The sequence below is a fragment of the uncultured Gimesia sp. genome, assembly GCF_963976445.1.
In the GTDB taxonomy this organism is placed as follows: Bacteria; Planctomycetota; Planctomycetia; order Planctomycetales; family Planctomycetaceae; genus Gimesia.
On sequence record NZ_CAXBKP010000001.1, the window covers coordinates 172309 to 402994 of the forward strand.

A 230686-nucleotide genomic window follows, 5' to 3' on the forward strand; every position below is an offset into this window, starting at 1 on the left:
AACGATAAACAGCGACTGCGGCGGTAGCGTTTTGGGGTCCAGAGAGGAATCATCTGTGGCAGAGATGCGTCGTATTTTGATGTTCGGCAATTGCACTTCACCCGATTGTCCATTGAGTCGCGGCACATAAATCTGATGTTCTTTGATGAGACGGCGCGTTTTATCGATTTGATCTACTTGCGCACTACTGAATCCATGCAATAACAGTGCCTCCCGCTGTGCTTTTAAGACCGCTTCGAGTATTTCTTTCGCGTATTCACGCTCCAGCAATACCTTGCCGGCAATGACTCCTCGATTCGTAATATCCTGAATCCGGGCAATCTCTTTCCTTTCGACATCAAGCTGACCCAGTGTTTTCAGATAAGCAGCCTGAGCCTGTACGAGGTCTTCGTGTGTGAGGCGAATCTTGAATAGCTCACGGCCCGGATTGACTGCTTCTCCAGCAGTCACATTCACATTCGTCACAATTCCGGTCATCGGTGCGACGATGGTAATTCTGGTTTTCCCCGGACGTTCTACCACGATCGCCGGAATCGTAATCGTGCGCGTGAATGATTTTAGTTTCACCGGAATCAGTTTATCTGAGGTCAGTCCCACATTTTTTCGTGCCTGGGGAGACAATTCCAATGAGCTGGCTTCATCATGTCCAGCATGGTCATGCTGTTCCTCGTCGGCATGCGTGTCTGCCGTTCCCTTGCTCTCGGCCTGCTTGCCTTCGGTCCCCTTGTTTTGTGTCCAGCCCTGGACCACAGGCAGCCATTGTTCCTGGAGACTCCAGGCCAGCAACCCAGCCGAAATCAGGATGACCAGAGATAAAATCCATTTTCCGTTTTGTTTCAACATTAAATTATCCATCATGGGCCTCTATTCAGGCAGCACATGTGCTTATTAAAAGTGCGCAATGGGAATCGTGAATGAGCGATTTTCTGGATCAGAATTGATGCGTTTTCAAGCGCAGTCTCATCCCAAAGCGAAATCGTAGGACGATCAGAGAGCGGAGTTGCCTATAGCAACCAGACAGTGGTTTGCGCCTGCGCGCGCACTCCGGGCGCTGCAATCGATGACAGCGAGGCGCGTTGGAACATGTGCTCCACGTACTGTTTTTCCTGTGAAGAATGCAGTAGATCCCCGGCAGACAGCAAGCTGACGAACTGGGACGTTTCTTCAAGAACTTTCACCGACGCAGATACGAGATACGAACAGCGGCCTTCCTGACAAGGATCCGGTTCGGGACTGGCTGGCAGTTCTTCGGTGGCTGGTTCCGCATGCTGGTGATGGGCATGCTCATGATCGTGATGCGCGTGTTCTGCCTGATGTTTACACAGAGACACTGTCTGACAGGAATTGGTCTGTCCTGCGTGACAATCGTGCGCATGATGCCAGCCACAGCCCAGTAATGTGTGGGACAGCATCGAAAGCAGCATCAGAATGGCAACCAGCGACTGGTACATAAAAACCCTTGCAAAACATGAAAACTCTAGCGGAATCATGTCACTAAATAGCGAATCTGTCAAGATATCTCTTTTTCATGCAAAACCGGGACCACAAAACACGATCTATTGAATATCGTTCGCAAGTTGTTCATATCTCTTATTTTAGAGAGAATATTCGCAAACGGCATAAAACCACAGCCAGATAGGTGCTGTTGCAATTTTGAATGCACTGTCATCAACCTGACTCTATGGATTCGGTAATCAAGGCTCCTGGAAATTTTCAAGCGGGATAGACTTGTAAACCCGTGCAAAAACCACGATCCTGAGAGAATCAAGCGTAGCAATATTTTCACAAGGAAAGGGAGTGATTTGTGTCCGCGAAATTTCGTGTTTTAATTACTGATCGTGCCTGGCCGGATTGCGAGGTGGAACGCAAAGAATTAGCGCTCGTAGATGCCGAAGTGATTGAAGCCCCCCCTGGCGCCGATGAACAGACGCTCGTTGAATGTGCAACGGGCGTTGATGCGATTGCCACATGCTGGGCTCGGGTAACCGAAGCCGTGATCGCTGCTGCTCCTGATTGTAAGACCGTCGCCCGGTTGGGAATTGGCCTCGATAATATTGACGTCAAATATGCAACGTCCCGAAAGATTCCCGTAACCAACGTCCCCGATTACTGCATCCCGGAAGTGGCCGACCATACGATGGCGTTGATGCTGGCCAGTCTGCGAAACGTTGCTTTTTTTCATCACCAGACGAAACAGGGGATCTACAATCTATCTGCGGCTCCTCTGCCTCGGAGAGTCAGTGCGTTGACGATGGGTGTGTTCGGCTTTGGTTTGACCGGACAGGCAGTGGCAGAGCGGGCACTTGCCTTTGGCATGGACGTGATTGCAACCAATTCTTCCGGCAATGATTATGGTACCGGAATAAAAATGGTGCCGTTTACGGAGTTACTTCAGCAAAGCGACGTGATTTCCATTCACGCCCCCCTCACAGAAGCGACGCAACATCAATTCGATCAAAGTGCATTTGAACAAATGAAGTCAACTGCTTTGATTATCAATACTTCCCGCGGCGGCCTGATTGATTTTGCCGCATTGAAGTCTGCCATTCAAAACCAGGACATCGCCGGAGCCGCTTTGGACGTGTTTGATCCGGAACCACCGGATTTATCGGACCCTTTTTTCAAAGACGAACGGGTCATTGCGACGCCTCATGCGGCCTTCATATCGCAGGAATCACTGGACGAACTTCGACAACAGGCGGCCCGACAGGTGGCAGATGTACTGGTAGGGAGGGAAACCACTAATGTGGTAAACCCGTCAGTATTTGAATAACTGATACCATCCGCAAATAGATGTAGAAAAATGGCATCACTGGATCAGCGAAACCCATTAAGACTGCGTTAAAATGAACTAGGCTAAAGATAAGTATTCACTATTTTCAGCTTAAATACAGTCTGAAAGGTTATAGATTCAGGTAAGAATGGATGGACCCCAATAGTCACTCTCCCCCACCTGAGATGAAAGAGCAGACTCTCGAAACGCCGTCGCCAACCAGCGACTCGCATTCGATGAGCCGGGAAGAGCGTACGCCCACACCTCCAGCACCTGAAACACCACCTGTCGCTGAAACACCGCCGGCAACTGAAGCTCGATTGGAAACTGAACCAGTAACTGAAACACCCGTTGCTGAGAATGTTTCGGATAACTCTTCAGCCGATCACCTTCACGTTGAAGAACTGCAATCAGAACTTCAGGAAAAAGAACTACTGGTGACAACCCTCACCCAACAACTGGAACAGGTTGTCGAAAGACTGGATCACGACCAGCATTCCCTTCATGATGCAGCCACTGAGCATCTGCGGTTGAAGGAACTGGAAACCGAGCTGCAGGAAAAAGAGCAGTTGGTTGCTACCCTCAAGGAACGTCTGAGCGAAGTTGCAGAACAACTGGAACAGAGTCAGCGCGCGAATGAAGAGCTCACTGCGGCTGAAAACCAACGCGTCAAAGAGCTGGAAGCGGAACTACAGGAAAAAGAACAGCTGGTGGTGATCCTGACAGAACGTCTGGAGCAGGTCGCGGAACAACTGGATCGCAGACATCGCACGGGCGCTGACCGTGGTATGACCATCTCGGGTGGTGGCATCCCTCAGGAGGTCATTGAAGAGCAGCAAAAGCTTTCGCAGGATCTGCAAACGGTACTCCAACAATGGCAAGGGATAGAGACAGAATCACCCCTGGCCCGAATTGAACTACAGATCTCGGAACTCAAACGTCTTGTGGAAGACGGTTTCGAGAAAGGACCTGTAGCTCCCAAGCCAGCCAGTCTGGTTGAATATCTGGCCTCACCCACTCTGGAAAATCCGGAAGAAGAACCAGTCAGTGCTGAGCAGGAACAGGAGCAAACCTCTGAGGAGCCAGATACCAATTCCCCCGCTGATGATTCATCAGGTAGCGGCTGGGAAGCCATGAAAGAAAAACTGCTTTCTGGTCAGGGAGTGAATGTCAACACAGACCTCGCAAAGAAACAGACAGCTCCGACTGCTCCACCGCAGGCACTACAGCCTGTTGTCGGAAATGAAGGTACAGAGCCAGCTGGTTCAAGCGGACGCACACTAGCCAGCTATAAGCCCCCCTTGCCGGAAGCACCTGCTGAAATCAATTCTGATCAGGCATCGCAATCCCAGCTGATCGAGGCTATTACAGAGCGAGATCAATATATCAGCCTGTTGATCAAGCGGGTCCGTGAAGCCGAAACGGCACTGATCCCCGTCAACTGGGAACAACTCAATAACGCTCCTGAAGAACTGCTGGAACAGTTACAGTCTCTGCATCATGATCTCGAGCACAACCTGGGATTAGCCGAAGTCGAAATTTCAATCGAACGGGCCAGACTTTCCCGTACGGAATCAATGCTTCAGGGGCGCGAAGAACAGATTCGCAAAAAAGAGAAGCAGCTGGGTCTGAATCTGGAACGCAGCGAAGCGGAAGAAGTGCCCGCCGAAAGCAAGTTGAACGACGATCAAAAAAAACACTGGCTCGGTTTTCTTAACTAAAGCAAATCGCAAGAGACGATCAAGGTTCGCTTCACCCCGCCTCAGAGCGACTGCTTGCCACGCCGATGCTTCTGACCTGCGACGCCGTTTTGTCGGCCCGGTTCTGCCAGTCAACTTGACGCAGCAGAATCGAACTCATTTCTCACAGTCCCCGACGTCACTCAGATGCGCATCGGTAAACTGGATTCTACGATAAACGTCTGCGCGTCTTGACGTCAGCCCCTCCATGAGAGATCTGAGTAAGAAATCTGAACGATCAGATTCCACGTCTCAATCTTGGCAGGACTGTGGGAAGAATTGATTGAAGGGTGCATCAGGCCGGGCAGAAAAGCCTTGGATTCAAGAACCGTCCAGAATCGTATCCAGATAATTTGGAAGGGTTCAGAATCGACCATGATCCCTCCAAATCCGCTTTTCGTCAGATAGCAATTGACTTTTTTGCGCATTTCACTGTAGACTGAATTAATACATTAGTTCATTAATATACTATTGTATTAATCGCATTCTATCACATCGATTCATAATCAAAGACTATTTTGAGTCAGAGAGTTACAACCATTCTCTTATTCTGATTCATCGGCGATCACATAAATACACATTGATACTTCTGGAAAATGATTCCTCATTTTCTAGCATATTTTTTCTGCTGATACTGACTTTTCTCATTCTTATTACAAAGGAACAGGGATATGCACTTGACGCATTTACAGAAACGTGGATTTACACTAATTGAATTGCTGGTGGTGATCGCCATCATCGCCATCCTGATTGCCCTGCTCTTACCGGCCGTCCAACAGGCACGAGAAGCAGCCCGACGTTCCACCTGCAAGAATAACCTGAAACAGATCGGGCTGGGTCTGCATAACTACAATGAAACACACACGGTGTTCCCTTTTTCGACAGTGTGCCGGGTGAATGCCGCCTCCACGGCTCCCTCTGCAACTTCCAACACGCGACAAGGCTGGTTCCACATGCTGCTGCCGTTCGTCGATCAGGCCCCCCTCTACAATACCATTACACCTCGTATTCAAGGGAACCAGTTCCCCGGTGGCTGGCCTGAAGCAACGATCGTCGTTCCCCTCTTCAGTTGCCCCTCTGACCCCAAAGCCGGCAAAATTGCCCAACAGGGTTTTCACGGCAACTACCTGCTCTGTTCCGGCTCAGCATCGCAGGGCGCGGCAGGCACTTATCCGAAGTTGAACGGGATGTTCTATAACCTTTCCAAAACACGCATTCGTGATGTGGTTGACGGAACGACAAACACCATTATGGGCAGCGAAATCAATATTGCCGAAGATTCGATTGCCGCACTGGGCCCGGGTAACGTAGTCTGTGGTGGTACACATGACTTGCGCGGGCGTTATCACAACAGCTATCACAACGGCGGCCTGACCTTTACCACTATTCGTCCGCCCAATACGCCCACCGGCGACCTGGCCCAATACTGTAACGGTACCGAAGACGCCCCCTGCCGCGCCTGTTCCAGTACCGAGAATGAAATTCATGCCCGCAGCCGCCATGTAGGGGGCGTGCATACTCTCTTGGCCGATGGTTCTGTGCGATTCGTCTCTTCAAATATCGATACGAACACTTTCCAGGCACTGGGAACCCGTGAAGGTAAAGAAACGATCGGTGAATACTAAACTCACTTCCCATTCGAGACTTGCCTGTGGTCAGAGCACTCGGGACCACAGGCAGTTTCTGTTTCACAACTAGAGTCTGCATCAAACAACGCAGCTTGAGGTGCGCTCGCCTCGCTGATCAAAGGAGAGAAAATGAGAGGTTATTCTTATCGATTACAATTGGCCTGTTATGCGGCTTCACTGCTGTTTATCACAGGCTGTGGCGGTGTCTCAGATGCCCCGTCCACAGTGAAAGTAGAAGGAACCGTTACCTTCGATGGGGAACCGCTGTCTAAAGGCAGCATCGTCTTCGACCCGGCCGACGGTAAAGGGGGCTCTTCTGCCGGAGGCATTGAAAATGGAACATTCACATTTGACAGCCAGCTCGGCCAGAAAAAAGTGCTGATCTCAGCCTCACGCGAAACGGGCGAAAAAGACCAGTACGACGAGCCGATCACGGAATCCTACATCCCCGCCAAATACAACTCGCAAACCACACTCACCGCCGACGTAAAAGCCGACGGCGAAAACAAATACACTTTTGAACTGAAATCGAAATAAGAACCAATAAAATAGAAACAGCCCCCGATTACTCAGGTAACGGGGCTGTTTTTGTATCGCGAGCAGTACATCACCGGTATGCTTGCCAGTTCATATCTGCCAGTTCAAATCTGCCGACAGGTGATGCAATACTTCTGGAGTTCGAGAAACGATTCCTTGATTCCATTCACTAGTTGCTCTGCTGTCTCTGCTTCGGGCAGTTCGTTTCCGATAATCACATCGCAGTTAAAGGGAACCAGCAACGCCTCGCCACGGGGCAATGCGCGGCCCAAGCCGTGCATCATCACCGGCGTCACCCGGGTATCGGTCCGGTCGTGTACGATATGATAGATGCCGCGTTTGATTTCACTCAGTTCTTCCGGGTTCCCGCGACTCCCTTCCGGAAACAGTATCAGGATATCTCCCTGATCCAGCGCCTGATGGCAGCCGGCAAACAGTTCCGCTTTGCGCTGTCGACCGGTTCGATTGATGGGAATGATGCCGATGCAGCTGAGGGCAAACCAGGCGAGAAACCGGTTCTTGAGGAAATAGTCCGCGGCGGCAACGGGCCGCACTTTGTGTATTTTAGACAGAGGATACAGGCTCATCAGCACCAGCGTATCGAGGTGGCTGTTATGGTTTGCCGCTAGCATGGCGGGGCCTGTTTGCGGCAGATTCTGTTTCCCTCGCAGGTTCAGACCCAGCACGATAATGACGATCGGCCTGACGATGAATGCAAAAAACAGGATTTTGAGCAGACGATCCATGTTCTAATAATTCACATAATAGAGGAAGTGAAAAAACAGAGGCGCGGTGAAAATCAAGCTGTCACAACGATCCAAAATTCCGCCATGACCGGGAATCAGACTCCCGCTGTCTTTGATTTCCAGATCACGTTTGAGGGACGAGATCACCACATCCCCGATGAACCCAGAGACGCTAATCAGCAAACCCGCCAGCAGGCTGAAGCGAAACGTGAGCGGCGTTAAATAAGGGCCCAGAAAACCGGAGACGAGGGCAATCGTCAACACGCCGCCTAAGAAGCCTTCCCAGGTTTTATTGGGACTGACTTTGGGGATTATTTTGTGTTTGCCCAGCAGCTTGCCCCAGATGTATTGGCACACGTCATTGAACTGCGTCATGAACAGCAAAAAGATCACCAACCCGATACTGCCCGCTTCCGGATTTTTTACCGGCAACATCAGCAAATACGCGATATGGCTGATGCAGAAAACGGTGAGCATCACTGCCCAGTGGATGATGCCCGCAGAATGAATAAAGCCTTTGGTTTCGCCGATCAGGACCATTCGCATCGGCAATAATAAAAAGACATACACGGGAATGAAGACGATAAACATGCCATACCAGCCGATGCTGACCAAATAATATTGAATCGGAATGGAAACATAGGCCCAGAATAAGACGCGCCGGTCTGCCTGACGAGTGGGTACGATGGAGAAAAATTCTTTCAACGCTAAAAAGCTGATGAAAGCAAATAGGATGATGGCTGTCGTATGACTGACGATCAGGCAGACAAACAGGATACCAATCATCCACCACCAGGATTGAATCCGCTGTCGCAGCTCGGTGTAATCTTTCTCCGGTTTGATGCGGGCCAGAATTAATCGGCAGGTGGTCGCGGTCAGTAGCAGTCCCAGTACAACCAGCATGGCATAAAACGAATGCGGCGGGATATCCCACATAATCAGGCTTCCAAATATCAATAGGCAGTGATGGTACGGCGATTGAAGACATCCACACCAGAAAAGATCATGTCAAATGTCATACAAGCAATACGATATTGCCTCGCCTTCCCCCCCTTAAACGAACGCCGATCACTAGGTTCATTCATATCAGGGATTTCCCTGCCGCTGGAATAGTTTCAATAATTTGCAGGCGATAAAAATGCAGAATGAAACGGCGACAATCAGCACGGGAACGATCGTGGCGAACACCCGCGGGGTTCCCATCAGCGTATGCACACTCACCAGGAAGAATCCGGTAACACAGTTGACCAGGATGGCAGGCAAGATCACTTTCGCGATGGGCTTCTGAAAATGATGAAACAGAAACGTGACGGCGTGTACCATAAACAGCGTAATCAGAAAACTGGCCATCCCCTGTGTGAGGGCCGCAACGCCCCCCGATTGCGGCGAACTGGCAGAATTAATGTGGTAGGCCCAGCCCCCCCACAGCAAAAACGCCAGAAATGCAGAGATCAAATTAAACAACCACGACGTGCGAATACTCTGTTCCATGGATTCCCGGTTGCTTGTCTGGTGTTTGTTATAATTAGATCGGCTGGTACGAGTGCCCTGTTACGCTCATCATACTGCAGTCATTCTTAAAAACTCTTCTCTATGCGGTATTTTAATTCAACATAATAAAAAAAGTAGGCTAGATCCCTCTTAGCCGATTTGATTTAAAATAAATAAACACTTTTTCTAGCGACTGTGGATCAATAAACGGATAATCAAGGCTGGTTGCCACATTTCCTAATGAAACACCCCTGAAAGGTGAACACGTAAAAATGGACGTGAAACCCAAATCTAGATGGAGAATTTCTAAATGGCTGGTCCTCATCCTGATCGGGTTTCTCTCGTTTCACGCATATCACCGGTACCTCTTCGAAAAACGAACGGCCTTGGTCAAGAGGCTGCGAGACGCAGGAGCCACCGTTCGCTATACCTGGTTTGTACCAGGCAGTATGCCTGATTTTCTTAGACCACATCTGCCCTTCATAGACCTCCCTGTAAAACCCAGAGTCTTTGATATCGATGCGAATAATATCAAACTCTCAGATGAGACATTACGTGATCTTGAACTGATGACGTATCTCAGTTTTGTAAATCTGGAAAACTGTAACGTGTCTGATGTCACATTAGATCGGCTGCAGGATCTCGAAAGCCTTAAGAAACTCAACTTGAAAGGGACGCATATTACCAATCAGGGTCTGCGTCATCTGGAAAACAAACCCTATCTTTTCTCGATCAATCTGGAACAGACTGAAGTCACGCCTGAAGCCGTCAATCGACTAAGAACCAAACTGAATCAGCTCAAAGTAAACCCCCCTTCCGACAAGCAGAGACATAAAAAACTGGTGATCGCCGTTTCAAATAAACAGACTCTCCAAAAGCAGACACATTCACCGCCAGGAAAATCAGATTGAAAATTGCGATCTGACTCGATGAAACCCTTGCGACTTCACCCGACAAAAAATACACTTTAGTTCACCACTTTTCCTTTGAGCATTTTCTGTTCTGGATAACAAACGGGGAACTCTTCTCGCGGATTCGGTAAGCTTCTTTTCCGGAACGTCATGAGTTTTTAGACAACTGAAACGAACCACATTTGAAACGAACCACATTGACTTTTTTCCTGAGAGAAGCCCAATCATGACTATTGTGATACGCATCCTGTTTGTCCTTGGACTGGCTGGCACCATTTTTGGAGCGCGCGAAACCCTGTTGGTATTTCGTGGTACGGCTGAACCCGAACAGGTCACGCTGGCTGCCCTGGGACAGAAAGATGGCACTGATAATGTGCATCTTACGATTACAGATTTCGAATTCGGAGAAGGTGTGGTCTTTGAAGAAAAGAAAAATGGAGAATGGAAGCAGATCTGGATTCCCCTCGTCTTAGAGGGTGAAAAGTGGACCGATCGGCCTGTCATCGCCCGTACTAATGAGATCTCAAGAGAAGCTGATCTGATCTCCCTGATACTTAAACCCGAGCTAACCGGAGTGGTGAGTAACTTTCTCGGTGGACTGGGCTCTGACCAGAAAAAACAGTTTAAGGCCATGTATCCCAACGCCGCTCTGGACGGCGCGATTGTCTTTGATCTTAACAAAAAATTCCCCTCACCGATTTATGCGATTTCAATTCTGGTGGTAGGAGTCGTGTGTTTAATCGGTGCCATTGGCCTGTTCTTCGGACTGTTCCAGCGAAAAGAAACGGCACCAGTTCATGCAGATCACTCTGCTGCCGGCTCCGCCTGGGCCGAACCGCCGGAAGATCCCGCTGACAGACAGGAGTCCTGAAAAGACGTGCTGTCTCAAGAATGACAATCACTCATAATTCGAGACTTCAATCAGATTCCCATCAGGATCGCGAAAGTAAGCAGAAATGAGTTTCCCCATCGCGCCGGTCCGTTGTACGGGGCCGGCAATGATCTCCACGCCCTGACTTTGCAGATCTTCGATCGCCTCTTCCACCGGGGTTTTGATAATGAAGCAGAGATCCGCACTGCCGGCCTGCACGTGCGAGGCCTTGGGTTCGAATTCGTGACCCACTTCGTGCAGATTGATTTTCTGATTGCCAAACGTCAATGCAAATCGCCCTGCCCCGAACGAAACCCGCTGCATGCCCAGCACCGATTCGTAAAACGCAAGCGAGCGCGGGATGTCTTTCACGGTTAATACCAGATGATCCAGATGATCGACTTCCATAATGCTGCCTCAAGCCATTGGGAAAAACTGTACGCCTAATAGAACAATCACAAAGCCGGCGATGCCCATGAGAGCCGTCATGGGGGTGACGTACTTCAGGGTTTCGCCTTCGGTCATGCCGCTCATTTTTCCGATGACCCAGAAGCCGCTGTCGTTCATCCAGGAAATTGGTTTCGAACCGCAGCCGATGGCGAGTGCCAGATAAACCGGATGAAAGCCGAGCGTAGTGGATTCGGCGATGCCGCCTAGAATTCCGACCGTGGTGATCATGGCGACGGTCGATGAGCCCTGTGCACTGCGGATGGCGGTGGTAATCAGAAACGCCAGTGTGACCAGCATCAGCGGGGAGACATCGGGCAGTGATTCAATCAGAAAGCTGACGCCCGTCTGTTGTAACACACCACCAAAGGCACCGCCGGCTGCAGTGATCAAAATAATCACGCCCCCTGTTGAAAGAGCTGCCTGGATGGATGTCGAAAGTTCTGCCATGGAGGCTTTCTTCTGGCGGATCAGCGTTCCCAGTGCAATCACCGTGGCAATTCCGAGCGCCAGGTTTTTGTTTCCCAGTGTCTTGATCAACGATTGCACTTCGGGCGAACAGATATTTTTGATCGATTCAAATTTCAGCATCGTGGAGCCGGCGATTAACAACACGGGCAGAAGAATCGGCATGAGTGATAAACAGAGTCCGGGTAAGTCTTCCAGACGGCTGGAGGCCAGCTTGGTCAGGTCTTCTTTGGTCACATCAGCGGAATCACGGAACGGAAGGACGCAGCGTTTGTTGATCATGACGGCATATCCCAAGCCGAACATTGCCGCGATACTGCCGACGATCATACCGCCGATCATCATGGTAGCGATATCGACGCCCAGTTGCTCTGCGACAAACAGTGGGCCGGGTGTCGGTGGCACCAGCGAATGGGCCATCGTACCTCCGGTCACAATCGCCAGCACATACAACAGATAGTTTTTGCCGGTGCGGAAGCGCATGGCTTTGCCCAGTGGAATCAACAGATAAAACACCGTATCGAAGAAGACGGGAATGGCTAATAAAAATCCGCTGGCCATAAACGCCAGCGGTGCCAGTTTCTCGCCGACAAAATTGACAGACGAGCGGACAATGCGTTCGGCCGCACCACTTTCCAGGAGGCACATGCCGATGATGGCGGCGAGTGCAATCAGAATGCCGATTTTAGTGCAGGTGGAACCGAAGCCGGCTGCGACGCGTTCGCCGACCGATTTCTTGCCTTCCATGATGGCGGCCTGATAATTGGAGGGCGTAATTGCAAAGTCATCTAAGCCGATCTGACGGCTGGCACTGTCATCGCGGACACTCAGCTCGGCGATGATGATTTTTTTACTGCCTTCGGTAAACTTCGCTGTGACGCGCTGGACTTCCGTCTCGGCGATGGGAATCAAGGGAAACTTTGGCTGATTCGAGCCCAGTATCATCAGCATCATACCCGGCTGAATCGTGCCCGCTTTATTCACTTCGACGACGATCTGGCGATTGTCTTTGCTGACCTCGATGATTTTGAGCTTATTTTTTCGGAGTGCCGTTTCTTCAATCTGTTGCACGGGCGTCAAAATGCCTACACAAATGGCCCCTGCCAGCAAAGCCAGGAAGGCATGCAGTCGAAAAAACAGGACGCCACCAATCACGATGGCCACCCCTGACAAGATAACAACGATGACCCAAGCGCTCTGATCCATTGTTCTACCAGTCTGGTTTTCAGGTTCTGATTGTTTTATTTCGTGAAAATCACCATTTTAGCGACACATTCAGATCTAGAACGGGTTAAATCAACATCAGACACGCTTTCGCATCTGTCTGACTCCGGCATTATGCCGGTAGCCCATTTATCCTATTCAAATCAGGTGAAATGTCATGATGAGTTTTTCCGTGAAACGAACGACACAAATAGTTTGTCTTTTTCTATTTACAGTGTCGGTCCCATTATGCCAGTCTTCCACTTTCGCAGCAACAAAGAGTTCCCCCCAATCGTCGAAACGGCAGAGAGTCGACGAAACCACGCTGGCTGAAAAAATGGATCAACTGATTGAATCAGAGCTGAAGAAATCAAATATCGAGCCGGCACCGCTGGCCAACGATGAAGACTTTCTCCGCCGCGTGACGTTCGATCTGGCGGGCAGAATGCCGACCTCTTCGGAGGTGATCCTGTTTGGTCTGGATTCCAACCCCAACAAACGGCAAGCCGTGATTAATGAATTACTCAAATCAGAAGAGTACGGCGTCAACTGGGCGCGTTACTGGCGGGATGTCATCTATCTGCGCGCCACAGATGCGCGTTCTCGTTTGAATGAAGGTCAATTCGAAGAATGGATGACGTCGCAACTCAACAAGAATACAAGCTGGGACAAGATCACAACCGATCTGCTGACCGCTTCCGGTGATGTGCGTGAAAACGGCAACACAGCGTTGATCTTTGCGCATCAGGGTGATCCAGCCGAGCTGGCTGCGGAAACCTCGCGCATTTTCCTGGGAATTCAGATCCAGTGTGCCAACTGTCATGATCATCCAACGGACAAATGGAAGCGGAACAGTTTTCATGAACTGGCGGCATTCTTTCCTCGTGTGCGGGTACGACCAGTGCGAGATGCGATGCCGCGGACGTTTGAAGTGGTCTCGATGAATCAAGGCAACCAGATAGCACAGCGCATGAAGATGCTGCAAGATCCGACGATGCTGTTTCGGGCATATGACCGCAACAGGGATGGCAAACTGACGGAACGTGAAGTCCAACGAACACGGATGGCGCGCGGCTTTGAACGGCTTCTTTCGACTGCCGACAAAAACGGGGACAAAGCGTTAACCGCCGAAGAACTGAAAAGCATTCCTGTGCCCGACAATGCCCGCCGGTTCATGACCGAATATCACATGCCCGATTTGAACAACCCCACATCCGCCGGCACCGTCGTGCACCCGGTTCTGTTTGTCGATAAAAAATCTCCCGGTAAAGGTCTGGACGATCTGGATCGTCGGGAAACCCTGTCGAAGTTTCTCACTTCGAAATCCAATCCCTGGTTTGCCCGAGCGATTGTAAACCGTCTCTGGTCCGAAATGCTGGGTGAGGGATTCTACATGCCCATTGATGATATCGGCCCTGAACGGAGTGCCGTTTATCCTAAAGTGCTCGACGCGTTAGCCGATGGTTTCACCGCCAGCGGGTACGATCTAAAATGGCTCTGCCGCACGATTACGAATACACGAGCCTATCAGAGAGAAATGCAGAAGAAAACAGCGGGGCAACTCAATACACCGTTTGCCGCCCAGTCTCCGACCCGTCTGCGAGGCGATCAAATTTTCACAGCCATCACACAGGTGTTTGGCGTGGATGACCTGCAGGCCAATCCCGACCGCGGTGATCGACGTTTCCGCGCCAGCCGAACGGGCCGCGGACAGTTCAGCAGCCTGTTTACTTTTGATCCGTCGACATCACAGGAAGAAATTACCGGAGATGTTCCGCAGGCATTGTTCATGATGAATTCGACTGCCATCAATAGCATGCTGGGAACAAACCGCAATACGAAACTGGCGCAGATCGCCCGAGATTATCCGGACAACAAAGATGCTGTTCAGGAACTATATCTGCTGACGCTCTCCCGAGAGCCAAGTAAAAATGAGATGAAAGTCTGCCTGGATTATTTTCAGGAAACCAACAAACGTACGGAAGCGCTGGAGGATCTGATGTGGAGCCTCCTCAATTCCAGCGAATTTATTACCAAACGCTGATCGCCACACACACTGATACATCGTTCAGACTGAGTTCACGTCGCGTCCCTTTGAATCAATATCATCCCTCAGGCTGAGGAGTTTCTTATGAGTCTTTTTCATCACCAGCATGTTCAAACACACCGCGGTGGCTTTTCACGTCGCAGTTTTCTTCGCAATGTTTCGATGGGTGCTTTGGCTGCAGGAGGGCTGAGTTTTCACGACTTGATGAGTGTCTCGGCGGAAGAACTCCGTAAGCAGGGACGCGCGATGATTCTGCTCTGGATGGCAGGGGGGCCGAGCCAGTTTGAAACATTTGATCCCAAACCAAAAACGTCAAGTGCCAGCGACAAAGACGCGATTCAAACATCGGTCTCCGGGATCGAAGTTTCGGAAGACTGGAAAAACACGGCGAAGGTGATGTCGGATATCGCATTGATTCGATCAATGACGAACAAGGAAGGCAACCATCAACGCGCCAGCTATCAAATGCATACGGGTTATGCCCCTTCAGGGAGTGTCAAACATCCGAGTCTGGGTTCGAACATTACACGGGAAATCGGTAACCGTGAACTGGATATTCCCTCAATCGTTTCCGTTGGTTCCACCAATGGTGCGGGATTTCTGGGTGTGGACTACGAACCGTTTAACATCAACAATCCGGGAAATATCCCGAACAACGTGGCTGCCACCGTGCCCGATCCGCGCTATCAGAAACGACTGGGACTGTTAGGCCGCCTCGATTCCGAATTTGCCAGCCGCGGCGGTGAAGTCGTTGTGAAGAACCATAGCAAGATTTATAACAAAGCCTCTTCGATGGTCTTGAGCCCGCAGACGAAAGTGTTTGATCTTAGCCAGGAATCCGCGTCTCTGCGCGAACAATACGGTGAGAGCAACTTTGGAAAAGGCTGCCTGCTGGCACGCCGTCTGGTGGAAGCAGGTTCGACGTTTATCGAAGTTCGTTCGAATGGCTGGGACAACCACGCTAATATTTCCGAAGTCATCTCCCCCCGTTCACAGGAAGTCGATGCGGGGATGGCGGCACTGATTACCGACTTGAAACAACGTGGGATGCTCGATCGCACATTAGTGGTCTGGATGGGTGAATTCGGTCGCACGCCGAAGATCAATGCCCGATCCGGCCGAGATCATTATCCGCGTGTCTTCTCCGCCGCTGTCGCCGGTGGCGGCGTTAAAGGCGGACAGGTGATTGGATCTTCGACGGCCGACGGCTCGGCTGTTAAGGATCGCCCGGTGAACGTCACCGATCTCTTCAGCTCGATTTGCCATTCACTGCAGGTTGACCCGAAGAAGGAAAACATGAGTCCGCTGGGCCGCCCGATGAAAATCGTCGATGGCGGCGAAGTCGTGAACGAACTCTTTGCCTGAATCGGATTCAACCGCCAGAATACTCAACCAGAACACTCAGTAAGTATCACGCCCCAGATGTGGCTGCTTCCCTGAGTGCTTTGGCTTGCGCGGCTGACGTATCCAATGAGAGTGTAATTGTGACGGACCAGCGTCCTTGTTCGTCGGCGACAAACTCCCAGTGGGGAATGACCACCGAACTTTGATGCACGAGTTCATAGCCGCCTTCGGACTGGCTGATCGTTTCAATCGGAAAGGTCCAGATATTGGCGGGTGAGGATAAGTCCAGAGCGGCGTCCAGCCCCATCCATTCATCAACGAGACCGATGCGATCAATTTTTTCCAGATCGAGTTTCGATTCTAATTGTCCCAGCTGCGAGCCAAGATGATTATAGTAATAGCGGTCACTGGCACCGGCGGCGAGGCCTGCAAAATTGAATTCGACCCCAAAATGCAGGGGCACGTCTGCCGGCAGATGTGACAATTCATAGTGAAATTCCAATGTCCCCGCCGTATTCTTGGCTAAGGAAACGGTTTTGGTCAATTCCACCTCGTAAGGTCCCACCTGTCCTTTGCGAGTCATACGCACTTCACAGTAGTCATCGGTGCGACGCAGGGAGCTATGAAACACGCCCTGCACAAAGTCGCCCACTTCTCCACCGCCGTTGACCACGGTATCGAGATCTATGCCGGGTTGATAGAAATGATCGACCAGTGATTTTCGGGGAGTGTGATCGTATTGCAGCTTCTTTTCCAGGCCAGGTTGTTTGAAGCGGATGGCATTGTGAATCTTGCCAATGTCTTCACCATTCTGAGATCCCTCTGACCGTTCCTGTGCTGCTTCGCGAATGATGTCGTGATACGGTTCGGGACGACGATTCAACGTTGCCAGAATATTGTGTTTGGCACCGCGGACATCCAGTTCGTAAAGATGACCTCCCTGGGCGGGGGCCAGAAATCCGACAAGGCTGTTGCTGGCCAGTCGCACTTCTTTACGGGCATCCAGGTTGAAATCAGCGGCTTCGACTTCCAGCCAGTTGGCATCGCGATGCGTGATCTTTTCCAGTAACGTGTCTGCGGAAATCAGATTCTTATAGATGGCATTCCGCAGATGCGGGAGATAAAGCCCGCCAAAGGCACCATGCCAATAAGGGCAGTTACACTGTGCGCGATAGAGATCGGTTCGCGCTTCGTGCAGAATCGGCAGGTCGTCTGCTTCTACGCCGGTTGCTTCCAGACTTTGCAGGCGATTACTGACCAGTAACATCCGGGAATACATTTCATTGAGTTCTGAATATTTCACGCGGAAGTTGCGCCAGAATCCGCCGCGCAAATAGGGCTTTAACCGATCGAAGCCTTCGACGTCCTTAAATTTTTCTTTCAATTCGGCCAGTTCGATCTGGCGATCTGATGTGAGCGCCCATTCGGTCATCTCACGATAGCTGGCATCAGGTAGATAACAACTGCCGATGGGCGAGACGGTATCGACGGATTCGGACAGCGTAGTGACTTTTAACCAGTCGCTGTTTTCCTGGAGCAGATCCAGAAAACGCTTCAACCAGCCATCCCGATACACATGATCGAACGTGCCAGGCCAGGCGCCAAACTTTTCGCCGTCATCGCCAAACACCACGACGGAATGCGGATGATGGTCGGCAATTTCTTTGAGGTAGTGAATTGTTTCGACGGGGTCGGTAAACGGAATCTGATATCGCAGGGTTTCGTTATCAGGAAAGATTTTGAGCAGGCGGCCTTCATCTTCTGAGAGATAATACCCGTGCATTTTCTCAGCACGAATACCGGCGGCACTGAAATGGGAATCGTCCAGCAGCGTGTATTCCATGCCGGCGTCGACGAGATCGGAGACAAAGGATTGTTCCCAGACTCGTTCAGGAACCCACATCCCGCGAATCGGCGTGCCGAAGAGTTTCTTGAGGTAATCCGTATAAGCGGTGATCTGGCCGATGCGGTCACAGCGGGGAATCCCAGCGAGAATCGGTTCGTAAAATGGCCCCCCCAGAATCTCTACCTGTCCGGATTCCGCCAGCCCCCGTACTCGATCAATATACTCGGGATGTGCTTCGACCAGCCATTCCATCAGGCTGCCTGATGTATGGAGCGAAAAAGGGATATCAGGGTATTCTGACAAAACGTCCAGAAAGGGTTGATAGCTGTTTTGATAGGATTCTTCAAAAACGCCTTCAAAATTCCCGACTGGCTGATGGTTGTGAATGACTAATACGAGCCGAAGTCGACAGCCCATGGGCCGCATCCTTTCTCATCCGTGTAGAACACAGAAATATCGATTACGCTATGAAATAGAACTGTTTGATTATATGACAGGGGCGAGTCTGTCTCCCCCTTGCTTTAATCGCTGATCCCGAAGGACTTGTAACGATTCTGGCTTATAGTAAAGCCAATCTTTTATTAATCATAGAGGACTTTTTATGAGAATAAAATCCAAGTCCCCGTAAAATCGATACTCTTGAACCTGAAATACAGTCGAAGGAAGGTCAAATGTTAAAGCAGGCAAGATTTCACCAGTTTGATTAACTGGGACAACTCCGAATCCGGGTCTGAATTCTCTATTTTATCCCTGAGCCAAACACTGAGTAGAGATCAGGAATCAAGCTGTTTTTTGAGCTGTTCGACCGCCTGTTCGGGAAAGACCGGATTGATATACATGTTCGTCGCCAGCTCAAATCCGGCCAGATGCGCCAGACGGGGATAGACGCGCATGCTCCAGGTATAGCCGGCTTGATCATTGGTCGCGAAGGGAGGGGTTTGGATGACAAAATTGAAATCATGGCTGCCGAGAATTGCTTCCAGAGCCAGTAACAGACGCCGGCTGAGAGCGCCCAGATCTTCCAGCTCCTGATCACTGGATTGATCGAAGTGTGTTTTCAGCGTCTGGGGAACAATCCAGGTTTCAAAGGCGAAGCGGCTGGCATAGGGACAAACCAGATTGAAATGCGGGGTGGAGGCAACCAACCCCGAAAAGCCATTCGGCTGTTCCTGTAAAAACGTTTCAAACAGAGAGCCGCCCGTATTGGCCAGATGATTCTGTGTGGCCTGGAGTTCCTGCTGCATGGCTTGAGGCACCACCTGACTGGCGACGAGTTGGGAGTGTGCATGTCCCAATGAGGCTCCGCCGAGAATGCCCTGATTTTTGAAGATGATCACATAGTCCAGTTGAGGATCCTCGCGATGGGTCGCGACGCGCTGTCGATAGGCACGGAAGATCTCCTGAAACTGGGATGGTTCCAGACGCGTGATCTGTGTCTCAAACTGCGGGCATTCCACGATGACTTCATGCACGCCATATTGATTCGGCCCGCAGGCTGCTGTGGCATGGGGAGTCAGTGCGGGGTATTTATTATCCACAACCCGCAAACTCCAGCCAGACTGGTTTGGTTGGGTATCGGGAGGACGCACCGCGTACAACTCAGGAGTCGTTTCCGACTCTTTGCCTTCCGCAAACGGGTCAGACTCAATTTGTTCTTTTGTGATTTCGTAGGGAGTCGCATCACTGGAAAGCGCAATCGGACGCTGGGCGCGTTCCGGTGCGAAAATAGTGGTATAACCCGTGAGAGGATCGGTGCGGATCACAGACATAAAAACAGTTAAGCTATTGGGGACAGAGAAAAAAGGTCTTCACCGCTGGTCAATATCGTTGGTCAATGCGAGGCTGAAACCGATTCGGTATTATTTGCACGGAAGCCGCTGGCGCGTTGATAGACCGACAGATAATTTTGCGCACTCTGTTTCCAAGACCAGTCTTTGGTCATGCCTGTGTGCTGTATCTGGTTCCAGGTCGGTTTATCTGAATACATCTCGACCGCGCGGCGCATTTGTCGATACAACACGGTGGCGTCAAAATGCCAGAAGGAAAACCCGTTGGCTGTGCCATTTTCCAAGTTCTCTTCGGAGGCGTCGACCACCGAATCGGCGAGCCCGCCCACTTCATGCACGAGAGGCACGGTTCCATAAATCAGGCTATACATCTGGTTTAAACCGCAGGGTTCAAACTGGCTAGGCATCAGAAAGATATCCAGGCCGGCTTCGATCTGATGCGCTAGACTTTCATCAAAGCCGATGTAAGTGGCGACCTTGTCAGGAAAGCGTTTTGCCAGATCAGTAAAGGAGGCTTCGTGATAGGGATCTCCGGTTCCCAGAAATACCAATTGCACATCGGTCGCTAGCAGATTTTCCGCGGCGTCCAGAATCATTGAAAATCCTTTCTGGTCGGTCATTCGTGAAATGGTGCCAAGCAGCGGGACCTCTGGTTTCTGGGGCAGTCCCATGCGTTCCTGCAAAGCGGCTTTGCAGAGCGGTTTGCCTTGCGCGACGGTCTGTGCGTTATAGTTGGCGGCGATATTCGAATCGATCTCGGGATTCCATTCTGTCGGGTCGACTCCGTTCAGAATGCCGACCAGACGATCGGCGTGAGTATCAAGCACGCCGTGTAATCCGTAGCCGAAGCGTTCGGTGCGAATTTCTTTCGCATACGTCGGGCTGACAGTGGTAATCATGTCGGAAAATACGATGCCGGTTTTCAACAGGTTAAGCTGACCGAAGAATTCCATTTGATGTCGATTGAAATATTTCCAGTCGATGCCAGTCAGCAGCATATCCCAATGCCAGTATTGTCCCTGAAAGGCCATATTGTGAATGGTGAACACCGAGGCCGTTTTTTCAAAGCCGGGACGGTCCTGATATTCAATTTTCAACAACGCGGGAATCAAACCGGTCTGCCAGTCATTCGCGTGAATGATATCGGGGTTCAAATCCAGCTTGTCTGCGAACTCCAAAACAGAACGGCTGAAGAAAATGAAGCGTTCACAATTGTCTTGGTAATCGCGTCCATTCTCGTGATACAATTCGGGACGATCAAAATAGCGAGGCTGATCAACTAAATAAACGGTGACGTTGGAATCGGGAAAGCTGGCTTTGCGTAGTCCGGCCTCAATATCCTTGCTGCCGACAGCGACGTTGACCTTTTCCGGACAGACTTCAAAGTCATCCGGATTCAATCCCCGTTTTGTCGTTGATTGAGGGTAATATGGCATAAACAGACTGACTTCATGCCCTGCTTCTGCCAGTGCTTTTGACAGCGCCGACGCCACATCAGCCAGACCGCCTGTTTTTGCAAAAGGAATCGCTTCGGAACTCGCTAAAACGATTTTCATAAATTCCCGATCTATTTAGATTTCAGATCTCTGAAAGTGTCTACAATAATATATAGAGTATTATCGGTTGAAAGTAACGGATCTGTAAACACAAGTGGAGTCGAAAGCCGGAATTGAATCTGTCAATTCATAAAGATTTTTCAGAAATCACCGCTTCAAAAGAGTCTATTTTAAATGGCATCAAACGAAGGACTGCCACTCTCATAAGGACAGTGGTCTGATTTTACCTGTTTGTTCAGTAAAAATAGCGAACTTCTGTCGCAAAATAGCGATTGTGTAATTGCAGATCAATTTCAGATTGGAGATAGTATAGCCTGAGTTTTCCGCATCAATCCCAAAATCGGGCCCCGATTCGGGCCTCGGTTCGGGTGGAACGCGCCGGTCATGCAACCAGTCATTCAACGCGATACGCAGATAATAGTAGCATAATGGAACCTTCTTTTGCCGCCCTTCGAGAGTACGACTCTAAGTCTTAATTTCTGATATGAATGATCCTTCGATCCTGGAAAATCAACCGAATACGACAGACGCATCACAAAATGAGTCTACGCAGGTGCCTGCTTCGGCAGCGCCACCCAAAATTCATCACGATGCCTATACCTGGGAACTGCCGGCAGAAGAGATCACGCTGCGTATCCGCTGGTTTGGTCTCTGTGTGGGATACGTGCTGGTCAACTTTGTGGGTAAAGATTCGGCGATTCAGGTTCCCCAGTTAAACTGGATGCTGACACTAGGCGCGATTTATGCGCTGGCGGATACCTATTTCAGTTTTCGTGGCCGGGTATTTCTGGGCCAATGGCCGCTGATCATATCCGTGATGGAAGCGTTGTTTATCGGCCTGCTCTGTCACTATGACGCCGGCTTGAACAGCCCCTTCCGCTTTTATTATCTGCTATCGCTGATTGTCTGTTCGATCCGCCATTCGCCGTCGATCGCGTATATGACGTTGGGACTGCACCTGATCAGTTTTACAACGATTCTGTTTACAAGCCCTTCGATCCCCGAGGACTGGCTGACGCAATTACTGTTGATGATTGTCTGGATGGGCTGGGTGGCGTGGGCCAGTATTGCCTTTTCCAGTCTGGTCAAACGGACGAGTATGGAACTCTCGGATGCGAATGCAAAGCTGCAGCAGAATCAGGAACTGCTGGAAGAACGGATCGCCCGTCGTACCGACGACCTACAGGAATCGCAGGCGTTACTGGTGCAACAGGAAAAACATGCCGCCTTTGGTTTACTGGCAGCTGGAATTGCACATGAAGTCGGGAATCCGCTGGCGGGAATCAGTTCGCTCGTGCAACTGTTGAATCGGCATAACAACGACGACTACACGTGCAAACGTCTGCAGGAGGTCGATGGTCAGCTGCACCGGATTCAACGCATCCTGCGGGAGCTGATCGATTTCAGTCGACCTGCCACCACAGAGCGCAATCGCTGTCACATTAACGAGCTGATTACAGAGTCTTTGAATATTTCCAAATATTACAAACGCAAAAAGGGGAAGAAGATCATCACCCGGTTTGCTGAGAACCTGCCGGTGGTACAGGTGGTTCGGGATCAACTGGTGCAGGTATTCCTCAACCTGATTCTGAACGCGATGGACGCGACGGAAGAAGGCGAATCGATCGAAATCTCAACAGAAGCCCGCGATGGCCAGATTCTGATTTCCGTGCATGACAATGGTCAGGGAATTCGGGAAGAAGATAAACCGAAACTGTTCCAGCCTTACTTTACGACGAAAGCGAAAGGAACGGGGCTCGGTTTATTTGTGTGCAAAAACATTCTTGAGCATTCGAATTCCGGAACAATCGAAATCGATGAGAGTGTCAAAGCTGGTGCAAAATTTATTGTCGCCCTGAACTGTGACGAACTGCAAGGTCTGGCGGAGATTCCCCCTGGCCCGGCAAATGAAATCAAATTTGTAACGACATAAGCAGAAAACAGGATTAAACCCAACGTGCAACTGAATCGATCTGTACTCATCGTTGAAGATGAAGAAGTCATCCGAACTTCACTGTCGGAATTTCTGACCAGTGAAGGCTACGAGACCATGCAGGCCTCTACGGTCGCCAAAGCGCTGGAGTTGGCACGAGACCGGGATTTTAATGTCGCGATTTGTGACGTGCAATTACCAGACGGAGATGGCATTGAACTGCTCCGGCGGTTACAGAATATCAAGCCGAATATTTTCGTATTGATCATCACCGCGTATGCCACCGTGGAAAACACGATCTCGGCGTTTAAGGCGGGCGCCTTTGATTATCTGGTCAAGCCGGTGATTTTTGATGACTTGTCACACAAACTGAATCGTTTGTTTGAATATCAGAAAATCTTCTATGAAAACCAGATCTTAAGACGGGAACTGGCGCGCAGCCCCGGCATCGAAGAAATTGTGGGCAGCAGTAAAACTCTACAGCAACTGCAGAGCACGATTCGCAAGATTGCCGCCACCAATTCGAACGTGCTGCTGTTTGGCGAATCGGGTACAGGGAAAGAACTGTTTGCCCGTTCGATTCATTCGAATGGGCCGAACAAGGAACAGCGTTTTCTGGCTGTGAATTGCGGAATGCGTCCCATTGAATTGCTGGAGTCACAACTCTTTGGGTCTGCTGCCAGTTCGTTGCAGTACCCGCAGGCAGAACAGATGGGAGTTTTCAAAAATGCCGATGGCGGAACCGTCTATCTGGATGAAATCTCACAACTGCCTTTAGGCACACAGGGGAAGCTGCTGCGGGCGATTGAATATGGCGAGATCCTGCCGCTGGGTAGTGCTGAACCAGTGAAAGTGGATGTCCGCCTCATTGCTTCGACGACACAAGACCTGGCAGAGATGGTCAAACAAGGGGAGTTCGAAGAAGACTTATTCTACCGTCTGGATGGGATGAAAATTCACATTCCGGCATTACGCGAGCGCGTCGATGATATTCCGGAACTGATCGAATACTTTATCACGAAGCATTCACACAAAATGGGAAAACGGGTGACCGGCGCGACCAGCGAAACAATTCGGACGCTGATGTCGGCAGAATGGAAAGGCAATGTGCGGCAGCTGGATAATGCCATCGAACGAGCCGTTATGATGTGCGATGACACGCTGATCTGTCTGAATGACCTGCCGCCAGAGTTACATCAGGATGAGCCCCCGCTACCAGATGTGGATGACCTGCGACTGGCGCTGCGGCATTACGAACGGATGCATATTACGCGCGTGTTGAAAGATAGTACCGACAAGCGGGAAGCAGCCAAGCGGTTAAAGCTCGGTCTTTCCAGCCTGTATCGCAAAATTGAAGAGTTGGACATTGAGCTGGAGTAGATATTGAGCTGGAGTATTAGTGCGATATCTTAACTGGTGATCACCGGAACCGCGGGCTTCGTCTCTGGTTTCTGTGGCTTCGCCTCAAAATATTCCTGGTAGCCTTCGCCGGTCCCATAGTCATATTTTCCATAGCGGCCGGTGTAGATGCCGTTGGCCAGGATGCCGGTCACTTTAATGCCGTTTGTCTGAATGATCTGTTGCACTTTTCGAATCACCCCACGGCGGTTCTTATCAACGCGTACTACCAGCAGCACACCGTCAACCGTTGAGGCAATCACTGACGGATCACTGACGACGACCAGCGGTGGTGTATCGATCAGGACATAGTCATATTCATTACGCAGCTGTTTGACCAAATCGGTGAAACGGCGGGACATTAGCATTTCGGATGGATTCTCCGGAAGTGTTCCCGCGGTCATAATTGACAGATTACTGATTCTGGTTTCGCGAATGGCAGTCTGGGCATCGATCTCTTCAGCCATGACATCGCCTAAACCAATTGCGTTCGACAGGCCAAATAATTTGTGTACGGTGGGACGTCGCAAGTCAGCATCTACAATCAGAACCTTACGGCCTGTCTGCGCTATCGCCAGCGCCAGGTTGGAAATGGATGTCGTTTTTCCATCGCCGGGTTCCGCGCTGGTCATCTGCAATACTTTGGCGCCGCTGCGATCTGTTTTTAGTAGCAGAGACGTACGTAAAGAGCGAAACGCTTCGGCTTCCCGGGAGGCGGGGCGATAGTAATACCATAACGCCGGATCGAATTCACTGTCATCCATGGCCGCTTCACTCTCGGCGAATGTGGGAACTTCACCCAGAATTGGCAAGTGCAATTGATCTCTGATTTCATCGACCGACTTGACTGTTGTATCACGCATTTCTCTGAAGTAAGAAATGGCCAACACGAGCCCCAGTCCGACAGCACCGCCAGCCATCAGGAATTTCATCTGGCGTTTGATTACCAGTTCATCTCTGACCGGCGACAGCTGCGTCAATGTATAACCACTATCCCCCTGTGAAACTTTTTCTACCAACAGCTGTTTGAAAATTTCTTCACGTTGTGTTTTCAGTTGCGCGATTTCTTCATTGTATGACTGATCAATTACCTGAAAGTTTCCCACATTTTTGGCAAGTTCGATTTCCTGCTCAAACAGTTTGGTCAGTTCCGTTTCCCGGTTATTCAGTTCTTTGAGCTGCTGCTCCATTGATTTGAGGTAAATGTTGACAAAATCGACATCCTTAACTTTTGCGATTTTGAAGTCTCCCGATTCGAGATTCTCAGCCGAAATATCCAGCCCCTGTCGACGGTACAGATTAATCACAGTTTCAATACTGCGATTGACGGCATCGAGATCGGGATGATTCTTTTGAAAGTCCCGTTCCAGACGATGTTTCTGAATCAATAACGGCATCAAGTGTGTTTCGAGGGCAACACGCGCACGGTCTACCTGCGTCGTGTTAGGTACCGCAATTTGACCTTGATTTGCGTTGGCATTGCCGGCCTGTCCGCGGGTCTGGCCCATCAGGAACTGCTGTGCTAATAGTTCAAGTGTTTCTTTTGATTCCCCACTGGCGATCGCCGCTTTGAGGGAATCCACTTTGGATTTTAGTTCCGTCAGTTTCAGCAAATTGATGCGGCGTTCGTTATCGATGGCTTTGACACGTTCCTGATGCACGTTGGTGCTGCCGGCAACGCCCGCGTCGGAACCGGGTGTATTTTCCCAATACAGGGGGGCCTTTTCCCGAAATTGTTTATACTCTTTTTTCTTTTGTTCCAGATCAGACAGAATCTGCTGATTGGCCTCTTTCAATTGTTTCAGGATGTCTTCGGTATTTTCCTCGCGGACGTCGCTCAGGTATTTGCGATATGCATTGACGATGGCTTCTGTTACTGCTTTGGCATCCGCCGATCGCGGATTTTCATAGGTGATGCTCAGGATATTCAAGTACGCGCGGTCATTCCCCGAAATGCGTTTCACCTTTAAGGTATCGATAATATCTTGTGTCGGGTCTTTTTCCCCTGCCAGTGAGGGTAGATCATTCAGTTTTGCATCTTTCACCGCTTCGCCCACAATACGCGGGCTTTTAATCACATCAATGTGTGCCGTCAGCTCACCGAAAGTCTGAACCTCGCCCTGACTAATTGGAACCGGATTTTTCTGTGACACCTGGACCTTGGTACTGGCAGAAAAGATGGGGCCCAGCTTCATGTAGGCAACCTGCCCGAATAACAAACCCGCTATCAGGCCAGCGACCAGCAGAAACTTATGCCGAAACAACAGCCGTACGATATCGACTCCGGGGCCAGACGAATTAATGGGCGCATTCTCTTCCGCGCCATCGATGGCAAAATCGGATTGTTGATCCAGAGGTTGAAATTCGGTATTCACGACACCAGGTCCTGATCTATCTAAACGCTGAAATGATTCAGCAAGTATTCTAAGTTGGTCTCTACGAGATCTGTTGTCTCTGCTGCCGGGTTAGCAGCCGCCCAGACACGGTTTGGATTCCGATTTAACATAGTCGGCATACCACTCGATCGTCCTGCGTAAACCTTCATTGATCTCTACCACCGGTTCATAGCCCAGATCCCGCTGTGCAGCAGAGATATCAGCCCAGGAATGCAGCACATCTCCGGTCCGCCGCGGTTGGAAATCGGGATTGTATGGTTTTTCTAACTGCTCACAGATCGCCTTCAAGAGATCGATCAAATTCAAAGAACTTCCACAGGCGACGTTGTACACATTTCCGGAGACGATATTGGCATCGGCCTGTGAAGCCAGCAGATTTGCCTGTACGACATTATCGATATACGTAAAATCGCGAGACTGGGTACCATCGCCATAGATCACAGGTCGACGCCCTTCGAGCAACGCCGATGCAAACAACGGAATCACAGCGGAATACGGACTGTTGGGATCCTGACGCGGACCGAAGACATTGAAGTACCGGATGCGAACAGTTTCCAGGTCGTAGGAATTGGCAAACGCCTGACAGTAGAGTTCCCCCGCCAGCTTGGCAGCGGCATACGGCGAGAGCACTTCTGGTGCCTGGCCTTCATGCTTGGGCATTTCTTTCTGATTCCCATAAGCACTGCTGGAGCCGGCATAGACTACACGCTGTACGCCCAGTCTGCGGGCTGCATCCAGCACATGAATCGTTCCGGTCACACAAGCCTCGTGTGTATCAAGCGGGTGAACAATGCTCCGCGGTACTGAAGCCAGCGCGGCCTGATGAAAAACGATATCAATTCCTTTGGTTGCCTGTTCGACCGCTTTTAAATCTCGCAAATCGCCTTCAACGAACTCGACCTGATCCTGGAGGTGTGCCAGGTTTTTCAGTGCCCCGGTGCTGAGATTATCGAACACACGCACGGTGTGCCCTTCTTTGACCAGACGTGTTGCGATATGAGAACCAATAAACCCTGCACCGCCGGTTACTAAATAATTTGTCACGTGTTTTATTCCTGCATTGATAACGTTTTACTGGGTCTCACAATTAATCAGCAGAGACCCCAGCCTGTCAATCGGAGTTTCCCGAATCTATACCTTCAATGTAGCATGACTTTCGCGCGGAATAAGTGATGAATTCCGAGTATTCCTCTTAGAAATTATCGAACATCCGCAGCCCGCGGCCTTACCTCATATTATAGACAGGCATTTCCCATACAACCAAAACAATGCGCAGTTGTGTGGCAGGGGGCACCTGTGGATTTGGATGCAGGTGTAGAGAGATAACGGGAAAATCCGCTTTAATCGGTACTTGAAATGCGCGTTGTAACAATCATCGACATTTTGATGATTGTGTCCATTATCGGATGAATTTCGCGCGAAACCGGCCGACGCTATTTCACACCGGGACCAAAGGGAGAGAATCGGGCAATCATGATTCCGGCGGCAACGGACGCATTCAGCGAATCTACAATTCCGGTCGGCGTCAGGCGACAGACAACATCACACTGCTCCAGCGTCAGGCGTCTGAGTCCCTTTTCTTCGTTGCCGATGACGACCATCCAGGGGCGATCCTGATGAAACGCTGAGACATCATCTTCGGCGTGCTCGGAAGTCCCCATAATCCAAACGCCTAATTTTTTCGCATCGGTCATAGCTCTGCTTAAATTGGTTTCCACGGCAAACGGAATGGCTTCCATCCCGCCTGAAGCGACATCATAGACGGTGGCATTCAGTGGCGCAGAACGATCTTTCGTGAGCACAATGCCTCGCACACCAAAAAAAGCAGCCGTACGAAATATGGCGCCAATATTATGCGGGTCTTGAATACAATCCATCGCCAGCCAGAGTCCATTCAGTTCCGTCTCCCCTTCCGCGTTCGCAAAGAGTTCGCCCAGCGAGGAAGGAGTGCGCGGCTTGACCATGCCGACAGAACCTGCGGTGCGACGCCCCTGCTCTTCCGACTGCTTACGTTTCATCTTCTGCGGTGCGGACTTTTTAATGATGACCGGAATACGATGTTTGCGTGCTTCGTCTGCGACCTCACCCCAGTTCCCCTGTGCGGAGCCCGCTGAGAGACGAATCTCTGTGACATCGATGGGGCGCGACTGCAACGCAGCCAGAACACTATGAGGATTTTTTAGCTCCAGAGCCACAGATTCATATTCCTGAGTCAACAACGGGGACGAATAATGAGAACGACAATTGCCGGGTAGAAGGAAAAGGGTAGAGTCTCTCTACGACAGATTCAAGGAGTGCGCGTCTCAGAATGTTTGTTCTGTGCGAGTTTTCCCTGTGCATACTCAGCCAGATCCGAAGTCTTAATGCGATTCATACCTACAGCAGTATCATCCAAATTGGACAGCAGGTGGTTCTGGTCCAGACTCATCTTCACAGGTAACCTGACGGTAAATTTGCTGCCGCGACCAAATTCACTTTCCAGAAAGACTTCGCCATCCAGTAACTTCGAAAGTTCACGAATGATGGAAAGGCCTAACCCGGTGCCTTCGTAGGCGCGGGTCAACGCGTCTTTTGATTCGGGAGACGATTTTCCCTGACGGAATTTTTCGAAGATGTGCTCCTGCTCATCAAGGGGAATCCCGATCCCCGTATCTTCCACAAGCAGTTCCATCATCTCCGGATTATCAGCACAGAGTGTCGCCGCAACGTGAACGCGTCCCCCTTCGGGCGTAAACTTGATCGCGTTGGAAATCAGGTTGTTCAGAATCTGCTGAATCTTTATGGAATCCTGGAAGAGAATCGGAATTTTCGGGTCGATCTCTGAAGTCACTTCAATGTTTTTCTTATCGGCCAGAGGCAGCATCGTGCCGACCCGCCGTTCAATCAGATCGGCAATGACAATTTCAGAAAGCTGCAACTCCATCTTGCCACTTTCGATCTTGGCGAGATCCAGTACGTCATTGATCTGAGCCAATAAGTTTTTCCCGGACATCTGAATGTTGGCGACATAGCGTTTCTGTTTGTCGTCCAGATTTTTGGAATTCGCCAGCAGATCACTGAAACCGAGAATACTGTTGAGCGGCGTGCGCAGCTCATGGCTCATCGTCGCCAGAAACTCATCTTTCATTTTGTTCATTTCATACAGCCGCAGGTTGACCTGGGCCAACTCATCGACCTTGGTATCCAGGTCGGTATTCACGGTCCGTAATTCTTCCTGCACGGTCACCAGGTGACGCAACATGCGGTTGAAGGCATAGCTCAGTTCTTCGAATTCGTCTCCCGTGCGAATGTCGGCTCTTAAGTCGAGATTTCCCTGGGCAATCTGGTCACTGACATCCTTTAAGTGCAAGACCGGTTTCACGATCACGTATCGTACAATCGCATAGGCGGCCAGCATCGCGAGAAAAGCAGTCACGATGGCAGATGCCAGGTTGATCGCTTTATTCCAGTTCAGCGCCTGCTCTACCTTCTGTGAGGGAAACCGGATATTGACGATCCCGATCAGACCACCGAGTTCTAAATCCGGATCATCGTGCAATCGGTGACAGGAGATGCAGGACTCAGAGGCGTAGATTGCACTGTAATACTGAAATCGTCCCTCGGTCTCATCCTGATAAAATATTTCTGTCTCGCCTTCCTTGATCCGTTCCAGCGCTTCGTAACCGGCACTGTCGATCGGACGTTCTTTGGAATCAGCGTCAGAAGGACTAGGCTTAAAGACCGCCCAACTGTAATCGCCGAGATCTTTTGACTTTACAGACTGGACGATTTTCTCAATCAGGTCTTTGTAATTCTTATCGTTCTCAGACCACTTCCAATGCTTTTCCAGAATAATAGGGGCCACCAGTAATCGGGCCGACGTAATATTCTGGTCGTCGAGCACCTGATTATTCAACCAGGTATTCAATGAAAAACTGGCGGTAATCAGTACCATCAAACCGCCGCCGAACAGAAAACGGCATTTCCGTTCGAGGTTGGTTTCACCCAACAGTTTTTTGAAAGCACGGTACGACATGAAATTCCATCAACCAATGGATCAGAAGGAGGGCCAGGACTTGCGCCTTTTACCCTTTGATCTTAAGCCATATGCGTTGGAATAGAAAAGCAAGTTTCTGAGAATCTCACTGCAATTCATTGAAATTTGTCAGATTCCACTCTGGTACAGGTAACTTAACCAGAGCCTCCCCCATCTCCAGCTTACAGTGCCGAGGAAGAATTCGATTACTTTTTCGCCTGACAGCAGGGACAGTAAAAAGTAGAGCGCTGCGTCTGAACGATCCGCACAATTTCTGCTCCTTTGCAGGAACTGCAGACTTCTCCTTCGCGACTGTAGACCCGGTGTTGATTCTGATAGCTGCCGGATTGATTCAAAGCGTTCCGATAAGTGCCGTCTCCGAGTGTCGAGCCTTCATAGCGAATTGCGGTTTTCAAAATGCGTTTGATGGCTTTATGCATCGTCTGTATTTCTGAATCGGTTATTTGGTTTGCTGCGCGTTCTGGATGAATCCGGCTGACATGGAGGATTTCGCTGGCATAAAGATTTCCAATGCCGGCGACCAGTTTCTGATCCAATAATGCCACCTTGATCGCACGTTTGGTTGCCGCACAACGCTGCTTCAGCTCCTTCAGAGAGATCAAAAGTGCATCGGGGCCCAGTCTATCGGGTCCTAATGCGGTCTCTAATTCTGCTTTACGATAGAGCCGCACCGTTCCCAGCCCGCGCCGATCCCAGAACCAAAGTACGCTCTGGGAACGTCCTTTTTTCAGCTGCCACTCCAAACGCAAATGTTCTGCATCCGGCGGGTCAGACAAGAGCATCAGTCCAGTCATCCGCGGCTCGATCACGAATGAACTCTCATTCTCCAGATCCAGGATCACTCGTTTGGCGAAACGCCGGACCGCGATCACTGTTTGATTTAAAGCCCTTGTCCGCATGGTTTTAAAGCTGGGGGTCATCGTCAGAGGCTTGCAGGAGCAGGGGCATTTTCGAAATTCGGTGATCTGATGACCTTCGACCGCTTCACGGATGCCGCGAACCATCGTCTCGACTTCGGGTAGCTCTGGCACGAATATTCTCTCTGTATCAATTAATAGTTTTAAAGGGCGTAACAGATTTTGAACAATGTGTTTCTATTCTACTACTTGTGACTGTTCTTTGGATCTCAGAGCTGAGCTGAATTAGGAAGGCCAAGAAATTTAAGATTACGCTTGACGTTGGGGCGAAGTTGGACGATCCTAGACGGTAAAGTCTATAAGTTCCCCATCTTGCAAAAAGTGTACACACGAACCGCAAGATAGTCCGTTAGTCATAAGTGCCAATCGGAGAGCGTCCATGCGCCCTAAAAACCCTCGAGTAGGCTCCAGTGTTGTTTCAGTTCTGGCAACAGTCGCCTGTTTATCTATCGTTCTGGCAGTCACCTTTTTTCTGGTCCAACAACGACCGGCTGTGACTGTAGAGCAAACTCCGGAACAAATTCAAACTCCACAAGAATCGCCACTCGTGCTTGAAGAACAAGAGACTGTGGCTGTGGTTCCTGAAATCACGACCGAAACGATCGTCGAAACACCACGAGTCGCTCCTGAAGTACAGGTCGCCGCTCATTTAGAATCTGGTGAATTTGGCCAGGCCATTGAAACCGCTGAAACGGTTGCCAACCTGCATCAACGGACACAACTGTTGCGAATGGTTGTGCAGGCTCAACTGAAGTCGGGTGACTTTGTCGCCGCATTGGGAACCATCAACCGGATTCCACTGGCAGACGAACGCACCAAAGCCATGGGCGAACGCACCCAAGCGATGTCAATGGCCGGGGGATCACAGTTGGCTGACTTTACTCAGTTGATTGATTTGATTCAGACTCAGACTTCAGGACTTTGGGAAGACACCGGTGAAGGTGAAGGATCGATCCGGCAGTTCGACAGTGGTGTTCGCGTTGACCCCAACGGTCTGCTGCACCACATCAGCAAGCAGGAACTCAATGGTCGACTGGCTGCATTAGGAATGAAAGCCCGTCAAGCCGACCTGAATCAAAACGTGGCTCAGAACAGTCAACTGCGACTGATCTCGCTGACACGTCTGGAAAAAGAAGTCCAACAGTTGATTGAAGAAGGACGTTCTCCAGTCGAAACCATGAAGATGCTGGCAGGACTGACGAAAGTCGAATACGTATTTGTTTATCCAAAAGAAAACGAAGTTGTCATTGCGGGTCCTGCAGAAGCCTGGATCTACAACGAGCAGGGACTGGCTGTCGGCATTGAAAGCGGCCGCCCTGTCCTGCAACTGGACGACCTGGTCACAGTACTGCGTACGTTTTCCAATCAGGGTGAAAAAATCTTTGGTTGTTCTTTTGATCCCCGTGCGGAAGGACTGGCTCGTGTTAAAGAATTCGTCGCTCAGTCGAATGCACGCGGCCCACTTCGTGCCGGAGCCGGCGTTCAAAGCTGGACTCGACAACTGAAAGAGAAACTGGGCGTGCAGGACATTACACTGTACGGCGTTCCCGATACATCACGCGTTGCTCGCGTCCTGATCGAAGCCGATTACCGGATGAAGCTGATCGGCATCGGAAAAATGGATGCTGGCGAAAATATCCCCAGCTACTTTGATCTGCTGGCAGAGCAAGACGACAAAGGTACACAAAGCCTGGAAGCACTTCGCTGGTGGTTGACCATGAAGTACGATTCGGTACTGCACAATGCCGAGCGTTCCGCTTATCAGGTGGTTGGTTCTTCGGTTCTATGCCAGTCTGAAAATCAGATCGTCACCAACGATGGTCAGCGGCTGCAAACCGGTCAAGCCGAAAAGCTGAACCGGGATTTCGCGGCCAATTTCACAAAACACTATCAGGAACTGGCACAACAGGATCTGGTGTATGCCGACCTGCAGAACATTTTTGACCTGGCTCTGGTGGCTGCTCTGATGCGGAATGAACAACTGGCAGACCGTGCCGGCTGGGAAATGACCGCCTTCGCTGCCAACGGCGTTTATCACCCCGCAGAGTTCGAAGCGGCTCACACCGTTGACACGGTTGTGAACCATCGGGTCTTCAACGGCAAAGATGTTGTCGTTCAGGTCGCCGGCGGCGTTCGCGTCGATACTGGTTCTGTTGTCAAAAATCAGAACAACCTGAAAGTCTCTTCCGAAGTCGGAGCCGTCTCCACTCAATCGAAAGCTCCCGCATTGCCCGTGGGTCGCTGGTGGTGGGATCTGGCTAACTAATCCTGATTTCAAATCAGACGTCATAAAAAAACCGCGGCCCGTTATTCAGGCCGCGGTTTTTATTTTTGACTGCCAGTGACTGCGATTTCACATCGTCTTATTTCACTCAGCCTTTTTTCACTCAGCCTTTTTTCACTCAGCCTTTTTTCACTCAGCCTTATTTCACATAGCCTTGAATTCCGATTGGCTTCAAGCTTTGAGGAAAATCACGCGGCTCAGTATGCGCCTGCTGCATGACTTTGGTCATCTCGGTTACCTTTTCCGGATTCTGTTTGGCGAGATTTTTCGTTTCGCCGATATCCTTTCCGAGATCATACAGTTCGATCTTATTTTTCATGCGATTCTGGACGGCTTTCCAGTTTCCCATCCTCAGTGCCCGCGAGCGAATTTCGCCTTTGGTGTATTCCCAATACAGGTATTTGTGCTGCTGTTGTTTTCCTTTCCCCAGTAGAGTCGGCAGAAAAGAGATTCCGTCGACGTCGACTCCCTGAGGAACCTTCGTGCCTGCGACCTGGGCAAAAGTGGGTAGGATATCCCAGAATCCAATCTGCAGGTCGGACGTTGTACCGGGCGCAATTTTACCAGGCCAGCTGGCGACAAAAGGCACACGCAGCCCCCCTTCATACATTGATCCTTTGTGACCTTTGAGCGGTGCATTCCCATTGAAGAAATCGGTCATGTCCTTCCAGGTCCCCCCTTGACCGCCATTGTCGGAGGTAAAAATAATCAGCGTGTTGTCGCGAATTCCCAGTTCGTCGAGCATCGCCACAATTTCACCTACATGCGCATCAAGGCGTGAGACCATGCCGGCGAAGGTCGTCAGCCCATCTTCCGAACCAATATAACCGGGACGGGGATCCAGAATTTGTGTCTTAGGGAATTTTCCGCGATAGGGACGCTCCGACTCTTCAGGCACTACCAGTTCCACATGCGGAATAATATAGGGCAGATACGCAAAGAAAGGGCGCGATTGATTTTCGCGAATGAATTTTTTGGCATCTTCGTGAATCAAATCATGGATGTAGGTGCCACGCTGATTATTTTCGTTTTCAGGCAGCATGACTTTTTCGGCATTCCGCCAGATCCAGAACGGATAATAAAAGTGACCATGCACCTGCAGCAACTGGCCGGTAAACTCATCAAAGCCTTTCCGATTGGGATGGCCGGGAGATCCCTCATACCCCAAACCCCATTTACCAAAAGCGCCCGTCGCATACCCGGCATCTTTGAGAACTTCGGCAACCGTCTTGTCTTCTTCATACAGCAGTTGATTCAGATCATTGGCGCGAACGGCAGTGTGCCCGGTGTGTTGCCCGGTCATTAACACGCTGCGTGAAGGCTGGCAGACCATGGAGCCCGCGTAAGCTTGTGTGAACTTTATTCCCTCCGCAGCCAGTTTATCGATGTGGGGTGTTTTGATTTTTGTTTGACCATAGCACCCCAACTCGGCGTAGCCTAAATCATCTGCCATGATGAAAATGATATTGGGTTTATGTTCTGCCGCCTCTGAAACTGGGGAATATTCTCCAGTCAGATAACAGAACAGAGTCAGAAGAAAACAGAATCTCAGAAACATAATGCCAGAACCTTTCTCAATTTTAGTTTGAGTCGCTTTTTGAAATATTTACATGCAGATCATGCTTTCGAAAATCATTTTTTAAAAACGTTTTAGATTGGGGTTGACCAAATCGAATTGAGATTTTATTCTCCCCGCACCATTAGCAATCACGCTGATTTTTAAACTTCGAAAAAACAATTCCTGATAACATCACACCTCAGATTGACAGTTATCAACTCCTTTTTCAACCTTCAAGCAAATACCGGTGTCCGTTGAGCGATTTTATTCACTCAATGGAAAGATCGAATGCCCAAAGCATGGAAGCTGCGGCATCGATCTTTTTGAAGCTGTAAAAGTAATCTGTCTCGAATCAATCAAGAAACAGAAAATACAAAAGCGAACAATCGCCTCCCGGAAGTAGTACAAGTCCTTCCCCCCCCTGGGCTACTGCTTCCGGGAATTTTTATGCGCACTGCCTGACGGAAGCATCTCAGTTTAACGAGATGCTTCCGCGGCATACTTCTTTGATTTACTCTTCGCCGGGAAAACCATCCATCTTGCCGATGACCACGATGCCCGATTCCGAAACGGTAAATCCGCGGCGCTTGTCTTGTTCCAGGTCATAACCAATTTCGCAATTTTTGGGGATGGAAACTCCCTTATCAATAATGGCATTCCGAATTTTGGCATGACGTCCGACATTCACGCCGGAAAACAAAATCGAATTATCGATTTCTGCCCAACTGTTGACGCGCACGTTGGACGAAATAATCGATTGACTGACGCGGCCCCCCGAAATAATCGAACCCGAACAGACCATACTATCCACCGCCTGCCCCACACGAGGCTTGGAACCTTCACTCTGGGCAAAGACAAATTTGGGAGGTGGTTCGGGTGGCTGATACGATCGAATCGGCCAGGTGTTATCATACAGGTTCAATTGTGGGTGGACCGAAACAAGGTCCATATTCGCCTCATAATAGGAGTCGATAGTTCCCACATCTCTCCAGTAATACCCATCACCCGTATTCTTATCTTGAAAAGGATACGCGCGGACCAGATGATCATCGATGATGGAGGGAATAATATTCTTTCCAAAATCGTGCGAACTGTCTAACTGAGTGGCATCGTAACACAAGCGCTCAAACAGGAAATTCGTGTTAAAGACATAGATGCCCATCGACGCCAGACTTTTCTCGGGATGATTGGGCATCGGTGCGGGTGAAATCGGTTTTTCTTCAAACTTGACGACACGCATATCCTCGTCAACGCCCATCACACCGAACTGAGTTGCTTCGGTGCGATCGACGGGAATACAGCCGATGGTGACCTCGGCTCCGGATTCCTTATGATCCCGAATCAGCTTCGAATAATCCATTTTATAGATGTGATCACCCGAGAGAATCAGGATATGTTCCGAGCGGGCACGTTCGATGGTGTAAATATTTTGATAGACGGCGTCGGCGGTTCCCTGATACCACTGTTCGTCAATTCGCTGCTGCGGCGGTAGAACGTCAATAAATTCATTCAGTTCCCGGCAGAGAAACCGCCAGCCTAAATTAATATGCCGGTCCAGACTGGCAGCTTTATATTGCGTCAGAATCAGAATCCGACGTAAACCACTGTTAATACAATTGGAAAGCGTAAAATCGATAATTCGATATCCCCCTCCAAACGGAACCGCAGGCTTCGCTCGATCTCTGGTGAGAGGTTCCAGGCGTGATCCTTTACCGCCAGCCAGAACCAAAGCCAAAACATTACGCATAAGTATTCCCTCCTTATTTTTATGGAACAAGATCTTTAAGGACTCATTCCTTTATCCGTCAACAAGGTACGCAGCATCTATTTCTATGTTGTAGCATGCACCGTCTATGAAAGGAATTCAAAAAAATCTCCGATTTGATGAACTTGCCTTTTCTTATGAAAAAATCAGGATCCAAGCCAGAGTAATTTTACCCAAAGCGGGTTTTCATTTTTTCAAATTCATGAACTTCACATTGTTTTGATGCTTCCGGCTTCTCTCGGAGAATTGATCAATTTATAATTCGAGGTGTTACACTCTTACTTTTCTGTCTGGAGAACGCATTCATGAATTCCTCTGATGAAAAACTCACCAAATCATTTTATGACCGTATCAGTCATTCTTACGACTTAATCGCCGACTCCAACGAACATGTCGCCCGCGAAAAAGGGCTGGCAGCACTGGCGATTTCCGAAGGGGAAACCGTATTGGAAATTGGCTACGGAACCGGGCACTCTCTGGTGACTCTGGCAATTGCAGTCGGAGAATCGGGCAAGGTTTATGGGGTTGATATCTCAGACGGGATGAAAAAAGTCTCTGAAAAACGGGTCGCTGAAGCGAGTCTGGCTGATCGTGTGGAACTCTCCGTCGCCAATACGCCGCCCCTCCCGTTCGAGGATAACACGTTTGACGTGGTCAGCATGAGCTTCACCCTGGAACTGTTCCCACTGGAGATAATTCCGGAAATGCTCAAGGAAATCAGACGCGTATTGAAACCGGATGGACGGCTGGGTGTGGTTTCCATGGCTCTGCCCAAGGATGGGGACAAAGACAGCGTTCTGGAAAAAACCTACAAGTGGATGCACCAGCATTTCCCGCATATTGTGGACTGCCAGCCCATCAATGCCGTCGGCTTGCTGAAAGAGGCCGGCTTTGAAATCAAGTCAGAACAGACGCTGGATATCTGGACCATGCCTGTGGCGGCTTTGGTCGGGAAATCACCATCCTGATCCGGAGCAATTCTTCTTTTCCAATTCGGCCTTCTCGGGAACCTGACCAGCTATGCCTTCAGACCAACGTCAACCAGCGCAGGTTTCCGAATCGACAGAACGCTACCTGCAAAAGCTGAGTCTGTGGGACACGGTTAACATCATCATCGGGATCGTGATTGGCGTCTCGATCTTCAAAGTGCCCAGCCTGGTGTTCAACTTTGCCGGTTCCATCGAAGCCGGCTTTGTGGTCTGGGGGCTGGGAGGCATCCTGATGCTGGCCGGCGCGCTCTGTTATTCCGAGCTGGCGGCGGCACTCCCTGAAACGGGGGGAGACTACGTCTTTCTCTCGCGCACTTACGGAGGCGGAACCGGTTTTCTGTTCGGCTGGGCTCAATTCATTGTCATCAACCCGGCCAATATCGGCATCATGTCCTATGTCTTCGCGGACTACGCGGTTTCTTTTTTACACGGGTCGAATACCGAGGTTTCCAACAGTTGGACGGTTGCGCTGGCTTCGCTGTCGGTCTGCATCCTGATCTGCTTAAATCTGCTGGGACTCGTCGTTGGTAAATGGGCCCAAAATATTTTAACCCTCGCGAAAGTCATTGGACTGGCTGCGATCGCGATAACGGGAATTTATCTCGGCATGACAAACACCACACCGGCACTGGCACCCGAAGCAATCGTCGGCGAATCGAGCTCCGTTGCTAATTTGGGGCTGGCGATGGTTTTCGTGCTGTACGCGTTCGGCGGCTGGAACGATGCCGCGTTTGTCGCTGCGGAAGTCAAAGAGCCGGGCCGGAATATTCCACGAGCACTGATGATCGGCACGATTGGCATCCTGGTGATTTACCTGATCGTCAACGCCGCGTATCTTTACGGCCTGGGCTATCAGGAACTGCTGAACTCCCCCACGCCGGCGGCGACTCTGCTGGGAAATGCCTGGGGAATTCCGGGCCAGAAACTCATCAGCGTGATCATCATGATTTCATCTTTGGGAGCGATCAACGGATTGATCCTGACCGGTTCGCGGGTGAATGTGCGTCTGGGAATGGATCATCGATTCTTCGCAATGCTGGCGCGCTGGAATCATCGCGTGAACGCACCGATTTACTCCCTGCTCGCACAGGGTTTGATTTCGGTCTGCATGATTGTTTTGGTCGGCACGGGAGCCGGTCAGAACCTGCTCGAACTCCCATTTCAACTATTGAACTGGGACATCATCAATTGGGATCAATACGGCGGCGGCTTTGAAACCCTGCTGGCAGCGACCGCACCTCTGTTCTGGATATTTTTCCTGCTGACAGGTCTGAGTCTGATCCTGTTGCGGTTCAAACTCCCCGATCTGGAGCGCCCCTTTCGCGTGCCGCTCTACCCAGCCACGCCGCTGCTGTTTTGTGGCACCTCGATTTACATGCTCTATTCCAGCCTGATGTATGCCTGGGGACTAACACTGCTGGGACTGATCCCCATTCTGATCGGCGTACCACTCTACTGGCTGAGCCGTAGAAAAGACCAGCCTCACTCCGATTCAAAATCGACTCCTTAATGACTGATCGATTGACACGCTGGCATGGCATCGTCGATTTTCGTAACATGGATGTCCTACACTCATTCGAATCCCACCCCGGTCTGAGAACTTCTCATTTTTTACTGGATCAACACCATGAAATCACGCGCCGCTTTGATTACCCTCGCCGCCCTGTTCCTGATGCAGACGGTGGTCTTCTCCGTCTCTGCTGAAGAAACCAAAACGATTGCACCGCTGGAGCTGCCGAAAGTCGAGGCTTCGTTTCAGCCGCCCTATTATAGCACGACCTACGAACAGCCCACCGATCCGAAAGAGGGGCAACTGCAAATTGGTGTAACTTATACGCTCTGGATTCCAGAAGGGCTCAAAGAGGTTCGCGGGATCATCGTGCATCAGCATGGCTGCGGTTCGGGTTCGTGCACGGGAAGTGTGACGGCGGCCCACGATCTGCACTGGCAGGAACTGGCGCGAAAAAACAACTGTGCCCTGCTCGGCCCCAGCTTTCATCAGGCAAAAGAACAGAACTGCCGCCTGTGGTGTGATCCACGGAATGGTTCGAACAAAGTCTTTATCGAATCATTGAAGAAGCTGGCGAAACTCTCCGGACATCCCGAAGTCGCAACAGCGCCCTGGTGTCTCTGGGGACATTCGGGCGGCGGGTTCTGGTCGAGCCTGATGCAGATGGAATATCCCGAGCGGATTGTGGCGATCTGGTTTCAGTCGGGAACCGCCTATGGTTACTGGACCAGTGGAGATATTACCGCGCCCACCATTCCGGAAGCAGCGATGCAGATTCCGATGATGGCTAACCCAGGTATGAAAGAAAAAGTCACCAAACGTTTCAGCCGCGCCTGGACGGGCAGCCTGGCGATGTTTGAAGACTACCGCGCCAAAGGCGCTCCGATCGGCTTTGCCCCCGATCCCAAAACGGGACACGAAACCGGCGACTCGCGTTATCTGGCGATTCCCTTTTTTAATGCCTGTCTGCAGATGCGTCTACCTGAGAAAATTGGCGATCCTTTGAAAACGGTTGATGTCAACAAAGGCTGGCTGGCGCCGCTGAACAGCGAAGAGACGCCGGTTCCCTTTGCAGATTTCAAAGGAGACAAAGCAACCGCGGTCTGGCTGCCGAACAAAACCGTCGCGATGGCCTGGCTCGACTTCGTCAAAACGGGAGCCGTCAACGACAGCACGCCACCCCCTGCACCGACCAACGTCAAAGTCGATTCATCCACCGGCACGATCACCTGGACCGCGCCGACCGATTTCGAGAGCGGCGTTCTGAATTTTATCATCGAACGGGACGGCAAAAAGATCGGCCAACTTCCCGAGAAGCCAACCAACCGTTTCGGCCGACCCCTGTTTCAAGGCATGAGCTACGGCGATACCCCCGTGCTACCGCTATTGAAATTTCAGTTCATCGATAAGACGGCAGAAAACGGGAAGCAGTACCAGTATCGTGTGAAGGCGATGAACACAGCGGGCTTGCAATCGAAGTAGACTCAACCGGCGGATAAGAGACTGTTCCTGTCTTATATCTGCCGGTTTTTCTACCACGAAAGTCACGAAAACACACGAAAGTTTATCAGACTGGATAGCCCCCAATATAATTCGGGGTTGGCGAGCCAACAGGAAATGGTCAGAGAACGCGAGCAAATTCAAGAAACGAGATGCAGCTCTCTTTTTGTAGGGGCAGTGCCTCTGTGCCTGCCCGCCTGGCGGGGCTCAATCCTGAATCAATCCTGCAAAGGAGTCGGAGAACACGCCGTACGCCAATTCACAATCCACGTCAACACTGCGGGTCGACACTGCGGGTCGACACATGGGTCGACCCCTACATCATTCTGGCAATAGCGGAGCAAAAAGGACGGGCGATGTTTCTGAGAAAACATCAAGCTTGAATGGAACCCTGCTGTTGTTGCAGTGCGTCAATTTGGAGTTGTTGCTCACGTACTTTCCTTATCATGGTATGCATCGTATATGCATAGAACATGAAGCACCCCGGTAAAGAGAGACAAAACAACATCGACCAAACCGACAGCATTGCGTTCTCATTTCCCATGGTGAGGAAAGTCCCCATCATAAAAATCAGAGCTAACATGGCGCAGCTGACTGCCGGAGTATACGCTGAGAAAATAAAGTTTTTTGAGTTGAAATATTTCTCTTCTTCATTCTTCATTTTTTGTATCCGTTAAAACATTTTAAAAGGTCTGTTTTAAAAAAGGCATTCGTCACACACTTTTCATTATTCATTTTCTACCAAGAAAGTAAATGAAAAGCACGAACGTTTCTATTCGTGGTAGAAACTCTGAGGGCGTGCCCGGTGGGTGGCAACAGGAGATCTCAGAGAACGCCAACGATTTCATAACAACAGACTGAAGAAACATTCGTAGGGGTCGGCCCATGTGCCGACCCGCCTGGCGGGATTCAACTTTGTATCACGATTACAAAGGAAGCAGAGAAAACACCGCACATCAAATCATAAAGCACGTCGACACCGCGGGTAGCCACATAGGGCTACCCCTACATCAATCTGGCAATAGCGAAATAAATAATCGTTCACTCGCTTCTGATTTAATTCTTCCTCATTAAGTTTTTTTCGTGCCGTTAGTGCTTTTCGTGGTAGCAAATCAAAATCCAATTCCCAATGTTTCGGTGCTGGATGTTTATCTGGGGCCCTCCGGGGGATATCTGGTAGGATTTTCGAATGGCGGGCGGACACATGGGTACCGCCCCTACTCTACCTGGAACCAACGCTGGCTGATGAAGTCATCGTTTAGGATTGTTGTTCTACTCGCTGGATTTTCTTTAGAGGTGTGAGGGAGTCAAGGGAAAATGGAATTTTGCGACAGACGAACCGGTGATGATGTGTTGCGAAGTGAAGACGAGACCTGTCTGATGTTGTGCGATGGTGTGTCGAAGTGGGTTGATATACACAGTATGAAACGCTCGATATTTTCAAATCTGGCTGAAACCAGTCGGTTTTATGGTGCTCATGTTGTAAGCGATCACGCTCTTCACCTGAAACGATGGTGCTCACTCGCGCGCGACACACAACGGAGCAGTTTCGGTATGTGTGCGATCGCGTCAAGAGTGAGTTTATTCAGTGCGGGGACGTTGATGCACTGGTGGCGGATGTTGAGTGAGCGTAGAACCGTTGATCGCGAATCGCTTGCCGGTTCAAAAACGGCGGCTGGCGCCGTGCCGCTCATTTTGTTTTTACTCGCCGGGATATTTGTCCCAGCGGTAAGCGAGTTTTGAATTTTTCCAGAAGACTTTGTCGAGAGCCGGTTGGCCTTTATCTTGCAGATAATCGACGAGGATTTTCTGCAGCGTGACATAATCAGCGGCACGTTCGGAGACGGGCCAGTTACTGCCGAAGATCATGCGGTCGACGCCAATCTGTTTCCAGATCACGTCCAGCGTGGGACGGTAGTATTCGACATCGGCGGGAACGTCGTTCGGGCGATGGCGGGAGGCGCCTTCGACCAGTGCGGAAATTTTGATAAAAACCTGTTCCTGATCGGAGAGGGCTTCCATGTTTCGTTTCCATAGAGGGTCGATCTCCTCTCCCTTAATGACGACATTGCCGATGTGGTCGACGACGATGCGTAAATCGGGAACAAGTTCAGAGAGGCGACGGGCCCCGTCCAGTGTGACGGGGCCGCCATTCAAGTCGACTTGCAGTCCCATGTCGGCCATGAATTTTAAATCATCGACGAACTGTTTTTGTGATAAGCCGGGTTCAAGCAGATTATGATTAACACGGATGCCTTTATAGATCGGATTTTTGGCAAAGCGTTTGAGATGCGTGCGGAACATAGGATCGCCGGGCGTCAGACGTCCGACAAAGCCGATGATGACTGGGTTCTCTTTGGCAAGATCGAGAATCCACTGGTTGTCTTCAACCAGTTTGCTGGCTTCGACGATGACCGTCGCATTGACGGGCTGGTACTTTTTCAATTCGACAAAATCTTTGGGGAGCACGGTGCGATAGAGAGAAGAGCCTTTGCTCGGCCAGGGAACGCCTTCGGGACGACTGGGATCGTAGAAGTGCGTATGGGTATCGACGACTTTCGCGGGCAGCTTAACCTGAGGCTGTTTCTCGGCACTCAATTTCTCGGCACTCGAACTGACGCCGGTCTGAGCGGCAACCAGGCCTGCTGATGCGGTTTTCAGAAAGGTACGACGATCAATTTGATGCATAATGCTGTTCCTCTGTGCTGACAGCCTTCACTGTTGGCCTGTACTGTGACAATGTTGACTACTACAGGATACCAAATGCTTCACAGTCTGCGATAGCTATCTATTTTTACAATAAACTACCTGATTGGGGACGGAAATTGAATCGCACTTCCCTTTACCGGTTGTTTTTGCTAATTTTCACGCACTGCGTATCTTTACTTTGCTCGTTATGGGACAAGTGTTGCCAGGATCGGCAACAAACAAATTCAACGGATTTGATATTGTGATGCCCGAGTCAGATGACCTCAACTCGAGTTTGAATCGTCGTGAACTACTGTCTTCCAAATCGGAGACAGAGGAAATCATTCACAGCGAAATAGAAGAAACCGAGGTCGGATCGTCCCTGGAATCTGACTGGGATAATAATAATCTGGACGATGAGATCGATAATTTTGATCTGTCATTCAAATTTGAAGATTATGCCCCGGTCTGGATGCAAAAACTCAAATCGCTGTATGGAGCCGATCCCGAATGGTCATTCGCTTCGACTTTCGGTGCGGTTGCCATCATTCTTACGGTGCTACTATTACTAGCGATGCCGGAAGATAATGTCAAAAAAGTCGCTGATGCGATTATTCCCCCCGATTCGGAACTTGTTTCCAGCGTCCCTGAGTTTACCCCGATCGACACACGCATTGCCGTTGACCTGGAAGTCGCTTTGCCTGTCGTTGAACTGGGATCAGAGCCGCTGTATGTTTCGTTTGGGGATCTGACCGATTCCTTCTCAGGAATTGCGGCGCGTGAAGAACAACCAATGCGTCGTGAGTTCTCTCCCACTTTACCCGAGTTCAATTTAATACCGGAACCGACGGCGTCTGCTCCTGAACTTGTAATGGACGTAAAGAAAATTCGAATTATTGAACGGGAGATGCTGGACCCGGCAATTGATGATGCGTTTTTTGTGGAAGCGAAGCCGTTACAGACGGAAATCTTCAGTCAGCTAGAACCGTCAGAACGATTGCTGTTTGATCAAAGCTGGCGGCTAATTAATCTGGCCCGCGCCGAGACACAGATACAGCAAATCATCCGCCCAACACTATACCACGAACGATTTCCCGGCGGAGAACATCTGCAGGTGGGGCAAGAGCAGCCACTCGATCGGAACCACCTTGATCGGCTGACCCAGGTGATGGCTCCTCAAGCGGAGGAACAGCTCGATATCGAGATTCAAAAACAGGTGCCACTAAAAGGCACAGTGCAGAACCTGCTGACCTATTCCATTCTGGTCACCAACCGGGGGAGTTCTCCCGCGTATGATATCCATGTGGACGAGACGGTTTCTCCTGGAGCCAGTCTGGTCGATCTCTCCCCGCCGGCAGAAGTCAAACAGAATCATCTGCACTGGAAAATTGCGCGACTGGATCCTAATGAAGAACGTGAGCTGCAGGTAAAGGTCTTTCTAGATCAAACAGGGAGCGTGAAAACCAATTCGGAGATCACACTGGTTTCGAATGTGGCAAGCTCGACGGAAATCTTAACACCACAGCTTGATCTGCAAATTAAAGGGCCTGAAGTAATCAGCGAAGGCGATGTCTTCCCGCTCGATTTGATCGTCCGTAATCAGGGACGTCAGAACCAGGAACAGATCCTTTTGAATTTGGATCTACCTGAAGGTCTGGAACATCAAGCAGGCAATCAATTGACGCTGAGCATTGATCAACTGGCAGCCGGTGAATCGCGGACGCTGCGGGCACGCGTGAAAGCGGTCAAACCGGGGAACGTGAAATCGCAGGCGAAACTTGTTTCTCACGACCTTTCGCTGGGAGAGGCGGCATGGGAGCTGACGATTGTTGAGAAACCAATCGAACGCCAGCCGAAGCCTCAACCACAGAAGTCCGTTCCGACGACTCCTTCTGCCCCCGTAAAGCCCGGCGCTGTACAACCTGGCCCCATTCAACCCGGCCCCGTGCAGTCTTGCCCTTGCCAGCCACAGCCGATCTATCTGCCTGTGCTCTATCTGTATCCCTGAGTGACGATACGGGCGCGTTTGTTTTGGTTAACGATCAAAACAACTCAAACAGTGTACTTGAATTTGCGGATGCATTCCGGATGATCTTACACAATCGGCGTGTGTAATATTGCAAGTACCTTTAGTAAGGGGTTAGCATAGAGAGACTCCGTTTTTCGGGTCATGCCGAGATACTTCTCCCCCTGCCAGAGAGACTCAAATGAATTCATTCGCCCACAGCATTCGATTCCTATTGCCGATGCTGGTGTTCTGTTTTATCAGCAGACTAACTGCGCTTGAAGCAGCGGATTCCACGCTGGGGCAGATCACCATCCAGGCGGATTCGCATGCAATTGAGAATGGACCGGTTTTTGTGACACTGCCTGAAACCGGATTCTCTCACGATACGGTTTATCTTGTAGAAACGTCAGCCACAAATCCGCAAAAGATTCCCGCGCAGATTGAACAGCGAAAATCGACGGCAGACCGGCTCTGGTTTATTCTGCCGGGCAAGACGGCCGCTGGTGCCACGCGGGTGTTTGATCTGAAAGCGGGTCAAGTCGAGGTTAAGAACAAGGTCACAATTAAGGATACCGGCAAGGCGTATCAGATGCGGGTCGGAGATCACCCGGTTTTAAATTATAACTACAAACACATTTCAGCGCCCGATTCACTCGATCCGCTTTACGGACGCAGTGCTCACATTCATCCGATCTGGACGCCAGCCGGAAAGATTGTCTCCGATGAATTTCCCCCTGACCATGCCCATCAGAGTGGTCAGTTTCTGGCTTATACGAAAGCAAAATTCGAAGGACGGGCGACGAACTTCTGGGAAATCAAAAGTAAAAAGGGACGCGTTCGTTTTCACAAATTGATTTCAAAGCAGGAAGGACCTGTCTTTGCCGAACTGAAAGTGGAACAGGAACACGTTGACCTGACAGGTTCAGAAGAAAAGCCGGCATTGATGGAAACGTGGACGATTCGGGTGTGGAATCAGCCTGAGAAACAACCGGAATTCTGGATGTATGACATCACTTCGGAAGCCCGTTGTGGAACGGACAACCCACTCCATCTGCCTCAATATCATTATGGTGGCATGGCGATTCGTGGTGGGCGTGGCTGGTCGAAAGAAAACTGCCGATTTTTGACATCAAACGGTAAGACGCGTGCAAATGGAAATCATGATCGTTCGCGGTGGTGTGATATTTCGGGAACACGCGAAAAGAAAGATGGCTGGAGCGGTTTTACGATTCTGAGTCATCCCACCAATTTTCGTTTTCCCGAACCGGTACGAATTCACCCTTCGATGCCTTATATGGTGTTTACCCCCAGTGTGCTGGGTGACTGGAAAATTGAACCGGGCAAACCAAACGTCAGCCGCTATCGTTTTCTGGTTCACGATGGCCTGACTCATCCCAGTACCGAACCGGTCTGGCAAAATTATGCTACCCCACCCACGGCTTCGCTCAAGCTGGTTGCCGAACAGAACTGATTGCGGAAAGAATCGCTCATGATATGGGACTTACATTGCCACCTGTCCGGTGTGGACGGCAAAACGGCCGACGAACGCATCGCTCAGTTGATGAGTTATGCGGACCGGATGGGGGTCGAACGACTGGTATTTTTTATGGGCTGGCCTTTTCTTACCGATCCGACGCCTGAGCAGTTTCGCAAACAGAACGATCAGGTGCTGCAGGCGCTCAGTCACTGGCATAACCGGGCGTTTGGCTTTGTGTACCTCAATGCGAAGTATGTGGATGAAAGTATCAAAGAACTGGATCGCTGTGTCAAAAACGGTCCGATGGTCGGTGTGAAATTATGGGTGGCGAGCCGCTGCAACGATCCGGAGATTGACCCGATCATTCAACACGCGTCGAAACTGAACGCGTTGATTTACCAGCACACCTGGTTCAAAACCGGGGGCAATCTGGTGGGTGAGTCCACTCCCAGTGATCTGGCATTGATGGCGAAACGACATCCGGATACGCCGCTGATCGCCGGACATATTGGTGGCGACTGGGAACTGGGACTACGGGCGATTCAAGACAGTCCTAATCTGTACGCTGGCATCGGCGGATTTGATCCGACCGCCGGGATCACGGAAATGGCGGTACGAACGCTGGGAGCCGACCGGGTGCTATATGGCAGCGATATCGGCGGCCGCAGTTTCTCATCGCAACTCGCCAAAGTTCAGGGCGCCGACATTCCTGAAGTTTCCAAACGACTCATTCTGGGCGGCAATCTAAAACGACTGTTGACCCCCATTTTGAAAGAAAAGGGGATCAAAGTATGATATTCGATGTGAATGTTTATCTCTCCCGCTGGCCGTTCAGACGCTTGCCTCTTGATGAGACGCCGAAACTGGTTCAGAAACTGAAACAGAATCAGATCAAACAGGCCTTCGCCGGCAGCTTTGATGGTTTGCTGCATAAAGACATTCGCACGGTGAACCAGCGACTGGTGGCGGAATGCAAAGCCGGTGGTTCTGACTTGCTGATTCCTGTGGGAACGATCAACCCTAGCCTGCCTGGCTGGGAAGATGACGTGATCGCCTGCCATGAAGAATGGAAGATGCCGGGCGTGCGGCTGCATCCCAATTATCACGAATATCAACTGAGTGATCCCCAGGTCAAAAAACTATTTGCGATGGCGGCAGAGCGAAAGTTGTTTGTGCAGATCGCGATGCGGATGGAAGACGATCGAACACATCATTCTTTAATGCGCATTCCCGATGTCAACTTTGCAGCTTTACCAGACCTGATGCAGCAACACGAGCAACTGCAGGTGACGATTCTCAATGGAATGAAATCACTGAGAGGGGCGAACTTAACCAGACTGACCGAAAACCCGAACCTCACGATTGAAATTGCGATGCTGGAAGGGGTCGGCGGGATTGAGAAGTTGATGAAACAGGTGCCTTACCAGCAAATTCTTTTCGGTTCCTATTTGCCGTTTTTCTATCTGGAATCGAGTCTGAACAAGCTGAAAGAGTCTGACCTGGGAATGGAAATTGAAAAGCAGATTACCTGGGAGAATGCCCAAAGGCGGTTCCTGAAACCAAGCGTTTAGGAACTGGTTTTAATCGGTCCATTCCAGATAGGGATCGAGTCCCATTTTGTGAAACATTTCGATGCGGTGTTTTTCATGCTTGAGCATATCACGCCGCTGTTTGTGATGCAGCTTTTCCAGGAAATTCTGCGTATTATTGAAGAAGGAAATCCAACTCCCCGGCAGTTCCCCTATTTCATCTGCTTTGGCAGATTTGATAATCTTTTCGATGTGATGCAGCTCCAGACAACGCAGCAATTCATCTTCCAGTGAGAGAAAGAACTGATAGTGCCCTGGATCTCCCTGGCGGGCAGATCGGCCGAGCAATTGACGGTCAATCCGGGCGGAAGTATGCATTTCTGTTGCGATGACATGCAGTCCTCCGCTTTCACGGATCTCATCGGTCAAAATGATGTCGGTTCCCCGCCCCGCCATATTCGTGGCAATGGTAACACGCGCAGGTTCGCCGGCCTTCTTCACAATTTCCGCTTCCTGTGCATGATACTTCGCATTGAGGATCTGATGTGGAATGGCTTTCATCGCCAGTAAATCACCCAGTGATTCCGAGGCTTCGACGGAGGGCGTTCCGACGAGAATCGGACAGCGTTTTTCTCTGATACGTTCAATTTCATCGACCACTGCCATGCGTTTGTCCTGCATGGTTTTGAAGATACGTGGTTTGCTCCCTTCACGAATACAAGGGCGATGCGTGGGAATGGTCGTCACTGAGACTTTGTATGTCTTGCGGATCTCTTTCTCGGCTAACGCGGCGGTCCCCGTCATTCCCGCCAGATGAGAAAAATTCTGGAAGAAACTTTGAACGGTGATTCGAGCCGCCTGCCCGGTGGCAGCGGTGATCGGAACATGCTCTTGTGCTTCGATTGACTGATGCAGACCATCCTGCCACTTTCGGCCATCCATCATACGTCCCGTAGATTCATCGACGATGACGACTTCATCATCAACAACGACATAATCACGGTCTTTCAGGAACCCGAACCGGGCCACCAGCGATTGTTCCACCTGTTTATAAATGCGTTCTGTATCAATCGAATCCAGCAGAGATGGCTTTGCCATCAGCAAGATTTTTCGACAGCCCTGATCCGTCAGATACGCAGACCGTTTTTTTGGTTCATAGACGAAATCGTCTTCGAGCTCCAATTGATGTGTTGCCCGGTTACTCCAGCGAAACAGGTTGACCGAGGCGGCATCATTAGGCTGAATCAGTCCAATGATCAATGGTGTGCGTGCTTCATCAATCAGGACACTGTCGGCTTCATCGATCAACGCAAAATAAGTTCCACGTTGTACGAGTGGTTCTTTGCCTGACGACTTATGATTCGTCATGGCCTGTTCTAACTGCCCGGGAGCACTGGCTCCGACCCGAATGCGATCGCGGAGAAAGTCAAAGCCCATTTCATTCGCTGTGCCATAAGTGACATCCAGGCCATAGGCGATCCGCCGATCTTCATCTTCCATATCACTAGTGATACAGCCGACAGACAGCCCCAGTTTATTGAAAATCGGGCCCATGATTTCGGAGTCACGTTGTGCGAGATAATCATTCACCGTGATGACGTAACAGCCTTTTCCCATCAACGCGCGGAGGTAAGCGGGCAGGACAGCGGTTAGCGTTTTCCCTTCCCCCGTCTGCATCTCAGCGATGCCGCCTTCAAAGAGCGCAATGCCCCCCATCAACTGCACGGGGAAATGCTCCATATTTTTCGTACGCCAGGCAGATTCTCTTACCAGGGCATACGCTTCCGGGAGAATTTTCTTCAACGGTTCCCCTGATTTGGCGCGCCAGCGCAATTCCAGAGAGTACCGTTCGAGCCGATCATCGGTCACTTTCTTCAGTGACTCACAACGCTGAATGATCTGATCGGCCGTGGCACTCCAACGGGATAATCGAGATTGCTTCGGGCGAAAGCCCGTTTTCATCCAATGATAACTATGGGATGCGATACTCAAACTGCCTCCAGGATCATTGGAACGATTTCAAAAAAGACGCGATTCATTGAACCATGATGGCTCAAAACCTAACCAAATTGACTCAAGATTATGACGGCCCAACCCCCGAAAAGTAACGGCAGAATATAGAATTCACGCCAAACCAAACTCTCATCAGCTCCATGAGAGCCTCTGTGGGCCATTTATGCTGTAAGTCATTTCATCAATAGACTTAGTGCAATATATTCACTCAATTTTCTGAGCCATCTAAGTCAATTCTAACCGATGAACGTACTTACAACAAAATGAATTTTCAGAATTTCACTGTATCAGAACTAAAAGAGTTATAAGGATGTAAGTTGTTATATTTTGTTGACTTAAATCAACATCTACGTCTGAACTTCTGGTTAAAATGTTAGATTATTCGCAACCAATCGTCATTTTCGGTGCAGTTTGTTTTTTACTTATGTCAAACACAAACAGACCACCCACACCACACAATTGTATTAAACATTGGAAACATTCCAATTTACCTGTTCTTTTAGGTATGACGCTCTATTTAAAATCTTTAACTGAACAGTCAGGCTTTTTTCTACACAAATGTAGTCTGCCTGAATGTTGATAATGTTCAACCAAGCAATTTCTCATAATAAAAGACACCAGTTAAATGATCTCAAAATTCGTTGACAACTTATGGCGTCCCCGACGAAGTAAACACCATCGTAGATCAAAGCAGGCACCAACTCCGATTGCTGCTACCGAAAAACTGGAAGACCGAACCCTGCTCAGCGGACAGGATCTGATTGCGTTCGCCCAAGCACTGACTGCCGCCAATGTCACACTGTATGGTGCCGCCTGGGATGCGAATACCACAGAACAAAAATCCTTACTGGAAGACGGTGCTTCGTTTCTGCAGTTTGTTGACATGACCAATGCAGACCGCACATTAAATGCGAATGCAGTCGCCGTCGGTATTACAGAAGGTAACGTGCGCCCCATCTGGCGACTCGACGATGGGACCTTGATTGAAGGGAATACGATCACAACCCTGCAAGAATTATCCACGGCAACGGGCGTTGATATTCCCATGTCCGATGGGCCGTACTTAAAAGAGATTGCCGACCAGGATCTAATCTCTGGTACGAGCCTACATGTGGCTCTGGATGGATATGATCCGGATAATGGCGTGTTAACGTATGACAACGACGACCTCGTTTCGAGTAACCCTGCCATCAATGTGAGAGTCCTTGAGGGAAACCGTAGCCTGCGGATCTCTGTGGCAGGTTATGGAGACATGGTCTTTGAATTATTCGAAGGCCGGGCATCAAGGGCCACCGATAAGATTATTGCCTTAGCCGAAATCGGTTTTTTTGACAGTAGCGAATTTCACAGAATATTTAATGGCTTCCTGCGAGGTGGTTTGAACAACACCTTCGGCGATCTGCCAGAAGACGTCGCCGGATATTTTGATGATCAGTTTCACAATGAACTGCAGCATGTACAATCGGGCCTATTGACGATGTATAAACCGCCTATAGCGCTTGACATGGCCATGGTCACCGATGACATCAATTTTTCCCAGTTTGTGGTCACGAATGGAGCGAGTCGAAATTATGATTTTCAGAATACCATTTTCGGATATCTCGTTGAGGGAGAAGAAGTCCGTGACGCGCTCAGTAAGGTGCCAGTGACGGGAGCCCTGGAAGACTTCCCTGAATTTACCGTTACGATGGAAACCGTCGATGTCTTTACTGATCATGAAAATGCCACACTGGTTATCACCGCAGCTGAAGGGTACATCGGCTCCTCAACCATCTCGGTCACCGTTAGAGATCAGGATGGCAATACTCAGCTACGGCAGTTTCAAGTGAATGCCACAAATGACGAGATCTCAGACGACCTTGATGTGAAGAATGCCAAACCTTATCTAGGAGATATCCCGGATCTTCAGTCACGACCAGGCGAAACAATTCAATATCAGCTGGTAGGGTATGACGCGGACCTCGATGCCTCAAACGGTAATTCAGAGATCAAATACTATTCACAATCATTGCTCCCTGCGTCTTCTCTTCCCGCATCAGTTCCCTCAGGGATGACTTATACCGTCAATGAGGATACGGGATTACTCACAGTTACTACTTCAGCAGGAATGACACGAGGGGTTTACTTCATCACCGTTGCGGTCGGCTATGGCCATAATTCTCCACTCTTTATCGAAGATGTTCTAACGGAATTTGTTGACTATCAGGTTGTCACGATCATTGTTAGTAACCCAGCCCTTGCCAATGACGACTTTTTTGCGATACAGGGCGACACGGCTGAACTGGATATTATCCAGAATGATAGAACCCATGCTGGCGCATTACTTCTTAAAGACATGGAAGATGAATTAATCGAAGGTTATTCAGTCGAGATCGTAGCCCAACCGACACAGGGTGGAACGGTTACCGTTGATCCAGCAAACGGGAAGGTGAGCTTTGTTTCCAATGGTTCTACTTATGTTGGGCTGGATAAGTTTACCTATCGAATTAAAGATGACCTGGGTGCCTATTCTGAAACTGCCACAGTGAACTTTTCGATGGCCCCTGAAGGCGTGATTCTAGTGACGACACTTGATGACAACACATCAGGAGACATCTACGCAACACTGCGTGAGGCAATTCAGGCTGCAAATAATGATGCTCCCCAAGATGCCGCACCTGCAGGAGACGGCCCCGACACGATCATGTTTGATCCCAAACTATTTATGAACGAAGGATCTTCCAACCTGGTTGCCCGAACCATTTATCAAAAAGGGACTGAGTTTGAGATTACCGATTCTGTCACGATCATCGCTCCCACATCGGAAAACGGTGATCCGCTGTTAACGATTGACGCCACTACTGAGTTTGGGGTATCGTCATCCCGGCATTTTTATATCGACGATGGAGAAATCACATCTCTGCTGGTCAGTATTCAAAATGTGATACTGATCGAGGGAAACGAGGAGGATAACGGCGGTTCTATCTACAACGCAGAACACCTGATACTCTCCAATAGTGAGTTACGGAACAATCAATCGATATCTGGCCTGGGGGGGGCCATTTTTAACACAGGGACTCTTGAAATCACAGACTCTGTTTTACAGTCAAATACTGCCGTCGGTTCTAACGGTGGTGCCATCGCCAGTAATTTCGGTTCGGTCACACTCACTCAGTCCACCATTGATGATAATGAAGCCTATAGTACCGGGGGTGGCATTTATGCCATGAATGCTGATATCACCTTAATCAATAGCGTTGTTTCCCAGAATATGGTTTCTGAAGGTAGTGGAGGGGGAGTTTATCAGATTCAGGGTCTGCTTACGGTGACTGGTTCTACTTTTCTCGGGAATCAGACAGGAACTTCATCAGCCAGTGGCGGGGGCGTTTATGCCACTGAAACAACAACCAGCATTACGGACTCGACTTTCCATGACAATCGAAGCGTTACTTCAGGCGGCGGCTTGATTCAAAATCTTGGAGTTCTGTCGGTACGCAATAGTACATTCTCTGAAAACCAGGCTCAGTTTGGCAGTGGCGGGGGAATCTATACCAGTGCCAATACGGTCTCTGTGTTGAATTCTACGATTTCGGGGAATACAGCCAGTCAGAACGGGGGGGGGATTTTCTTCTTCGATGAGGTGAACTTCAGTAGCGGAACGATCGATCACAGTACGATCGCTGCAAACCATGCTACTATGGATGGCGGAGGATTCAACGCTCAGTCAATCACAATAATCACCGCCAATAATACGATTATTGCTGACAACACCGCAGGAAATGGTACTGACGATGGAGTAGGTAATTTAAACGGCAGTTACAGCCTGATCGAAAATACCAATGGCTTAGACCTTTCTGCTAGCACCAACTACATCACAGGTCAGGACCCGGGATTACTTCCCCTGGCTGACAATGGTGGCCTAACGCAAACACATGCACTTTCATCAGGTAGTATCGCAATTGACGCAGGCGATCCGGCATTCGACCCGAATACCTTTACACCCGCATTAACTCTGGATCAGAATGGATCAGCACGAGTTGCTGATGGGAATAACGATACAGTCAGTCTTGTTGACATCGGTGCTTATGAAGCGGAATCTGTCCTGGGAACTACTGACCTGACAGTAAAATGGCGTGCTACCAGCACTGGGCCTTCCGGCGAAGTTGGCTCATTACCTTTAAACGTCGATTTCATAGATGAATGGAACCCGGTCATCGTCGAAATCTGGGTGAGTGTCACCAATTCCTCTGAAAATGGTGTGACATCTGCGTTAGTTGATTTCAGTTTTGATGCCCAGTATTTGATTGCAGACTCTATTGAGTACGGCTCGGGATTTTCTGAAAGTCAAACGGGAATCATTAATAATGAAACAGGAATGATTACCGGGTTAGGAGCCGCGACCAGTCAGCTTGAGCATGGAGCCGATACGCTCGTTCTGTTGGCGCGTGTACGTCTCTCTGCCAAACCTGTTCCATTAAATGCCGTCGGTCAGCATATCCAACCCGTTGCCGATTTGAATTTCCAAATCTTCAATAGCACTCTTTTCTCATCACTGGGAGCTGCCACAGTCACTGAAGGGGCAGCAGTCAATCTGACGTTAGTTCCTGCCTTATACGATCTCGATGACAATGGCTCCATCGGCTTCGGTGACCTGGTTCTATTAATCAACGTTTACGGCAAATACACAGGGGATGCCCAGGCACCTGGTGCCTGGGGTGCTGATTTTGATCACTCAGGCCAGGTTAATTTCCGTGACCTGACTCTCTTTGTATCAAATTATAATAATGTTCAAGGAAACAATTCTTTCCTGAGCTATCCCTCCAATTTTAATGAAATCTGGCAGCAAGATAATCTGATTACCTCGCTCAGCAATCCAGAAGAAACAAATTCTCAAACTCTGACATTAGATGCGGTCACCCCGGTTCTTGATGCAGCCAAAGAACAATTGGTTGAAACGCAGGGTGATTCGGTTTCTGAAGAACTAGCCGATGTGAAGATCGAAATCGTCGAGTTATCTGGAAATCAAATCGCAAAAGCAAATACCGAGACCAACACCATTTATTTAGATGCGAATGCCGCGGGATGGGGTTGGTTTGTTGATTCGACTCCGTTTTCAAATGAAGAATACAATGAAACCGCGTTCGGGATTTTTGATGCATCCCTGTTTAGTGCCGCAGGTAGCCAGATTGACTTGCTAACGGTCCTGCTGCATGAATTGAACCACCTTCTGGGGCACAACCATGAACATGAAAGCGGTCTGATGGAGCCTGTTTTGAATCCAGGCGAGCGAAAGCTCTCCTCCCACATCGAATCGGATGATTTTTTCAGCGGTTATCTCGATTCCGAATTTGACGGGATCAATTAAACATAAAGTACTGATACGACGCTTTTTCCAATGAAAATTCGCATATTAAGGTGAGAAATTGAAAGGTCAGACGTCCAGAAGAAGAGAGTCGGACTCAGACTGATCCGCAAAACCATTAGCAACCACTATTTTTCGGATGATCTTTTCTATCTTTTACTTGACATGCGTAGTTTTGCTGCTGCACAATCAGTTTTAAATCTACCTATTTTAACAATAAAGCTTACATGTGGATTTTAATTAACGTGAACGAGATGACTTACCAAGTTCATCCTGGTCAACCCAACAACACATAAGTCACTAACTACATAAGAGTTATAATATCAACTTTTCTAAAATGAGCGACTCGCAATCAGCAGAGTTTCCTGTTTTGGCATGATATGGAAAGATGCAAATGATGTTTACGAGAATTAAACGTCGTCACCAGCCAAGTCGAATTGGTTCACTTCTCAGCTTCCTTCTCAACGGTCGAAACAACCGCTTGCGCAATCAACGTTTGAAGAAATCGTTATCCAATACGATTTCCATCGTCGAGTGCCTGGAAGACAGAACTCTCCTTTCAGCAAGCCATTCCTTATTCGATCCTAATATTTTTGGTGATACAGGAAACGTCGCGCCAATTGAATCCGGTAGCGCCAGTTCCGACGAATCGATTCCCCTTTCCAACCAGGAACTGGTCGAACTACAGGCAAATGCTCCCGTCACAGACGAAATAATACAGCTTGCTCTCACTGATCAGGGACAAGTAGATAACCCCCTTAATTTTCAAGCGTTTGCGACCAATGAAAATGAACCCATCGGGACAAATGGTTCAAACGATGTGATCGTTGATGCCCAACTGGTTTCTGGCTTTGGAACAGGCGCTAATGACGACCCAGAAGTCGATCTCGCCGGTTTTCTCGATAACGCTGCTTTTACACAGAATTTATCGTTATTCAATTTTCCCGAAGATGATGGCTCCATCTTGCTGGCTAATAATCTTGGTTTAATCGCAGGAGAACAAGTTCAACTCCTGAATGCAATTCTGGGAAATGGTGACTATGGCACCGGAGGCGCTGCGGGCACCGATTCTGGTGATTTTGATTTTTACCAAATTTCCAATGTACAGGCCGGAGAGCGCATCTCCGTTTTAGTGGAAGATTCAACGCAGTTTAATAATCTGGATCCGACTGTAAGTATTTACGCCAGCGATGGAACGCGTGTCGCATTCAATAACAATGGAATATTTGGATTTAGCAGCAGCCTGAATCATGTCGCATCAGTGGACGGTGATTATTACATTATGGTCAGCAGTGCTGGGACAGGCATCCCCGTTGATCCTTTGGATTCTTCCAGTGGTACTGGTGTAGGTACGGGTCCACGCGCAGAAGGTCTCTATGATCTTACCGTTGGTTTGAATGTAACCGATATCGATTATTATGCAGTTGAACTGGAAGCCGGCGACATTCTGGGCGCCAACGTTTATGGTGCGGGGCAAACCTTATCATTATATAGCCCGACGGGCCTGTTGATGTTTGGCTCTTCGCGTTTCCTGGCTGATCTCTATCCCGAAGACAGTCCCCTTCCCGGTGATGGAAACGCATCTGCTTCGATCGTAGCCCCTGTCAGCGGAACGTATTATGTTTCAGTGACTGGAGATCGCGGCCTGTATGACCTGCAGTTAAGGGCATTCCGTCCTGAACTGGAAACGCAAATGGTTGGTGCCGACTCCATTCAGACGCTCTTTATTGATTTTGACGGAGCCACTGTCGACCCTTCGACCTTTGATGATACACTGCGTTCCAGCACTGCAAATCTTTCCCCATTGAGTTCATTTCTCAGTGACTGGGCGCTGGATGCCTCAGACGAAGATGCCGTAATTGACGCGATCCTGGCAACGATTACTGAAAATTTTGCTGATATCGGAATAGATGGAAATAATGGTGACTTTGACTCTACCAATAATCCCGGCGACTATGGTATCCGGATTTTAAACAGCCGTGATCATGCAGATCCGTTTGGCCAGGAAAATGTCAGTCGGGTCGTTGTGGGTGGTACGATCTCGGAACTGGGAATCTTTACGATCGGTATTGCAGAATCCATTGATGTCGGAAACTTTGATACAACAGAAGATTCGGTCGTGCTGCTGGACTTACTCAGCAGTACCAACGCAGCCGACCCGAACTCTCTCAATAATATTTTGAGCAATTTTAACACCCCCAAGGCCGATTTGATTGGTATTGCCGTTGGAAATATTGTCTCTCATGAAGCAGGACACTTCTTCGGTTTATGGCATACCTATAACTTCAGTTTTTCAGAAGAACAAATTATTGACGTGGGTGGCGACATTGGAAACACCATCGGAATTGGTGACGACGACATCTTTGGTACTCCCGATGATAATGAGGATGTCGACTTTGGAACTGATTTCCTGTATGAATTCATCGGAACTCAAGACAGCATTAACACCTTGGCATTTGGATTGTCAACGGGTGCCGACTATGGTCGTGATTTTGGAGATGCACCAGCCATCTACCCGACTTTACTCGCCGACGATGGCGCCAGGCATACCCTGGAAGGCAACCTCAGACTCGGTGCCTTGATTGATCTGGATGCTGACGGAATCCCCAGCCTCGATGCCTCAGGTGATGGCAGTGATGATGATGGTATTGTCTTCCTCTCCAACGGCATTTCTGAAAGTGATGTCTTCTCTACATTTGAAGTAGAAGTAACCGGTGATGGTTATCTGCAAGGCTGGATCGATTTCAATGGTGATGGAGACTGGGATGACGTTGGCGAGCAGATCACCACTGATGAATTTCTAACTTCCGGCGTGCATACGATTCAGTTCGCAGTTCCTTCAGGAGCCGCATTCGTTGTGGGTGAAACGTTTGCCCGCTTCCGATTCAGTTCACAGGCAGGGCTGGGTGTGACTGGTCTTGCCCCCGACGGTGAAGTCGAAGACTACCGTGTTGATTTGACAGTTTCCCGCTTCGGAACAATCACATTTGATGCCACAGAATACGAAGCTGGTAATTTAATTACGATTACCGCCACTGATGGCGACTTACTGGGAGCCGGTACGGTCGACGTGCTGGTCACATCATCTGGTGGAGATTCCGAGACGGTGACTTTGACAGAGGTCGCTGGATCAGGTGGTGTCTTTGTGGGAACGATTCTTTCTTCACCTGGGACAGTTGTGACCGAAGATGGAATTCTGGAAGTTGTCTTTGGTGAAACCATCACAGCAGCCTACGACGATGCGGACACCGGCCAAGGTCAGCCTGGAAACTATCTGGGTGAATTTGTCTCAACAGGTTTGAACAGCCCACGCGATATTGTATTTGGCCCACTGGGTGACCTTTATGTGAGCAACGGCTTTGAAAATTCAAACGGATCTGACCACACAGTAGAACGTTTTGACGGCCAGACCGGAGCGCCTGAAGGTTCATTTGTGATTCCCGGAGCAGGCGGAATTGATGTTCCTAGTGGAATGGCATTCGGACCTGATGGAAACCTGTATGTCGCCAGCACCGAAACCAACGAAATTCTGCGTTATGATGGTCAAACTGGAGCAATTATCGGAAATGGTATTTTCGCTTCAGGTATAAACGAACCAAGATTCATTACCTTTGGACCGGATGGAAATCTATATGTCGGTGAAACCGGTTTCCCGAGCGCTCGCATTCTGCAATTTGACGGCCTGGATGGTACCTTCCTGGGAGAATTTGTATCTCAACTCGAAGGCGGCATGGGTATCCCCTACGGGATGGTCTTTGACTCCTCTGGCAACCTGTATGTCGCCAGCTTTAGTACCAATGAAATCCTGAAGTTTGATTCCAACGGTGATGTTGTTCCTGGTGGGCCATTCATTGCCGCTGGTACGGGCGGGCTGGCGAATCCACGTGGTCTGACGATTGGCCCTGATGGATTACTCTATGTTGCCAATGGTGCAACCGAAAGTATTCTCCGGTTCGATCCTGACACAGGCGACTTTATCAACAATTATACCTTCGGAATCAATATTCAGCTCCCTTATAGTGTGACGTTCGGGCCAGACAATAATTTGTATGTCGTCGATAGCGACCTAGGCGTAGTTCTGAAATTCGCAGGTCCGTTTGGAACAACAACTCCCCAAACAATTACTGATACCGCACTCATTGTAACCAACAGTGGCATCGACTTTGGTGATGCTCCTGCCTCTTTCCCGAATCTTCTGGCAGAAGACGGTGCACGCCACGCAATCAATGCGAATGGTCTGTTTCTGGGCCAGGGAGTCACTGCAGATGCTGACGGACAGGAATCCCCTACTGCTAGCGGCGATGATGATGATGGAGTTCTATTGAACCCAATCATCGCCGGAGATGCTGCATCAACGGTGACGGTATTCTCAACAGGCAGCGGTTTCATTGATGCCTGGATCGATTTCAATGGCAATGGAATCTGGGAAGCCAATGAGCAGGTACTCAGCAGCCATGCTGTTGTTGCCGGTAGTAACTCTGCTTCGATCGTACTACCATTAGGAGTTGTTGTCGGCGAAGTTGCCGCTCGATTCCGTTTGAGTTCAGCCGGTGGTTTATCTGCAACCGGTGCTGCAGCTGATGGTGAAGTCGAAGATTATCTCGTTACAGTAATACCGCAAAACTTCACCGGCTTACTGCCAGACCCCAATCGTCCCGGTAAATCGGCTTTGTTCATAACAGGTACGCAGGGCCATGACCTCATTGAGATCACGCAAAATCTTGCAGGCCAGATCCAGGTTAAAATCAATCATGTCATTATCGTAAATCCAGCTGATTCACTACCGTATTTCATACCTACGGGTGGCGTCTATGCCTGGGGCCTGGGTGGCAATGACGTGATCAAAGCTGATGATCAATTCTACAACAGAGAGTCCATGTTCTTTGGCGGTCTCGGAAATGACACCCTGCAAGGTGGCTGGGGGAATGATGTCTTGGTCGGCGGAGATGGAAACGACATCATCGAAGGCGGCCCTGATGGCTTTGACATTCTGATTGGTGGCTACGGAGCCGACTTTGTTCGTGGTCATAACGAAGCAATTTACACCAACTACGGAGACAATGGAGATATTCTGATCGGTGGTGCGACTGTCTATGACAACGGTTTAGCTCAACTCTTCGGAATCTACGCTGAATGGATTAATGCAGAACCGTTTGGTGATCGTGTCGAAAATATTCGCACACGCGTCGATAACACAGTTGCAGGCGTAAATAATATCAAACTTGACAGCACCACTGTCTTCAACGATGGAGAGATCGATCAGCTCTATGGGGCTGTTGCCCGTGGTGATGACTGGTTCCTGCTGGACCTGGGGCTGGACATCAACAATGCCGGTGCTCACGATATTCGTAACTGATACCGACACCCAAGACTAAAATTTAAGGCGGCCTCTTTGCTTTCAGAGAGGCCGCCTTTTTTTAACGAACGCGATTCAGCAAGCTGTTTACCAACGTTCCACCGGACCATTCGGTGTTCTGATTAATGCCGTAGGAACGGAAGACGCGCGCTCGCCATGTCGCAGACGAATTTGCGCGACGATATCATGAAACTCATCAATCGACTCAATCCGTCGCAACCGGTCTTCCAGATCTTCGGGAATCCCCAGCCGGGCTCCGTACCAGGCGGCAAATTTACGGACCAGCATGCAACCATAGTCGTCATGCTGTTCGACCATCAGAGTAAAATGGCGCACCAGAAATTGAAGCTGCTCTTCCATCGTCGGTTCTGAGACCAGTGCTTCACCCTTTACCGTCTGTTCAATTTTACGAAATATCCACGGATCCATCATGGCCCCGCGCCCGATGGAAACCGCTTCACAGCCTGTTTCGTTTCTCATGTGAAATGCATCTTCGACGGTGCAAACATCGCCGTTACCAACCACAGGAATCTGCTGGACGGCTTCCACCGTCTGCCTGATCCCGTCGAGATCAACGGTTCCGCCAAATCCCTGATTGCGCGTCCGACCGTGAATGGTAATCGCGGCCACGCCGGCTTTTTCGAATTCTCTGGCCAGCAGTGGTGCGGTAATGGAATCCCGGTCCCAGCCGAGACGCATTTTGACAGTCACGGGAATGGAAACCGCATCGACGACATCAGCCACCATCTGACAGGCCGCATCCGGCGCACACATAATCCGCGCGCCGCCTCCATTTCCATTGACCTTAGCCATCGGGCAGCCCATGTTGATGTCGACGGCTTCATAGCCCTGCTGCTCTAACCAGCGTGCACCGACTACCAACTCTGAAGCGATGCCGCTAAAAATTTGTACTGTCAGCGGGTTGTCTTCTGCAGAGGTTTTCAGCAGTGCCTTCGCTTTGCGACTGCGGGAAAGCATTTGCGAAGCCAGCACCAGATCGGTGGTACATAAGCCCACGCCCCCTATTTCACGTAATGCAACGCGGAATGCATGCTGCGTATATCCGGCCAGTGGTGACAGAAAGTAACGAGAGCTAAGCAGTCGATTACCAATTTGGATTTCTGGAGATTCCGTGGAACTCCATTTGATCAGAGACATGAGACGGTTTTTACTTCGATCTAACCACGCAGGCGTTTAATTGAGTAACCTTAATATGTTTTCCAGCGGTAATCCTACTACATTCGACAGGCTTCCTTCAATACGGCTCACAAAAATACTGCCTGCCCCCTGAACTGCATAACCGCCGGCCTTGCCCACAGATTCCTCTAAAGAAAGATACCATTCCAGATGTCTATGCACGTAATCCCGATCATGAAAGGTCACAAAGGTTTGCGATATTTCTGTTCTCAGCTGCCCTGCTTCGCGAACACAGAGTCCCGTGATGACACGGTGAGTCTTCCCCGCAAAGTCTTCTAAAAACCAGTCTCGAACCGTCTGTTTCCATTCCGGTCCTGCGGGAGGTTGCCCCAATACGAGATAGCTTGAATCTTGTCGCTGAATGACCACGATTGTATCCGCAGTTAAAATCAGTCCGGTGACTGTTCCTCCCTGATTGACCTGCTGAAAGACATCGTTGTTTTTGGTGGTGCAAATCGAAATCAGTCTCTGTTGAATGGCATCCAGATCACAAAGCCGATCAAAGCCTGCCTCTTCGGAATTGAGTGGCGGAATAATTTCAATCGACGCTTCCGGAATGATTTGCGAGAGCAACTCTTTTCGACGTGGAGATCGGGACCCCAGAATGATCTTTTCAAACGTCATTTTCCACTCTCTTTAGATCAAGACAGAAATATTAAACTCAAAATGGTGGCGATCACCCCTATCACGCCCAGCGTAATCCACCAGCTTGGGCGTTCACTGAAAGGATGGGTATTTTTCGTGACATACTCACCACAAATCGGGCAAGAGACCGCATCTTCATAGATCTCTGCCCCGCAGTTGGAACAGACCACCGTTTCGGTTTCATCATCGTCATCAAATTCTGAATCGTCGTCCCACTCCGCTTCGTCGTCATCGTCATCGTCATCGCCCCAGCTTTGATTCATACCTGTCTGCTTTCAGAAATTTCTGCCTGCCTGTTTTTCGAAGTGTTCAGTCAAAACAAAATGACTATGACGGGGAGTCTAGTATGGTTCAAGGATTTGCAAACCAATCATACAACAGTTTCAGGAATATTTATTATTCCAAGGCGATTCCGGCGTTTTTTTCGTGTAAATAATGTTGAGAAACATATCCCCAACTGTCTATAATAGACATGTATGCATGATTACGGGTATTTTAATTCCCCCCATCCAGATTGATGCCATTCTTTATTTTTTTACTTCCATAGCTAGCTTACCAGCCAAGGAGAAATGATGCCGCTTCGCACATCACCCCCAGGTAAACGGTCCGGCTTTACGCTGATTGAACTTCTCGTCGTAATTGCGATCATTGCGATTTTGATTGCCTTACTACTTCCTGCGGTGCAACAGGCACGTGAAGCAGCGCGTCGCAGTACCTGCAAAAATAATATGAAACAACTTGGGTTAGCACTTCATAACTACCATGATACTCATCGGACCTTTCCTCCCGGTTCGATTGCCGCCAGTCCGTCATTTTCCTTTAGTGGTACTACATGGTGTTCCGCTCCCCTAACAAACGCGCGTGCTCCCTGGACCGTCATGGTGCTGCCTTACATGGATGAAGCCCCGCGTTACAATACGTTCGATTTTGAAAGCACATTTCCAACATCCTCTAATGTTCCCGGTTCGACGACAAATTTTAACGCGTTTAAACGGGGCCTGAATAAATTCCAGTGCCCCTCCGATTCGAATTCCGGATCGGGTGTCAATAACCTGAATTACTTTGGTGTTCAGGGAGGGGGGCCGACTCCAGTCTGTAGTAATCAGTCCGGAGGGCGTGTGTTCTATATCAATGGTATGTTACATCTTAACTCAAATGTCCGAGTTCGCGATGTCACCGATGGAACGACGAATACGTTTCTGTTAGCGGAATCAAAATATGGATTGAACCCTAAAAGTCGTGGGGACGGAATTCACGCTGGTTGGGCCTCTGGTACCAAACTCGATTCGTACGGAAATCCCTACACAATGGTCGCAGCAGAATTACAAATCAATTCTATTCCCGGCCATGCGGGGAAACAGGATACCATCAATCAGTTTTCGCGTTTGTTTGGCAGTTTTCATGTAGGGGGTTGCCATGTGACTCTTGGTGATGGCTCTGTCCGTTTTATCAGCGAAAATATGGATCTCAACACTTATCACCTCCTGGCTCAGCGTGATGACGGAGAAGTTGTTGGTGAATTTTAATGAACTGACTCCCACCTGTTCTCCATTTCCCGCAGACTTTGATTCAGGAATTTTCGCATGATTCGTATCGGTCTTTCTGTTTTCCGTACTCGTATCAATCAGGCTTTAGCGGCGTGCTGTCTTGTTTATATCTGCCTGTTGCTGACAGGATGCGGCGGAGGACAAAATACGGACGGCCCCCAACGTTATGGGCTCGAGGGAACTGTGATTTTCGAAGGTACCCCGGTGCCCAAAGGAGAGATTTCCTTTCGCCCGGATCCTTCAGCCGGTAATCGGGGTCCGGGTGGATACGCTGTGATCGAGCAAGGCAAATTTAAAGTAGAAGCTGACAAAGGAGTCGTCGGCGGCGATTATATCTTTTCGATCACCGGTTATGACGGAGTTCCAATAGCGACCCCGGACTTTGGTGAACCGAGTGAAACGGGTAAAATGCTCTTTGCCAATGTTGAAATCAAAAAAGTGCTACCAAAAGAAGATTCCGAAATCGAGCTGGAAATTCCTGTCCCAAAGAATAAGTAGCTATTTTTTCCGCATCGCAACCTGCGCTGATTCAAATCTCTCCCTCCCCGACACGATTCTGATTTGTGAATTTTCATTTTTGCGCGTGAGATATTGAAATCATTCGGTATTCAACACCGAGTTGTCGTCTTTATTGAATGACGTTGAATTACACAGACCATTTCATCTATGCGCTTCTCACATCGGCATTCCTGGATATTAAGCTCCAGTCAGAAATGTCTCACAGCCTGGTCTCACTCATCAGCCAACACACTTTTTGTACATATTAAAATCATTCGCTATTTCTCATTCAACATACTGGAGAGTCTTGATGCAGTTTACCCTGTTAAATCCGGCCAAGCGGCGTGGATTTACTTTGATCGAATTACTCGTCGTGATCGCCATTATCGCGATCTTAATCGCTTTATTACTTCCTGCCGTACAACAGGCCCGTGAAGCGGCACGACGTAGCACGTGCAAAAATAATCTGAAGCAAGTCGGGATTGCCCTGCATAATTACCATGAAACCCACCGCTGCTTTCCTTCAGGCTGGGCTCAGCCATCAACAGCTTCAACCTGCCAGGCCAATTCAACGGCCCCCAGTGGCTGTCGTCCCGGCTGGGGCTGGGGAACAATGTTACTCCCCTTCATTGAGCAGGCGACTCTCTACAATGCACTTGATGTGCGGAGTACGCAGCTGGTCGTCCCCCCTTCAGATGCCTCCAAGACGACGATTCCGATCTTTCGCTGCCCTTCCGATTCAGGTAGTAAGCTGAACTCCGATCGAGGCGGCCATGCGACTTCGAATTACAAAGGAGTTTACGGGACCAGAGGCATCAATAGAACAGTGAATTCCAATCCGCACAACACCGCCGCCGGCGATGGATCTTTTTCGTCAAACAGTAGCACACGTCTGCGTGACATCACCGATGGTGCCAGCAATACAACCATGATTGGAGAAACCACCCGAGGCCGTGTGGGAAGTAACACCTATAACGGCGGCATCTGGGTTGGATATTACGATAATGGAAAAACCGCCTCTGTCGTCTGGCTCACCGAAAATCATCCGGCCGCGCTAATCAACGGAACCCGGGAATGGGCTTTCAGCAGCACCCACACGGGAGGAGCACACTTCCTGTTAGGCGATGGGGCAGTTCGCTTTTTGAGCGAAAATATTGACGGCACCACCTACGAAAACCTGGGAAGCATCAGTGACGGAAATGTGATTGGCGAATTCTGAACGAAAGCTTTAGTAGTGACATATTGCACATGTCATTTTTCGACGATTTAGGACCGAAACGACTTAATTATATTTATTAAGGTTCTCATTTTAAGTCGTTCTGAAGAATCGATTTCCTATTCGCATAAATTAAATTTATTTTGACACAACCTGTATTGGGAGTGCCTGACACTCCACTTATAATTTACGCACATTCCAACAAAAGTCCATTTCTTTTGATATTCCTTCCAAACGATATCAGCTCTAAATGACCTTTTAGTCTTGGTCCTCATATTCGACATTCCAAGGAGAGACGATGCAGCCTCGCACATCAAAACTGCGCTTCCGGTCCGGTTTTACACTGATCGAATTACTTGTTGTGATCGCGATCATTGCGATCCTGATTGCTCTGTTACTGCCGGCTGTACAACAGGCTCGTGAAGCCGCACGACGCAGTACCTGCAAAAATAATATGAAACAACTCGGACTGGCATTACACAATTATCATGATACCCACCGCAGCTTTCCTCCCGGTTCAATTTCGGCCAGCTCCTCTTTTTCATTCAATGGCAGCACCTGGTGTTCTACCCCGACAGCAGATGCACGCGCTCCCTGGACCGTGATGGTTCTGCCCTACATGGATGAAGCACCTCGCTATAATACCTTTAACTTTGAAGGTAAGTTCACAACATCTTCTAATGTTCCGGGAGTGACCGCTAATCATAATGCGTTTAAACTTGGAGTGAATAAGTACCAGTGCCCGTCCGACCCTAATTCCGGATCAGGTGTGAATAATCTCAACTACTTCGGCGTTCAGGGAGGTGGTACGACTCCTGCTTGTAGTACTCAGTTAGGAAGACGTGTCTTTTATACCAATGGCCTGTTACATCATCAGTCTAACGTAAGAATTCGCGATGTGACCGATGGGACAACGAATACATTTCTCTTAGCTGAATCAAAATACGGCCTGAATCCTCAAAGTCGTGGTGACAATATTCACGCCGGTTGGGCAGCAGGTACAAAACTTGATGCCAGCGGAAATACTTATGCACTGGTCGCGGCACAATTGCAGATTAATTCTGTCGCTGGTCATGCAGGAGATCATGACACTATCAATGAGTTCTCTCGCTTGTTTGGCAGTTTCCACATCGGAGGTTGTCATGTCACTCTAGGCGACGGTTCCGTACGTTTTATCAGCGAAAACATGGATCTCAACACCTATCATCTCCTGGCTCAACGCAACGACGGTGCAGTCATCGGTGAGTTTTAATTCACACTGGCTTTTACCTAAAATCTCACTTTGATTCAGGAATCATTCAATGCTGTACTCTCAGCTCAGACTACCGATCATCGATGTAAAACGAACATTATTCGTTTCCAGTTGCCTGCTCTCATGCCTATTGGTTTCAGGCTGTGGAGGGGGGGAGAATACAGATGGTCCTCAGCGTTTTCAATTAGAGGGAACTGTTACCTACGACGGTAATCCGGTTCCGAAAGGTGAAATCGCATTTCGCCCGGATCCCGCTGCAGGTAATAAAGGACCGGGTGGCTATGCCACGATTGACCAGGGAAAATTCACAGTAGCAACGGACAAGGGAGTCGTGGGAGGCGCTTATATTTTTACCATCTCAGGATTTGATGGAGTCCCGATTCCAGCATCAGACGTTGGTGAACCGACACTCGAAGGAAAAGCTCTATTTAGTAACATTGAAATTAAAAAAGAGCTTCCCAAAGAGGATTCCCAAATCGAACTGGAAGTTCCTGTGAACTCAAAGACAAAAAAGAAACCGAAGAAATAATCACTCTGCCGTTACAGACTCTGTTTTCATTCAAGGCATCCCCACGCAAGTCGTCGGGATGCCTTGGTTTTGAAAACTCACAATGATCTGAATTACAGGATGAATTTACTGAGATCTTCATCTTCAACGATGGCGTGCAGTTTTTCCTTCACATAAGCGGCGTCAATGGTCAGTTTTTTCGTCTTCAGGTCTGGTGCTTCAAAACTGACCTCTTCTAACAGACGCTCCAGAATCGTATGCAGCCGTCGTGCACCGATATTCTGTGTCGTTTGATTCACCTGAAACGCAATTTCTGCCAGCTCTTCCAGGCCGTCTTGTGCGAACTTAATCTTCAGCCCTTCCGTTTTCAGCAACGCCTGGTACTGCATCGTAATCGAACTGGATGGCTCTGTTAATATTCTCAGGAAGTCATCACGGGTCAGCTCCTGCAGTTCCACGCGAATCGGAAAGCGTCCCTGAAGTTCAGGCATCAAGTCGGAAGGCTTTGTCCGGTGAAAAGCGCCCGCTGCGATAAACAGCATATAATCAGTCTTTACAGAACCACTTCGCGTCTGCACGGTCGTGCCTTCGACAATGGGAAGTAAATCGCGCTGGACTCCCTGTCGACTTACATCACCGCCACGGCTCCCGCCTTCTTCGGACGTACAGATTTTGTCGAGTTCGTCGATAAAGACAATCCCGCTACGTTCTGCCAGTTCGATCGCTTCTTCGGCAATCGCGTCCTTATCCATCAAGCCTTCCACTTCCTGCTCCAGCAGTACTTTGCGTGCTTCTGCGACCGTCAGCTTGCGACTCTTGCTCTGTTGTGGCATGATTTTCTCGAACATGCCCTGCAGATCGACGTCCATCTGGTCCATACCCATATTGGAGAATACCTGCACGGGAGAGCTTTTTGGGTCAATCGAAATCTCGACCTCTTTCTCTTCCAGCTCTCCATTCTTCAACATTTTGCGAAACTTGTCGCGCGTGCGTTCATAGCGTTCTTTAGAATCGTCTTCTTTTCCCTCTTCTGTCGATTCACTATAAGAAGAATCCCATTCCGGGCGCGGTACCAGCAGATCGAGCAGTCGTTCTTCAACGCGGACTTGTGCCTTATCGACCAGTTCAACACGTTTCTTTTCGCGAACCAGATTCTTTGCCGAATCGACCAGATCGCGGACCATGCTCTCAACATCGCGACCGTAATAGCCGACTTCTGTATATTTGGTTGCTTCAACTTTGATAAACGGTGCATCGATCAACCGAGCCAGGCGACGGGTAATTTCTGTTTTCCCGACGCCGGTAGGCCCGATCATGATGATATTTTTGGGAGTAATTTCCTTACGAAGTTCTTCCGGAAGTTGCTGCCAGCGCCAGCGATTCCGCAGGGCAATCGCGACAGCGCGTTTTGCGTCATCCTGACCAACAATGTGTTTATCCAGCTCTGCGACAATCTGTCGCGGCGTTAACTCTTGCACGGAAGCTCCTCCACGATGATATTATTATTCGTATAGATATCGATTTCTGATGCGATACCTAAAGATGTTTTTACAATTTCGGCAGCCGACAAATCTGAATGAGCGACGAGTGCCCGGGCGGCAGCTGTCGCATAGTTACCACCTGAGCCAATGCCGATAATCCCGTCTGAGGGAATCACCACATCGCCCTGCCCTGTAATCAGCAGGCTATGCTCAGGATTAACAACCACGATTAATGCTTCCAGTTTTCGCAGTATCCGGTCGGTCCGCCAGTCGCGGGCGAGTTCCGTCGCAGCGCGTGGCATATTCCCTGGATAATCCTTGGCTTTGACTTCAAACCGTTCGAGTAACGAGAAGGCGTCTGCGGTCGAGCCGGCAAACCCACAAATGACTTGCCCATCGAGGATTTTGCGAATCTTGCGCGTGTCGCTTTTCATCACCGTATTACCATGAGTCACTTGCCCATCACCGCCAATGGCAACCTGCCCCTTATGTCGGACGGTTAAAATCGTCGTGGAACGCCATCTTTTTTTGTCTTTTGAACTCATAACTGCTTCACATTTCATAAATCAATGCTGATACAAAAACCCGGCAAAAGCCACGCAGGAACACCATAGATCAGAGCCCCCGGACATGCAAGGTCACTCAACCTGAATCATAGTCTGCAGAGATTGCGATTTTCAATGTCTCTCGCCAATAGCAGATTGATTTCGCCCAAAGGAACCATGATCCTGATTCTCCCTGATTATGAGTACGCAGGATCACCGTCGCAGGTTCACCGCGCATTAAAAAACCCTCCATTTTTTCAAAAAGAGGGTTTTTCAGATTCCATCTGCGACGATCAGATGAACAAACCAATCAGGCAAGGATTCCATGCGCCACATGACCGGCAACATCGGTCAAACGGAAGTCGCGTCCCGCGTAGCGATAGGTCAGTTTTTCATGATTCATGCCCAATAGATGCAGCAGCGTGGCATGGAAGTCATGAATGTGCATTTTATCTTTGGTTGCGTAGTAGCCAAATTCATCGGTGGCGCCATACTTGAGTCCACCTTTGACGCCGCCTCCGGCCAGCCACATGGTGAATCCTTCCGGGTTATGATCACGACCATTTTTCCCTTGCGCGGTGGGTGTGCGGCCAAATTCGCCCCCCCAGACAACCAGCGTATCTTTCAACAAACCGCGTTGCTTGAGGTCTTTCAATAACCCGGCGATTGGCTTATCGACCTCTTTCGCATTTTTACCGTGACCTTCCAAAAGATTGCCGTGCTGATCCCACTGTACTTTCTGGTCACTGTGCGATACTTGAATGAAGCGCACTCCCCGTTCGGCAAAACGGCGTGCCATCAGACACTGGCGACCGAAGTCAGCGGTTTTCTCTTCGTCCAGACCATACATCTTCCGCGTGGCTTCGGTTTCTCCCGAGATATCCTGGATCTGTGGCACTTCTTCCTGCATGCGGAACGCAAGTTCAAACGAACCAATGCGGTCTTCCAAAATTTGATTCGGTCCGGTCTCGTCCTGATGGAGGCGATTTAAATCGTTCAGGAATTCAACCTGCTTGCGTTGTACTTTACGAGAAAGAAAATTGTTTTTGATATATTCAATCTGAGCCTGCTTGGCTGCAACCGCAGCATTTCCGAGCGGCGTTCCCTGGTAGGGCGCCGGCAGGAAGGCAGAACTCCAGTTCTTTACGCCACCGTGGGCGAGCGTCGGGCAGATGGTAATAAACCCCGGCAGGTTCTGGTTCTCCGTCCCCAGACCATACGTCACCCACGACCCGATACTGGGACGCACAAATGCATCACTGCCGGTATGCAGTTTGAGCGAAGCGCCCCCATGTGCGGCGTTGGTTCCATGTAACGAGTTGATGATACAAAGATCATCCACGCATTCAGCAACATTCGGAAAGAGTTCACTGACGTGAATTCCACTTTCGCCATACTGCTTGAACTTCCACGGCGATTTCAACAAGTTTCCGGTCGGTGCAAACTGGACGCGAGGTTTATCAAACGGGAACGGTTTACCATCATACTTCTGCAGTTGAGGCTTGTAATCAAACGTATCCATGTGGGACGGCCCCCCCTTCATGAACAGGAAGATCACACGTTTGGCCCGCGGTGTGAAATGCGGCTCTTTCGGGGACAATGGATCTTTGGCGGATGCAGCCTGCGTTTCCTCATTTAACATCGACAGCAACGCGAGGTTCCCAAAACCAACGGCTGATTTTTTCAACAGATCGCGGCGGGAAAATAGTGATTGAGGTAGGATGCTCATGGCGTCTCTCGATTGATCTCTATAGTTATGACTTTGTTATTCAAGTTTGTCTCGCATCCAGGTTATCTGAGATAGATAAATTCACTCGATGCAAACAGGGACTGACAGAGCACCTGCCAGCTGCGATGGATGCGTTTCTCTGAATCGGTTTGCTCCGCCTGCAACTCATTATCCAGCTCATCGAGGAACTGCAATGATTTGCTGACTTCTAATTCCGTCGGTACACGTCCAAACGATTTTAAAAACAGTTGTTGAATCTTTTGTTCTGGAGATAATGCCGTCTGATGCAACACCTCATCCGCCATACGCTGTGAAGCCTCTTCGACGAGGTGGCTATTCAACAGAAACAGCGCCTGTGGTGCCACGGTGGTTGAGGAGCGATTGCCATTTAATACACTGGCATCCGCATAGTCAAACAACATAAACATGCCGAACAGATGGTTTCGAATCACCGGGAGATAAATTGATCGTCTGTTAAAATCATACGTCACGGCATCTTTGGATTCATGATTAAAGACAAACGCACGGTTCTCAACCGTCAGTAGTGAGCCCCCCATTGTCGGATCCAGCCCGTCACTGACTGACAGAATTGAATCCCGAATAGATTCGGCATCCAGACGACGGACATCGACCCGCCACATCAGACTATTCTCAGGATCGATGCTGGCGGCTTTCTCATTGAATTCACTACTCATCTGCCAGGTATTCGAAAGCAGAATCATGCGATGCAGTTTTTTAATCGACCAGCCCTCGTCCATCAAACTGGCGGCCATCCAGTCGAGCAAAGGTTGGTTCGTCGGTTTCGCACCCAGTTTTCCGAAGTTATCCGGGGTCGCGACGATTCCTTTACCAAAGTGCCAGCGCCAGACGCGGTTCACAAAGACGCGCGATGCAAGCGGATGGTCGCGGCTCGTAAGCCATTCCGCGAACTTCAAACGACCGCTCTGCTCTTTCGAAAATGGTTTTTGTGACTGTGGGCTCAGAACGACAGGAACATGTCGCGGAACCGTATCCCCCAATGTCAGATGGCTGCCTCGAATATGAATAGGAACATCGATAATTTCCCGTTCGGTTGCGCCGAGTGCAGTGGGAACCTCGGGGCGTTCTTTTTTCAACGATGCCACTTTATCGCGAATTGTTTTGAGTTCTGCTTTTGCATCTTTGGAATAAGAGGGCTCTGGTTTCTTCGGCAGTTTAAAATCTTTCCCCCCTTCTTTCAGCAGGCGTTCGTTTTCCGATTTCACCAGGGCGGCGATTTTAGTTTCTTCCGCTTTGATATTCTGGTCCCAGTCGGCCTGCTCTTTGAGTTCTGCTTCGGTGGCGAGTGAATTTTCATGCCAGCGGGCGATCTTCTTGTAATGCTCCATTGTTTTGGTGCTTTTCAAGATTCCTGCCATGCCGTAATAATCGTGGGCCGAAATGGGATCGAATTTGTGATCGTGGCAGCGGGCACAACCTATCGTCATCCCCATCAGGGAGACGCCGATCGTGTTGATCTGCTCGTCAATGATATCCATCTCCATTTTGGTTTCATCGACTTCAGCTAAAACTTTGGGGCCCAGTGACAGGAAACCGGTCGCAGTCAAACGCTCATTGCGTTCTTCGACATTCTTAGCGGGTTCCAGTAGATCACCGGCCAATTGTTCTTTGAGAAACAGATCATAGGGTTTGTCTTTGTTCAACGCATTGACAACGTAGTCGCGATATTTCCAAGCGTTGCCAAAGGCAATATTTTCGTCCAGGCCATTGGAATCGGCATAGCGGGCAATGTCTAACCAGTGCCGTCCCCAGTGCTCGCCATAATGGGGTGACGCAAGCAAACGATCCACGACATTCTCAAATGCCTGTGGTGATGTATCGTTCAGAAATTCATCAATCTCTTCGGGCGTCGGCGGCAGTCCGGTTAGGTCGAATGTCGTCCGGCGAATCAGCGTGCGTTTATCAGCAGGTTTCGCAGGCGTCAGTCCGGCCTGTTCCAGTTTTTGTAATACAAACTGGTCGATCGGAGTTTTCACCCAGTCCTTTTGTTTAACAGCAGGCAGTGCCGACTTTTTAACCGGCTGAAAGGACCAGAACTGACGTTCTTTTTCCAGGTCATAATTTCCTTTTTTACTGGACGGCCGGAGCAGACTGAGATCCGCATTAGGATAAGGCGCGCCCATTTTGACCCAGTTGGTTAGATCTTCGATTTCCTGCTTGCTCAGTTTCTCATCGGGTGGCATCTGTAAATCCGACGATTGATATTTCACAGCCGTGATCAACAAGCTTTGTTCTGGTTTACCGGGAACAAGCAGAGAACCCGCTTTGCCACCTTGGGCGATGCCTTTGAATGTATCGACGCGTAACCCGGACTCCTGCTCATCTGCCCCATGGCAGTCGTAACAGTGTTTGATTAAGAGCGGCCGGATCTTTGCTTCAAAAAACTGAATCTGTTGCGGATTCGATTGCTTCTCTGCTGCAGAGACTTGAGAAACACTCAACACAACGACTGCGATCAATAACCCGGCGGGAGACGGTTTTACGAACGAAAAGAAACGATCTCGTAAACGAGCAGGCATCTTCATTATTATTCCCAGCAGTTTGAGGTAGGAACCACATTTTATTTGATGAGCGCTTATCTCTCACCCCAACAATTGGTGGCTTGTGCGTGAAGGTAAGAATGTTTGAAGAATGAATTTATGCTTACCTTACTATTATATTCCATTTGGTTCAGAAATCAGCAAAAATACATATTTTAAATGGTTTCCAGGCAATATTTTGACCGATTTTGGGGCTAACTTGCCGCATTTCCGATATAACTTTTCGATAGTGCCACATGTAACTCGCGCAGGAATGTTTCCACATCCTCCAGCGTATTGTAACCATGCAAGGCAACACGAATTCGTCCCGCGTGATACATGGGATGGATTTGTTTACTGTGTAAGTGTTGATAAATTCGTTCGGCTTCTGGGTGCTGAAACGCAATGATGCCCGCCAGGTTTTCCGACTGTGTGGGTGAAATCAGTTCGACGGATGTCTGCTTAAGGCCTTCCAGGCACGCTTCAACGAGGGGTGTTGCCGCCCGATTGATATTTTCGACACCGGTCTTAGTGATATAGTCCAACGCCGCGCGAATGGCATACACGGCCGGATAGTTTGGCATGCCCACCGTAAAGCTGGCTGCGCCCGGCAGGCTTTCCGCTTTTTCAAAACGCTGATCGCCAAAGGCATCTTTCAGATTGAACCAGCCCCCCGCAGGCACGGTCCACTCATTTGCCCTCGATGAAGGGACACCGACAAGACCGCCGCCATGTGAAGCCAGAATCCATTTATGCGTGCTGCTGATAACCAGGTCGATGCCTTCCAGATCGAGGGGAATGCGCCCCAGGGCCTGCGTGACGTCCAGTGCAATTAGAGCGGACGAATGCTGGCGAATCGTCTGGATGACTTCCTTCAACGGTATTTTGAAGCCGTTAAAAAAACTGACGAGCGAGATACTCACCACGCGTGTTTTCTCATTCAGTAGTGCCTGTAAATCATCCAGATGCAATTCCCAGTCGCGGGCTTTCCAGACCTTCGTCGTCGCTGGACAGCTTTGTTGTAAGCCGAAGGTATAACTGGCGGGGAAGTCTAAATCACTGACGATGACTTCATCACCCGCTTTGAGCTGCAATGCCAGATACGCCAGGTTGAATGCTTCGGAACTACAGGAGCAGATACTGACTTCGTTTGAACTCAGGCCGTACATTTGCGCGACTAACGCTTTGGCGGCATCCCACTGTGCTTCATGCAGGGTGCGGCCGTCCATTCCCAGGAGTTTATCCTGAAAATACTGCTGAAATGCTTCTCCCACTGCCAGCGGGGGAATCCCCTCGGCGGCGCTATTTAAATAGACGCGTTCCGACAAACTGGGAAAGTCCTGTTGTCGTTTTTGTTGATCCAGCATGAAAACTCCGTTCGATTCACCCGCTTATTTCAGTTGACAGTGTGAGCTTCAATGTCCGACTTATTAATCGTCGTTGGTCCGAATTCACTTGAGATTGCCTGCGCACAGTCCAGCATGGTGGAAGAAATCCGCTGACTGTCGTCGGGCTCACCGACTCGTAATATATGGGAAATACACAACACGGCCAGCAGTCGTCCATCGGCTCCAAGGATCGGCGTCGCTGTATCCTGAACGCCGACAATCAGAGTACTTTCCATCGTACGAAAACCGGCTCGCCTGATGCCATTATAGTCTGACTCCCACCCGCCAATCTGACTGGACGAAAGCTCGTGTTGCTCCCAGTATTTCTGTCGCTGTTCTTCCGGCAGAAATGAGAGTGCGACATGGCCGCTGTTTCGCTCATGCAACTTGAAGCTGGCACCGATTCTCACAGCCAGTGAGACATCGGCGTCGCAATCGACACGGGCAATCACCAGCATCTTATTGCGAACTACAATATTCAGATGGCATGACTCTTTGAGTTCCTGCGTTAACGCTTCCATATGCGGTGTCGCACGGGCAATCAGTGCTTCGGTGCTGGCATGTTTGGCTCCCAGCTCGAACAGCTTCGTACTCATCCGGTAACCTTGATTGGCATCCCGGATCAAATACCCCTGCTCATTCAAACACGCCATCACGCGAAACAGCTCCTGTTTGGTTCGCCCCAGACGGTCTGCAATGTCTGTCAGAGAGAGTGGCCGCGAGATCCCGGACAATAACTCCAGAACCTCAAGCCCCTTCTCGAGAGCAGGTACCCGATACGATATTCTTTGCTCAGTTCTCTCTAATGTTTTACTCATAAAATATGATTTTACATATAAAACACCGTTCGTCAAGCACGAAATCCAAGTTTACACACCTAGACCTAAGTCTATAAACAAAAACGCCTTAAGCGAATTAGCACTTAAGGCGTTGTAACATCAAATTGGATTTCAGAGAGTATTTCCCCGGGAACAGCAAGCTCAGAGAACGGTATCGACCAGATCTTCGACAAGCTTGCGCAGAACTTCGTGTGTGAGCTGTAAATCGACCTGGCTACGACCTCCCTGCCCCTGCTGACTGGCAAAGCGTTTCAAGCTGAAGTTCCCATTGGCGTGGGAGGAGAGGATGATTTCATAAAACTGAGTTCCTGCCTGATTCTGGTCCGGTGGCGTCGAACGAATGAGAACCTGACCGGCATCTTCGTCGTATTCGAGCGGACCGATATTCTCTAACAGATAAGTGATCCGCTGACAGAGTTTTTGCCCCCATTCTTTCAACTTGTCATAAGTCGACTGTGATAATGACGGAACGTTAACGCGGATTTCCTGGAACGAACAGCTCATGGAATCGACGGAGGTAAAATCGATGTTGATTTCAATTTTCCCTTTCGCAGCCAGAGTGACGGTCGTTGGCTGAGCCGATTGAAATCCGGTTAACTGTTTCAATTCGTGATTTAGTTGATTAAGTACGGACATCGTGAAATCCTCCTTACGAGGATATTAGGTTTTTTCTTTTGAATCGGTGTGATGTGTTTTCCCGTCATAGCTCAGAATCGTAGGCCGATCATCAACGACGGTTTCAATATTTACGGGCCGTTTCCAGATGCGATGCAGATTGACCAGCGTATCCTGGGCATAGTCCAACTTGAGTTCAACTCCCAGGAATTCATGTTCGAGATAAAGTTCGCCTCGATTCTTATAGTTGGCATCCTGCACATAAATCACAGGCCGCCCATGATTGCTGAGACTATTTAACAGTTGCAGTTTGATCTGTTCAAATTCGCGAGACTGAATATCGTACGTCTTATTGGAGTCGTTATACGCAAAGGAAAACATCTGATTCTTATAACAGAATTCGGGAGTCAGAAACGTATCGATAAACGTAATGTCGTTGTGAATGCGACGTACTTCAAAGATTTTCTCTCTTCCCAGGCCGAGATCTTTGTCCCAGCGTTCTTTTTCGAACATGTCGGTGCAGTCTTCATACTCAGGGCCGAATTGTCCTTTATTCCAACGTTCTTCAATATCTTTCAGCAGTTCAATGCCCAACTTATACGGATTCAATCGATTCGGGCTGGTCGCCATCGTACCACTGTGATGGTCCGCGTAGTTGATAAGTCCTTCGTCTGTCAGACCGTGCCGAGTCATGATGGTCGAATGCCAGAAACTGGCCCAACCTTCGTTCATGATCTTAGTCTGGCCTTGCGGTGCAAAGTAGTATGCTTCATCCCGAATGATTGTCAACACATCCCGCTGCCAGTCTTCCAGTGGCGCATACTGAATCAAAAAGTACAATACATCTCGCAGACGTTCTTTGGGGAATTTCAGCTGATCCGACATCTCCCGGGCTTTCTGGCGTTTCTGACTCGCTTCTTCTTCGAGCACTTCTTCCGGGTTGATGTAGCGATCCATATAGTTCTTGGCGGGGAAACGGCCGTCTGGAGCTTCGCCTTGCTCATCCATTTTTCGTTTTGATTCTTCCTTGGTCTCTACTTTTGCGTCACGTTTTATATGTGGCGCATAGGGATCAATCAGGCTCTCCAGCGAGAGGCAGGTATCGATAAATATTTCTACGTTTTCATAGCCGTGCGTATCAATATGGCGATTCATTCGCGTGGCATGATTGGCCATCTGATCGAGCATCTTGCGATTCGTATGCGAAAACCAGGCATTGTTCTTGAAAAAGTCACAGTGCCCATAAACGTGAGCGATCACCAGTTTCTGATCGGTGATGTCATTCGCACTCAACAAGTACGCATAACAGGGGTCCGTGTTAATCACCATTTCGTAGATTTTTTGCAGGCCATAAGAGTAGCCTTTCATCAGTTCGTCATACTGCGCACCAAATTTCCAATGCGGATAGCGAACCGGGAACCCACCATAGGCGGCAAACATGCTCAGTTCTTCGTAATCGAGCACTTCGAAGATTGTCTTGAAAAAATCGAGTCCATAATCGAGCGCATGTTGCTCCATCTCCTGCTGGATGTCGCTTAATTCCTTGGGTAAGGGGCGATGCGTTGTTACTACCATATGAGCCTCCGTCAGTAATCACTGCGGTTTGAACCACCGGCTGATTGCGTGCTGCTTTTGAAGGCAGCACATACTGTTAATTCTATTTTCCGGTTCCCAGAAACGTTTTTATTGAACCGTAAATGGCTTCCTTGTCGTCGATCTCGGACAGAATCAGATTTTCAAACTCTTCTTCGACCTTACGCAGTTCCTTGATAAAATCTCCCGAGCCATACGGACTTCTGACCTGTCCATAACAGAAGAGATTACAGATTGGAATAATGTTCTGTTTCAGATTCTCGATACACTCCGTGTTATCTTCTCCCCAGTTGTCTCCGTCGGAAAACTGGAAGCAGTAAATGTTCCACAACGAAGGAGGGAAGTCTCGTTTAATAATCTGGTCGGCTGCCCGGTAAGCGGATGAGATACGCGTTCCCCCACTCTCGCGAATGCGGTAAAACGTATCCTCATCCACTTCATGAGCTACGGCGTCATGCACAATGTAACGGCGTTCGATCCCGTTATATTGACGCTTGAGCCACGTATCGATCCAGAAGGATTCCGTGCGGACAATTTCTTTTTGGACATCGGTCATTGACCCGGACACATCCATCATATAAATCACAGCAGCATTCGTGTGCGGCTCGGAAACCGTTTTCCAGCTGCGAAACCGCTCATCATCTTTGGTCGGAACAATCAGCGGATCTTTGGGATTGTAATTATTCGTCGCAATCATCCGTTTGAGCGCCCGCTTATAGGTTCGCTTAAAATGTCTTAACGAATCCGGGCCAGTCGGACTGATGGATGTATAGCGGTCTTTTTTCGAAGTGAGTTGGTTGTCTCCCTTGGGTTCGATCCGCGGCAGTTCGAGAGCTTCGCCGAGCATATCGGCCAGTTCTTCGAGGGTTAACTCCACCTCCCGAATGTGCTGGCCTTTCTCATTGCCCGCTTGCCCTTGACCGTCGCCATCAGACTTTCCTCGCCCGATGGGCTGTCCGACTTCACCTTCACCCTGCCCGACGCCGCCACTCCCTTTTTCACCGTGTTGAAAATGGGGAATCTCGATATTGGGTACGGGAATGCTGACGGTCTCTCGTCCTTTACGACCAATCATTTCACCATGATTGATGTATTTTCTGAGCTGCTGTCGCACTTTCCCTTTGATAATTTTCTCGAACCGTTGCTGGTCACGATCAATTCTGCGTACCATGTGATTGAGCCCCTTTCAAAACAGGGAATCAGAGTTAGTCGGCTCTAAATCTAATCTTACTTCTCCCGGCTGACTTTCTTGTGAGTTAATAAACATAGACAATCAGATCAGGCGGCGTCACTGTTCTTTTTTGTATCGCCGCGAGCAAAAATGCTGGCCACATACTGTAGAACGTCAGTCGCTGATTCCTCGTCATAACCGTAATTTCGAATTAACCGGGCTTTGACGATATCGATTTTTTCCTGCGTGTCCGCATCGACCACATTCGATACCAGGCTGGTTAATTTGATCGTATCTTTTTGGTCCTCGAACAGTTTCATTTCAAGGGCCTTCTGCAAACGTTCATTGGTTTTGTAATCGAAGGTTTTCCCGTCCATCGACAGGGCACCAATGTAATTCATGATCTCACGGCGGAAGTCGTCTTTCCGGGTTTCCGGAATATCGATGCGTTCTTCGATTGATCGCATCAACCGTTCATCCGGCTCTTCGTATTCACCCGTAAATTTATTTTTCACACGTTCTTTCTGCGTGTAAGCTTTGACGCTATCGAGATAGTTACCGCAGAGTCGCGTGAGTGCTTCTTCGTCAGCGGCGATCGCACGCTGTACTTCATTCTTCACGATGTCGGTATACTCTTCCTTCACGACGGTAATCAACTGGCGGTAATGATCACGCATGTCTTCATTGGCAATCAATGAATGGTGCTTCAGACCTTCTTCCAGTTCATTCAACAGCATGAATGGATTCAAATTCGAACTATGCGAATTCACAACCAGTGCATTCGATATTTTATCCTGCACATAGCGGGGAGAAATCCCGAACAGACCTTCCGACTTGGCTTCCTTGCGAAGTTGTTCCACATTCTCCGTCGTGAAGCCGGTTAACGATTTCCCGTTATACAGATTCATTTTCTGAACCAGCGTCAAGCCGTGATGCTTGGGTGTTTCCAGGCGAGTCAGTACGGCCCACATTGCTGCAATTTCCAGCGTATGCGGGGCAATATGTTTGCCACGGACGCGTTTGCTATTGTAGTCCTTCTCATAGATTTTAATTTCTTCACTCAGCTTCGTGACATACGGCACATCTATTTTCACCGTTCGGTCGCGGAGTGCTTCCATAAACTCATTCGACTGCAGACGACGATATTCCGGTTCATTCGTATGGCCGATAATCACCGTATCAATATCGGTCTGAGCAAACTTCTTCGGCTTAATCTTGTGTTCCTGCGAGGCACCAAGGAGATCATACAGAAAGGCCACATCGAGTTTGAGTACTTCGATAAATTCAATCAGACCTCGGTTGGAGACATTGAACTCACCATCAAAATTGAATGCACGCGGATCGCTCTCGCTGCCAAACTCCGCGATTTTACGATAATTGATATCCCCCGTTAATTCGGTGGAGTCCTGGTTTTTCTCATCCTTAGGCTGGAACGTTCCAATGCCGATCCGATCCTGTTCGGAAAACGTGATCCGCTTGACGACGATCTGATCCATGACTTTGGTCCAGTCACCGTTGGCTTGTTCCAGTTTTTCGTTGAATAGGAATCGGCTTAACGGGCAGACTTCGCCGGCGATTTCCACGATGTAATCTGTTTCTTTGTTGGGATCGCGTCCCTGATTCAGATAATCGCAGATTTCCGGTCGATGTTTTACCGGAATCAACTGCAGGGGCTCACTATTCATGGGGTCCCATTGAATTGATCCGTCTTCTTCTTTCCAGCCGAAGCTATACAAGGCGCCTTCTTCGATGCGGGAATAGCGTTCCAATCCCTGCTTTAACAAACGGGCGATGGTACTTTTGGAACTCCCTACCGGGCCGTGCAGCAACAGAACGCGGCGTTCGCTACCATATTTGAGAGCAGCCGACTTGAAGACGTTCACGAGATCCATTAACGGTTTCGAAAGGCCGAAGATTCCATCGCGTCCGTCATTCACCGGATCATCAAAGAAGCGATAACGAATCAGGCTTTTTTTGCCTTCCACGGGATAAGTTCCATAGCTCATGACCATGTCATATACGCGTTGGAACGCCGTTCGCGTTACCTTGGGGTCTTCTCGAACAAGATCGAGGTACTCATCAAAAGTCCCCTGCCAATGTTCCTGAAGAAACGAGTCAGCGTTAAGCTGACCAGAGATTTGATTTAAGATTGATCGACCATTTTCCATGGGATTTCTCCTCCTGGCGTGGCGACCTGCATTCAAGCAGGTCGAATTATCGGCCAGTTAGTTCGAGGTGATTTGATTGAAGAGTTTTTCTAAAGTTCAACTGCCTTTCACAAAGACCGAAATTTTGTAAGTACGAGACACAGTCCGCGCAGGGAAAGTTCCCTCATACAAAAACAAATCTGTGACGAGGTTGTTTTAAGACCATCCATGGCCAACACCTAATTGTGAATCAGGGATTATCGTGTGGACGTGACTCGACTGCTCTCAGAGCATGCCACACAGGGATGTAAGTGACTGTTACAACGTTTCGAGCAGTTCTATTATTTCCGACGCCTCTGCTTGAGACAATAGCAATCTTTGATTCGTCAAAATTGTTCTTTATTGCGTATCAAACAAAAGACTCAGTAAGTTACTAAATAACAGGCAGTTAGAGAAACATCACATAAAACACTCTGATCAGCACAATAAAAAGAGAGGACTCCTGAATGTATTGTTTCTTTTCAGATTAGACAGACTGGAACTGTGACGATTTTATCAAGCGAGATTCTACCTTACCTGCAAACATGACTACGCTTAGAACCGCAAATGCGTTTTTAGATTTTGTGCGTATGATCTTCAGTAGCAGGAGGCATTCAGAGTAATTTTACATTCAATCGAGAAATGAAAAATACTCTCATGCGTTTGAGCGATGCTTACACAGCATTCTACGGCGTCACCAGAGAGTGCACGAGTTGAATAATGCGATCTTCCATGCCAGGTTTAAAGGGGCCGTGAAAACCGAAGTACTTCATCGCACCGCCCCCTTCATAGCCGCCTTCTTTTAGAACACGTTCTGAAGGTACATAGGCGAAGACTTCATTACAGTAACCGGCTACCCAGATCCGGCGGTCAGATAATTCTTCGTGCAGCCGAATGGAATAATCGATCACAGTTTCACCGCCCAAACCAATTAACGTCAGGTCATCACCAAACTCGATCACCTGCACGGAGAAAGGATAAGAGGATGCAATTGCGCCCTGCTGTTCCAGTTGATTCAACAGATACTTCGTCAGACGCTGTGAATAGACGTCTCCCTTTCCCTGCTGTTTTATCAGTTCCGTTTTCGAAGGAGGATCGACAAACGGTAGATCGGTTCGCTTCATTTTGACGGTCAGCGGCCCCTGAATCGGTTCCAGTGGTTGCTCAACGGCCCGCTCCACTGCTTTCGCCAGGGAATTTCCATGCTGCTCTGCCAGTGCGAGTGTGCCACGCGGCTCAGGATTCGCATCACCGCCGCAGCCGAGCATGAACAGCGCCATCGTTCCCGGGTATTTTTTCTCAAGCGCCACCTGAGCAAAGCCGGCGTAGTCGCCACAATATTCGAACAACGCGATCGTTGTATTATGGCAGGCATAGCCGAACAGGACCGCCCGCATGTTGCCGGCTGCATCGTTAATTCGCAGCACGGGAACCGTATGATCAACGGGGCCATCCGGGTTGATCCGGCCACGTCGATTGATGGCAAACGTGGCCCGCTCTTCGCCATAGCTTAGCGATGCCTCCGATAATGTCTGACTGGCCTGGACGATTACCTTGACTAGATTGTCCTCGAGTTGCTTTGCATACTCGTCGACGTCTTTCTGATGCGCGAGGCTCAAATCATAGGCCAACGCCGCACAACCTCGCACGACCGGGCTGCTATGCGTGTGCGAGCAATTTAGCAAAATCTGCTCGCGGGTGATCCCTGTTTTCTGAGCGACTCGTTTTCCGACCGCATCGGAAAGTTCCCGCGTCAACCCAATCAGGTCGGTTGTGACAATCGCGGCCCGGTTTCCCTGCTGGTCTTCGAATACCAGCGTTTTGGCCCATAAGGGATGCGTTGTTCCCTCAGCCGGCTTTTTGCGAGAAGCGTAACCGCCGAGCCAGATTTTTTTGGTCGGCGTGATATCGACGCGTGCCATGCCGACTTTCCAGTCACCTGCTTCTAACTCTGCCTGATCAGAAAAAATGAGTCCCAACAGACAAAACAAAAGTGTTCTTAACATGGCGATCTTCGCTTCCATTTTTCAATAAACTGTTCAATACTGAATTCAATCTGCCCCGATTCAGGAACAACAGGGATGAAACCAGCAGAATTGATCCTATAATATTGCTGCTGAAAAACGAAGTCTCATACAGAGTCTATTGGTTTTGAACTGGCTCGGATTTACCAAATTTTTCAATATCGAGATTGAGTGCTTCTGGAACAGCGATCAGCAGCACACCGTGCTCAAGATCTTCCATTCTAATCTGATTCGGTTCAATTTCCGTTGTTTCCACGATTACAATATTCCTATTTTTGGCATTGAAGTAATAGTATCTGGTACCACCACTATTGAGAGTTACAAAATGTAAAACCCCTTCGTTTGTTATCTCGGCACTTTGCACGTACATACACATCGTTACTTTAGGATGCATCACATTCGAAGTGGGAACGGTCTGCTCAGAAGTGCGTTGGGGAGATCCTTGCTCTTCTACTCCTGCACTTAAAAAGAGAATTGAAGTGAGACCTGCCAACAAAATAGCAAAGAGAAAAACAGTGTTTAGAGACTTCACGATACTAGTCCTATTAAACAACAGCGTCATTTGTTTATTCGCCCAACACCACATATGTAACTCAGTATAGTAGCCAAGGCCGCCCACTTAATCAACTGGTGAGATGAGAACAGAGCCTGATTGATGGTATTAGATGCGAATACAATTTGTTGTTGTTCATCTTCTGCAATAATCTGACTTGTCCCTCCGTAGCACATTCCAGACAATGCACCCAAATCGTGCCTGAAGAAACCTGAAGCTGCTTCTAAAACAATGGGAAAAACATGGACGAGTTCATCGCTCAACTGCCTAAAGCAGAATTGCATTTACACATTGAAGGAACCCTGGAACCGGAGCTGGCATTTGAGCTCGCTGAGAAGAACCAGGTCACGCTCCCATTCAAGTCCGTGGACGATATGCGGGCCGCGTATAACTTTTCTGACCTGCAGTCGTTTCTCGATTTATATTACGCCTCGATTAGTGTCGTACAAACGGAAGAGGACTTTCACGACCTGACGCTGGCTTACTTGAAAAAAGCAGCTGCCCAGAACGTGCGGCATACCGAAATCTTCTTCGATCCCCAATCGCATACCGCACGCGATATTCCCTTTGGAACCGTGATCAATGGCATTACAGCGGCGCTTCAGGAAGCGCAGACAGAACTCGGCGTATCCTCGAAACTGATTCTCAGCTTCTTGAGACACCTCTCAGAAGAATCGGCGCTGGAGACCTTTCAGCAAGCCTTGCCATTTCGCGAGCAATTCATCGGCGTCGGCCTGGATTCTTCCGAACAGGGGCATCCCCCGTCCAAATTTGTGAACGTATTCGACGAAGCACGCCGTGAAGGTTTCCGGGTAGTGTGTCATGCAGGTGAAGAAGGACCGCCGGAATACATCACCGAAGCGTTGGATCTGTTGCACGCTGAACGCATCGATCATGGTGTGCGATGCATGGAAGATGCAGCTCTTGTCGCACGGCTCGCAGAAGAACAGATTCCGCTCACCGTTTGCCCGCTCTCCAACGTACGTTTGCGTGTTTTCAAAACCATGTCCGAACACACGTTAAAACGGATGCTAGATGCCGGCCTGTTGGTAACCGTGAATTCCGACGATCCCCCCTACTTTGGCGGTTACGTCAACGAAAACTACGAGGCCATCCAAAAGGCCTTTGATCTCTCGCGCGATGATCTAGTGAAACTCGCCCGGAATTCGTTCACCGCGTCGTTTCTTTCTGACGAGGAAAAACAGAAACTGATCGGCGAACTGCCGGAGTCATAATTACGGATTGTTGAGCGTATTGAGCACCTGATTCAGGTATTGCTTGATTTTCGGATCTACTTTTTCGTAGCCCTTATCAGACCGAGGCTGTCCCATCGCGTGCCGCATGGCATTATGCATCAGGTAACGACCGCTGTCGGTTTTCATGTGGATCGCATCGCGGTAGAGATCGGAAACCTGTTCGAAAGGGGCTTTGTTCTGCTTGATGTCGGCGTCAACCTGCGCCAGCAGATTGATGGCGTACGTCTGCTTGAACTGCCGATCGGGGAAGCGTTTTTTGAGAGCCGCGATTAACGTGTTAATATACGCGGGACTGTGCTGCAGTTTGCCTGAGACATCTTTATTGGCATATTCATCGGCCCGCGTGGCACTGCGCGCCCAGCCGGTGTGAATGATAAACGTCGCTTTGGGCTGCTGCTTGACCCATTTGGAAATCGTATCGACGTCTTCCGTCAGTGTAGAACCATAATGAGGCTGCACGGAAATCAGATCGTACTGTTTCTCTTTGAGTGCCTGCGGCCAGAGCGTCGAATTCTTCACGCAAGGCATTTCCGGATGCTCATAAATATAAGGCAGGCTCTTGCCACAATCAACGTGCCACTGCACATCACCGTCGAGCAGCGAAGGAACAGTATCCCAAGTCAGAGAGTTGCCAATCAGGTAATAGCTATTCGCTTTGTCTTCCGCCTGGAGCGAAGTACCCGCAAACAGGGTTCCAAGTGTGACGAGACAGCAGACGATGAAAACGTTGAGCGGCTTAAGCATAACGGGATTCCTTATGGAAATGACGTAAACTGAGCTGAATGGCCGTCCCTGTGAAAACATACCCCCGGCAGGGTTCGAACCTGCGACCTATACTTTAGGAAAGTATTGCTCTATCCAACTGAGCTACGGGGGCCTATGAATGGTCCTACTATAGTAGGGGTTCTATCGTTTCGTCAAATGTCTGCTTCTTGTGTTTTGGGAGTGACACAAAAAAGACCTGCCAGGCTCGCTTTGTAAGCTTATTTCATGGCTTCAGCTTTGACGTAGAGCTCTTTGGGGGCGGTCTCATAATATTTGAACATCGCAGGGCAAATCCAGCCTTCCATGTCTGAATCTTCAAAGCGGTAATAGTTGCCCCCCTGATCGCCTCGCAGCCAGATCAGCTTTTTCTGATACTTTGGAAACGGCTTGGCAGAGAACAACAGCCGAAACCCTTCGGCGGCGTGAGGGATGTCGGCTACGATCATATCGATCATCTCGGGAACGCCGGCGACAAACGGTTCCTGCACCAGGCCGGCAGAGCTGTCGTCAAACACCCAGGTTCCCTGATGCTGATACGGGGCGATGACCATGATCGCATTGTCACGCGGCAAGCGATTACCAATAGGCAGCAGCTTGAACTGCCAGGCAACACCAACCGCGATGAATAACAGCCCCACGACAAGCAGGATCGTCCGTCGCCAGTGAAAGCCAGACGGCTGTGTCTCATCTGGTATTGCTTGTTCTGTGCTTATCATTAATTGCTCACGCATGGTTCAGAAACTGATCTCTTGATCTAAAACAGTTTAACAGAAAATCGTTTCATTCGCGAAAATAATCGGAGTGATCAAATTCTATTGGCGGGATGACTTGACTGTTCCTGGACGGTTCTGATTCTATAAACGACGCACCAACGGATAGGCTGCGTTCTCCCTCTCTCATGCCTTTCCCTACTTGTACACCTGACGTTCTGCCTAGATAATTTAGTGTGCCCCCCAACCGTGATCGACTGTAACAGTCTCACTATTCATTGATTGTTCACAATTTATTAACAATCCGCAGGTAGGATACCCGCAATATCAGGAAAGGGCTCCGTTCCCTGTTCCTTAATAAGGTCAGTCAAGACCACCACCGGCATTCCCCGCCTTGAAAACTTAAAAACGCAGCTATTACATTCTCATTCTTTTTCACATTAAGGAGATCGGAAAATGATGACGTCACGTCCATTTTCTCCCCCGGCTACCAGTGCGCTGAAACATTCATCCAATAATCGCCGCGGATTTACGCTGATTGAATTACTGGTCGTAATCGCGATTATCGCGATTCTAATTGCCCTGCTGTTGCCGGCCGTTCAACAGGCACGCGAAGCGGCCCGACGTACGCAGTGTAGAAACAACCTGAAACAGATTGGCCTGGCATTTCATAATTTTCACGATGTATTTGATCGTCTTCCCACAGGAGCCCGCGATGGTGCCGGCGCGTCGTACGCCTGCTGTAATGCAACAGAACGTGTTGGTTGGAGTTGGAGCTATCAGATTCTGCCTTACATGGAACAGTCGAATGTCTACAACCTTGGTACGGACGCTGATCCGGCGGGCACATATCCACTTGTCGCCCGTAGTGGTATTAAAGCGTATTACTGCCCAAGTCGTCGTAAACCGACCTCGTATGGCAGTGGATATTATCGTTGTGACTACGCGGGAAATGCCGGCCAACGATCTGGCGGTATGACATCGAATGACACTAGTAAGGGGATGCGAGGAGTTGTCGTCCAAACGACACTGCGTGAAATTCGCATCAACGATATCAAAGACGGTTCTTCAAACACAATCATGGTGGCAGAAAAAGCATTGCACCCTGATCGTCACGGTTCTGATGGTGGTGATAATGAGCCTTGGAACAACGCCGGCTGGGATGAATGCGTAATCCGCCATGGTGCTGGTATCAATAGCGCGGGTGAGGAATACGGTTTAACTCCGCTGTATGACACTGACGCACCAACCAATACCATTGCAGTGGTTGACAAAGGGGGCGTCAGCTGGACGAACTGGCATCCCTTCTTCGGCTCAGCACATCAAGGCGGAATGAATGCCTGTCTGGCCGATGGTTCGGTACGTCTCATCAGCTATAACATCGATGGCGAAATCATGCGTCGGATCAGCCTGACGAATGACCGCCAATCCGTTGGTGAGTATTAAACGCCGCTGACTTAACACAGGCGTAATCGAATCGTGAACTCGCAGGGCATCTGACGTTTTCCCCCCGGAAACGAAGGAAGCCCTGCGATGAACGGTCTCCGTCTCCCCAAATTCTTTTCATCTACTCATAACGACTTAAAAACGACCAAGAGGAAATCCCATGAAACTGTTATTTTATAGCCTGCTGTTGTTGGCTCTGTCTCTGCTTCCCGGCTGTGGTTCCGATGACGAAACATTAAATTCCGGTGAAATCACATCCGATGTCAAAAGCGAAATGGAAAAGGAAAAAGAGGAAGTCTTTGCAGCTGAATCGGCCCATCGCGAAATGCAATCAAATCAAGCGAAGGGGAAGAAGTAAGACGATGGTTGAATAAATTCGTACGGATTTTAAAAGTGCATCAGCCGCAGAGATCAGATTCATTCCTGATCCGACTGGAGAACCAGGAACGTGAGATAAGTGGTAATCGCTTCGGCAATCAGGGCACCTGAGATCAATAATGCCCCAGCAATGGCAAACAGGCCCCCCAAACCGGTGCAGCCAAAAAGGGTTAATCCCACTCCCCCCAGAATGATGATTTGATTGAACCGGCTATTCTGTTTGATGATTTTTCGCATTTGATTTTCTTTCGGAATAGAATGGTCAGGAACGGATTGCCTTTGCATAACGATCCATGATCCGTTGATAGCCTAACGCCTGCAAGCGGGGTAAAGCCTGTTGATACATTTCTTCGGCCTGTGCCCTGTCTCCGAGTTCTGCTAATGCAATCGCGAAATACGCCTGATTCACATCGAAATCAAGCTGCATTCCCGGCTGCATCATGTGTAACGCTGCCGGTTGACTGGCGAGGAGTTCCTGAATCCCCTGCTGACAGACCAGAAAATATTCTTTCGCGCCTTGATAGTTTCCCAGTTTCAATTCCAGATTTCCCTTGAATCTCTGTAAACTGAGTTTGCATTGCTGGTCCAAATGTTGTTTTTCCGTCTGTTCCAATAACTGTTTTGCCCGATCATATTCGGTAGTAAATTGTATTAGTATATGCGCATGGCCCAGTTTGACTATGGGAAGTTCCGGGGCATCTTCTGCAGCCAAACGCACGCAATTCTGGATTTGCTCCTCATCATTTGCATAAAAATAAAGATCAGCCAGCCGGCTCCAATAGATCCAGCGGGGAACTCGCGATGAGTCAGCATACGGCTGCATTAACTCCAACCCTTCATCAAGCCGCCCCAACGCAGACAAGGCAACTGCCGCACGCGCATCAAGATCATATTCAGGAAACATTCCTTCCAGCCGCGGTATTTGATCGAGCACTTCCTGCCAACGGCCCCAGAAAGCAGCATCGAGTAGTTGTTTATATCTGCGGTAAACTGAGAATCTGGCTGCCAGATACGCGACCAGAGCCGGCAGTAGCAGTAATATTGCGATCACGGTTATTCCCCGCGTATTCCCCAGGACGCCACGGTTCCACTGAAAGAGCAGGAGAAAACCGATCACGACGGCCAATATCCAGCGAAGCTTCCAATAGAGTCTTTTGAGTAAAGCCAGTGATAATTTCCTGATCGTCTGATAGTGATTCTGCATCAGATCGAGAGGGAGCATGCGATCAATCATACTTCCCGTGTCTGGCGACAAACCGTCAATAACGGCACTCGCGTCATTACTATGCAGAACAATGTCGACATAGCCATTCACTTCGAAAAACTCATAGGCCTGTTGTGAATCTTCTGCATACACTGAATGCAATTCACGCTTGCCATATTCATCGGTCGCCGAGGCGAAATAATGCGGCAACCCATCAATCACGCCATATTCGATCAGTTCCATATCTCATTTTTCTAACTGCAAAAAGAGACTTATCGGGCAAGTACCGCTGCATAGCGATCCATGATGCAGGTACTATCTAATGCTTTGAGCCGGGGGAGCGCCAACCGGAAGAGTTCTTCGGCCTGCTGTAGTTCACCTTGCTCCGCCAGTGCGATGGCGAGATAAGCACGATTAAGATCAACGAAGAGTTGCAGGAGCGGTTGACTGGGAGCGATCGGCAGTAACCCTGATTGGCAGGTTTTAAAAGAGGCTTCTGCGGCTTTGAAATTCCCCCGATTCAGCTCCAGCAGACCCTTGAAATAGAAGAATAACAATTCCACGAGTTCTCCGAGATGCTGCTGTTCCGCATCATCAAGCAATTGCTCCGCCAAACTGTTATCGCGATTATATTTCATTAACCCATAGGCATAGTCAATCTGTACTGTCGGATTTTCCGGTGCATCCTCATAAGAGAGACGCAGGCATTCAATAACCTGGTCTTCATCTTTGATGATCTCATACAATTCTGACAAGCGACCTAAATACATCCAACGCGGAACATCGGGTGAATCGGCAAAAGGTTCCATCATGGCAAGCCCTTCGTCGAAGCGTCCCAGAGCGGTCAGTGCAACTGCCTCCCGACCAGATAATTCAAAATCGGCAATTTTGCCTCTGAGTGGAGGCACACGGTCGATTACTTCTTGCCATCTCCCCCAGGAGAAAGCCTGCATCAATAGCGTGTATTTGCGCGAAGAGGAAAAATAAGCAACCCATAACGCAAGGATTAAGGGAATCAGGAACAGGCCAAACATCGCGAGTTCGAGCGTGCTGAAAGCAGTCTGGTTATTCCATTTAATTACCAAGACTATGATTGCTAAGAAAGCCCCCCAGCGAAATTTCCAATACAGGTCCTTCAACATGTAGAGAAAAAACCCGAAGCTGGTCTGATATTGAAAACGGACCATATCAGCGGCAGAGACATGCTCTTCCACATTCGGGTCGGGTGGAAACATTGCCGACGCCGTAGCCCCGGCATCTTCGGTATGCAAGACAATCTGAGTGAATCCACGCGATTCCAAATCATGATAGGCGTCTTGCGAATTTTCCGCTTCGACGCGATGCGTTTCGCGTTTGCCTTTTTCATCGGTCGCTGTCAGTAGAAAGAGCGGCATTTATTTTGTCTTTCTCCAAGCAAGTGGAAAACCTGAATTGAATACGTTTTTTCTCTGAGCGATTTTAGCTATCTCACCTCTTGCGAGTGTTCTTTTCGATATCGATAAAAAGAAGAATAATCTCTGAAATTGATAATTGAACTAATACCGAAAATACTCCGCCGAGAAATATTTGCACACCACTCCATAATACATCGGAATGGGTATTCGAGTCATGACTTAAGCCAGAATCTATAATCATCACCACAATAGCAACGACGACACCAATTCCGGTAAACCATGCAATCCCACGAAAACACATTGAAAGCAGTTTTAATGCGAGATACCGATCCTCACCGGTCTGATTCTCCTTCTTTGGTGACACTTGATCCAAAAACTCAATATCATCAAGATCATCACTTCGAGGGATCGTATGCTTTGGTGCATTCTGCGATCCTCGATTCACATCCAGAGGAGGCGGCTCTGGATTGGTTTTTCGAGGTAGAGGAACCTGAATTTCCGCCTGGCATTGTGGGCACTTGCTGACTTTACCTGCACTCGCCGGTTTCGCGTGGATCAATTGGCTACATTGCGGACACTTAAATTCAATCACAAGATTTTCCCTTCGACGAAACTCTTAGAAAGTGCCTGCTTTCACGATTTCAAGGTACTGTTTGAATAATCAGAAATCAACTTACCCTCTACTGTTTGGAAATTATCCGCACAAATAAAAAAACGCATCGCTGATAGTGATCAACGATGCGTTTCATAAATTCCATTCGTAGCGAACGATTTTACTCCGGCACAACGGGTGAGACGAAGTCAGACGGTTTGAAGGTCAGGACGGAGCATTTGACTTTTTCCAGCATGCGTTCGGCCGTGTTGCCGATAAAGAAGCCGCTGATGCCGGTCCGGGCCAGTGTGCCCATCGCCAGCAGATTGACTTTGTGTTCTTCGATGAACGCGGGAATCGCGACTTCGGGCGAGCCTTCCAGTACGTGTACCTGCACGCCGTAGGAGAGTGTGCGATAGTCGGTCTGTGCCAGCTGTTCGTTGAGCTCGTTCTTGACTTCTTCCATGATATCCTCGGCACATTTTTTTAGCGTCTCGTCTCCCACTCCCAATCCTTTGAGGCGCTGATCAAGTTGGGTGTCGATGGCGTGTACCAGATGAATTTTCATGTCGGCGACCTGGGCAGCAGAAACGATGAAATTCAGAATATCGCTGCTGACTTCACTCATATCACTGGCAACGACAATTTCGGGAACGTCCGGTTCTTCATCTATTTTGACTGCGTAGACGGGGCACGGACATTGGCGGAACAGGTTCATCACCGTGCCGCCGAACAGTCGCCCGGTAAAGCCGTGAGGGCGCGTTCCCACCAACACCATATCGTGGTTATTCTTAACCACTTCAATGATAATCTCGCGCCAGCTCGGTCCGATCGCAACTTTGGACGTGCTTTCTACGCCCCGCTCTTTTGCCAGTTTGATCAGGCCACTCATCACTTTGTGCGCTTCGTCTTCTACGTTATTGGTCATATCAGCTCGATCCGCTTCGAGCAGATGTTTGGTATGTGCCCAGAGATCAATGGCGGCGAAAAATTCCAATTTGGCATTAAACAGGCCAGCCAGCCAGATCGCACGTTCGACTGCTTCCGCTGTTTGTTCGTTTAACTCGGCGGCTACCAGCCGATCAGCGTGGGTCAAATCAACGCCAACTAAAATGGAATCGAGGCTTTGCATGGGTCTACTCTCTTCTAAGTGATTTCAGCGGGATTCAAGCTTCAGGCTTCTATTATGACAAATGTGAGATTCTGTTCCTAGCCTGTGTCCAGGTTTATTATCGCGTCTTCAGGGCCTTTGGGATCGAGTATAATAACATGGATGGCACTCTGAATAAATGGGAGTCGCTTTAATAGAATTTGGAATGGAAAAACGAGTTATACAGACTCTAATTATTGATTTGCAATCTATTGCTTTGGCTTTTGCATCAACAAGATAAATTCGTGGACCTTATTGACTCGAAATACGGAAGGAAATCCGAGGGGTCTCAAATTGTTATATTCGGACTGCCGATTCCAGATAATCAGATCATCATAAATATAGCCTATCTGCTGGAGTCTGGCTGCTAAATCGCTGTGAAATGGAAAAAATTGGCTCTTCTTTCTCAAATCCATGACGATTACACAGCAGTACCCCCCCGGGCGCAGCGTCTCTAAGACCTGCTGGAAGACCTGAGTCAGCTCGGTCAGAAACTCCTGGTAATCTTCGACGACGCCGAGATCCTCCTCGTGATTTCCATAATGCCGGACCGCTTTATGGTCGGCTGAACGTCGCTGATTAAGTACGTTCCAATAGGGGGGAGAGGTAATACATAAATCAATACTTCCCGGCGCAACATGTTCCGACAGGCTCAATGCAGAACCGTGTAACACGCGCGATTTGATTTCGGTCTGTGCCTGATCAGAGACCGACACACCCTGCTCTGCCAGTTGGCTGGCGACTTCAACAATCCGTTGGTTAGCGAGTGCCGCGTATTCTTCTGAGAGTTCAACGCCGATACCGGTCTTCCCCATTTTTTCCGCGGTCACAATCGTACTGCCGGAACCCGAAAAGGGATCGAGAATCGTCTCTCCCTTGAGAGGTAAAAATGTTTCGATCAACCGCTCAACGAGCATTTCAGGAAAGATCGCCGGATGCTTGAGCCGGACTTCTTCGGTTGACTTGCGGAGATCGCTCCAGACGCTGATGGAATTCTGAATCCAGCGTTTGCCATCGAGCACGTTATAGGGCTCGGGCATTTTTCGGGTTCGTTTTTTCTTTGCTGGTGATTCTTCAGAAGTCGACACGCGTCTGGAAGCCTCCTGCTGGAAAACTAAGATTTGCTCTACTGAAATGATTTCTCTTTTTGACTGTATTCTAAAGTGAAAACCATCTTGCCCACTTCAGGGTGACTATTCTAATTAAGAATTTGAGTTTGGATACCCTTTTTTCTGGTTATCACGACGATTTACTTGAGACCTTGTATATAAGCATATAAATCGGCCAGGTCCTGTGGTGATAAATCTTTTAATAGTCCCTGCGGCATCAGTGAGGTGCTTTTTTTGTTTTCGAAGTCGATTTCTTCCGCTTCGATGCGTGTTGTCTGATTGTTGGAATTGCGAAGTGTCAGGCCATCTACCGAACGGTAGACAACGAGCCCCGTATAAACTTTACCATCCACTGTGCCCACGACGGTGGTCTGATAACGGGGCGAGACATCGCGATTGGGGGCCACGATCGCCGTAAACAGGTCATTGCGGGAAAACCGCTTGGCCACTCCGGCTAAAGCCGGGCCTAATGCGCTGCGGTTCCCATGACATTGCACACAGGCCCGTTTACGGAACAGTGCTTCTCCGCGTTCGCTGCTGCCTTCGTCCCAGTTCACCGTTTCCAGGAGCGCGAAGAATTTTTCGGTCTCTGGTCCGCTCTGTTTTAAGAGTGCGGCATAAACCTCAGGATATTGTTTCGCGATCCAGTCTTGCCAGATTTGAATCAAGGCGCGTCGCTTTTGGGAATCACCAACATCTGTAGCAAGCCCCAGTTGCTGACCAGTCCAGTTCTGTAATAAGCTGACGATGCGCGCCTGAAGTTTCTGTTCCCGTTTATCGCTGCCCAGACGTCGTAACGCTGCAAATAGTCGTACCGTTTCTTCGGGCTTGGTCGCGGGTGCCAGTTTTTCCAGTGCCGCGATACAGGATTCCAGGACTTCAATCTGCGACGATTCCAGACCAGCAATAAATTTGGCCCGATCCTGTTCTTCGGGAGACGCCGCCAAGACAGCTAGCACCGCGGCCTGCAATGCATACTCTTCGTACAGATCACGTAGCATCTCGCGATGTGCGGGCTCTTTTGATTCGCCAAAGACAAACACGACATCGCTGTTCCAGAGGAAGTCCGGATCGGCTTTGATTTTTTTGTCAAAGGCTTTGATGGCGGTTCCCAGAAACTGCGGGGGTAATTGACTGAGAAACAGAACATGTCCCGGCAGGCCGAAACCCGGCTGTTCTACAATCTGCCGAGGAAGGTCGGCGTCGATTTTGACGAGTTGCGTATACAATTCCCTAAAACGGTCATCCCAGTTCGTATCCTGGGGAAGTTTCAGACGGAGCATTTTTTCATCAATCTGGACCAGCGCATTCGCAATTTTTTTCGACTGGGCGGTACTACGATCACTGGGAATGCGGGCAGCGACAATCAGATAATGGATGTCGGTCACCGGATCGGAATCTTCGGTAATGCGGGTCAGAATTTGATCCAACAGTTTCGGATTGTAGGGCGCGAGCATGGACAGCACGCGGGCCAGTTCATAATCCAACACTTCGTGACTGCTGGGGAAGGCCTCCATCAGTCGAATACGAATCGGGTCGAGCTGGCGTTCATATTCTGACAGATCAACGCCGTTCGCGTAGCCATCGAAGACTGCAGCCATTTTGGTCGGCGGTCCCAGATCGCCGAGCCCTAACTGAATCAATCGCAGCGCGTCCAATCGCAAGTCGGTTTGATAGTCGCCTTCAAACACAGTCACGCCCGTCCGCACCGCGAGAGGCACTACGCCCCCCTGCTTGATGATGCTGGCATAGGCAAGCGTGATCAAGGCAGCACCTTCGGAACTGGTGACACCGGAAGAAAGTGTTTTAAAGTTTTCGTCGCTTAATCGTGCCGCAACACGGGCCGCGGATTGTCTGACGTAACGCTCTTGCGCACCCAATGTTTTTTGCAAGCCGGACAGGCATTGGCTCTGATCAATCTGATCGCCCAACTGTAATAATGACTGCAAAGCAAATCGGGCCACTAGCGGCGATTCATCTTTGAGCAGCGCATTCAACCATTCTGCTTTCTGCTCGGCTAGACTTTGAGAACCCAATGACCATGCCAGTCGGGCCCGGACGGCCTTTGAATTGTCCAGGATCAGTTGTTCGGCGATCCGATCCGGGAAACCTCCCAGCAGTTCCGTTACAATTTCGATCGCCCGGATGCGCTGTGCATCAGGACGGTTCGCATCGAGGGCGGCCCGGTAAAACGCATCGACGGGTACTGTTTTCACTAAAGGGAGCCATATTTCGCGAGACCAGCTGCTGAGTGGCTGCGGCGCGGAGAGGCAGGTGTCGAGCGTTTGTGCCACTTCGATTTCTGACTCTTCGTTTGCGGCGGGTGCATCTGAAATCAAAGTCGGCTTTTGTGCTTCCACGGGGCCTGTGTACTCAATGCGAAATACACTGCCGCGTGTGCCGCGACCACCGACACTCACATATAGACAACCATCCGGTCCCACTGCGAGATCCGTGGGGGCAAAACCGAACTGGCCGACTCCGGTAATGAATTCGATCGGTTCACTGGCATAAGTACCTTCAAAATTTTCGAGAGGAATCGCATGGACGCGGCCGAAGGTCCAGTCGGCGACGAACAAAGCGCCCTGATAGGGGGCCGGGAAAGTGCGATGCTGATACGCGGTGACGCCGGTGGGGGAACCGCGATGAAAAGCGGCGATGGCCGGCGGCATATCCAAAAATGTATCGGGACGTTTCCAACTGCGACTGCGCCAGCCGGCATTCGAACCGGGCAACACATGAAACACGCGCGTCGGTCGATACCAGGGGAGTGAAATATCACGTTCGCCATCACTGTCATAAGTGAAGATATCACCATTGGGTGAGAAAGAGAAATCGTAGGCGTTGCGAAGCCCGTCGGCGATGACTTCGCCTTCCGTCAAATCGGGACTGAGCCGCATCAGTGTTCCAGCATACGGTTTTTTGACGGGCGAGGTCTTGCGGGTGATATATTTCTCATTAATGCCGGCGGTGTTTCCAAGGAGCAGATACCACCAGCCATCGGGGCCACGTTGAATCGAATGCGTATTGTGCTCGCCGCCCGTTTTAGTGCGTAAAAAGATATCCGGTTTGCCGTCAGCACGATCATCGGCGTTTTGATCGCGATAGCGAATCAGGCCGGCGTCTCCCGTGCAAAGTAAATCACGGCCGAGAAAATACATACCTTGTGCACCGGTCGCAGGTCCATCGGCATATTGTTTGAACGATTCGGCGACACCATCTCCGTCGGCATCAATCAGGATGCGGACATAACCGGGGCCGGAAACTACAACCCGCCCCTGGGAATCGATGGTCATGGAATAGATATCGTGTGCCAGATCATCATCGGCATACAGGGTTGCGCGGAATCCATCGGGGACTTTGAGGCCTTCAAAATCTTCGGCTGCTGTTCCGGAAGCGGCAAAGAAACCTGACAGTAAAAGGAAACAGGCCAGCGGCCACCAAAGATGATTCTCACAGGATTGATGATTGAAACGAAGCATTGTACCTCAAGCTGGTTAAACTCTGATGAAAGATCCCGGTCACCGTACCTGTACGTGCGACTGTCAGGGCAGCCCGTATTTCTATCATAGTGACTGAAGAGGGTTTAAGGCAATGCCCGCTTCTGCCGCGCGAGAAGATTCTCAGCCGCAGTCAGATGGGCCTTTTATTGCTACTTTTCAGGCTGTTTCCAGAATCCTGGCAGGTCGGCCAGTGTTTCCGCGACGATTTGTTGTATCGCCTGTCGTTCAGTGAGAGGAAAATCCGCCGGGGTGACATCCCAAGCCTGCGCAAGCTCGACATCAGTCGCGTTCAGGAAGGCATAGATCTCTCGCAGAATCTGCAGCCGCGCCGCTGCCGGCATTTTTTGGAAGCTGTCTGTATAAATCAGGTAGCTCAGACGATGGCGAAACAATCTGGTTTTGAGATCGAAGTCTTTCAGCGAGCGGCCTTGTGAATCGCGTTTGCCCTGCTTTTCAAACCAAGCCCGATAGTCGGTCGTCCCTTTCAGAGGCCCCGCTAGTTCTGCTTCATCCAGAAACAGTAGATAACGCAATAAGCGATCTTCGACATCGGATTTTAACCCCAGTTGCTGCTCCATGCTCACGCGAGTGATTAAATTGTGACCGTGCACCTGATGATCTAAAATCAGATGCGCCACGAGATCGGAATGTGGCGTTAAATATTTTGAAGTATCCACGAACGGATCAACGAATTCCAGATTCGCGCGATAGGCAGGATTCGCCTTCGATTCTTCGATGACTTCTTTGCCAAACAAATTCCCGAGGTGAACCATGTCGGCATGGTTACCGGTGACATACCAGCCGCCCCAGCGTTTTGCTAATGGTTTGTCATGCGAGATTTGAGAATAGCCGGAGATCGGGCGGCCGTGTTGATCGGTTAAAAAAGAACGCACCAGTAAACCGGGAATCCGCAGGCTGGAACTACCTCCGTGACAGGAAAGGCACTGCTCGGAGCGCTCAAATTGCGGCTGCGTCGCTGCTTTGGCATCCAGTTCATAAAAGATCGAGCCGCGTATTGGATCTACGGACGCGAATTCCATAGCCCGCGCACCGGGTACCCAACCGACGTACACATCATCATTGAAATAGACGACCCGCGGATTAGTCGGTTTGATCAAACGGGGGTTGAGGGCCGTTTTGGAAAAGACCATCAACTGTGACGATTCGGAAATGTTGAGCGATTTCAAGACATTGCGTAGATACCCCCATTCGGAATCATAGTCCAGCTTCTGCGTCTTCTGTTTGATTCGCTCGCTCATCGCCGATACAGGGTCGGTTAGTTTTCCTGTTCCATATTCTACTGGTTTTAAGCCAAACGGAATGGAATCCCTGAATTCGATTTCCTTGCGTTGCTCTGTTGGTTTGGGGGCAACCAGGGGTTCATCTGCAATTGCTTCGACAGACATACTTAACAGAAAGGCTGCGAGTAAAAGCAACTGTTTTAACATTGATCCGCATCTACAATTGATCAATACTCTTTGATGGGTTAACATAATCTAAGACTCCGCGTGCCAACGAGTTCCGTCATTTCCAATGGCGAGCTTGGATGGTACCATCTCCCCTACCCTGTATTACAAAACAAAATTGGACCAAAAGATAGTATTATAGCATCAGGATCGTTAATTGTTGTCAATGTTGACTCAAAAAACTAAAATCTCTATGTATCAGTCACGATTTGTGACTTACTTCACAGAAGAAAACAGTCCTGACACCGATATAATTGAATAGTTGGCTCACGGGCCGGTTCTTCTTTCCGAGTTTTCTGGAAGGGTTTCATTTTGAAAACTCCCCGCCTTACCACGATTGTTTCCAGCCTCACGCTTGTTGCTGCTCTGGTTTCTTCAGCGCTGGATTTAGCTGCGCAAAAAAATTCCTTGCCGGATCTATTCCGTCAGAAGGATGCCGCGGCTATGAAACCCGCGAAGAAGGCTGAGATCAGCGTCAGCCTGCTGCCTCAGGATGCGAAAGCCGGGGATACGGTAACACTTTCACTGGCGATGATCATCCCGGAAGGATCATATACTTACTCCACCAATCCCACCTTCGGTGGTGCGACCAAGTTTGTGATTGAGGAATCGAAAGGTCTGACTGCCGTCGATCAACATTTCAACGCCGATCATCCTCCGAAGACGGTCTTTGAACCGCTGTTCGGAAAAGAGATCGATAAGTATACGAAACATGTGATCTGGAATCGCCGTTTCAAAGTGAATGCGGACGTAAAAAGTTCAGCCGATGTCCTGCTCAAAGGGCAAATGCTGTATCAGGTCTGCGATGCGAAAAACTGTGTGCCTTCACAGTATGCATTCACCGCGACGTTATCGGGGAAACAGATCAACGCGCCGCTTTCGTTCAAGACAAATCCCGAACGCCGTTCGGTTCCCGATCCGGTAGAACTGACGTTTGATCTGGCACCGGCGAAAACAGATCCGGAAAAACTAGTGACGCTGACCATCACGATGACTCTGGACAAGGAGTTTCATACGTTCGCGCTGGACCAGGACAAAACGCAAGCTGGTTTGCCAACCCATATTGAACTGTTCAAGCTGGAGGGATTGAAACCGGTTTCCAAACAGTTTGGAGTCAGTCCGGCCCCGAAGGTTGAAACGCACGACGAATACACACAACACACACATTACGACAAAGTCGTCTGGTCCCGAGAATTTGAGCGAATTCCGGGCGCCAGCGGGATCGGCGTGGAAGGCAAACTGACTTACCAGATTTGCAATGCTGGCAGCTGTCGTCGCCCGCTGCCGATCGAATTTCAACTGGGAAATCTGACAAACGCGACTCCAGTGGCGCTGTCTTCGATCGAAGAGTTAAAAGCAACGGATGATGATGACGATGCGATTATTATCAACTCCGATGAGAAAAACAGAACACTGTCTTCCTATCTGCTTTTTGCATTTCTGGGTGGTTTGATTCTGAACGTGATGCCGTGTGTTCTACCAGTGGTCGCGATCAAAGTCATGAGCTTTGTGCAGCAAGCGGGCGAAAGCCGGATGCGAATTTTCCTGCTGAATATATTTTATTCCCTAGGTGTATTAACAGTCTTTTTGGGTCTGGCATCTCTGGCGGTCTTCGCGGGTCTGGGCTGGGGCGGTCTGTTTCAAAGTACCAAGTTCAATGTTGTGATGGCCTGTATCGTGTATGCGATGGGTCTAAGTATGTTGGGCGTGTTCGAAATCCCGGTGCCGGGCATGGTTGGTTCTGCAGCCGGCGGTCAACAGAAAGAAGGCTTAACCGGTGCGTTTCTGACAGGCATCCTGGCAACTCTGCTGGCGACCCCCTGCAGCGGGCCGTTCCTGGGGCCGGTACTCGCCTGGTCGGTCCAACAGACGCCGAATATTACGTATCTGGTCTGGCTGACAATGGGGCTGGGGATGGCGTCCCCTTATCTGGTTTTCAGTGTGTTCCCCAAAGCGATTGCGTGGCTTCCCAAGCCGGGCATGTGGATGGTGCGTTTCAAAGAGTTTTCCGGTATCGTGCTGATGGGCGCGGTAATCTTTATCATTTCCTTCCTGGATGAATCGCTGACGATTCCTGTTTTGATCATGCTGCTGGGGATTACCACGGGACTGTGGATGATTGGCAGCCTGTATTCGCACAATTCTCCTCGCCGACTGAAAATGATTGTCCGTACGTCCGCGCTGCTGCTGACGGCGGGGATCTGTTTCTTCGGATATGAGATGAGCCAGAAGTCGACTGATGATCTACCCTGGGTCCCTTTCAACGCTCAGGAATTAAAACAGTTGCGCAACGATAACCGGACCGTGTTGATCGATTTTTCTGCTGAGTGGTGCCTGACCTGTAAATTGAATGAAGAAAGAGCACTCAATACGCCTGAAACGCTGGAAATGATCAAGAAGCACAACATCGTGCCAATGTATGCCGACTACACGGACTACTCGCCCACCATCAAAGAGTGGCTGGACACATTCCAGAGCATCAGCATTCCGCTGACCGTTATTTTCCCGGCGAACCGACCGAACGAGCCGATTCTCATTCCTGACCTGTATTCCCAGTCGGAGTTGCTGGAGAAACTGAAGGAGGCGGTCGAAGTACCGGCAAAACCGGCTAAAACCACTAAGAAGGAAATGGTATCAACCGTCGCGCCTGCTTCTAACTGAGCCTGCCGACCGCAACAAGAGATAGTAGCCTTGTGTTTTTCGGCTCAATGATACGCAGATTCTGCGAACAACTAACGCATCAACGCTTTTCGATTCCTTGTTTTTTTTGTATGGTATGGATTCGAAGTTATTTGTTTCTGAATACGAATTTTTTGAGCGGCATGGCGCTAGTCACCGGTAAACGAACTGGTCAAAACGGCGGCTAGCGCCGTTCCGCTCAGAATGTGTTGCGACCAGAAAGTATTGCGATCAATGCCAGATACCACGCCGACACCGGAACCTGAAGAGAGTGACATTGTAGTTGCAGCGCCCCGTCGTTCGACGTGGTCCGAAATGAAAACGGCTGAAGACTGGTGGGCAGTCTGGATTGGCGGATGCCTGTTGCTGATTTGTTTCCTGGCGATGTATTTCACATTGCCAGCCGATTTCTCAGAACAGGTCGCTACCGCAAAAGAGACTGGCGAAAAAGTAAGCGTACACAGCCCACTGAAATCCTGGTTGGCGAAACCGGGGTCCTGGTCTGATAATCCCCTGCATTCGATTTTTCCGCCGGAGAAAAAGAATCTGCTGCTCCCGTTAGGCGCGGTATTCCTGATCAGCCTGTGCGCCTTCTCGATTGGCATTAAAGCGATGCAGCAATCGGTGGCCAAATTCGCGATTGGGTTTATCGGCGTATTTCTACTGGCAACGCTGGCTTATATCCTGACCGGTCAGGTGGTTGTCAAACGTTATAACCTGGAATATGCGTTGTGGGCGCTGATGATCGGTCTGGTGATCAGCAATACGATTGGCACGCCGAACTGGATGAAGCCGGCTTTAAAGACGGAGCTGTATATCAAAACGGGGCTGGTCATTATGGGCGCGAGTGTGCTCTTCAGTCGCTTGCTGGTGTTGGGACTGCCGGGAATCTATGTCGCGTGGGTGGTAACGCCGATCGTGCTGATCAGTACGTATGCGTTCGGGCAGAAGGTTCTGAAAATTGAATCGCGCTCGCTGAACATGGTCATCTCAGCTGACATGTCGGTGTGTGGTGTCTCCGCGGCGATTGCGACAGCCGCATCCTGCAAAGCGAAAAAAGAGGAACTCTCGTTTGCGATTGGCCTGTCGCTCAGTTTCACCGTGATCATGATGATTTTGATGCCGATTCTGATCAAAGCACTGGGCATCGGCCCGATTCTGGGCGGTGCCTGGATGGGAGGCACAATTGATGCGACAGGTGCCGTCGCTGCCTCGGGTGCGATCCTGGGGCCAGAAGCAGAACAGGTCGCCATTACAATCAAGATGATTCAAAACATTCTGATCGGCGTGACTGCGTTTGGCGTGGCCGTCTTTTGGGTGAGCTTTATCGAGACCAAAGAATCCAACATCAAACCCGATGCCTGGGAGATCTGGTATCGGTTCCCCAAATTCGTTCTGGGCTTCATCACTGTGTCTGCGGTATTCTCGCTGCTGTATGTTTATCTGCAGGGTGGAGACGTTGTTGTTCCAACCGTGGTAAAGGAATCGTCCAAAGTTTTCCGGGGCTGGTTCTTCTGCCTGGCCTTTATCAGCATCGGCCTGGAAACCAACTTCCGCGAGCTGACGAAATTCCTCAAAGGGGGCAAACCGCTGATCCTGTATGTCTGCGGTCAATCGCTGAACCTGCTGCTGACGCTACTGATGGCCTGGCTGATGTTCTCGGTCTTCTATAAAGATGTGGTCACCGAAGTGTTTACAAAGTAGTTGACGCTACTGATACACAGACACTAATGAGTGCCGAATTTTCATGTCACGCGGCCTGAGTCATATCGGGTAAAATGCGACCACTGCCGTTGCCTACTTATTACAAGTAGACAACCAGTGCGGACTAGCCAACTGTTGGCTGTCGTTGTTTTTCCCGTTTGAGGCATCGCAGACATGTTGTTTCTAATCTTTGATAACTGCTGGTGGCATTGCCGCTGGTGGTGGTGGTGTTGCTCACTCTTGACTGAAACTCTTATTCGCTGCCTGACGCGCTCTGTTACCTTGCTTGCGACTGAGGAAGATCTTCGCGATCTGCACCATGTCGTCAAGTCAAATGAACGTCACTTGAAAATCATAAAAGCCATGTATTTTGGTCAGCGTTGGTCAAAAGATGCCCAAACATGGTCGATGTTTGTCGCACAAGACCGTGCTCAAACAGAACGGGTTTCGAGTGACTTTCTTAAAACACACGTCAAACCAGCGGGTTTTATAGTGCTGGTATCAACAGGGAGAAAATATCGAAGTACTGATAATAGTTGTTTCTCGCGCGCGACTCAGGCCAAGGAGTTTCGCTACTGGCGAGTCCTGGTCAAGGCCAGTTCGTTCAGCTGTCGTTCCCGAAAGAAAACAGGAAGGAGCATCAAAAAAAAGAACCCCGACGAATATCGCCGGGGTTGCGTGCTGAATTTTAAATCAGGAGAGTTATGCCTGCTGCATTAACCAGACGAGTAAACCTTTTGCCAGATGTTTCCGGTTTTCAGCCTGTTCGAAAACGATACTTTGCTTGCTGTCGAGTACCTCATCGGTGACTTCGAGACCGCGTTTGGCGGGCAGGCAGTGCATGAGTCGGCAGTTTTTCGCAGCAGCCGCCATCAGGTTGGAATTGATCTGATAATCGGCAAAGATCTTCTTGCGTTTTTCGGTTTCCGCTTCCTGCCCCATGCTGGCCCAGACATCGGTGTAGATCACAGTGGCCCCAGCGACCGCTTTTTGAGGATCGGCTTCCAGCTCCAGTTGTGCGGATGGAAATTGCTGTTTGAGATTGCTCACCAATTTGGATGACAATTCGAAACCTTCCGGAGAGGAGACCACAAACGGGATACCTAATTTCGCACAACAGTTGGCGAGCGAATAAGCGACGTTATTACCATCGCCGACATACACCAGTTTCTGTTGCGATAGATCGCCGAGGATTTCCTGCATCGTAAACAGGTCGGTTAACGCCTGACAAGGGTGACTTAAATCGGAGAGAGCGTTGATGACACTCGCCTCGGAATTTTGCGAGAACGTTTCAATCAACTCGTGTGAGAAAGTTCGAAGTGTAACGATATCGGAGTATCGGCCGACGACGCGTGCGACGTCCTCAATGGACTCGCGGCCATCCAACCCCGCTTCTTTACAGGTAAAGAAACTGGCGCCGCCTCCCAGCTCCCACATGGCTGATTCAAAACTGAGTCGCGTGCGGAGGGAGGGTTTTTCAAACACCTGTGTCATTGTTCGTCCCTGAAGCAGCTGGGGGCGTTCGCCCACGTTTCGCTTGTCTTTCAGTTCCTGGACGAGGGCAAATATTTCGAGGATCTCTGACGATTCCAAATCGTGTAACGTGACTAAATGTCTCATTAGATATCTCAATCAATGACTTGTTAAAAACAGGAATTCCTGTTCGCTTCTTAAATTAAGATTCGAACAGGAATGTGTGAATAGATCAAATTATTTTATAATATGACTTAACGGCGTTATGCTTCCTCAGCCATTTCCCGTAGCACGATTGCAATTAAATCGCAGCCTTCTTCGACTTGCTCGGCAGTCACATTCAACGGCGGCAGTAAACGAACGACCGTATCGTGTGTGGCATTAATGAGCAGCCCACGGTCCATACATTTTCCGACCGCAGGGCCCGCAGGGATATTCAAATCGACGCCGATCATCATACCACGCACACGCACTTCTCGAATGATGGGTAGCTCAGTCTGGAGCTGTTCAAAAAACTGTTTAAACTGATTCGACATCGTCTGACAGTTTTCCAGCAGGTTCTGTTCTTCGATCATCTGTCCGGTAGCCAATCCGGCTGCCATCGCCAGAGGATTTCCGCCAAAGGTGCTGGCATGCATGCCGGGCCTTAAGCTGGGTGCAACCTCTTCGGTGGCGATGAGAGCACCGGCGGCGACTCCGCCTGCGATGCCTTTGGCCATCGTCATAATGTCGGGCTGCACGCCCCACTGCTGGTAACCGAACCAGGTGCCGGTACGTCCCATGCTGGTTTGCACTTCATCAAAAATCAGCAGACAGTTGGCCTCATCGGCGATCTTTCGCAAGCCAGCAAGATATCCTTCATCGGGAATATTCACGCCCCCTTCACCCTGAACTGGCTCAACCATAATCGCACAGGTTTCATCGTCGACCAGACTGGCGATGCCGTCCAGATCATTAAAGGGAGCATACCGAAATCCGGCGACCAGCGGGCCGAGTCCCTCATGATATTTGGGCTGCGCGGTGGCGGTGACTGCGGCGAATGTTCGGCCGTGAAACCCATTTTCGCAGGTGATGATTTTGGGACGTTTTCCATCATAGTGCAGACGCGCCAGTTTCAGTGCGCCTTCGTTGGCTTCTGCACCACTGTTACAGAAAAAGGCTTTTCCAAAACTTCGCGTGCAGAGGAATTCTGCAAACCGTCCCTGCGCTTCGGTATACCAGGTATTGGGAACGTGAATCAGTCGGGAGACCTGATCCTGAATGGCGGCGACCACCGGCTCGGGACTATAGCCGAGGATATTACAGCCCCACCCGGGAAACAGATCGAGATAACGTTTGCCTTCGGCGTCCCAGACATAACTACCTTCGCCGCGTACCAGACTGATCGGATAGCGACCGTAATTGGGAATGACGTATTTCTCGAATAGCGCAATCGTTTCTTGACTGCTGGCATGTCCCGTTAGTTGCACTGATACACCTCGTTTAGTTTAAAAATTCCGTAAACATAGATTATCGGACTCTCGGAAAAGAATTGTGACACTATTTCCCAAACCGAAGTTCGAAAAAACAGCAAACTTTTCCAAACTCGTGAAGACCACACTCGTTCAGGCATATCGAAAGGAATTGAATTTCACCAAAAAGAAGCCGGAGATTGTAGCAAAAAACTCCCACTGAGGCATCAATCCCAAGCAAAGAATCCGATTCCTCACCAAATATTCATCTATTCTGCCTGCAGTATTTCCGCAACTTCCTTAGCGAAATAGGTCAAAATACCATCTGCGCCGGCCCTTTTGAAGCAGAGCAGGCTTTCCAGGATGCAGCGTTCACGATCCAGCCAGCCGTTCTGGGCGGCCGCTGAAATCATGGCGTATTCGCCACTGACCTGATAAGCATACGTGGGAATTTCAAATTCGGCTTTGACGCGGCGGACAATATCAAGATACGGCATCCCGGGTTTGACCATCACCATGTCGGCCCCTTCGTTGATATCGAGGCCGACTTCACGCATTGCTTCATCGCTATTAGCGGGATCCATCTGGTAGGTGCGTTTATCGCCGGTCCCCAGATTCGTTCCCGACCCCACGGCATCGCGGAAGGGGCCATAAAACGCAGACGCATATTTGGCAGCATACGCCATGATCTGGACTTGCTGAAAACCAGCTGCATCCAGAGCTTCCCGAATTTCACCAATCCGGCCATCCATCATGTCGGACGGGGCGATAATATCACAGCCTGCTTCCGCCTGAACTACTGCCTGGCGACAGAGGACTTCGATTGAGTCATCGTTGACAACATATCCGTCTTTTACCAGACCGTCCTGTCCGTGGCTGGTATAGGGGTCGAGGGCGACATCACACAGAATCCCCAGGTTCAGGTTTTCTGCTTTCAATGCGCGGACGGCGCGACAGACCAGATTGTCCGGGTTGAATGCTTCTTCGCCCCCTTCGGTTTTCTTGGACGGGTCTGTCGCCGGAAATAAAGCAATTACGGGAATTTTTAGTTCTGCAGCAGACCGGGCCGCTTCGATGAGGTGTTCAATGGTGAGACGCTGCACTCCCGGCATGGAGGGAATGTCTGTTTTCTGGTTCGCGCCATCCTGTATAAAGAGAGGCCAGATTAAGTCGTTTACCGAAAGCTGATTTTCAGAAACCAACCGTCTAGACCAGTCTGTACGGCGATTTCGCCGCATTCGTACTTGAGGAAACATAATATATTAAACCCATGTCAATCAAAAAGGATCAGAATGCTTAGAAATAATAGCGCCAAAACCTTGATTATGTCTGAAACAGTCCTAATTATAAAGGAATATGCTCTTATTAAATCTAGTTGAGAGTTCAGATTAGACCATTGCAATAGCCGGACAACTTCAATACTGTATTATATGTAGGGGCTGAACCCTCCCACCTTAAAAGAGTTGAGATAACAGGCCTTTAGAGGGTTTGTACTCCTTCATCAGTGCTACCACATTCTATAAATGAACAGTGAGGATCTTCGATGCGAAGAATGAACATGGTGCTTGTCTGCTCCGTTATGCTGTTTTTCACCGCCTCTTTTGCAACTGCAGGCGATTGGGCCCATTGGCGTGGCCCAGAGCATAATGGTATTTCCCGTGAAACCAATCTTGTCGATGACTGGTCTCTCGATGGTAAAAATGTAATCTGGAAATCAGACATCGGCGGACGTTCGGCTCCGATTGTGTTAGACGGTCGAGTCTATCTGAATTGTCGCACGCACCATGATGTGACAGATCCTAAAGATAAAATCAATGCCCAGGAACAGGTTGTCTGCTGGGATGCCAAGACAGGCAAAGTTCTCTGGAAAGATGTGTTCAACGTTTTCCAAACCGATATCCCCTCGCCTCGCGTTGGCTGGGCCAGTATGGCTGGCGATCCAGAAACCGGTAATGTTTATGTGCACTCAGTCAGCGGTCTGTTCCGTTGCTACTCTCCTGAAGGGAAAGTGCTCTGGGAAACGTCACTGGCTGAAGATTATGGAAAGATCTCCGGTTATGGTGGTCGAACCCAAACGCCAATTGTTGATGAAAACCGAGTGATTGTCAGCTTCCTGCAGCTCAACTGGGGTAAGACGGCTGTTCCTCCTCCAAAACAGACTTACTACGCATTCGATAAAAAGACCGGAAAATTGATCTGGACCGCAGCTCCCGGCGGCGCGCCCTTCGATACAAACTTTTCTGTGCCAATCGTGACTGTCATTGATGGCACTCGAATGCTGATCGCCGGAAATGCTGATGGTGGTTGCTATTCCATGAATGCCCGCACCGGAGAAAAGCTCTGGGGCTTTCATATGTCCAAACGCGGTCTGAATTGCTCACCCGTTGCTGATGGTAATTTTGTTTATATTACTCACGGGGAAGACAATATCGATACAGTCGACTTTGGTCGAGTTCAATGTATTGATGGAAGTGGTCGTGGTGATATCACGAAAACAGGAAGCGTCTGGCGTGTGAATGGCGTCAAAGCTGGCTATTCCAGTGTGCTCGTCAAAGATGGGATTCTGTATGTCGTCGCTGACACCGGTCGGATGTATGCTTACGACAGCAAAACAGGGAAAGAACTCTGGACTTATAACCTGGGAACGGTTGGAAAAGGTTCTCCTGTCTGGGCAGACGGCAAACTGTATATTATGGAAGTGAATGGAAACATTCATATTCTTAAACCAAGTCGCGAAAAATGCGAAGAACTGTCTCATATCCAACTCCACGCCCGTGTGGATAAAGGACTCGACGAGATATACGCTTCTCCTGCCATTGCCGATGGTCGCATCTATTTCGTCACACGCGATAGAACGATCTGCATTGGTGATACCGCTAAAAAATCGGAGAGCGGTACTGTTCCTGCTCTGAAAGCAGAAAAACCGAAGCAGGATAAGATCGCCTCAATTCAGTTAGTTCCATTTGAGGTCGCTGTGTCTGAAGGGGAAAAGATTGATTATGAAATTCTGGCTTTCGATGCAAACGGCCAGTTTATCAAAAAGGTCGATGCCACGATTACTCCCGGTAAAGGACTTGAAGCTGCTAAAGTGGCTGGCATGAGCTTAACGACTCCTACTGATTTGAAATCTCCGGCTGCCGGAACCATTTCTGTCAAAGTCGGTGATGCGACAGCAGAAGCACGAATCCGTGTCTTCCCTCCCCTGCCTTGGAAGTTTGATTTAGAAGGACTGAAAGGCAAGGCGGTTCCTCCAGCATGGATCAATGCTTTCTTGAAGCTCCAGCCAAACGAAGTGGATGGAACGACGGCCCTCAAAGCCAGCCCTGGTAAGGGACGTCCCAGTGCCAACATCTGGCTTGGTCCTTCCGACATGAGTCAGCTGGCACCAAAAGGCTATACTGTTCAGGCTGATGTCTTTCTGAAAGAGCAAAAACGGAAACTGTCCAGTATGGGTGTGACCGTGAATCGTTACGACCTGATCCTGAAAGGGAACTCCAGCAAACTGGCGATTCAAAGCTGGGCACCACACAAGAGAATGGCGAAGGAAGTTAAGTTCCGTTCTAATCCAGACGTCTGGTATACTCTGAAGCTCACCGTTGACATCAAGGATGGTATGGCAACTGTGAAAGGTAAGGTATGGCCTCGCGATAAACCTGAACCTAAAGAGTGGACCATTGAAGCTTCAGACCCGCATGCCAACCTGAAGGGGAGCCCCGGGCTTTATCTTTACCGTCTTGCCGATGCTTACGTCGATAACATCATTGTCTCTGAGGATAAATAATGAAAAAGTTACTCATTCGATTTGCTCTGCTCAACTCATTTGCCTGTTGTGCATTCATGATGACAACAGGTTGCGAGTCACGTGACTCAGCGACGAAACCTGCTCCTGGAACGGAAACCGAATTAGGTGGTGCCGCTCCTCTGGGAGAAGAAGCAGGCTCTACAACAGGGGAAGCGGGAGTGGACGTTCCCGATGCCGAACCTGAGATGAAAAAATCAGGACCAGCTTTAGATTCTGATGGAAATCCGGTGGAATCCAAGCCGGAACCAGCAAAACCTAAAGTAGAAGCGAAACCTAAAACTGAAACAAAGCCCAAAGCAGAAGAAAAACCGAAGGCTGAGCCCAAACCGGCGAAAACGACGGAAACCAAACCTGCTCCTGCAAAAGCGAAAAGCAAAACAGCTGCTGCTGGTAAAAAAGGTACAATCACAGGCGACTGGGCGATGTGGGGCGGTTCCCCTTCTCGCAACATGGTTAATAAGACCACGGGCGTTTCTATCGACTTCAAACCCGGCGAAGGGGATGAAAAAGGAGAGAACATCAACTGGGTCTCCAAACTGGGATCACAAACCTATGGTAACCCGGTTGTCGCTAATGGCCAGGTTTACGTCGGAACGAACAATGGCGGAAAGTATCGTCCCCAGCATGAAGACGACCTGGGTGTTGTACTCTGCTTTGACGAAAAGACAGGTGCTTTCAAGTGGCAGTTGTCTCGTGAAAAACTTCCCCAAGGTCGTGTCAACGACTGGCCGGAACAGGGTATCTGTGCTGCTCCTTGTATTGAAGGAGATCGCCTGTGGGTTGTCACAAATCGTTGTGAATTGATGTGTCTGGATGCAGACGGATTTTACGACAACGAAAACGATGGTCCCTATAAAGATGAAAAAGATACTGATAAAAAAGACGCGGATATCATCTGGTCGCTGGATATGATTGAAGATCTGGGCGTCTTCCCGCATAACCTGGCAACCAGTTCGCCTGTCATTCACGGCGACTATGTCTTCCTGCTGACATCCAACGGGGTTGACGAAGCACACCTGGAAGTCCCAGCACCTCGTGCTCCCTGCTTCCTGGCTGTCAACAAAAAGACAGGAGAGGTTATCTGGGAAGATAACACTCCCTTCGATCAAATCCTGCACGGTCAATGGTCTTCACCCGCAATCGGCGAAGTGAATGGCAAGACTCAGGTCTATTTCCCCGGTGGTGATGGCTGGCTATATGCTTTCTCTCCAGAAGGGGATGGCGATGGCAATGCCAAGCTGATCTGGAAATTCGATCTGAACCCTAAAGACTCGAAATGGGAACTGGGTGGTCGTGGTACCCGAAATGCGATCATCAGTACTCCTGTCTTTAAAGACAACAGTGTTGTGCTGGGCGTCGGACAGGACCCGGAGCATGGCGAAGGCGTCGGTCATATGTACCGAATTGATGCCACCAAAACCGGCGACATCAGCCCCCAGATTTCTGATGGTAAAGATGGCTGGAAAGCTAACCCGAACTCAGGCCAGATCTGGCACTACGGTGGTGAAGACGTTGATGGCAAGCTGACCGGTAAAAAAGGTGAGCTGTTATTCCGCCGAACGATGTCTACCGTCGCCATTGATGACGGACTGGTTTATGCTCCTGACCTGAGTGGATTCGTGCACTGCCTCGATTTCGCTACTGGGAAGCGTTACTGGGAATACGACATGTTTGCAGCCTGCTGGGGTTCCCCCATGGTTGTGGATGGGAGAGTGTTTATTGGTAACGAAGATGGAATGTTGATTATCCTTCAGGCCGGCAAGGAAAAGAAACTGCTGGACGAGAAGACATTCAATTCTTCGATCTACAGCACACCTACCTTTGCCAACGGCAAGATGTTTGTGTCTGACCGATCCCAACTCTACTCGATCCAAGTTACTGAAGAGTAACGAGTTACATACCTAACAAAACCGGAAACAGAAGCCTGAGCAAATCGGGCTTCTGTTTTTTTATGCGCATCTGGGATCTGATTCATCAGATCGATTTTGACATAAATTCGTTTTTTTGATACACCTCGGTCTCACACCCAATTACCAAAGTGCGTCTTTGTATCTAAGACGCGTTCTGATTTGGAATGACCAGTCTTACCAGTTCAATCAATGCGAGTTTGTCCCGCGATTGAAACGAATCGGATATCAGCGAAATTATGTCAGCCGCGATTATTGTTATCCCCTGTTACAACGAAGAAAAACGATTAGAGGTTCTGCAGTTTCGCAAGTATGCGATCAGCCATCCGAACCACCGTTTTTTATTCGTAAATGATGGCAGCAATGACCGGACCGCTTTGATTCTGGACGACTTGAAAGCAGCGGCGCCTGATACATTTGATGTACTGCACCTGTCGCAGAATCAAGGTAAAGCAGAAGCCGTTCGACAGGGAATGCTACAGGCGATGCACGCCGGCGTTGACTATGCCGGGTTCTGGGATGCGGATCTGGCGACACCACTGGATATGATTCCAGAGTTTGCTGCACAACTGGATCAGACCCCTCAGCTCTCAATGGTTATCGGAGCGCGGGTCAAACTTCTGGGCAGACAAATTGAGAGACAACAACTCCGGCATTACCTGGGTCGTACGTTCGCTACCGCAGCCTCGCTGGTTTTGAAACTTCCGATTTATGATTCCCAATGCGGGGCTAAACTGTTCCGTGTTACTCCCCAATGCGAGACGCTGTTTAGCACTCGGTTTATCACAAACTGGATTTTTGATGTGGAACTTCTGGCACGGGCACGCCAACTGGAAACGTTCTATCAATGCCCTGCACTGGAAGAGACGGTTTACGAACTCCCGCTGACCCGCTGGATGGATGTCGCCGGTTCTAAAGTCAAACCGCACGATTTCTTCAAAGCATTTTTTGAGCTGTGTTCAATTTACTGGACCTATCTCAGGCCGTCGATCAAAGTTCCTTTCGCAGAACTATCGGCTGCGTTAGTGAGAGAAGAAACACGCAAAGCTGCGTAAGCACTTTAACTGGGACTATTATCAAACGTATCTAAAAGACAGAGAAGCGTATTCCCTGCCTGACATCCCACAAAAAAACTACGCTCGATAAAGCGCATACGCGACCATGGAATTCAGAGCTGACAGAATAAAGGTCAGAGGAGCTATCACAGCGAAAAGCCACCTGCGACGTGAAGCGACATAGATGACCAATGTCACCAGCATGACAGAAATCACGAGCATACCAGCTAACGTCAGGCTATCCAGCAGGTGATGAAAAAACATCGCTCGAAATGAAATCCCTGGTAAAACGGGCCACATCTTAATCCAGGTCCAGCGATAAGCGGTCCAACTCCCTTTGGATAAAATTAACCAGGAATAAGGATAGTAAGTACAAAACAAAATGACGGGGATGACCACTTTCAATGAGGGTCGTCTTACCGATTGCTTCGCGATGCTATTCATGATGGATATTGAACCAGCTGTTACAGTAATTGCATTTCACATCGCCATGAGGCGAAACATCGATATTGTCTGACAGAGGTGCATTACATTTAGGGCAAGTATAAGATCCCGATTTTTCGCTCACTGATTCGGATCGTTCAAGATTTGCTTTCGGTACAATGCCCTTCACCATGATCGCGCTATAGGCAGTAAAACTCCCAATGGCGATAAAGGGAATCGCGACAAACGACCCGAATACCCGAAAAAACAAGGGGGGAGAGTGAATACTGCCGTAAGATGATAACCACAAAAATCCTAACAGGGAAATTCCAATCCCGGCAAAGACACACCCGATGATCGCTCCAACAAACCTGGCGCCTGTTGTGATATTTTTCTGTAACTCTTCCTGATCGTTCATCTCTCTTTTTCTTTTCCAGATTCAAATCTTTGTCATTTCCGTTTCGAACTTAATCGACCTTCATTCCCTCCACTTTTTCTTTGAAGGCAATATCCTGCAGTAATGCATAACGAACGATATTCAGCGCCAGATTGACTGCATCCTGAGGAATATAACCTGCACAGGCAACCGAAGCCTGCTGCTCCAAAGCACAACTGATATCGTACTTACTATAGATTACAGCCAGATGCCCATCAATTTCAATTCCTTCCAGTAACGGCTCCACTACCAGCGTTTTTGCTTTGAGCGGTTGATTGATATCATCCACTTCCATCTGGCGACGTCTAACCTTTCGAACATCATAGCCGGTCTGTTCTGAAAAGAGTGGATGAGTGATGGGAATGCGTTTCAATTGTTTTGTGGGAAACATCTCGGTCATCAATTGTCGGAAACTCCGATCAAACGGCTGAGAGCCACAACACGAATCAGCAAACAGGACGGCACCATTTTCCAATGCCTGCTTCACAGTCGCGATTTCCGTTTTAGAGAAACTGAACTGACTCCGCCCATGCATGTAAAGCAGCGGGTATTTCATCAGGTTCGGATCACTGGCGGGCAGTATTGGTGTTTTAGTTGAAGCGATCATGCCCGCTTTTTGATTAAGGGCTCTTAACAGGTTGCGCAGCGCACGAGGAGCGGCATCCCAGGTCCCTGTGTGGCGGAGCTTGGCGATTTGCAGAAAACCACGTTCGATCTGATCCTGTGCGCCTCCCTGATTGGCCATTTCTTCCTGATCCAGTTTGTTGGGTGGTTCACGTCCGGTGGCATATGCAACGATATTCGTACCAATCCGAATGGCCCGTGTGATCATGGATACTGCCTGCGGAGAACGTTTTTTAGAAGGAAACCGCATCCACTTGTCCCACAAACAGGCCAGATCATCGGGACAGTAAATAATCGATGTACGGCAGCCAACATCGACTCCATACAGTTCAACGCTTTCCGCATCGAGCAGATATTCACAGCGAAAGACAGGGTGCTCTGCGGTCAGTCTTTTGAGTTGCGCTTCTCCCTGTGGATACATCTTTTTGATCAACTCGCGAAAGCCACGATCAAAGCCAGCTCCGTTGCAGTTATCCACTGCGAAGATGAAGCCCCCCTGCTCGACATACTGCTTCAACATCGCAACTTGTTTTTCATCAAATTGCGGATCATCCAGTCCACTAATAAACAGCACAGGAGCCTGACGGAGTACCTGCACGCCGCCCCCCTGAATGGCAAGTTCCAGGTTCACGGTCTGCCAGGTAAGCAACTTCGGCCAGTCGGGACGGCCTGATAAGGCATCGGTCAAATTCAAGATATCATTCTGATGGTGATTCCAGTTCGGAATGGTTCCCGGCTTCAGATTCACCTGCTGTTTGGTCTTGTATTCCAATTTATTGATCAAGACTGGTGCCAGGCCTTTGGACAGAAACAGCAAGGCAAAACTGGTCCCTAATATGGGGTCAGCTTCCAACCCTCTATTCCTCCAGGCGCCATCGCGTAGAGTTTGTCTTTTGACCAGAAACGCAGCACCTTCCCGATACCAGTCATGCTTGCCGAAGAATCTGGTCCCACTGAGTCGGCCGGCGCGTTCAAGACCATACAGGTAATAAAGTAGCCACGAATTGACGCCGGGATTACTGCCTACAGAAAAATGATTGGCCATCCAGTGAACGGCACGCTCGATCGACTCATCCGCATCTTTTTGATCACAGCAAACGGGAGTCCCATCCGGGTTGATTTCCAACTCATCTCCCAGCATGGAATTGACAATCACCATTGTCGCAATACCGGCAACCGTCATGCTGCCTCTGCTACTGCCGGCTCGTGACTGATAGCCCCAGCCACCGTCTCCGCTTTGCTGTGTGCCCCAATACTGTTTGATTAATCTCCATGTCTTCAGACTGACGGGAACGCCTGCATGAACGGCATCTCTCAGTGCCAGCACTGCATATTGACTGTTACTCCGGTCTGCGACTCCCCCTCCTCCAATGGCCATTCCAGGACCGTAGCTCCAGCCTCCGGCATCGGGCCCTGTTCTCACCTGACTTTTTTCCAGACGTTGTACAAGTGACGAGATCAGGGTTAAATCCCGCTTCCCATCTTTGGCAGCGGCCAGAGCCATGATCACCAAGCTGGCCTGATAGGTTCCTTTAGGGCTGGGCGCCCGCAGTGACCTCAAATACTTTAAACCACGCTGGACGGGTTCATCTTCGGCCGTCATGCCGCAATTGACCAGCGCCATCAAGGCCAGACAGCTCATTCCCACTTTATACGTGCCCCCGGGAACAGGCCACGAGCCATTGTCGTTTTGCTGATTCACCAGAAAAGTCCGTCCCCGTTCGATGGAATCAGCGACCGATTTCGCAGAGAGTTCCTGGGCGGATGCCGTCACCGACGGCTGCAATCCACAGGAAATGCAAATGGCACCTGTTAAGATCCAGCGCAACGCCCGATGCGCGATCTGATGATGTGAACCGTCCATCGCATTTCTCTTTCTATTCCGTGATAAGCTATTCCATGACAAGACTTTTAGACAAAAGCAGACACTGCCATGATCTAGAACTGACATGAAGCCTATTATAGTTCAACAAATATCCTGGCTTACCAATTTTATGCTATTTTTTGTGATCTCAGCCCTTTGGGGACGGTTTTTCTAATTGTATCAGATTTGCTTCTGTAAGACAGGGTCTCTGTTTCTCTTGGCATTTAAGATGACTATAATTGGGTTCCCTGACAGCATATTTTCACATCAGCCAGAAGCGACTGCCGACGTCGAAACAAGTGACAAAGCGATAGAATCAAGTCAGACCAGCTTCATCATTTAATAGAGAGAATGGGTAAACATTGGCTACCGAAAAACGCGACTTCGACGATTTCCTGGAAAAGTTAAAACGCCATCATGATGTTATGGTTGAAGAACTGCATAAAGTCATTATCGGGCAAGATGATGTCATCGAACAAATTATGGCCGCCATCTTCACCGGCGGACATTGCCTGCTGGTCGGGGTGCCCGGACTGGCAAAGACCTTACTGGTAAGTACCATTGCCCGGATTCTCGACTGCGAGTTCAAACGGATTCAGTTTACTCCGGACCTGATGCCATCCGACATCACTGGAACAAACGTGCTGGAAGAAGAAGATTCCGGTCGGCGTTCCTTCCGCTTTGTACAAGGCCCCGTTTTTACGAATATTCTGCTGGCCGATGAAATCAACCGAACCCCTCCTAAGACTCAGGCGGCGTTATTGCAGTCGATGCAAGAGCATGAGGTGACCGTGGGGCAGACGACCTATGATTTACCCGATCCGTTTTTTGTGATTGCCACCCAGAATCCGATTGAGCAGGAAGGAACTTATCCCCTTCCCGAAGCGCAGTTAGACCGTTTCATGTTCAACATCAAAGTGGAATATCCGAATCTGGAAGAGGAAGAAAGAATTCTGGCGTCGACAAGTATCAGCGAAAAACCGGAGATTCGTAAAGTTCTATCAGCGAAATCGATCGTTTATCTGCAACGGCAAATTAATATGATTGAAGTCGGGCCGATGACGATCAACTACGTCACCCGACTCGTACGGGCAACGCGTCCATCAGATGGCTCCGCACCTGCTTTTATCAAACAGATGGTTGACTGGGGCGCCGGCCCTCGTGCCGGGCAATATCTCATTGCCGGTGGAAAAGCGATTGCCGCGATGTCAGGACGAGCGAGCGTTTCATTGAACGATATTCGCCGCGTTGCTGTCCCCGTACTCCGGCACCGGATTTCCACGAATTTCCAGGCGCAGGCGGAAGGAATGGTGACGGAAGACATCGTGGCACGCCTGGTTGAAGAAATTCCTGAGCCAAATATTCCGAAATACGAGTGATCTCTATCAAACGTATTTGGGAGTTTAATAGGCGCTGAGCTCTGCAGAATCATTCAGCTGGTGCTGCAGGACTTTCTGAATTTTCGCTCGTAGATTCCGGATTTTGATGGGCTGAACCAGAATCCGGGAGCGGTCTGTTTTCTTCAGCGTTTTCTTGACACTGGCATTCTTCTCAGACAGAACAAGCACCGCGGCCAGATCGGGATCCATCGCCAGGGCTTTGTTGAATGCTTCAACGGCACCTGCTCCAATGGAATCTTCCATAATAACGACACAGTCGGGGGCATTCTCTTTAATGCGATTCATGGCCCGGTCGAGATCGCTCAGAATCAAAACCCGATAACCATGTTTGGTAAGGTAGTCCCGTAATACGTCCTGATGCTTAGGTCGGTTTTCGACACACAAGACTGTAGGAGGAGCAATCGCCATCTGCAATTCCTGCTCGGCGGCTGTTTTGATTTCTGCTGCCCCTGCCGGTTTGCTGACGGAGTCTGAATCATCAAGCTGAGCACGTACTTCAAGCAAGTCCTGAATCGCCTCGGTTGCTGATTGATAGCGTTCCTGCGGCTGATAGGCCATCAATTTTTCAAGAACATTCACGACAGAAACTGGAAGATTCGGCTCCAGGCTTGTGATGGAGGGAACCTGCGAATAACGTGATGGTCGTTTTCGTTCTTCGATGTCTTTGGTACGCGGAAATGGAGGTTTGCCGCTGAGCAGTTCGTAAAATATGGTGCCGACAAAATAGAGATCACTCCGCAGATCATTACGTGGCGCACCGGTCGACTTTTCTAACGTACCATATTCAACCGCACGCTGATGGGCCTCGCCTGCACCGCTGGCATCGTCTTCGCCAGCCAGTCCAAAATCGATTAACTTCGCCACGCCTTGAATTGACATCAAGACATTCGTGGGCTTCATATCACGGTGCGTGTAACCCAGTCGGTTGGCATATTCCAGACCTTCGCAAATATCGACGGTATAATTGATCGCTTCAGAGGGGGACAATTTCTTGCGGATGGTAATAAAATCTCGCAGATTTCCACCTTCCACAAATTCCATTGTGAAAAAGTGAATGTTGTCCTGAACGCCGACATCAAAGATGGGAACAATATTTTTATGCTGAAACTGCTTGCAGACCTCGGCCTCCCGACGAAACATCTTGACCGTGTCGGGATCCTGAGCCCAGCGTTGCCTGAGGACTTTGACGCCGACCATGCGACCATCAGTCAAAGAAGCAGCCCGATAGACGCGTGCAAAACTGCCCGAGGCGTTCTGGTACATTAGCTTATTATCGCCAAGCACCAAACCTTCAAACTCATTGGTTTTTAAACGACCAGCCTGAAAGGATGTGATCAGATTTTTCCGCTCTAACAAACGGATCAACTTCTCATCATCAGTAGAATTCTCCTGCAGTTCCTGCAGGCAAGCGTCCATCTCTTGTTGTGTCACAAGGCAAAGATCGACGATCTGTTCACTGAGTTTTTTCTTCGGTGACTTCTTATTAAAAAAAATCATTCACGATCCATGATCTGCAGATGCACACCGGGCAATTTATGAGATTTGCTGTAAACCGGACGGAAACAGAACAGGAATATTTGATCAAAATCGCCTGTGCTGTTTCGCGAATAATAAAAAACGGTCTCGTTTACCTGAAATCCAATAGCCTGATGTCATCTCAATATGTAGAAAGAGCCAATGAAAATAATAAAATGACGGCCCTGAAATAGATACAAAATTTAAGTTTCAATGTCCGGAATAAGAATACCTAATTATAACATCAAAAATAGGGGAAGGGAATCAGTGAACACGCGAGCAGAAAAATTTTTTCACTTTTTCTGTGCGGAGATGAGCGTATTCGTTTCATACAGAACAGATTCAGGAGCTGACCAGCAGAGTCCCATATTTCACTGTGCCACATGATAAGGTGGTTTGCAGATTTATCCGGGAACCTACACCTTCGTAATGGAACAAAATCAGGTCTGCTCTTGCCCCGACTTCGAGCCGGATTTCCTCAAACCCTAATAATCGTGCGGGATTCAACCCAGCCATATCGAGTGATTCCTGCAGAGTGATCCCCGCCATATCGATCGCTGTTGTGACACAGGTATCGGTTTCGACACCGGAGCCGGCAAGTAGCTGGCGCTGACCAGCAATGACGATCGGGCCGTCTTCGAGGACTTCCATTTTGACGGAACCCGCGTCATAGATTCCGGGAGGCGAACCCGCCAAACCGGAGGCGTCACAGGTGATGATTGTATTCTCGACCCCTTTAGTTTTAATGATGGTTCTAACCACGCTGGCGGGGAGATGATGCCCATCAGTAATAATACTGGCCATCAAACGGGGCTCGCCCAGTTGCTCCCAGATATAATTCGGATGCCTGCGGAGCGTGCCGTGCGCGCCATTTCCCAGATGTGTGCTTAATCGTGCGCCTGCATCGACGGCTTCGGTGATCTGCTCGGGCTCGGCTGCGGTATGTCCAATCGAGACGACGACTCCTGAAGCGACCGCTTTTTTGATAAAAGGAATGGCATTATCAACCTCGGGGGCTATGGTAAGCAGTCGAATTCGATTCCCAGAAAGCTCCTGTATTTTACAGAATTCATCCCAGTCAGCAGCTCGTACCTGATCTAATGGATGAGCACCACGGGGCCCTTGGATTGGTGAGATGTAGGGACCTTCAAGGTGACAACCGGGGACCATTCGATCGACCCAGTCATATTGATCGCATGCTTCACGAATTGCAGTAAAGCCGCTCACATAGTCATCGAACGAACTGGTGATTAATGTCGGACATAGCCGGGTAATGCCATACTGATAGTGCTTTTCCAGGACATGACAAACTTCATCAGCCGTCAAACCAGGTTTATTAAACCAGATACCGCCGTATCCATTGATCTGCAGGTCAAACATCGAAGGAGCGATAAAAGGCAAGCCTGCTGCTTCAGAATCGGGTAGCAGGTCAATAGAAGCGATTTTATCTCCCTCGATCTTAATGCTGACAGCTTCCAATGTATCGTATCGTCGTCCAACTAACTCCATCAATTGCCTCGAGCTCTTAAACAATTTGAATCGAAATGAAAAAGGTCTTTAACTTTTTTGAGCGGCGGAACTGTTTTATTTAGACTTAGAAAGTATAAGAATTATACTCCGATGTCAAAAAAAGAATTTCCAGAACAATGTCTTATACCATGAAATTCATGCAATTTACAGTGAGGGATATAATGTTTGTGTACTATGCATAAATTCTAAGTATTTTTTAGACAAACAGGTGTTTCCTGACTCCCGAGTGAGTAAAATTGAGTGTCGAACTATTTTTGTTCACTAAACCCAGCTTCTCCTACGGAACTGAGATTCTTCATGTATTTAAAAATGGCCAAACGTGTCTTACTTGAGACAGACAAACGACTTGTCTGGAAGCTGGCTTATAATTTCGGATTCAAAGGCGCACTCTCGGTTCACAAGCACAAAAAACGACTGAAACGCGGTGAGTTTTTTCCCCCGTTCCTTTACATCTCTGTCATCAACAGCTGCAACTTGCGCTGCCAGGGTTGCTGGGTTGATGTCGCCGCGAAGCAGGAAAAAATTGATGTCGAGGCAATGTCGCGTCTGATCAATGAAGCGAAAGAGATGGGGAATTCCTTTTTCGGAATCCTGGGGGGCGAGCCTTTCATGCACCCACAGTTACTGGAAATTCTGGAACGCCACCCCGACTGTTACTTTCAGATTTTTACCAACGGCCAATTCATTACCGATGAAATCGCGAAAAAGCTCCGCAAGCTGGGGAACGCTACTCCCCTGATTAGTGTGGAAGGCAACGAAATCATCAGCAACCAGCGCAGAGGTCGCAATGATGTCTATGAAAAAACCATGCAGGGTATACAGAACTGCCTGAATAATAAATTGCTGACGGGTGTCTGTACCAGCTTGTGTAAATCCAACATTGATGACCTGCTCACCGAAGAATGGATTGATAAGCTGATCGAAATGGGTGTGATGTATACCTGGTATCACATCTATCGCGTAGCCGGACCGGAACCAAATCCTGAACTGGCACTCTCCCCGGAAGAACAGTTACGCGCCCGTAAATTTGTCGTGGAGATGCGTACCAAAAAACCGATTGCTGTGATCGATGCGTATTTTGATCACGAGGGTACTGCCCTCTGCCCGGCTGCGACCGGGCTTAGCCACCACATCAATCCCTGGGGTGACATCGAACCGTGTCCTGTAATTCAGTTTGCCACCGATTCGATTCATGATGAAACCAAAACGCTAAAAGAAAAGTTCGTGCAATCTGAGTTCCTGAAAGATTTCAGACAGGTTGTGCAACAAAACACCCGTGGTTGTATCATTCTGGAACGGCCTGATCTATTGATAGACCTCGTCAACAAACATGGCGCCAAAGATTCCACCGCCCGGAAACAAGCGCTGCAGGAACTACAAAACCTGGAAACACGCACGTCACAATATTCACCCGGAAACGAAGTTCCCGAAAAGAGCTGGGTCTATCGTATCGCGAAGAAATTTTTCTTTAACGATTTCGGCGTCTATCAAGGAACCGATCACAGCCAGACGGCCGCACCGGGTATTCTGGCGAATCGTACCAGTTCCCCAGCCACCTCAAATGATGATCCACCACATTTCATTCCACTGGAAGCGATGAAAAAATGAGACGGGCTGATTTTATGAAAGCGGATCACACAACCAGTTGCCGGTTTACTCTTCGTTCGAAAGATTGACGATCAGAGTCGCATCGGCTGTGGGACGAGATGTTGCTTCGATCACAGGCGTCGATTGAATCAACGTGGCATTCAGTTTCAGTTCCATATTCTGCTTCCACCAGTCGCTGGCATTTTGAATCGTCCACTTCCCGTCAAACTGGCATTCCGAAAGTGCCTGAACGAGTTCTGCTGCGGTCTGCGGTCGCTTAGCAGGATCTTTTTCGAGGCATCTCATTATCATCTGCTCCAGATCCTCTGAGATCGTTTTTCCCAATCGTTGAGAGGGAGACTCCGGCTGCTCCTGGGTATGCTTCATGCAGATCTCGATGATCGAATCCCCATCGAAGACGGTCTTTCCAGTCACTAGATAATAGGCGACGGCCCCGAAGGCATAGAGATCACTACGCGCATCGACTTTATCAGGCTGTTTGATGCCTTCCGGAGAGAGATACATGGGGGTGCCTGCCATCGAATTCGTAGAAGTTAACGAGGCTTGCTCCCGTCCATCGACCGCTTTGACCAGACCAAAATCGAGCAGCTTGATGAAATCATAGACACCTCCGCGATGCGTCAAAAAGATATTGGCGGGTTTCACATCCCGATGAATCACCCCCAATTGATGTGCTTCAGAGAGAGAACCGGCAATTTGTTTCAACAAATGAATCACACGACTTTCCGGCAGGGGACCAAACTGTTTGACCAGATCATCCAGGTTGATTCCTTCCAGTAATTCCATCGCGTAATAAAACACTCCTTCCGGCGTGCGGCCATAATCATAGATGGCAATCGTATTTGGATGATTTAACTGGCTGGTTAACTGCACCTCCCGTTCAAATCGGGCAACGGCTTCATCCGTCGTCTTTTCGATATCTAGAAGTTTAATGGCCGTCGGTCGTCTGAGCATGGCATGATGGCCTCGATAGACAACACCCATCCCCCCTTCACCCAGTTTTTCTCCCAGCGCATACTGTCCTAACTGTTTCGCCTTAATGACAGCACGACGGGTTTCCTGCTCTTTTCTGGCAACGATCACAGTAAAGATAAAGATCGCGACAGACCCGATCATCAGAAGACCAAATAGACCCCAAAAACTGTAGCGCAATAAGTATAGAGGGCGATACGCTTCTGCCATATCCATCTCAGTAACAACACCCATTTCATATTCGGGCAGCCACGTCCAGGCGCCCACAACGGAAACGCCTCGATAATCTCTGTAACCGTTGACATTCACACCACTCTGATTCTGCACAGCTGCGGCAGCCATTTGAGTTAAAGGACGATCAGCCAACCTCAACGTGGGACGATTGCCGCTGACCATATTTACCTGGGGATCTCGGATTTGAATATTCAAAATCGAGTGAGAATCTTCGCGGTCCGGAATCAACCCGATCATTTTTAAATCTTCATCAAAGCGGCTCTGAGATAACATAATTCCCTTTTTGTCGAAGGCGTATGTTTCTCCGGTTTTTCCTGCGCGAGCCACAGACAGAATGCGTGTGAAATGAATATCCGGTCGAATCAACAGAGCCAACGCTGCGATCGGCTTTTCCGCGGCATCATTGACGGGTGCCATCGCCAACATTGTCGGCAGTCCTGCCTTTAATTCACCCGAATCGGTCTGGCGTGCAAACAGGCTCTCGAAAGGCCGCGTGACAGTCGCTTCTCCCAGAGCAACCTTTTTCAAAGCCGATTCCTGAATCGGCAGATCGGCTCTTCCGATCGGTTCGTCTCGTGATGAGGCGATTACTCTCCCACTCAGGCTGAAAATCCCGACATCAAGATATCCCAGATGTTCCAGCTCGGACTCAAATTCAACGCGGAGCTCTGTCAGCGATTTTGAATGGAGTAAGGCTTCACGGTCGTCAGGATTCTGCTGGGCGATTTCGATGAGTTCGACCGTCAATTTCTGAATGCGTGGTTCTTCAGCCAGAACTTCTGCCAGTGACTCTTCTCGCTCCAACCAGATATTCAAAGCTGCCACATCCGCATTGAGAATCGTCTCCAGATTATCAGCAACGGTTTGCTTACTCGACTGTTCCACAACAGAGCGTACAATAAATGCAAGCACCAGCAGCAGAATGGTTCCGGCAATCGGCCAAATCCACATAGTTCCCTTCAAAAAAAGTTTGGATCGGGAAAAGGAATTCAAAAACGACTGGGAAAAAGATCTGCCCAGAGAAGACTTTGACGCATTCATAAAAAAGATCGATCTCAGAGAATTCTGATGAGTGACACTTGCCTGAATTCGGAACCTTGGGGAGTAAAGATTGTGGAAAAACGCCCGCGACGTTTTTTTGAAACGAGGTACCCACTTTTGATTGTGCCATGTTCCATGACAGGCTTCAAGAACCGAATGGACTTTCTTTGGGAACCGGCCCATCTCAACATCGGAGCTAATGCAAATTTGTCACTCTATTAAAAAAAGCCGTGCCTCCAGGAGGTCACGACTTTTTTAGTATTGCTGTCACAACATTGCGACGGTGGGGTCGCTGCAAGAAGGACGCGAATCGGGTAGTGCCTGGCACTCACCACTAATGATTCCGGTCCATGCTAAGTTTTAGGATCCTCCGACGGAATTTGAAATGACAGAATACTGTTTCCATTGTATGCATCGTCAATCCTGTCGTCGACGGGTGATTTCAATCAAAAATGAAAAAATCACCTCAACTCCGATAGATTGTAAATAACGTGGTCTCTGTTTTCCAAAGGTTGTAAAATTCATCGGCATTCAGCGGTCTGACTGATTGCATCGTTTTTCAAAAAAGTAAAAAAACAAGTCAATCCTGTAAGATGCGGTCATACAAACGTGCCTCAGGAAGAGCAGGAATCTTAACCATTTCCGGAATGCTGACAAGGGGAATTCGAGGAGAAGAAACAGAACGGGATCAGCCGGTGGAAGTGGAGTTTTTTCCTACCTGGGATTCACACAAACTGTTCAAGACGGAATTCAGACTTTGCGGGCACCATTTCTCATCAGTAGCCAGCCAATGACTGCGATCGTAACCAGAACCAGTCCGTATTCCATTGGAGAAATATTATCCCATCTTTTATTCAGGTAATTGATATAAAAAGTGGAATATTCCCGACAGGTATCCAGAATCGAATTGACCATCACTCTCCCCTTCACTGCGTGGTATCAACAGGCAATCTTCTGATAACGAGATCAGAATTTTATTTTCATGCCGAATCCGTAAAGTTTCCATAAACGGCATAATTGATAGACCCATAATTTTATAAAGCTTGCTCTGGAAGCCTTTATAAATCATAGTTCGTAAATGGTAAGCGCGTGGCGAAAAGTTATTTTTTCCTCAAAATCGATAACAAACAACCCTCTGTATTCACTGTGATTACAGAGGGTTATTTTCATTCAATTTTCTGGAAAGCAGTCGATCAGAGATATTCGTTAATCACGTTTTCAATCCATTCCTGACGACCACTGAGATTCGGAGCCGAGTCTCCCTTCTCCAGCATGTAGGTTTCGAGATCAGCGAAGGAAACACCGCCAGCCTCAATCTGTTTGCCGATCCCTTCATTGTAGCTGGCATATCGCTTGGCAACGAAGTCGGACAGAACGCCATCTTTGCGAATCTGTGAAGCGATTTTCGCACCCCGGGCAAATGCATCCATCCCACCAATGTGAGCATAAAACAGATCGATCGGTTCGAAGCTTTCGCGTCTGACTTTGGCATCAAAATTGACACCGCCGGGAGCCAGGCCTCCCTGATCAAGAATGGCCAGCATGCATTGCGTCGTCAGATAAATGTCCGTCGGAAACTGATCCGTATCCCAACCGAGTAAGAGATCTCCCGTATTGGCATCGATACTTCCGAGCGCGCCCTGAATGGATGAATATACCAGTTCATGCATCATGGTATGGCCGGCCAGAGTAGCGTGGTTGGTTTCAATATTTAATTTCACATGATCCTGCAAATCGTAAGTCCGCAGGAAATTCAGACAGGCCGCGGCATCGAAATCATACTGATGCTTTGTAGGTTCTTTCGGTTTGGGTTCGAATAAGAACTGCCCCTTGAAACCGATCTTCTGAGCATGTTCTACCGCCATATGCATGAACCCTGCTAAATGGTCCAGTTCGCGTTTCATATCGGTATTGAACAGATTCATGTAACCTTCACGGCCACCCCAGAACACATAGTTTTCGCCCCCCAGACGATGCGTGACTTCCATCGCTTTTTTGACCTGAGCCGCTGCGTAGGCAAAGACATCAGCATTCGGACTGGTGGCAGCACCATGCATGAACCGGGGATGCGAAAACAAATTCGCTGTTCCCCACAGAAGCTTAATTCCCGTTCGTTCCTGTGCTTCGAGCAACTTGTCGGCAATGCGGTCGAAAATATCGTTCGATTCTTTTAAGGTCTCGCCGTCTGGTGACACATCTTTATCATGAAAACAATAGTAAGGAGCCTGGAGCTTTTCGAAAAACTCAAACGCGACATCAACGCGTTTCAGAGCATTTTCAACAGAATTAGAGCCATCATCCCAGGGACGCTGGAGTGTCGCTCCGCCAAACGGGTCACTACCCGTACCACGAAACGTATGCCAGTAGCAGATACTGAACCGAAAGAGATCTCGCATTGATTTCCCTTCGAGTTGTTCATCCGGATTGTACTGTTTGAATGCAAGTGGATTTTTGCTCTGAGGGCCTTCGTATTCAATTTTGGGGACGTCTGCAAAGTATTCCATGGTGCTTACCTGTAAAGTGGTTAAAACGTTTTAAGACAATCACTTCAAACAAAGATTCTAATCAGAATTGTTTGCCGAGTGTAGGCTCGGGAAGTTATTGAACAAACATTACAAATGGATTTTCAAAGTGATCTTGCCTCAAAATTCTCAATCTGGGAAACTTTGCGGCTGTTTGAGAAAACCCAGCCAACCCCTTTCATCTGCCCCGTCGAATAAAACAACGGAGTAAACACTCTGAACTCGCCTGTCCTGGCATTGATTTACTGCAAAGCAGTCTGAGTGACGGCAACCGGTAATGAATCGTAACCTTATCAATTTCATCATGTTATGTATGCTATGCACTGGCTGTGCATCAGGTGGGTTTCAAGCTGCGCCTTCTGCTCTCTCAAATCCGGTTCAAATATCAGGCACAAATCAAGATATGGTCTGGGAGCGGGTTGTTGATACGATTCACAACTATAAATTCGCCATTGCACGTGAAAATAAGCTGGATGGTCGGATTGAGACTGACTACAAAGTCGGGGCAAATCTCCTGGAACCCTGGCACGGCGATTCTGTTGGTTTTGACAATCGACTGGAAAGCAGCCTGCAGTCAATTCGTCGCCGCGTTTTTGTGAGCGTCACTCCAGTCGAAGGAGGTTACCTGCTGGGAGTTGAAGCGTTTAAGGAAATCGAGGACGTGCCTACCCAAACCTCAAGTGCCCCCGGGGGAGCGACTTTTCTACAGGACCTGAGCTTAAGACGCGATTTGAATCTGGTCAAACAGCGCAGTGACACTCCTGGCTGGATTCCTCTCGGACGAGACCCAGCACTGGAACAGGACATCCTGGACAGCCTGCAGGTTGCCTTTGCAAATTAAGTGAGACCTCCTGCGAGAGACTCTGCCGCCTCTCACAGAAGCCACTTTTTGCTTATCAGGACGCGATTTCTACTTACAGAGAATCAATTTGCCGTTTTGGGTGATTCTCAAGCGATAAATCGTCTCTCCATGCTGGATCAACACCTCATGATTGCCTTTTAGAATTGTATCTGAGCAGATCACTTCTGCCGGTGCTTCTTCTTTGGGGGCGGACGCCGGAGCCAGGCGTTCTGCATCAATATGTTCGCTCATAATTTCTTGGATACCAGATAGACAGAGAGTTCGAAAATGCAATTCAATACGCCCCAGGCAGACTTCAAGACCACCAATTGAAATGCGCTGTACAAAAGCTCGCACCACAAACAGAAACAATGCGAGAGTGTCATTCCAAAGCTTATTTCTCACATCAAAAATTGTGAAAAACAGGCCCCACTTGCTTGCATGTGCTAAAACCTGCCGCTAATATAATGATCCTGAGACTCAGTGTCAACAAAGACTGATTATCAAGTCTCACACTATTTCATGATTTATCGGCAAGACGGCTTATCCACCCAGACACCAACGGTGTTTGTTTGCACGTTGCAGAAGTTGAAGAGCACGTTGCCACGATCTTTTTTTAGAAGAAAGAAAAGAAATGGGGCAACATTTTCAACACAGCCGGAGTCCCGGCAAACGGAAACATGGTTTTACTCTGATCGAGCTGCTGGTGGTCATCGCGATTATCGCGATTCTGATCGCTCTGCTGCTGCCTGCCGTACAACAGGCACGGGAAGCAGCGCGTCGCAGTCAATGTAAAAACAATCTGAAGCAGATCGGTTTAGCATTACACAACTACTTGAGTGCCCACTCGGCATTCCCTCCCGCTTTTTGCGTCGGCCCTGATGGAGCTGGTGATTTCACCCCGGGCGGTCAGTGGTCGATCCATGCCCGCATCCTCCCCTTCGCCGATGGGGCCAACCTCTACAACAATATTGATTTCACTAAAACCTACGAAAATCAGACCGACCCCTCGATTGCTTACACACGTACTCCCTTCTTTATGTGCCCCAGTGAAGTGAATGACCGAATTCGCACCACATCTGCCGGTGCTCCGGAACACTATCCAATCAACTATGGTTACAATGGAGGGACCTGGCGCGTCTTTACCAACTCCAGCCTGAGCGGCGGTGATGGGGCATTTTACTCCAACAGCAAAACCAAGCCACGTGATTTTACCGACGGCATGAGTAATACACTTGGCTTCGCAGAAGTCAAAGCCTTTACCGCGTATAACCGGGATGGAGATGGAGGGACTTCCTCAATCCCCAGCGTAGCCAGTGGTGTTGAGGCACTAATGAGTGGTTCAGACAAAGGTAACAGCGGACATACCGAATGGGTCGATGGCCGCGTACACCAGACTGGGTTCACAACAACCCTTCCCCCCAATACCAAAGTGGCCGTCACAGGCGCCAGCGGCGCAATCGATGCGGGCGACCTTACTTCCTGCCGGGAAGCCAAGACTGGATGCACTGGCCCCACTTATGCTGCCGTTACTGCTCGCAGCTATCACATCGGTATCGTACATGCCCTCCTCATGGACGGTGCAGTACGCTCCCTCAGTGAAAATATTGACTTGGGAACTTACCGTGCTCTGAGCACCCGTAGTGGCGGCGAAGTCATCGGTGAATTCTAAACCAGAGCAACCATAAAGCGGTTGTCTCTATCTGAATCAAGCCCTCTGGATTTTCCCGGAGGGCTTTTTTTACGATTTCTGCTGATCCTCAACTGTTTTTTTTCCCGACCGCAACAGTGTCATAATTTCACTCATCCCCAACAAACGAGCCAACAGCAGATAGATCACCACTGCAGAAATCACGGGAATAAGGACACGTATCAGGCGATAGAAAAATTGATCGGCGGACGAAATCACCTGCAACTCCACGATAATAATCACTGACATGACAATCGTCGCCAGACTTGCCCGCAGAAATGTGCGCACAATCTTTGAAAGATCAAGTGATCCCACTTTTTCTCTGATCAGCCAGAGGCTCAGAATTGCTTGAACCATTGCCGCCAGCGAAGTCGCCAGCGCGAGCCCTTTCCCTTTCAACCACCAGATGAAAACCAGGTTTAACAGCAGATTACAAACGACAATCAGAGCCCCAATCCTGACAGGGGTTCGTGTATCACCAACGGCATAAAACCCACGATTTAAAATCAACACCGCCATAAAGGCAAATACCCCAATGCCATAAAAGCGGATCATCTCTGCAGTCTGCAAGGCGTCAAACACATCAAAATCACCATACTGAAACAAGAGTGACGACAACGGTTCTGCCATTAAAAACAGCCCCATACTGGCAGGCAAACCGACCCCCAACACCAGTCGTAGCCCCAAGAGTAAATCCTGGCGTAATAAATCGTCGTCTTTTCTTTCTGCATGGCGCGAAAGCCGAGGATAAAGCACCGTCCCCAACGCTACACCAAACACCCCCAGCGGAAACTGATACATTCTTTGACCGAAATACAGCGCCGAAGCCGTTCCCGATTCAAAGATCTGCCAGAAAGGAAGACCTGCTTCCGCACCGGTAGCGTAAACCCCTTCCGGCTTCGCCAACCCCCAGGCCAGTAGACTGTCGATCAATGTATTGAGTTGAGTGATCGACAAGCCAACCACAATGGGAGCCATACTGACCGCAATGATTTTGACCTGGCTGAATCCATTCCACCATTCCATATGAGGACGAAACCCCAGGCGAAATAATTTCAACAAGGGGAGCAGGAATTGCACAACGCCGCCTGCCAGGAGCGAAAGACAAATCACAGTGATTTTTGTCTGTGGATCTGGAAAGAATGGAGCGATCAGCCAGATCCCCATCATCCAGAACAGATTCAAAATGGTGGGCAGCAGCGCGGGAATCGAAAAATGATTGAGTGCATGCAAAGTGGCATTGATCTGCGCAGCCATACAAATCAGGATCAGATAAGGGAGCAGGAGTCCCGATAACCAATACAAAAGCTGTGCTTCCGAACCAGGTTCTGCCAGACTTCCCAGCATGATCAGCAGTGTCTCGCCGGCAGTGACTACCAGAACGGAAAAGACCATCAACCAGAACAAGACTGCTGTCACCAGTCTCCAAGAAGCCTCGCGTCCGTTTTGTTCCAGCTCCCGGATATAAGTCGGGAGGAACGCAGTCGAGAGTGCCCCTTCTCCCAATAGACGCCGCATCAGATTCGGCAGCTTGAATGCAACAGAAAAGGAATCCATGATCGGTCCGTTGCCGAACAACGTCGCCATGCCGATATCCCGGACCATCCCCAACACACGACTCAACAGCGTCAACAGGCTGACTACCCGAAGCCCCGAAAAGAGTCCGCGCGTATCGCCATCGGCAGCCACCTGATTTTGTTCTTCCTGTGAAAGCGAAGGTGGTGCGGAATCATCCATTATTCACAAATTGAATCAGGTCAAAACTGGTTCAAGACGCGCCGAGTTGATATCGATCAATTCAAGAATATCAATCACACGCTCAAGTGGTAGACTCCACTCTCTGGCCCAGATAATGATATCCAGATTCTCCATTCGCAACCAAAAGATTCGATCGAGAATCCGGTCTGCTAATAGATCATTCTCAAGATTAAGCGACTTCAAAAACCCAAAACGGGTCTCGCTGAACTCCTGCCAGCATCGATCACCCAACAGGTGCTCAATCTTTTTGCCGATGCAGAAGTAGTACCAATGATTTGCATACCAGTCAGAGATAGCATGATTGCCCAGATCAGAGCCATTCTTCTGACTTTCGATCCACTTATGACGGTCAGCTTCCAGAGGTGCTTCCTCATAGATGCTGGCGACATTACTTGGATCTAAGAGTTCCGACGACATGCTTCACCTCAATGTGCGTCTGAGATCCCATTAGAAGCACGAAACTTAGTCAATCACTGCAAGGTTCAAACAGTGCCAATCAGTTTCGTAAAAACCTTATTAACGCTGAGTTATACTCTCGCTCGATATTCAAGGCAAGATTCATTTCATGGAGAAATAAAGAATTTTGAAAGGATGTTTATGAAGATCCGTCCACGCTATAAGTTTTTGTATCAGAACCTTTACAGTGAACTTACGATTTCCCGCTAAGTAAAAACAGGAGCCGCTCTAATTCTAACCGCGGTGCCAGACGACTGTTGCCTTTCAGATTTAGATCGGTTTCCAGCAACCAGTGACTGATCTTTTCCGCCCGCTGACGACTCAACCGCCGCAGATAACGGTCTGAGGAATCGACATCCCGCGGAAAGACCCCTGCGTCTTTTAAGGCTTGCTTTAAAGGGATTCCCTGCACTGCCAACTGCGTCGCTTTGAAATATTTTCGCCAGACAAAAGTCAATCCGCCCAATATTTTCTGAGGCGCTTCCCCCGCCACCAGTAAATTATCGAGGTACTTGAGTGCATCGCCAATATGACCATCGCGAACTGCGCCGGTCATCGCCCAGGTTGTTTCTGCCTTCCATCCACCGACCACAGCGCGGATATCATCAGGAGAAATGCGTGGCTGCTCTCCGACAAACGTCGACAACTTTTCTAATTCTTGATGTATTTGTCCACAATGGGTTCCCACCATCTCGACCAGCAACAAAGCAGCCTCGCGCGAAATCTGCTTCTGATGCAATTGTCCAGCAGTATCGGAAATCCATTTCGCTAACTGCCCTCCCTTGAGCTCTTTACATTCGAGATCCAGACCAATTTTTGTAACCAGTTTTGCCAGACGAGTCGCCTTGCTCCATGATTTGACATCCAGGATTAAGACCGAACTTTTCGACGGTGCTTCCAGATATTTTTCCAGTTTGCCACGAAATGCGGACACAAATTTTTCCGCCTCGTCAACAATGACCAGACGCTTATCTCCCCACATGGAAACAGTTTTCAGTTCATCAAACAAAGCTGACGGGGGAAGCTCCCTTTCGAGCCGTTTTCCATCAAATCGCGTGATACTGGTATCTTCATCGTCCCCCAGCACCAAGGGTTCGATGACCTTGATCGCCTCCTGTTTCATATAGCGATCATCACCCTGCAGCACCACAATCGGCCCAAACTCGTTCTTGGCAGGATTCAGCAGAAATTCGGTGACATGCAGACTCATAGAGAACTCTTATTGACCAAAAACATCAGGATAACGTAAATTGAGCTGCGAAACAGTGCTCTAAACCGAAGTCACCTCGAGTGACGCTTATCAGATATTACACTCAATATTGCAGTAATTTCGAGTGATGCTGCACGCTGATCCTGCAAATAGAACAAACAAATCCATTGGGAGCTGAATACCATTTCACTGAAATCCGAATCTCATACCGGAAATAGACCGGAATCCGAGACGCAGATTCTACCTCAGGCAGCGATCCCTCCCAAACCGCGACTGCCCGTGTTGCTGCAGACAGCAGAAGTCTTTTTCCAATGCCCGGGGGAAGATTATCCGATTTCAAAAGCCATTCATCTCTCCCGGCTGGCGGCATTCTATCCGAAGTGCCGTACGTGCCCTCACAATACAGAAACGGGAAATCTGTCACCGGAAACAGTGAAACGACTGCAACAGACACAGAAGCAACGAGTCGCACCACAGAACCTGTTTACCGCGGAAGGAGTTCGTGGCGTTTATCTGAACGAGATCAATCGGACTCAGGCTGCCCACATCGCGGGTGCTTTTTCCAACGTGCTCTGGGAAGAACTGCCTCTCAAAGGATTGGCCCCTCAACTGCCAGCAGCCTCCTCACTGAAAACTGTATCTCGTTCGCTTGTGCACCCTGGGCCGGAAAAAAGCCGAGGCCCTTCTGTCGTCATCGGTTTTGACGAACGCCCTTCCTCCCCCGATATCATCACGGGAGTCGCCAATGCACTACGCAGAAATGGCTGTCGGGTGATTGACCTGGGACTGACAGTACCAGCAATCTTGTCATACGCGACCACTCACTTACAGGCACAAGGGGCCATCATGGTCACCGGCTCCCAGTGTGGCCCCTCGTATACCGGGCTCGAATTTCTGCTCGAAAATTCACAACCGGTTTCCGTCGGTCATAGTTTGGAAAAGATTCAGGAGATCTCTACCACAGGATTCGGAAGAGCCTCTCGGCAGCCTGGCTCACAAAGAACATTTCACCCCATGGAATCCTATCGGGCACAATTCCATAAACACTTCCATGCACTGAGACCGCTAAAAATTGCCGTTGCCTGTTCATTGAGGCTGGTCAGAGACACACTCAACGCCCTCTTTGAAAAACTCCCCTGCCAGCTCACCTGGGTCCAGATTCCCCATCAAAAACGGGATCTGCTCAACTCACAGGACTCCGATGTCCTCAAAATGCAGGAGTCACTCCAGTCACGCGAGTACGATTTGGGAATGCTCATCGACGACGACAGCCGCCGCTGTGCGTTTTTTGACGAAGCAGGCACTCTCTTGCCGCAACATCTGATTTCACAGTTTCTGATGAATGCCCTCGCCGTTGAATATGCCAGTAAAGAATTTCTCCTCGAAGAAGAGTGTCTTGCACAATTGCCAGACCTCCCGCCTGGCTGGAATGTCCACCCGCACACAGGCACGCTGGCAGGTGGCTATTTTCAAATGCAGACAAAACAGGCCGTTTACGCTGGAGGGCAATCAGGATATCATTGGTTTCGGGAGACGGTTCCCACCTGTGATGCGATTTTGACTCTGGCTCATGTTCTGGCTGCATTGAGTTTCAGTGATGCGCCCTTCAGTGAAGTTCTCTCTTAAACTAGAGAGACATCGACACAGCCAGCGGACCCACGCTTGTGTTAAATCAGGAATTGCCCAGCTCTGCCTACTTTCATGTCCCGTTCTGCCAGCATCGCTGCGGGTACTGTGACTTCACGCTCGTTGCACAAAAAGATCACCTCATCGAAGAGTATCTGGCGGCGATGGAACAGCAACTATCTGATGTCGGCGAAGGTATCGAATTAAAAACGCTGTTTCTGGGTGGCGGCACTCCGACACACCTCAGCATTGATCAGCTACAACGACTATTTAATGCCATCTTTTCCCACTTCCAACTTGCGGCAGATTATGAATTCAGCATCGAAGCCAATCCGCTGAATCTGACTGAGGAAAAGATTGATTTTCTGAAACAGATCGGAGTGAACCGCGTCAGTCTCGGCGTGCAATCATTCGATTCCGACATTCTTACGTTTCTGGAACGCGATCATCAGCCAGACCAAATATTCGAAATTGTCCAAGCACTGCAGTCCCGGATTGAAAATACGAGTCTCGACCTCATCTTTGCTGTTCCCGGTCAGAGTCTGCAAAACTGGAAAACTTCGCTTGCCGACGCGATCCAGCTGAAGATCCCTCATATCTCAACCTATGGATTGACCATCGAAAAAGGAACCACGTTCTGGAGCCGACAGAAAGCAGGCCTCTTTGATCTCCCTGAAGAAGAGCTGGCGGGAGATATGTATGAATTCGCGCTGGACTTTCTGGATGCCGAGGGCTTGAAGCATTATGAAATTTCCAACTTCGCCCGTCCTGGATATGAATGTCGGCACAATGAAGTCTACTGGACCGGATATCCGTATTTCGGCTTTGGTCCTGGTGCAGCCAGTTATCTGAATGGAATTCGCAGACAGAATCACCGTAGCGTTGTTACCTGGTTAAAACGGATTACTGCTGGAGAATCTCCGATTGCAGATCAGGAACAGTTATCACCTGAAGACAGTGCGCGAGAGGCCATCATTTTCGGGTTACGACGCCGTGTGGGAATCGATGTCTCTGAGTTCGCGGCACGTTATCATTTTGATCTTTATGATCTCTCGCACGCTGCCATACAAAAGCATGTCAAAGCCGGTTTTCTCGAAGAAACCGCGACGCATCTTCGTCTGACACAAGCTGGCTGCCTGCTGGCTGACTCCGTTGTGATTGATTTTCTTTAAATCGAACACTTAAGGTGTGCGTGGATATTCCTGCGTCACCTGCACCTGATATTTTCCCGGAAACGAAGTCCAGCCGTTATCCAATTTACGCCCCAGAATTTCAAACTGTAAGGTTCCTCTGGGAACGAGAAAATAGAGCCCCCCCTCAAAGTCATCATGCACACAGGGATAAATCTTATGATTCACCCGGGCTTCCATGTGATACCCTAAGCCTCCCATCAGGGAATTCAGCCCCACCTTGTTCCGGTAGGTAAGGAGATCGGGCATCACTTCCCCGGATTCAAGGAACTGGTACCATTCTGTGTAAAACTGCTTGAGATATGTTTCGAACTCACTGATGCGGGGTTGATCCAACTGCACACCGTTCTGACTGATGTAATCCATTAACGCAGGATCTCCTGTCAGATCAACGCGAACCAGTTCGGTATCTTTTCCCGCTTTCAACCGAATAAACAAACCACCCTGTTCCGATCCGTAGAAGACCATATCCATCAAATCGCTTTGCACTCGCCGCGAAGTTTCTTTTAAACTTTGATTGACAGCCTGGACCACATCCTCGGACACCCCTAATGAGGCTGCCTTCAATTGCTGTTCCAGCTTGGCACTCTCGGGGTTGAATCGGGCGGCGACCAGATTCCCTTCAAGATTCGGGCCATAAGCCCAGTAGAAATATCCAGCAACTCCCAACATTAGACCGAAGAACAATAGAAACAATATCACCCCACCAGCATTCGACTTTCGACGTTTGCGTAGATATTGCGAAGTCATACTGCTCATCGGTCTTGACTCCGCAGACACCTGAGGCGCATCGGGACCGTGATCCTCTGTTTGCCCGTCTACATCAGATGATGCCACCGGTTCTGATTGAGGTATCGGTGCAACATTCTCAGTGGAAGGTGTCTGCTGAATTTCCGCTTTAATCGGATTCGGAATCAGTAGCTTCGTCCCACACCGCGGACAGTCTCCTTGTTTACCAGCTGTGGAATCCGGGACTTTCAATGTCGATGTGCAATAGGGACAATTAAATTGGATTGTCATGTTTCAACTCAAATTAATAGATTTTTATATTTATGGATTGAACCGGGAGGAGAGTTCATGTTCCAGAAATCGAGCGAGGCAGCTTCAGGAGGGAACTTAAGTACAACTTTCTTGAATTATAGGGATTTGAGAATCAAAAACCAGACTGTTTTATCTGTTTCAGAACTCTCAGCAGCAATGAAGCGGCAGCCCGCACTCAAGTTATTTCAAAGACTCAAGATATGCCAGCAAATGGGCCGCTTGCTCGGCAGTCAGATCGCGGAATAACTGTTCCGGCATAATCGATTTTTTCTGCACCACCACACTCTCAATCTCGTTCTGTGGAATTTGCAGCAATTCATTTTTACTGTCTCTTAAGGTGATGCCGGTATCATCTTTCTTGACTAACAAGCCGGTATGCACCTTGCCGGATCGCAACTCCACAACGTGGGTGTAATATTTTTCATCAATCTTTTTTGAGGGCTGAACAATATTTTCCAGCAGCTCTGAACGCGCAAGTTTTTTCCCGATCTGAGTCAGATCGGGCCCCAGCTCTTTTCCATACTGATGCACGCGATGACAATTTCGACACTGCAGTCCTGCCATTTCAAAAAATAGTTTTTTTCCTTCACGCGCATCCCCCTGAACCGATAACAGCGTCTCTTGATCGATCTTGACCCCCAGTCGTTTGACTCGCTGATCCTCCGGTAAAAACCGTTCAAATAAATCGCTGATGAGCGGGCTCTGGTCTTGTGTCGCCAATTGAATGATCTGATTTTTCATCTGCTCAGACAGCGGCTTGCGATCAAGGGCATCCAGTAACAGCATCGCACCGCTGGTGGTCCCCAGAATTTCCTGCAGCTTTTGGCTGACAAAGTCCTGATCTTCAATCTGAACGGAATCGCCCAATAGATTTCGCTGGTGGTTCCGTAATCGAAGCACCGTAAAATTGCTGTTATCCGAACTCGTCGGTAGACTTTCTATCCATTCCCGAATCAGTTGTGTCCCCTGCACATCAACCAGAGACGAACCGGAGTACGGCATCCGCCCTTTACCAAGTTTGCTCATCCGATAGAGCAGCACCGAACGAAACGGATCGCGGGGGGAAATGACTTCGGCTTCTGCCATCCCAAACGTTCCCTGCGTTGGCTTCACACCAACCGCTTTCATTCCGGCCAGATCAAACGAGGCACCAAGCTCGATCGTCGCTCCCCCACCACCATTACTCCGATGACAGTGTCGGCAGTTCGCATGTAAATAGGACCGAGCCCGCAGATTCAGGGAAGCCGCTGCATTGTGCGGATCAACTAGCGTCTGGGTTTTCGATTCTTTGGCTTCGTTCCAGACAGACTCAGGCAGTACTTTGATATGCGCCAGAGTCCGAAGTTGATTATCAATCAGATTTCCATACTTCTGATTCCGATTCAACTGTGCCTGTTCAAATGACAGAATAGAAAGGTGGTTCTGAAAAGGCGTATGACACACAGCACATTCCGCCCGACTGGGAATATGCCAGTCATAACTGACTTTCTCCTTTGGATTGACTTGAGAGCTGACTTCGAGTTTGAGATTATCGCCTTCTCGGGAAACCAGCTCCGCATCAGTCTGCTCTTCGTTCCAGCGATAAGAGTAGCCCAGCCAGCGGGCACCGTTGAAATGTAGCAGTTGTGTTTCGAGTCGCCGCGATGATTCAGGATTCCCACGTTCGGTCTCCAGTGAAATTGTTTTCATCAGGACACTCTCTTTGGGATAGTTCCATAACTGTTTTCCCGCGACGTTAATACTCGTACCATCAGGCAAAGCAACAAACCGTTCCGCGGTCGCATTATCCGCCCAGGCGGACGCATTGATGGAATATGGAATCACTCCCGGCGCAATCTGATGTGTGGCGGTTGACTCGAACAGGCCCGTCTGACTTAACAAAGTCGGAAATTCCGGATTGTGATCCGATTCTTTAATCGGAATGAGGCGATGAAAGGCCCCGCCTTCGATATCTACAATATAAACTTCTCCCGCATCATCCAAAGCAAACGCGGTCACTTTGAGTGTCGAGTTTGCCAGCTCCTGATGCCAGTTGACCCGTTTGTCTGCATAGCGCAATCCCCAGAGTTTCCCCGTTGAATAATCACCATAAATGTAGGTGTCTTTCAGCTCTTTCAAACGGGGACTCTGATAAAAATAGCCCCCCGTAATCGAACGCGCTTCACGATGAGAATGCTCAACCGTTGGTGGTAGAATTGGCGTCGGCCCCGGCTTCAATTCTGGTTTCACCGGTTGCCGCCCTTCACGAATACTCCACCCATAATTCCCCCCCTTCTCCACGCGGAATACGAGTTCCCACAATTCCCAACCCACATCGCCCACCCACAAATCGCCGTTCTCGGGATGAAAGCACATTTTCCAGGGATTGCGAAAACCAAACGCCCAGATCTCAGGACGCGCCCCCCGTAGATTCAGAAAGGGGTTATCCGAGGGAATCGAATAAGGTTGCTCTTTACCAGGACGATCCACGTCAATCCGCAAAACACAGGATAAGAGATTACTCACATCCTGACCGGCATTATGAATATCAGGAGGCGAAGCTGGCCCACCGTCGCCGGTCGAAATATAGAGATAACCATCGGGACCAAATCGCAGGCAACCCCCATTATGACCGCCGGACAACCATTCAATTAGAATCTCTTCTGAATCAGGATCACAGCGGGGCGGATTCGTATCCAGAACTTTAAATCGGGAAACACGCGTGCCTAGAGGCAAGCCGGGCTTTAACACATAACAGATATAAACAAAACGCTGCTTCTCAAACTGAGGATGAAATGTGATGCCGTATATTTCATTCAGATCCTTGACCCGCTCTTTGAGATCGAAGAACAGATCTGCCTGCGAGACTCCTTGATCTTCGAAGGGAAAAGAAAAGATCTTTCCTTTTCGCTCGGCGACAAAAAAACGTTTCTGTCCGGGAGCAGTAGCAATCGCCAGCGGCTGATTGAATTTTAGATTCGGAAACGCCCGCTCGGTTTCATAGGGTAAAGAAGGATCAGGCGTCCCTTTAATCTTCGAAGTCGTCCACGGAACCCGTTTTTCAATACCAAAAGAAGTGTCGGCTGGTTCCTGTGCCGGCAAACGAGCCACATGCAGCATCAGTAAAGCACACATGAGAGGAAACACAAACCATGATCGAAAACGCTGTGATTGATCGGCGGTGATCATGTGGAATTTTCCTCTCAGGGGATAAAACAAGCTCATTCCGAAGTGCTCTGCTCATAACTCAAATCAATCAGGACAGGCAATCCTACTATTCAAACCTGTCTATGGATTGATTGCAATCTCGAAACGAGGATACCAGGCAGCGAAACGGGAACTTACAGCAGGATGCTGGTTATCGCATGTTAACCGGATCAACGTCGATTATGTATTCGATCCCTTTTTCGCGCGGCAGCTTGCCGTCGACCTCGCGCCAGAGTTGCAGGATCTCCTCCACATTGACAGCTGCCAATTGGAAATGATAGCGGAAATATTTCTTGAGCCGAATAATCGGAGCTGGCGCCGGTCCCAGAATTTGTATCTTCAAATTTTTCTCAGCCGCCGCATCACTCAATATTTTTGCGATCTGTCGAGCAAACTCCTGCACATGCTCTTCCTGTGGGCCGCGTAAAATCACCCGGGCATAATGCGAATAAGGAGGGGCCAGCATCTCTTTACGATGTCCCATTTCGAGTTTGGCAAATCCCAGAAAATCATGCTCTGAAGCCTTGAGAATCGCCGGCTCAGAGGGCGAAGCCGTTTGCACAAATACGCGTCCTCCCTGCATGCCACGACCTGTGCGTCCAGCAACCTGCGCAATTAACTGGAACGTTCTTTCCGAAGCGAATAAATCGGGCTGATGCAACATCGTATCAGCGTCAACCACGCCCACTAATGTGACATTCGGAAAGTCCAACCCTTTCGCAATCATCTGCGTTCCCAGCAGGATATCCACTTCACCGGCTGCAAATGCATTCAAGACGCGCGCATGGCTGCCGACACCCCGCATGGTATCGCTGTCCATTCGCTGACAGGAGTAATCGGAAAACTTGGCTTTCACCTCTTCTTCCAGCCGTTGCGTCCCGGCTCCCACAAACCGCAGTCCCGGTGCACCACAACCCGGGCATTGCTTGGGAGGTTGGGCCGAAAAATCACAACTATGACAAACCGCGAGATTTTTATCCCGATGCCAGGTCAAAGAAATTTCACAATGCGGGCACTTGACCGAGTTGCCACATCCCTTACACCAGAGTGCAGGAGAGTAACCCCGGAGATTCAAAAACAGGATCACCTGCCCGCCGGCTTCCAGCGCATGCTGCATTCCTGTATACAACACGCGTCCGATCGATTCGTTTCGCCGGATCTGCACATCATTGCGAACATCAATAATATTCACATTCGGCATCGGCAAATTATTGACGCGTTTCGCCATCGAAATCAGAGTATCTTTTTTCTCGATGACTCGCAGCCAGGAATTTAACGTCGGCGTAGCAGACCCCAGAATCAAAGGTACGCTCTCCAGCTCCGATCGTTTGCGAGCGACCTCCCGGGCATGGTAGCGGGGTGCTGTCTCCTGCTTGAATGAAGTTTCGTGTTCTTCATCAATGACGATTAATCCCAGATGCGGCGCCGGTGCAAACACCGCGCTCCGCGCACCGACAATCACCTGTACTTTGCCGGCGGCGATATTCTGCCAGTGATAATGCCGATCGCTGTCACTCAAATGGCTGTGTAACACCGCCACGGAATCAAAGCGGGAACGAAATCGCTGAATTGCCTGAGGCGTCAAGCTGATTTCCGGCACAAGTACAATCGCCTGTTGACCATAACTGACGACTTCACGAATCGCCTGAATATAGACTTCTGTTTTGCCACTCCCCGTCACGCCATGCAGTACGAACGTTTCGCTCCGCTGCCCCCGGATCGCAGCCAGAATTTGATCTAGCGCCCGAGACTGATCTGTATTGAGCTCTAAATCATCCTCTTTTTTGATGTGAGCGTGTACGACATCGTCATCATTTTCGAAATGTTGCATCCGTTTTTGATGACTGCGGATCAGCGTTTTCTTTTTGAGTGAGTGAACCGGCCCCGATCCGCAATTCGCGGCCTGTGTCAATTCCTCTAAAGTCAGCGGCTTCTCAGCGGACTTCAGCACGTCATACACAGCCCGCTGTTTGGCGGGCAGCTTTTCAATCAACTCGGCCGACAGATCTTCGTTTTGTTGTTGGGACTCAGCCAACTCAAACAACGTCACCATCCGGGTGCCTGCCTGATTCTTCACCCCGGCAGGAACCACCGTTTCCAGTACCTGCCCCCAACTGCATAAATAACGATCTGCAATCCAGCGTGTTAGCTTCAGCATTTTGGCATCGAATAAGGGGCGACTGTCCAGAATGGCTTCGATCGTCTTTAAACGAATGCTGGGCTGATTTTCATCGGCAGGCCCTACACCCACGCAAAATCCCGGTATCAACTGATTCCCGCGACCAAAGGGAACCTGAACCCGATGCCCCGCGCGGAGCAGAGCGCGCATACTTTCGGGAACCAGGTAGTGAAACACTCGATCCACGGGCCGATTCAACACAATTTGCGCCAGATAGAGATCCTGCGCGGACTCCCGTTCCCAAGGCATGGGATTTTCCGGAAGTTCCTCTTCTTCAAATAGGCTCTGTTGCTTCGGTTTACTCATATCATCTGCAGGATATACTAGGGGAAATGGATATCTCGCTTTGTAACTCTTTGGAGTGACGAACTCAACAATCAAACTCGACTATCGAGAATTCGATAAAAAAGATTCATGCAGCCCTGACTGTTTTTCTGTTTGACGAAGAAACACAGGGCCTTGATAGAAATGATTTACTGATGCGTATTGGAATTTTTGGCGGTACATTTGACCCTGTGCATAATGCGCATCTCCTGCTCGCCGAACAATGCCGCGAGCAATCGAACCTGGATGAAGTCTGGTTTATCCCGGCGGGAAGCCCGCCACACAAGGAGAGCACCGGAATTACTTCCGGGAAACCAAGACGCGAGATGCTCGATTTTGGGATCGCAGGGCATCCGGCGTTTGTGATCAAAGATCTCGAACTCCACCGCGAAGGCCCCAGCTATACTGTGGAAACACTGCGCCAACTCAAAGAAACGCACCCGGACGATGAATTCTTTCTCATCGTCGGTGCAGACTCCGTTCGCGACCTGCATACCTGGCGCGAACCCGCAGCCATTCTGGAACTGGCGACCTTGACTGGCGTCAATCGCCCCAACATTAGTCTACCAGATCTTACCGAGCTCGCTCAAAAGTTCGGCGAAGAAGTCATCGCAAAAATACTATGGGTCACGATGCCCGGAATCGACATTTCCTCGACTGATATTCGAAAACGGATTCGCGAAAAAAAAAGTGTCCGGTATATGACACCGCGTGCTGTGGAAGTTTATATCCACAATAACAGGCTGTATTTAGAGTAAGATTTCTCTAAATTAAGCTTTCAACGTCTCTTAAGACCACCCAACATCTCATAAAATCAGTGCAGACTACTGGAAATTTCCATCCATTTCGATCAGAATTAGACTGTAGACACACGCTTCGTTTAATTCGAACGACGCCGACTGTACTTCTTTGGTGTTAAATGGAGACGGAATGGGAATGGAAAACCAGCGTATAATGTTGCGCGCACCAGCGAAAACCTACCTTAAAATCTCGCCAGATAAAATAAACGACTTCGATCCGCTTTTATAAGCAGGAACACCGGCTAAGAACACGGGTTAAGAATAAAACCTATCAGCGTTGATCATCGCTCAGCCTGATGAACATAATAGACATCGCAAGGAATATATCGTTGTCATGGATTCGAAATCTTCAACCAAAGCGAATACCGAACAGGAAGAGTCCAATTCACTTTCTGCCTTTGATTATGCGCCCCGCACACGAATCGTCTTCGGCGGAGGCACCCTAGACCGTCTGGGAGAACTCGCCGCCGAACAGGGAGCAAAGCATGTCTTCTTAGTCACCGACAAAGGGCTCGCCGCTGCCGGCCATGAAGCCCGGGCTGTCGCTGCTCTGAAGAACGCAGGCATTCAAATCACAATTTTTGATGACGTCCACGCCAACCCGACCACCGAAGATGTCGACCGCGGTCTGCAGGTCGCACGCAATCATCAGATTGATCTCATCGTCGGCCTCGGTGGGGGCAGCAGTATGGACTGCGCCAAAGGAATCAATTTCCTGCTCACCAATGGCGGAAAAATGGAAGACTACTGGGGCGTCGGCAAAGCGACCAAACCCATGCTCCCGCTGATCGCTGTCCCGACCACCGCAGGCACCGGCAGCGAAGCCCAGTCGTTCGCCGTCATCGCCCATCCGGAAACCCATATGAAGATGGCGTGTGGCGACAAAAAAGCCGCCTGCCGCATCGCCATTCTGGATCCCGAACTCACGCTAACCATGCCCCGCTCTGTCACACGCGTCACAGGCATCGATGCCTTGAGCCACGCGTTAGAAACCTTTGTGACGAAGCCGCGCAATGAAATTTCTCAGCTCTTCAGCCGTCGTGCCTGGACTCTGCTGGCAAACAGCTTTCCCAAAGTTCTCAATACTCCCGACGATCTGACCGCACGCGGAAACATGCAGCTCGGAGCACACTTCGCCGGTGCCGCCATTGAAAACTCGATGCTCGGTGCGACCCACGCCCTGGCAAACCCGCTCTCAGCTCATTTTGATCTCACGCACGGCGTGGCGATCGGCATCATGTTACCGCATGTCATTCGCTTTAACGCGGAACTGGTCGGCAATCATTACTCAATCCTCGCGTCCGATATCGGCTTGTGTGATGCTCAAGACCCTGCTGGCGCAGGCTTACTCGCCGATCACATTCAATCGTTAATCGTAATGGCGGGTGCCCCCACTTCACTTTCCGAATGCGAAGTCGATCTCAGTCTGGTGGAGCAACTGGCAGAAGAAGCCTCCAAGCAATGGACGGGCAACTTTAATCCCCGTCCCGTCGATCAATCCTCTTTAAGGGAATTGTACGAATGCGCATTTTAATCAAATCCAGCGTCGCTCGAGTTTCCCAATCGATCCTCATCGCGCTGATCGTCTGCGTCTGTTTCTCGAACCCGACTCACGCTGCCGAGAAACCAGCCAGTAGCAAAGACAAAACCACGCTGACCAAACCGGAAAGCAATAAACAGAACTGGCCTTCGTTCCGAAACGGTAACCTGCAACAGGGCGTCGCGAAAACCACACTCCCCGAAAAACTCGAACTACTCTGGGAATTTCCCTCATCAGACGGAATCGCGTCCACCGCTGCGATTGTCGGCGACCGCGTTTATATGGCTGGTTTGAACGGTTACGTCACATGCCTCGATATAAAAACAGGAGTCCCATTCTGGCAACACCGTTCGATCAACAACCCGGACCCCAAGGAATTTGCCCCCGGCTTTAAATCCTCTCCCCTGGTCACCGAGCATGGCGTTTATCTGGGTGATGAGGATGGCATCTTCCATGCCATCGATCGCCGGACGGGGAGAAAACTCTGGACCTTTAAAACGGATGCGGAAATCATCAGCAGCGCCAATGTCGTCAACGATAAAATTCTGTTTGGTGGCTACGATAACAACCTTTACTGTCTCAATGAAGGCGATGGTTCGCTGGCCTGGAAATTCGAGACCGACGGTTATGTGAATTGCTCTCCCGCCATCGTAGACAATTTCACGTTCGTCACCGGCTGTGACGAACAGCTCCGCGTAATCGATATCAACACAGGCAAACAACACAGCCAGATGCCTTTAGCAACCTACCTGATTGCCTCACCCGCGGTCATGGGCGATAACTTGTACGTCGGCACTTACGCCAGCGAAATCATCTCCGTGAACTGGAAGAAACAAAAAGTAGAATGGCGATATAAAGACCCGAAGAAGGAATTTCCTTATCATTCCTCCGCAGCCATCACAGACGAATATGTCGTCGCCGGCGGTCGGGATAAGCAGATCCATTGTGTTGAACGAAAAACGGGCAAACTGGTCTGGAAATTCGGGACACGTGGACGAGTCGACAGCTCGCCTGTGATAATTGGAAATCGTGTGTTTGTTGGCTCATCAGACGGCAATCTCTACGAGCTCGATCTGCAGAATGGTAAAACGCTCTGGAAAAAGAATTTAGGAAAAGATATTACCGCGTCACCGGCAATCGGATCAGGACATTTGATCATTGGCACAGAATCCCGAAATGGTGCCTTGTATTGTTTCGGAAAGAAGTGACAATAAGAGGTAGAGAAAATTCTCTGCGGAAAAGTCAGCCGCTTAAAAGTTGATTAAAAAAACCATAAGACGTTGAGAGAACTATGGATCTGGAAACAACAGGCACGACCGAAATTGGAAGTTATTTTGTTTCGAACTACCCTCCTTTCTCGCAATGGAAGCAGGAACACGTCACCAGAATTCATGATGTCCTGCATGAGAGCCCCGATGCCAGCATTCCGATGGGCCTCTACATCCATATTCCCTTCTGCCGCAAACGTTGCAAATTCTGTTATTTCCGCGTCTATGAAAAACAGAACGCCAAAACAATCGAACGATACGTACAGGCTTTGCAAAAAGAATTCGAAATGCTCAGCCAGGTCGAAGCCATCAAAGGACGCACGCTCGACTTCGCCTACTTCGGCGGCGGAACACCTTCCTATCTCAGCTCCAAACAACTGCTCTCCGTCCGTGATCGGCTCTCCAGCCTGCTTTCCTGGGAAACGGCAAAAGAAGTCACCTTCGAATGCGAGCCCGGCACACTCAACGAAGAGAAAGTAAAAACACTCAAAGAGATTGGCATCACCCGCATCTCACTCGGCATTGAAAGCTTTAACGATAAATTACTCGAAGTCAACGGCCGTGCCCATCTGACCCCTGAAGTCTACAAAGCGTACGACTGGATTCAAAACGTCGGCTTCCCCCAGGTCAACATCGACCTCATCGCCGGCATGATGGGTGAAACCGACGATAACTGGACCGAGTCTGTCGAAAAAGCAGCCGAATTCGCACCAGATAACATCACCATCTACCAGATGGAACTCCCTCACAACACGATCATTTCCAAAGAAATGAAAGAAATGGGCGTCACCTCGCCCATCGCCGACTGGACCACCAAACGCCGCTGGATGAATGAAGCCATCGAGACACTGCAAGCCAAAGGCTACCACCTCGCCAGTGGAAATGAACTCGTCAAAAACCCGGAAACAGACCGCTTCGTTTATCGCGACAATCTCTTCCGCGGCAACGATATTGTCGCCACCGGCGTTTCCTCCTTTGGTCACATGCAAGGCGTCCATTATCAAAACCTGGATCGCCTGGAAGACTATCTCGAAACCGTTGAAAAAGGCGAACTCCCCATCAACCGGGCACTCGAACCTTCCGAACACCAGCGGCTGATCCGCGAATTTATTCTGCAACTCAAAGAAGGCCACGTCTTGACACAGCCATTTCAGGAAAAGTTTGATGTCAATATCATCGAAGAATTTTCCGAAGCACTCGAAAATCAGAAAAAAGCGGGTTACCTCACCTTTGATGACTCTCAGGTCCAACTCACCCGCAAAGGCATGCTCCAGGCCGACAGCCTGCTGACCGAATATTTCGAACCAGAACACCGCATGGTAAGATACACCTAAAATTTGAACCGCTGTTATCCATTGAAACTCACCCCGATCCTCCCCTGATAAAAAGAAGTCATTTTCAAGTGAACCCTCAAGACGAACTCGATGCACTTGTCAAATTGTTTCCCAACGAACCGCAACTGTTCGAACGGGCCGAACACGTTTCTTCTGCTTCTCTTCCCGATCCGTATAAATCGCTGTTGGCTCACAACCACCACATGACCGTCACCATGGAAAAATACCATCAATCTCCCGTTGATGTGACCGTGCTGGACCAGCGTCTCGATGAAAATATTTACAGCAGAAAAATCCTGTTATCCAAAACCGGCACCGATGAAGTTGTCCAGTTCGGGATCGTACGATTTAATTTTGACTATGTGACTCAAGCCGTCAAGGACGAAATCCTGGCTGGCGAAATCCCACTCGGACGGGTGCTTATCAATCACAATGTCTTGCGACACGTCGATTTAGGTGCGGTATTACGGATCACCGCCGGCCCGGGACTGGCCCGTGTGATGGATATCCAGCCCGGCGAAATTACCTACGGGCGACTGGCAACCATTTTTTGTAACCAACAACCGGCAATTGACCTCTTGGAAGTTTCCTCTCGGTTGCTATAAATGCATCACTGCCGCTCTGAACCTGACTTTGACTCGTACGATTGAAGGTTTCCCATGAACGATTCAAACCTGCAAGCACAGCCTGCCCTCGACTCAGAATACGACGTCATCGTCATCGGCGCCGGCCCAGCCGGCTCCACAGTGGGAGCACTCCTCGCCGAACAGGGACGAAAAACCCTTGTCGTCGACCGCGCCCAGTTCCCCCGCTTTCATGTCGGCGAATCCCTGATCCCCGAAACCTATTGGCCCCTCAAACGCCTGGGACTCATCGATCAACTCAAACAGACCGCGTTCCCTAAAAAAATGAGCGTGCAGTTTGTCACCGACGAAGGCGTCGAAACGATGCCTTTCTACTTTAATGATTACAAAGAGCATGAAAGCTCGCAAACCTGGCAGGTGCGCCGCGCCGAATTCGACCAGATGTTGGTCAACAACGCCCGATCGAAGGGGGCTGCTATCCACACAGGAACCCAGGTACTCGACCTGCTCTGTGAAGGAGACCAGGTCACAGGCGTCAAAATCAAATTGAATACGCAGGAAACTCATGAAATCAAAGCGAAGATCGTCGTCGACTCCAGCGGGCAGACCGGCTTTATCGCCAATCGCTTCAAACTGAAACAAACCGATCCGATTTTGAAAAAAGGAACCGTCTGGGCCCACTTCAAAAACGCCCACCGTGATCCAGGCATCGATGAAGGCGCCACAATCATTCTGCAGACCGAAGGCAAACATTCGTGGTTCTGGTATATCCCGCTCCCCGACAATGTCGTCAGCATCGGCTGCACCGGAGACATGGCCTACATGTTCGCCAAAGATCGAGGCAACAGCGAAGAGATCTTCTACCAGGAAGTCGAGCGTTGTATCGGCATCAAGCGACGCCTCACCGAAGCACAACCCGTCACCGAATTCATGACCACCAAAGATTTCTCCTACCACACCAGCCAACCGGTCGGACCAGGCTGGATGCTGGCTGGCGATGCACTCGGCTTCATCGACCCCGTCTATTCCAGTGGCGTGTTCCTGGCAATGAAATCGGGTGAGCTCATTGCCGATGCCATCAACGACGCCTTCGAAGCACAAAACTTCTCGGTCGATCAACTCAGCCAATGGTATCCCGATTACCACAGCGGCGTCGAAAACTTCCGCAAGCTGGTCTACGCCTTCTACACCCCCGGCTTCAGTTTCGGCTCCTTCCTCAGACAATACCCTCAGTTCAAAACGAATCTGGTCGACATCCTGATCGGCGACGTCTTCAAACCCGAAGTCGCAGAAATGTTTACCGTCATGCAGGAAGAAATTCCCGAACTCGCGAACCCGGAAGACCCTCAGGTCGCGCTGAAAAAATAACCTGACTCTACTGACGATTCTTCAGCCCTCCTCGCTTCACCTGCGACAACCAAAGTCCGTCCATATGAAATCCGCTTGACAATTTGAAGACTGTCATAAAATCGACTTTCCCCCTCGTTCCAGGCACGTTTCCAGAGAGCAAGACACAGCTTGACACGCCTGCGCCGTCAGCGATGATCCATCCCCTGCGTCACGCGCGAGTGACTGCCCCAAATTGCTGAAGAGATCTTCCCCTGACCATTCCAGCACCTTCGAAAAACGTCTGGTTTCATCGCGTTTTTTCGAACTCTGTTTGCAATGATCACTATCACATTCCATTTTATTTTGCGACATGCGGTACCATCTTCCGCCTTGTTTGAACCAGCGCTGACCAACTCTGAACGAACCTCAACCCTCTTTTGACCAAGTTCCGCCGGGCTCGACTTGACTCCTTCCCGCCCTTCACGAAGATTACCCCAATTGGAAAACAATTCTGGATACGAAAACAGCACACAGCAAACCAATCGAAGTAAATCGCAGGAAGTCACCAGACACCTCGGATAGAATAAGAAGGACAGCCACAAAACGTCTCGATACCGACAGGTAAAAAACGTAACAGCATTCTACTCGATGTACTTCTTAGGAACGAAGATGAACAACGGGCACTATCATTCACAAATATCTCTCCCCTGGGAACATCCGACTGATTGGGGATGCGCACTATCTTGATGCTTCTCTGTAGTCAATCATTCTGTGGTCAGTCATCATGATATCGGGGAGATCGTTTCTGTTTCGCATCGTTCCCAACGTTGAGTGCCGCTGGTATGAAAAACCGCCGGATTCCACAGCACCGGCATCGAGCGCCATGTCGCTCAAAACAGTGGTTCGTCGAGTTCTCATTCGATCCCCTTTTTGTAATCTCAAAATAATCTCTTGACAGACAATACATAGAGCGGCTATACATGGAATATGTAGTCATCCTATGTATTGGAGTAAATACGATGAATCCACAATTATTTGCAGGCACGTTGGAGATGCTCATTCTGGAACTGGTTTCCGAAGGGCCCACGTATGGTTATGAAATTACGCAGCAGGTGACCAATCGATCGTCGAATGAATTCGAGTTGAAAGAGGGCAGCCTCTACCCGGCGTTGCACAAAATGCAGCGTAAAAAGCTCTTGAAGTCATTTTGGAAAGAAGTCGATGGCCGCAGACGTAAGTATTACGAGCTGACCATTCAGGGGCAGAAAGCCCTCAACGAAAAACGGCAGGAATGGAAGCAGTTCTCCTCAGCCATAGATCGAATCCTGGGAGCACAAAGTGGCCTGGCCTGAGATCAGCATTGAAGATTTACCTCCCGAACGCGACGACGAACCATCGTCGTTGCGGCAGGATATTCTCGATGAACTCAGCGATCACTTTGCGTGTGCTTTGAATCGAGAGTTATTGAAGAATCCGGATGAGTCGACCGCAAAACAACGCGTATTAAATCAATTCGGCGATCCCATCAAAATCGCCCGCCAACTCTGGCTCGACGCCATGAAGGAGAAAATCATGTCTCAACGTATTATGACTAGTATTTCCGCCGTAATGGCGGTCTGCTGTATTGCTGTCGTCGGCATCGCCTGGTCAATGATGCAACGGAGTGAAAGTCTGAATTTGAAAATGCTGGAACAGATGGCGGCAATGGCGGAACGTCCTCAATCGACTCCTACGTCAAACGTGGATCAACAGATTTTAAAACAACTGGAGCAGTTAAATGAGCGGCAGGTCGGACAGGCCGGCTCGATCGCGGATTTATTAAGCCCGATTTCATTTGAGTTGATTCAAGCGGGCGAAGGAGCAAAGCCGGTAAGCGGATTCACCGTGACCCTGGTAAAACGCGGCAGTCAGACCGATACGTTTACCGTCAAAGCGGTCAGTGATGAAACAGGACGCCTCAATTTCAAACGGCTTCCCTGGGGCCAATATCAATTGACTGTCACCGCCCCTTGGGGCGAGTCTTTGAAGACACGAAGCATCTCCACAATCCCGGGACGACCGTATGAGGAAACCATTATTTGTCCCAGTCAATCACCTTCCAAAGTCGCTGTTACGTTTGAAGTCGATCAGACAAAAAAGGCCGATCAGGACGACGACTATCTGTTATGTGACTTTCGCTCTCGGAGTAATTCCAAACCGCGAAATACTTTCAAAATGGTCACTCCGAGAAAAATTGGCAGTTTGAATTGGTATCATTCTCACGACCTGACTGACCATGCAGAGCAGGGGGTCTACTTGATCGATATCAAAACGAATCGCGTGATACGTTGTCCCCTGGATAAGCACGGAATGTTTATCGATTTAGATCCCGAGCAATTAAAACTCAAGGAATCGGTATCAATGACTGAGGGAAGCTACGAAGACCCTGCCCTGTACCTTTTAAAGAAAGCAGACCTGTCCCGATTGTCTGAGTTAGATCAGCTGGAGTACTTTGGTGTCGTACAGCTCGATGCTCCTCAAAATATGAGAATACTGGCAACCCGCAACGCCGGTCCGCGAATGTTGGTTCGTCCCTTTGAGTCGATCAAAATGGAACCGCGATTGCAAAAGTTGCTTGAAACTAAATATGGTGTTGTGTCGAAAAAAATTAGTGGAGTGCAGTTACCAAAGGTGTTGGAATTCGATGTTTCCAAGTCAGAGCCGAATGTATGGAAAATCAGTATTCCCGATTTAGATCGCGTTTCTGAAAAAACCATTTCTGTAAGTCAATCTTTATAGCAGAATCAAAAACTGTATCAATGAGGAGCATCCAGTGGCCTGGCCTGAGATCAGCATTGAAGATTTTCCGCCCCAGCGCGACGATGAACCGTCATCGTTGCGGCAGGATATCATAGATGAACTCAGCGATCACTTTGCGTGTGCTTTGAATCGAGAGTTATTGAAGAATCTGGACGCGCAGATCGCGAAACAACGTGTAATCAATCAATTCGGCGACCCTATCAAAATCGCCTGCCAACTCTGGCTGGATGCGATGAAGGAGAAAATCATGTCTCAACGAATTATGACCGGAGTTTCCGCCGTGATGGCGGTCTGCTGTCTGGCTGTGGTGGGAATATCCTGGATGCTGTTTCAGGAAAGCCAGTCCATGAATCAAAAGATGCTCGCTCAAGTGGCCGCGATGACGACGATGGATCCACAATTTCTTAAGCAAATGGAAATGCTGTTGGAGAAACAAGCGACTCAGGCAAATGACAGTTCAGAAGAGATGAATCCGATTTTGTTTCAACTGGTAGAGGAAAATAAAGAGGGATCGCCAGCGACTGGTTTTAAAGGGACTCTGACAAAATATGAAGGCAAAAATGTAATCTACACGGTGGACGCCGTCAGTGACAAGAATGGATTATTAGTTTTTGGAAAGCTTCCCTGGGGAAACTACGAAATGAACCTGCATGCTCCGTGGAATAATGAGAAACTCAATACGCTTAACATCACAACCATACCAGGGCGTAAATTCGAAGAGACGATTATCTGCCCGGCGGGAGTTCCTGAGAAGGTTCCTGTTGAATTTCAAATAGAGTGGCAAGGCAAGCCAGCCGAGGAAGAGATGTTTCTCATATCTGATTTTCGTCACATCAATGACTACTATGGCAGCAAGCACAGACAATACAATTTAAGTACTCGGAGAACAATTCAAAATCATACTTGGAGCTATCGGCATAATCTGACTATTGCAGCAGAAAGAAGCGTATATTTGATCGATGTGAAGAATAATCAGGCGATCTCCTGTCCGGTTAAGGAAGATGGTAATTTCGAAGATCTTGAGTTTCAGGATCTGATCTGGAAGTCCTCTGTCGAAGCCCTGCAAGGAGAATATCTGTCACCAACCATCTACTTGATTCGGAAGAGCGAACTGTCGAAATTAGCGGAATTAAATTCTATCAGTACTATCGGTTTGATTAGAACTGATAGGAGTGGAATGGATTTGATGAAATACGCATATCCAAGCATGGGAATGTATATTTCTCCGTTCGAAAAATTCAAAGTGGAACCACAGCTTCTGAAAACACTGGAAAAGAAAGATAGTCAAGCAGCCGAGATGCTGAATGCATTTGAGCCCTATCAGCTGATGGTTCATCCCAAAGCGAGAAAAGATCAACTCAACGTCTGGAAGATCATCGTTCCCGCCTTAGATCCGATTACTCAGGAATCCGGTTCATTGAGTAGTGCCCTGTAACTGGGAAGAGCTTGGTTCCTTTTTTACCAATCTGCTGGCAGTTGACTTCGTAGACGAACTTTTCTTTGAGTTCGTTGACTATCAGGCGGACTGTTTTCTTGTCGTCTGAAACAGTCACGTCTTCCACTTCCACTTTGTAACGGCCGCTGTCGGGGCTGGCGTAGCTGCCGCTCCAGACGCGGGTATAGCCGGCGATGGTGTAGGCGTCTTTGTCAGCCGCTTTTTTCGCGTCGACCGGTTTGAAGAATTCGAGTTCGAAACCATCGTGTGTCGCGCGGAGTTCTTTGATGCCGTTAGGTAGTTTGCCGTTGGGGGTCAGTTTAGTGATGGAACCGGTGTTCTGACCGCCGAGCCAGCCGCTGTCGTGAATGCTGCCAACGTAGATATCTCCCTTGGGACTGACGGCAACCGACATGGGGCCCGCGAAATTATGCTCATCGGCGGGCACGTCGGCGCGGGTGAAGTAATAGGTGGCGCCCTGTACCGAGTCGCCGACGTTCTGGGTGCTGAAGCGAATCAGTAAACGGTTATTGTATTCGCAGCCAAGCCCCTGATCGAACAGGCCGGCATACGAGAATTGTTTGGGAATGCAGGTTAAGCCGTTGACGCTACGGGTCCAGGGGTGAGGCACCTGAATGGCGGCGCGAGTCTCTTCCAGATTTTCCTTATTTCGCAGATCAGACTGGCTGGGCACGCCGTACGCTTTGCCGGGGATCAACAGATTGATCTCGTTGAACGTGTTTTGTACGCCCTGTTGATCGGAAATGTAGATCTCGTCTTTGGAGTTAATGGCGAGGCCCGTGGGGTAACGGAACGCGTGTCCCAGGACTTCGATATTGCCGTTATAGGTGATCTTGAGAATTTTGCCGCGCCAGTGAATTTGATCATCGGGGCGTTTCATTTGGGCGTAATCGCTGCCTAAACCGACGTAGAGGTTCCCCTGACTATCGCGAACACAGCCGGTGGCCCAGTCGTGGTAGTTGTCGTTGAAGCCCCAGCCGGTCGCGATGATCGTGCGTTTGTCGGCTCTGCCGTCGCCGTTGGTGTCGGAGAGACGAAGCACTTCCGGTTTATGCGAGACAATGATGTCATTCCCATCGGCGATGATGCCGAACGGGGCAGAGAGACCTTCTTCGAAGAGTGTCAGTTCGTCTTCGACGCCGTCACCGTCGGTGTCTTTCGCCAGATAGACGTCCCCTTTGAGTGAGGTGAAGATCAGCGTACCATCATCGCGCCAGGCGAGTGCGGTCGGCATGATGCCGCCATCAATGGGGAGACGCACGCCATCAAAGCCGGGAGCGCTGGTGACGGTTTCGATGGCCGGTTTCGGCTTGGGTTTCGTTTTGATCTGTAACGAGTCTGCTTTGAGATTGCAGAGATAATCGAGTGTCAGTGAGGTCTTGCCTGATGCATTGCCGTTGGTTTTGATGTATTCGTGGGAATTATTGTCGGCGATAGGCATCCACTTCGCGTTCGGATGAGCGGGGTCAGTGATTTTCGGGTCGCCGATGCTTTTGGAAAAACGAGGTTTGCCGACGTAAAGATCATAACCTTCTGGCAAGTTGGTCGCTTTGATGGTTCTTTGCCAGCCTGTTTGATGCTCTTTATCTGGAAGCGTCTGGAACGTGTCTGTGACAGCGACGGTTCTGATCTTGTCACCGATTTTGAAGGTGAGTTCGTAGTTCAACGTAATCTGATTGCCCGTTGATTCATAACTGCGGAGCGTGCCTGCTCTGCCATTATGGATGTGTGGATAGATCACTGCCGATGGCGCTGTGCCTGTTTTAGCGAGTGCAAATTCCTGACCGCGTTCATATCCGGAGATGATCGGCGAGCCGGCCATGTCCCAGTACCAGCTTTTGCCTTCGGTGCGCTGACGGGCTAAATCACCCAATGTCCATTGCACAATCGAGAACTGATCGAGGTCAAATAGCAGGTTGTGTCCATTGTCAAAGCCGACGGCAAATGCGTGAGGCACAACTCCGCCGCCGGTCTCTTTGGAGTTGGTGAAGACATCGCGCACAATCCGCGCGGGTTCGCCAGTTGCGACGGTGAAGAACTGTTCGACGACCGAGGGATTCGTGGGAACTTTGAACTGGGGATCATTCAGGCCGAGCCAGATCGCGTCCAGCTGGCGATTAATGTCGCCGCCCAGAACTTTGGGAACGCTTTTCTTGAGTGCGGGCATCTCCATGCCGGGTACAATTCGTAGTGGGTTATGCACCCAGCGGAGGAAGTATTCTTTGCGCATCCGTTTGCCCAGCATCAGCAAGTCGGAACCACGCGTGCCCAGTGCGACGTTACGGGGTTTGTATTCACCGAGTACATGACAGGAAATACAGCTGAAACCTTTGGCACCAGTAATCGTCTGCCCGGCGATGAGCAATTGGGCCTGGTTTTCATCGGAAGAGTCGATCATGAAATCGGGTTGACGCGGACCGTCATTGGGAACCAGATCATGTGCGACAAGATACTTGAGCAGCACCTCTTTGTCGGCTTTCGTATGCTGGAAGCGGGGCATGCGAACGCGAAGCCAGGGCATGCGGATGGTTTTCTGTTCGCCGCTGACTGCTTCGGAGAGGGCTGTATGTTTGAGTTTGTCGCCGACGGCGTTGAGAGCAGGGGGAATCATGCCTTCGCTCTGTCCCGCGAGGGCGGGATCGAACTTCGCCATTTGACCGGCGATCTGAGTGATGCCTTCGTGCATGTTCCGTTCGTGACAGTAAATGCAGTTACGTTGTTCAAGAACGTAGCGGCCTCTGTCGAATTCATTTTCCGGGGAAGGCGCGCCGAAGCTGGATTTGAGATACGCTTTGACGGCGTCGCGATCGATGGTGCGGTACGCGGGGCGTCCCTGTTTGAGATCGGTTTTTTCAGCCAGGCAGGAGTTCTCCCAGTTGGTGACTGCTTTGGAGAGGTCGGCGATTTTCTGTGTTGGTTTGTCGATGCCGGGAATCGTATGGCAGGCGGCACAGCGAGCCTGCGTGATCAGTTTTTTACCGGCGGCGATGGTCTTTTTATCGGTGCTCGGCTTTTTCCCAGTCGCAAGTTTTGCCTGTTTCAATTCGGAGAGTGCATACGAGAGTTGGCGTCGTTCGGTGGTACTGAGTTTGATCACCGGCATGCGATGATCCTTGTTTAACTTCGCCGGATCAGAGAGCCAGGTATAGAACCATTGCGCGTTGCGTTTGTCGCCGATACTGCTCAAGTCGCCGCCACTGAAGGGTTGCTGGTTGCCTTTGCCGTCAATCGTATGGCAGGCGAGACAGCCGACCGACCGCATCAGGATTTGACCTTCGCGCTGTTCTTCGTCGTGTGTCAGAGCTTTTTTGGTCTTTTTATCTTTCTTGGCAGCCGGGATCTTGTTGAGTGATGCGGTTTTCGTATTTGCATAAAGATACGCGGCGATGGCTTCGGCATCCTGCTGATCAAAACCGAAGAAGGGCATTTTGGCATGTGCGGCGACGGCATCGTCATTTTGGACTTTACGGAGCAGCCATTCCGGGTTCAGCGCGGTGGTGACATGCGTCAGATCGGGCGCTGCGGGGCTAATGAGCTGGTGGTCTCGCTGGTGACAGCGGTTGCAGCGATGGGCGTCGAAGTGCGTGCGCCCGCGCCAGATTTGTGCGACTTCCGGATTCCCCTCTTCGCGATAGAGAACGTTCGACTGAATCGGTTCCAGACCAAACAGATTAGAAGCCCAGAACAATTGCACGCGTGCCTGGGGCGTCGTTTTATTATAGGAAACCTGCAGCTCGAATTCGCCGAAGTTTTGATCGTATTTGGGGCCGACGACCCAGCCGGGCGTTTCGCGTTTTCCTTCGAGAACGGTTTTGCCATCGATTTCGACTTTGATTTCCCCTTCGAGATAAGCGGAAATCTGATACTTGCCGGGTTGCTTCACCAGAATCAGGCTGGTCCAATCGACGGAGAAATTGCCTGCGGGGATCTGTGGCAGCGGTGCCTGTTTGCCCCAGTTGAAGGCGATATCCGGGTCGATGCGTTGCACGCGCTGAGTGCCGGCCTGATAGGTTGCCAGCAGTCCCGGCGGATAATCATCTTCCTCCGGATCAATCTCTTCGGCCGACAGATTGCTCCCGGCAATTGTGAGAAAGAGACATGCAAGTAAAAAAACACTCAGGGACAGAATGCCCCTGAGTCCGAATGAATGAATGCGCTGGCTGATCATGATGCTCGACAGATTCGGTGCTGAGAGGACGTTTGTTAAGAAACCCAAATAACTCGCTGGGGAAATAAAAAATCAGCCATTCGTTATTGTTCGAATGGCTTTTCATCTTTGGCGTTGGCCCCGAACGAATCGCGAAATTCGTCTACGGCAGACGAAACGGTTTTCTTGGGGCCGGTCAGTTTGAGGAAGTAATAAGGTTTGCCTTCCATTGCGAGAATGACGCCGAGCATCTGTGAATCTGGAGTGGGTTTGGTTTTTCGCAGGAATGGGGGGCCGATCGATTTGTTGTAGGTGCCGCTAATATCGGCGAAGACGTATTTGCCATCTTTTGTTTCACCCTGGGTCACTTTCACTTGACGATCTTTGCCGCCGGCAAACTGACCAATCCAGCGTGTGATGTTTGCAGCGGTTCCACCACCGGTTCCGCCAAACGAAGAGATGACTAGTTCGGCTGGTTCCTTGTCGCCTTTGACTGCGGGAATTTCAAATTGAGCCAAACGCAGATTATTGGAGGGGGGGGCACTTTTCCAGTTGGCGGGCACTTTGAGTGTGATGTCTTTGATTTTGACTTCGTTGGTTTTCACATCTTTGTCTGCTGCTTCAACGGTGCAGGCATAGACAGCCAGAGACAGGGCCAGGACGGAATAGATAACTCTGCGGTAAGTGGTGGGAGAGATCATAAATATCCTCAGATTGAAATAAGGAGTGTGCGCATACGACAATGACTAATTGTCCCGCATTTCACAGCCATTTTCAACTGGTTGCTGCAAGAAATGGGAATTGGCAGGAAATTTTGAGAAAGTTAAATATGTTGTACATTCATGTTGCAAAAAAGCAACGTGCAGCTCTGTCGATTCGAACTGGAAAATTAGATGTTTGGAATGTCGTCTGGTTTACTTTTTATGATTCATAGCCAAAGCGAAATCGCCCCACCCCCACAAAAGTTTTCCGAGACTCCCTACATAAAAAACCCTGCCGTGGTCATCACCACAACAGGGCTGAATTCAAAAGCGGAATTCGTTTTTATTTCTTGTACTGGGGCGCTTTGCCCAGCGGATACAGGTCCCATTTACGAACCCACATTTCCGCCATTTCGGTCTGAACCAGTAACTTGCCATGATCGGGCTTGGCATTGGAACCGGCATTCACCACAACGCCATTCACCAGATACTCAATGTCGCCCCCTTTGCTGATCACGTCCATCCGGGTCCACTCGCCGAATTTACTTTCGACGTCGTCCTTGCCGCGGAAGCCAACCTTGTCGGCCCAGTCCGGGTCACGGCCGAACCAGTTGATGCGTCCTGAACTCAACGTGATTTCTTCACCACCTTTTTTCCAGACCTTCTCGCCATCGCGGTCTTTGGTGATGGTGGTCGTCAGCGAAGTCGGAATCGGTTCGCCGGTCTTGGGATCTTTCCCCGTTAAGACCAGAATATCACCCACGCCCCCTTCAATGATCTGTGCTTCAATCGACGCCATCCAGGTATTGCCATAGCCGCCATCCGGGCCGTGACAGTGAATCAGCACGCCTGAATCCCGGGCACGGTCTTCCCGCTTGCCCCAGGTCTTCTCACCCCATTTGAATTCGATCACCATGTGGTAATCGCGGTAATCTTTCTTGGTGATCAGTCCGCCGTAACCATCGCCGGAAATATGGAGCATGCCATCTTTCACGGTAAAAATCTTACGGGGATCTTCGTAAGCCGTTCCCCGATTCCAGACATACAAGCCATCCAGATTCTTGCCGTTAAACAGATGAGTCACACCATCTTTGGGTGTAACAACCTTGTCCCCGGCTTCTGCTCCCACAGTACAGACAGCAGCCAGACAGACACAGGTGATCGAGAGGAGTCGTTTCAAAACCATTAGAGCTTTCCTGAACTAGAGCACTTTCCGCAAGTCCTGAAGGCTTGGGAAATGCTGCAATAAAACCGTCTTCGGAATGAACCGAAAATAACTTCTTTAATAATATTAAGTTATTTGATTGTAAGACTCTTCGCAAGAACGAAGCGCAAAAAAGTCGTGACTCGGCCAAAAATAGAACCAGCGATTCCTCATTGCGTTCCCCAGTCAGCATGGCATGGATTAGCAGAAAATAAAGGAGTTTCATGCCGTCTTGGGTTCGTAGTGGCGGCTTGTGAAAATGGACTTCTTGCCAATTCGGGAGCATTTCCAGGCTCATGAAATCAGGGACTGACGGAAAGAACGCAGTGTGGATGGTACATAAATATATCTGACAATTGACAACCTGGTATCAGTATCAATATGCTACAATTCTTATTCCTAAACGATACTTAAATACAGTTACTCTCTGTCTTAGTGAGATATTAATCGTGAATACACCGCCTCGCAAACGTCGTCGTCGTAGACCACAGCAAGAATCAGCGGAAGAAACGTATGAGTCTCCTCGGAGGAGGAAGAAGAAAAGTTCTGGTAATACTAAAAAGAAAAAAGCTTCTAAACCTAACATTCCCATCGGGTTAATTGCAGGCGTTGCCGGAGCGGCAGTTGTTTTAATCTTAATCATGGTTGTTGACTGGAAAAGTATTGGCCAAGCCATCGGCGTTTCCAATACATCTGAGTCATTGACAAAACGTTTACTGTCTGATCAGGAAGAGCAGGCTTCGATTCTTGCCTCCATTAAAACAGAAGCAGATGCTCGGGCGGCAGGTCCAAAACTCATTCAACTCAATGAAGACTTGGCGAGAACCTCATTCGAAATCTCTGAGTTGCAAGAAGCCGAGAATATCCCACTCTCAGACAGGATGGCATTAAAGAAGGAGTTTCGCGAAAAGACGAAACCAATCACGGCTCGCATGACTGAAGAGATACAACGAATTGCTAAGAATCCTCAACTGGCGTCCGCAGTCAGAGTGATCATGTCTGAGTCGGGTGCCGCACGCTCGCGAGTAACCAATGAATTACGATTCACTAAAGCGAAAGCAGGTGTGAATGACGATGGTTATTCACCTGTTACTTCCAGTACAGAACTGACGAAAGGAATGAGGATTGAGTTCATTGATCCTTTCAATATGTGGAAAAAAGGGGTTGTTTCTGATGTTCGGAATGATGGCAAAGTGAAAGTCGGGCATGCCTTCGAGTATGTAGATCGAGATCGACTGCGAATCCCTGATGAATAAATCATGAAGTTGCGTCCCCGCTGGCCACTCGCACTATTACTGCTGGGCTTTTTGCTTCTGGGTTCTCGTCTAATCTGGACGCTGGGAGTCTCCGCCGACAACTGGAGACTGCTCGGCGATGAATGGATCGCACAGACACGCTCGCTTGTGAACTGGGAAATCCCAGTTTCTTATCAGACTCCGGCAGATCAGGCCGCTTACTGGGTTCAACAGTCACAGGAAATCGAAGCGGCGCAAAACGATCCCCAGGTGGCGCTGGGAGCAGCCTGGATGCTGGATACCCCTTGCAGGTTCTATCAATACCATACCGAATTTGATCAGATCCGTTCATCTTACCGCTCTCGTTTGCAACTTGGGTCCGAGCACGAAACTGTCGAAGCAAGGGAGAATGATTTTGAACTGCGCACCCGTAAAGCCTGTCTGAAACAGAGTGAACTGGCAACACAACTGGATCCTGAGAATAAATATCTCTGGCGCAACCGAGCACTGCTCCTGTTTCAGTTCCAAAACAACGCTTGGAACCCTTCGGTGTTCTACTCCCCCCACTCCATAGCGAAGAAGAACTGGCTGGAACTTTATAAGTTCATCCCCCGTACGGAGAACTGGCAGGCAATTCTCGATGAATGTGCCCAACACGATCCAGAGAACGCACTTTATGATTACCTGGCAGCTATCTATTTATCGTCTGTTTCGACTCAGAAGAACTCACTGTGGCAAACCGAAATCCTGGATCATCCGAAATATAAACTAGCACAGCATCGACTCAGGGCAGGGCTCAAAAAACCCTTTCTGAAAACCGGATTCACAGGACAGGCAGCAACATTCGCCTTTCTGTCTCATACCACTTTCACAATGAACCAACAGCTACAAATGGCAGAGAGCAGGAAAAACAATTTCAGAGAGAAGTATATTTTGTGCCGACTTTTCCAGATTCTGGATCAAGAATATAACTCTGATTTTCTCTTAAAACAATACAATTCCCTGGGGATGTATTTCCGAGATTACCTGAAAGTTTCGCAGCAACTTTCCGATGGACCTGCGTATGATAATTTCGCAAAGCTGGGACAAGATTTTTATTCTCATGAAAAGGTGAAGCTGATCACTCTGAATCAAAAATTCCCCGGCCTGTTTGAACCCACAGAATACGAAGCGGTTTTAACAGAATTCAGGCAGGTACTCCAGAACCAAAAGACTTATAACAAAGCGATCAAACAAATCGAAAAGGGAGAGAAGTACAGTCCCAATGACACGCCCCATTTTTTTCGGTTAGCACTGCTCTCGGCGACCTCATTAAATCTGATCATCATCTCACTCACCTGCGCGATGCTAACCGGCGTTTTAAGCTGGTTCGGCACGCACGATCCAAATTCAGAATGTGTTGGCATGGGGTTCTGGCGCCCCCTTGTCTGCTGGCTGCTGGGAACCGGTATCAGTCTCGTATTGTGGGGACTCTGTACCGTTCAAAAGAACCCTTTAAAGATAGACTACCAGTCATTGCTGTTCATCCACTGGACCGGTTATATCCTGTTTGTCCTGGGTTTACTGTATCTGATTCACGCCGGATTTTCGGTTCCCTGGCTTCAACTCCTGGGAATCAGTTTCTTGATGGCTCTGCTCGTTCTAATCCTCTACTCTAGCCTAATACTCTTCTCTAGCACCAGTTTCATCCAGCTCTGTGCAAAAACTTCCCAGGCATACATTACCCCCCTGATAACCCTCTCCCTTCTCTTCACCACACTCTCTCTGCACCAGACCGTTAAATTCTTCAGGGAAAAGTTACATTCTCAGAAAGTCTCCCTTCTCATCTGTGGCCTGATCCTGGGAATCGCTGCGATTATGGTTCCTTATGTTTTAAAACCAACCAGTGTGGAACAGATCCCTGTTCGACTCAGAGTCGGCCAGGTTTACCCTCTCACCTGGTTCAATTTTTTGAAATCCCAGATGGTCGACGGGGAGCTGAGTGACGTTTTTGGCCTCATCAACTCGACTACCACCCGGGTCTGGCTGACCTGGTACAGGCTGACAGGGGACCTCTTCGCAGCATTCATTTCCGTCTCGCTGCTGTTGCTCTGGTACCTGAAACGCCAGTCCCGAATGATCATGGGAGGATTTCCCCAACTCCTGCAGACGAGAAAACGGATCGCACTACACCACACAGGTCGCATGCTGTCTCAATCGTGTGTGATCGCTGCGTTACTCTTCTCGCTGGTCTACCTGGCAGTCGCTCCTGACTTTCTCCAGGCCACACAAACGCAGATCCTGAAGAACTATCAACGCCTGGAGGATTGCGAGGTAAGCCAGAAAAAAACCAGGACCATCCAGGCAGAGATTGCAGCAGACACATCCTACATGAACCGGCTCCGGGAAGAGGCAGCCAATGCCGAAGAACTCCTCGCGAGATAGCCATTTCCCCACGAGCCACCAGAAAAGTGTTCTAAATCGATTTATTGAGAATTGCGCGTCGCGACGGCCGCTGCATCGTGGGGATGCAGGCTTTCCAGATGATTGATTTCCACACGGAAATCCTTGATCCCCTCGTATTCTTCCAACGCGGCTTTCAGCTTGCGGGCTGCATCTTCACAGAACATGAGGTTCGCGCCATTCAAGCGGGCAAACTCCTGCTCATCTTCGCGTTTGACGGCCGTCTGCACGGGCGTCACAATCACACGTTCGAGATAATCAATCAGAGATTCGATCGGAAAATCTTCCAGCGTACTGTCCAATTCGACCGTCACATCGGCGTGGCTGCGTTGACTGTGAGGCACCGCCAGAATCGCTTCCTGTGTTCCCAGCCATTGGAAAATTTCATCGTGGGTAAGCTCACTCCGCTCGCGAAAGGCTTTCTCAAACGCCTGTTGAATCAGCTGACGCGATAACGCGGCCGAGCAGGGACAGGCACTGGAATACGTCAGACGTACCGACAGTTGATGCTTATATTCCCCTTGTTGCAAAGCACTGTGAATCCGAATCGGATAAGCACGCCAGCCAGCATGGTCCGACAGTAAAGCAGGTCGTTTCAGAGAATGTTCATAAGATAACGTCAAATAACTGTTCGAACTCATCTCCTGATGAGTCTGCACAAAATCTTTGAGGATCTCATTCACCAGTGGCAAAGAGAGCTCTGCATCAGCCAGACGGTTATTCAAACTGAGAAACAGACGGGACATGTGAATTCCCTTGACCTGTTCATCATCCAGACTGACGGCGGCATCCGCGCGGGCCGGCGTACGAAAGATTTCTCCCGATGCATCACGCAAGCGAAGTACCAGCTCCACACCCGACATACCAACGCGATCCAAAGTACCGCCGATTTGAGGCACAGTCTCATTGGCGACATCAGGCAAACCCGTCGTCAATGGGGAACGCGAATTTTCAGTCGGTGCGTCAGATCCCATTTGCTTGAGATTCAGTGCATCGGAAACAAATTCAAACATCTCATCATTCTTTCGTCGCTATGCCTCAGGTGAAACTCAATGTTCACAAAAGATTCTTCTAATTTTTACTGAATTCAAACCGTGACCGATACTATAACAAAAAAAGGCCCCTATAACATTTAGTCGCGACCAATCTTTTTTCAAGTATCAAAATTTGATTATCGACGTCTTTTCGTTGTAATAACCCCAACTGAGGCCTGAAATTACAGATCAGATGCTCTAAAAGGGCCCATTGGTCTGTTTTGACCATTTCAGGCAAAGATTCCCCCGACATTTGCTGAATTTGAACATTTTCTGAATTCGAACAGAGAAATCAAATCCCAGGTTCCTGTTTCTGAATGAGTAGCGGATATTCTGAAGTCCATTTATCAAAGGAAATCCCTCTCTAAGGGATTCAAAACCGCGCCAGCAAGCTACTGTAGCCTGACTTTCGCAGAAGAGATGCTGAGCGGTCCTCGCTTTTCCCAGCCTTGGGGAGGCTGCAATGCTTGCACTGGGATCGGGGGCGCTGCCTGCCCTATGATTCCGGGACGTTGCAGAGGTGTATACATCGAAGCCTGCTGAATATTGACTTGATTGGTCTGTTGAGTCAGGTAACTCGACAGCCGATTCGTTTCGGTATGCATCGGATTTAACGTCAACGCCTGAGTGACCGCCGGATACACTTTTTCCATCTCGTTCGCCTGCAGACAGGCATACGCGAGCCGATACCAGTCATCCGCCGAGACATCTGCCCGATTTTTCATCGCCTTTTCCAGAGAAGCGATCGAATCACTCCACCGCTGTTCGGAACCATAGGCGACTCCCAACAACCATTGTGCTTCCGCCCGCTGATCGATGGTCGCTGCTGTATTGTGACAGATCGGACGCAAAATCGGCGTTGCCCGATTCGATTCTCCCTGCTTGATCTGCAGTGCCGCCAGCTTGAGTCGCGAGACAATATTGTAAGGCTCCACCTGTAATACACGATGATAGGTTTCCACGGCAGACGAGTTCAGCCCCGCTAATTCTTCCAACTCACCTTTGAGCAATAAGGCACGAATATTCGTCGGATCAAGGTTTAAACTCAGATCCAGATTTTTCAATGCGTCGGTATACTGTTTTTTCTCATACAACAGATACGATAAGTCGATGTAAGGCCTCGGGTCATCGGGGGCCAGTACCGTCGTCTTTTCCAACTGCTGGATCGCTTCTTCCGAATAGCCGTTGGCAATTAAAAATTCCGACAGTTGATGACGGACTGCTGCGTTATTCGGATTCGAGGCGACGGCCTGCTTCAGTAACTCCGCAGCATGTTCCTGACGCCCGCTTTCCGTAGCCACACGCACCTGCTCGACCAGATCCTGGGATTCCGAATCCCGCACCGCCATTTTCTGCTTCCAACTGACACACCCGGTGCAGATTCCCAACAGCAATGCCAGAGTCAGACACCGCCGGAGCAGCATCGTACCTGACAACAGCGCGCAGCATCCCTGTTTCAGACCCATTGATCGAAATCGGCACTTTGAGAACAAGTTTTCAGGACGGCCTCTCATGAAATGTGATGATCACCATGAAAGAAGACACAAAACAAGATGAACCATTGAAGCAGGGAAGTTGGAATTCAGGGACAACAAGATCAGCTTCAGACCGCGAAACTTAGCATTTTATTGATTTTCAGGGTAGAGGAACTCACCCCTATTCCCCCGAAATGGAGATCGGCAACATTCTCCCCCTGAAGAGAGCGATTCAGATCGAATTCTGAACAGCCCTGGAGAATTTAAGTAATGGCGACACATCAACTTATCGTCATTCTTTGATCAGAATCTTTCACCTAAGTCCTATCAAGGCCTCGGATAACCTCAAAATCAGGTGCAACCAGACAACCTGGCAACTTAGATAAATTAGTAACAATCGAGAATACTTATAAATAGTCGCGCAAAAACTTAGCTTATCCGACCCAACCAACAATCCCAATCATTGACATCGGTGCGATCCTAAGGGTACAAAAGAGTGACTAATGGATTAGTTGCTTAATGCTTTCCAAATGTTGGAAAGATAGAGAATTTGGCGTGATGGACTACGTCTTCTTTCGGCATGGCTTACTGCCCCTGGTCGTGCAATTGTGTAGCTCGATTTTAAAAAAGGTCGAAAAGGATGATGAGTCTTATCAAAAACATGAATCTGAAAAAAGTTTGTCTGACTGTCGGATGTTTTCTGACAATTGGCATGGTTTCGCTCGCGGAGTCCAACGCCGGGATTATTCCCTGGACGTACAACGCCGTTTTTGGACCAAGCCGAAATGGTCCCATGTACTCTGGCGCTGGTTATGCACCACGGTCTTATTCAGCCAACTATGGCGGATATGGCATGATGAACTCGGGTAGTTGCTGCGGCACTCCCGGATACACGGCCAACTATGCCGGCAATAGAGGCAACAGAGGAATGGCACAGTCACGACGCGGTTCTCGCGCTGCCTATCGCTGGTACCTGATCAATAATCCGCAAGCTGTGGCAGTCAGTTACAACAGCTTTGGCGGAGGAAACTCCTCTCAATATGCGGGAGTCGCCTATGGTCCTACCGGAAACTGTGGTTCCTGCGGAATGGGAGGCTGCGGCATCGGCGGTTGTTCGACAGGCGCCTGTGGAGCCAGTGGTTGTAATACCGGACAATGTGGCGTCAATTACAACGCTGCCACCGCCAGCTCACCAACGCCTGATCCTAACGCCGGCGGAAAAGTTCCTACACCCCGCGAAGTAGAAAGCACACCGCCGAAAACCTATTCCGAAAAGCCTATGACTCCCGAGAATAAAGCATCGGATGTCGAAGATTCTGGCTTTGGCGCTCGCCGTTATGAACGGGCTCCGATGGATACACCAATGCCGAAAAATGAAGCAGGCGATCTGTTTCAACCCACCGTGCCAGGAGGAGCAACAGAATCTCCCATGCCGGAAGCCAAACCCGCATTACCAGCCTTCGGAACAGAAAAGCCTGATAATTTTGGTACGGAGAAAAAACAGGACGATGATTTCTTCGGTACGCCTGGTACCACAACTGATACCTTTAAGCCGACTCCTGATGGAAAATTTCCCAAGTCGACTATTCCCCAGAAAAAAGCAGCTCCCACAACAACTCCCGAGGGAGCAACACCCAAAGCTGAAAAGGAAACCAGTCTGCCACAACTGCGGGTACAGCCTTTGAATCTGGATCAGAAAATCACCTGGAAGTCAGCTCCCCGAGCAGAACGGCTTACCATTCGCGCACACTTTTCTGCACCGCAAATTGCGAAGCAGAATGTCCCCGCGAATTCAGGTTGGTTTGCTATTAACGATACGGCAAAAGTTGCCAGCAAATAATAGCTGACTTCGAAAGAACGAACAAAGTGCAAGTGCGTCCTCGCCTTGCACTTTTTTTATGCGCCGATTGCGTTATTGTAAAAGGAGTTTCACAACAACTCGTTTGAACCATCAAAACTGAGAATCCGGATACGGAAAATGCAAAACGCCGAAATCGCCCGCCAGTTTGAAGAGCTGGCAGATTTGCTCGAAATTCAGGGAGCCAACCCATTTCGCTTGCGCGCCTATCGCAACGCAGTACGCACGATTTCGGGACTCTCGGAGTCGATCGCAGACATCGCAAAAAACACTCCCAAAGAGTTGCAGGAACTGCCGGGAATTGGCAAAGATCTCGCAGAAAAAATTGAAACGATCGTCGCGACAGCCAGCTTACCGCAACTCGAAGAACTGAAAGAAGAAATCCCGGCTGACGTCGTCCGCATGCTTGATATTCCAGGCATCGGGCCCAAAAAAGTCGCCTTTCTATTTAAGGAACTCTCGATTCATTCACTCGATGATCTCAAAGCGGCCGCCGAGAACGGAGTCATCGCCGAGCAAAAAGGGTTCGGCAAAAAAACCGAGCAGATCATCCTTGAAGGCCTCGAACATTTAAGCCAGGTCGGCAATCGAGTGCGGCTCGCTCAAGCCAAAGCACAGTCCGACGAAATCATCCATGATCTCGGTCAGCTGGACTCCGTGCAGCAAATCTCGGAAGCTGGCAGTTGTCGCAGACGCAAAGAAACCGTCGGCGACCTGGATATTCTCGTCACCTCCAGCCAACCCAACGACGTCATGGATGCTTTAGAGAACCATGAACTCGTCAAAGAAGTCCTCGCCCGCGGCGAAACAAAACAGCGCGTGCGTTTGAATTCCAGGCTGGAACTCGACCTGCGCGTGGTGCCGGAAGAATCGTACGGAGCCGCCCTGCTCTACTTTACCGGTTCCAAAGAACACAACATCGTGCTCCGCCGCCGTTCACAGGACAAGGGTCTGAAGCTCAACGAATACGGCTTGTTTAAACAAGACAAACTCGTTTCCGGCAAGACTGAGGAAGAAGTTTATAAAACACTCGGCCTGCCCTGGATTCCCCCTGAAATCCGCGAAGACCGCATGGAATTCGCCGCCGCCGACAAAAACGAATTACCAGAGTTGATCGAACTCAAACAGATTCGCGGCGACCTGCACATGCACACGACCGCCACCGATGGCACCGCATCCATTCAGGAAATGGCAGAAGGCGCGCTGGCCAAAGGCTACCAATACATCGCCATCACGGATCACTCCAAACGCGTCACCATGGCCAACGGTCTCGACGCCAAACGACTGCGGGCACACTGGAAAGCCATTGAGAAAATTCAGGATAAAGTTCCCGACATCCAAATCCTTAAAGGCATCGAATGCGATATCCTGGAAGACGGCAGCATGGATCTGCCCGATGATGTTTTAAGCGAAGCCGACTGGGTCATCGCCGTCCTGCATTACGGCCTCAAACAACCCCAGGAACAGATCAATCGGCGTCTGCTGAACGCCATCCAAAATCCACACGTCTCCATTCTCGGTCATTTATCCGGTCGCCTGATTGGGAAACGTCCCGGCGCCGATCTCAATTACGGTTTGATCCTGCAAGCGGCCGCCGATCATGGCACCATGCTGGAAATCAACGCTCATCCCATGCGGCTGGACATCGATGATATTCACGCCGCCAAAGCCAAAGAGCTGGGGATTCCGATCGTGATTAATACCGACGCCCACAGCGTCAAAGGTCTGGACGTCATGCAGTACGGCGTCTATCAGGCACGTCGCGCGGGCTTGACCAAACAAGATGTCGCGAATACCAAAACCTGGAAGCAGTTTCAGAAACTACTAAAAAAATAAGCTGTTTTTTTGATCTGCTTCCGCGAACCCTGCGTTACTGCTTGCAACAGAACTGCCTGCTGAGGAATGCACTTTTATGACCAGTACTCTGGAATTACTGATTCGCTCGGGAAATCCATTCATCGCCATCGAGACGATGGACGAGCCGCGTGCTTTGAAAGTCATTCAGGAAATTGCGCTGAAAATAAACAGACCGCTCTATGAATGGTCCACCACCAGCGGTTTATGCAAAGTCGAAGGTAAACGCTTAAAATCAGCCACCGTTCCCGGCGGCAAACCCGAACAGGCACTCAGCTTTATCCACCAGAATACCGATGCAGATATTTTCGTATTCAAAGATCTCGGCGCGTACTGCCGGGACAGTGTCGTCAATCGGATGATGCGCGATTTGATGGAAACCTGCCGCACCAAAAAATCGACGTTCATCCTGATCGACGCCTTTCCGCTACCTGACGAAATCAAACGCTTCACGATCCGCTATGAATTGGGCTGGCCCACGACCGAGGAACTCGCTGCCGTCATCAAGCAGACTTTCAATAAAGTCAAAAAAGAAAGTAACGTCAAAATCACCGCCCGTCTCACCCGCCGGGATATGGAGCAACTGGTGCTGACCCTGCGGGGACTCAGTTGCCACGAAGCCGAACGCGTCATCAGTTCCGCCATTCTGCAGGATAACGATCTGGACGCCAGCGATCTCCCGCTCATCATCGAAGCCAAACGCACGCTGCTCGGTTCCACGGGTTGCCTCGAATCGATCGCCGTGGACGTCAAACCGGATGAAGTCGGCGGCCTGCATAAATTAAAAGACTGGCTGAAACTCCGACGGGGTGGATTCTCACGCAAAGCACAGGAATTCGGTCTCGAACCGCCACGCGGCGTGCTGATGCTGGGAGTGCCCGGCTCAGGTAAAAGTCTCTGCGCCAAAATGGTCGCTTCCGACTGGAACATGCCGCTGCTCAGATTAGACCCTGGTATGCTCTACCAGAAATTTATCGGCGAAAGTGAAAGCCAGCTGCGCCAAGCACTCTCACAGGCGGAATCGATGGCACCGGTCATTTTATGGATCGATGAAATTGAAAAAGCATTCGCTTCGGCTTCCGCTTCTTCATCCGATGGCGGCTTATCCAAACGTATGTTTGGTACGCTGCTGGCCTGGATGCAGGATCATCGCCATCCAATTTTTATCATCGCCACCGCCAACGACATCTCAGCTCTCCCGCCGGAACTGATGCGCAAAGGACGCTTTGACGAAGTCTTTTTCGTCGATCTCCCCAGTGCTGCCGCCCGGGAGCAGATCTTGAAGATTCATCTCCAACGTCGTAAGCGGGACTCAGACCAGTTCGACCTCCGCTCTTTGGCAGCGATGGCAGACGCCTTCACCGGTTCTGAACTCGAACAGGCTGTCATGTCCGGCCTGTTCGCCGCCTTTTCTGAAAACGCCGAACTCGAAGACCGCCATATCGCTTCCGAAATTCAGAAAACCAAACCACTGGCCGTCCTGATGAAAGAACGCATCACAGAATTACGTCACTGGGCGAATAACCGCTGCGTCCCCGCGGATTAGCAATGTCGATTTCACAACAACGGAACGAAGCGATTTTATTGTAGGGGCAGTGCCTATGTGCCTGCCCGCCTGGCGATGTTCAAATCCAAATTACTCATGGAACGGAACCTGCAACAAACCCCGCACATCAATACACAAATAACGTCGACACAGCGGGTAGCCACATAGGGCTACCCCTTGTATCTTACTATTGACTGTCTGCAGTTCTCTGTTCTGATAGGTAAATAAAGCCATTACCCGCGTCCGTGTGCCACTATCGGCTGGTCCGACAGTGCGCGAAAAACCATTCTCACAACAGTGGGATTCACAAAAACCAGAAGACCCGAATTGCATTCAGCATCCACGATGCATTGTTACTCAGCCCGTCCGGCTTTGGCACAGAATTGAAAGTAGACTTCTTCGGCCTTTAACAGCTGGTCGATCTCTACCCACTCATCGACCGTGTGTGCCTGGGCGATAGAACCGGGGCCGAAGACCATCGCGGGTACTCCTCCCTGATTCACGCGGGCTGCATGCGTGCCATACGGGACGCCGACTTTTTTGTGATCGGGTTCCACGGTATCAATCACCGAAAGCAGGCGGTCACTCCAGGCACCATTATTATGATCGGAGAGCGAAACGCCGGTAATCCAGGAGGGCAGCATTTCGAATTCGAACGGCAGCTTCTGTTTCAAGAATGCTTCCACCTCATGCATCACTTCAATGCCATCTTCACCCGGAATCACACGGCGATCGATTTCAATCGTGCAGCAGTCGGGAACAATGTTAACACTCTCTCCCCCTTCAATCACGCCAACACTCATTGTCGGGGGGCCGCATAGAGGATGCGCTTCGCGTTGCGACAGTTCTTCCGCGTGTTCCTGAAGCGCATTCAGCACATCGGCCATGCGATAAATGGCATTGATCCCGTCCTTCGGCTGTGAGCTATGACAGGCTTTGCCCGTGGTTTTGATTTTCCAGCGTGTCGCCCCGCGATGTGCGACCACGATATCCAGCATGGTTGGTTCAGCAACGAGTCCTAAATCAGGCGGATCTGTGAGGATCTGACTCAAGCCAGATGGCTTCTCCCACAAGCGGACCAGATGCTCAATTCCTTTGACAGTCGCTTCTTCGTCACAGGTGCAGGAAAGAATCACATTGGCGGCATCCGGCGGGTTCTCTTGCACCAGTCGCGTAAACGCCATCAGCATGGACGCCATGCCTCCTTTGACATCGCAGGCACCGCGGCCGTAAATTTTCCCGTCCTTTTCCGTGCCTTCGAACGCGGGAACAATCATGCCTTCGACGGGAACCGTATCCTGATGCACGTCCATCAGAATGGTCGGCACTCCCGGCTTCAACTTCGTGCGGGCGATGACATTATTCCGGCCGGGAACGACTTCGATCGACTCGTATTCGACTCCCAGTTCTGCAAAATAGTCACATAAGAACTGGGTCAGCTTTCCCTCGAAATAGATCTCACCCGAAACATCACGCCCCATGGGATTGACGCTGGGAATGGAGATCAGTTGTTTTAACAGCCGGACGGCATCCATTGAGATTAAATCCTCTAATCAAGCTTATTCTAGACGCTTTTTAGCATTGAGCTCGCTTTATTTTCTTTTAATCAGTGTCCCTCATGAGAAGCCTGATTTCTACTGATACAGCATTCCGATTCTTCAGAAGGTTGAATTTTATGAGGCAGAAAGGCTCTAATAGAAGATCGATTACATTCCCCCCTTATGCTGGCCTCGAACTCCAAGGAGCCTCTCATGCGAAAAATAGTAAGCTGGACTGCCGCTGTAGTCATGTTGTTAACCATGTCTGCTTTGACTCAAGCCGAGAAAGATTCCGAAATCCCCGGTATTGGACCTATAGGAAAACCGGTCAAACTGTTTACCGATTTTAAATTCACAGAAGGCCCCGCCTTCGATTTAAAGGGGAACCTGTATTTTACTGATATTCCCGACAACAAAATCTATCAGGTCGACACCAAGGGAAAACTCTCGGTTTTTCTGGAGCCGTCGAACCATTGCAATGGTCTGATGCTGGATGGTGGGAACAACCTGCTGGCCTGTGAAATGGACGGGCGTTTGGTGAGCATTAACCTGAAAAACAAAAAAGTCACCCCACTGACCTCAGAATACCAGGGAAAACGCTATAACGCCCCGAACGATCTCGTGATTGATCGTACAGGTGGTATATATTTTACCGACCCGCATTTCCGGGCTCCCGAACCACTGCCACAGGAAAAAGTCGCCGTTTACTATCGTGCTGCCGATGGTGAAGTGACTCGCCTGGCGGACGACCTGAAAGCCCCCAACGGCGTGATTCTTTCTCCCGACGAAAAAACACTGTACGTGATTCCCAGCATGCAGAAGGAAATGTGGGCCTATCCCATCACAGCCCCCGGCAAAGTTGGCAAAGGTCGCGTATTATGCACACTGAAACAGGAACCAGGCTATAAAGAGCCGGGACGTGGCGGAGACGGCCTGACGGTTGATACCAACGGAAATCTCTATATTACGTCAGGTCTAGGCCTCCAGGTCATTTCTCCGGAAGGCAAATTACTGGGAATTATTGAAGTCCCTGAAAAGCCAGCGAACGTGACCTTCGGCGGCAAAGACAATTCAAGCCTGTTCATTACCGCACGCAATTCGCTGTATCGAATCGACACCAAAGCCAAGGGACACCGATTCCCCGGCAAGTCGTCCTGATACCGGCAATACAACTGATAAGACTTGTTACGGCTGGTTCGATAATACGTGAATCAGAATAAAGCAAACGCTGGTCTGGCTGAAACGCCGATAAAAAGACCAGCGTTTTTCTATTTAAAAGAGCAACTTAAGTGAATTGAGAGAAGCGATTGGCTTCATAATCAAAATACTTTTAAAATACTTTTCCTGTTTATCATCTTCACTGCACACGGGAATTGTGCTGGCTTTCTCTAGAAGTCATAATTCATTTTGGTGCTCGCCAAGTATAAAAACATAGGGATATAGTCTGAAATTATACGTTTTTGCCCACGGCTCGGTTGGAGAATAGTGTCCGATGTCTGTTGAAATCAAAGTCCCCTCAGTAGGGGAATCCATCTCCGAAGTCCAGATCGGCGCCTGGCATGCGGAAGAAGGAAAATGGGTCGCTCAAGATAGTGAAATCGTTGAGCTCGAAACCGACAAAGCCACCTTCGATGTACCGGCGCCCCTCGACGGGATCATTGTCGAAATCCTGAAGAAAACCGGAGAAATGGCAGCCGTCGGCGAAGTCATCGGCTACCTGGAAGAAGCAGAACGCCCGGCTGGTGTCGAAGAACCGGCCCCCGCCAAAGGCCCGGCGAAGGCGGCCGCCGCTGCTCCTGCAGCAGCGCCCACTGGTTCTGGTGATCGCGTCATGCCGGCCGCGGCCCGCGTCATGGCAGAAAAAGGACTCAGCCCCGCTGATGTCAAAGGAACCGGCCCCGGTGGTCGCATCCTGAAAGAAGATGCCCTCGCCTACGAAAACCCGAGTGCCTCAGGCAACGGTATCTTCCGCGAAGAAGAAATTGTGCCCATGAGCCCGATCCGCAAAAAGATTGCGGAACGCCTTGTCGAAGCACAATCCAACGCGGCTCTGCTCACAACATTCAATGAAGTCGATATGTCGGCCGTGATGGAATTGCGGTCTAAATACAAAGACATGTTCCTGAAAAAATATGACGTCAAGCTGGGCTTCATGTCCTTCTTTATCAAAGCGGTCGTGGATGGGTTGAACCTGTATCCGCAGATCAATGCGGAAATTCGGGGAACGGACCTCGTCTTTCGGAATTACTATGACATCGGCATTGCTGTCGGCGGTGGCAAAGGGCTCGTCGTTCCCATTCTGCGTAATGCAGAGCGGCTCAGCTTCGCCGACATCGAGCTCAAAATTAATGACTTCGGTCAACGTGCTCGCGCCAATAAAATCAGCCTCGATGAACTTCAGGGCGGCACCTTCACGATCACCAACGGTGGCGTTTACGGCTCTCTACTCTCGACTCCGATCGTCAACCCGCCACAAAGCGGCGTACTGGGGATGCATGGGATTCAAGAACGTCCGGTCGCCATCAATGGAGAGGTTGTGATTCGTCCCATGATGTATCTCGCACTGACTTACGATCACCGCGTCGTCGATGGACGGGAAGCAGTCGTCTTCCTCAAACGAGTCAAAGAGGTCTTGGAAGAACCATCACGCATGCTGATGGAAATCTGAGAATCTAACGCGTATAAATAGAGGCTTTGAAAGGTTTCCTGTCCCCGCAGGAAAAAGAGAAAATGAACCATGATCTGGTTATTATCGGTGCTGGTCCCGGAGGTTATATTGCTGCCATTCGTGCTGCACAACTTGGTTTAAATGTTGCCTGTATCGAAAAAGAACGCATGCTGGGCGGCACCTGTCTGCGAGTCGGCTGTATTCCCAGTAAAGCACTGCTGGAATCGAGTGAACTCTATAAAGAAGCCGGACACAGCTTCAAAGATCGCGGCATTAACGTCGGTTCGTTATCACTCGATCTGGAGAAAATGCTGAGCCAGAAAGACCGGACCGTTAAAACAATGGGCGGCGGCATTGATTCTCTATTCAAGAAAAACAAAATCACCCGCTATTCGGGACACGCCACCATTACGGCACCAGGAAAAGTGACCGTTGCTGGTAAAGAACCTGTTGAGCTCGACGCAAAACACATTCTGATCGCGACAGGCAGCGAGCCTTCCACGTTGCCCGGGATCGAACTAGACGGCGACCGCGTCGGCACCAGCACCGAAGCGCTGGCTTACGAGCAGGTCCCTAAACATCTGGTTGTCATTGGTGGCGGCGTGATTGGCCTGGAATTAGGCGCCGTCTGGAATCGCCTGGGAGCCAAAGTAACAGTTCTGGAATACCTCGATCGAATCCTGCCGACCACCGACACGGAAATCGCCAACGAAGCCAAAAAGATCTTCGAAAAACAGGGGCTGGAATTCCAACTGGGCTGCCGTGTGACCGGCGTCAAAGCGAATAAAAAAACCTGCGATGTCGAAATCGCCGACGGGAAACCAATTCGCTGTGACCGCGTGCTGGTGGCAGTGGGCCGTCGTCCCAATACCGATCAACTCGGCTTGGAAAATATCGGCATTGAACTCGACAAACGCGGTTTCATTCCCGTTAATGACCACTATGAAACGTCTGTCAAAGGCATCTATGCGATCGGTGATGTCATCGGCGGTGCCATGCTGGCTCACAAAGCAGAAGACGAAGGGGTCGCGTTTTCAGAACTGCTGGTTACTGGTTACGGGCATGTAAATTACGACGCCATTCCTAGTGTGGCCTACACCAATCCAGAAATCGCCGCCGTCGGTAAAACGGAAGAACAACTGAAGGAAGCGGGCATTGAATACAATAAAGGTTCGTTCCCGTTCCTTGCCAACGGTCGTGCCCGTGCCATGGGACAAACCGAAGGCCGCGTCAAAATGCTTGCCGACAAACAGACCGACCGCATTCTAGGCGTGCATATTCTCGGACCACGAGCCGGTGACTTAATCGCTGAATGTGCCGTCGCCATGGAATTTGGTGCGAGCAGTGAAGACATCGCTCGCTGCTGCCACGCTCATCCGACACTGGCTGAAGCAGTCAAAGAAGCCGCACTCGCCGTTGATAAACGAGCACTTAATTTCTGAAATGCTTGATTCAAGCTGCCACTTTTCTGAAACAACTCTGCCAACGCCGGCTGAAAATCTGGCGTTGGATGAAGGTCTCTTGTATCAGATCAACGAACAGAATTCCGTCGGCTGCCTGCGTCTCTGGGAGGTCGATCAACACGCGGTTGTCTTAGGCAGCTCCAATCAAGTCGCCGCCAACGTGAACCTGGCACATTGCAAACAGGATCAGATCCCTGTCCTCAGACGCTGTACCGGTGGCGGCACAGTCTTGCTCGGGCCCGGCTGTTTCATCTTTTCACTGTTTCTGCGGATCACTGCCGACCAACATCTGGCGGGAATTGAAGCCACCACCCGCGAGATTTTAAATCGAATCATCGCTTCACTGAGACAGGACAAGCCGAATGCCAGAATCGAGCTGCAAGGGATCAGCGACTTAACGATCGAAGGACGCAAGTTCTCTGGTAATTCGCAGCGCTGGTTAACCACCACGCTCCTGCATCATGGCACCATTTTGTACGACTTCGACCTCGATCGGATTCCCCGTTACTTAACCAGCCCGGAGCGGGAACCAGAGTACCGGTCTCATCGCGACCATCTGGAGTTCGTCACCAACTATCCCATGAAGCAGCCGGAACTCGCACAGCTGTTTACCGATACCTGGAACGCCAGCCAACCCGAACCAGACCTGCCACTCGAACGAGTCAAGGAGTTGGTGACCGAAAAATATACGACGGAGAAATGGAATCTCCGCCGCTGATTTCGTGAAACGGACGTGATTAAGTCAAAGCTTCTTCAATCGATGGCTCTGGATCTTCAGAACTCGGTTCCGAAAAATGATCTTCAATCACGCGCATCTGCTTCCAGTGGCCCGCCTGGAACCGGATCAGATACCCAATGCCCAACACAGCGATGTAAGAGGTACAGGCAGTCCAACTGCCAAACAATTTCGCATCGGCATACATCCAGATCAGAAACGTGGGAATCACCATGATGGCCCAGCCTGTGACCAGGGAATAAATCATGCAGAACCGGGTATCGCCGGCTCCTCGAATGGCTGACCCGAACACCACAACGGCCCCATCAAAAAATGAGAATAACGCAGCAAACCGAAGCAGAATGACAGCAGTGTGCCTGACTTCCAAAAATTCGTCAGTGATCACTTCCGGTGTATAAGGTCTGAGTAATAAATCGGGAAGCCCTACGTAAATAACCACAAATATCAGCATATACACGGCTGTCGCAGCGAACGCTTTCCAGGTGGTTCTCACCGCCAGTTCAGGGCGACCTTCACCAATTCGCTTTCCGACCAGCGTCATCACGGCGGTCCCGACTCCCATCATCGGCACAAACGCCAGCGAGTTCAAATTGAAGGCAATCGTGGTCGCCGCCAATTCGACTTTTCCGATGCGTCCCACCAGTACGATGAACAATGTAAAGCCGATGATGTCTACAAAAAACAGCAGTCCGTTAGGAAATCCATATCGGATCAATCGCAGAAACAAATCCCGATTCCAGCGATAGTGATTGAATAAACCGTATTCCCGGGCTTCGTGCTTGGCAAAAATAATGAACGCATAGAAAGCGAGCATGGAAACATTAGCCGCAACTGTGGCGATCGCCGCCCCTTTAATTCCCATGGCAGGAAAAGGACCAGCCCCAAAGATCAGACAGTAATCCAGAACCATGTTGAGCAACACGCTGGCTAAGTTCACCCACATCACAACCATCGTTTTGCCGCGTCCTGTATAAAAACAGGAAAGCACGGTGGAAATCAAAGCAGGCCCTGAACCCAAACACAGAATCGAAAAATAATCGACTTCCAATACCTGAACTTCAGCCGCGTGACCGATCCAGCGAAAGATCGTTCCAGCAAGTGGAATTCCCAGCAAAAGAATTCCTCCCCAGATCAACGCCAGGTAGAATCCCTGCCAGACCGATTCCGAAACTCGCCCCTTCTGACCGGCGCCTTCATATTGCGCGACGAACGTGTTGACATAAGTCGCCATCCCCATCGCAATCGACATCGCCGCCCATTGGATCATGCCCGCTGGCAAAGAGGCAGCCACGGCATCGGTTGACCACCACGTTAAGAAGATCCGGTCGACGACGTGCATGATCGAAAGCGAACCGCAGCTCAAAACCAACGGAACAGCCACATTCGCCAGTTCACGCAAACTCCCCGGTCGCACATGTGAATCCGAAATATTGGAAGAACTCTCTTCCATGTTGCACGATCCAATCAAGGGGTAAAGAAGCAGGGATACATTCGATGGGATTGTAGTGCAGCGAACGAGAAACGAAAAAACCTACGCGGCAGCATATCACAAAGTTCATAAAATGCCTCTTCCCACGACACAACACAACAACAATATGTTCGCAATTCTGAAATTTGGCCGCTGTGGCTCCTGCGCCCCTCGGCCTCTGTGGCTCCTGCGCCCCTCGGCCTCTGTGGCTCCTGCTCCCCGAAGTGTTCATATTACCACATTTTAAAATCTCATCTGGACCTGAATTCGATTTCTTAGTTTAATTCGCGTTTACCACCAGCGTGCCTCTCTCAAATCCAAGGGGGAGCACAAGGAAACTTGCTACAGATTCAGGAATCCAAGTCGTTTCCTGAATAAGACTTAACAACATACGCTCCACCTCAAAACTCAGAGTAAATCCAGTGAATAGCTTTACGAGAATCTTGCACTATGTCTGGCCTTATCGACGCCGTCTGGTTGCCTCCTTCTTTTTCGCAATTCTGGTAGCCGTGCTTTGGGGAGCAAACCTCTCTGCCACTTTTCTGGTTGTGAAAGTCTTGTTGCAGGGGGAAAGCCTGAGTGGTTATGTCCAAAATGAAGTCATTGCATCAGAAGACGAGATTCAGAAAAAACAGGATGTCCTGCAAGAGCTTGCTAATTCCATTCATTTACAACACTCGGAAGATGCGCAGACAAAAAGTTCCGAAGGTGACCAGTTAACACAAACAGATCTGGCAACCGCCCCCGTCAATTTATTGAGCGAGCATTCCCGACAACAAAGAAAACTCAGCAATGCCTCACGCAAACTGCTCGCGCTGAAATGGATTCAATCCAAGATTCTCAGATACGTTCCTGACGACCAGTTTGACACGTTTGTGCTGATCCTCGGTCTGTTGTTAATCACAACGCTCATAAAAGGCATCTGTATCTTTACACAAGACGTCATGGTTGGTGGTGTTGTCGAGCTGGTCACAATGGCGATCCGCAAAGAATGCTTCCGCAAGGTGCTTGATCTCGATTATCAAAGCATTTCCGATGAGGGGACTGCTTCACTCATGTCGCGTTTCACGTTTGACATGCAGCAGCTTTCTCAAGGTTTGACCCTGATGGGCGGAAAGATTATTCGCGAACCACTCAAAGCACTGGCCTGTGTGATTTTCGCGTTCATGGTCAACTGGCGGTTGACGTTACTTTCATTTATTTTTGCCCCGCTGATCGCAATTGTATTTTACAAAATCGGTAAAACACTGAAACATGCCAGCCAGAAAATGATGGAAAGCATGTCGCGAATCTATAAAACGCTGGAAGAATCGTTTGATAGTTCAAAAGTCATCATCGCCTTTAACGGCGCCCGCAAACACCGCAATCGATTCCATCACGAGAATAAAGAGTTTTTTAAGAAAGCCTTGCGAATCCTGCGTATCGATTCCTTAACGAGTCCGACCACGGAAATGTTAGGCTTGATGGCGATTTTCATCGCGCTCATTCCTGGTTCCTATCTTGTCTTACGTGGTAAAACAGAAATCTGGGGCATTCAACTGGCCTCTGCACCGATGGACATCGCAACCCTCTCCATGATGTATGCCTTGCTGGCAGGAATTTCTGACCCCGCCAGAAAGATGTCATCGGTCTATTCAAAACTGAAAAAGACCGGCGCCGCCTTGGAACGCATCTTCACGATCATCGACCGCGAATCACTGGTCAAAGAAGCCGAAAACCCGGAGCGTTTTCCTGCGAAACTGGAAACCATCCACTTCAACAAAATCGACTTTACTTACGCACAACGCAAAGAATCAACCAGAAATAATGATCCGATTCTGGATGGCGTCAATCTGGAAATTGCTGCAGGAGAAGTCGTTCTAGTCGTCGGCGAAAATGGTTCCGGAAAATCGACGCTGGTGAATCTGCTGCCCCGTTTCTATGATCCTGATAAAGGCAATATTTTTGTCAACGAAATTGATATCCGCGACGTTCGCCTGAAAGAGTTGCGCAATCATATCGGCGTTGTCTCTCAGGAAACCAAGTTGTTCGATGATTCCATCCTGGAAAATATCCGCTACGGCCGGCCTTCTGCCAGTCGTCTTGAAATCGAATCCGTTGCCAAAAAATCGCATGTATTACAGTTTGCCGAGCAACTGCCCGACGGTTTACTCTATAACGTTGGTGAAAAGGGGCACGAACTTTCTGGTGGCCAGAGACAACGCATTGCACTGGCACGGGCAATTTTGCGTGACCCGGAAATCCTGATTCTCGATGAAGCAACGTCAGCCATCGACTCGCAAAGCGAAATTCTGATTCATAAAGCTCTGCAAAATTTTGCCCCCGGACGAACCGTGTTCATTATCACTCATGCGGTCGGCCAAAGCTTGCTCGAATTTGCAACTCGGATCGTTGTCATGGACGCCGGTAAAGTCGTTGCTACAGGTCCCCATAGTACACTGGTTGAAACCTGTCCTATCTATCAGAACCTACTCAGTGCACAGATCCGACAACGTTCTGCTTAGCATACGTTATACATCCGATTTCATAACAAAATCTCGACGTCTAAATCTGATGTTGCTATGATCTTCTTGTCTCAGGTATCGCCTGAGACATGTAGCCGTTCTTCCTATAACCTCTGGTTCAAACAAGGAAATGGAACTCATGAAATCGACGCTCGCTACTGGACTCATCGTTTTAATCGTTGTCTGTATTCTCAAGTTTGATTCTCCCGTTTCTTCACAGGCTCAGGTGAGCGCCCAGATGCCCCTAGAAATAGAACGCAAATCAGACCCGCTCTTTGTAGCGATTGAACATTTTATGGAGCAACGGAACAACAGAAAAAGACATTCTCCAAAAGCAGAACAACGCGAAAGAAACCCTGACCCTGAAACTGTCAAACTCCTAGCAGAAGGACCACACCTCTCTGTACGCCATCAGCAAGAACGGTATCTACACGAAGAACGACGTCACCAGGAAGCACGACGAGAGCAAGAACACCATCTTCAACAGCAGAAACATCGTATCGAAAATATGCATCTTGCAGCTCGGCATCTGAAGGAAGCCGGCATGCATGATCTGTCCCATCAGGTCCACCGCGAGGCCACAGAGCAGGAACACAGACTGCGCGAAGAAGCAGAAAGAGCAATGCAACACGATGCTCATAGACAGCAGTCGCATCAGGAAATTCACGAATTTTTGCATCAACTGAGAAATGAAGTACGCGAATTGAAACAGGAAGTGAACGAACTTCGGAAAATTGTCGCGGACCAGCACCGCAAACCTGAGATCGAAGAAGAGCAAATTCTACGTTAGCCCGAAGCAAACGTGTTAGGAATCGACATTTGCAACGTGTACCGTCACACAGTAAAATAAGACTGAGATGCTTCGCCCCTCAGTCTTATTTTTTACCTCACGGTCTATTTGTCAAGATTGAACTTGCTCATGGTTGATCCACTTTCGATCAAATGCCCTCACTGTTCCGCTGGGATTAAGATCAAAAGCAAATCCGCTTTCGGGGAAAAAGTGAAATGCCCGAAATGTGAGACATCTTTTGTCATTCCTAAGCCGATCAGCATTAAGTCTGCTTCCACCAGGAAGAAACCTCAACCATCTACTCTCGCAGATCATTTTGTCGATGAGGAACCAGATTCGTCGTCCGAACTATTTGAAGATGATTTTGATGACTGGGAAGACGATCTGGAAAGTGGGGCCACAGTCCAACCCAAGCCGAAGAAAAAGCATGTGGAGCCCACCCAAAGTGAGTATACAGAAAAACCCGGTTTCTCACTCTCGGATTATGGTTTCTCGCCTTTCATTACAGGAATATTTCTCTTTTTGATCCTGTTGAATCTAGTACTCTTTTTTGTATCACCGAAATTATTGATCTATTCTTTCAGTCTTTCCATATTGGTAGGAGTAAGTTTCCTGCTTGCAGGCGGGGTGGGACTTTTAATTGAAGCAGCAAAGGAAAGCGGAACGGAACTGATTCTCTGTCTGTTAGTCCCGTTTTACAATCTCTACTTTGGCATTTCACGTTTTGAATCCACAAAGAACGCCATTGCCGCGTACGTCGTTAGCGTGATGCTGATGATGGCGGTCTTATTTCTGTTTGCACTTAGTGGTGATGCCTTTCCCGATAAGAACCAGGATATTGCACATAACTCGCCCCCACCCAATATGGCTCGAACCATCAATGATAGTCCTTCCATAAGTTCAATTCCGTTTGGGAAACCCAGGAATCAGTCAGACAATAGCCCGACTGATTTAATACAGTCACACAGACCATCCAATACCACGGTTCCTCGGGCAGTGGGCTCCAGTCTTTCTCCGATTTCCAAATTTGATTTATCGGGTGTTAAACCGATGCTCATGTCTTGGCCTGCAGAAGGCATGTCTGGTCACAATGTTTACAGTGAAAGAGATACCTTCTCGAGTGCGAATGTGTTTGAGGCCTCAAATTTTGAAGGCTTTAGTAGCCAGAGTCCTGCTGGCGGTAATATGAAATTCCGAGTTTACCTCCCACCACGTATTGATCTTGCATCACCTGTCCCCTGCGTACTGGTACCTCCCGCTGGTTCAAATCTATTGAGTGGCATGGATATCGATTCTCGCGACTTGATTCCAAATCCAGAGCATGAGCCTTACATTAAAGCCGGATTTGCTGTCGTTTCCTTTTCCATTGATGGACATCTTGTAAATGGAGAGAGAGTGCAAGCAATCTTCAATTTCTATCAGCCTATAATGCGTTCAAAAAGAGCCAGGCAGGACTGGTTAACTGCCTGCACGCCTTTCTGGAAACGCAGGCCGTCATTCCGGGAGTCGACAAGAACAATGTTTTCATCGCAGGCCATAGCTCTGCCGGCACTTTGTCCCTGCTGTTTGCCGAACATTATCCGCAAATCAAAGGCTGTCTGGCGTATGCTCCTTCGGTCGACCTGGAACATAATTTCAAGCCACATCTCGCACAACTCAAGCCGGTTCTTCCAGGTGTGGAACACTTCATCAAAAAAAGTTCGCCAAATTCACACCTCAGTAATTTGACTTGCCCTGTGTTTTTATTTCATTCGCGGGAAGATCAGGTTACTTCTTTTGCGAATACACAAATATTTGCCAATCAGCTCAAACAACAGGGTACCGATGTAGAATTTGTTGCCGGTAATGGTGGGGATCATTACCAGACTATGATTTCCGAAGGAATCCCACTGGGAATTGAATGGATTAAAAAAATTGTTGCAATGTCCGGCCCAGCAACAACGCCTGACTCTCAAATGGCTGCTTCAGCAGGCAAACCTGTTGTTTCGGTAACAGCCGCAACGACTCCAACATCTCCTCAATTGCAGATTGATCTGACTCGTCATTTAGTGAAATATAAAATCAATGGATTTGATGATTTTTATACTAGAGTTTTGAAAGCTCAACCGATTGTCTGGAAGTCTGGTATTGAAAGGACTGTAGAAAGAGGCCTGGAAGATATTGTTCCCGAATATACGAAAGGATCTGTCCGTCTTAATTTGGTAGAAATGACTCTCAGCTTTGAGTATTTAGGAGAACTTCCCGAAGACATCCCTCAGAAATTTGCCGACAATATTATCACTCAATCTGTTAAACTAGACAGCCAACCACTCTCTATTGAAAAAGTCAGTCATGATCCTAACGCAACGCTTATGCAGGGTAATTTCCTGACATTTCGTATCCGCAATTTGAATCGGCTCCAATTAAACAGAAATGCCTCGACCAAAATCGTCGAAGTCAATCTCAAACAAATTAATCGCTACGTCCCCGATTCCCTGATTATCAACTATGATGAAAAATGGGCTTACTTCAAACTGAAAGGGGTCGGCGACAAATCAGAAGTCAAACGGGCTGCAATACGGGCATTCACTGCTGCAGGCCTGTTTGTGACTCCAGAAAAGATAAATCTCACTGAAACGGATCTGGCAAAAAATGGCACAACTGAAACGTCCAGCACCAAACCAGGAAGGGAGTCTGCTGCATCGAATACAAAACAGAAATTTGTCATTCACTATGGAGTCTACGGTGGCAACTCTCTCAAAATCAAAGATTCAGTCAAACGTAGTTTAAAAGGCTTCGTCTGGGTCGATCAGTCTTCGATTAAGATCAATCCTGATGCCAAAATGATCTCATTCAACAATCGAAGCGCCGTTGATAATGGTGCCCTGGAACGAGCACTCACCCGGAATAAATTCTATCAACTCAATATCACGCAAGAAGCGCTCCCGGAAGAAAAGTCAGCCCTAGATAAATCAGATTCAGCATCTGAAAAAACCGAAGCGAAAGCCGGTACTAAGTAAACCGACCTTCGCTTTCAAGATGCTGCTTTTGGATCAGGAAGACTTCACGATTTCCGAGATATCGATCAGATGTAACTGTCGCCCTTCATTTTTGTGGGAACTGTCGATACAGACATAACGTGCATCAGGGCTGAAACGGGGATGCGTATCAACGCGCCATTCGCCAGAATAAACCTTCGGCGAATGGAAGTGCCCCAGATCGATGCGTTTGCCAGAGGCAACATGATACAAATGAGGTGTCTGAATACGCTCTTTTCCTTTGGGGTAGGTATCATTCAAGATCCACTCATTGCCCGGCAGATAGGTAAGATGCCCCCCATTATCGAGCACCCCTTTCCCAACATGATTCAGTTCTGCGTCCGTCTCATCGCGAACCAGAAAATCACCCCAAGATCGACCATCGGCGGCAGATTTGGATTGTGTTAAAATATGCTTTGGATCTCGCCAGATGAAATGAGAGACATAACCATTATTGACGACAACACGCACATCACTTCCATCCAGATTGGCGGTGATCATCCGGGACAGCCATTTTCCATTCGGATACTGCCAGCGATGTAATGTAATGAATCGTGATCCATCCGGACTGTATAGCAGATGGTTAAAATAATGTTTGACATCATCTTGATTCCTGGGGATGGTGCCGGTTTTGGAAATTTCGTCCAATGAAAGAATCAATGTTGATTTTCCGGTTTCGAGATCGACTCGGAAAATCCCAGAATCCTTCGGCGCCAGATCCTTCACCTTCGGATCTGGAAAACCAGGATAGCCATAACCGGGACGCACATCCTGAATCCGCCGAAAATCGGGAGTCACCGCCGTCTTACCATCAGGGCTCACAGAATAAATGGGCGAAGGAACCGTGCGGCCCTTCCCGGTTTTCACATCCAAAATCCGGCTGACATACTGCCCGTCTTCCCGATCATTCCAGATGACAGTTGAATCCGACCCGGGCATCCATTGCAGCATGCACCCTTGCTGCCAGTTCCAGGCAGAAGATTCTCCCAGCTCAATCCAACGATCATTATCCTGAAGGTCGACCATGCCCACTCTAATGACATCATCCGCGCGGGGTGAGCGATGCTCAAACGCCACTTCCATACCGAGCACATAGCGGCTGGTCGGATCAAATTGCAATTTGTCGTAATAACCAAACCAGTGGTGCCGCGGCCCTTTGGTGATGACTCGCGTGGGAGGAAATTTTGCTCCGGCTGCGAACGCGGTTCCTGCCACAGCAGCAGCCCCCACACCATACAGCGTTTGTGCTAAAAATTCACGACGACTAAATTGATGATGTTCCATGGTTTTCATTTCTCAATATTGAACTCATATCTGGATCTTGTGAAGCAACTCACGATGTCTCTGCTACTCATTTAAAGCGTAGACATTTCAAGCGTAGAATAGTGAGATACGAAAATCAACCGGAAACCAAACAGACGCTGCAAACAGACCATTTTCCGTAGGACTCACAACCAGATATCAGAGACGAAACGGTTCTGATTTTGTGAGCCCCCACATGTTGCCACTTGATTTTTCATCACACGAATATCAAAAAGGGACAGACTCGCTCAATTCACTCTAAATTCAGATTTACAGTAACTTATTTTGAATCCTATTCGGTCTATAATACATCATTACATGTCGCTACACTTTCGTAAGCGGCATTGAGGGGAAAAGATGCCGCTTTCTGGTATTACAGGTAGTTGAGTTCTCTCTCATCCGCATGTCCCGATTTCAAATTGAGTCCTGAATTCCCAGGTATCACCACAGTCAGGTTCTGCCAGTCTTATGAACAAACCCGTCATTCACGACAATACAAAATTACTCGACCCGAGTGTTCCCGTAACAGATGAAGATGTTCAGCAGATCCTTTCCGGTATTGGTTTCTCCGATCAGGAACGCGCCCTGATCCGCTTTCGGGAATTGTGCACTACGCCTCGCATTCGTGAAGAGCTCACTCTGATCCTGCCCACCCTGTTACAGGCATTGACCGATGCAGCGACTCCCGATGGCTCATTAATCAATTTTGAACGCTTCATGCACAGTGTTTCACAACCGGAAGAGATGTTGAGCTTTCTCACACATAATCCTCGCGCGGTGGAAATCCTGGTCAGACTTTTTGTCGGCAGCCAGTTCTTGACAGAGATTTTGTTAAAGAACCCGGACTACCTGGAACGACTGACCCGTTACAATCGCATTGCAGAATTCAAAAGCCAACAGCAGTTTTTCTCTGAAGCAATGGCGGCCACGCGTCTGGAATCGACAACAACTGCCGAGAAGTTCAATATCTTACGTCGTTTCCAACGCTGGGAGCTACTCCGTATTGGCGCTTGTGACACCTTCGGTTTGATGGACCTCAAAAATATTACCGTCCAACTTTCGCTTCTTGCTGACGGGCTCGTGCAAACCTGCCTGGCCATTCTTGCGGAAGAGATGGAATTACCGCTTGACGATTTTGCCGTTCTCGCGTTTGGCAAACTGGGAGGTGAAGAGTTGAACTACAGCTCTGACATCGACCTCGTCTTTATCGCCGGAGAAGATTCGACACAATATTGGCAATTGGGGCAGCGGCTCATTAAATCATTAATGGAGTCTACGTCAGAAGGTTTCCTGTATCGAGTGGATATGCGATTGCGTCCCTGGGGACGATCCGGAGCACTCGTCACCACTGTCGATGCGTACGTGGATTACTTTGCCAAACATGGACGCCTCTGGGAAAAACAGGCCATGTTGAAAGCCCGCGTGATTGCCGGAAACCAGAAACTGGGTATCGATTTCTTCCGCCGAATTGAACCACAGATTTTTAACTGCGATCCCGAAGACGTCCGAAAAAATGTACTGGAGATGAAGCAGCGTATCGAAGCAGAACTCAAAAAGAAGGGGAAAGACTGGGGCGAAGTCAAATCCGGCAAAGGCTCGATTCGCGATGTCGAGTTCACGACGCAATATCTGCAAGTGGCCAACGGCGCAAAGTATTCTGCCATTCGCAGTATCAATACCCTTGATGGCCTTGTCAGACTGGTTGACCACGGCCTGATTCAGGCTGATGAATACCAGCACTTGACCAGTGGCTATGTCTTTTTCCGTAAAATCGAACACGCCCTGCAATTGATGCACTATAACCAGGAGCATCGTATGCCGACTGATGAGCGGGAACTGGCATACCTGGCACGTCGACTTGATTTCCCGGATGGCAACCAGCTGGTTCAATACTATGAACAACATCGCAAGGCTGTCAGAAGAATCTTTAAAAAGTACATCCACGCCCCATCCGAACAAAACACCGAACACCCCACCGCCGACGCGGAACAGGATAGCCATCTACTCGGTATGATGGCTGCTTCCTACTCCAAAGTGTTTAACGAAACGGAAATCGAAAAACACAGCCTGATGGCCAAAAAGCTGGGTGACTCGAATATTGTCGAACTCGAAACTGAAAAGATTCCCGACAATCAGCTGCGTCTAACGATGGTCGGCTTCGATCAGACCGGAGACTTATCTTTAATCTGCGGCCTGCTGTTTGTCTATGGCTTTGATATTCAAAACGGGCACCTGTTTACCAATCAGAAAGTCAGTTCTGCCAGATCGTCTCAAAGTCATTCTTCCAAAACAATTGAGAAGTCAAAAAGCACGCGGAAGTTTGTCATTGTGCTTGATGTCAAATTGCCCGACGAAGAGGTCCCCTCAACCGTCTGGGCAGATTACAAAGCGGATTTGACTGAACAGCTGAATAAAGTCGCTTCTGGAAAAATCCAGGAGGCCGTCGGCGAACTGGCTAAACGCGTTGCCGCAGCCCTGCGTGATTTGTCTCAAGCCAGCCAGGTGCTTTATCCGGTCGAAATTGAGCTCGATAACGAAACAGACAGCAGGCACACCATTCTGCGCATTGAATCCGAAGATACGATCGGCTTCCTGTATGAATTGACGAATGCCCTCTCTATGAGCGGCATTGATATCGCGCGGATGGTCATCAATTCAGAAGGCAATAAAGCAAGAGACGTACTCTATGTCTCTGACGATAAAGGCGAAAAAATCAGCTCTGAAGAGCAACAGCAGGGTTTGAGGGCGGCCGTTGTGCTCATCAAGCATTTTACCCACCTGCTGCCCCGCTCACCCAATCCAGAATCGGCGTTACTGCATTTTCGCGAATTTCTCGAACATCTGTTTAAACAGCCTAACTGGGTGGAAGAAATTTCTTCCCTCGAACGCACAAGCGTACTCAGCGCACTAGCCAGGCTGCTCGGCGTGAGCGATTTTCTATGGGAAGACTTTATACGCCTGCAGCATTCCAATCTATTTCCCGTTGTCACCAATGTCGAAGAACTGAAAAATCGAATCTCATTCGAAGAACTCAAAGCAGAACTCTCCCGTGATCTGGCACAGGCATCCTCTCTCGAAGAACAACAGGAACAGCTGAACGCCTTTAAAGACCGGGAAATGTTGCGCACAGACATGCGGCACATCTTAGGACACATTTCCGAATTTGGACAATTCTCGGAAGAACTGACAGACGTCGCAGAAGTCGTTGTCCAGGGCGCTTATGAAATCTGTAATCAGCAGCTCGAAGAACGTTACGGCGTTCCCCAGCTCGAATCAGATGGACCTTGTCGTATATCAATTTGTGCCTTAGGGAAATGTGGAGGCCGCGAGCTGGGCTTTGCTTCGGACATCGAGCTTATGTTTATTTATGAAGGCACAGGCCAGACAACAGGTCCAGAAGTTATTACCAACAACGAATATTATCTGAAACTGGTGGAAAAATTTTCCAAAATGATTAAAACCCGAAGTGAGGGGATTTTTCAAATCGATCTGCGGCTTCGCCCTTATGGGCAGGCAGGAAGTCTGGCTGTTTCGGCAGAAGCGTTCCAGAGTTACTTTTCGCATGAGGGAGCCGCCTGGCCTTATGAACGACAAGCCTTAGTCAAACTGCGGCCCATCGCTGCCAATGACGAATTTGGAAATGACATCGTCAGAACGCGTGATGACATTATTTATTCCGGCAAGCCATTCGACGTAGCCGCCATGTTGGCGATGCGGGAAAAACAAATCCAGCAGCTGGTAAAAGGAGGCACCATCAATGCCAAGCTTGGCGATGGGGGACTCGTTGACAGTGAATATATCATTCAGGGGCTGCAAATCACCTATGGACACCGCAATCCCATGCTGCGAACGACCAATACGCTGGAAGGAATCTGCGCTCTCAAAGAACTCGGATTGATTAGCCCCGTTGATTTTGAAAATTTACGGAATGCCTATATCTTCCTTCGGCGTTTAATCGACGCCCTGCGAATGGTTCGTGGCAATGCGAAAGACCTGACCGTCCCCCCTCAGGACCAGGAAGAGTTCGATTTTCTCGCCCGTCGACTCGGTTACGGTTCGCACACGGAAAAATTACAGAATGAGATTACGTCCACGATGGACTGTGTGCGCGACTTCAGCCGTCTACTTGATCCCATCAAAGCACTGACCATTCGCACAAACGGCTGAGTTCTCTTCTCGCACCCGAACCACTTTGGGGCCCCGTATCTCGCCCTCCTGTAGCATTCTGCCGGTGATGCTCCCATTTCTATACTCATTTTGATGACATTTTTATCAGTTTGATCTCATTTTCCAGTGCCACCTTTTAAACGATACAATCAGTAAACCCTACCTGTTACTAAACTTACGCCATATCTCCTGCAATTGGCATAATCGATGCTCTTTACCATTCCTTAGAAGCGGTCGAGAAATGAAGACCATTGGGTAATTTCTTTTAAGGAACAGAAAGATGAAAAGATTATTGATCGTTTGCGTTGCTGTAGCAGGGTTGGCATTCGTCGGAAACACTTCCACCGCCGAGGCAGGGGGACTCAGAGTCAACGTCAACCTGGGAAATGGCTACGGGTACTATGGGGGCGCTCGCAGCTACCGAAATTACAACCAAACACCACAATACTACGGAAGACGTCATTCCTACTGGCATGATACCAGCCACTATGACTATCACCCCGGCCAATTTAATCGCCATGGAAATCATTTCCACTATCAACCAGGGCACTACGATTTCCACCAGACAGGACACTGGGATGGTGGTCATCGTGGTCATCGTGGCCATCGTGGCCATCGCCATTAAGCGGAACACGCCTGTTCTTTAAAAGTGGCTCGATCAACCAGAGCAGGACTGAATTTCGGTCCTGCTCTGGCGATCAATGGAAGGCACTTCAGCTTATTTGGCAGTCGAATCCCACCAGGCTTCAGTGAGATTCAACAACTGCTGCAACTGAGCAGGATTCTCAGCGGCCTTGTTCGTTCGCTCGAATGGATCTTGGGAAAGATCAAAGAGTTCGGCTTTCTCACCGGTCAGTCGCGGATCAGGAAAAATGGCTTTCCACTTGCCTTCAATGCACCAGCGGTATTTCAAACTGGATGCCGGATCGTCGATATCGATCATATCGTGTTCATAGATATCACCGAAGATCGCCTTCCGCTCCGTTTTCCCCCCGTGCTTGATCACTTCCAGCAGGTTAATGCCTTCCATCGCTTTGGTGGGCTTCAGACCAACGGCATTCAGCAATGTCGGCGCCAGATCAATACTACTCACCAGGGTATCATATTCTGCCGGTTTGATTTTGTCTGGCCAGCGAATCATGATCGGCGTTCGGGTTCCCCCGTCATAAGGACTTCGCTTGGATTTCGGAGCATAACGAAAGCGGCGTTTCATTTTTTTCCGTTCCTGATCAGTCGCTGGGACATATTGAATCCAGCCATTATCAGTGACATAAACCACAATTGTGTTTTTAGAAAGGTCTTTTTTATCCAGGTAATCCAATAATTGACCGCAGGTCTCATCAAACCATTCACACATCGCATAATAGTACGACAATTCGATCGGCAGCTCAGCACTGCGATACTTATCCAACAGTCGCTTCGGCGGATTATGTGGAGTATGAGGCAGGAAAGGAGCATACCATACGAAAAAGGGATCCTGACCACAGTCATCCAGAAACTGATAGACGGGCGCCATGCCTTCACGCCCGACTTTCAATCCCAGGTCTCCATGGCGGCCTCCTCGCTTGGGATCACCGTGAGTCATCCCCGATGTAAATCCTGCGTTAGCGGGATTACCTTCCCACCATTTCCCGGACTGGAAGCTTTGATAACCCAGCTTGCCCAGCATCGTCGGCAGGCAATCTACGCTACGAACATGCTTCAATAATTTCTGTCGATCCATTCCCTTAGGCGGATCATTGCCGGTAATTTTATGCTGGCAGGGATAGAGGCCGGTGATCATCGTCATCAAACTGGGTCGGCACAAACTCGTCGGAACATACCCGCGTTTAAACACAGCACTTTCCGACGCCAGTTTATCCAGTTGTGGTGTTTTAATATGCTCATGGCCCATGAAACCATAGTCATTCCAGGACTGATCATCTGAAATAAGCATGACGATATTCGGACGACTGGTCTTCGAATCTGCCTTCACAAGATGACGCGAAGTAAAGAAACACAGCACAAAGATCAGAATGGGGAACAACTTTCTTAATGCACTCACATTTAACTCCTCTAATCGAAAGCGCGATCACATAGGGAATCTGGGAAAACCTTAACGATACTGGAAAAAGGAAGCGGCGTTTGTGGTGATGATCAAAATCTAAAGTGGAAAATTCACATCGAATTATTTCGAAATATTTCTTTTAAACACCCAACGACCAACCTTATAATAACGTACTGATTTGCAGAGAAAATATACACACACAAAAACAAGTTCTATCTATCCTACCAACTACTTCACTAAGATCAACTTCCAAAACGACTTACAGCCTAATTAGTCTTCCCCCCCCAAGGAACACTGCACACAACATCACCAATCAAACTCTGATCCAAACATGATTAGAGGAACCTGATTTTTTCAAATGTAGCATTCTTGATTCGAGCAGCTTGGAGGCGTTGACAGCACGGAAACTGATAATTCTAATATAGAGATAACAGCAAAAGCATATTGATTAACAAATTGAGTCTTTGTGATACGGGGCAACCACTTACTGAGTTTTCAGGTTGGCTCTAACCTGAATTTCAGAAGAATAAATGTCACTTACTTTTTAGAAGAATATGAGGAATTTTATGCGGAAACTTATGAACGTGAAAACAGCTTTAATGCTAGGATTGGCCATCGCCGGTTTTTCCCTGATCAGCTCTGCAAATAAAGTTGAGGCACGCCCTAACTTTAAAAAGATCTGGGCAGAAACTTATCCCGGTTCCAAAATGCTGGTCGCCAAGAAATGTGGTGTCTGCCATCCTGGAAAAACGAAAAAAGAGAAAAATGACTACGCCAAAGCAGTTGGTAAAGGTCTTGGAAAACGGAAGCAGACTGACAAGGAAATTATCATCAAAGCATTGAAAAATGCAGAAACAATGCCCAGCCCAGTAGAAGGCAAAACATTTGGTGATTTCATCAAAGCAGATCAGCAGCCACCTTCGAAAAAAGCGGAATAGAACCGACCGCTATCGCATCCCTTAACGGGTTGTGAAAATGCAATATTCAAGCAGAGCATTGATTTTTCAGTGCTCTGCTTTTTTCATGAAGTCACGTGCATGCGCATTTAAGTGGAAATCGATCACCAGCGGCAAATGGTCGGAGGCTTCCCGTGACATCTTCGAGCGCGATAACTTCGCACCCCGAACTCCTATTTCACCCCGAACAAACGCTTTATCCAAAGTGCCAACGGGCATGTATGCGGGAAACGAGCGAAATTTTGAGGGGGGATGAGTGACTTCCTCGAAATCATGCTCGGAGAATTTCCCCTTCGCCAGGGTATTTCGCCAATCATTCGTATCCCCGACAATCAACGTCGGATGCCCATTTCCTTCCTGAAACAGGCGATGCGTCAGTAAATGGTCAATTTGCCAATGCCGTTCTCGTTCAGCCAGTCCCAGATGGAAGTTGACTAATTGAAAGGCCCCTTCCGGAGAATCAACGACAACAATCTGGGCACCACGTGCTTTGCGCCATTTGTTCCGCAGAGAAATCTGGTGCTGTGACAAGAACGGCCAGCGTGACAGGATCAGATTCCCATAGCCGCCGGTCTTCAACTTCACATTCAACTGGAACAGGGATTCCTGCATATTGAAATATTCAGCAAAGATTTTGGGCTGATTATTAAATCGGGACCGCCTGACATTTCGATCCACTTCATGCAGGCAGACAATGTCAGGATTCTCTGACTCAATCACACCAAGGATGCGTTCCAACCGATAACGCCGATCCCGTCCGCCGATCCCTTTATGAATATTGTAGCTTAGTAGTCGCATGATCGATTCGCTTTTACTTCCCTGCGAACATAGCAGGCGTGACTTTGATTAATCCCAGATCAGTATTGCCAGCCGCGATTTTAAGCTTCATCCGTCCTCGTTTCCAGTCATCTTTCGCCACAAGATAACCGGCCTTTTCATGCCATAGCTGAAATTCCCAATCGCCCACAGGCAGATTCTTAATCGTAAACTGACCTGTCTCGTCCGAAGTAGAAAAATAGGGATGGTTCAGTGCAACCAGCCAGCCTTCTTGCCAGGGATGGATGCTGCAACTCAATCGTAACGGAAGTTTTTCTCCAAATTCAAACTGGTGCTGCAGCTTTTCTCCCGGCGGCAGTAACTGATTCAGGCTGTTGTTTCGGTAGGCTTTGACCTGAAACCCATGTGCACACAGATCTGCATTCACCGCTTGTAATTTCTGTTTTTTAACCCAAAGCCCGGCAACATGTGGCTGGAAGATACACCCCTTATTTTGAATCGTCACCGCTGCAGGCAGATTCTGATAGCTCTCATGGATTAGGGATTCATCCAGCTTCGATTCACGCAGATAAATAAAGATATTCTTGAGCCCCCCGTTTTTCCCAACGACGAACGACTCCTCTACAATCTGGTCACTGAATTTCCCACAGATCTCCTGATCCCGACTGATGTCAAGTTTGACGGGCTGAGCAGGCTTTTCGGTATAGATAAACTGACCTGTCAGCGTCCCCCATTCAGCAGCCTGCAGAGGAGCTCCCAGCAACAGAACCAGACTCAACAATAATAGACACTGCTTGATGCCAATATGATGTCTTCCCAAGGGTTCAGTCTCCCAGTTGTTTTAATCGGAAATACTCAGACTGCCTGCAACATGAAACCCGCCCGCAAAACAGCCTTATGTGTATCTTACCGCTCAACGGCGCCTGATGAAAGAAGAGAGCCCGTTTTTGCTGCACCAATAAAAAACCCCCTGTAAATCAGATTCATTTACAGGGGGTCATTTGAATATTTTTTGAAATCATTCACCAGAGATCGTTCACCAGCGAACAATTTCGAATCAACTCTTAAAGCAGAGGTCCTTCCCAGTTGGTAAAGGCATCATCCATCAGTTCCTGGTCGGTTTCAAAGTCAGCTGTAAGTTCCAGTTCATTGTCTGAATGAGCAAACACTAACTGTCGATCATCTACATCGGATCCATTCAAGTCGTCCTCAAACGTAGTCGATGAATACAGATCTTCAAAGATCGTTTCATCCAGTTCCAGTTCGTCAGCGACGGTTGAATGTTCAAACACACTTGGTTGAATCGCATCGAATATCGACCTCTGAGCCAGAACACTCTCTTCTTCCGATGTTTTGATTGCTGCTGGAGCCACAAAACCAACGGTTGACGCTTCAACGAATGTCTGTGCCGCTTCAGGACTTTGAACCAGAACAGGCTCTGCCACGGAGTCTGACGAACTCGTTCCATAAATCGGGCTGGCCCCACCACTGCCACCAGCACCTGTTTGAGCACTGGCATAAGACTCAAGCAACATTTGCACGCTGATATCAGACGGAGTCTTTCGTACTCCCGGATCAAGGGTATCATTCATCAGATCGTTGGGTAACGCAGTATCCTCGATATGCAGACCTGTTGAATCAAGGGCGACAGTAAAGTCGGACCCGGTAAAGATCAGATCACCGTCACCATCTGTTTCAACAAGGCTACCGAACCCACTAAAGTATCGAGTGAAGCCGAGCACGTGTCCGATTTCGTGTAACAGCACCGTATACAGGTCATAACCGCCACCTGTAGGCAAATCTGTCACATCAACGTGCCAGCCTAATCCGTTAGCATCATCGTCAATCACCACGCGACCACCAACGGGGATACCATCGGCGTTATACTCTGTTGTTTGACCTGACCCCAGCTGAGCAGTCCCGAAATCGCGAACGATTACTTCAATCTCCAGTGGTTCTTCCAGGCCAAGTGCGGTTTCCCAGGTATCAACGGCCGCTTCAATCACTTCACCGATACTGTCATCACCGCTGACAGTATCCAGAGATGTTCCAATCCATTTTTGACCAAAACTCTCTGGGAAGCTGACTTGAGTATTTCCGCTCTTTCTCTTCCCATAATTGTTGATCAGAGAAACTAAGTCATTGAAGTCGACTCTTCCATTCTTGTTAAAGTCCATCGCAGACGTGAACGCAGAAGAAGAGTTATAAACTTCTTGATTATAAACTGATGTAATTTGGACCAGATCACCGAAATCGATTGAATCATTATTATCCACATCATAGATGACAGGATAAAGATCAGTTTGGGGAAGTGCTCCTACATTGGCAATCACATCTCCTACACCCACAATATCAATTTCTGTATCCTGTACGTCCAGGCCAAGTTGGAGAGGGTCGATGACAAGATCATCTAAGTCGACTTCAACTTGATCCCCTTCCAGCGATTCGAACTTGATGCGTGCTAACAGAGCATGCCCTGTCCCCCCCACATTCGATTGAATCGTACTTCCACCCAGATTACGAACCATGCCAGCTTCATCATCCAGGATGACGGTTCTGTTAAATGTGAAGTTAGAACCAAACTCTACTGAAGTAGCAGAAAAGTAAGCCGTATTGTAAGCAATATTCGTTAAGACGTCCGAAATACCGAAGCCGCTGGCCGTATCGACCCAGACTTCAACCCAGAACGAATCCCACTCGTGAAGCCAATCTGCATTTGCTGGCAAGGCAAAGGTATGCCCATCGCCTGAAACGACAGTACGATCTTTTACCACAGTAATTTGAATGTTCGTCTCATCCTCAGCGACAGAAGCATCCCCTCCCGTACCAAACAAAGGAGCAGGTGGTTGAACTGGCAGCTCAACAGCTCCGATATCCACGGTAGCCATTGCATCCATGTTTCCATCGGCGATTCTTGTTAAACCACGTTGGTCAACAAGCGACGTTACGGAATCATTTCGACCAGCATCGATGGCCTGACTTCCATACAACAGTAAATGGGTTTTTGTCGGACCACCATTATCAAGCAGAATACCAAGTTTCGGATCGACGGGTGAAATCAGTGAACCAACGATGTTTCCAATGCCACCATCGACAAAACCGGTTGCCGCGCCAATATTACCAATCAGGTTATTAAAGCTCTGGCCATCAGTGTTATAAGCCCCGCCCAGATCATCATTACTACCAGAACCACTGTTTCCAGCAACAATGGTATTCACCAGGGTCACCATCGGAGGTGATGAAATCGGTCCCGAATCGTTCGAAATCCCCCCACCGGCGGTATCGGCCGTGTTCAGTGTGATCGTATTATTCCGCACGATTAATGTACCGGCATTAAAGATCGCACCGCCGCGAGTACCAGCATGGTTTCCGGAATAAGTGGTATTCGTTGAGGTTGTACTACCTTCATTGTAGATAGCACCACCGCGGCTGCCTGAAGTATTATTGTTGAAGAGAGACTGCGTAACAATAAAGGTCGCGTCGGTGGCAACATAAACGGCACCAGCACGGCCATCAACGGATGTATTATCTGTAAACGTCGAACGGGTTACCGTAGCCGTATCCTCAAACTGATAGATGGCCCCTCCGCCTCCCGCAGGACCAGCAGTACTGTTATTCAGGAACTGAGAATCCGAAATATCCAGCTGACCTCCACTGGCAATCGCTCCCCCCAGGAAGTCGGCACTATTATCTTTGAAAATCAGCTGATTTAGAGTTGTTGTCCCTTGAGAAAGCAATGCCCCACCATTATCAGCATCACCATTGATTAACTGCATATTAGAAAGAGTGAGCGACACACCGCTACCGCTATGGAAGATTCGATCAATTCCATTCGCATCGATAATCGTCGAACCAGACCCCTGACCGAATATATTCACATCATCAAGAATGTCAAAGTCGCCTGTCGCGTTTCCATTCTCATTGACTCCGGCAATTGCCATGTCGTAGATACCCGGCAGCAGAATAATATTATCGACTCCCGCGGTATTATTGGCTTGTGTGATTGCTTCACGCAAGGATGTCAACATGTCTCCAGAATCCACAACATCGTCTAAAGTCGTGACAACGATCCCGCTTTCCACAATCGTTCCCACACCCTGACCATCGGCAATATTCGCATTCATCGCATTCGAAAGATTTACAAAGAATGTTTCATTGCCTTCCATTGTTAACAGGTCTGAGTTAACGGTCACAGTAATGGTTTGTACTGTTTCGACAGCAGTAAAGTTGATCGGCACATTGGTAAAGGAAAGGTAGTCACCTGAACCCGAAGTAGCAGTACCGTCGACAGTCGTTGCGTTAACGCTAACTGGTACCCCGGCTGCCTGTGATAACGAAACCGTAAATGTGAAGTTTGTCGTTGCCCCACCGAAGTTTTCGGTCAAGGTGACATCACTGATCGAGATCAATGCTAAGTCATCATTCTCAATGGTTCCCAACCCGATTGAATTAGAAATGGTTGCGTTGGCACTTTGGTTTGACAATTCCACCGTAAATGTCTCATCGCTCTCGATCGCGGAATCACCATTCACCACTACAGTAATTGTCTTACTGGTTTCGCCGGGATTAAAAGTGATTGTCTGTAACCCAATCGCTTCATAGTCAACATCGGCTAACGTTGCCGAACCATCGAATGACTGAAGATCAACGGTAACAACATCGGCAACAGCAGATGCCAGTGAGACAGTAAAGTTGAAGTTAGTTGTCGTGCCAACTGGACCTTCCATTAAAGTCACATCACTAATGGAAACATCCGCTTCATCATTCAGGATCGTACCCTGCGATTGATCATCGCCAATTTGGGCACCGACTGCATTAAACAAATTCACAAAGAATGTTTCATGATTTTCAACATCGGTATCACCGTTCACGATCACTTCAATGATCTGAGTGGTTTCACCAGGCGAGAACGTGACGGAGCCTGTTGTAAAGGCATAATCAATCCCGGCGACGGCGGTACCATTTGAGGTTTCATAGTCAACAGTCACTTCATCGACATTCGCATTCGACAGCGACACGACGATCTCAAAGACTGTGGTTCCCGAATTCGTTTCGACCTGACTGATATCTGCGATACTAATCGTTGGTGTCACAATTTCGTAGGCACCGATATCACTTGTGGTATCAGTAGGTCTTGAAGCCCCACGCTGGTCGGTGACATCACCATCGGTATTGTCACCAGCGTCAATTGCCAGACTACCTGCCAGTAATGCATGAGTAAAGGTCGGGCCGCCATTGTCCTGCAAAGCGCTCAACACAGGGTCCAGTCTTTGCACGTCAGAACCAACAAAATCGTTATTGAATCCATCAACAAAGCCGATGGCCCCGCCCCGAGCCCCAATCAGGTTATTCCCCTGAGAGTCGAAGACACCCTCTACATCAGATCCACTGACGAGAGCATTATTGCCCGCCAGAATCGTATTTTTAATATTCACACTGGCAGAATCAGCAACGGAATAAATACCACCGCCTGTTCCTTCAGTAAAGTTATCATAAATCGTGGTATTATTGATTGTCAGCTCACCCGTGTTATGAATGGCTCCCCCTTCTTTCCCAGCTTCATTGCCAGAGAAAGTAACATTCGAAAGAGTCATCGGGTCTTCATTCAGCAAACCGCCGCCACGCGTTCCTGCAAAGTTATTCGAAACCGTACTGTTGGAAATCGTAACTGTACCGGCACCCGCTGCAACAGAAACAAATGCACTCTCACTCAAGACAATGGATGATTCAACTTCCAGCATTTCACCTAAGGAAACAAAACTAGATGCACCTACTGAATTAGGAGCCAGCAATGGATACGTATCGGCCACACTGAGATCAACAACGTATCCTAAATCAGCCAGACTTCCAATCGTGATTGTACTCAGCGGGTTGGAACCAGCATTTAAAATCGGAGTCATTAACTCATTGATCAGGTCTGCTTCCCGCCAATGAGAACCGAATGATCCATCATTTCTCGTCCCTACATTTGCTACTGGGATATCAACAACACTTAGTCCCAACAGTGCATTATATTGGGCAATTGCTTCGGTACCGATATAGCGAGGATCTGCTGTATCAAGATCAATCACTAAACCTAAAGCTTCCCAAATCGTTCCAATCCCTAGAACGTGTCCCATTTCATGCAGGATCACGGTCAGTAATTGGCCACTTGCTTCTAAAGCGGCTACATCGGCAGAATCAAACTGCATTATCCCTGTAGCGGGAATGAAAGAACCGCTACGAAAGGTAGTCGGACCGGCCTGACCGAGAACTCCGTTGACACCATCAATGAAGGGAGCTGTTGCTTCAATCCGTAAATCGTCTACCAGACCAATTCCAGCAATCACAACATCGGGAACATCGGCGATAATAATTTCACTCCAACGGTCAGCCGCCTGTTGGAAAATGGCCTGTTGGCTGGCTGTTAAACTGGAGTCGGTAAAGACAACATCAATTGTAAATTCAGGCTCTACTGGTGGAACTGGTGGAACTGGTGGCGTGGGGTCTCCGCTGTCATTGCTGCCCTCACCATTTCCAACTGCAGCTTCAGAGGAATTATAAATGGCACCACCGGCAATCGTTGCTGTGTTGCTATCGAGAGTGGTATCGATGATCTCCAATGTTCCGGTGACGGCATTATAGATACCACCACCATTTTCAGCATCATTATTCGAAATGGTGCTCATGACCAGAGTGACTGTTGCACCATTCGTGTTAAAGATCCCACCACCACCGGCAATCGCAGTATTCTGTATGAATTCACTATCAGTAATGGTAACAACACCATTGTTAAACAGCGCACCACCACGATTCGCAAGACTGTTTCTGATCTCAACATCTTCCAAAGTCAAATTACCGTAGTTGAGAATTGCTCCCCCATCTTCAACGCGGGTTACATTGCCATTAACGAGGGTTACTCCTCGGATCGATACATTGACATCGGTAAAGATGTGGAAAATACGATCCAGAAAATCGGCATCAATAATTGTTCTGCCTGATCCCGCACCGATAATCGTCAAGTCATCTGTGATGTCCAGGTCACCCCAGAAGGCATTGTCTTCACCCGTGCCAAACAGAGAGAGTGTGTAAACTCCGGTACCCAGTAAAATGGTATCCGCTCCCAGACGGGCATTTGATTCAATAATTGCTGCACGTAAGGTACTTTGACCGTTCGCGTCGACACTGACTCCATCTCCCGGAGCCACATCAATGGAATCTCCGAATCCAGTCACGATATAACCAGATTCAAAAGCACCAATATCAACGATCAGAGAACCATTTCCATCCCCATCGAACAAGCGGGCAAAACCACGTTGGTCATCTGTCGGAGCATAGAAATTGTTACCAGCGTCTCGTGCCAGACTGCCGCCTAACAGTTCGTGAGTGAATGTCGCACCGCCGTTATCCTGCAACGCGCCCAGTCCCGGGCTGATAGGGGTCGCGAATGTACCAACCAGATCTCCATTGACTCCATCGGTAAAGCCTGTAGAAATGCCGCCGACCCCAATCAGGTTAGTACCCAGGGAATCAAAATCTCCCGTCACATCAGGGCCAGGCGAAATACTTGAGTTGCCTGCAATAATCGTATTTGCCACACTGACAAAACCATCAACGGCATTCAGGACTCCCCCGCCAATAGTCGCGGAGTTATTAAAGACGGTTGCATTGGTAAGTTCCATGCTACCTTCTTCGCCGTTATAAATTCCACCACCGCTCAACGCTTCGTTACTGGAAATTGTCGCGTTAACAATGTCTGCCGGTGCAATTGAGCTATTGTAAACTCCACCCCCAAAGTGAGTGGCAATATTATTTGAGACAGTGCTATCGACTAGATTCAATTGAGCATTGTCCTGGTTATAAATACCTGCTCCATCATTCGCAGCAGTATTTCCATCAACGGTCGTTTGCTGAACGGTAACGATGGCGTCACCTGTGTTATAGATACCACCACCATTTGCACTGGCGATATTATCGACCACATTCGTAAAGCTGAAGTTGATGTTCCCCAGTTCCTGGTTATAGACTCCCCCGCCGTTCACTGCTTCATTGTTAATCAAAGAAGTCGAGACCAGCGAAACAATTCCTTCTTCCTGGTTATTAAAGAGGCCACCACCATTTCGCACAGCATCACTATCTCTGATGATCGTCCCTGTAATTGTCAGGCTCACCCCAAAGTTCGCGATGGCACCGCCGTCACGATCTGCGGAGTTATCATCAAAGAAACCATTCGTAATCGTCACCGATCCTGCTGAGGCATTGTAGAGACCACCACCATCACTATCAGCCGTATTCGTCAAGATGGAAACATCGGTGAGAACGACGACACCTTCATCGTTGTAAATTCCACCACCATGCAGCAATGCATTATTCCCAGAAACAGTGGTACGGTTCACAGTTAAAGTAGCGGCTTCTTCATTAAAGATACCGGCCCCTTGATCTGCGGTATTACCGTTGACCTTGCTGTCATTGAGTGTCAGGTTCGCTAAATCGTTATTGTAAATCCCCCCACCATCAAGAGTGGCAGTATTACCCGAAATCGTGCTTCTGGTCGTGTCAATCGTAGCCTGCAGATCGTTGAAGATACCGCCACCATCATTGGAGGCAGTATTCCCTGTAACCTTAGAATCAACAATCGTTACCTGAGACTGGTCATTATTGAAGATACCACCACCGTCAACAGCACTGTTGTTGGAAACGGTACTATTCGTCATAGTCAAAGTCCCTTGACGATCAAGCTGACCATTGAGAATCCCACCACCATTCACATCAGCCATATTTCCTGTGACGCTCGAATTCACCAGAGACACGGTTCCAACATTGCGGATACCGCCGCCGTTACCGTCGACAGCATGACCGCCTGTGACAGTCACACCATCCAGGTTCAGTTCTGCACCGAACAGGACATCAAACACTCTATCATCCACGAGTGAGGCATTGATGATTGTCTGCCCCACACTCGAACCTTGAATTGTGATGCTGCCTGCTGCGGACGTAATATCTAAGTCGCCGGTTGACGCATCATTCAAAAGAGAATCAATTTCATTCAAGATCGTCAGATCATAAGTCCCCTGATCGAGAATAATCAGGAAATCACTGAAGGGGAACAGTACGTTCTCTGAAAAAGCATTGGCTTCCATAATTGCGGCACGTAACGTGACATTTCCATCTTCATCTGCGGCAATGCCATCTCCCGGATTGTCATCAACGGTATCCAGGAAACTGTTCACAAAGAACGCTCCAAATTCCACAGCCCCGATATCAACGTTCTGCCCCAGAATTCGAGAACTTCCCCGCTGTTCGAATTCATCAACATTAGAGGTATCAAGAGCGCCATTATCAATGGCGATGCTTCCCGGGATCAAAGCATGAGTGAGGGTAGGACCGCCGTTATCTGCTAATGTAGCGTCCAAAATCAATGATGAATCTAGTTCGTTCAGGAAATCACCGACACCAAATCCGGTTGCGGAACCAATCAGCCCGGTCAAGTTCCCGCCCAGACTAATAAAGTCTCCCGACAGTTCAGTATTGCTTGAGGCGATATTTCCAATGATCAGGTTATTCTGGAGAGTAGAACTACCGCTATTGGAAATCCCCCCCCCCTGCGATCCCGCCAGGTTGAGTGTAAATGTGTTGTTAATCGCATCCAGGGTCGCTGTATTTCGGATCGCACCACCATTTCGATCTGCCTGGTTTCCTGAGAACGTGGAATTGGATAATGAGGCCGTGCCTGTTCCCGCATTGAATAAAGCACCACCATCACGCTCAGTGGTGTTTCCAAAGATGGTACTACGGATCACTTCCAGGGTTCCCGTATTTCGAATACCACCACCGCTACCACCGGCAGTATTATTGGAAACCGTACTATCTACAATGATCATCGTGCCGCTGTTATTAAGACCACCAGCGCTGTCTTCTGCAATATTTCCGGTGACTTCCACGTGATTCAACGTGGTTGTACCACTGTTACGGATACCTGCTCCGTCAGCACTCCCTGCCAAAGCACCATTGGTGATTGTCAGGTTTTCCAGATTCAAAGTAATTCCGGCAAAGATTTGGAAAATTCGGTCTAAGGCCCCACCGTCAATAATCGTCACGCCAACGCCTTGACCGCGTATTGTCAGGTTATCACTAATATCCAGGTCACCCGTTGCAGACAGATCTTCATCGATACCACCAATACTCAATAAATAAGTACCAGCCGCCAGATCAATGATATTGGAACCTGAGAGAGTATTCGCTTCCTGAATGGCAGCACGCAGTGTCTGGGACCCCGCGGAACCATTACCGACAATACCGTCTCCGAACACAGAATCAACTCCGTCTGTGAATACAGGAGCAGTCGCCAGATCAATCGTAGAGCTGGCCACCCAGCTTTCAGAAGCATTATTTAATACCGGATCACTCGAAATATTTCGGATATTCGATCCCGCAGCGACGAGTGTGAATTCATAGTTTCCAAACACTTCTGTGACACTGCTTAAATCAATTTCGTACTCAGTTCCACTCACAGGATTGACAGTTAACAACGCCAGGGAGACATTTTGACCATTCAGTGTCAACCGGAAATCAGAAATATCAACACCCGTCACAGACTGACTGAAGGTTACAGTGACAATTCCGGTATTGGTAACCAGAGTCGCTGGCAGATCTTCAATCGTCGCAACTGGCCCTGTTCCCCCTGTACGCCAACTGTCTGAAGCACCTGTCGCAAACGTGTTCCCGGCCAGATCCTCAATGGAACCATCCGCCAGCAGATTCAGCGTATAATCACCATCGAGTGCTGTAACAGAACTCAAATCGATCTGGTATGTCGATGCATTCAGTGAAGTCACCAGTAGCCCCCCGATGGGAATACTGATCTGACCGCTTCCATCATCATACAGTAACTCAAAATCTGTAATGTCGACGCCAGTCACATCTTCGGAGAAGTTAACTGTCACGACACCTACTACAGATCCTGAGGGACGGGGATCTGGTGTAATATCCTGAATACCAGCCGTCGGTGCGATAACTTCCACACCCTTCTGCCAGGTTTCAGATGTAGAGCCTGCCACTTCGTTTGCCGAAGCATCCTGAACGGCAGAGCCTTCGGCATTATAAGTCAGCGTATAGATACCATTCGCATCGGCCAGCGCACCCAGAACAATTTCATACTGTGAAGGTGTGATCGCATTAATGCTGGCGCCGGTTGTGGAAAGATTCACAACATTCCCACTAGGATCCGTCAGCGTGAAATCGGACAGTGCCAGCCCCGTCACATTTTCAGAGAAATTCATCACCACGGAAAAACCAGGGTCCGTTCCCGATGGAACCGGATCGGTCACATTTACAAACTGGGCAATGGGAGCCAGAGTATCGTTGACCCACATATCAACGGCATCGGCAGCTAGTGTGCTTCCTGCCAGGTCCGTAATCGACGATCCCGCAGTGTTGAGTGTTAATTCATAATCACCGGACAAACTGGAAACTTTACTCAGATCGAGTACAAACTGACTTCCAGTAACCTGTGTCAAAGTAGCTGGTGTGGAAGCGAGATTGACCGTGGTCATCGCGCCACCTCCCGCAGGAGTAAACTCAAGTGTAAAGTCACTCAAATCAACGCCATTCACAGCTTCCGAAAAGTTGACAACAACTTCACCAGCTGCTTCGCTGCGCGGATCGGGAGAAACGTCCACAATATCTGCTGTCGGAGCAGTCGTATCAACGGTGAACCGCTCAACATCACCAAACATCAGGAAGTTCGAAGGAAAATCACCAAACAACGGTGAGAAAGGATCAATGTACTTGGCATCAGAAATCGAACCATCATTCAACAGACGTAGCTGATACTCGCCTTCGATCCCAGTTACAGAACTTAAATCCAACTCAAAAGTACGGGAATTGATCTGCGTCAGCATACCGGCGTTCAACGTAACCGCCACATTGTCTCTCAGTAATACAAAATCACTGAAATCCACCCCATTCACGTCTTCCGTGAAAGAAATGGTCAATGGATCGGTAAGCGCACCAGTAGTGGGATCAGGGACAGCAACTGAAATGTCAGCCGTCAGGAATGTATTGGTTTCCGGAGTCAGGAAGGTTTCCGCATTCGGAGTCCAGATATCCCAGCCAAAGTTGAGTTCCCCAAAGATGGTTCCTGGTCGATTTGTCTCTGTTAAAAATGAATCTCCCTCTTGGAAACCATCGCCTAAACCAGAACCGTCCACACCGTCATAACCTTGAGCAATCCGGAATGTGCTGACTCCCATACCATCATACAGGAAGGCTCCATTATTATTGAAAGACCAAGTGCCAAAGTCTGTGAATGCATCACCAAGAGTGGCCCCTTCCGTACTCCTCAAGGTAAAGTTTAAGGCGTCAATCACATCAATCACGAATACGCCGTTAACGGGATTCAGATCAGTGAAGAAACCTAATAACAAATCTTCGGCAATGACACCTGTAATTTCAACAGTGGATCCGGTAAACAACCCATGTGCGGTTGTCGTGGTAATTTGAATAGGGCCCCCCGGAACAGACAGAAACGCATCCGCAACAGTTCCCACTGCAGTCGGCGCTTCGTTGGGGGCGCTAAAGGGAGCTAAATCAGTTCGGGATGCGACGCGTTGTGCATTACGCCGGCGAGTAGCCGATGTGAAGGGACCATCCGGATTCGGGGTGGGTGTACCATTTCGAATTCGAGACTTAAATACCCCTTCTGAATTATCGTAGAATGCCCCCACGTTGACGACATCCAAACCGTTACCGGTATTATCTTGAAATACCAGATTCAAACGAGCCAATGGGTCGCGGCGGTAAGAACCCGTCACCCGGAAGGCCGGATTGGAATTAATATCCCAGTTAGAGGCTGTGGTTGGTGGATCTACGGTTGAAGCGAAAGACTCAACATAAAAATCTTCGCCAAAGTTACCTTCAAAGTCGTTATTTGTGACTGCGACATTCGAACGACCATTTCCAAAATCACTACTGCTCTCATTCCCCACACTGGCATTGGATCCCGGAGTCTGGCTGGTAAAGCTGGTGCTGGAAGCCGAAGTACCAATCCGCAAGACTAAACCGGTTGTCGAGAAATCACTATCCACTCCATTAAACTGGATATAGTTTCGGTCCATTTGCAATACCATATCAGCACTTGATGTCGTCACACTCCCTGTTGCATCCAAGGCAGCCGTACTGTCTGCATCCTGATCCTGACCACGCGATGCAGTGGTAATTACATAAAATCCTTCCAGGGCATTCGATCTGATCTCGTTAGCACCTGTTTCTGTACCATCACCGAAGATAAAGTCGGAATTCGCGGATTCTTCCGTTTGCAAGTCAACACCACGACCACCGTTATTATCAATGTAGTTGCCAATCGCCGTCACACTCGTGGTTTGGCTAAACAGGACACTTGTGGGAATATTCAGTTCAGTGAAAGCGATGAAATTCGCACTGAGAATTTCTAATCCATCCAAAGTGTTATTAGTGATTCTGTTATTACGCAGGAACACCGTCTGGCCATTGGAATTGATATCAATTCCCTTACCGTTGTTGCCCTCAATCAAGTTTTCATCGATGGATGACGAGAGCCCTTCACCAGAAATTTCCAGTCCGCCAGTTGCGTTTGCGAGAATCGTGTTGTTGGCAATTTTGACATTACCTTCGACACGATCCAGATGAGCGGCGATCTGGATCCCGTCGTTGCCGTTATTCGCGATCATGTTACCACGATCTTCACCGGTAACGGGGTCAACTCCGTCGAGACCAATAAACAACATATTCCGGTTTCCAATGCGACCGGAAATACGAACTCCATGTGATGAGTTGTTGCTGATTGTATTTTGGGTCCATGATCCGGAAATATCACGTCGGTCAGTCCCAAAGTAACTCGTCGCAGTCGTACGTGTTGTCGATTCAATACCATTGATACCGTTTAAGGTAATCTCGTTATTGATAATATCAGCAAAAATTGTGGCATCTGCTTCTGCATGCAGACTGACACCATCACGAATATTCGTCGAGATCACGTTATCCCGAATCTCAAAATCAGTTGTCCGCAAATTCGAATTCTGAGCCAGGATATCAATACCATCACTATTCCCGGTGATCGTATTACTATAAATCATCACAGCACGTTCTTCACCCACGATGGGATCAATCACAGCGCGTCCCACACGGGCATCATCCTCACGATGGAAATTAATACCATCGATACTGTTATTAACAATCACGTTGTTGGAAATCTGGGTCCGGTCGATAATGGTAAATTCTTCAATGTGAATTCCCACACCATGACCGGCATTTCCCTGACCTGCTGTATTGGCGGCATCGGTACCAATGAAGTTGCCATCAATAGTTAAGTCACGCAACTGGTTAAATGCCTCGAAATCGACATTAGTGCCATACAAGTCAATATAAATGGCATCACCGAGATACGGCGTAGTGACAGTATTGTCATTGCGGGTACCAGTAATCGTATTATTCGTGATACTGACATCGCCGGTTGCAGTATCTTCCATATTCACAGCAATCGCTGCACCACGGTTATCATCCATCGTGTTGCCATCGACAGACAAGCTGAAATCAACGCTCTTCAAGCTGGTGAAATCTGCGGCAACCAGATTGATCCCCAGAGTTTCATTTGAACTGATCGTATTGCCGGCAATATCTCCATAGAAGGATGTATACATTGCCAGATCAATTTCGACCCCGGCTCCCGAGTTACCAGTGATCGTGTTACCGCGAATTCCGCGTAAATAACCACCCACAGAAGTAGTCTTTGTTGTGATGGCAGGAGAAGTACCACCTGTCAACCCGCTGGCATCGGCCATCACCAGAGGCACGTTGATCTTAGCCAGGATACCGACAAATTCAATTTCAAAACCACTGAGTGCGTCGCCACGCACAAACACATCACCAGGATTGATATTTCCCAGCGCTTCCAATGCTGCGATTATCAAAGCAGCACTGGCATTATGAGCAATCGCTCCCGTCGTTTCACCGTCAAAAGTGAGCGTAAATGATCCGCCCGTCGGTGCGCCGCTGATCGACACTTCCTGCACTTCGTTGATTGATGTGCCTTCTGTGGTGGTTGTTACTAGAGCTGAAGCAGCTAGCAAACCGGATTCGTCAAGCACAATCAGAGAACCAGCGGGATCCGCTCTGAAGTCACCAATAAATTCGATAGAAAATCCAGTGGCGGAGACAGAGCCGGTAACTAGTACATTCCCTGCGCCAATCGAATCCAAGCTCTCTAATGCCTCTTGCACTTCGGCTGCCGTAGCGTCAAAGTCGAGCGTTACAGGCCCATTTGTGCTACCAGCAAAATCAAGCGTGAACGTTCCTCCGCCAGGAACGCTTGGGAAGGCAATGTTTTGAATTTCATTGATCCCGAAGCCATCTATGACAGTGGAAGGAGTGACATTAACGAACGGCTCAAGGGGACCAGAAAGAACATCTCCCGTAATGAAAAATACGGTCGTGATATCAAAATCACCCACTCGTGTGGAGGCTTCGATATCTTGAGTAAAGATATTTGCAACCAGGATCGGAACATTAAGATTGCCAAAATCTCCTGTGAATGTAATTGTAAAACCACTGCTATAGTTTCCAGTAACCGTAAAGTCATTACCGGTAGTCGCTGAAGGCAGGCCTTCGAGGGCGGCATCGATACTCGCTGCCGTCACAGCAGGGTCGGGATCAAAGGCGATTGCCCCCGTGGTTTCACTCTGGAATGTCAGTGTAAAAGCAGCTCCCAGTGGTGGATTGGTAAGAAAGACACCAGCGTTGGGACCGACAGTTTCGAATGTAAAGGGGAATGCTCCTTGCAAGTCGACCACTCGCAAGCCTTGCTGTTCATTATTACCAACTCCCCCTTGAGCGATCTGGCTGATCAATACTTCGTATCTCAAACCCGTTGCATCGGAAATGATCTGTCCGATGTCCTGATTGGCAAGGGTACCTGAATCGAGGAAGATGATATCAAAGCCACTGCCGTTCACGACGACTTGAATCGGAATCCCACCGAAGCCCTGATTGTTAGCAATCTGGTTTAACGCGTTTTGAATGCTCGTCGCGGCAGCGGCAGTGGGCAACGCTGACGTAAAGGGAAGATTCGCTGTCTGTCCCAAGAACGTCAATTCAAATGAACCGAATGTCGGCGCGGTTGGAAAAATCAGTTCCAAATGCTGAATTTCATTGAAGGCGATCTCAAACCCATTGGCATAATCTCCCATTACGATAAAGTTACCCTCGGCACCGGTGCTGGTGGTCGCTGAAGGAAGTGCTTCCAGAGCAGCATCAATATTCGCTGCCATAACCACGGGATCTGCGTCAACCAAAATATCTCCGGTCGTTTCTCCCTGGAAAGTCAGCTGGAACGAACTACCGGGAGTAGGAACCACAAGATTACCGAAGACATCTGTAAAATTAATCGTCTGCGTGCTGGGCTTGTTCGGATTGAGTTCCGTTGGTCCGATCTCAACACTGACGAAGAGTCGTAAACCGGAGGCATCAATCGTGATGGGAGGTATGTTCAGATCATGCAGTGAGCCGGTATCCAGGAACAGGATATCAAAACCGTTACCGTTGACGACCACGTCCACCGGTGTTCCAGCAAAGCCAGCCGTATTCGCAACCGTGTTTAAAGCTGCCGCAATGTTACCGGCAGCGGCACCATTGGTGGGATCAGCATCACTGAAGGATAAGAATACCGGTTGCCCCAAAAAGTTGATTTGGTAAAAACCAAAAGCGGGAGTCCCTGTCACTTCGAAGTGCTGAATTTCATTAATATTTCCAGCCGTACTCTGAGTCAAGGTGACGATAGGAGCGTTACTGATGAAACCACTGGTATCGAGTGTGAGTGGATTGATATTCTGAGCACCCGTGGCGTTAACAAATTCCACTTCGTAGCCGTCCAGGAAGTTGCCATTTACGAGTACATCGCCAAATTCAAGGTCGCTAAACGCGGCGACCATGGCAGATTTCACCTGAGCCGCAGTCGCTGTGGAAAAAAGTCCGGCGGTTGTTTCAGTAATACCATTTCCTCCCGTGTAGGAAATGGTATAGGTCCCCCCTGATGGCTGGCCGGAGAATGTAATCAGTTGAACTTCATCCCGCGAAGCGGCAAAATCAATTTTGTCTGTCGAACCAGGTGTCCCCTCAAAGGCAGGCACACCAGGAGCCCCGTCACCGGTGGGAACGGGGTTTGTGGTAGTGGGAGTAAAGAAGATACCGTGACCGGTATTATTTGCGATCACGTTATCAGAAATATCCCCGCTTAGGTCTCCATCAGTCTGATCAAAGACAATTCCATGACCAGTGTTGGCTGTGATCGTGTTTTCAGTGATAGAAATGAACTGATCAACATTGTTCAAATCAATCTGCACACCAGCGCCTGCAGTATTGCCGGTAATGATGTTGCTGTGAATGAATAGCTCAGTCAACAACGCAGCAGTACCGTCAGCAGTGTCGTCGACATTGATACTGACACCTTGAATGCTGTTGTTATTGGTCAGCCGAATTTCTTCTGCCAGAGAGTCAATAATGCTGACATTAACACCATCATTTCCTGATGTTCCCGCGATGGTATTGTCTGCCAGCGTTGTATGACGCAAAATAGAGCCATTGGTGACATCAAACGAAACACCGTCAATGGTAGAACGTCGAATTGAAGATTCGTCGATTATCGAATCATCCATCGTCACAGCCACGCCAGCGCCAGCTTGCCCTGACAACGTGGAATCGATCACATTAAATTCGTTAAGGATCACATTGGTCAGATCGACATTAAAGGCATTTCCCACACCTCCGGTGATTGTCGAACTGTCAATCGCAATCGTATCGATCAGCAGGTTTGAAAGTTCAATATCGATCCCTGTGCCTGATGTGCCAGTGATTGCGACATTATCAAACAGAATCGAAAACGGATCGCTGAATGTTAAATTATCAAGATCAATCGAAACAGCAGATCCAGACGACGCATCAATCGTCAGATTCTCGAAGATGATCGAGTCAAAATTAGAGACACCATCTGCATCAGGGTCCAAGACAGAATTATTAAGTGTCAGGCCCAGACCTGCCGTCAGCTGATTGATAATCAACGAGGTCAGAAGAGTTCGATCTTCCAACTGCTCAATCGCTATCCGGCGTTGCACTTTCTGACGTGCTGAAGAAGGAACACTTCTAAGCTGAAGTCGGCGACGAGGATTTAAAGTAGCCTTCCGGCTTTTTTCGAAAGCAACTCGCATCGACTCAACCCAAGATGTCAGTAACATCTGCTGTCTCCCATAAACTCTAATTTTGCCTTGGCATTTTACTGTAAAATGAATGAGATTTCATATCCCGCTTCCCTTTTTTACAACAAACTTAAATGCCAATCTGTTTTATTGTTAGTTGTTAAATTCTGATTCAATCCAGCTCGTTCTGAAATGAAGCGGAGCCCAAACAGTACATTTGAACACAACTCCATTTTCACACTTTCTGCCTATTAACAGAAATCCAGTCTTTGATGCTAAAAACTACTCTGAACCGAAGTCAAAGAAATTTGCACAAATTAGGTAAAATTTAACCACTAGATTCCACTTGTAACAATCATGCCAGCCCCTCGAAAAGCGGAAACTCGCCTGGTACTTGAAATGGTGATTTACACTTTTCCTTCTTAGAGACAACTTGAGACAACTCAAATTACTCACAAGACAGACGAACGGGCGAACCAAAACTAACGATGAATCATTTCTTCGTCTCAGCATTTCTCAAATTTTTCTAGATCCATAACCCTTTGCTTTATCTACGCTTAAGAAATCAGACTTACAAAACAATAGGCGATATAGGCTGGGATTTCCGGAATTCCTATGTATACATTCGAATCTTTTAAGGCGAAAATTCATACTGTTTTTGCAAGATGTACCGTTTTTAATGGTCTTCTTAGCAATAACGAGCCGATCAATTATGACAGTGGGTTGGCTACATAGCCTCACCTGCTGCTGTACCTACGAACAAGAATGCTCTGGATTCACAAAGCGTGTTATGTCGGAGAGGTTAGTTTTTAATTCGCATCTTTCAGTCAATGGAATTCAAACGGTTCTAATTGGACTGAAATGGAGAGATTAAGCTATGAGAACGAACGGATTCGTTGGCTTGATAATTGCGGGAATCTGCTGTTTTTCAACGCAGGCACTTTATGCGCAAACAGATTTCCCTGTCGAACCATCAAATGAATCTGAAGGGGTCTTCAGAATTTCAAATGCCTCAGAGAATTATGAACCCGCATCAGAGTATTATGAACCCGCGATTGACGCCGTCTCGTTTGCACCGTCGTCTCCGCGGACTTCCGATTTATCTCCCATTGCCATGTCCGAAAATTACAGCAGTGGTGAGTATTACGGACCAATCGAAGAATACACTCAGGGGGATTGGATTGAAGAGCCCTACCTGGAAGATATGCCATACGAGCGTCTGGGAATCGTAGCCGGTGTGGCCGCTGTTTTCGTGAAACCTGGTTTCGATACCGACACCGCGTTTTTGACGGAAGATCAATCGGGAATGTCAACGATCACGACTTCCAATGATTTCCCTTATAATTATCAGTCTGCTCCCCGAATCAACCTCGGTTTAATTGATAATGAAGGGCTCAGTGCTCAGATTCGCTGGTTCCAGTTTGAAGATAATTCCAACAATGGAGCGACTTCTCCCAATAACTTTGTCTTCTTCAATGGACTGCCGACGAAAACAACAACCGGCGGATTACGAGCCGGTGGTCAGGCGGGGGACTTCATTACGACCTCGAGCAACATTAAACTCTATACCATTGATCTTGATATCAGCCAGGAGTTGAACTTTGAACGCTGGCAAACGACCTTCGGTGGTGGTTACCGCCATGCTTCGGTGAGTCAGACATACCAGGCCAGAGGTACTGCAAGTGGTGCTGCCGTTTCATCAGACGCAGGACATCGCTTCGATGGAAATGGTCTGGTCATCTTTGGTGAAGCCCGACGTCCTCTGGGTCTGCTTGACAGACGCTCAAAAGGGTCATCCAGCTTATCCTTAATCTCTAGCTTGAAATATTCAGCACTCTGGGGTAACTCGAAATATTCGGCAGAAGACAGAACCCCTGGACCGACTGTTGCAATCGCACAGACAACCTCTAAAAAATCATTAAGTATCGCTGAGATTCAAATCGGTATGCAGGCAGATTTTGTGCTGCAAACCGGTGCTCTAGTCTGGGTCCGTGCGGCCTGGGACGGAATGTGGTGGAATGGCGCCGGATCGGCTGCCAGTGAATCAGGAGACCTGAGTCTCCTCGGTGGTTCGATCTCTTTGGGGATGGATTGGTAAACCTCTCTCAAACACACGCTATCAAATCAAACAGCCTTGTCAGACTACTCTGACAAGGCTGTTTTCACTGGTACACGCTCTTTTCACTGATACACAAAGAAACGATTACTTCTGGGGAGGCGCCTCCAGAGTCTTGATAAACTCCAGTAAATCCGCCATCTGTTGATGATTGACCTCTTTCTCCAAACCATTGGGCATTAAAGAGACGCCATTGGAAAGCAGGGTATCAATATTGTTTCGAAGAATGATATCTTGCTTCCCTTCCGCTCTGCGGACCGTATAACTTGTTGCTGTTTCTGCAGCAATAATGCCGGTAAACAGCTTCCCCTGCTCGGTGACAATCGTATAAGTATTATAGTTGGACTGTGCTTCCCGACTCGGATCCAGAATGGCAATCAATAAATCATTGTTCGATTTATTCTTCGTGGTCGCCAGATTAGGCCCCACATTATGCCCCTGATCACCAACCTTATGACAGCCCGCACAGTTCTTCAGATAAATCTTCTTGCCGCTGACGACGTCCCCCTTTAATTCCAAAGCTGCCTCATAAGCAGACACGATTTTCGCACGGTCACTATTCACTTCACTTCCCAGCACCATGCGAGCACGTTTGCGAATCGCTTTATTGGGATGATTCATCAACAGGTCTTTTTTGTCGCGGGAAATCTCATTGAGTTTGACCTGTTTTTCCTTGATCGCGCTCAACAAACTGTCAATCCGTCCTGATGATCCCAAGAGCGCATCAATCACATCGATCCGCACAGCCGGACTGAATCCGGACCAGTTTGTCAGCAGAGCGGAACTCACATCTTTGTGCTCCATCCGGGATAACGCTTCGACCGCCGCCAGTTGAATTTTCGGTGAGGATCGAGGATTCAAAACCTCTGACAGCACATCGCCGGCAACACGGTAATCCATAAAGCCCAGCAGGCGAACCGCTGCCACCCGCTCCGCCACTGATTTGTCTTCATCTTCAACTGTTTGAACAGCTTCCGCGATTGTTTTGTCAAATCGTTGTTTGACATCAGAACTGATCTGAGGGTCGCTCAGCAAGGTCGCCAGAGACGCCCCGCGACGTCCCAGGCCTTCTCCCAAAGCACCAAGCACCAGTTGCTTCTGAACTAATGAGATCGAATCACGGGAGACATAGTCCAACACAGCCAATGCATCATCTGTTTCCTTTTTCGCACCAGCAATTCGTAACAGCTCAATCACCAGAGGACGTTTCGTACCGGCAAGCTTTCCTTCCGACTCCCGAAGAAAATTCACCGCCAACGGCCCAGCGATATCGGCAGAAGAGGTCAAAACCGCGACCTGCATATCACCATCATAATTCTTTGAATCCACCAGCTTCGTCAAACCGGCAATCGCGGCTTCCCTGTCAAATTCACCTAAGGAAAATGCCAATTGCAGTTGCACACGGTACTCTGGATCTGACGACAGCTTCAGTACCGCCTGAGATAATTCCGGGCTTCCCTGAGCGTACTTTTCAGACAACCGAATCGCATGTTCTCTGATTCCTGCTTCGGAATCCTGTAACGCTTTTACCAGAATATTAGAATTTAACGCATTCAAACCATCCAACGTCCACAAAGCATGCAAACGTGCCAGTGGCTGTTTTGATGTTTGAAATAGGTTCACCAGATGCGGAATCGCTGCCTTATCCTGGCGTTCCCAAATCAAACGCTGGGCGGTTTCCCGGTTCCAACTATTCGGTGATTCCAACTGCAATACCAGTTGATCGACGGGCATCTTGCCTAATTTCTGAACCTTGAAAGTCTTCCCCTTGGGATGCTTCAGACGGTAAATTCGCCCGCGATCATGACCACTTTCCAGGTCAAGATGACGCTTGATATCTTCTGGAATCGAGAACGGATGTTCGATCGTTTCCCGATACATATCAAGAACCCACAGCGTACCGTCCGGGGCATTCACAAAGTTGACCGGACGAAACCAGTTATCATTCGAAGTAATAAATTCGGTATCTTCATCAGCACGGGTCGCAACGTAGGTTGCCCCCTTGCCATCCATCGTTTTACGGTGAATCAAATTCCCGCCCACATCACCAATGATGGCATTTCCCTGAAACTCAGCCGGATAGGCGCCACCACGATATATCGTGACGCCGGTCGCGGAAGTAAAGAAACCGGTCGCCACCAATTCCGTCGGCGAAAGACGCTTGCGAAAATTTGGATCAGCGGCACGCCGTGCGGTACGCACGACACGATAAGGTTCCGGCGGACTTCGCCGAAATACGGGAGCTGCAGCCCCGCGCTTCGCAGCAGTCCGTAATACACCGGGAACCGCCAGATAGGCATTGCGTTTCAGATAATTACTGGGATATACCACATGCTGAATATGGTTACTGTTACTGCAGACAAAACGATTCCCCCAGTCATCCATTGAGTGCCCAAACTGAGAACCACCCGAAACCGCTTCCAGTTCGCGGGTCCTGGGATTGAGCTTCAAATCCCGCCGTCCCGCAGGGATCACTTCTTTACCATCTTTCAAAATCGAACCGCCGTTAGTTCCGCCGGCAAAATAGATATGGTTATCCAGGCTCCATTTCAGATTATTCGCTAACCCTTGTACGTTATTGGTTCGCAGCCCGGTGAATACCGTCTCGCGAATATCGGCTTTGTCATCGCCGTCGGTATCTTTGAAATAATAAATATAGGGGGGAGCGATCACATACACGCCGCCGTCATAACAGCAAACCGAAGTCGGCCAGGTGATCGTATCAGCAAAGACAAAACTCTTGTCCATTTTGCCGTCGCCGTTGGTATCTTTTAGTAACCGAATGACACCGGCATTCTTGCGGTCGGGACCAGGAATATAATCGGGGCGCTGTTCTGGCAGATAAGGATAGCCCCGCATCTCGGCGACATACAATTGCCCGTTTTCATCAAAACAGGCATCCACGGGGTCCATCACATCAGGCTCGGCAGCCACCAGTTCCAACTGAAATTCACGCTCCAGTTCAAACCCCTTGAGGCTCTTTTCAGGAGAAGTCGCAGGGACCCGCTTTAACCTCTTGGATAAATCTCCCTCATCCGCGAGAGGCTTTTGCGCAGTCGCTAATGAAAAATAACCACCGCCGACTAAAAGGACGCTTGTGAAACAAACAAGAACCAGACAAAACACTTTTCGCTGAGTAACCGAAATCATGTATTCCGACTTTCTATGCCAAGAAACGCAATCAACATGTAGGAGGAATTCAAAAGGTGGGGGATGGACATGAACGGCCTGACATCGAATTCACGATCGAATTCGAATATCCCGTTCCGACTTCCAGGGCGAGCTAATTATAAAGAACATTAACGAATACGTTCTAAAATACCCGGATCACAACGGAAATCAAGTCCATTTCACCCCAATATCCAGAATCTCTCTGCGGGCGACTGCAGTGACTACGACATCCCATTCATATTCAAGAGCATGAAATGGTGCTGCGGAAAAAATTATTCCCACTCAATCGTGCTGGGCGGTTTCGAGCTGATGTCATACACCACGCGATTGATTCCCCGCACATTGTTCGTGATGCGGGTCGACATGCGCTCCAGAACTTCGTAAGGCAGTAGAGACCAGGTCGCAGTCATAAAGTCGTCTGTTTCGACTGCGCGAATCGCGGCGACATCCTCATAAGTTCGACCATCGCCCATCACACCCACAGAACGAATCGGAAGCAAGACGGCAAATGCCTGCTTGGTTTTGCGATACAGGTTTGCCTTGTGCAATTCATCAATCACAATCAGGTCTGCTTCCCGGAGAACTTTCAGACGTTCTTCCGTTATTTCACCCAGACAACGCACTGCCAAACCGGGGCCAGGGAATGGATGTCGGTAAATCAAATCGTCAGGCAGCCCGAGTTCATGTCCCATTTCGCGGACTTCATCTTTAAACAACTCGCGCAGAGGTTCTATCAACTCAAACCCGAGTTTTTCCGGCAATCCCCCCACATTATGATGCGACTTAATCGTCGCAGCCGGACCATCGGGGTTGGCGCCCGATTCAATCACGTCAGGATACAAAGTTCCCTGTGCCAGAAAGTGAGCGTTCTCAATCGATTCCGCTTCTTTCTGAAACACTTCGATAAACAGCCGGCCGATAATTTTCCGTTTTTCCTGCGGGTCAGTAACGCCAGCGAGTTCTGATAAAAACATCTCTCGCGCATCGACAACATGCAGATCGGTTTTAAAGTGTTCTCCAAACCGGTGTGAAACTTCGTCGGCTTCCCCTTTTCTCAACAAGCCGTTATCCACGAAGATACACGAGAGTTGTGATCCAATCGCACGATACAACAATGCAGCGACCACCGAAGAATCAACGCCCCCTGATAGTCCGCAAATCACACGCTGATCGCCGACCCGCTCCCGGATCGACTCAATTTCCTGTTCGATCAAATTGGTAATTTTCCAGGTTCCCTCGCACCCGCAAACCTTTTGCACAAAGTTCGACAGCAGCATGCCACCAAATTCGGTATGTGTTACTTCCGGGTGGAACTGCAACCCAAAGAAAGGCTTACTATGATGCTTGACCGCTGCAAACTGGCAGGTTTCAGTCGACGCCAGAGAACTAAAGTGTTCGCTCAGATTCTGGACTTGATCGCCGTGACTCATCCAGGCGACGAAATTCGTAGGCACACCGGAGAACAAATTCGAATGATCACTCACCGTACACGGAGTACGGCCAAATTCCCGGGATTCCCCCCCTTTGACTTCACAGCCCTGTGAATCACAAACAAGCTGCATGCCGTAACAGATCCCCAGAATCGGAATCCCCAGATTGAAGATTTCCGGATCCGCCTGCGGCGCGTTTTCGCTATAGACACTGGCCGGACCACCAGAAAGGATAATCCCTTTGGGATTGAGTTCCTTGATGCGTTCTGCGGAAAGGTTGGGACGTGCCAGTTGACTAAAGACGTTCTGCTCGCGGACACGTCTCGTGATTAACTGGGAAGTTTGAGACCCAAAATCCAGGACCAGAATTAGTTCTTCCTGTTTCATATCGATTAAACTCTGAGAAAGAGCATCCTGCTCAGAGACTTGAGGATCGGTCATTACGTTCTCGAAATATTAATGCAATCGAAAGAATCACCAGAGACACTCGCGCCAAGGCCGCCGATGAATAGACTCGCCAGGGACCGGAGCCCGCTGGAACGATAGAATTCTGCTTGAAAAAGCAAACCGCTATCTTAGCGAGTCCATTTTCGAAATCCAATTCCGCCCGCCCAATTCACCAAGGAAACCAGCAGGAATCTGCTCCCGTTAGTCAAAATACAAAAGCTACGCTGAATATAAGTCTATGAGCACCAATATTCGGCATCTCTGTTTAGACTTAGAAAGACATTATTCTGCTGAAAACATTTACGGTGATAGAACTTACAGCGAATCAGACGCATCAGGAGAATTTGAACCATCCCTGCCGATCCATCCGATAATTCCAGTAATACGACAATTGCGGAAAATCATGCTCAGCAGGAATCTGTGAGTTACTCATTCCGATTTCCCTATTCCAAATGGCTGGGAGCACATGCCCTCTGCCCTCTCTTATTCAACAAAATATTGCCAGGAACAGAAAATCATGCTTCTCCAATGGAATCATTTTTTCTCCAGACATTGTCTGACTTTGATTGCAGGAACCTCAATTTTTATCGCGGGGGCCGATGTCGACGCACAGGTGGTGCCAGGCACAGGCACAAAGGTAGAAGGGGCCTGGGATGATTTCGAAGATGAATCCTGGGAATTCATTACCAATCTCCCCAAAAGTAGCTTTAACATTGATAAAGAACCCCGTTATCCACTAGGCCAGTCCTCCAATAGTGTCTGGACAGAAAGTGCCAAGCGGGGACAACCGGATATTCTTCAGCGCGTGCCCACCCCTCCAGGCGGTCTGCCCGGCAGTAAAGGCGCCTTACTGATGAAGTCCCTGCATACAGGCATCCCGGGGCAAGGCAGCCGGGGAACCAATCAGGACGACCTGATCATGCAAGGCACGATTGTCTCGGTCAATTATTCCCCCAGTGTCGTCACACGCGTTTATCTCCCCCCCTTCGAAGAATGGGAAGATAAAACCGGCACTTCGTTTGGGTTCCGTGCTGCCGTAAAATCTCCGACGAAGAAGACGAGCTCGCGCAGAAGATTTTTTCGCAGCAGTAGCACTTCCACTAAAATCGAAACCATCTACCTGGGGATGTTCATTCAGTTCAACAGCAAAACAGACAGTCCGAACGGAGAAGATTCAGCCGTATTTGTTGTGAGAGCAGATACCTCAGGTCAGGATTTCATCGGACCGGAAATTAAACAGACCGGCTGGTGGACCCTCGGCATGTCGTTCACTCCCGATGGCCGTGCCCACTATTATGCCAGTCCCGGCGTCGATCCTCTGACTCCGGCTGACCGGTTTGCATCGCACGTGCCTTATGGAAATCGAATTCAATCGTTCCATACTGCATTCTTCAATGTCTGCAATCAGGATAACGGTCGTACGTGGTCCACAGAATGGATCATTGATGACCCGGCGATGTACTACATCAGTCGATAGGTTATAGTGGAACCGGATTCTGATAAAAAATGATAAATCAGAAACGGCATACTCCCTCAGGGTATGCCGTTTCTTCGTTTCTGCTTATTATGGATTTTCGCTTCACGATCGTTGTTCTCTATTCAGGACCTCACGATGTTCGTAAATAAAATCAAAACGCTACTGTCTCAGGGCGAGGTCGCTCTCGGCGTTGGCATGCCAGATGCTTCTGAAATCCTGGCTAAACTCTCCGTCGACACCGGTATCGATTTTCTCTGGATCGATCTGGAACATCGTCCTTACGGCGTCAATGAAGTCAAACATCTTCCTGAAATCGCCCGCCGCAAAGGCTGCATGCCGATGATTCGGGTACCCGGGCTGGACCCGATTTACTTCAAGAAAGCACTCGACATCGGAGCCAATACGGTCATGGTTCCGCAAATCAATAATGCCGAAGAAGCGAAACTCGCCGTCGAATACGCCAAATATCCGCCCGAAGGAACCCGAGGCGTCTCTCCCGACTGGACGATGTTCATGGACTTTTCCTTCGATGATTATCTGCCACACGCGAATCAGGAAACCGCCATCGTCGCACAGATTGAATCGCCGGAAGGAATTGAAAACATTGAGGAAATCGCCGCCGTCGAAGGCATCGACGTCGTGTTTGCCGGCCCGATGGACCTCTCTGCTTCGCTGGGAGTCATCGGCCAAACCGAGCACCCTGAGGTCCTGAAATTATTGGCAGATTTCCCCAAACGAGTCGCCCGCGCCAATAAACCCGCCGGTATCACTTTCGGGGATCTGGACCGCTGTCGCTGGGCTATCGATGAAGGCTACCGTTTCGTGAATATCGGCTCCATTGCCTCTCTGGGAGCCAATGGAATCCGCGAGGTCCTGCCGGAATTACGCGAACGAGCCAGAAAATAATTTCCAGATCCTGCCAGGCTCCTCTGGAACACATAAACAAGACTTGATACAATAGTGCCGCTCAATCGAATTCAGACTACAGCGGGAGAACGATCAAGATGCTGACACTGTTTGGACAAAACCACGCACAAGGTTCATTTTGTGATCATTTATCACGACGGAACTTTCTCCAGATCGGTAGCCTGGGACTCTCTGGGCTGACTCTCCCCCGACTGTTACAGGCGGAAGCAGCAAACCCGGCAAACAAAAAACGTCAGAAGTCGGTGATCATGATTTATCTGGTCGGGGGGCCTCCTCACCAGGATATGATCGACCTTAAGCCAGATGCCCCCAAAGAAATCGCAGGTCCCTGGCAGCCCATCTCCACCAACGTCCCCGGAATTGAAATCTGTGAAGCCTTCCCGCGGATGGCACAACTCATGGATAAAATGGTTCTGGTGCGTTCCATCGTCGGTTCTCAGAGCGGCCATGATGCCATCCAATGCTTCAACGGTCATGATCCCCGCAAACCCAAACCCCAGGGAGGCTGGCCGCAATTCGGTTCGACCGTTTCAAAAGTTCAGGGCGCGCATGTAGAATCAGCGCCCCCTTTCATCAGCCTTTGTTACCCTTGTACTCACGGCCCTTACAATGAACCGGGCCCAGGTTACCTGGGACTCTCGCATTCCCCCTTCCGACCGATGGGGCCGACCCGCCACGATATGGTTCTGAATGGGATCTCGCTGGAACGACTCTCCGATCGAAAACAACTGCTGCAAAGTATTGATAATTTCAAACGCGAAGCCGACGCGTCCGGCATGATGACCGGCCTGGATACCTTTACCGAACAGGCCATGGGCGTGCTGACTTCGTCTCAACTGGCAGAAGCCCTGGACCTTTCCAAAGAAGACCCCGAAACCGTCAAACGTTATGGCACCGGCGATCCCACGAAATTCATCGACAGTAACGGCGCCCCTCGCGTACCACAGAGCATGCTGGCCGCCCGACGATTGGTCGAAGCCGGCGCGCGAGTCGTCACTTTAAACTACAGTAAATGGGATTGGCACGGCGGAAAGAATAACACCATCTTCAAACGCGAAGCAGAAGACTTCCCCGTGTTTGACCAGTGTGTCAGTGCCCTTCTGGAAGACTTGCATCAACGTGGTCTGGACGAAGATTGTACAGTCGCTATCTGGGGCGAATTCGGGCGGACTCCCAAAATCAGTGCCCAGGTCGGCCGAGATCACTGGCCGCGTGTCAACTCGGCAATCCTCTTCGGCGGCGGCATGAAAACCGGCCAGGTGATTGGTGCCACTGATCGCCTGGGAGGCGAAGCCGTTGATCGTCCCGTGACATTCCCCGAACTCTTTGCCACGCTGTATCATAACCTGGGCATTGATACAGACCATACCACAGTCGAAGACTTCAGTGGCCGTCCCCAATATCTGGTCGAAGGCCACGCCAAACCACTGCCAGAATTGATTTAACACCCCCACAATCAAATTTGCCTCTCTTTTTCAGCTTTGCCGATTAAAACTTGAATCGCTTCAACTAAAAGCGTTAAAATAGTTTATGGCAATATTACAGATATTGTTCCCCCCATTTTGAAATGGCACGTAGTACTAAGTGCGCTGCCATCACAAGCTTCGGCTGAATCACGACCTGTATTCTGAAAAAGAAACCTCCGCGCATGAAGCAATTTCTCCGAATCATCTCTGTTATCCTGCTGATGGCTGGCTTTGTCAGTTTTTCGATTTCCGCTGAAGAAGCAAAAACCAAAACAGACTCCGTTCCCCAGTTCGCACCGGAGCAACTGGAGTTCTTCGAAAAGTCCATTCGCCCGCTGCTGGCCGAACATTGTTACAAGTGCCATAGCGGTCAGTCCAAACGACTCGAAGGGGGACTGCGACTCGATGCACGCTCCCTGATTTTCAAAGGAGGCGACTCTGGCCCTTCCGCGGATACGAAGAAACCACACGCGAGCCTGCTCCTGGAAGCCGTCCGTTATGAATCGTTTGAGATGCCGCCCAACTCGCGACTCAAAAAAGAACAGATCGACCTTTTAACACGCTGGGTTGAAATGGGACTCCCCTGGCCCGATGAAAAACCGCCCGCCGAGCGCGGGGCCGCTGAAACATTTGATCTCAAACAACGACGCCAAGATCACTGGGTCTGGCAACCGCTTAAAGAGGTGGCAACACCGACGGTCAAGAACAAGAACTGGTCGGCCCATCCCGTGGATCAGTTCATACTGGCGCAACTTGAAGCCAACAAACTACAGCCAGCGCAACCCGCCGACAAACGAACCATCATCCGGCGGCTGTACTTTGACCTGATCGGTGTCCCCCCGACGCCCTCACAGATTCAATCCTATCTACAAGATCAATCACCCACCGCCACCGAGAAGGTCGTCGATCAACTTCTGGCGGCGACTCAATTTGGTGAACGCTGGGCGCGGCACTGGCTGGACCTGATGCGGTATGCCGAATCGCGGGGCCACGAATTTGATAACGACACTCCCAACGCCTACCAGTATCGTGACTACGTTATCCGGGCCTTAAATACCGACCTGCCTTACGACCAGTTCGTTGCCGAACACCTCGCCGGCGATTTGCTGGAACAGCCCCGCCTCAATCCAGAGAAGCAGTTCAATGAATCCGTTCTGGCGACTGCCTTCTGGTATCTCGGCGAATGGGTTCACTCTCCCGTTGATATCCGCAAAGATGAAACCGACCGCTTTGATAACGCGATCGACGTCATGTCCAAATCATTTCTGGGCATGACCGTTTCCTGTGCCCGCTGTCACGACCATAAGTTCGATGCGATCTCAACCAAAGACTATTACGCCCTGTATGGATACCTGCAAAGCAGCAACTACCATCAAGTGCGGTTCGAGTCGCTGCCACACAATCAGAATATTGCAGAGCAAGCCGAACAGCTGCAACAGCGTCAGCAAAACATCCTCAAAGTAAAACTGAAAGCCGCGTTCCAACACGAAGTCAAAAATTTCTCCCGCTACTACCAGAGTGCCTCGCAGCTGGTTCAGTCCGGACAGAAGACCGACGTTGAACAACAGCTTCAGGCACAGGCAGCGCAGCAGCAACTCAATCCAAAGATCCTCAAACGCTGGGTCGCATTACTGCAGAACAATCAGGCTGCTGAAAAAGAACTCAAAGCCGACATCATGCTGGAGGCGAATGTGCAAGCTTCACTGGCCCCGCCCAGTCCCTCCGCACCGACCAGTCCCAAGTCTTCTAACCGAACCATCGTCAATTATGATAATTGTCTTCCGGAAGACTTCATTACCGATGGCTTCACCTTTGGTCTGGCCCCGCGCCCCCGGGGTACGCTTCTGCTCAATCCGTCCGACAAACAGCTCCCGCTGACCGTTCAACTGGAAGGAGCCGCGGTCCGCGATCCCCTCTGGAACGATCTGGAAGACGTGAAAACGCCACAATTGATCCAGAGTAATCGACTGAGAACTTTTCCCCGCTCCGGGCGCACGTTAAGAACACCGACCTTCGAAGTCCAGGGATCGATTGCCTATCGGGTGAAGGGCTCCTGCTGGGTCTATGCCTGCGTCGATTCACATCGCCTGCTGTTCGGCCCCCTGCACGGCTCGACGTTAAAGAAAGTCACTGCTGATAAATCAGGTAAGCCTCTGTTGGTGCTTCATGATCTGTCCCGATACAAAGGACATCGCATCCACCTCGAATTTACCCCCATCGATAAAGCACCGCTGGAGATCTATCAAATCAAACACGCGGCTCAGTTTACCGAACCCGGACTGACCTCCGTCAGTCTGAAGAGCCCCCAGGTCCAAAAGGCGTTCACAGACGCATTTCACGAATTCTTCGACACTCCAGACAAACTGACTTCCCAGACAGTCGCCCTGATCAACTGGATTCTCACCCACCCGGACTTGTTCTCAGAACCAAATAGCCCGGAACGTCTGGCGCTCAAGCAGGGAATCGAAGACTATCAGGCACAACGTGCCAAGCTGAAACAGGCGATTCAAACCAAATCGCAAACCGCGATGGCGATCATGGATGGCAGTGCGGAAAATGATCACGTCCTGATCCGTGGCAGCCATCAAAATGAAGGTCCGCTAGTCGAACGACGTTTCCTGGAAGCGCTCAACGGCATCTCACCTGCGAATATCCCCGGAAGCGGGCGGCTTGAACTGGCACGCGAGATCAATAATCCGTCGAACCCGCTGACTCATCGCGTGATCGTCAATCGCATCTGGGCACACCTGTTCGGACGGGGAATTGTTCCCAGCGTTGATAATTTCGGCGTCCTCGGAGAACGGCCCTCTCATCCAGAACTGCTGGACTTCCTCGCGGTAAAGTTTCTGAACGAAGGTCGCTCACTCAAACAGATGATTAAGTATCTCGTGCTGACACAAACCTATCAGCAGGCCAGCCAGACTACATTGCATGTCGCAGAGATCGATCCCAAAAACATTTATCTCCACAAAATGCCGTTAAAACGACTGGAAGGCGAAGCGATCCGCGATTCCCTGTTAAGTCTTTCCGGAAGAATGAATGCCACGATGTATGGCCCGTCGATACCAATTCACCTCACCAATTTTATGGATGGTCGCGGCAAACCGCCGGTCAACGGTCCACTGGATGGAGACGGCAGACGCTCGATTTACATTCAGGTCCGCCGTAATTTTCTTTCGCCGATGATGCTGGCCTACGATACGCCCAGCCCGTTCAGCACAATGGGCCGCCGCAATGTCTCCAACGTTCCTGCACAGGCTCTGATCATGATGAACGATCCGTTTGTTATTCAACAGGCACAGCTCTGGGGAAAACGGGTAACTACCGATTCGAATCTGAAAACAACTGATGACAAAATTCGCTGGATGTATGAATCGGCGTTAGGTCGGCAGCCCACACCCGAAGAACTGGCAGTAGCCAAACAGTTTGTGCTGGAACGAACCAAACAAAACCTGAATACCGCTGACCCTGCCACTATCTGGGCAGAGTTGGGACACGTGATCTTCAACCTCAAAGAGTTTATTTACGTTTTTTGATTTCCAGAGAAGCCTCAGAAAGTTTGCAACATGCACTGCGGTCAATTCAGACAACAATTCACGCGACGTGATATGCTCAAGCAATGCGCCAACGGTTTCGGTGCCGCCGCGCTGACAGCGCTGATGCAAGATCAGGCATTTTCCGGAGTCACCACCGGCAAAACCGATTTCCCGCCCAAAGCCAAAAATGTCATTTTCCTGTATATGGACGGCGGTCCCTCACAAGTCGATACTTTCGACCCTAAACCACTCTTAACGAAATTTAACGGTAAAAGTCCCGGCGATTTTTTCAAAGTCGAGGCCACACAGTTTGACAATATCGGCAAAGTACTTGAAAGCCCGTGGAAGTTTAAACAATACGGCGAGAGCGGCATCCCGGTTAGCGATCTCTTCCCCAATATCGGAACCTGTGTCGATGACATGACCGTCATTCGTTCGGTCGTGTCGCAATTCCCGGAACACACCTTCGCCAATTACTTTCTGCATACAGGTAGCGGCCTGCAGGGACGTCCCAGCATGGGCGCGTGGGTCAATTACGGCTTAGGCAGTGAATGCCAGAATCTACCCGGTTTTGTGGTCATTAACGGTGGTTTGATTCCCCCTGGTGGCCTCGACTGCTTCAACAGTGGCTTCCTGCCCGCCAGTTACCAGGGTTCGGTCTTCAAGCCGGGAGGCAGCGGAATTGCCAATGTGAAGCCGCAGGAAAAAACGATCCAGATCCAGCAACAAAAACTAAAACTCATGCAGCAACTGGACCGATTCAAACAACAGCAAACCGGAGTTCACGACGAAATCGAATCGGCCATCTCGAATTATGAACTTGCCTCCAAAATGCAAATGGCGATTCCCGACCTGATGTCGTTCACCAGCGAAAGCAAATCCACCCTGGACCTGTATGGGTTCAATGCGGAATACGAGCCCACCCGTACCTACGCCGCAGAGTGCCTGCTCGCGCGAAGACTCGTCGAGCGTGGAGTCCGCTTTGTTGAACTGACTTGCACCAACGTCAATGGTGATCGCTGGGATCAGCACGCGAACTTAAAACGCGATCACGAAAATAATGCCCGCTCCGTCGATCAACCCATCGCCGGTCTGTTGAAAGATCTCAAACAACGTGGCCTGTTGGATTCAACGCTCGTAATCTGGGGTGGTGAATTCGGAAGAACCCCATTTGCACAAGGCACCAACGGTCGAGACCACAACCCGTATGGTTTTTCCATGTGGATGGCAGGCGGCGGCATCAAAGGCGGCACCGTCTATGGCGCCACAGATGACTGGGGTTACAAGGTCGTCGAAAATCGCGTGGAAATTCACGATATTCACGCCACCATGCTGCATCTACTGGGACTGGAGCATACGAAATCCACCTACCGCTTCGGCGGCCGTGACATGCGTCTGACCGACGTACACGGACACGTGGTCCATGATGTGATTGCTTAAAAGTATCGTTCGTTTTTGTTTCGATCACGCTTGCATAAGGCAATAAAATGACATCTCTCTTCAGAGTTCTCTGCTTCGCGTTTTCG

The 230686-nt window shown here is 49.3% G+C and carries 152 protein-coding genes and 1 tRNA gene (2 of these 153 running past the window's edge); 72 read left to right on the forward strand and 81 right to left on the reverse strand.

The features are described from left to right. Together AAC022_RS00730 and AAC022_RS00735 are read right to left on the reverse strand one after the other, a co-directional pair. A protein-coding gene (locus AAC022_RS00730) for an efflux RND transporter periplasmic adaptor subunit (RefSeq protein ID WP_339727008.1) crosses the window boundary here: on the reverse strand, positions 1–858 show its 5' portion. Its footprint begins 633 nt before the window's first position; the window shows 858 of its 1491 coding nt (coding positions 1–858); the start codon lies at positions 856–858; its stop codon lies off the left edge, out of view. 146 nt (positions 859–1004) lie between these two features. Further along, positions 1005–1451: a hypothetical protein gene (locus AAC022_RS00735; protein ID WP_339727010.1), complete on the reverse strand. Its 447-nt coding sequence runs from the start codon at positions 1449–1451 to the stop codon at positions 1005–1007. A 353-nt stretch (positions 1452–1804) separates the two neighbouring features. Here AAC022_RS00735 and AAC022_RS00740 point away from each other — a divergent pair, with 353 nt between their 5' ends. The 4 genes from AAC022_RS00740 (at position 1805) to AAC022_RS00755 (ending at position 6677) form a co-directional block, all read left to right on the forward strand. After that, complete coding sequence (locus AAC022_RS00740) at positions 1805–2773, forward strand: C-terminal binding protein (RefSeq protein WP_339727012.1); 969 nt, start codon at positions 1805–1807, stop codon at positions 2771–2773. Between the two features lie 152 nt (positions 2774–2925). Continuing rightward, positions 2926–4494, forward strand: a complete 1569-nt coding sequence (locus AAC022_RS00745; protein WP_339727014.1) for a hypothetical protein — start codon at positions 2926–2928, stop codon at positions 4492–4494. 689 nt (positions 4495–5183) lie between these two features. Continuing rightward, entirely contained in the window at positions 5184–6137 is a 954-nt protein-coding gene (locus AAC022_RS00750) for a DUF1559 domain-containing protein (RefSeq protein ID WP_339727016.1), read from the forward strand. 132 nt (positions 6138–6269) lie between these two features. Then, positions 6270–6677, forward strand: a complete 408-nt coding sequence (locus AAC022_RS00755) for a hypothetical protein (RefSeq protein WP_339727017.1) — start codon at positions 6270–6272, stop codon at positions 6675–6677. Positions 6678–6781: 104 nt separating this feature from the next. On the opposite strand, the gene AAC022_RS00760 is transcribed toward AAC022_RS00755, so the two are convergent. Genes AAC022_RS00760 through AAC022_RS00775 form a run of 4 tightly spaced genes read right to left on the reverse strand, consistent with a single transcriptional unit; the run spans position 6782 to position 8914 of the window. Continuing rightward, positions 6782–7423, reverse strand: a complete 642-nt coding sequence (locus AAC022_RS00760) for a lysophospholipid acyltransferase family protein (RefSeq protein WP_339727018.1) — start codon at positions 7421–7423, stop codon at positions 6782–6784. A gap of 3 nt (positions 7424–7426) precedes the next feature. Continuing rightward, positions 7427–8359, reverse strand: coding sequence for a phosphatidate cytidylyltransferase (locus tag AAC022_RS00765; protein ID WP_339727019.1), 933 nt, complete (start codon positions 8357–8359; stop codon positions 7427–7429). Between the two features lie 17 nt (positions 8360–8376). Continuing rightward, positions 8377–8508 carry a hypothetical protein gene (locus AAC022_RS00770; protein ID WP_339727021.1) on the reverse strand — a complete coding sequence of 44 codons (132 nt, stop codon included), beginning with the start codon at positions 8506–8508 and terminating at the stop codon, positions 8377–8379. 1 nt (position 8509) lies between these two features. Next, entirely contained in the window at positions 8510–8914 is a 405-nt protein-coding gene (locus AAC022_RS00775; protein WP_339727022.1) for a hypothetical protein, read from the reverse strand. A 272-nt stretch (positions 8915–9186) separates the two neighbouring features. Between AAC022_RS00775 and AAC022_RS00780 the strand changes: the two genes are divergently transcribed. Both AAC022_RS00780 and AAC022_RS00785 read left to right on the forward strand, forming a co-directional pair. Beyond that, positions 9187–9825 carry a hypothetical protein gene (locus tag AAC022_RS00780; RefSeq protein WP_339727024.1) on the forward strand — a complete coding sequence of 213 codons (639 nt, stop codon included), beginning with the start codon at positions 9187–9189 and terminating at the stop codon, positions 9823–9825. A gap of 226 nt (positions 9826–10051) precedes the next feature. Next, positions 10052–10696 carry a hypothetical protein gene (locus AAC022_RS00785; RefSeq protein ID WP_339727025.1) on the forward strand — a complete coding sequence of 215 codons (645 nt, stop codon included), beginning with the start codon at positions 10052–10054 and terminating at the stop codon, positions 10694–10696. Positions 10697–10723: 27 nt separating this feature from the next. Here the strand turns inward: AAC022_RS00785 and AAC022_RS00790 are convergent, their stop codons facing one another. Next, positions 10724–11104, reverse strand: coding sequence for a VOC family protein (locus AAC022_RS00790; RefSeq protein ID WP_339727026.1), 381 nt, complete (start codon positions 11102–11104; stop codon positions 10724–10726). Positions 11105–11113: 9 nt separating this feature from the next. After that, positions 11114–12817 carry an SLC13 family permease gene (locus AAC022_RS00795; protein WP_339727027.1) on the reverse strand — a complete coding sequence of 568 codons (1704 nt, stop codon included), beginning with the start codon at positions 12815–12817 and terminating at the stop codon, positions 11114–11116. A gap of 334 nt (positions 12818–13151) precedes the next feature. Here AAC022_RS00795 and AAC022_RS00800 point away from each other — a divergent pair, with 334 nt between their 5' ends. Next, positions 13152–14858: a DUF1549 domain-containing protein gene (locus tag AAC022_RS00800; RefSeq protein WP_339727028.1), complete on the forward strand. Its 1707-nt coding sequence runs from the start codon at positions 13152–13154 to the stop codon at positions 14856–14858. Positions 14859–14945: 87 nt separating this feature from the next. Continuing rightward, positions 14946–16226, forward strand: a complete 1281-nt coding sequence (locus AAC022_RS00805) for a DUF1501 domain-containing protein (protein WP_339727030.1) — start codon at positions 14946–14948, stop codon at positions 16224–16226. A 46-nt stretch (positions 16227–16272) separates the two neighbouring features. Here AAC022_RS00805 and AAC022_RS00810 read toward each other — a convergent pair whose 3' ends face one another. The 3 genes from AAC022_RS00810 to glgA form a co-directional block, all read right to left on the reverse strand. Beyond that, positions 16273–18468: an alpha-amylase/4-alpha-glucanotransferase domain-containing protein gene (locus AAC022_RS00810; protein WP_339727032.1), complete on the reverse strand. Its 2196-nt coding sequence runs from the start codon at positions 18466–18468 to the stop codon at positions 16273–16275. Positions 18469–18824: 356 nt separating this feature from the next. Continuing rightward, complete coding sequence (locus tag AAC022_RS00815) at positions 18825–19820, reverse strand: DUF4921 family protein (protein ID WP_339727035.1); 996 nt, start codon at positions 19818–19820, stop codon at positions 18825–18827. 62 nt (positions 19821–19882) lie between these two features. Beyond that, positions 19883–21394, reverse strand: a complete 1512-nt coding sequence (gene glgA, locus AAC022_RS00820; protein ID WP_339727038.1) for a glycogen synthase GlgA — start codon at positions 21392–21394, stop codon at positions 19883–19885. A gap of 484 nt (positions 21395–21878) precedes the next feature. Here glgA and AAC022_RS00825 point away from each other — a divergent pair, with 484 nt between their 5' ends. Next, complete coding sequence (locus AAC022_RS00825; RefSeq protein WP_339727041.1) at positions 21879–23327, forward strand: ATP-binding protein; 1449 nt, start codon at positions 21879–21881, stop codon at positions 23325–23327. A 24-nt stretch (positions 23328–23351) separates the two neighbouring features. After that, on the forward strand, positions 23352–24707 hold the full coding sequence (locus tag AAC022_RS00830) for a sigma-54 dependent transcriptional regulator (protein WP_339727043.1): 1356 nt from the start codon (positions 23352–23354) through the stop codon (positions 24705–24707). A gap of 29 nt (positions 24708–24736) precedes the next feature. Here AAC022_RS00830 and AAC022_RS00835 read toward each other — a convergent pair whose 3' ends face one another. From AAC022_RS00835 to mutM, 5 genes are all read right to left on the reverse strand, one after another. Continuing rightward, positions 24737–27100: a polysaccharide biosynthesis tyrosine autokinase gene (locus AAC022_RS00835; RefSeq protein ID WP_339727046.1), complete on the reverse strand. Its 2364-nt coding sequence runs from the start codon at positions 27098–27100 to the stop codon at positions 24737–24739. A gap of 90 nt (positions 27101–27190) precedes the next feature. Beyond that, positions 27191–28165: an SDR family oxidoreductase gene (locus AAC022_RS00840; RefSeq protein ID WP_339727049.1), complete on the reverse strand. Its 975-nt coding sequence runs from the start codon at positions 28163–28165 to the stop codon at positions 27191–27193. Positions 28166–28554: 389 nt separating this feature from the next. Beyond that, positions 28555–29316, reverse strand: a complete 762-nt coding sequence (gene rlmB, locus AAC022_RS00845) for a 23S rRNA (guanosine(2251)-2'-O)-methyltransferase RlmB (RefSeq protein WP_339727050.1) — start codon at positions 29314–29316, stop codon at positions 28555–28557. A 92-nt stretch (positions 29317–29408) separates the two neighbouring features. Further along, positions 29409–31136, reverse strand: coding sequence for an ATP-binding protein (locus AAC022_RS00850; protein WP_339727051.1), 1728 nt, complete (start codon positions 31134–31136; stop codon positions 29409–29411). A gap of 206 nt (positions 31137–31342) precedes the next feature. Then, positions 31343–32188, reverse strand: a complete 846-nt coding sequence (gene mutM / locus AAC022_RS00855; protein WP_339727054.1) for a DNA-formamidopyrimidine glycosylase — start codon at positions 32186–32188, stop codon at positions 31343–31345. Positions 32189–32453: 265 nt separating this feature from the next. Here mutM and AAC022_RS00860 point away from each other — a divergent pair, with 265 nt between their 5' ends. Then, positions 32454–34340, forward strand: coding sequence for a DUF1598 domain-containing protein (locus AAC022_RS00860; RefSeq protein WP_339727057.1), 1887 nt, complete (start codon positions 32454–32456; stop codon positions 34338–34340). A 157-nt stretch (positions 34341–34497) separates the two neighbouring features. Here the strand turns inward: AAC022_RS00860 and AAC022_RS00865 are convergent, their stop codons facing one another. Together AAC022_RS00865 and glgC are read right to left on the reverse strand one after the other, a co-directional pair. Further along, complete coding sequence (locus AAC022_RS00865; RefSeq protein WP_339727060.1) at positions 34498–35916, reverse strand: arylsulfatase; 1419 nt, start codon at positions 35914–35916, stop codon at positions 34498–34500. A gap of 511 nt (positions 35917–36427) precedes the next feature. Continuing rightward, positions 36428–37663, reverse strand: a complete 1236-nt coding sequence (glgC, locus tag AAC022_RS00870; RefSeq protein ID WP_339727063.1) for a glucose-1-phosphate adenylyltransferase — start codon at positions 37661–37663, stop codon at positions 36428–36430. Between the two features lie 323 nt (positions 37664–37986). On the opposite strand from glgC, the gene AAC022_RS00875 reads away from it, so the two are divergent. The 3 genes from AAC022_RS00875 (at position 37987) to AAC022_RS00885 (ending at position 41662) form a co-directional block, all read left to right on the forward strand. Beyond that, positions 37987–38649 (forward strand): class I SAM-dependent methyltransferase, encoded by a 663-nt coding sequence (locus AAC022_RS00875; RefSeq protein ID WP_339727066.1) that lies wholly within the window; start codon positions 37987–37989, stop codon positions 38647–38649. 52 nt (positions 38650–38701) lie between these two features. Continuing rightward, positions 38702–40180 (forward strand): amino acid permease, encoded by a 1479-nt coding sequence (locus AAC022_RS00880; protein WP_339727067.1) that lies wholly within the window; start codon positions 38702–38704, stop codon positions 40178–40180. Positions 40181–40297: 117 nt separating this feature from the next. After that, positions 40298–41662 carry a hypothetical protein gene (locus AAC022_RS00885; protein WP_339727068.1) on the forward strand — a complete coding sequence of 455 codons (1365 nt, stop codon included), beginning with the start codon at positions 40298–40300 and terminating at the stop codon, positions 41660–41662. Positions 41663–42053: 391 nt separating this feature from the next. Here the strand turns inward: AAC022_RS00885 and AAC022_RS00890 are convergent, their stop codons facing one another. Further along, the gene (locus AAC022_RS00890) at positions 42054–42341 is read right to left on the reverse strand and encodes a hypothetical protein (RefSeq protein ID WP_339727069.1); all 288 of its coding nucleotides are present in this window, start codon (positions 42339–42341) and stop codon (positions 42054–42056) included. Between the two features lie 656 nt (positions 42342–42997). Here AAC022_RS00890 and AAC022_RS00895 point away from each other — a divergent pair. Then, on the forward strand, positions 42998–43423 hold the full coding sequence (locus AAC022_RS00895; protein WP_339727071.1) for a hypothetical protein: 426 nt from the start codon (positions 42998–43000) through the stop codon (positions 43421–43423). Here the strand turns inward: AAC022_RS00895 and AAC022_RS00900 are convergent. Further along, positions 43382–44368 (reverse strand): amidohydrolase family protein, encoded by a 987-nt coding sequence (locus AAC022_RS00900; RefSeq protein WP_339727073.1) that lies wholly within the window; start codon positions 44366–44368, stop codon positions 43382–43384. The genes AAC022_RS00895 and AAC022_RS00900 overlap by 42 nt on opposite strands. 265 nt (positions 44369–44633) lie before the next feature. On the opposite strand from AAC022_RS00900, the gene AAC022_RS00905 reads away from it, so the two are divergent. From AAC022_RS00905 to AAC022_RS00920, 4 genes are all read left to right on the forward strand, one after another. Beyond that, positions 44634–46376: a hypothetical protein gene (locus AAC022_RS00905; protein WP_339727076.1), complete on the forward strand. Its 1743-nt coding sequence runs from the start codon at positions 44634–44636 to the stop codon at positions 46374–46376. 199 nt (positions 46377–46575) lie between these two features. Beyond that, positions 46576–47847 (forward strand): PmoA family protein, encoded by a 1272-nt coding sequence (locus AAC022_RS00910; protein ID WP_339727078.1) that lies wholly within the window; start codon positions 46576–46578, stop codon positions 47845–47847. An 18-nt stretch (positions 47848–47865) separates the two neighbouring features. Beyond that, positions 47866–48648 carry an amidohydrolase family protein gene (locus AAC022_RS00915; protein WP_339727080.1) on the forward strand — a complete coding sequence of 261 codons (783 nt, stop codon included), beginning with the start codon at positions 47866–47868 and terminating at the stop codon, positions 48646–48648. After that, entirely contained in the window at positions 48645–49424 is a 780-nt protein-coding gene (locus tag AAC022_RS00920; RefSeq protein WP_339727081.1) for an amidohydrolase family protein, read from the forward strand. Before AAC022_RS00915 ends, AAC022_RS00920 begins: the two co-directional genes overlap by 4 nt. 9 nt (positions 49425–49433) lie before the next feature. On the opposite strand, the gene AAC022_RS00925 is transcribed toward AAC022_RS00920, so the two are convergent. Next, positions 49434–51374: a translocase gene (locus AAC022_RS00925; protein ID WP_339727084.1), complete on the reverse strand. Its 1941-nt coding sequence runs from the start codon at positions 51372–51374 to the stop codon at positions 49434–49436. Between the two features lie 646 nt (positions 51375–52020). On the opposite strand from AAC022_RS00925, the gene AAC022_RS00930 reads away from it, so the two are divergent. Both AAC022_RS00930 and AAC022_RS00935 read left to right on the forward strand, forming a co-directional pair. Continuing rightward, complete coding sequence (locus tag AAC022_RS00930) at positions 52021–56739, forward strand: peptidylprolyl isomerase (RefSeq protein ID WP_339727087.1); 4719 nt, start codon at positions 52021–52023, stop codon at positions 56737–56739. Positions 56740–57130: 391 nt separating this feature from the next. Then, entirely contained in the window at positions 57131–62092 is a 4962-nt protein-coding gene (locus AAC022_RS00935; protein ID WP_339727089.1) for a GEVED domain-containing protein, read from the forward strand. A gap of 87 nt (positions 62093–62179) precedes the next feature. Here AAC022_RS00935 and AAC022_RS00940 read toward each other — a convergent pair whose 3' ends face one another. From AAC022_RS00940 to AAC022_RS00950, 3 genes are read right to left on the reverse strand one after another with little or no spacing between them, the layout of a single operon-like run. After that, on the reverse strand, positions 62180–63250 hold the full coding sequence (locus AAC022_RS00940) for a tRNA-dihydrouridine synthase (protein WP_339727091.1): 1071 nt from the start codon (positions 63248–63250) through the stop codon (positions 62180–62182). Positions 63251–63286: 36 nt separating this feature from the next. Next, positions 63287–63913, reverse strand: coding sequence for a Maf family protein (locus AAC022_RS00945; protein ID WP_339727093.1), 627 nt, complete (start codon positions 63911–63913; stop codon positions 63287–63289). Positions 63914–63930: 17 nt separating this feature from the next. Beyond that, complete coding sequence (locus AAC022_RS00950; RefSeq protein ID WP_339727096.1) at positions 63931–64197, reverse strand: zinc ribbon domain-containing protein; 267 nt, start codon at positions 64195–64197, stop codon at positions 63931–63933. A gap of 306 nt (positions 64198–64503) precedes the next feature. Between AAC022_RS00950 and AAC022_RS00955 the strand changes: the two genes are divergently transcribed. The 5 genes from AAC022_RS00955 (at position 64504) to AAC022_RS00975 (ending at position 68976) form a co-directional block, all read left to right on the forward strand. Next, the gene (locus AAC022_RS00955) at positions 64504–65460 is read left to right on the forward strand and encodes a DUF1559 domain-containing protein (RefSeq protein WP_339727098.1); all 957 of its coding nucleotides are present in this window, start codon (positions 64504–64506) and stop codon (positions 65458–65460) included. Positions 65461–65517: 57 nt separating this feature from the next. Next, the gene (locus AAC022_RS00960; protein ID WP_339727100.1) at positions 65518–65979 is read left to right on the forward strand and encodes a hypothetical protein; all 462 of its coding nucleotides are present in this window, start codon (positions 65518–65520) and stop codon (positions 65977–65979) included. Positions 65980–66289: 310 nt separating this feature from the next. Then, positions 66290–67198: a DUF1559 domain-containing protein gene (locus AAC022_RS00965; protein WP_339727102.1), complete on the forward strand. Its 909-nt coding sequence runs from the start codon at positions 66290–66292 to the stop codon at positions 67196–67198. Between the two features lie 295 nt (positions 67199–67493). Continuing rightward, positions 67494–68447, forward strand: a complete 954-nt coding sequence (locus AAC022_RS00970; RefSeq protein ID WP_339727105.1) for a DUF1559 domain-containing protein — start codon at positions 67494–67496, stop codon at positions 68445–68447. Between the two features lie 49 nt (positions 68448–68496). Continuing rightward, complete coding sequence (locus tag AAC022_RS00975; protein WP_339727107.1) at positions 68497–68976, forward strand: hypothetical protein; 480 nt, start codon at positions 68497–68499, stop codon at positions 68974–68976. Between the two features lie 92 nt (positions 68977–69068). Here AAC022_RS00975 and hslU read toward each other — a convergent pair whose 3' ends face one another. The 12 genes from hslU to AAC022_RS01035 form a co-directional block, all read right to left on the reverse strand. Beyond that, entirely contained in the window at positions 69069–70433 is a 1365-nt protein-coding gene (hslU, locus tag AAC022_RS00980) for an ATP-dependent protease ATPase subunit HslU (protein ID WP_339727109.1), read from the reverse strand. Then, entirely contained in the window at positions 70421–70981 is a 561-nt protein-coding gene (gene hslV, locus AAC022_RS00985) for an ATP-dependent protease subunit HslV (protein WP_339727110.1), read from the reverse strand. The genes hslU and hslV overlap by 13 nt, the downstream gene beginning before the upstream one ends. Positions 70982–71291: 310 nt before the next feature. Beyond that, complete coding sequence (locus AAC022_RS00990; protein ID WP_339727112.1) at positions 71292–72710, reverse strand: DUF1501 domain-containing protein; 1419 nt, start codon at positions 72708–72710, stop codon at positions 71292–71294. 62 nt (positions 72711–72772) lie between these two features. Beyond that, positions 72773–75268, reverse strand: coding sequence for a PSD1 and planctomycete cytochrome C domain-containing protein (locus tag AAC022_RS00995; protein ID WP_339727114.1), 2496 nt, complete (start codon positions 75266–75268; stop codon positions 72773–72775). A gap of 215 nt (positions 75269–75483) precedes the next feature. After that, the gene (locus tag AAC022_RS01000; RefSeq protein WP_339727116.1) at positions 75484–76635 is read right to left on the reverse strand and encodes an aminotransferase class V-fold PLP-dependent enzyme; all 1152 of its coding nucleotides are present in this window, start codon (positions 76633–76635) and stop codon (positions 75484–75486) included. 29 nt (positions 76636–76664) lie between these two features. Beyond that, entirely contained in the window at positions 76665–77474 is an 810-nt protein-coding gene (locus AAC022_RS01005; protein ID WP_339727118.1) for an IclR family transcriptional regulator, read from the reverse strand. A 162-nt stretch (positions 77475–77636) separates the two neighbouring features. After that, entirely contained in the window at positions 77637–78131 is a 495-nt protein-coding gene (locus AAC022_RS01010; protein ID WP_339727121.1) for a hypothetical protein, read from the reverse strand. A gap of 24 nt (positions 78132–78155) precedes the next feature. Next, complete coding sequence (locus AAC022_RS01015; RefSeq protein ID WP_339727123.1) at positions 78156–79685, reverse strand: SpoVR family protein; 1530 nt, start codon at positions 79683–79685, stop codon at positions 78156–78158. An 82-nt stretch (positions 79686–79767) separates the two neighbouring features. After that, complete coding sequence (locus tag AAC022_RS01020) at positions 79768–80874, reverse strand: DUF444 family protein (RefSeq protein ID WP_339727125.1); 1107 nt, start codon at positions 80872–80874, stop codon at positions 79768–79770. 107 nt (positions 80875–80981) lie between these two features. Beyond that, positions 80982–83042, reverse strand: a complete 2061-nt coding sequence (locus AAC022_RS01025) for a serine protein kinase (RefSeq protein ID WP_339727127.1) — start codon at positions 83040–83042, stop codon at positions 80982–80984. Positions 83043–83746: 704 nt separating this feature from the next. After that, positions 83747–85066 carry a neutral/alkaline non-lysosomal ceramidase N-terminal domain-containing protein gene (locus tag AAC022_RS01030; RefSeq protein ID WP_339727128.1) on the reverse strand — a complete coding sequence of 440 codons (1320 nt, stop codon included), beginning with the start codon at positions 85064–85066 and terminating at the stop codon, positions 83747–83749. Positions 85067–85202: 136 nt separating this feature from the next. Beyond that, a complete protein-coding gene (locus tag AAC022_RS01035) occupies positions 85203–85616 on the reverse strand; it encodes a hypothetical protein (protein ID WP_339727129.1) in 414 nt (137 codons plus the stop codon). Positions 85617–85879: 263 nt separating this feature from the next. On the opposite strand from AAC022_RS01035, the gene AAC022_RS01040 reads away from it, so the two are divergent. Beyond that, positions 85880–86872, forward strand: coding sequence for an adenosine deaminase (locus AAC022_RS01040; protein WP_339727130.1), 993 nt, complete (start codon positions 85880–85882; stop codon positions 86870–86872). On the opposite strand, the gene AAC022_RS01045 is transcribed toward AAC022_RS01040, so the two are convergent. The 3 genes from AAC022_RS01045 to AAC022_RS01055 form a co-directional block, all read right to left on the reverse strand. Beyond that, entirely contained in the window at positions 86873–87637 is a 765-nt protein-coding gene (locus AAC022_RS01045; RefSeq protein WP_339727132.1) for a hypothetical protein, read from the reverse strand. Between the two features lie 59 nt (positions 87638–87696). Further along, positions 87697–87770: transfer RNA gene (locus tag AAC022_RS01050), tRNA-Arg, on the reverse strand. 106 nt (positions 87771–87876) lie between these two features. Then, positions 87877–88374 carry a DUF6717 family protein gene (locus AAC022_RS01055; RefSeq protein ID WP_339727133.1) on the reverse strand — a complete coding sequence of 166 codons (498 nt, stop codon included), beginning with the start codon at positions 88372–88374 and terminating at the stop codon, positions 87877–87879. Positions 88375–88824: 450 nt separating this feature from the next. On the opposite strand from AAC022_RS01055, the gene AAC022_RS01060 reads away from it, so the two are divergent. Then, complete coding sequence (locus AAC022_RS01060) at positions 88825–89814, forward strand: DUF1559 domain-containing protein (RefSeq protein WP_339727135.1); 990 nt, start codon at positions 88825–88827, stop codon at positions 89812–89814. Positions 89815–89974: 160 nt separating this feature from the next. After that, complete coding sequence (locus AAC022_RS01065) at positions 89975–90172, forward strand: hypothetical protein (RefSeq protein ID WP_339727137.1); 198 nt, start codon at positions 89975–89977, stop codon at positions 90170–90172. Between the two features lie 59 nt (positions 90173–90231). Here AAC022_RS01065 and AAC022_RS01070 read toward each other — a convergent pair whose 3' ends face one another. The 8 genes from AAC022_RS01070 to AAC022_RS01105 form a co-directional block, all read right to left on the reverse strand. Next, positions 90232–90429: a hypothetical protein gene (locus AAC022_RS01070; RefSeq protein ID WP_339727139.1), complete on the reverse strand. Its 198-nt coding sequence runs from the start codon at positions 90427–90429 to the stop codon at positions 90232–90234. A gap of 25 nt (positions 90430–90454) precedes the next feature. Beyond that, entirely contained in the window at positions 90455–91639 is a 1185-nt protein-coding gene (locus tag AAC022_RS01075; RefSeq protein ID WP_339727141.1) for a hypothetical protein, read from the reverse strand. Between the two features lie 29 nt (positions 91640–91668). Beyond that, positions 91669–92790, reverse strand: a complete 1122-nt coding sequence (locus tag AAC022_RS01080) for a hypothetical protein (RefSeq protein ID WP_339727143.1) — start codon at positions 92788–92790, stop codon at positions 91669–91671. Positions 92791–92863: 73 nt separating this feature from the next. Next, positions 92864–93382, reverse strand: a complete 519-nt coding sequence (locus AAC022_RS01085; RefSeq protein WP_339727145.1) for a hypothetical protein — start codon at positions 93380–93382, stop codon at positions 92864–92866. 181 nt (positions 93383–93563) lie between these two features. Next, positions 93564–94514, reverse strand: coding sequence for a universal stress protein (locus AAC022_RS01090; protein ID WP_339727147.1), 951 nt, complete (start codon positions 94512–94514; stop codon positions 93564–93566). A 227-nt stretch (positions 94515–94741) separates the two neighbouring features. Continuing rightward, positions 94742–95689: a site-specific DNA-methyltransferase gene (locus tag AAC022_RS01095; RefSeq protein ID WP_339727644.1), complete on the reverse strand. Its 948-nt coding sequence runs from the start codon at positions 95687–95689 to the stop codon at positions 94742–94744. A gap of 92 nt (positions 95690–95781) precedes the next feature. Next, on the reverse strand, positions 95782–99123 hold the full coding sequence (locus AAC022_RS01100; RefSeq protein ID WP_339727149.1) for a hypothetical protein: 3342 nt from the start codon (positions 99121–99123) through the stop codon (positions 95782–95784). Between the two features lie 170 nt (positions 99124–99293). Further along, the gene (locus tag AAC022_RS01105; protein WP_339727150.1) at positions 99294–100592 is read right to left on the reverse strand and encodes a hypothetical protein; all 1299 of its coding nucleotides are present in this window, start codon (positions 100590–100592) and stop codon (positions 99294–99296) included. A gap of 330 nt (positions 100593–100922) precedes the next feature. On the opposite strand from AAC022_RS01105, the gene AAC022_RS01110 reads away from it, so the two are divergent. The 3 genes from AAC022_RS01110 (at position 100923) to AAC022_RS01120 (ending at position 105713) form a co-directional block, all read left to right on the forward strand. Then, positions 100923–103271 (forward strand): cytochrome c biogenesis protein CcdA, encoded by a 2349-nt coding sequence (locus tag AAC022_RS01110; RefSeq protein WP_339727152.1) that lies wholly within the window; start codon positions 100923–100925, stop codon positions 103269–103271. 252 nt (positions 103272–103523) lie between these two features. Further along, positions 103524–104993 carry a putative sulfate exporter family transporter gene (locus tag AAC022_RS01115; RefSeq protein WP_339727153.1) on the forward strand — a complete coding sequence of 490 codons (1470 nt, stop codon included), beginning with the start codon at positions 103524–103526 and terminating at the stop codon, positions 104991–104993. Between the two features lie 174 nt (positions 104994–105167). Continuing rightward, complete coding sequence (locus AAC022_RS01120; protein WP_339727154.1) at positions 105168–105713, forward strand: hypothetical protein; 546 nt, start codon at positions 105168–105170, stop codon at positions 105711–105713. On the opposite strand, the gene argF is transcribed toward AAC022_RS01120, so the two are convergent. From argF to hemB, 3 genes are all read right to left on the reverse strand, one after another. Next, complete coding sequence (argF, locus tag AAC022_RS01125; RefSeq protein WP_339727156.1) at positions 105696–106613, reverse strand: ornithine carbamoyltransferase; 918 nt, start codon at positions 106611–106613, stop codon at positions 105696–105698. The genes AAC022_RS01120 and argF overlap by 18 nt on opposite strands. Before the next feature lie 116 nt (positions 106614–106729). Beyond that, positions 106730–107935 carry an aspartate aminotransferase family protein gene (locus AAC022_RS01130; protein ID WP_339727158.1) on the reverse strand — a complete coding sequence of 402 codons (1206 nt, stop codon included), beginning with the start codon at positions 107933–107935 and terminating at the stop codon, positions 106730–106732. Between the two features lie 251 nt (positions 107936–108186). Beyond that, positions 108187–109173, reverse strand: coding sequence for a porphobilinogen synthase (gene hemB / locus AAC022_RS01135; protein WP_339727159.1), 987 nt, complete (start codon positions 109171–109173; stop codon positions 108187–108189). A 287-nt stretch (positions 109174–109460) separates the two neighbouring features. Here hemB and AAC022_RS01140 point away from each other — a divergent pair, with 287 nt between their 5' ends. The 3 genes from AAC022_RS01140 (at position 109461) to AAC022_RS01150 (ending at position 114681) form a co-directional block, all read left to right on the forward strand. Continuing rightward, entirely contained in the window at positions 109461–111698 is a 2238-nt protein-coding gene (locus AAC022_RS01140) for a PQQ-binding-like beta-propeller repeat protein (RefSeq protein ID WP_339727160.1), read from the forward strand. Then, a complete protein-coding gene (locus tag AAC022_RS01145) occupies positions 111698–113608 on the forward strand; it encodes a PQQ-binding-like beta-propeller repeat protein (RefSeq protein WP_339727162.1) in 1911 nt (636 codons plus the stop codon). The genes AAC022_RS01140 and AAC022_RS01145 overlap by 1 nt, the downstream gene beginning before the upstream one ends. Before the next feature lie 257 nt (positions 113609–113865). After that, positions 113866–114681 (forward strand): dolichyl-phosphate beta-glucosyltransferase, encoded by an 816-nt coding sequence (locus AAC022_RS01150; protein ID WP_339727164.1) that lies wholly within the window; start codon positions 113866–113868, stop codon positions 114679–114681. 78 nt (positions 114682–114759) lie between these two features. On the opposite strand, the gene AAC022_RS01155 is transcribed toward AAC022_RS01150, so the two are convergent. From AAC022_RS01155 to AAC022_RS01165, 3 genes are read right to left on the reverse strand one after another with little or no spacing between them, the layout of a single operon-like run. Beyond that, complete coding sequence (locus AAC022_RS01155) at positions 114760–115125, reverse strand: hypothetical protein (protein WP_339727166.1); 366 nt, start codon at positions 115123–115125, stop codon at positions 114760–114762. Then, positions 115118–115522, reverse strand: coding sequence for a hypothetical protein (locus tag AAC022_RS01160; RefSeq protein WP_339727169.1), 405 nt, complete (start codon positions 115520–115522; stop codon positions 115118–115120). The genes AAC022_RS01155 and AAC022_RS01160 overlap by 8 nt, the downstream gene beginning before the upstream one ends. 49 nt (positions 115523–115571) lie before the next feature. After that, positions 115572–118028, reverse strand: a complete 2457-nt coding sequence (locus AAC022_RS01165) for a DUF4159 domain-containing protein (protein ID WP_339727172.1) — start codon at positions 118026–118028, stop codon at positions 115572–115574. A 362-nt stretch (positions 118029–118390) separates the two neighbouring features. Between AAC022_RS01165 and AAC022_RS01170 the strand changes: the two genes are divergently transcribed. Continuing rightward, positions 118391–119407 (forward strand): MoxR family ATPase, encoded by a 1017-nt coding sequence (locus AAC022_RS01170; protein WP_339727175.1) that lies wholly within the window; start codon positions 118391–118393, stop codon positions 119405–119407. Between the two features lie 24 nt (positions 119408–119431). Here AAC022_RS01170 and AAC022_RS01175 read toward each other — a convergent pair whose 3' ends face one another. Both AAC022_RS01175 and AAC022_RS01180 read right to left on the reverse strand, forming a co-directional pair. Then, a complete protein-coding gene (locus AAC022_RS01175) occupies positions 119432–120925 on the reverse strand; it encodes a protein kinase (protein WP_339727178.1) in 1494 nt (497 codons plus the stop codon). A gap of 360 nt (positions 120926–121285) precedes the next feature. After that, positions 121286–122452 carry an amidohydrolase family protein gene (locus AAC022_RS01180; RefSeq protein WP_339727180.1) on the reverse strand — a complete coding sequence of 389 codons (1167 nt, stop codon included), beginning with the start codon at positions 122450–122452 and terminating at the stop codon, positions 121286–121288. Positions 122453–122770: 318 nt separating this feature from the next. On the opposite strand from AAC022_RS01180, the gene AAC022_RS01185 reads away from it, so the two are divergent. Then, the gene (locus AAC022_RS01185; protein ID WP_339727182.1) at positions 122771–124081 is read left to right on the forward strand and encodes a radical SAM/SPASM domain-containing protein; all 1311 of its coding nucleotides are present in this window, start codon (positions 122771–122773) and stop codon (positions 124079–124081) included. Between the two features lie 45 nt (positions 124082–124126). On the opposite strand, the gene AAC022_RS01190 is transcribed toward AAC022_RS01185, so the two are convergent. From AAC022_RS01190 to xylA, 3 genes are all read right to left on the reverse strand, one after another. Continuing rightward, a complete protein-coding gene (locus AAC022_RS01190; RefSeq protein ID WP_339727185.1) occupies positions 124127–126238 on the reverse strand; it encodes a serine/threonine protein kinase in 2112 nt (703 codons plus the stop codon). Positions 126239–127078: 840 nt separating this feature from the next. Then, positions 127079–127243, reverse strand: coding sequence for a hypothetical protein (locus AAC022_RS01195; protein ID WP_339727188.1), 165 nt, complete (start codon positions 127241–127243; stop codon positions 127079–127081). 278 nt (positions 127244–127521) lie between these two features. Further along, complete coding sequence (xylA, locus tag AAC022_RS01200) at positions 127522–128832, reverse strand: xylose isomerase (RefSeq protein ID WP_339727190.1); 1311 nt, start codon at positions 128830–128832, stop codon at positions 127522–127524. Positions 128833–129127: 295 nt separating this feature from the next. Here xylA and AAC022_RS01205 point away from each other — a divergent pair, with 295 nt between their 5' ends. Then, complete coding sequence (locus tag AAC022_RS01205; protein ID WP_339727193.1) at positions 129128–129691, forward strand: hypothetical protein; 564 nt, start codon at positions 129128–129130, stop codon at positions 129689–129691. Positions 129692–129760: 69 nt separating this feature from the next. On the opposite strand, the gene AAC022_RS01210 is transcribed toward AAC022_RS01205, so the two are convergent. Next, the gene (locus tag AAC022_RS01210) at positions 129761–129943 is read right to left on the reverse strand and encodes a hemin uptake protein HemP (protein WP_339727195.1); all 183 of its coding nucleotides are present in this window, start codon (positions 129941–129943) and stop codon (positions 129761–129763) included. Positions 129944–130325: 382 nt separating this feature from the next. Here AAC022_RS01210 and AAC022_RS01215 point away from each other — a divergent pair, with 382 nt between their 5' ends. Continuing rightward, positions 130326–131363: a DUF1559 domain-containing protein gene (locus AAC022_RS01215; protein ID WP_339727198.1), complete on the forward strand. Its 1038-nt coding sequence runs from the start codon at positions 130326–130328 to the stop codon at positions 131361–131363. Positions 131364–131432: 69 nt separating this feature from the next. Here AAC022_RS01215 and murJ read toward each other — a convergent pair whose 3' ends face one another. From murJ to holA, 3 genes are all read right to left on the reverse strand, one after another. Next, positions 131433–133118: a murein biosynthesis integral membrane protein MurJ gene (gene murJ / locus AAC022_RS01220; protein ID WP_339727201.1), complete on the reverse strand. Its 1686-nt coding sequence runs from the start codon at positions 133116–133118 to the stop codon at positions 131433–131435. A gap of 15 nt (positions 133119–133133) precedes the next feature. Beyond that, positions 133134–133556: a hypothetical protein gene (locus AAC022_RS01225; RefSeq protein WP_339727204.1), complete on the reverse strand. Its 423-nt coding sequence runs from the start codon at positions 133554–133556 to the stop codon at positions 133134–133136. 232 nt (positions 133557–133788) lie between these two features. After that, positions 133789–134805: a DNA polymerase III subunit delta gene (gene holA / locus AAC022_RS01230; RefSeq protein WP_339727205.1), complete on the reverse strand. Its 1017-nt coding sequence runs from the start codon at positions 134803–134805 to the stop codon at positions 133789–133791. A 279-nt stretch (positions 134806–135084) separates the two neighbouring features. Between holA and AAC022_RS01235 the strand changes: the two genes are divergently transcribed. Both AAC022_RS01235 and hemW read left to right on the forward strand, forming a co-directional pair. Then, positions 135085–136431, forward strand: coding sequence for a hypothetical protein (locus AAC022_RS01235; RefSeq protein ID WP_339727207.1), 1347 nt, complete (start codon positions 135085–135087; stop codon positions 136429–136431). A 38-nt stretch (positions 136432–136469) separates the two neighbouring features. Further along, complete coding sequence (gene hemW / locus AAC022_RS01240; RefSeq protein ID WP_339727210.1) at positions 136470–137603, forward strand: radical SAM family heme chaperone HemW; 1134 nt, start codon at positions 136470–136472, stop codon at positions 137601–137603. 9 nt (positions 137604–137612) lie between these two features. On the opposite strand, the gene AAC022_RS01245 is transcribed toward hemW, so the two are convergent. From AAC022_RS01245 to priA, 3 genes are all read right to left on the reverse strand, one after another. Further along, positions 137613–138641, reverse strand: a complete 1029-nt coding sequence (locus tag AAC022_RS01245) for a hypothetical protein (RefSeq protein WP_339727212.1) — start codon at positions 138639–138641, stop codon at positions 137613–137615. A 201-nt stretch (positions 138642–138842) separates the two neighbouring features. After that, positions 138843–141830 carry a PQQ-dependent sugar dehydrogenase gene (locus AAC022_RS01250; protein ID WP_339727214.1) on the reverse strand — a complete coding sequence of 996 codons (2988 nt, stop codon included), beginning with the start codon at positions 141828–141830 and terminating at the stop codon, positions 138843–138845. 169 nt (positions 141831–141999) lie between these two features. Next, positions 142000–144333 (reverse strand): primosomal protein N', encoded by a 2334-nt coding sequence (priA, locus tag AAC022_RS01255; protein WP_339727215.1) that lies wholly within the window; start codon positions 144331–144333, stop codon positions 142000–142002. 173 nt (positions 144334–144506) lie between these two features. On the opposite strand from priA, the gene nadD reads away from it, so the two are divergent. From nadD to AAC022_RS01285, 6 genes are all read left to right on the forward strand, one after another. Continuing rightward, positions 144507–145109, forward strand: coding sequence for a nicotinate-nucleotide adenylyltransferase (gene nadD / locus AAC022_RS01260; protein WP_339727216.1), 603 nt, complete (start codon positions 144507–144509; stop codon positions 145107–145109). 376 nt (positions 145110–145485) lie between these two features. Beyond that, positions 145486–146685, forward strand: a complete 1200-nt coding sequence (locus tag AAC022_RS01265; protein WP_339727218.1) for an iron-containing alcohol dehydrogenase — start codon at positions 145486–145488, stop codon at positions 146683–146685. Further along, positions 146673–147899, forward strand: a complete 1227-nt coding sequence (locus AAC022_RS01270) for a PQQ-binding-like beta-propeller repeat protein (protein ID WP_339727219.1) — start codon at positions 146673–146675, stop codon at positions 147897–147899. The genes AAC022_RS01265 and AAC022_RS01270 overlap by 13 nt, the downstream gene beginning before the upstream one ends. 83 nt (positions 147900–147982) lie before the next feature. Beyond that, positions 147983–149293 (forward strand): coproporphyrinogen-III oxidase family protein, encoded by a 1311-nt coding sequence (locus AAC022_RS01275; RefSeq protein WP_339727220.1) that lies wholly within the window; start codon positions 147983–147985, stop codon positions 149291–149293. 68 nt (positions 149294–149361) lie between these two features. Then, on the forward strand, positions 149362–149898 hold the full coding sequence (locus AAC022_RS01280; protein ID WP_339727222.1) for a hypothetical protein: 537 nt from the start codon (positions 149362–149364) through the stop codon (positions 149896–149898). A gap of 54 nt (positions 149899–149952) precedes the next feature. Further along, entirely contained in the window at positions 149953–151245 is a 1293-nt protein-coding gene (locus AAC022_RS01285) for an NAD(P)/FAD-dependent oxidoreductase (protein ID WP_339727224.1), read from the forward strand. 93 nt (positions 151246–151338) lie between these two features. On the opposite strand, the gene AAC022_RS01290 is transcribed toward AAC022_RS01285, so the two are convergent. Further along, positions 151339–151578, reverse strand: coding sequence for a hypothetical protein (locus tag AAC022_RS01290; protein ID WP_339727226.1), 240 nt, complete (start codon positions 151576–151578; stop codon positions 151339–151341). A gap of 366 nt (positions 151579–151944) precedes the next feature. Then, the gene (locus AAC022_RS01295) at positions 151945–152124 is read right to left on the reverse strand and encodes a hypothetical protein (protein WP_339727227.1); all 180 of its coding nucleotides are present in this window, start codon (positions 152122–152124) and stop codon (positions 151945–151947) included. A 101-nt stretch (positions 152125–152225) separates the two neighbouring features. Here AAC022_RS01295 and AAC022_RS01300 point away from each other — a divergent pair, with 101 nt between their 5' ends. The 3 genes from AAC022_RS01300 to AAC022_RS01310 are packed head-to-tail and all read left to right on the forward strand — an operon-like array spanning position 152226 to position 155440. Continuing rightward, a complete protein-coding gene (locus AAC022_RS01300; protein WP_339727229.1) occupies positions 152226–152558 on the forward strand; it encodes a PadR family transcriptional regulator in 333 nt (110 codons plus the stop codon). After that, complete coding sequence (locus tag AAC022_RS01305) at positions 152545–153984, forward strand: carboxypeptidase-like regulatory domain-containing protein (RefSeq protein WP_339727231.1); 1440 nt, start codon at positions 152545–152547, stop codon at positions 153982–153984. The genes AAC022_RS01300 and AAC022_RS01305 overlap by 14 nt, the downstream gene beginning before the upstream one ends. 34 nt (positions 153985–154018) lie before the next feature. Next, on the forward strand, positions 154019–155440 hold the full coding sequence (locus AAC022_RS01310) for a hypothetical protein (RefSeq protein ID WP_339727233.1): 1422 nt from the start codon (positions 154019–154021) through the stop codon (positions 155438–155440). Here the strand turns inward: AAC022_RS01310 and AAC022_RS01315 are convergent. The 3 genes from AAC022_RS01315 to AAC022_RS01325 all read right to left on the reverse strand — a co-directional run bounded on the left by AAC022_RS01315 (position 155403) and on the right by AAC022_RS01325 (position 161495). Continuing rightward, positions 155403–159629, reverse strand: a complete 4227-nt coding sequence (locus tag AAC022_RS01315; protein WP_339727236.1) for a c-type cytochrome — start codon at positions 159627–159629, stop codon at positions 155403–155405. The genes AAC022_RS01310 and AAC022_RS01315 overlap by 38 nt on opposite strands. Before the next feature lie 83 nt (positions 159630–159712). Beyond that, positions 159713–160309 carry a hypothetical protein gene (locus tag AAC022_RS01320; protein WP_339727239.1) on the reverse strand — a complete coding sequence of 199 codons (597 nt, stop codon included), beginning with the start codon at positions 160307–160309 and terminating at the stop codon, positions 159713–159715. Positions 160310–160652: 343 nt separating this feature from the next. Beyond that, positions 160653–161495 (reverse strand): DUF1080 domain-containing protein, encoded by an 843-nt coding sequence (locus tag AAC022_RS01325; protein ID WP_339727240.1) that lies wholly within the window; start codon positions 161493–161495, stop codon positions 160653–160655. A 374-nt stretch (positions 161496–161869) separates the two neighbouring features. Here AAC022_RS01325 and AAC022_RS01330 point away from each other — a divergent pair, with 374 nt between their 5' ends. Both AAC022_RS01330 and AAC022_RS01335 read left to right on the forward strand, forming a co-directional pair. After that, the gene (locus tag AAC022_RS01330; protein ID WP_339727243.1) at positions 161870–162769 is read left to right on the forward strand and encodes a hypothetical protein; all 900 of its coding nucleotides are present in this window, start codon (positions 161870–161872) and stop codon (positions 162767–162769) included. Between the two features lie 3 nt (positions 162770–162772). Beyond that, on the forward strand, positions 162773–165172 hold the full coding sequence (locus AAC022_RS01335) for a hypothetical protein (RefSeq protein WP_339727244.1): 2400 nt from the start codon (positions 162773–162775) through the stop codon (positions 165170–165172). 41 nt (positions 165173–165213) lie between these two features. Here AAC022_RS01335 and folE2 read toward each other — a convergent pair whose 3' ends face one another. Continuing rightward, on the reverse strand, positions 165214–166203 hold the full coding sequence (gene folE2 / locus AAC022_RS01340; RefSeq protein ID WP_339727247.1) for a GTP cyclohydrolase FolE2: 990 nt from the start codon (positions 166201–166203) through the stop codon (positions 165214–165216). Positions 166204–166616: 413 nt separating this feature from the next. Beyond that, the gene (locus tag AAC022_RS01345; RefSeq protein ID WP_339727249.1) at positions 166617–167690 is read right to left on the reverse strand and encodes a tetratricopeptide repeat protein; all 1074 of its coding nucleotides are present in this window, start codon (positions 167688–167690) and stop codon (positions 166617–166619) included. 649 nt (positions 167691–168339) lie between these two features. On the opposite strand from AAC022_RS01345, the gene AAC022_RS01350 reads away from it, so the two are divergent. The 3 genes from AAC022_RS01350 (at position 168340) to AAC022_RS01360 (ending at position 172957) form a co-directional block, all read left to right on the forward strand. Then, a complete protein-coding gene (locus AAC022_RS01350) occupies positions 168340–169539 on the forward strand; it encodes a hypothetical protein (protein WP_339727250.1) in 1200 nt (399 codons plus the stop codon). 138 nt (positions 169540–169677) lie between these two features. Further along, entirely contained in the window at positions 169678–171393 is a 1716-nt protein-coding gene (gene polX, locus AAC022_RS01355; protein WP_339727251.1) for a DNA polymerase/3'-5' exonuclease PolX, read from the forward strand. Between the two features lie 76 nt (positions 171394–171469). Next, entirely contained in the window at positions 171470–172957 is a 1488-nt protein-coding gene (locus tag AAC022_RS01360) for an AAA family ATPase (RefSeq protein WP_339727253.1), read from the forward strand. A gap of 353 nt (positions 172958–173310) precedes the next feature. Here the strand turns inward: AAC022_RS01360 and AAC022_RS01365 are convergent, their stop codons facing one another. After that, positions 173311–174492 (reverse strand): M20 family metallopeptidase, encoded by a 1182-nt coding sequence (locus AAC022_RS01365; RefSeq protein WP_339727254.1) that lies wholly within the window; start codon positions 174490–174492, stop codon positions 173311–173313. Between the two features lie 216 nt (positions 174493–174708). On the opposite strand from AAC022_RS01365, the gene AAC022_RS01370 reads away from it, so the two are divergent. The 4 genes from AAC022_RS01370 to AAC022_RS01385 all read left to right on the forward strand — a co-directional run bounded on the left by AAC022_RS01370 (position 174709) and on the right by AAC022_RS01385 (position 179344). Then, positions 174709–175653, forward strand: a complete 945-nt coding sequence (locus AAC022_RS01370) for an SMP-30/gluconolactonase/LRE family protein (RefSeq protein ID WP_339727256.1) — start codon at positions 174709–174711, stop codon at positions 175651–175653. Positions 175654–175987: 334 nt separating this feature from the next. Then, the gene (gene odhB, locus AAC022_RS01375; protein WP_339727258.1) at positions 175988–177163 is read left to right on the forward strand and encodes a 2-oxoglutarate dehydrogenase complex dihydrolipoyllysine-residue succinyltransferase; all 1176 of its coding nucleotides are present in this window, start codon (positions 175988–175990) and stop codon (positions 177161–177163) included. Between the two features lie 62 nt (positions 177164–177225). Further along, entirely contained in the window at positions 177226–178605 is a 1380-nt protein-coding gene (gene lpdA / locus AAC022_RS01380) for a dihydrolipoyl dehydrogenase (RefSeq protein WP_339727261.1), read from the forward strand. A 1-nt stretch (position 178606) separates the two neighbouring features. Next, positions 178607–179344 carry a lipoate--protein ligase family protein gene (locus AAC022_RS01385; RefSeq protein WP_339727263.1) on the forward strand — a complete coding sequence of 246 codons (738 nt, stop codon included), beginning with the start codon at positions 178607–178609 and terminating at the stop codon, positions 179342–179344. A 19-nt stretch (positions 179345–179363) separates the two neighbouring features. Here the strand turns inward: AAC022_RS01385 and AAC022_RS01390 are convergent, their stop codons facing one another. Then, positions 179364–180812, reverse strand: coding sequence for an MATE family efflux transporter (locus AAC022_RS01390; protein WP_339727265.1), 1449 nt, complete (start codon positions 180810–180812; stop codon positions 179364–179366). Positions 180813–181252: 440 nt separating this feature from the next. Between AAC022_RS01390 and AAC022_RS01395 the strand changes: the two genes are divergently transcribed. The 3 genes from AAC022_RS01395 to AAC022_RS01405 all read left to right on the forward strand — a co-directional run bounded on the left by AAC022_RS01395 (position 181253) and on the right by AAC022_RS01405 (position 187123). Next, positions 181253–183334 (forward strand): ABC transporter ATP-binding protein, encoded by a 2082-nt coding sequence (locus AAC022_RS01395; protein WP_339727267.1) that lies wholly within the window; start codon positions 181253–181255, stop codon positions 183332–183334. 139 nt (positions 183335–183473) lie between these two features. Beyond that, positions 183474–184124: a hypothetical protein gene (locus tag AAC022_RS01400; protein WP_339727269.1), complete on the forward strand. Its 651-nt coding sequence runs from the start codon at positions 183474–183476 to the stop codon at positions 184122–184124. Between the two features lie 1496 nt (positions 184125–185620). Beyond that, complete coding sequence (locus AAC022_RS01405; RefSeq protein WP_339727646.1) at positions 185621–187123, forward strand: prolyl oligopeptidase family serine peptidase; 1503 nt, start codon at positions 185621–185623, stop codon at positions 187121–187123. 33 nt (positions 187124–187156) lie between these two features. Here the strand turns inward: AAC022_RS01405 and AAC022_RS01410 are convergent, their stop codons facing one another. Beyond that, positions 187157–188425 (reverse strand): hypothetical protein, encoded by a 1269-nt coding sequence (locus AAC022_RS01410; protein ID WP_339727271.1) that lies wholly within the window; start codon positions 188423–188425, stop codon positions 187157–187159. Between the two features lie 486 nt (positions 188426–188911). Here AAC022_RS01410 and AAC022_RS01415 point away from each other — a divergent pair, with 486 nt between their 5' ends. Beyond that, positions 188912–192610 carry a glutamine synthetase adenylyltransferase gene (locus AAC022_RS01415; protein ID WP_339727272.1) on the forward strand — a complete coding sequence of 1233 codons (3699 nt, stop codon included), beginning with the start codon at positions 188912–188914 and terminating at the stop codon, positions 192608–192610. A gap of 280 nt (positions 192611–192890) precedes the next feature. Further along, positions 192891–193235, forward strand: coding sequence for a hypothetical protein (locus AAC022_RS01420; RefSeq protein ID WP_339727274.1), 345 nt, complete (start codon positions 192891–192893; stop codon positions 193233–193235). A gap of 93 nt (positions 193236–193328) precedes the next feature. Here AAC022_RS01420 and AAC022_RS01425 read toward each other — a convergent pair whose 3' ends face one another. Then, the gene (locus AAC022_RS01425; RefSeq protein ID WP_339727275.1) at positions 193329–194654 is read right to left on the reverse strand and encodes a sulfatase; all 1326 of its coding nucleotides are present in this window, start codon (positions 194652–194654) and stop codon (positions 193329–193331) included. A gap of 581 nt (positions 194655–195235) precedes the next feature. Here AAC022_RS01425 and AAC022_RS01430 point away from each other — a divergent pair. Further along, positions 195236–195595, forward strand: a complete 360-nt coding sequence (locus AAC022_RS01430; RefSeq protein ID WP_339727277.1) for a hypothetical protein — start codon at positions 195236–195238, stop codon at positions 195593–195595. A 66-nt stretch (positions 195596–195661) separates the two neighbouring features. Here the strand turns inward: AAC022_RS01430 and AAC022_RS01435 are convergent, their stop codons facing one another. The 3 genes from AAC022_RS01435 to AAC022_RS01445 all read right to left on the reverse strand — a co-directional run bounded on the left by AAC022_RS01435 (position 195662) and on the right by AAC022_RS01445 (position 214509). After that, the gene (locus AAC022_RS01435) at positions 195662–196411 is read right to left on the reverse strand and encodes an endonuclease/exonuclease/phosphatase family protein (RefSeq protein WP_339727278.1); all 750 of its coding nucleotides are present in this window, start codon (positions 196409–196411) and stop codon (positions 195662–195664) included. A 13-nt stretch (positions 196412–196424) separates the two neighbouring features. After that, positions 196425–197210, reverse strand: coding sequence for a hypothetical protein (locus AAC022_RS01440; protein WP_339727280.1), 786 nt, complete (start codon positions 197208–197210; stop codon positions 196425–196427). Between the two features lie 244 nt (positions 197211–197454). Next, positions 197455–214509 (reverse strand): choice-of-anchor Q domain-containing protein, encoded by a 17055-nt coding sequence (locus AAC022_RS01445; protein ID WP_339727281.1) that lies wholly within the window; start codon positions 214507–214509, stop codon positions 197455–197457. Positions 214510–215467: 958 nt separating this feature from the next. Between AAC022_RS01445 and AAC022_RS01450 the strand changes: the two genes are divergently transcribed. Then, positions 215468–216688 carry an Lpg1974 family pore-forming outer membrane protein gene (locus AAC022_RS01450; RefSeq protein WP_339727282.1) on the forward strand — a complete coding sequence of 407 codons (1221 nt, stop codon included), beginning with the start codon at positions 215468–215470 and terminating at the stop codon, positions 216686–216688. 105 nt (positions 216689–216793) lie between these two features. Here AAC022_RS01450 and AAC022_RS01455 read toward each other — a convergent pair whose 3' ends face one another. After that, on the reverse strand, positions 216794–219856 hold the full coding sequence (locus tag AAC022_RS01455; protein WP_339727283.1) for a PVC-type heme-binding CxxCH protein: 3063 nt from the start codon (positions 219854–219856) through the stop codon (positions 216794–216796). A 293-nt stretch (positions 219857–220149) separates the two neighbouring features. Continuing rightward, positions 220150–221748 carry a glutamine-hydrolyzing GMP synthase gene (gene guaA / locus AAC022_RS01460; RefSeq protein ID WP_339727284.1) on the reverse strand — a complete coding sequence of 533 codons (1599 nt, stop codon included), beginning with the start codon at positions 221746–221748 and terminating at the stop codon, positions 220150–220152. Between the two features lie 523 nt (positions 221749–222271). Here guaA and AAC022_RS01465 point away from each other — a divergent pair. The 6 genes from AAC022_RS01465 to AAC022_RS01490 all read left to right on the forward strand — a co-directional run. Further along, a complete protein-coding gene (locus tag AAC022_RS01465; RefSeq protein WP_339727286.1) occupies positions 222272–223231 on the forward strand; it encodes a hypothetical protein in 960 nt (319 codons plus the stop codon). A 135-nt stretch (positions 223232–223366) separates the two neighbouring features. Then, positions 223367–224137: an aldolase/citrate lyase family protein gene (locus AAC022_RS01470; RefSeq protein WP_339727287.1), complete on the forward strand. Its 771-nt coding sequence runs from the start codon at positions 223367–223369 to the stop codon at positions 224135–224137. A gap of 98 nt (positions 224138–224235) precedes the next feature. Further along, the gene (locus AAC022_RS01475) at positions 224236–225603 is read left to right on the forward strand and encodes a DUF1501 domain-containing protein (RefSeq protein WP_339727288.1); all 1368 of its coding nucleotides are present in this window, start codon (positions 224236–224238) and stop codon (positions 225601–225603) included. Positions 225604–225806: 203 nt separating this feature from the next. Continuing rightward, positions 225807–229160 carry a PSD1 and planctomycete cytochrome C domain-containing protein gene (locus tag AAC022_RS01480; RefSeq protein ID WP_339727290.1) on the forward strand — a complete coding sequence of 1118 codons (3354 nt, stop codon included), beginning with the start codon at positions 225807–225809 and terminating at the stop codon, positions 229158–229160. Positions 229161–229190: 30 nt separating this feature from the next. Beyond that, entirely contained in the window at positions 229191–230600 is a 1410-nt protein-coding gene (locus AAC022_RS01485) for a DUF1501 domain-containing protein (RefSeq protein ID WP_339727292.1), read from the forward strand. A 47-nt stretch (positions 230601–230647) separates the two neighbouring features. Beyond that, positions 230648–230686, forward strand: partial view of a PQQ-binding-like beta-propeller repeat protein gene (locus AAC022_RS01490; RefSeq protein WP_339727293.1) — the 5' portion only. It continues 1236 nt past the right edge of the window; only the first 39 of its 1275 coding nucleotides appear in the window; the start codon lies at positions 230648–230650; its stop codon lies beyond the right edge, outside the window.

Excerpts from the sequence above, each read along its gene's own strand:
- AAC022_RS00735 (WP_339727010.1), bottom strand. The coding sequence starts at position 1,451 with ATGTACCAGTCGCTGGTTGCCATTCTGATGCTGCTTTCGATGCTGTCC.
- AAC022_RS00745 (WP_339727014.1), top strand. The coding sequence starts at position 2,926 with ATGGACCCCAATAGTCACTCTCCCCCACCTGAGATGAAAGAGCAGACT.
- AAC022_RS00750 (WP_339727016.1), top strand. The coding sequence starts at position 5,184 with ATGCACTTGACGCATTTACAGAAACGTGGATTTACACTAATTGAATTG.
- AAC022_RS00755 (WP_339727017.1), top strand. The coding sequence starts at position 6,270 with ATGAGAGGTTATTCTTATCGATTACAATTGGCCTGTTATGCGGCTTCA.
- AAC022_RS00760 (WP_339727018.1), bottom strand. The coding sequence starts at position 7,423 with ATGGATCGTCTGCTCAAAATCCTGTTTTTTGCATTCATCGTCAGGCCG.
- AAC022_RS00765 (WP_339727019.1), bottom strand. The coding sequence starts at position 8,359 with ATGTGGGATATCCCGCCGCATTCGTTTTATGCCATGCTGGTTGTACTG.
- AAC022_RS00770 (WP_339727021.1), bottom strand. The coding sequence starts at position 8,508 with ATGAATGAACCTAGTGATCGGCGTTCGTTTAAGGGGGGGAAGGCGAGG.
- AAC022_RS00775 (WP_339727022.1), bottom strand. The coding sequence starts at position 8,914 with ATGGAACAGAGTATTCGCACGTCGTGGTTGTTTAATTTGATCTCTGCA.
- AAC022_RS00780 (WP_339727024.1), top strand. The coding sequence starts at position 9,187 with ATGGACGTGAAACCCAAATCTAGATGGAGAATTTCTAAATGGCTGGTC.
- AAC022_RS00785 (WP_339727025.1), top strand. The coding sequence starts at position 10,052 with ATGACTATTGTGATACGCATCCTGTTTGTCCTTGGACTGGCTGGCACC.
- AAC022_RS00790 (WP_339727026.1), bottom strand. The coding sequence starts at position 11,104 with ATGGAAGTCGATCATCTGGATCATCTGGTATTAACCGTGAAAGACATC.
- AAC022_RS00795 (WP_339727027.1), bottom strand. The coding sequence starts at position 12,817 with ATGGATCAGAGCGCTTGGGTCATCGTTGTTATCTTGTCAGGGGTGGCC.
- AAC022_RS00800 (WP_339727028.1), top strand. The coding sequence starts at position 13,152 with ATGGATCAACTGATTGAATCAGAGCTGAAGAAATCAAATATCGAGCCG.
- AAC022_RS00805 (WP_339727030.1), top strand. The coding sequence starts at position 14,946 with ATGAGTCTTTTTCATCACCAGCATGTTCAAACACACCGCGGTGGCTTT.
- AAC022_RS00810 (WP_339727032.1), bottom strand. The coding sequence starts at position 18,468 with ATGGGCTGTCGACTTCGGCTCGTATTAGTCATTCACAACCATCAGCCA.
- AAC022_RS00815 (WP_339727035.1), bottom strand. The coding sequence starts at position 19,820 with ATGTCTGTGATCCGCACCGATCCTCTCACGGGTTATACCACTATTTTC.
- glgA (WP_339727038.1), bottom strand. The coding sequence starts at position 21,394 with ATGAAAATCGTTTTAGCGAGTTCCGAAGCGATTCCTTTTGCAAAAACA.
- AAC022_RS00825 (WP_339727041.1), top strand. The coding sequence starts at position 21,879 with ATGAATGATCCTTCGATCCTGGAAAATCAACCGAATACGACAGACGCA.
- AAC022_RS00850 (WP_339727051.1), bottom strand. The coding sequence starts at position 31,136 with ATGTCGTACCGTGCTTTCAAAAAACTGTTGGGTGAAACCAACCTCGAA.
- AAC022_RS00860 (WP_339727057.1), top strand. The coding sequence starts at position 32,454 with ATGCGCCCTAAAAACCCTCGAGTAGGCTCCAGTGTTGTTTCAGTTCTG.
- AAC022_RS00865 (WP_339727060.1), bottom strand. The coding sequence starts at position 35,916 with ATGTTTCTGAGATTCTGTTTTCTTCTGACTCTGTTCTGTTATCTGACT.
- glgC (WP_339727063.1), bottom strand. The coding sequence starts at position 37,663 with ATGCGTAATGTTTTGGCTTTGGTTCTGGCTGGCGGTAAAGGATCACGC.
- AAC022_RS00875 (WP_339727066.1), top strand. The coding sequence starts at position 37,987 with ATGAATTCCTCTGATGAAAAACTCACCAAATCATTTTATGACCGTATC.
- AAC022_RS00880 (WP_339727067.1), top strand. The coding sequence starts at position 38,702 with ATGCCTTCAGACCAACGTCAACCAGCGCAGGTTTCCGAATCGACAGAA.
- AAC022_RS00885 (WP_339727068.1), top strand. The coding sequence starts at position 40,298 with ATGAAATCACGCGCCGCTTTGATTACCCTCGCCGCCCTGTTCCTGATG.
- AAC022_RS00890 (WP_339727069.1), bottom strand. The coding sequence starts at position 42,341 with ATGAAGAATGAAGAAGAGAAATATTTCAACTCAAAAAACTTTATTTTC.
- AAC022_RS00895 (WP_339727071.1), top strand. The coding sequence starts at position 42,998 with ATGGAATTTTGCGACAGACGAACCGGTGATGATGTGTTGCGAAGTGAA.
- AAC022_RS00900 (WP_339727073.1), bottom strand. The coding sequence starts at position 44,368 with ATGCATCAAATTGATCGTCGTACCTTTCTGAAAACCGCATCAGCAGGC.
- AAC022_RS00905 (WP_339727076.1), top strand. The coding sequence starts at position 44,634 with ATGCCCGAGTCAGATGACCTCAACTCGAGTTTGAATCGTCGTGAACTA.
- AAC022_RS00910 (WP_339727078.1), top strand. The coding sequence starts at position 46,576 with ATGAATTCATTCGCCCACAGCATTCGATTCCTATTGCCGATGCTGGTG.
- AAC022_RS00915 (WP_339727080.1), top strand. The coding sequence starts at position 47,866 with ATGATATGGGACTTACATTGCCACCTGTCCGGTGTGGACGGCAAAACG.
- AAC022_RS00920 (WP_339727081.1), top strand. The coding sequence starts at position 48,645 with ATGATATTCGATGTGAATGTTTATCTCTCCCGCTGGCCGTTCAGACGC.
- AAC022_RS00930 (WP_339727087.1), top strand. The coding sequence starts at position 52,021 with ATGATCTCAAAATTCGTTGACAACTTATGGCGTCCCCGACGAAGTAAA.
- AAC022_RS00935 (WP_339727089.1), top strand. The coding sequence starts at position 57,131 with ATGATGTTTACGAGAATTAAACGTCGTCACCAGCCAAGTCGAATTGGT.
- AAC022_RS00940 (WP_339727091.1), bottom strand. The coding sequence starts at position 63,250 with ATGTCTCTGATCAAATGGAGTTCCACGGAATCTCCAGAAATCCAAATT.
- AAC022_RS00945 (WP_339727093.1), bottom strand. The coding sequence starts at position 63,913 with ATGACGTTTGAAAAGATCATTCTGGGGTCCCGATCTCCACGTCGAAAA.
- AAC022_RS00950 (WP_339727096.1), bottom strand. The coding sequence starts at position 64,197 with ATGAATCAAAGCTGGGGCGATGACGATGACGATGACGACGAAGCGGAG.
- AAC022_RS00955 (WP_339727098.1), top strand. The coding sequence starts at position 64,504 with ATGATGCCGCTTCGCACATCACCCCCAGGTAAACGGTCCGGCTTTACG.
- AAC022_RS00960 (WP_339727100.1), top strand. The coding sequence starts at position 65,518 with ATGATTCGTATCGGTCTTTCTGTTTTCCGTACTCGTATCAATCAGGCT.
- AAC022_RS00965 (WP_339727102.1), top strand. The coding sequence starts at position 66,290 with ATGCAGTTTACCCTGTTAAATCCGGCCAAGCGGCGTGGATTTACTTTG.
- AAC022_RS00970 (WP_339727105.1), top strand. The coding sequence starts at position 67,494 with ATGCAGCCTCGCACATCAAAACTGCGCTTCCGGTCCGGTTTTACACTG.
- AAC022_RS00975 (WP_339727107.1), top strand. The coding sequence starts at position 68,497 with ATGCTGTACTCTCAGCTCAGACTACCGATCATCGATGTAAAACGAACA.
- hslV (WP_339727110.1), bottom strand. The coding sequence starts at position 70,981 with ATGAGTTCAAAAGACAAAAAAAGATGGCGTTCCACGACGATTTTAACC.
- AAC022_RS00990 (WP_339727112.1), bottom strand. The coding sequence starts at position 72,710 with ATGAGCATCCTACCTCAATCACTATTTTCCCGCCGCGATCTGTTGAAA.
- AAC022_RS00995 (WP_339727114.1), bottom strand. The coding sequence starts at position 75,268 with ATGCCTGCTCGTTTACGAGATCGTTTCTTTTCGTTCGTAAAACCGTCT.
- AAC022_RS01000 (WP_339727116.1), bottom strand. The coding sequence starts at position 76,635 with ATGCTGGATCAACAAAAACGACAACAGGACTTTCCCAGTTTGTCGGAA.
- AAC022_RS01005 (WP_339727118.1), bottom strand. The coding sequence starts at position 77,474 with ATGAGTAAAACATTAGAGAGAACTGAGCAAAGAATATCGTATCGGGTA.
- AAC022_RS01010 (WP_339727121.1), bottom strand. The coding sequence starts at position 78,131 with ATGTCCGTACTTAATCAACTAAATCACGAATTGAAACAGTTAACCGGA.
- AAC022_RS01015 (WP_339727123.1), bottom strand. The coding sequence starts at position 79,685 with ATGGTAGTAACAACGCATCGCCCCTTACCCAAGGAATTAAGCGACATC.
- AAC022_RS01020 (WP_339727125.1), bottom strand. The coding sequence starts at position 80,874 with ATGGTACGCAGAATTGATCGTGACCAGCAACGGTTCGAGAAAATTATC.
- AAC022_RS01025 (WP_339727127.1), bottom strand. The coding sequence starts at position 83,042 with ATGGAAAATGGTCGATCAATCTTAAATCAAATCTCTGGTCAGCTTAAC.
- AAC022_RS01030 (WP_339727128.1), bottom strand. The coding sequence starts at position 85,066 with ATGTTAAGAACACTTTTGTTTTGTCTGTTGGGACTCATTTTTTCTGAT.
- AAC022_RS01040 (WP_339727130.1), top strand. The coding sequence starts at position 85,880 with ATGGACGAGTTCATCGCTCAACTGCCTAAAGCAGAATTGCATTTACAC.
- AAC022_RS01045 (WP_339727132.1), bottom strand. The coding sequence starts at position 87,637 with ATGCTTAAGCCGCTCAACGTTTTCATCGTCTGCTGTCTCGTCACACTT.
- AAC022_RS01055 (WP_339727133.1), bottom strand. The coding sequence starts at position 88,374 with ATGATAAGCACAGAACAAGCAATACCAGATGAGACACAGCCGTCTGGC.
- AAC022_RS01060 (WP_339727135.1), top strand. The coding sequence starts at position 88,825 with ATGATGACGTCACGTCCATTTTCTCCCCCGGCTACCAGTGCGCTGAAA.
- AAC022_RS01065 (WP_339727137.1), top strand. The coding sequence starts at position 89,975 with ATGAAACTGTTATTTTATAGCCTGCTGTTGTTGGCTCTGTCTCTGCTT.
- AAC022_RS01070 (WP_339727139.1), bottom strand. The coding sequence starts at position 90,429 with ATGCGAAAAATCATCAAACAGAATAGCCGGTTCAATCAAATCATCATT.
- AAC022_RS01075 (WP_339727141.1), bottom strand. The coding sequence starts at position 91,639 with ATGGAACTGATCGAATATGGCGTGATTGATGGGTTGCCGCATTATTTC.
- AAC022_RS01080 (WP_339727143.1), bottom strand. The coding sequence starts at position 92,790 with ATGCCGCTCTTTCTACTGACAGCGACCGATGAAAAAGGCAAACGCGAA.
- AAC022_RS01090 (WP_339727147.1), bottom strand. The coding sequence starts at position 94,514 with ATGCAAAGCCTCGATTCCATTTTAGTTGGCGTTGATTTGACCCACGCT.
- AAC022_RS01100 (WP_339727149.1), bottom strand. The coding sequence starts at position 99,123 with ATGCTTCGTTTCAATCATCAATCCTGTGAGAATCATCTTTGGTGGCCG.
- AAC022_RS01105 (WP_339727150.1), bottom strand. The coding sequence starts at position 100,592 with ATGTTAAAACAGTTGCTTTTACTCGCAGCCTTTCTGTTAAGTATGTCT.
- AAC022_RS01115 (WP_339727153.1), top strand. The coding sequence starts at position 103,524 with ATGCCAGATACCACGCCGACACCGGAACCTGAAGAGAGTGACATTGTA.
- AAC022_RS01120 (WP_339727154.1), top strand. The coding sequence starts at position 105,168 with ATGTTGTTTCTAATCTTTGATAACTGCTGGTGGCATTGCCGCTGGTGG.
- argF (WP_339727156.1), bottom strand. The coding sequence starts at position 106,613 with ATGAGACATTTAGTCACGTTACACGATTTGGAATCGTCAGAGATCCTC.
- hemB (WP_339727159.1), bottom strand. The coding sequence starts at position 109,173 with ATGTTTCCTCAAGTACGAATGCGGCGAAATCGCCGTACAGACTGGTCT.
- AAC022_RS01140 (WP_339727160.1), top strand. The coding sequence starts at position 109,461 with ATGCGAAGAATGAACATGGTGCTTGTCTGCTCCGTTATGCTGTTTTTC.
- AAC022_RS01145 (WP_339727162.1), top strand. The coding sequence starts at position 111,698 with ATGAAAAAGTTACTCATTCGATTTGCTCTGCTCAACTCATTTGCCTGT.
- AAC022_RS01150 (WP_339727164.1), top strand. The coding sequence starts at position 113,866 with ATGTCAGCCGCGATTATTGTTATCCCCTGTTACAACGAAGAAAAACGA.
- AAC022_RS01155 (WP_339727166.1), bottom strand. The coding sequence starts at position 115,125 with ATGAATAGCATCGCGAAGCAATCGGTAAGACGACCCTCATTGAAAGTG.
- AAC022_RS01160 (WP_339727169.1), bottom strand. The coding sequence starts at position 115,522 with ATGAACGATCAGGAAGAGTTACAGAAAAATATCACAACAGGCGCCAGG.
- AAC022_RS01165 (WP_339727172.1), bottom strand. The coding sequence starts at position 118,028 with ATGGACGGTTCACATCATCAGATCGCGCATCGGGCGTTGCGCTGGATC.
- AAC022_RS01175 (WP_339727178.1), bottom strand. The coding sequence starts at position 120,925 with ATGATTTTTTTTAATAAGAAGTCACCGAAGAAAAAACTCAGTGAACAG.
- AAC022_RS01180 (WP_339727180.1), bottom strand. The coding sequence starts at position 122,452 with ATGGAGTTAGTTGGACGACGATACGATACATTGGAAGCTGTCAGCATT.
- AAC022_RS01185 (WP_339727182.1), top strand. The coding sequence starts at position 122,771 with ATGTATTTAAAAATGGCCAAACGTGTCTTACTTGAGACAGACAAACGA.
- AAC022_RS01190 (WP_339727185.1), bottom strand. The coding sequence starts at position 126,238 with ATGTGGATTTGGCCGATTGCCGGAACCATTCTGCTGCTGGTGCTTGCA.
- AAC022_RS01195 (WP_339727188.1), bottom strand. The coding sequence starts at position 127,243 with ATGGTCAATTCGATTCTGGATACCTGTCGGGAATATTCCACTTTTTAT.
- xylA (WP_339727190.1), bottom strand. The coding sequence starts at position 128,832 with ATGGAATACTTTGCAGACGTCCCCAAAATTGAATACGAAGGCCCTCAG.
- AAC022_RS01205 (WP_339727193.1), top strand. The coding sequence starts at position 129,128 with ATGAATCGTAACCTTATCAATTTCATCATGTTATGTATGCTATGCACT.
- AAC022_RS01210 (WP_339727195.1), bottom strand. The coding sequence starts at position 129,943 with ATGAGCGAACATATTGATGCAGAACGCCTGGCTCCGGCGTCCGCCCCC.
- AAC022_RS01215 (WP_339727198.1), top strand. The coding sequence starts at position 130,326 with ATGGGGCAACATTTTCAACACAGCCGGAGTCCCGGCAAACGGAAACAT.
- murJ (WP_339727201.1), bottom strand. The coding sequence starts at position 133,118 with ATGGATGATTCCGCACCACCTTCGCTTTCACAGGAAGAACAAAATCAG.
- AAC022_RS01225 (WP_339727204.1), bottom strand. The coding sequence starts at position 133,556 with ATGTCGTCGGAACTCTTAGATCCAAGTAATGTCGCCAGCATCTATGAG.
- holA (WP_339727205.1), bottom strand. The coding sequence starts at position 134,805 with ATGAGTCTGCATGTCACCGAATTTCTGCTGAATCCTGCCAAGAACGAG.
- AAC022_RS01245 (WP_339727212.1), bottom strand. The coding sequence starts at position 138,641 with ATGACAATCCAATTTAATTGTCCCTATTGCACATCGACATTGAAAGTC.
- AAC022_RS01250 (WP_339727214.1), bottom strand. The coding sequence starts at position 141,830 with ATGATCACCGCCGATCAATCACAGCGTTTTCGATCATGGTTTGTGTTT.
- priA (WP_339727215.1), bottom strand. The coding sequence starts at position 144,333 with ATGAGTAAACCGAAGCAACAGAGCCTATTTGAAGAAGAGGAACTTCCG.
- nadD (WP_339727216.1), top strand. The coding sequence starts at position 144,507 with ATGCGTATTGGAATTTTTGGCGGTACATTTGACCCTGTGCATAATGCG.
- AAC022_RS01265 (WP_339727218.1), top strand. The coding sequence starts at position 145,486 with ATGGATTCGAAATCTTCAACCAAAGCGAATACCGAACAGGAAGAGTCC.
- AAC022_RS01270 (WP_339727219.1), top strand. The coding sequence starts at position 146,673 with ATGCGCATTTTAATCAAATCCAGCGTCGCTCGAGTTTCCCAATCGATC.
- AAC022_RS01275 (WP_339727220.1), top strand. The coding sequence starts at position 147,983 with ATGGATCTGGAAACAACAGGCACGACCGAAATTGGAAGTTATTTTGTT.
- AAC022_RS01285 (WP_339727224.1), top strand. The coding sequence starts at position 149,953 with ATGAACGATTCAAACCTGCAAGCACAGCCTGCCCTCGACTCAGAATAC.
- AAC022_RS01290 (WP_339727226.1), bottom strand. The coding sequence starts at position 151,578 with ATGTCGCAAAATAAAATGGAATGTGATAGTGATCATTGCAAACAGAGT.
- AAC022_RS01295 (WP_339727227.1), bottom strand. The coding sequence starts at position 152,124 with ATGAGAACTCGACGAACCACTGTTTTGAGCGACATGGCGCTCGATGCC.
- AAC022_RS01300 (WP_339727229.1), top strand. The coding sequence starts at position 152,226 with ATGAATCCACAATTATTTGCAGGCACGTTGGAGATGCTCATTCTGGAA.
- AAC022_RS01315 (WP_339727236.1), bottom strand. The coding sequence starts at position 159,629 with ATGATCAGCCAGCGCATTCATTCATTCGGACTCAGGGGCATTCTGTCC.
- AAC022_RS01320 (WP_339727239.1), bottom strand. The coding sequence starts at position 160,309 with ATGATCTCTCCCACCACTTACCGCAGAGTTATCTATTCCGTCCTGGCC.
- AAC022_RS01325 (WP_339727240.1), bottom strand. The coding sequence starts at position 161,495 with ATGGTTTTGAAACGACTCCTCTCGATCACCTGTGTCTGTCTGGCTGCT.
- AAC022_RS01335 (WP_339727244.1), top strand. The coding sequence starts at position 162,773 with ATGAAGTTGCGTCCCCGCTGGCCACTCGCACTATTACTGCTGGGCTTT.
- folE2 (WP_339727247.1), bottom strand. The coding sequence starts at position 166,203 with ATGTTTGAATTTGTTTCCGATGCACTGAATCTCAAGCAAATGGGATCT.
- AAC022_RS01345 (WP_339727249.1), bottom strand. The coding sequence starts at position 167,690 with ATGGGTCTGAAACAGGGATGCTGCGCGCTGTTGTCAGGTACGATGCTG.
- AAC022_RS01350 (WP_339727250.1), top strand. The coding sequence starts at position 168,340 with ATGATGAGTCTTATCAAAAACATGAATCTGAAAAAAGTTTGTCTGACT.
- polX (WP_339727251.1), top strand. The coding sequence starts at position 169,678 with ATGCAAAACGCCGAAATCGCCCGCCAGTTTGAAGAGCTGGCAGATTTG.
- AAC022_RS01360 (WP_339727253.1), top strand. The coding sequence starts at position 171,470 with ATGACCAGTACTCTGGAATTACTGATTCGCTCGGGAAATCCATTCATC.
- AAC022_RS01365 (WP_339727254.1), bottom strand. The coding sequence starts at position 174,492 with ATGGATGCCGTCCGGCTGTTAAAACAACTGATCTCCATTCCCAGCGTC.
- AAC022_RS01370 (WP_339727256.1), top strand. The coding sequence starts at position 174,709 with ATGCGAAAAATAGTAAGCTGGACTGCCGCTGTAGTCATGTTGTTAACC.
- odhB (WP_339727258.1), top strand. The coding sequence starts at position 175,988 with ATGTCTGTTGAAATCAAAGTCCCCTCAGTAGGGGAATCCATCTCCGAA.
- lpdA (WP_339727261.1), top strand. The coding sequence starts at position 177,226 with ATGAACCATGATCTGGTTATTATCGGTGCTGGTCCCGGAGGTTATATT.
- AAC022_RS01385 (WP_339727263.1), top strand. The coding sequence starts at position 178,607 with ATGCTTGATTCAAGCTGCCACTTTTCTGAAACAACTCTGCCAACGCCG.
- AAC022_RS01390 (WP_339727265.1), bottom strand. The coding sequence starts at position 180,812 with ATGGAAGAGAGTTCTTCCAATATTTCGGATTCACATGTGCGACCGGGG.
- AAC022_RS01400 (WP_339727269.1), top strand. The coding sequence starts at position 183,474 with ATGAAATCGACGCTCGCTACTGGACTCATCGTTTTAATCGTTGTCTGT.
- AAC022_RS01410 (WP_339727271.1), bottom strand. The coding sequence starts at position 188,425 with ATGGAACATCATCAATTTAGTCGTCGTGAATTTTTAGCACAAACGCTG.
- AAC022_RS01415 (WP_339727272.1), top strand. The coding sequence starts at position 188,912 with ATGAACAAACCCGTCATTCACGACAATACAAAATTACTCGACCCGAGT.
- AAC022_RS01420 (WP_339727274.1), top strand. The coding sequence starts at position 192,891 with ATGAAAAGATTATTGATCGTTTGCGTTGCTGTAGCAGGGTTGGCATTC.
- AAC022_RS01430 (WP_339727277.1), top strand. The coding sequence starts at position 195,236 with ATGAACGTGAAAACAGCTTTAATGCTAGGATTGGCCATCGCCGGTTTT.
- AAC022_RS01435 (WP_339727278.1), bottom strand. The coding sequence starts at position 196,411 with ATGCGACTACTAAGCTACAATATTCATAAAGGGATCGGCGGACGGGAT.
- AAC022_RS01450 (WP_339727282.1), top strand. The coding sequence starts at position 215,468 with ATGAGAACGAACGGATTCGTTGGCTTGATAATTGCGGGAATCTGCTGT.
- AAC022_RS01455 (WP_339727283.1), bottom strand. The coding sequence starts at position 219,856 with ATGATTTCGGTTACTCAGCGAAAAGTGTTTTGTCTGGTTCTTGTTTGT.
- guaA (WP_339727284.1), bottom strand. The coding sequence starts at position 221,748 with ATGACCGATCCTCAAGTCTCTGAGCAGGATGCTCTTTCTCAGAGTTTA.
- AAC022_RS01465 (WP_339727286.1), top strand. The coding sequence starts at position 222,272 with ATGCTTCTCCAATGGAATCATTTTTTCTCCAGACATTGTCTGACTTTG.
- AAC022_RS01470 (WP_339727287.1), top strand. The coding sequence starts at position 223,367 with ATGTTCGTAAATAAAATCAAAACGCTACTGTCTCAGGGCGAGGTCGCT.
- AAC022_RS01475 (WP_339727288.1), top strand. The coding sequence starts at position 224,236 with ATGCTGACACTGTTTGGACAAAACCACGCACAAGGTTCATTTTGTGAT.
- AAC022_RS01480 (WP_339727290.1), top strand. The coding sequence starts at position 225,807 with ATGAAGCAATTTCTCCGAATCATCTCTGTTATCCTGCTGATGGCTGGC.
- AAC022_RS01485 (WP_339727292.1), top strand. The coding sequence starts at position 229,191 with ATGCACTGCGGTCAATTCAGACAACAATTCACGCGACGTGATATGCTC.